The following is a 230,686-nucleotide window of genomic DNA, read 5'->3' on the forward strand; positions in this document are numbered from 1 at the left end:
TTTTTTTTTAAAAACCCCCCCGCGGTTTTTTTAGTGGGTCTCAACTAAAACGCGCCCCCCCCCCCCTACGGGGGGCCGCGGGCCTCTTTGGGTCGATCGCTAGTCGAGGTAGTCGCGCAGAACCTGCGAACGGCTCGGGTGGCGCAACTTGCTCATCGTCTTCGATTCGATCTGGCGGATGCGCTCACGCGTGACGCCGTAGACCTGACCGATCTCGTCGAGGGTGCGGGGCTGACCGTCGGTGAGGCCGAAGCGCAACCGCACCACGCCCGCCTCACGTTCGGACAGCGTCTCCAGCACCGACTGCAGCTGATCCTGCAGCAGGGTGAAGCTCACCGCGTCGACCGCGACGACCGCCTCGGAATCCTCGATGAAGTCACCGAGCTGGCTGTCGCCCTCGTCGCCGATGGTCTGGTCGAGCGAGATCGGCTCACGCGCGTACTGCTGGATCTCGAGGACCTTCTCCGGCGTGATGTCCATTTCCTTGGCGAGCTCCTCCGGCGTGGGCTCACGGCCCAGGTCCTGGAGCAGCTCGCGCTGGATGCGGCCGAGCTTGTTGATGACCTCGACCATGTGCACCGGGATACGGATGGTGCGGGCCTGGTCGGCCATGGCGCGGGTGATGGCCTGCCGGATCCACCACGTCGCGTAGGTCGAGAACTTGTAACCCTTGGTGTAGTCGAACTTCTCGACCGCGCGGATCAGACCCAGGTTGCCTTCCTGGATGAGATCGAGGAACGCCATGCCGCGACCGGTGTAGCGCTTGGCCAGCGAGACGACCAGTCGCAGGTTGGCCTCGAGCAGGTGGTTCTTGGCCCGGTTGCCGTCGCGCACGATCCAGTTGAAATCGCGGCGCGTGGTGACCGAGAGCTTCTCGCCCGCCTCGGCGAACTCGCGCATCTTCTCCGCGGCGAACAGGCCTGCCTCGATGCGCTTGGCGAGTTCGACCTCCTCCTCCGCGTTGAGCAGCGCGACCTTGCCGATCTGCTTGAGGTAGGCGCGCACCGAGTCGGCGGAGGCGGTGAGTTCGGCGTCCTTGCGCGCTTGGCGCAGGGCTTCGGACTCCTCCTCGTCCCAGACGAAATCGCCGGACGCCTTGTCCTTCTCGGAGGGCTCCGCGGTCTCGGCGACGTCGGCGGCTTCCTCGGCGACGTCTTCGACGACGACTTCCTCGCCGACGAGTTCGTCTTCGGCGACTTCGAGATCACCGAGATCGTCGACCTCGACCGACTCGTCGTCGAGCTGCTCGTCACCGCCCTCGCCCGCGGTCGCCTTCTTCGCGGCGGTCTTCTTGGCCGGAGCCTTCTTGGCGGCAGCCTTCTTCGCCGGCGCCTTCTTGGCTACGGCCTTCTTGGCCGGCGCCTTTTTGGCGGCGGCCTTTTTGGCCGGCGCTTTCTTGGCCGGGGTTACGGCGTCGTCGGCATCGGCGTCGGAGGCCGAGTCGGCGGTCTGACGGGTATTCGTGGCTACCACGTACGCCCTTTCGTGACGGTCTCGTGCGGCGTCACGCCAGAGTGGTTTTCCGGCGGAGCGGTCGGTCGGGTTGCACCGGCGATGCGTCGGCCGGGGGAAGTCGGCGCTCGTTCACCGACCTTCTCGCGACCGGCCGCGGCCGGAAGGTTTCACCGGCTCACCGCCGGACGTGTTCCATTGTAACGATCCAACCAGGGTACTCATGGCACGATGCCACCCAGGCGTTGCGTCGCGGGCCGCGCCGGGCTACGGCGCGAGGCCCGCCTCGATGGCCATCGCCGCGCCGACGATACCCGCGGTGTTCTTCAATACGGCCGGAATCACGGGAGTTCGGTTGGTGAGCAACGGAATCCACTGTTCGTGATCACGGCTGATACCGCCGCCCGCCACGATCACGTTCGGCCAGAACAGATCCTCGATGTGGCGCAACACGCGACTCACTCGCTGCGCCCACTCCGGGTAGGTGAGGCCCTCGTTGTCCTTCACCGAGGCCGCGGCCAGATCCTCGGCGTCGACGCCGTCGATCTTGAGATGGCCGAGCTCGGAGTTGGGCACCAGCACGCCGTTGTAGAGCAGCGCGGAGCCGATGCCGGTGCCGAAGGTGAGCAGCAGCGTCAGCCCGTCGAGGTCGCGCGCGGTGCCGTAGGAGTCCTCGGCCAGGCCCGCCGCGTCGGCGTCGTTGAGCACGGTGACCGCACGCCCGCCCAGCGCCTTCGCGAACAACGCGCGGGCGTCGGTGCCGATCCATGCCTGGTCGATGTTGGCCGCGGTTCTGGCGTGGCCGCCGAGCACCACGCACGGCATGGTGATGCCGACCGGGCCCTCCCACCCTGACCGCGCGACCAGTTCGGCGACCGCCGCCGCGACGGCGGCCGGAGTCGACGGCTGCGGGGTCGCGATCTTGATGCGGTCATGGGTGAGCAGGCCGGTGGCCAGATCGACCTCGGCGCCCTTCACCCCGCTGCCGCCGATGTCGATACCGAATGCGTGCCCCCGAGTGGACATGATTCAACCCCTTGCTGACGTGGTCGATGTGCCTGGCAGACACCACGGAGAAGAGTAGCGGTAGTCACCACTCGCGCGACGAGCCACGACATGTGATGCGATGGGTGGGTGCCCGACTACACCGAGCCCGAGACCATCACCGCCCCCACCACATCCGCCGATTACGAGCAGTTGCGGCGTCTCGCCGTCGAGCTCGCGGAGACCGCCGCCGCGCATGTCCGTGCCCGCAGGCCCGAGGTGTTCGCCGACGACGGACCCGTGGCGGGCGCGGTGGCCACCAAGGGACACGTCACCGATCCGGTCACCATCGTCGACACCGAATCCGAACAGCTGATCCGCGGGCTGCTCGCCGAGCGCAGGCCCGGCGACGCGATTCTGGGGGAGGAGGGCGGCGGCGATGTCGGCGCCACCGCGCCGGGCGCGGTCACCTGGGTCGTCGACCCGATCGACGGCACCGTGAACTTCCTCTACGGGCTCCCCGGCTACGCCGTCTCGGTGGGCGCGGTCGTCGACGGCAAGCCCGTGGCGGGCGCCGTGGTCGACGTCGCCGCCGCCACCACCTACAGCGCCGCACTGGGCGCTGGATCGCACGCTGTGCGACCGGACGGCACCCGGGTGACATTGCGCTGCAGTAGCGAGGATTCGCTCTCGGTGGCCCTGGTAGCCACCGGCTTCGCCTATGGCAGCGCGCGCCGCGCCCGCCAGGCGCAGCTGCTCACCGAGATCCTGCCCCGGATCCGCGACATCCGCCGCCTCGGCGCCGCCGCCATGGACCTGTGCCACGTTGCCTCGGGCAGGCTGGAGGCGTACTACGAGCACGGCCTCAACGCCTGGGACTGGGCCGCGGGCGCCCTCATCGCCGCCGAAGCCGGCGCGGTCGTGCACGTTCCCCCGGTCACCGTCGGTGGTGCCGCGGGCGAACTGACGGTCGTCGCGGCGCCCGGCATCGCCGCGGACCTCGACGACCTGCTCGACCGGGTCGGCGCGCCGACGGCACTACCGGACTAGATCGCTCAGCACTTGACTTCGCGCGCGGCGTCGAGGAGATCCGGGTCGATCGAGGACGAGCTCGCTCCGGGGGCCAGGTTCTTGAGCGAGCGGAGCACCGCCTCGGCGTCGGCGCCGGGGCGCAGCGACTCACCGAACGCTTGCCCGAGGACCAGGTCCACGGTGTCGTCGGTGCGCGGATCCTCGATCAGCTCGGCGCAGGGCGCGATCAACTGCACCGAGGCGGCCGCCGGTCGGCCGTTCACACCGAACCGGATCTGACCGGTGCAGGTGAGGTCGCCGCTGACATAGACCGGATCGTTACCGACCTGTGTCCCCGGCGCGCCGGCGAAGCCGAGGTCGGCCAGCGCCGCGCCGATGTTGCCCGCCTGGCCGCTCTTGCCGTTGGCGTTGAACACCCGCACCCGCGACTCCGACAGGGCCGCCGGGTCAACCTCCGCGAGTCGCGTCGGACCCACCCGGGTGCCCAGCGCCGCGGGCTGCGGTGCGTTGGTGGCCGTCGGTGTGCTCGGCGCGTTGCACGCCATCGGTTCGTTGCTGTCGTCACGGGTTCGGAACGCCGTGATCCAGACGAACAGGCTCACCAGAGCCAGCACGAGGACGAGCGCGAGCCAGAGCTCGGGCCGCCGCCGCGGAAAGGGTTTGCCGTCGCGATCTGTCGCGCTGCCTTCGGTGATCAGTGAAACCACGCGCTCACTCTACGAGTCTCGCGGCGGCGCGCGAGTCCGGGAGGTCTCGGCGAGTTTCCCGGCAGGTGACGATTCGTCGTCGGTTTCGGCTCGGCGCGGGTTTGATTGCGACTTTCGTCCACAGGTCCGCTATTGTCTGGCCGCCCAGATCGAATATTTACCGGTGAAACGGTGGTCGGTCGCGGGAACAACAAGGGCATGTCCTGCGTTTACCGAACGCTGTCGGAGTAGATCGCTAGCCGATCGAACCTGATAGACGACCGGTGCACGTGTGAGGTGCACCACCGGCGGGGCGGTACGAACGCCGGAACCCTGCGGGGTTACGGCAATCGACTGATCCGGGATATACGGAGTAAGGACTGAGGGGAAGACGACATGGCAACCGACTATGACGCACCGCGGCGCACCGAATCCGACGAGGTGTCGGAGGATTCGCTCGAGGAGCTGAAGGCCCGCCGCAACGAGGCGCAGTCCGCCGTCGTGGACATCGACGAATCCGATACAGCGGAATCGTTCGAGCTTCCCGGCGCGGACTTGTCCGACGAGGTACTCAGCGTTCGGGTGGTCCCGAAGCAGGCGGACGAGTTCACCTGCTCGAGCTGTTTCCTCGTGCATCACCGCAGCCGACTGGCCACCGAGAAGGGTGGACAGCTCATCTGCATGGATTGCGCGCTCTAGCGGCAGGCAGTGCGCGGCACCGTGCGGTCGATCGACCCGCATAGGGCTACGCAGACTGATCCGTAGGGATCAGCGAGGAAGGGTCAGCCCGCGCTCGGGAGTCCGAGCGCGGCCAAGACCCGGTCCGGCCTTCGCGTACTGACCAACCAGTACGGCGTCGGGTCGTCCGGGTCGTTCAGTACCAGCAATGCCATCGGGCCGATCCAGGCCCGGTGCTGCACATAGGCGGCGGGGTCGAGTTGCCGGCCCAGCGCGGCACTCTTGGCCGTCGGCGCGACGGCCGCGGCGCGCGCGACGAAGCTCACCGGTAGGTGGGCGCGGTCGACGCGCAGTTCCGCCGTACCGTCCTCCGCCACGGTGACATCCAGGCGATGCCTGCTCATCCACAACAGAATCCAGACCGGGACCGGCGCCAGCAAGACGTACGGCAGCCACGCCCGCAGCCCCGGCGCGCCCATGTGGATCTCGGCCGCGAGCAGGCCCGCGATCGCGAAGCCGACCGGCCACCACCACAGCGGCACCCACAGGCGCTCGGAGTAGGGCGACGGACCCGGCGCGCTCGGCGCGCGATGGTCGGTGTCGGTGGTCGCGGTCGTCGGGGAATGGGGCTGGTCGGGCACCCCTCAACACTAGGTCACCGCACCAGGGCTGCGACGAGAAGGTCCGGCCTCGACCGCGTAGTCTCGACCGATGTGAACGCACTTGCACCGATTCCGCTGCGGCGGCTCGATCCCGGCATCCCTGTGCCGACGCGTGCCCATCCGGGTGACGCGGGCGTCGACCTCTGTACCACCGAGGATGTGATCATCGAACCGGGCGAGCGGGTGCTGGTCGGCACCGGGATCGCGATCGCGTTGCCGATGGGCACGGTCGGCTTGATCCACCCCCGGTCCGGCTTGGCCGCGAAGGCCGGGCTGTCGGTGGTCAACACGCCCGGCACGGTCGACGCGGGCTACCGCGGTGAGATCAAGGTGTGCCTGATCAACCACGACCCGCGCACCGCCGTCGAGCTGCGTCGCGGCGACCGCATCGCGCAGTTGCTGGTGCAGCGGGTCGAGTTGGTCGACTTCGCCGAGGTCGACGATCTCGACGACACCGCCCGTGGCACCGGCGGGTACGGGTCGAGCGGCGGGCATGCCAGCCTGGCCGGCAAGGAGGCGTGATGGGTCTGTTCGGTAAGAAGAAGCGCGCGCGCGACGAGGACGTCGACTACGTCGAATACGACGAGGTCGAGTACGACGAGGCGGACTACGACTTGGACGCGGACTCCGACGAGTACGACACCGACGAGTTCCAGCGGCCCGACTTCGCCCGCCTCGACTTCGACGACGCTCCCACCGATGAGCGCATCTACGGCAATTTCGACCACGCTCCCGATGCCGCCGCGGGCCCCTACGACATCAGCGAGGTCTCCGACGAGGCCATCTCGCGCCGCCTCGACCTCGGCTCGGTGCTCATCCCGGTGCCCCAGGGCGGGCAGCTGCAGGTGGAGATGAGTCCCGACGGCACCCCGCAGGCGGTGCACCTGGCCACCGAGCACGGCAGGCTCACGGTCGCCGCCTACGCCGCGCCCAAGTCGGCGGGTCAGTGGCGCACGGTCGCCGCGGATCTGGCGGAGTCGCTGCGCGGCGACGGCGCGAGCGTGGCCGTCGAGAAGGGCCCGTGGGGCCGTGAGGTCAAGGCGATCACCGAGGGCGCCGACCTGCGTTTCATCGGCGTCGACGGCCCACGCTGGATGATCCGGCTGGTCGCCGCGGGCCCCAAGGGCGCCGTCGACGACCGCAGCCCGCTGATCACCGCGGCCCGCGCGGTCCTGGCCGACGCCGTGGTCCGCCGTGGCACCGACCCCCTGCCCGTGCGCGACCCGCTTCCGGTGGTCCTGCCCCAGGAACTGGCCGAACAGCTGGCCGCCGCCCACCAGCAGCAGGTCCAGGCCCAGCAGGACGCCCTCGAGGCCCAGGCGGCCGCCGCGGCCGCGCCCCCGCCCTCGGCCCTCCCGCCGAAACTGCCGGACGAGCCGCGGCGCGGCGCGGACGGCTCGGCCATGCAGCAACTAGGACTGAACTAGGCGCATCCGCCTCTCCGCGACTTCTTCCGGTCGCGGGGAGGCGGTTCCGCTGGTGACCGGGCCTGCGGTTCGGGGTGGGTCTGGTGTCGGGTTACCCGGCGAGTTACCCGTGTACTCGCGAAATCAGTTGTGCTGCAAGGCTGTTCGTTGTCTGTGTGGTCGCCGGCAGCAACGCGCTCAACTCCGCGAATCCGGCATGTCCGAGTATCGCTGGGTCGGCGCCGAGCTCGGTGAGTGTCACCCGGTGCAGTCGGGCCGACGGCAAAGTTGCCGCCCATTCCTCGGCGACGGCGATCGGGTGTACCGGGTCGTCGCTCGCGCCGACCACCGCGACCGGCACGTCGTTGCCCGCCAGATCCGCCAGTGACGGCCACGCGTATGCGGCGGCCTCGTCCAGCGCGGCGGGCAGGTGCGGCCACTGCCCGCGCCACGACTGGGTCAGCGCGTCGGCCAGCCACGGCGGACTCGACGCACGCATCCGCTCGATCACCGCCTCCAGACCGTCGGCTCGCAGTTGCTCGGCGGTAACCGCGGCGCTCGATGCGGCGGGGCACGCGGCGGTTTCGGCACCCGTCCAGGCGGGTAATGCTGTGATGACACCGACCACCGCGGTACGGTGCTCGGCTGCCCAGTCGAGTGCGATCGCGGCGCCGAGGGAGATGCCCGCGGCCAGGACCGGACCGCGCGCCGCGGCCGCGTCCAAAGCCGCGGTACAGCTCCCGATCACGGCCTGCGGGTCCGGTTCGACGGCGTGGAAGGCGAGTCCGTACGCGAGGGCGGCAGGCCCGAACGCGCGGGCCGCGAAATCGGCGTCGGAGCCGGTTCCCGGCAGGGCGACCATGGTGACCTGGGGTGGGGTGCGCAACACCGACCGAGCGTAGCGGCCGGGCGTTTGCCCATCTACAGTGGCGGTGTACGGCCAACTAGCGGGAGAAGCGTGACATGTCGTCATCCACGGGCGGACACAAGTCGGGATCGGGTCCGGACTCGGGATATTTTCGCCGACTCGGTCGTCGTCTCACCGCCGATATCGACCAGCTCGACGCCGAGGAACTGGCCGAGACCGCCGATGCTTCCGGCGCCCGGCGGGCCAAGGATTGTTGTCGTGGCGAAGAGGCGACCATTCTGGGCAGACTCCGCAGTGTCGAGGCGTGTCCCAAGGCGGCCGGTGCCACCGTGCAGGCCGAGTTCTTCGACGGCACCGATGCCATCACCCTGGTGTGGATCGGGCGCAGGCGCATTCCCGGTATCGAGCCGGGCAGGCGCATTCTGGTCCGTGGCCGCGTCGGCGATCGCGACGGCCGCAAAGTGATCTTCAACCCCTACTACGAATTGCGCGGGAACAGCTGACGTATGCCCTCCAGCGACGAGTACCGCACTGCCGCGGACCCCGAAGCCACCGTGGCGTTGCCCGTGGTCACCGATGAGCAGGTGGACCCGGAGATCGACACCGAGGTAGACAAGGCCGAACAGACCTTGCTCGAGCAGCTCGGCGGTTTCAGCGGCCTGATCTATTCCACCCTCCCCGTTCTGGTCTTCGTCCCGGTGAACACCGTCGCGGGCCTCACCGTGGCCATCTGGGCCGCGCTCGGCGTCGCCGCCGCCATCCTGATCTGGCGACTGGTGCAGCGCAGCCCCATCCAGCCCGCCGTCTCCGGCTTCCTCGGCGTCGGCCTGTGCGCGCTCATCGCCCAGCGGGTGGGGGAGGCCAAGGGCTTCTTCCTGTTCGGCATCTACACCAGCCTGGTGTACGCGGGCGTGTTCGCGGTGTCGATCCTGCTGCGCCGGCCACTGGTCGGGGTGATCTGGGGTGCGCTCAACGGCCACGGTCATCGCTGGCGTACCGACAAGCGTGTTCGCAAGCTCTACGACCTGGCCACCGTGGTCTGGGTGGTCGTGTTCGGCGCCCGCTACCTGGTGCAGTCGCAGCTCTACGACACCGACCACACCACCTGGCTGGCCGTGGCGCGGATCGGCATGGGCTGGCCGCTCACCGCGGTCGCTCTGGTGGTGACGGTGTGGGCAGTGCGCCGCGCCGGGCATCTGCCCACCGCGAAGGCCGACAAGTCCGGCGCCGGAACGGAATCCGTGACCGCGTAAGGGTGGGCAGTGTGCCGCCGGAGGTGGGGAAGTACCCACCCTGGGGTACCTGGTCGCGACCGGTTGTTCGTCGCACGATCAATGCGTAGGAAAAACGCGATGATCGTGAGAGGACCGGCGACCATGATGGCAACCGAGCACCGAAATGAGCGACCGGCCACCGCAGTACGCCGCGACGGCGCCAAGACCCCGGCGCCCGTGCTGTCGGAGAGCAAGCGCATCGGCGCCGAACTCGACGCGCTGATCGGCCCGGCCGCCGCCGGTGACCGCGATGCCGTCGCCGAGATCCTGCGTCTGGTGCACCCGGTGGTCCGCCGGTACTGCTCGGCCCGGATGGGGACCACCGGCCATCTCACCGTCACCGCTGACGATGTCACCCAGGAAGTCCTGATCGCCACCGTCACCGCCATCCCGCGCTACCGCGATCAGGGCAAGTCGTTCCTGGCCTTCGTCTACGGTATCGCCGCCAACAAGGTCTCCGACGCGTTCCGTCGCGGCAAGCACACCGCCTATCCGACGGCCGAGTTGCCCGACAGCGCCAGCACTTCGGCGGGCCCGGAGGAGTGGGTGCTGGCCTACGAACGCCGCGCCGCCACCCTCGAACTGATGAAGGTGCTCGCGCCGAATCACCGTGAGGTGCTGCACATGCGCATCGTGCTCGGCTGGAGCGCGGCCCAGACCGCCGAGGCCATCGGCACCAGCCCGGGCGTGGTCCGGGTGATGCAGCACCGCGCGCTCAACAAGTTGCGCGCGGAACTGAAAGTGGCGTAGGGCCTTACGGCCGCACGCCGTGCGTCGCCAGGGTGAGCCGCAGATCCTCTTCGGCCTCCACCGAGGTGACGAACAGCAGTTCGTCGTCGCCTTCGAACGGGTCGTCGGGTTGCGGCACGATCACCCGGCCGCCGCGCAGGATCGTCACCAGCGCGGTATCGCGCGGCATCGTCAAGGTCCGCACCGGCTTGCCTGCCAACTGGGTGTCGGCGGGCAGGGTGATCTCGACCAAGTTGGCCTGTCCCTGGCGCAGCGTCATCAGCCGCACCAGATCACCCACCGAGACGGCCTCCTCGACGAGCGAGGCGAGCAGCCGCGGCGTCGACACCGCCACGTCGACCCCCCACGACTCGTTGAACAGCCATTCGTTGCGCGGATCGTTGACCCGCGCCACCACCCGGCGCACCCCGAACTCGGTCTTGGCGAGCAAAGCGTGCACCAGATTCGCCTTGTCGTCACCGGTGGCCGCGATCACCACCTCGTAGGTCTCGAGATCGGCGTTCTCCAGCAGCGACAGCTCACAGGCGTCGGCGTGCACCCAGACGGCATCGGGGATGGCGGCGGGATCGATGTGGTCGAGCTGGCGTTCGAGCAGCATCACCCGATGTCCGCCGCGTAGGAGTTCCCTGGCGATCGAGCGCCCGACCGCGCCCGCTCCGGCGATGGCGACCTTCATGTGTTCAGTCCTCGCTCAGTGGGGCCTTGGCGGCCAGGGCGATCGCCTCGCCGACTGTGCCGGACGTGGCCGCGACATAGACGACGTCGTCGGCCTGGACGATCGTCTTGGATTCGGGCAGCAGGCCCTGGCCGAAGCGCAGGATGAACGCCACCCGCACCTGCAGATCGCGTTCCAGATCGCGCACGGTGCGACCGGACCATTCCTCGTGCAGGGTCAGCTGGGTCACCGCGACCGCGCCGGTGGGGTCGCGCCAGGTGGTGGTCGAGTTGTCGCCGATGAGGGTGCGCAGGAACCGATCGGTGGTCCACGGCACGGTGGCGATGGTCGGGATGCCGAGTCGTTCGTACACCTCGGCGCGCTTGGCGTCGTAGATGCGGGCGACGACACGTTCGACGCCGAACATCTCTCTGGCCACTCGGGCCGAGATGATGTTGGAGTTGTCACCGGAGCTCACCGCGGCGAAGGCGTCGGCGCGTTCGATCCCCGCGCGGGTCAGCACCTCACGGTCGAAGCCGACGCCGATCACCTCCTGGCCGGGGAAGCCCTCACCGAGGCGGCGGAAGGCTGCGGGATCCCGGTCGATGACCGTGACCTCGTGACCCACCCGGGTCAGCGCACGCGCCAGTGACGAGCCGACACGCCCGCACCCCATGATCACTACGTACACCGTGCACCCTCGTTCCTTGCCTACCCGTGGCGTCCGGCAAGGACCGTACCCGCCGGATGCTCCCATCGCCCATTTTCCCCGTGCCGACGCGAGGCAAACAATCCAGACATCGCCGTGACGCCCACGAACGTGCGCGCGAAGGTACTGGTGAACTCCTCTATGCTCAGCCCGGTGTCCAAGTTGACGACGGCAGCCAAGCGTGTGCTGCTGGGCAGGCCGTTCCGTAGCGATTCGCTCGGCCACACATTGTTGCCCAAGCGTATCGCTCTTCCGGTCTTCGCCTCCGACGCGATGTCGTCGGTCGCTTATGCCCCGGAGGAAATCTTCCTGGTGCTGTCGGCGGCGGGCATCTCGGCCTACGTGTACGCGCCGTGGGTCGGTCTCGCCGTAGCCCTGGTGATGGCGGTGGTCGTCGCCAGCTACCGGCAGAACGTGCACGCCTACCCGTCGGGCGGTGGCGACTACGAGGTCGCGACCAAGAACATCGGCCCCACCGCCGGTCTGACGGTCGGCAGCGCGCTGCTGGTCGACTACGTGCTCACCGTCGCGGTGTCGATCTCGTCGGCGGCGTCGAACATCGGTTCCGCGATTCCGTTCGTCGCCACGCACAAAGTGCTGTTCGCGGTGGTGGCGATCGCGATCCTGACCGCGATCAACCTGCGAGGGGTACGCGAATCCGGTACGGCGTTCGCGATTCCGACCTACGCGTTCATCGTCGGGATGGTCGTGATGCTGGCCTGGGGCCTGTTCCGTACCTATGGGCTCGGCGATGACATCCAGGCCGAGTCGGCCGGGTTCGGGCTCGATGCCGAAGACGAGCACCTCTACGGCCTGGCTTTCGCCTTCCTGATCGCGCGTGCCTTCTCCTCCGGCTGTGCGGCGCTGACCGGTGTGGAGGCCATCAGCAACGGTGTGCCCGCGTTCCGTAAACCCAAGTCGCGCAATGCCGCGACCACCCTGTTGCTGCTGGGTTCCATCGCGATCGTGCTGCTGATGGGCATCATCATCCTGGCCCAGAAGATCCGCGTGGTGTATGCCCACGACCCCGCGCACCTGATCGGCGCGCCCGCCGACTATCACCAGAAGACGCTGATCGCGCAGATCGCCGAAGCGGTGTTCCACGGCTTCCCGATCGGCTTCTTCTTCATCACCATCGTCACCGCGCTGATCCTGGTGCTGGCCGCCAACACCGCGTTCAACGGGTTCCCCGTCCTCGGTTCGATCCTGGCCCAGGACCGCTACCTGCCCCGTCAGCTGCACACCCGCGGCGACCGGCTCGCGTTCTCCAACGGCATCCTGTTCCTCTCGGGTGCCGCGATCGCGTTCGTGGTGGTCTTCGGCGCCGAAGTGACCAAGCTGATCCAGCTCTACATCGTGGGTGTGTTCGTCTCGTTCGTGCTGAGCCAGACCGGCATGCTGCGGCACTGGACGCGCCTGCTGCGCACCGAGACCGACCCGGCGCAGCGCGGGAAGATGCAGCGCTCCCGGGTGATCAACGCGATCGGTTTGACCGCGACCGGCGCCGTGCTGATGATCGTGCTCGTCACCAAGTTCTTCGCCGGTGCCTGGATCGCGATCCTCACGATGGTGGCGATCTTCGTCGTGATGAAGCTGATCCGTAAGCACTACGACTCCGTCTCGCGCGAACTCGACGAATCCGACTGGGACGGCGTGCTGCCCAGCCGCACCCACTCCCTGGTCCTGGTCTCCAAGCTGCACCTGCCCACGCGCCGTGCGCTGGCCTTCGCGCGCGCGACCCGCCCGGACACCCTGGAAGCGGTGACGGTCAACGTCGACGACGCCGACACCCGCAAGCTGGTGCGGGCCTGGGAGAACAGCGAGATCAACGTGCCGCTGAAGGTGATCGAATCGCCGTACCGCGAGGTCACCAAGCCGGTGCTCGACTACGTCAAGCGGGTACGCAAGGACGCCCCGCGCGACGTGGTCACCGTCTTCATTCCCGAATATGTGGTCGGTCACTGGTGGGAGCAGGTGCTGCACAACCAGTCCGCGCTGCGGTTGAAGGGCAGGTTGCTGTTCGAGCCCGGTGTGATGGTGACGAGCGTGCCGTGGCAGCTCAGTTCCTCCACCAGGGCCAAGCAGGCAGCCGATGTGAACGCACCGGGTTCGGTGCGCCGAGGTTTCGAACGACCAGGACGTCGCGAATGAGCGGCGCGCCGGTCGAGGGTGAGAGTGGGTGTGGCCGTGAGTGATGGGAGCGGACAGGAATTCGAGGTGCGCCTCGGGTCGCCCGGGCACGGCGGGTTCATCGTCGGGCGTCACGAGGGCCGGGTCGTGTTCGTGCGACACGGGCTGCCCGGTGAGCTGGTGCGGGCCCGGGTGACCGAGGACCGCGGCGGCTCGTTCTGCCGGGCCGACGCGATCGAGATCATCGAGGCGTCCCCGGACCGGGTACCCGCGACCTGTGCTGTGTCCGGGCCGGGCGGTGCGGGGTGCTGTGACTTCTCCTTCGCGACGCCCGCGGCGCAGCGCGCGCTCAAAGCCACGGTGGTGGAAGAGCAGTTGCGCCGGTTGGCCAAGATCGAGCGCGAGGTGACGGTCGAGCCGATCGCCGGTGATTCGGGTGCGGTCACCGGTGGTTGGCGCACGCGGGTGCGGTTGGTCGTCGACGGTGCCGGGCGCGCCGGTGTGCACCGGTACCGCAGTACGGAGGTGATCACGGATCTGCGCTGCCCGCAGCCGGTCGCCGGTGCGCTCGACGGCGTCGCGGATCGGTTGTGGACGCCGGGGGCCGATCTGGTGGTCGCGATCGACGGTGACGGTGTGCGTCATATCGTGGAACTGGCCGAGACTCCTGCCGGCGGGCCCTCCGGGCGCCCGCAGACGCCGCGTGGCGCGAGCCGTGGTCGTGACCGGCGTCCCGGGCGTCGTCGTGAGTCGGCGCCGCCGGTGAGTGACGAGCGTGGGGCGATCCGGGACCGGGCGGCTTCGCGGAAGTCGGCGATGAACGCGCCGCGTGAGGAGTGTGTGGTCGAGGGTTCGGGTCGCGTCGTCGAGTATGTGGCGGGGCGTCGCTGGGAGTTGTCGGCGACGGGTTTCTGGCAGGCACATCGCGGTGCGGCGCAATGTTATTCGGATCTGATCGCCGAGTGGTCGGGGCTCGCTCCCGGCGGTTCCGGGTGGGATCTCTACGCCGGTGTGGGTGTGTTCGCGGCGCGCTTGGCCGAGCAGGTGGGCCAGACCGGTGCGGTGATCGGTGTCGAATCCGCTCGTTCGGCGGTTGTCGACGGGGTGGCGGCGCTGGGGGATCTGCCCTGGCTGGAGTTGCGCGGTGAGCGGGTCGAGCCGTGGGCTCGCAGTGCTTCCGGTAGACCGGATGTCGTGGTGCTCGATCCGCCGCGGGCGGGGGCGGGCAAGGATGTCGTCGCCGCCGTCGCCGATGCCGATCCTCGCCGGATTGTGCACATCGGGTGCGACCCGGCGGCTTTCGCGCGTGATCTGGGGTTGTACCTGGACGCCGGTTACCACCTGGCGGAGCTGCGGGCCTTCGACGCGTTCCCGGCGACGCACCATGTCGAATGCGTGGCGCTGCTCGACCGCTGAGTGGTCGGTGGTCCCGGACGATTCTGCCGATAGAAAGAGAGAGTTCGCGCTACATTGTCTCAATGGTGGACGTGAACGACTCACGCCGGTTCGTTGTCATCGGGGGTGGGCTGGCCGGGCTGGCCGCTGCCGTGTGGCTGGCGGAAGCCGGTGAACAGGTGACTCTGCTGGAGCGGCGAGGTCGGCTCGGCGGCCGCACGCAGGCGATGCGGGTCGCCGAGGTGGACGACCTCGCCGACAACGGCCAGCACGTGGTGGCCAGCGGGTACCGCAGCCTGTGGCGGTATCTGGAGAGCGTGGGCACCCGGCAGTACGTGGAGTTCCCCGGCGCCGGGAGTCTGCGCTGGCCGGGTGGTCGCGCAGTCATGTTGCATACCAAGGGTTTCGCCGCCGTGCGCACGCTGATGGGTGCGCATCCCGACGCGGGACCGCTGGAGCGGCTACGTGCGCTGCGTTCCGCGCTGACGTTGGTTCGCCAGGCACTGTGGCAGCCGGCGTACCTCGCCGACATCACCACCGACGAGTGGTTCCGGCGTCTGGCGATGCCGCCGAAAGCGCGGGAGGCCCTGTGGGATTGGCTCGCGCTCGGCATCGCCGCCGAACCGGTGGACAAGGAGTCGGCGAAGGTGTTCGCCGACGTGCTGGCCACCGGGGTCAGGATCGGGCTGCGGACCCGGACGGGTGTGACGATCGGCTATCCCACCGTGGATCTGGACACGCTCTACATCACCGGTGCCGAGAAGGTCTTCGAACGCCACGGGGTCGACGTGCGTTACCGGGCGGTGGCCCGCAAGATCGTCATCGTCGGCGGTAAGGCGACGGGGGTGGCGCTGGCGGACGGCTCGGTGGTCGAGGCCGACGCGGTGATCTGCGCGGTCCCGAACTCCGGTATCGGCGGGCTCCTCGACGACCTGCCCGAGCATGCCGAAATCTACGCTGCCGCGGACAAACTGGGCTTCACCCCGATCGTGAGTACGAACCTGTACCTGGACCGGCCACTGAAAACGAAGTCGGCGATGGAAGCGCTGATCGGCGGCACCGGAGTGATCGATCAGGTCTTCGACCGGCAGCGCATGCACCAGCGCGCGCCCGACGGCACCTGGCTGTACTGTCTGACGACCAGCGGTGCGTACGAGCAGATCCACAAGAGCAACAGCGAGATCGTCGCCGAGCAGATGGATCTCATCCGCCGCTACTACCCGGAAGCCGCCGACGCTCAGGTCGTCACCGGCCATGTGGTGAAGATGCCGAAGGCGACCTTCTCCCAGGTTCTCGGCACCGACAACCTGCGCCCCGGCCAGCGCACCTCGGTCCCGAACCTGATGCTGGCCGGCGACTGGACCCGCACGGACTGGTGCGCCACGATGGAAAGCGCCGTCCAGAGCGCCGAACGCGCCGTCGAAGCGCTCCTCGCGCACCCCGGGTAGACCGCGCCGGGCTGCCTAGTCGAGGGCCCAGGTCACGCGGACGCTCGCTCCGACTTCGGTTTCGCCGGGGACCACGGGAACCGGGGAGCTCGCTCGGGCCATCAGCATGGGGGAGGAGTCCATCTCCGCGCTGATGTCGTAGGCGCGGGAGGTCTGGGGCGAGATGTCCTCGGTGATCTGCAGGACGGCGCCCAGGGTCACTCCGGCGCGGGTCGCGTACTGCTCGGCTTTCGCCTTCGCGTCGTCGTAGGCCGTGTCGCGGGCTTGCTCGAGCAGAGGGGCCGGGTCGGCGATGCCCCGGGTGAGGCCGCCGAGGCGGACATCGTCGCCGCCCGCGTTCACCGCGGCGGCGACCGTGTCGGCGGGGTCGGCGCCGGTGTTTTCGCGCAGCGACACACTGAGGCCGGTGGAGGCCAGGTAGCCGGCGATCTCGTTGCGCCCGTTGTCGGTGTAGACGGTCTCGGTGCGCACGCTCAGGCCGCTGGTCGCCATGTCCGCGTCACTCACCCCGGCGGCTCGCAGCGCCGCGACGACCGCGCTCACCCGGTCACCGGCCCGCCCGTAGGCCCCGGCGACGGTGTCGGCGCGCGATTCCACCGACAGCGTCAACCGGATCAGATCGGGGACCGCGCGGACCACGCCGCGCCCGAAGGTGGTCGTGCTCGCCTGCCAGGACTTCTTGCTCACCGCGGTACTCCTGTCGGTCGAAGGCTGCTGTGCTGCTCAACGTCTCGCGTCCGGACCGAGTTCCGCCGTACGGTCAGTAGTTCTCGGCGTTGCCCGCGATGGTTCGGACGGTGGCTTCCATCTGCGCGTACGCCCCCGCCGCGAGCCGTTGCAGCAGGGCGAGCTTCAGGTGCGGGCGCTGCTCGGCGAGCTCGTCGAACACGGCCGCGCTCATCACCGCCACCCGCAGCCCGGTCTCGGCGACGATGTCGTTGACGAACTTCTCACCGGTCAACATCGGGATCTCGCCGAACGACATCCCCGACGACAAGGTCACCAACCGGTGCACCCGCCCGTCGGTGCCCGCGAACGTGGCCCGCACCCGCCCGGCGAGAATCAGATACAGCCCGGACCGTGGCTCGCCGCGCTCGGCGATCACCTCACCGCGGGCGAAGGTGCGGGTGACGAAATCCGCGCACAGCCGGTCGCGGTCGGCGGCGGCGAGCCCCACCAGCAGCGGATGCTCGTCGAGGTCGATCGAGGTGGCGGCGCGCGTTCCCGGCGGCCGATGCCGGTCGAGCACGATGTCCTCACACCATTCGGTCGCGGTGTCGCGATCGACGAACACCCGCCCGCGCGGATCGTCCGGATCCAGACTCGACACCTCGTGACCGAGCTTGGCGTCGGGATCGACCAGCGCCACCCGGCTGCCCCGGCGCACCAGCTCCGCCTGCAACTGCTCGACCATGCCGCGCGCCACCTGGCTCACCTCACCGACCCGGCGCAGGTCGATCACCAGCGCGTCGAGTTCGTCGGCATTGCCCTCGATCGCGCGCACCGCCCGCTCGGCACCGGCGAACAACAGGTCGCCGTGCAGCTCGTAGACCCGCGCACGGTCACCGTGGGCGGCCAGCAACTCGGCGTCCTCGGGGGTGCGGCGCAGCCGCGACGGCAGCTGCGCCACCGAGTAGTCGGCGCGGATCGCGGTGCGCGCCGATCGGGTCACGTGACAGAAGTGCAGTTCGAGCCGCCGCGACAGCTCCCGGCACGCCGCGACCCCGCGCACACTGTTGCCCTGCCCGTCCAGCCGCGGCGAATACACCGAGATCCCGAGCTGACCGGGCAGCACCGCGATGATCCCGCCGCCGACCCCGCTCTTGGCGGGCAGTCCGACCGTGGTCACCCAGTCACCGGCGGCGTTGTACATGCCGCAGGTGGTCATCACACTCAGCACCCGTTCGGTCAGCGCGGTCGACAGCGCCCGTTCGTGGGTCTTCGGGTTGACCCCGTTGTCGGCGAGCGTCGCCGCCATCACGGCCAGATCGGCGCAGGTGATCTCGATCGAGCACTGCCGGAAGTACCGGTCGACCACGTCGTCCGGGTCGACGTCGATGATGCCGACCGAGCGCAACATGTACCCGATCGCCCGATTGCGGTATCCCGTGCGGGCTTCGGATTCGTAGACCGACTCGTTCATCGTCAGCTCGCGCCCGGCGAAGCGGGAGTAGCAGCGCCGGACCCGTTCGAACTTGTCGGCGGCGTCGCGGCCGTCGATCAGCGAGGCCGCGGTGATGGCCCCGGAATTGATCATCGGATTGCTCGGGCGCTGGGTGTCGGGTTCGAGGCTGATCTCGTTGAACGGCTCGCCCGACGGCTCCACATCGATGTGCTCGGCCACCCCGTCGAGCCCGCGATCGGCCAGCGCGAGCGCGTAGGTGAACGGCTTGGAGATGGACTGGATGGTGAACCCGATATCGGTGTCGCCGACCTGATAGACGAGCCCGTCGGCGGTCGCCAGGCACAGCCCGAACGAATCCGGTGCGACGGCGGCGAGCTCGGGGATGTAGTCGGCGGGTGCGCCGGAGAGGTCGTCGCGGCAGGCCGCGTACACCTCGTCGAGCATGCCCGCCACCACACCGGGGTCGATCGTGCGCGTCGCGCCGTGCGGTCGGATCACAGCGTCACTGTAGGGCGGTGAGCTGGTGGCCAGGTCCTGGACGCGCGGGGCAGATTGTCCTCACAGCCCGGAACTCGGTGAGGTAAGCCTTGGTCGAACCCGATTTCCGCCCGCGTGTCCTGTTCACCGGGCCTGCGGCGGTATCGTCGTCGCGACCGTAGACCTCGCCGTGCCCATGCTGGGAAGGGCCCGCGAGCCTGTGCCCGTCACGCGGGCAAATACACTGGGCTGATCACAATGTAGTCCGGAGGGAGCGAGTTCAGGTGGGAGTGCTGTCGCGGGTGGATTCACCCGAAGATCTGCGCCGGCTGAGCGTGCCGCAGCTGCGGGAGCTGGCGGACGAGATCCGCGAGTTCCTGGTGCAGAAGGTCGCCGCCACCGGAGGCCATCTCGGCCCCAATCTCGGGGTGGTCGAGCTGACCATCGCCGTACACCGGATCTTCGATTCGCCGGCCGATCCGTTGATCTTCGACACCGGCCATCAGGCTTATGTGCACAAGATCCTCACCGGCCGCAAGGACCGCTTCGACTCGCTGCGCAGCCGCGACGGTCTGTCGGGCTACCCGAGCCGCGCCGAGAGCGAACACGACTGGGTCGAGTCCTCGCACGCGTCGGCGGCGCTGTCCTACGCCGACGGCCTCGCGAAGGCGTTCGCGCTCACCGAGCAGGACCGCACCCCGGTCGCGATCGTCGGCGACGGCGCGCTCACCGGCGGCATGTGCTGGGAGGCGCTCAACAACATCGCGGGTGCGCCCGATCGCCCGGTGGTGGTGGTGGTCAACGACAACGGTCGTTCGTATGCCCCCACGATCGGTGGACTCGCCGACCGTCTCACCGCCCTGCGCACCCAGCCCGCCTACGAGCACGCGCTCGACGCCGGGAAACGCATCCTGAAAAGCATTCCGGCCGTGGGGGATTCGGCGTATTCGATGGTCCACGCGCTCAAGGCCGGGATCAAAGACGCGGTGAGCCCGCAGGAACTGTTCTCCGATCTGGGCATGAAGTACGTCGGCCCGGTCGACGGCCACGATCTCGTCGCGCTCGAGGCTGCGATGCGGCGCGCCAAGGACTTCGGTGGTCCGGTCGTGGTGCACGTGGTCACCCGCAAGGGCAACGGCTACGAGCACGCCGAGAACCACGTCGCCGACCAGATGCACGCCTGCGACCCGATCGACCCGCTCACCGGCCGCCCGCTGGCGGGCAAGAAGGCCAAGGGCTGGACCGCGGTGTTCTCCGAGGAGCTCATCGAACACGGTGCGCGCCGTGCCGACATCGTCGCCATCACCGCCGCCATGCCGGGCCCCACGGGCCTGGCCGCGTTCGGTGAACGCTTCCCCGAGCGCATGTTCGACGTCGGCATCGCCGAACAGCACGGCATGGCCTCGGCGGCCGGTCTGGCGCTGGGTGGCATGCACCCGGTGATCGCCATCTACGCCACCTTCCTCAACCGCGCGTTCGACCAGCTCCTGATGGACGTGGCGCTGCTGAAGCAGCCGGTCACGGTCGTGCTGGATCGCGCGGGCGTCACCGGCCCCGACGGCGCCAGTCACAACGGCATGTGGGACTTCTCGCTGCTGGGCATCATCCCCGGCATCCGCGTCGCCGCCCCGCGCGACGGTGCCACGCTGCGGGAGGAACTGGCCGAAGCGCTCGCTGTGTCGGACGGTCCGACCGTGCTGCGATTCCCGAAAGGCAGTGTCGCCGAAGACATCACGGCCGTGGAACGGCTCGACGGGCTGGATGTGCTGCGACTGGCCGTGCCCGGTGCGGGTTCCGCGCAGTCCCAGCACGGTGACGTCCTGATCGTCGCCGTCGGCCCCTTCGCCGGCACCGCGATGAAGGTCGCCGAACTGCTCGAGCCCCAGGGCGTTTCGGTCACCGTCGTCGACCCGCGCTGGGTCATCCCGGTGTCCGACACGTTGGTCAAGCTCGCGGAGAACTATCGCCTCGTCGTCACCGTGGAAGACGGTGGCCTGCACGGCGGCATCGGCTCCACCGTCTCCGCCCGCCTGCGTGACGCGGGCCTGGACGTCCCCACTCGCGATCTCGGCGTACCCCAGCAATTCCTGGACCACGCCTCCCGCAACGAGATCCTCGAAGAGCTCGGCCTCACCCCCGACGCCATCGCCCAGCGGATCGGCGGCTGGCTGCAGTCACGCTGATCAGAGCCGGACAACGCCCGCCGCGTGTCGGGCGTCGTCCGCCTCGGTGGTGCCTGCGCTCGCTGCCCGAGACTTCGCGGCTCGACAGTGCCTAGTGGCGAGGCCGGCGGGCGATGACAGCGAAATTCAACGGGATGCGCGGTGCGCCGTCGGGCAGCGTCCACCCCTGCTCGCAGGGCACGAGATCGGAGAACGCGGGCCAGTCCATGTAGGGCAGCTCCGTCAGCGCCTCGATGACGAGCCCGGCCCCGAGCAGCGCTCCGACGATCTCCCCCAGATCGTGGCGCCACTCGTGATTAGCGGTGTGCGCGATCTGCCCCTCGGATTCCTCGGTGTAGGTACCCGAGTCCGAGTAGCTCCGAGCACCGCCCCCGCCGAGGTAGTCGTCGTCGATCTCCCACGGTTCGTACTGCATCGCACCCAGAATCGGATGGTCGTCGCGGATCACGAACACCCCACCCGGTTCGAGCAGGTCATGGATCGACCGCGCCCACGCGGTGAGCTCCGGCAGCCAGACGATGGTGCCCGCGCTGGTCACGATGGTGTCGAAGCGCCGGTCGAGCAGCGCCGAGGCGAATCGCGCGTCCCCTTCGACCCAGGTGATCTCGCGACCGTCGGCCGCGGCGATCCGCGCGGCGTGGCGCAGCGAGTTCGGTGACAGATCCAGTCCGTGTACCTCGATCGCACCCAACCGCGCCCAGGACACGGTGTCCGTGCCGATGTGGCACTGCAGGTGCAGCAGGGACCGCCCCCGGATGCCGGATTCCGGAAGGTGTGGGGCCAGTACCGCGAGGTCGTTGCGCACCACCGAGGAGATGTCGTCCGGGTCGGCCAGAAAGGCGTCGACGTCGTACATCCGCGAACGCGCGTGCACGTCGGCCCGATCGTCCCAATTCGCGCGGTTGGCGGCGATCGCTTCGGCTTCGAGCACGGCATGACCTTTCGACGGCGGTGTGATGGCGAGGATCAACGCTAGTTGCCGGGTCACCGTCGGGTCGACTGATTTTGTGCGCCGGACCGCTCGGCACCCGGCGGGGTCTCGGTGCCGACGTGGGTCATGCCGCTCACCGCGTGCGGCGGGTAGGGGAGTACTCCTGTTCGGGGCGGCCGGTGGTGCCGTAGCGCAGTTGCATGCGTAGATCGCCGGTGGTGACGAGAGCGGCGAGGTAGCGCTGGGCGGTGGCCCGCGAGATTCCGATGGCGGTGGCGACCTCGCCCGCCGACATCGGGGCGGTGGCCCCGTGCACCGCTCGGAGGACGAGTTCCCGGGTGGGGGAGGCGGTGGCGGATCCCCGGTCCGGGGTGGCCGGGAGGGGTCGCAGCGCTTCGAACGCCGCGTCGACCTCGCGTGCGCTCACCTCGGGGACGGCGAGGATTCTGCGGTAACGGGCGTAGCCGGCCAGGCGGGCGGCGAGGACGGTGTGATCGAACGGTTTCACCAGATACGCCAACGCTCCCGCCGTCGCGGCGGCCCGGACCGTGGTCGATTCGGTGGCAGCGGTGAGCATCATGGCGTCGCAGTGCAACTCGCGCACCAGATCGATGCCCGAACCATCCGGCAGATAGACGTCGACCAGGGCGAGATCGATGGCGGTCGTGGCGAGTGCCTGACGGGCGGCGGCGACGGTGTTGACGACCGCGCCGACAGCGAATCCGGGGAGCGCGCCGACGATTCCGGCATGCATGTTCGCCACCCGGAAGTCGTCGTCGACCACGAGCACGGTGAAATCGGGCCGGTTCACGACACTTCTCCCTCGCTGAGCACGCCGGGTAGGCGCGCGATGAACTCCGCCCCACGCAGTTCCCCACCGGCCTCGCCGGCCGAGGCCAACCACACATCGCCATCGAGCGCCCGAGCGACCTGCCGCGACAACGCCAACCCCACCCCGCGACCGCCGGGGACCCCGCCATCGTGTTTCGTCGAAACCCCGTCGGCGAACAGCGAATCCACCAATTCCGGTCCGATTCCCGGGCCGCTGTCGGCGACGGTGATGTGCAGCGTGGATCCCTCCTGCACCAACTCGACCTCGACGAGCGCACGGGCCCGCGCGCCGGGCCCGTCGGCCGCGGAATCCTCGCGGAGGTGTGCGTCGAACTCGGCGTTCACGCCAGGCCCGACGGCGCGCACAGCATCGATCGCATTGTCGAGCAGATTGCCCAGCACTGTCGTCACATCCACCGGCGCAACGAGATTCGCGTCCACCCAGGTGCTCGGCCCCAGCCGCAACGACACCCCGTTCTCCCTGGCATGAGCGGCCTTGGCGGCGAGAAACGCTTGCAGATACGGATCGCGTACCGCCTCGATCCCCGGCATCGCGGCGCCGAGCGGCCCCGACCCGAGCAGCTCGTCGATGTATCGGGCGGCCTCGCCGGGTCGATCACCGTGCAGCAACCCACTGAGCAGATGCAACCGATTGGCGAACTCGTGCCGCTGCGCCCGCAACACCGTGCTCATCGACCGCACCGCGTCCAACTGCCGGGTCAGCGACTCCACATCGGTCCGATCGCGCACATCGAGCACCGCCCCCAGCGCGCGTCCCTCCCGGGTGACCGTCCTGGCGGTGACCACGACGATCCGGTCGCCGACCGCCGCCTGCACCGGCTGCCCGTCGGCGGCGCGAAACGCCTCGAGCACACGCGGCGTGAGCCCGATCGAATCCACGGGACGTCCACTCTCCCCATCGATTCCGAGCAAGGCGCGCGCCTCGTCATTGATCACCGTCGTGTGCCACCTGGCATCGACAGCGACCACCCCCACGCCGATCCCGTGCAGCACCACATCCTGCTCGCGCACCAATTCGGCCAGCTCGGCGGGCTGCAAGCCCAGGGTCAACCCGTGCCACCGTCGCGCCAGCAACACCGACCCCGCGATCCCCGTGAACAGTGCGCCCAACACCAAGACGGCGGCCCGGCGCAGGTCGCTCACCAGCTGATCGCTCACCGCCTCGGTGGAGATCCCGACACTCACCTCGCCCACCACCCGATCCGAACCGGGTTCGCGCACCGGCACTTTCGCCCGTACCGAGTCGCCGAGCGTGCCGTGCTCGCGAATCACCACCTCGCGCCCTGCCAGCGCCTGCGAGGGGTCGGTGCTCACCTTCTGGCCCAGTCGTGCCGGGTCGGGATGGGCCAACCGCAATCCCGCGTCATCGGTGATCACCACGAACAGCGCCCCGGTCCGTAGCCGCGCCGCCTCGGCCGTCTGCTCCAGTTCCCCGCTCGCGAGCTCCGCGCGCGGCAACGGCCCCGGCTCCAGCGCCGCGTACCGGGCGACCTCGTCGCGCACCACCGGATCGCTGGCGACTGTGCGCGCGATGGCCAGCGCCCGCTGCCCGTACTCGGCCGAGAGCCGCTGATCGCTCAGGTAGGCGAACACCCCGAACGCCAGCCCCAGGATCAACGCTACCAGCGCGACCTGCAGCAACACGATCTGCGTCCGCAGCCGGACGCCACGGGGGAACAGCCTCACCGGCTCAGTGTAGGCACGCCTGGTGGCTGTGAGCACAATGCGCACAACGTCCGTATCGCCGCTTGCGCTGGTTGTGCGCACAAGCGCGCACCCTGTGACCCACAACACTTATCTTTCGATAGCGGCCGCACATCACACCCAGGCGGCGCCGGACACAGGAGCAGCAATGAGCAATCCACTCATCGAACTCCGGGGCGCGACGAAGCGCTTTCCCGGAACCGACGGTGGCATCCACACCGCGGTGGAGAACATCGACTTCACCGTTGCGCCAGGCGAATTCGTCGCGGTGGTCGGCCCGACCGGCTGTGGTAAGTCCACCACCCTCTCGCTGGTGTCGGGCCTCGAGCCCACCTCGGCGGGGCGCACGCTGGTACACGGCAAGGATGTCGACGGCATTCCCGACGGTATCGGCTACATGTTCCAGCAGGATGCGGTGCTGCCGTGGCGCAGCGTGCTCGACAATGTCGCGCTCGGCCCGCGCTTCCGTGGCGTGTCCAAGGCGCAGGCGAAGGCGAAGGCCGCCGAGTGGGTGCGCATCGTCGGGCTGGCCGGGTTCGAGGACTACTACCCGCACCAGCTCTCCGGCGGCATGCGCAAGCGCGTCGCACTGGCCCAGACTCTGGTGAACGAACCCGAGATCATGCTCATGGACGAGCCGTTCAGCGCGCTCGACGTGCAGACCCGCCAGCTCATGCAGGACGAACTGCTGCGCGTGTGGGCAGGCACCGACGCCGCGGTGATCTTCGTGACCCACGATCTCGAGGAGGCCATCGCGCTGGCCGACCGGGTCGTCGTGATGACCGCGAGCCCCGCGACCGTCTGCGGTGACTTCCGCGTCACCCTCGAACGTCCGCGCAATGTCGAAGAGGTCCGCCTCACCGAGGAATTCCGCGACCTCTACCGGGAAATCTGGGAAACGCTGCGCGATCAGGTCGAGGCGGCTCGCACGAAGGGAGCGACCCGTGTCGCTTGAGACGATGACCAAGACAGCGGCCACCGCGCCGGAGGTCGAAGCCGAATCCGAGGAACAGATCCTCGCCAGGGTCAAGGCGAAGAACCGCAAGTCCACGCTGCGGGTGTGGGGTCTGCGGGTCGCGCTGATCGTGCTGTGGCTGGGCTCGTGGGAGCTGGTCGCCAGCGTCTGGATCGACCCCTTCTTCTACTCCAAGCCCTCCCTGATCTGGGATCGGCTGGTCGAATGGTTCACCGAGGGAACGCAGTTCGGATCGATCTGGCTGCAGATCTTCACCACCGTCCAGGAAGCCGTGCTCGGCTTCGTGATCGGCACCGTGGCCGGCGTCGTCCTGGGCACCCTGCTGGGCCGCAGCCGCTACTGGGCCGACGTGCTCGCCCCGTTCATCAAGGCGCTCAACGCCGTTCCCCGCATCGTGCTGGCCTCGCTGTTCATCATCTGGTTCGGCTTGGGTCTGAGTTCCAAGGTCGCGACCGTGGTGGTGCTGGTGTTCTTCGCCGTGTTCTTCAACGCCTTCACCGGCGCCAGGGAAGTCGACGGCAATGTCATCAACAACGCCCGCATCCTGGGTGCGAGCAAACGCCAGATCCTTGGTTCCATCGTGCTGCCCAGCGCCACGACCTGGATCCTGTCCAGCCTGCACACCGCCTTCGGTTTCGCGCTGATCGGCGCGGTCGTCGGTGAATACGCCGGTGCCAGTAAGGGTTTGGGACTGCTGATCTCCAACGCGCAGGGCACCTTCGACGCGGCAGGCATCTACGCGGGCATGATCATCATCACCGTGGTCGCCCTGATCGCGGAATCGCTCATCGGTTTCGCGGAGGGCCGCCTGCTGAAATGGCGTCCCTCGCAGGCACAGTCGGGTCACGGGGTGTAGGCGATGAGATACCGCAAACCTTTCGCCCTTGCCCTGCTCGCGATCAGTTCGCTGCTGCTGGCCACCGGATGCCGCGATTCGCGGTCGATTCCGATGGCCGACGGCAGGCCCCAGATCACCATCATGGTCGGCGGTCTGGAGAAGGTGATCTACCTGCCCGCGATGCTCGCCCAGCAGCTCGGCGCGTTCGAGGCCAACGACATCGACGTGAAGCTGCTCGGCGAACAGTCCGGCGCCAGCGCCGAAACCGCGCTGCTCACCGGTGACGTCCAGGCCGTGGTCGGTTTCTACGACCACACCATCGACCTACAGGCCAAGGACCAGTGCCTGCAGACCGTCGTCCAGTTCGCCGACGTGCCGGGCGAAGTGGAACTGGTCGCCACGGCCGACGCCGACGTCATCCGCTCGCCCGCCGACTTCCGCGGTCGCAACCTCGGCGTCACCTCGCTCGGCTCGTCGACCGACTTCCTCACCCAGGCGCTGGCCGGGCAGGAGGGTCTGCGCACCTCCGACTACACCCGGGTGAAAGTCGGTGCGGGACAGACCTTCATCGCGGGCATGAACCACGACGGCATCGACGCGGGCATGACCACCGACCCCACCGTGGCGAAGATGGTCCAGTCCGGCGACGCGAAGATCCTCACCGACATGCGCAACGAGGAAGGCACCCGCGCGGCACTCGGCGGCCTGTACCCCGCCTCGTCGCTGTACATGAAGTGCGACACCGTCTCCGCCCACCCGGAGATCGTCCAGAAACTGGCCACCGCCTTCGTCCAGACCCTGCGATGGATCGACACCCACACCCCCGACGAGATCGCCGCGAAGATGCCCTCCCAATACGCGGGCAGCGACCCCGCCCTCTACACGAAATCCATCCGCGACTCGATCGGCATGTTCAACGGCGACGGTCTGATGAAACCCGAAGGCGCCCAGAACGTCCTCCGCATCCTGGGCCAATACTCCCGCAACGTGGCCCCCGTCCGGGACCGCATCGACCTCGAAGCCACCTACACCAACCAATTCGTCGAACAAGCGCACCGAACACCGGCCCAGTGACACCATCGACCCCTGCCGCAACGCACGGCAGGGGTCGATGCCTGTCTATCGGTAGGCGGGTTCGTTGTCTTCGCGATAGATCGCGAGGGCCGATTTCATCAACCGCACCAACGATCCTCGGGCATCGCCGGTATCGCACGGTCGCGCCTCGATCACAGAACCTCGTTCGGTGACCAGGTAGCGCCCATCCGGGAAATCCATCACGTGGAAGCCCTGTCCGGGTTGTGGCCGGTTGTCCGTCGCGGCGCCCGGATAGCCCGCCACGTATACCAGCGTCGACCGGGTCCGCCCGAAGAAATCATCCGCCTTCTGCTGCGGTGTGCGCCGGTCGGCCGCCCACGGATCGTAGGGCGCTTCCTCGTCGAAGTCGTTGCTGTTCAGCGAGAACACGTCCCCGCCTGCCGCCGCCGTCTTCGGCAGCCGGGCAAGGAGCTTGTCGGGCAGTTGCTCGATCTCGAGCATGCTCATCCGAATGTCACCACCCTCGTGGTCGAGCGGCACCCGCTGCTGTTCCACCAGCACGGCCTGCTGCTCCCGCACCGCCGCGAACGACCGCAACTTCTCCCCGTCGCCGTACCCGGCGAGCTCGAATCGCGCTTCCGGCTCGAGCAGAATCCGCAGTGCGGCTTCCAGAGAGTGGTCGAACATCGGCAGAATGCGCTGTGCCTCGTCCTGCCACAGCCGGTCGTAGTCGTCCACGGTCACCGCGTCCGCCTGCGTCTGCAGGGGATAGGGGAGCACGTCGCGATCCGCCGCGCGCCACAGCACCGTGAACCCGAGCGCACTGAACTGCCACTGTCCCTGACTCATGCGCCGATCACCGGCGGTACCGTCTTGGCTCGCTGATCCTCGCTGAGCCCTGTGAGTTCTTCACCGTTTTCCTGATTGATCAGATAGTCCTTCGTTCCGGATTCCTTCTCGTCATCACCCTTCCCGCCCCTTCCGCCTCCGGCACCCATACCGCCCATGCCCGACATTCCGCGGCCCGCACCCCCGGAACCCGCGCCTGCTGCACCGGCACCGGCCTTTCCCGCGGTTGCGCCACCCGGTGTGCCCGGAACGGCCGCTCCTGGAACGCCGGAACCCGGTGTCCCCCCGCCGGGAGAACCTCCACCCGGAGAGCCACCGGTCCCCATCGGAGTCGTCGACGCGGGGGTGGTGCCTGCCGGTGAAGTCGGCGTGGTCGGCACGGTGGACTGCGGTGTCGTCGCCGCGGGCTCGGTGCTCGACGGAGTGGTGTCGTCCCCGGTGTCGTCGTCGGACGGGTCCTCCGTCGTCGGCGTCTCGGTGGTCGGCTGTTCGGTCGTGGGCTGTTCGGTGGTGGGCTGTTGCGTGGTCGACTTCTTGTTGTCGGTGGTGTCGTTCTTGCTGCCGTTGCCGTCGTCCAGCTTCGAGCCGGTATCCAAAGGGTTGTACGGCTGGGGGACGAGCGGGACGTTCGTATCCGCTTCGCCTATCGCCTTGTAGTAGACGCCCCTGACCACTTCCGCCCCTTCGGATTTGGCGGTGTCGGCGTTGTGGCTGTCCATCTTCCATGTCGGCCCGGGAATGTAGCTCGCGATCCCACTGATCGTCGAGCCCTCGTGCGGCTTCACCCGATCCTTGGTGATCTGCATGGCCGACTCGACGAGCTTCACCTTCTCGGCCATCATCTGCGCCGACCCGAGGAGGTTCCCCGACTTCTCGACGTACTCCTGAATCCCCTTACCGGCGCTCGCCGCAGCGTTGCCGGTCCACTTCTCCGAGATCGCCTTCGCGATCTCGGCGTCGTAGGTCTTGAATCCCTCTTCGAGCTTGTTGCGCAGCGTCTCCCAGCGGGTGTGCAGAGTGTTCACATCGCTCATCGACATCGCGGAGACCCGCTCGAACAGGTCCGACAATCCGCTGGGATCCTCGTAGGAGGCGGGGAGAACCTTCGACTTCTGATAGGTGCCGTCGAACGTGGATTCTAGTTGCGTCAGCCGATTCCGTGCCACAGATGCGTCCGGACTCTCATCCGTTGATCGGGTCGGCTTGCTGCCTTCGGCATAATTCTTCAACTGAACGTATTCGCGACCGATCGGTACGGCGCTGAGGACATTGTCCAAGAATGACATTATTGATCACCGCCGGGGATATTGGCGCCCTGCGAAGTCAGTGCTTGTGCTTGGGCTGTTTGCTGGTCTTCGTACTTCTTCACCGAGATCTCGATGGTGTCGCGGATGAGTTCGAGGACTTCGATGTGCTCCTTGAATGCAGTATCGAAGTCTCGTTCGCCGCCAACAGCTTTCATCCCGAGCATTTTCGCGAGTTCGTCGGCGCAGTTGAAGCGACCCAAGCCGGTCACGCTCGACAGCATTCGAAGGTCGGTCTTCAATTGCCCGAACAGCGCAATCTGTTTGTTACTGGCGTCTCGGCAACTCTTGGCTACTGATGCGTCCAAGTACAGTCTTCCTGCCTTGGCCTCTTCGTTGAGAAACTGCCAACGACTCTTTTCCTCGGTCGGAGCCATCGCCGACCCCCCTTCTTTACGCCCTACTTCGGAAGATTTGGGACGACGGCCTCGGCGATTGGACGAATCCGATCGCAGGGGGCTACGCCCTTCGATTTTGAAGTCGTATTTATGATGCCGAATTGCGCAGATCCCGATGACGTCGGAAAAACGAAGTTGCATTCTTCGTCTGCGTCATAGTTGCTTTGCCGGAACTGCACGCCTTGGCGACCGGCGACAGTGACGTCTTTGAATTCGATGTTGTTGGTCTTTGCTCGGACCTCGTCGACAGTATGGACAGTGGTGGCCACGCTTGCGCCATAGCTGGGCGGAAAATTAGCCTCGTCCCACAAACAGATTTTCCATCCAGGTTCTTCGGCCCCCAAGATGCCAGAGCGCTCAGAAGCGACGTCCAGTCCCAACCCAGCCAGGGTCGAATCCGAAATCTGCGAACACGGATCCCACAGAGCCGCTGTCGCCGCCGACAGATCTGCGGACGCACTCGGCTGCGCATTCCCACTCTCGGTAGTGGAACACCCCGCTACTGCAAACACTCCACACAACACCGCGCTCACCACCACAGACCGTCGCCGCACGAGCATCCTCCGTCTTCCCCGATCACCGAGCCACACCGTCCGGCCGAGCCCGCACCAACCCCACGGCCACCCGAATGCTCCCCGCACCCGGCCACCCCGTCGTTGCGCACAGCTTACGACACCACCCCACCCAATTCACATGACCGCCTCCGCCCCATGAAACCTCCACAACTCCACCGAGTTCCGCCCTGCCACAGTTCTGCCAACCCTCGACAACAACCCATGGCAACGCCCGGCGATCGCGAATGACGGTCGAATGTCGATCCTCACCGCCCACCGCATCACACCCGACCGGCACCTGAGATGGCACTCCTTCACGCCCTTAGACGCGCCGAAGCCCCTTCCGGTTCCATCGATTTCACCGCACTTACCGACCCTGTCGTATCCGCTACGCTCGGCCATTGGCACTGCGTGCCGCAGGTCTGAACCCTCGGGGTCGGACCTGTTCGATCAGGTTCGACATCGCAGGTCGCGGGCAAAGTGCGCCCGCCGAACCTCGGTGGCATCACACGAGGGGCGGGCATCACCATGGCAGGCGCAGGTGGGGAACTCAGCATCTCCCCGGACAAGATCAAAACCCACGCCACCAACGTCACCTCGGCCGGTTCGGGGTTGACCGAAGCCCTTGAAGCAGCCCAAGCCGTCTCGGCCCCCTCCGACGCGTTCGGGAAACTCTGTGCTTTCTTGGGGCCGTTGTTCGTCGACTCGGTCGAGACCGATGGCATCGACGCGATCCAGGCCGCGATCGACGCCTTCGGAAACACCAGCTCGAACCTGACCGCGGTCGCGGACGCGTTCACCACCCGTGACACCACCAACGCTGCCGCGCTCAAGACCCAGCAGTCCGGCCTGTAATGGCCGCCAACCCGTTGATCGCGGCCAAGGAAGACACCACCGACTGGTCCACCGGCATCAGTCTGGTCAGCTCGGTCACCGACCTGTCCGACGCGATCTCGGGCGGTTCCTGGATCGAAGTAGGCCTCGGTGTGGTCGGTCTCGGAGCCGAAGCTGTTTCGTTGGTCGTGGACCCGCTCGGTACCTTGGCCGGCTACGGCGTCGGCTGGCTCATCGAACACTGCCAACCCCTGCAAGACGCCCTGGACTGGATCGCCGGTGACCCCGCCCAGATCGAGGCCTACGCCAAGACCTGGGACAACGTCGCCGCCCGCATCAGCGAGGTAGCCACCGCCCAGAACGCCGCGGTCACTGCCGATGTCGCGGACTGGACCGGTCAAACCGCCACCGCCTACAAGTCAGCGGCGTCGAACACCACGAATCTGCTCACCGCGGCCAACACTGCCGCGACCGCGGCAGCTTCCGCGATCCGGATGGCGGGTGGCATCGTGGCCGCGGTCCGCGAAACCGTGCGTGACTTGGTGGCCCAGACTGTGGGTCGTCTCGCGGTATGGGCGGCGGAGTTGGTGTTCTCGGTCGGTCTGGCGACCCCGCTGGTCGCGGTCCAAGCCACCGCCTACATCGCCAAGACTGTCGCGACGATCTCGAAGTTGTTCTCGAAGCTGGCCAAGACGATGTCGAAGCTGAAGCCGTTGCTCAAGCAATTGAAGTCAGCGTTCGGTGATATCGCGAAGGCGTTCAAGAAGACCCCGTCCAAGACCTCGAAGAACGCCGACACCACCACCACGAGCCCCGCGGCGACGAAGAACACCGACACCTCGACAACACCGTCGACCACCAAACAGCCTGACACGCCCACGAATCCGGCCAGCACACCCGACACACCATTGAAAACAACCGACAACCCGGACACCCCGGGCAGCACGAAACCTGCGAACACTCCGAGCGATACCAGCAAGCTTCCCGACCAAACCGACTCACAGAAACCCGACCTCAACAAAACCGCGAAACAAACCACTGACTGCGGTGACCCCGTCGACGTCGCGACCGGCGAATTCCTGCTCCCCGCAACCGATATCGAACTCCCCGGCGTACTGGCACTCGTCCTGACCCGCCGGCACCGCTCGTCCTACCGCTTCGGCCGATGGTTCGGACCTTCCTGGGCCGCGACCCTGGACATGCGCGTCGAAATAGACCAGGTCGGAGTCCGGTTCCTCGGACCCGACGGCGAGGTGTGGCAATTCCCCCACACCGCCCCCGACGTCCCAGTCCGGCCGGTCCACCAGGGCACCCGCGCGACCATGACCCGCACCGAAACCGGTGAATACTCAGTCCACGACCCAGAACGCGAACTCACCTGGATATTCCGACCCACCGTGGCGGTCGGCCCCGAAACCTCACTCGGTAACTATCCGATCACCGCGATCACCGACCGCCACCACAACCGAATCACCTTCCACTACACCAGCACCGGCCAACCCACCGAAGTAACCCACTCCGGCGGATACCGCGTCCGTGTCGACACCACCGAGGGCCGCGTCACCGGCCTGACCGTGCTCGGCACCACCCCGACCGGGGAATCGCTCGAAACGACCGTCCGCGAATTCGGTTACACAGCAGGTGATCTCACCGCGGTCACCAACGGTGTCGGCGCGACCACGACTTTCCGCTACGACAACGAACACCGCATGCTGTCCTGGCGCGACTCCCGCGGCACAGAAATGCGCAACACCTACGACCGATCCGGGCGGGTTGTCGAACAAGTCGGCACCGACAACATCCTGTCCGCGACCTTCGCATATGAATCACTTCCGGACTTCGGGCGGTCGCGCACCCATCACACGAACTCCCTCGGCGCCACCACCATCTACGAGTTCGACGAAGACCTCTGCCTGCGCAACCAGATCGATCCGCGCGGCGCGACATCGATCACCGACTACAACGAGTACCGCCAACCGGTCCGCCACGTGGACGCCTACGCCAACACCACCGTCTACCTCTACAACCCTGACGGCGACCTGGTCCTACTCCGACGCCCCGATCAACAGACCATCACCATCACCTACGCCGCGCCCCGCCGCCCGGCCGCGATCGTAGATGTCGATGGCACTACCAACACTCGCACCTACGACGAGCACGGCAACCTCACCAGCATTACCGATGCCGACGGTGTCAGCACGGCCTACACACACCATCCGTGTGGTGCGCCGGCTTCGATCACGCTCTCGACGGGTGCCACTACTGGCATTGATGTCGATGCCGCCGGGCTACCGATCCGGATCATCGAACCTACCAACGCGATAACCATCGTCGAGCGCGATACATTCGGCCGACCCATCCACATCACCGACCCTTGCGGCAACACCAGCACCCATCACTACTCGGTTGAGGGAAAGCTGCTCGCCCTCATCGATCCCGACGGCGTGACTCAGTCCTGGACGTACGACGGCGAAGCGAACCTGCTCACCCACACGAACCAGATCGGTGCACTTACCCGCTATACATACGGCACCTTCGACTTGATCAACACCCGCGAAACCGCCGATGGCGCGATGACCGCGTATACCTACGACACTGAACGCCGTCTCACCTCGATAACCAACCCGCTCGGTGACACCTGGACCTACGAATACGACCCCATCGGCAACGTCTGCACCGAAACCGATTACAACGGCTCGGTCACCCATACTGACTACGACCTGCTCAACCGGCCCACCACCATCACCACACCCGCCGGTGTCCAACGCCGCCTCACCTATGACGTTCTTGGTCGATTCACCGGTGTCAGCACCGACACCGGCGAATGGATCAGCAACACGTATACCCCGACAGGGCAACTAGCGACAGCGCGAAATGGCCACTACACCAACATCATCCATACCGTTACGTTCGCCCACACCCCTGCCGGCCGGACACTGACCCAGCACGTCGATGGACGCATCAGCGCCTACGACTACGACCGTCACGGCGGTCGCATCGGGCAATCGGGTCCCGGTGGCGCTGTCACCAGCTACGAACGTACTCCGACAGGACAGATCGCCGCCCTCACCGCTAACGGCCACCGCTTCGACTTCACCTACGACCCGGTCGGACGCCAAAACAGCTGGCACAGTAGCGGTGTCGGGCAGCACAACTCTTTCAGTTCCACCGGCCACACCGTGCGCCGCGAACTTGTACAGCTCGATCCACACACCAGCGCACCGGTCCAACTGCTCGAACGCGACGAGTATGCCTGGCGTCCGGACGGTTACATCACCAGTCATTCCACCACAACAACCAGCACGAGCCGCCGTCGCGACTACACCCTCGACCTAATAGGTCGAATTACCAAGATCACTACACCGAGCGTCGGTGTAGCCGAGCAGTACACCTATGACGCCCTCTCGAATCTGATCAGCGCTGACGTCCCCGCATTGTCGGCGCCACCTGATCCGATCAGGACCGCTCCCAACTCACCCGAACCCGCGATCGATCCGCGCTTCGAGTACCGCAATAACCTCCTCATTCGCGCCGGACGCACCCGCTACTACTACGACACTGCCGGGCGCCTCATCCGCAAAGAGCGGACTCGGATCTCCCGTAAACCCTCGATCTGGCACTACCGCTATAACGCATTCGATCAACTAGTAGAAGTCACGACCCCGGACGGCGATACCTGGTCCTACACTTACGATGCCTTCGGCCGCCGTACCAGCAAACAACACCTTGCAAGTGAAACCCGCACCGATTTCACCTGGGACGGTGTTCATCTCACCGAGCAATCCACGACCTCCCCGTCCGGCACCAGTACTTACACCTGGACTTACCACCCCACCAGCCATATCCCACTCACGCAATCGACCGATGACCAATTCTGGGCAATCGTCACCAACCTGGACGGTAGCCCCACCCATCTTGTTGACCCCGACACTGGCGAAATATCCTCAACGGCCGTCACTACTCTATGGGGGAACACCAGATGGAAAGGTGCTGACACACCCCACCGATTCCAAGGTCAACAATACGACCCTGAAACCGGTGTCCATTACAATCTTTTTCGGATTTATGATCCGGACACGGGTCGTTTTGCCACACAGGATCCGCTGGGATTGGCCCCTGCCCAGAATCCGAACACCTATCCTCATAACCCGACTACGTGGACCGACCCGCTAGGTCTGGTACCTTGTCCCAAGATTACAGATGGAGGACTCAAACACTCGTTTACCAGGCATGCTCATGAATGGTTCGGTCGTGAGGATCATATGAACCCTACAGACACGGAGCGATACGACGAATGGCGGTCTATGATCGAGCGGGCCATGCGAAGCAAGAGCCCGTTCGAGTGGAGTACCGGCAACACTGATACTCATGGATATCTTACAAAGATTGACGGAAAGTATTTCGTGGCGCAATTCAATAGAGCAAATGGAGAGCTGGTGACGGCATTTCGTCCAAGTTATGGCCAGGTAGCGGCTATGGGCAGACTGATGGGTTGGAGTTGATGTGACAATGTCGAGAAAACAGCCCTCTGCGCCGTTTGTTACGGTAACAATTTACTCGACTGAATCCGAACGAGACGCGTTTGACGCAACAAAGGCGATCCTTGGTAAGATCGGATCTTCTACCGGAATTGTTTCAGTGGCTTCGGGTGAAGATGGTTCGATCGGGGAACTATTAGATGGGTCGAACAGTAGCGACGGGACCGTCGAATCGGTAGCAGACGGCCGAATTATCGGAGAGCTATTCCAGCTTCCGCGAATGGGACCTGCGTATTGCGAGTACGCGCGTCGATGGTCGGACCGTGATCGGTACCCTATCGCAGTCAACATGTCGGCCGAGGAGCTCGGCATGCCAATCGAATACCTCGACAAGAAACAGATTGCGCTCGCGAATAAGCGACAGGAATTTACGAGGAAGCTTCTTCGTCGCATGTCCGGCATTGCCGGTGTGCTGTACGGTTCCATAGATATAGAGCAGACGATTCCGACGCCATCTGCGCTGGGCTCTGTTCCGTTACCTCTCGACCTCTATGTCTCAAATGATCTTTTGGACTCGCAATTTTCGGAGAAGTTGACCTCTCTGTATGAGGAAGTAGGGGGTGCGGTGACTCCCTGGGAGGATGGTACCTTCTACTCCCCATTTAGTTCAGTGCGATTTCGTGATCCGAAAGGCAGGCGAAATGTTGCTAGCCTCGCGGAATCGGTTACCCCAATTGTTGCGACTGCCGTCGATCGGTGGTTACGCCGGGCTTGAATTGCGGGCGAATTAACGTGCACGAGGAACGGGTGCCGTTCGATCTGACGGAGTATGAAGAACGGGTGCGATCAGGGTCCTGCTTCATCTGTGACCTGGTCGCCGGGGAACCGGGGTCCGAACATGAGGTACTGCTCGACGACGGAACGCACATCGCCTTCCTCGGAAGGTATCCGACGATGTACGGGCATGTTCTGGTAGCGCCGAAACTGCACCTCGAGCATGTGGTGCGAGACTTCGAGCACGACGGGTATCTGCGGCTACAGGCAGTCGTCTACAGGATTGCCCGCGCTGTCGAAGCTGTTGTGCCAGCCGAACGAACCTATCTGCTGTCGCTTGGTAGCCAACAGGGCAATGCTCATGTCCACTGGCATATCTCGCCCCTGCCTCCGGGCACGCCGTATGAAAGCCAGCAGTTCCATGCTTTGATGGCGGAGAACGGAGTTATTCCATGGTCGCCTGCGCAAGCGGCAGAGCTGGCCGCACAGTTGCGGGCAGAACTCGGTTCGTGAACGCCGTAGCGATATCGCAGCATTGACCTGCCACGGGAACCTCGCGAAGGCCCGGAAGCTACGACGTGAGACATGATCTAAGAGATATGGGCTTTAACGTATCTGATCGAATACATGGGAAAGATGGGCTGTCCGACGAACTGGCTGGTGTAGAAGATATGTCTCCGGCGCAGATCGAAGAGTTCATAGAGAGGGCAAGCAAATATGGGCAGTAGTGGAGTAATCAGAATACACAATCTGTTGGAAATGGTGTCCCCAGATGCCGTGCTGTGTGAAAATCGATGCATGGCAGGCGAGATCAGATTGGGTGATGTGGCGTCGTATGGTTTACGTATTGACGGCACATTGGAAGCATTGCAAAATTCTTGGACTGTCGATCACATCAGCTACCATCGAAATTCTGTGGAGTCGATAACTGAGGGATTTTCCAACGGAATGTGGATTGTCGGCCACAGTGTTGACAAGTTGAGCGAATTTGTTGAACTGTTCACGGTGTCACCTGGGTCAGCTCCCGATCTGCTTGTGTTCTCCCGTATGGTCGATGCCGCGCGCAGGCAGCGTCATGATTTGGCTGCTGCCGCGAGGAGGTCGACTAACAGGCGCGAGACCGAGCGGAGGGTTGCGGCGAAGGTTGCCGTCGCGTCCGAATTCGACTGGACCTGGACGCTCGATAATTTTAGAAGGTTCTGCGACATCGTAGGTTGGCATGAAAGCTATGACTCCGAGGACGATGGGGTACTGATTACTGATATAGACGTGCAGCAGTCGACAGTGAGTTCAAAGGTCGAGGAAGGCGAGGTGAAATACTGCTTCTTCTCCGCGATCGATACGGTGCCTGCTCGCCGCTCTGATGGAGAATCGACAGCTGGTTACGTAGTGGAGGAATTTGTTTCTCTCGCGCACGCAATCGAATCAGTTATCGGGCCACCGAATCACCCGCCCGGATGTATCGACGGCGATAATCAGATAACTTGGATACTTCCTAAAGTGATCGTCCGCCTCCGTAGGTCCATGCATAGCTTCAATGTGTGGATGGTAAACCCGGAATATATCGCTCACCTCGATTGAGAACTCACCACCGACCGTTGGGCCCAACTGTGGTCTGGAGCCTGGGTGGTCACGGAGGGTGTCCGATCGAAATGTAGTGCCTATGCAGGTGCGGGTGTCAGCGCTGTGGTGAGCGCCGGAACCGCGAGGGTGCGCTGCCAGTGGCGCGCGCCGCCGGCGAGGAGGAACGCGTCGATCCTCGCGGACAGTTCCTCGGGAGTGCCGACGTTCTTGTAGTCGGGGAGTCCGTCCCAGCAGAGGCGGCGGACCAGTTCGGGGGACAGGAGGTTCTCGACCGGGATGGAGTGTTCGGTGGAGAGTTCGCCCATGGCGCCGCGGGCGGTGGTGAGGCGGGCGGCGGCGATCGGGTCGCGGCGTTCCCAGCGGTTGACCGGGGGTGGGCCGTCGAAGGGGAGGGTGAGTGGGGGGAGTTGTTTGTCGGGGAGGGTGCGGCCGCGTTCGACGGCGGCGAGCCAGTCGCGGGAGTAGCGGCGTTGGCGCGGGCCGCCGAAGACGGGGAGGGTGCGCAGTTGGGCGATCGAGCGGGGTTCGCTGGTGGCGGCGGTGACGATGGCCGAGTCGGGCAGGATGCGGGCGGGGGCGACGTCGCGGGCGCGGGCGAGTTCGTCACGGGTGGTCCACAGTTCGCGCACGATCGCCAGTTGACGGGTGCGGCGCAGGGTGTGGATGCCGGAGGTGCGGCGCCAGCGGTCGGCCTTGGGCGTGGGCGGGTCCATGGTGCGGACGTGCTCGAATTCCTCTGCGGCCCAGTCGAGTTTGCCCTGGGCGGTGAGGTCGGCGGCGACGGTGTCGCGGAGTTCGAGGAGCAGCTCGACGTCGAGGGCGGCGTAGTTGAGCCATTCGTCGGGCAGCGGGCGGCTCGACCAATCGGCGGCGCCGTGGCCTTTACGGAGCGAGCGGCCGAGGAGGTTTTCGACCATCGCGGCCAGGCCGACGCGTTCGTAGCCGGCGATGCGGCCGCCGAGTTCGGTGTCGAACAGGCGGGCGGGGCGCAGACCCAGTTCGGCCAGGCCGGGCAGGTCCTGGTCGGCGGAGTGCAGGACCCATTCGAGGTCGTTGATCGCCTCGGCCAGCGGGGTCAGCGCGTCGGTGACGGGAATCGGGTCGATGAGGAACGAGCCCGCGCCCTCACGGCGGAGCTGGATCAGGTACGCCCGTGCCGAATAGCGGAAACCGGACGCGCGTTCGGCGTCGACGGCCAGCGGGCCGGTGCCTGCGGCGAGGGTTTTGGCGGCCGCGGCGACCTCGTCGGCGGTCGCCAGCACAGGTGGAACCCCCTCGGCAGGGGCGAGCAGGGGCTCTGCTGCGGTGGGTTCCTCGGCGACCGACATAAACGTGAACTCTACGTGGCGATCAAGGGCGATCGGTGCGGGTATAGGACTCCGGTCGTAAATGAGTGACCCCCGCGGGCGGTAACCCGGCGGCGAAGGCGAGCACTTCGCAGAACGCTTCGACGTGACGTCGCATGTCGGTGGTCGTAGCCGTCCACGACGCGCGCAGCTCGAGCTGGTGCGCGCGGGGTGGGCCCGCGATGTCACCGTAGCGGACCGAACTGGTCGCGGTGACCGTGCCGCCGAGGGCGGTGAACGGTTCGCCGCGCGATTCGAGGGAGTCGACCAGCCAGCTCCACGCCACCTCGGGTAAGAGGGGGTCGGCGGCCAGTGCGGCGTCGATGTCGGCCTGGATGTAGGCGACGAGCCGGAACACACCGTGCCAGGCCTCGTCGCCGTCGGGGTCGTGCAGCAGGATCAGCCTGCCGAACGCGTCGCCCTCGGAGTCGGTGGGCACCACGGGACTGTCGGGGTGGACGACCTCCGCTCCGAGCGCATAGGAGAACGGCGCCAACCGTTGCGGGGGACGGATAGGCGCCAGCTCGATTCGGGGGTGCACTGTTGCGGTGCCCATCGCATCGACCGCCGCCCGGAAAAGAGCAGGCTCGCGGGGCGTTCCCCCGGTCGGTGCGGCGCCGTCGCGGATGTCGAGCGGTGTCACGAGGAGGAACGGTAGACCGTGGGTGCCCGGCGCCGTCGGAGGCGCGCCGCCGAGCGCGTTGCGTGCGGGTCGCGTTGCGTAGGGTGCATTCTCGGCGTCGGCGCGATGCGCGATGTGCGACGCGAACGGGGCCGGCGGGTATCGGCTACTCGATCGGCTGACCGTGTGGGCGGTCCCACACCCGCCGGGGCGTGAGGTTCCCGCGGGCTCGGCGCTTAGGATGAACCGTGATGAGCACTTACACCCGCCGCCGGTTGACCGATGCCCCCTTCCTGGCCGCCGCCACCGGCGCGACGCCGAGCAGGCGCCCGGTGTGGTTCATGCGTCAGGCCGGCCGGTCGCTGCCGGAGTACCGGGAACTGCGCAAGGGCATCGGCATGCTCGAGTCGTGCTTCGACCCCGAGCTGGTGTGTGAGATCACCATGCAGCCGATCCGCCGTCACGGCGTCGACGCGGCAATCCTGTTCTCCGACATCGTCGTTCCGCTCAAGGCCGCGGGCATCGACCTCGACATCGTGCCCGGCGTGGGCCCGGTCATCGCCTCACCGGTGCGCACCGAGGCCGATGTGCGCGCGCTGCCTCGACTGCGTGCCGAAGAGGTCGGCGCGGTCACCGAGGGCGTGCGACTGCTCACCGGCGCGCTCGGCGACACCCCGCTCATCGGTTTCGCGGGCGCTCCGTTCACCCTCGCCTCCTACCTGGTGGAAGGTGGGCCGAGCAAGCAGCACGAGCGCACCAAGGCGATGATGCACGCCGACCCGAAGACCTGGCACGCCCTGCTCGGCGCCCTCACCGACATCACGATCGCGTTCCTGCAGGCCCAGTTGTCGGCCGGGGTCGACGCGGTGCAGCTGTTCGATTCCTGGGCGGGCGCGCTCTCGCTGGCCGATTACCGCGAGTACGTGCTGCCGCACTCGGAGCGGGTGTTCGCCGAGGTGGCTTCGGCCGGGGTGCCGCGCATTCACTTCGGCGTCGGCACGGGCGAACTGCTGGGTGCCATGGGTGAGGCCGGTGCCGATGTGGTCGGTGTGGACTGGCGGGTGCCGTTGACAGATGCCGTGCGTCGAGTCGGTGCCGGGAAGGGCTTGCAGGGCAATCTGGACCCCGCGATCCTGTTCGCGGGTTTCGACGCGGTCGAGGCCGAGACGCGACGGATCGTGCGCGAAGCGGACGAGGCGATCACGCTCGGCGCGACCGGGCACATCTTCAACCTGGGTCATGGCGTGCTGCCCGACACCGATCCCGGTGTGCTGACCGCCCTGGTCGAGTTGGTGCACTCCCTGTAGGTCCGGCTCACGAACGCCGACGCGCTGGTGACACAGCCGACATCGGAGCCGGTGCGTCGGACAGGGCGGCGCGCCGCACGGCTACGGTCGAGGCATGCGGATCGCGGTTATCGGGGGCGGAATCAGCGGGCTCGTCGCGGCTTATCGGTTGCGGCAGCGGTTGGGGCGCGACGTCGACATCGTCGTACTCGAGCAGAGCGGACGAGTCGGCGGCGTGCTGCACACTCGCGAATTGGCCGGGGAGCCAATAGATCTCGGTGCCGAGGCCTTCGTGGGGCGCAGGCCCGAGGTGATCGAGTTGATGAGCGAACTCGGCCTGGCCGACCAGTTGGTGCGACCCGCGGGGAAACGGCCGCTGATCTGGGCGCAGGAATCGGCGCATCCGCTGCCGGGGCGCACCCTGATGGGGATTCCGTCCGATGCCGAGTCGCTGCGCGGGCTGGTCGACGATGCGACGCTGGAGCGCGTCGCCACCGAAGCGCAGCGTCCGCTGCACTGGGAGCCAGGCTCCGACGTCGACGTGCAGACCCTGGTGGGTGACCGTTTCGGCAGACAGGTCGTCGAGCGCAGTGTCGATCCGTTGCTGGGCGGGGTGTACGCGGGAATCAGCGCTTCCATCGGCGTCCGTGCCGCGCTACCGACCCTTGCCGAGGCGCTCGACGACGGCGCTTCGAGCCTCACCGAGGCGGTCCGCGCGGCGATGCCCGCACCCAGCTCGGCCCCGGTGTTCGGTGGGCTGCGTGACGGCTACGCAGCCCTGCTCGCCGCGCTGACCGACGCGTCGGGAGCACGTTTGGTCACGACGATGGCCGCGACGCGCGTAGCCCGTGCACCCCGTGGCTGGGTGGTCGACCCGCTCGGCGCCGTCGACGCTGTGGTCATCGCGACGCCCGCCCCGGTCACAGGCCGCCTCCTGCACCACGTGGCGCCCGAAGCGGCGCGGGCAATCGCCGGTATCGAGCTGTCCTCCTCGGCGCTCGTCGCCATGGCCCTCCCGCGTGACACCCCACTCCCGGACAACTCCGGCATCCTCGTGGCCACCGGAGAACCCTTGCGCGCCAAGGCGTTCACCCTGTCCAGTCGCAAATGGCCCCATCTGGCCGAGCGTGACGTCGCCTTGGTCCGCGCCTCCTTCGGCCGCCTCGGCGACGACAAACCCCTCTCCTGGACCGACGAGGACCTCATCGCCGCCGCGGTCGCCGACCTGTCCACCGTCACCGGCATCCCGATCGACCCGCTCGAAGCCGTCGTCCAGCGCTGGCCCGGCGGCCTTCCGCAGTACGCCCCCGGCCACACCGAGCGGATCGCGGCTCTCGAATCCGCCATCGCTGCCCTCGACGGCATCGCGGTAGCGGGCGCCTACCTCCACGGCGTCGGCGTCCCCGCCTGCGTCGCTGCGGGAACCGCCGCCGCCGAGCGCGTGGTTACCTCGCAGATCGGGAGCGCGCAGCGCTGATCCAGGCCCGACCCACAGCGTGTCATCGACAGTGGTGCCGCGTGAATGCTGTGAGTCACCCAGTGGCGCAGGCACAATGGGGCGATGCTGAGTTTCGATGCGGTGCTGTGTGATCTCGATGGCGTACTCCGTCTGTTCGACCACGACGGTCAGCGCGAGCTCGAGCAGCGCTACGGCCTACCGGTGCTGGCCACCGCCTTCGCCCCTGAGCAGATACGCCCGGCCATTCTCGGACAGGCCACCGCCGAACAGTGGCTGGCTTCGATCACCGCGGCGCTCGGCGGTCACCCCGATGCGGTTCAGGCGGTCAACGCCTTCGCCGCAGTCGACTTCTGGGTCGATGAGCAGGTCAGGGATCTGCTGGCAGAGGTCCGCACGCGCGTCCCGCTGGTCTTGGTCACCAACGCGATGGACGACCTCGACGCCCATCTGACCCGGATGGGCCTCACCGATTTCGCCGACACCGTGATCAGCAGCGCGGCCGTCGGCATCGCCAAACCGGACCCGCGCATCTACGAACTCGCCGCCGAAGCGGCAGGCGCCGCGCCGAACCGCTGCGTGTTCATCGACGACCGGCCGGAAAACGTCGCCGCCGCACGGTCTGTCGGCATGACCGGCATTCACTACCGCGGGATCGAAGATCTGGCGGTACTCGGCGCGAAGGCGTGAGACGTGTCGTCAGCCGCCGCCCGTCTCTGGACCGAAGTCCAGTGAGCTCACCGGACTTGACAGCTTCGCCGGCTGACCAGCGGCGTGTCAGTGGGCATCGACGATAGCGGTGCTGCATGATCGCCCGCTGTGACCAATGCCGATGAGCAGCGCAACGCGCGAAGGCTGATTCTCGATCCCGATCTCGGGCCGGTCGAACTCCGCGACGGCGAGGCGACGACGGTGACCTCGGTGTTCGGCAGTGACGAGTCGTCGCCGTGGCGGGCGGGCAGGCCGGTGGGGGACTGAGCCCCAGCGGCGGGCGAAAACGCCGCAGTGGCACCATAGATCCATGGCGCGACTCGACTATCAGGCTCTCAACTCCACTATTCGCTACCTGATGTTCTCGGTGTTCCAGGTTCAGCCGGGCGTGCTCGGTGACGACCGGGCCGGGGCGATCAAGGAAGCGCGGGAGTTCTTCGACGGACTCGCCGACAAGGGCGTGGTGCTGCGCGGGATCTACGACGTCGCGGGGCTGCGGGCCGACGCCGATTTCATGCTGTGGACCCATGCCGAGCGGGTCGAGGACCTGCAAGCCGCCTACGCGGATTTCCGCCGCACGACCGCACTCGGCCGCGCGAGCGCTCCGGTCTGGAGCAACGTGGCGGTGCACCGGCCCGCGGAGTTCAACAAGAGCCACATTCCGGCGTTCCTGGCAGGCGAGGACGCGGGGAACTACATCTGCGTCTACCCGTTCGTGCGGTCCTACGAGTGGTACCTGCTCCCCGACGAGGAGCGGCGCAAGATGCTCGCCGATCACGGCAAGGCCGCGCGCGGATACCCGGACGTGCGGGCCAACACCGTGAGCTCGATGGCGCTGGGCGATTACGAGTGGATCCTCGCCTTCGAGGCCCCCGAACTGCACCGGATCGTCGATCTGATGCGTGACCTGCGGGCCACCGAGGCTCGGTTGCACGTGCGCGAAGAGGTGCCGTTCTTCACCGGACCGCGCGTCGAGGTCGAACAGTTGATCACCGCACTGCCGTAAGCGGCGCGAACACCGAAGGCCCTCTCGCGGAGAGGGCCTTTCGTCTCGGCCTGGTGTCGCCGCGGTTTCGCACTCGAGTATCGTGAGCGGGCTGATTGTGGCAATGAGGGTGAGAGAGATTCGCGCGTGGTTTCAGGGTGGGGAACGGATCGGACCGAACAAGGTCGATCCGGCACAGCAGTGACCGATCGAACCGCACCGGAAACGGTCGAGTCGCGGCGAACTCCGGCGCGGTGGCTGCGCTCGGCGCGCACCGACCTGATCGTCGCCGGTTGCTACCTGTCGCTCGCGGTCTTCGTCCTCGCCGGGCTGTGGTCGAACCCGAGCAGTGGCTACCTGACCAAGAGCGATCAGGACCAGACGCTGTACGAGTGGTTCTACGCCGTCACCGCGCGAAACCTCACCCACCTGGACAGTCCGTTCAGCACCCAGTTGCAGAACTATCCCGACGGCATGAACATGATGGCCAATACCCTCATGTACGGCTGGGGGGTACCCTTCACGCCGATCACCCTGCTGTTCGGGCCCACCGTCACCTTCGTGTCGGCGCTGACATTCGGCCTGTTCAGCACGGCATTCGCTTGGTACTGGGCATTCTCGCGCGAGCTGGTGAGCTCGAAATTCGCCGCAGCCATCGGCGGATTGTTCTGCGGCTTCGCACCCGCGATGATCGCGCACACCAATGGGCACGCGAATTTCGTCGTCCTCGCGTTGCTTCCGCTCATCGCTGTGCAGGTCATCAAAATGGCGCGCCGTGCCGAGAACACCGTCGGGGCGCGACCGGTCTGGCAGCCACGCGCCGCCGTCGTGCTCGGGCTGCTGGTCGCGCTGCAGCTCACGTTGGGCGAGGAGCCGCTGCTGATCTTCGCGCTCGGCTTCGCGGCCTTCGCCCTCGCCTACTTGCCCACCCCGGGCGCTATCGCGCTCACCGCGCGCGCGGCGGCCCCGTCGATACTGCTCGCGGCACTGATCACACTGACGCTCACCGGTTTCGGGCTGTGGTGGCAGTTCGCCGGACCGCAGTCGTATCGATTCGTCGGGATCGGCCGGGTCGGCAACGACATTCTGTCGCTGGTCCAGTTCTCGCCGGAATCGGCGGGCAGCATGTTCTCGTTCGGCCCCGACGTGAGCATCAATCCGACCGAGGACAACACCTACTTCGGGTGGCCGCTACTGCTGCTCGTCGCCGTGGCCGTGTTCTATCTGCGGCGTGAGCGCATAGTGCGGGCCGCCGTGATCGTCGGAGTGGTGTTCACGGCGCTGTCGATGGGCATCGTGCTGTCCTTCGACGGCGTCGTGCGCTTCCGCGAGGGCGAATACTCCATGATTCCGATGCCGTGGCTGGCCTTCGGATGGATCCCGCCACTGAACGGGATGATCGAATCGCGGTTGGCCATGATAGCCATTCCGGCCATCGCGATAGTCCTGGTCCTCGGCACCCAGCGGGCGATCGAATCGCTGCGCACCGCTGCCACGATGCGGCGACCGGTTGCCTGGTTCGGCGCTCTGGCCTTCGCGCTGCTGCCCATCGCGCCGACCATGCTGCCCGTCACCGAACGCCCGCAGACGCCCGCGTTCTTCGCCGACGGCACTGTGCGCCAGTACGTCTCGGACGGCTCGGTGGTGATCGTACCGCCGCCCACCTCGGGAGATGCCATCGCGCTACGGTGGCAGATCGACGCCGACTTCGCCTTCCCGCTGGTCGGCGGCTACTTCGTCGGCCCGGTCGGCGCGGACCACGGGGCCGGCTATGGCGCCGACCCCCGATCCACCGCCGTGCTGCTCATGCTGGTCCGGAAGACCAATACGGTTCCGGTCATCGACCGGGCTCGGCGCGAGCAGGCCATCGCGGACCTGCGGTACTGGGGCGCCGACGTGATGGTGCTGCCGCCGTCGCAGAGCGATGATGCCCTGCGTCGCACCGTGGATGCCCTGCTCGGCGTCCCGGCCGAGCAGGTGGACGGTGTGTGGGTGTGGGACGTGCGCGGTCTGGTGTGACCGTTATTCGCCGGCGGGCTTCAGGCGCAACGAGATCGAGTTGATGCAGTACCGCTGGTCGGTGGGCGTCGGGTAGCCCTCCCCTTCGAAGACGTGCCCGAGGTGGCTGTGGCAGTTCGCGCAGACCACCTCGACCCGGCGCATCCCCAGGGTGTCGTCGGGCTTGAGGATCACCGCGTCGGAATCGGCGGGATCGAAGAACGACGGCCAGCCGCAGTGCGAGTCGAATTTCTCTGTGCTGCGGAACAACTCGGCGTCGCAGGCGCGACAGGTGTAGACACCCTCGGTCTTGGTGTCGGTGTATTCGCCGATGAACGGACGCTCGGTGGCGGCCTCGCGCAGGACCGCGTATTCCTCGGGATCCAGTTTCGCCCGCCATTGCTGCGGCGTCAGCTGGATGCGCGGCGTGGGCAACGAAGTATCGGAACTCATGGCTCCACGCTAATGGTTTCGGCCGGTGCGCGCCGTGAGCGGTGCGTCACCGGCCGATAACTACTTGAGCGCGGGCTCGCGATCCTCGACCGGAGCCACCGGATCCTCGCGGTGCGGCGGGGTCTGCTCGACCGGTGCGACGGGCGCGGGTTCATCGGTGCCGTCCCGCGAATCGGGCGCACTCGCGATCCACGTCGGGTCGATCCCGAACTGCAGCCTGCCCTCGCGACGTGCCGCCAGATACCGGTCGCCGAGCACACAGAACACGACGATGAGCAGCAGGCCCCAGCCGAAGGTCACCCGCAGGTATTCGAGATTGCGCCCGACTCCCTGCCAGCGATCGGAGAGCCACTTGTCGTAGGTCATGAACCCGAAGATCGCCAGCCACGCGGGCCAGTTGCGCAACACGGAATTACGCAGCACCACGGTCATCAGGAACGGGAACACCATCATCGAGTAGTACATCTGGCCCAGCGAGGGCAGCAGGAACCACGCGGTGAGCAGCACACCGGAGAACGTGGTGACGAAGAACAGTTCGTCATGGCGGTAGTAGCGCCACAGCAGCCACAGAGATACCGCGACCACGCCGGCCATCAGGACCTTGACCAGCAGGATCAGCCATTCCGGCAGCCCGTAGTAGAGCCCGTTGCCGCCGACCGAACTGTTGAAGTAGTCGCGGGTCTCAGCCAGGTACGGCATCACATGCGTGAAGAACTTCTCCGGGTCCGCCGACAGCGGCCAGGCGATCGCGGTGAGCACCAACGGCACACCGAGCGCGGTGATGAACACCTTCCACTGGCCGCGAACGGCCGCGACCAGCAGCAACGGCGCCAGCGTCGGTTTCACCGCGATGCTCAATCCCAGCGCCACGCCGGCCCAGAGGTCGCGCCGTGCCAGCAGCAGCGTGATGAACAGCAATTCGGCCAGCAGCAGGCAGCCGTTGACGTTGGTGAAGACCAGCGTGTTGGTCACCGTCTCGGAAGCGAACATCGCCAGCAGCAGCGCGGGCGCGGCGATGGAACCGAGACCGAACTTGAACAGGCGCAGCAGCAGATACCAGGCGAGCAGAATCGCGACCGCGTTGAGCCCGATGAACAGCCACCGCGACAGCTCGTAATCGATGATCGCCACCGGCGCGATCAGCAGCGTTCCGCTCGGATAGTAGAGATAGTGCGGGTCGACCGACGAGAAGTCGGCGGTGTACAGCGGCCTGCCGTTCAGGAACTCGAACGAGGCGTTGTACACAGGCCGGTAGTCGTCGGTGACGAAACCGTTGATCGCCTTGATGAAGACGCGGTTCAGCACCATCATGACCGCGAAGGGCCAGAGTGCGAACTTGATCACCTCGGCGGAGGTGCGAGCGGTACGGGGCTCGAGCTGTCGGAACAACACTGGGGCACGGTACACCGGATCGGGTAGCGATGGTGTCGCCGGACCCGGATGACGCGCCGAAACCCGGTGATTGCCCGGGTCGGATCAGGCCGGGCAGGCGCCGCCGTCGGCGGGCAGTTTCCCCTCGGCGAGGTAGTCGTTGACGGCCTTCTGCGCGCACCCGGAGTGGGTGACCACCGGATGGCCCCAGCCCTGCCAGGTCATCGTGGCGTGCCGGGCACCCGCCGAGCCGAGCGCACCGGTCACCGAGGCGGCGGCCCCGCCGACGATCGGATCGGCGGCACCGGCGAACACCAGCACCGGCAAGTCGAGTTTCGTCGGCAGCGGCGCCGCGGTGGAGACCGGCCAGGCCGAGCAGACCATCAGCCCGATCGCGGCATTGCGCCCGAATACCGGATATTTGCTCGCCCAGGTCTGGCTGAGTTCACGGGCCTTGTCCGCGGTCGGGGGCTGCTGGCTGTCGGTGCACCGGTTCACGAACTCGCCGTCGGAGGTGATCGCGGCGGATTCGCGCACGACCATCGCCGACAGCGGCCCACGATCGCCACGGTCGGCGGCGGCCAGGATGTCGGCCATGGCGGTGACCCGATTGGCCTGATCACCGCGGGGACTGGACAGGAAACCGATGAGCGCGGTCGACAGGTCAGCGGCCGAGATCTCGCCGAGCCCGCCGCTGCCTGCCTTGTTCATCAGCGCGACGACCGCCGCTCGCGGATCGGCGCCGAGAGCGCAGTTGGCGGCTTTGCAGCGTTGCGCGAACGCGGTGAGGGCCGCTTCGGCGCCGGTGACCCGCGCCTCGGCCATGGTGGTGGCGTCCGCGCCGACGGGTTCGGGGGCGTCGAGCACGAGGCGGGCCAGGTGATCGCCGTAGCGGCGGGCATAGCTCAGGGCCACCTTGGCGCCGTTGCCCGCGCCGAGCACGTTGATCTTCTCGACCTGCCATTGCTTGCGCAGCTGTTCGATGTCGTCGGCGGCGTGCGGCGCGTCGAACGTGCCCTCATAGGGCTGCAGGAAATCGCGGCAGGCGATGGTGGCGTCCTGGCTGAAGCCGGCGACGGCCCCGACCTGATCGGCGCTGCCCACCCCGGTCTGGCCGAGGTCGGTCATCACCGCGCGCAGCTGCGCCGGAATGCAGTCGATGGGCTGGGAGGCGCCGATGCCACGTCGATCCACCGCGACGATCGGCTGCGCGGCCAGCAAGGCGCTGTTGGGCCCGATCGCCAGACCGGCCAGCGTCGAGGCCGACGAACGGTCCGAACCGGAGGTGAGCACCAGCGGGGCCGCGTCGGCGGGCGTCTGCGGCAGACGAGCACGCAGGGCGCCCGCGCGGAACGTGCCGAGTACGGTGCCCGCGGTATCGATCGGGGTCGAGAATTCGGCGCAGTCGAGGACCAGACCCGCCGGAGCGGCGCCGAAATCGAGCGAGCTCAACGTGGCCGCGGTGCAATCACGCCAGGCCAGATCGGTTTTGGGCACCTCGGCCTTGGCCAGGTCCTGCGGTGCGGGCGCCTCGGTCTGGCCGCCGCCCGACCCAGGGCGCTCGACGGCGACGACGGGCCGATCCGACGGCCCGGCCCCACAGCCCGCGAGCATGATCGACAGTGTCGCGGCCGTTGCCGCGGCCCGAGTCCAACGCATGCGCTACACACTGCCAGGTTCGGCGCCAGGTTTCATCGACGGGCCCACCGGGCCAGGACGGTGCCGTCCTCGGCGAGCACCAGCTGCTTGCGTGCCATCGGCAGGTCGAAAGTGCTCGCCGACAGCGAGATTCGCCCGCCAGCGCCCCCGACCAGCATCGGGGCGGTGGTCAGGCAGAGCTCGTCGACCAGGCCCGCCTCGGCCAGCTGCCCGAAAAGATGCGGTCCGCCCTCACACAGCACCCGGTGCAGACCGCGCTCGGCCAGCACCCGGATCAGCGCGGCGGGCATGATCGCGGCCTCACCGGCGACCACCACCTGCGCGCCCGCGTCCTCGAGCGCGCTCACCTGCGTCGGGTCCGCGTGACGGGTGGTGATGATCAGCGGCGCCACCTCGGCGTCGGTGAAGAACCTCGACCCCGGATCTAGCTTCGCGGTCGCGGTCACCACCGCGATCGGTGGCGGGGTGCCGTCGGGATGACCGCCGATTCCGTGCCGATGGTGCGCGATGCGCCGCTGCGGGTCGGTGTGCGCGCCGCCGTAGTTCTCCGCGCGCACGGTGCCCGCGCCGATCACGATCACATCGGCCAGTTCACGCAGGACCGTGAACACTGTCTTGTCCGCCTCGGTACCCAGCCCTTCGGAGACCCCGTCGACTGTGAACGCGCCGTCGATGCTGCTGACGAAGTTCGCCCGCACCCACGGACCGTCCAGATGCCGGGGATAGGCATAGCACCTGGCCAGTGCGTCGGCGTCGAGGTCTGCGAGCTGGGTCACATTGTGGATACGCTGCATAGGGATCGATGCAACCACGTCCGTACGATTTGTCCATGCAAGAACGCCTTGTCGATCGCCATCCGGAGGTCCCGGCCGACCAACTCGTCGCGCAGATGGTGCCCCCGCCCATGTTCGACGAGGTCAGCTTCGCCTCCTACATCCCCGACCCCCACGAACCGAGCCAAGCGGCCGCGGTCGCCAAGGCCGAGCAATTCGCAGGCCAGGTGGCGAAAATCCACAAGGCCGCCTCGAAGAAGAGCCTCTTCGGCAAGAAGAAGGCGGTCTCGGGTGCGGGCCTGTATCTCGACGGCGGCTTCGGTGTCGGCAAGACCCACCTGCTCGCCTCGATCTTCCACAGCTCCCCGGCACCCAAGTCGTTCGGCACCTTCGGTGAGGTCACCAATCTGGTCGGCGCACTGGGCTTCAACAACGCCGTCGAGCGGCTCTCGGCCAACAGCGTGCTGTGCATCGACGAGTTCGAACTCGACGATCCGGGCGACACGATGCTGGTCTCGCGACTGCTCACGGAGCTGTCGGCCCGTGGTGTCTCCATCGTGGCGACGTCGAACACACTGCCCGGCCAGCTGGGTGAGGGTCGTTTCGCGGCCTCGGACTTCCTGCGCGAGATCAAGAAGCTCGGCTCGATCTTCGATCCGGTCCGCGTCGACGGGCCCGACTACCGGCACCGCGACCTGCCGCCCGCCCCGGAACCCACCTCGAACGACTTGCTCGTCGAGCGCGCCGCGACCACCCCGGGCTCCACGCTCGACGAATTCGATGTGCTGCTGAAGCATCTGAGCACCCTGCACCCGTCCAAGTTCGGTGCGCTGATCCAGGGCGTGGCATCGGTGTTCATCTCCGACGTGCACACCGTGACCGATCAGGCCGTCGCCCTGCGCGTGGTCGTGCTCGCCGACCGCCTCTACGACGCGAGCATCCCGGTGACGGTATCGGGCGTCAAGCTCGACGAGATCTTCTCGAAGGAGATGCTCGACGGCGGCTACCGCAAGAAGTACCTGCGCGCGATCTCACGTCTGCTCGCGCTCTCGCGCTTCGAGGCCGCGGCCGCATAAAACCCCGCACGAGGTCAGAGCGCGCGTTCGAAGACGAAATCGGAGTGCAGCTGGTTGCCGACCACGAACGTCTTGGTGCCCACCTGCCGAAAACCGTGCTTGGCGTAGAACTTCTGCGCGCGCTCGTTGGCCTGGTTGACCCCCAGCCACACCGTCTCGGTGCCCGAGTCGCGCGCGGTGTCGACGACGGCTTCCATCAATGCCGCGGCGACACCGCTGCCGTGGTGTCCGGGCAGGACGTACATCTTGCTCAGTTCGACCACCTCACCCGCGCTCACCTGCGCGGCGACCTCGGGGTCGCTCGGCCTGCCCGCGATGAGCATGGCGTAGCCGACGATCTCGTCACCCTCGACGGCTTTGAGCACGGTCCTGGTCGGGTCGGACAGGTATTCGCCGAAGCGTTCGCCCGACAACATCTGCTCGAGGAAGATCTCGATATCGCCCGCGGTGGCCTCGGGCGGGCAGGCGAGCGGAAATGTCGCGGCGGCGACATCGCTGAGCGCCTCGGCGTCCCAGAGTCCGGCCCGATCGACGACGACGGAACTGTTGGTCATCCTTCCAGTACAGCACGGGTCACCCCGGCCGCGGCGCGACTGCGGATCGCGACAGCGCGGCGGCCCAACGGCGGGGCCGGGCACCGCCCCACAGACTGTGGGCTGTCCAGCGCGGTGGCACCTCACCTACTGGTCCGAGTAGTCTCCTGCGCATGACGAGCGGTAGCCGCATCGGGATCGTCGGTGCGGGAGTGGCGGGTTTGGCCTGCGCGAAGGTATTGAGTCAGGCGGGGTTCCCGGTCGAAGTCTTCGACCGAGCCCCCGACGTCGGCGGTGTGTGGAGTGCCACCCGCCGGTATCCGGGACTTCGCGCGCAGAACAGCAAAGCCACGTACGCGTTCAGCGATCACCCGATGCCCGAGGACTTCCCCCGCTGGCCCGACGGCCAGCAGATGCAGGCCTACCTGGCCGGATACGTGCAGGAGTTCGGCCTCGGCCCGCACCTGCGCCTCGGCACCGAGGTCGTGGCCGCCGACCCGGTCGACAGCGGCTGGCTGCTCGAGATCCGTGACCACAGCGGCGGGCACCGCACCACCTGCGATCACCTGATCGTCGCCAACGGCGTCTACAGCGACCCGGTGATGCCGGCCCTGCCCGGTGCCGCGGCGTTCCGCGCCGCGGGTGGGCGGCTGTGCCATGTCTCGGAATTCCACGATGTCGAGCAGGCGCGTGATCGTTCGGTGGTCGTGCTCGGCTACGGCAAGTCCGCGTGTGATGTGGCCGAGGCGGTCAGCCACATCGCCGACGAGACCACCGTGGTGGCGCGCAGACTCACCTGGAAGATGCCGCGCAAGCTCGGTTTCGGCGCCGACTACGAGCGTCTGCTGCTGACCCGCGCGGGGGAGGCGCACTTCCCCTCCCGCTTCCCGCACCGCGTCGAACGGCTGCTCGACCGTCTCGCGTTGCGCCAGTCGAACATGGACCTGCTGCAGGAGCGGGTGACGCGCAAGCTGCGGCTGCGCGAGCTCGATCTGGTGCCGACGAGCCCGATCTCCGAGATCGGCACCAGCAGCGCGAGCTTGGCCACCGAAGGCTTCGCCGAGCAGGTCGAGGCGGGCCGGATCAGCGTGCACCGCGACACCGAGATCACCGAACTGATCGGTGGACGGCACGGACCCGCGGTGCGTCTGGCCGACGGCAGCCTGAAACTGGCCGAGATCGTCCTGTGCGCCACCGGATACCGGCAGGAGGTCCCGTTCCTCACCCCGTTCGTGCGACGCGCCCTCACCGACGAAGTGAGCGATTTCCGGCTCTACCGCCACATCCTGCCGGTGGAGGTCCCCAACCTGAGCTTCGCCGGGTACAACAGCTCGAATGTGAGCGCCCTCAGCGCCGAGGTGGGCGCGCACTGGATCGCCGGGTTGCTCACGGGCCGGTTCGTGCCGCCGATGGCCGAGCTGATGAACAACGAGATCGATGCGCGCCTGGAGTGGTCGCGCACGCGCAGCGAGGGCGGCCACGCGCACGGTGCCTCGGTGGTCCCGTTCTCGCTGGCCAATATCGACGAGATGCTCGACGACCTCGGCACGCCGCTGCCGTTGATGTCGAGGCTGGCGCAGTGGGTGCGACCCGTGCGGCCGTCGTCCTATCGCGGGGTGCTGCGCAATCGCGCGGTGGCCGCGCCCGTGGCGCCCACACCGGCGCCCGTAGCGGAGCGGTAGCCGACACGCCGGATCGCCGTCGGCAACGCCGATGGCGAACGGTGCGTTGGTGATAATCCTCGCGTGGACGCGCTGGATCTGAACCTGCTGCTCGCTCTCGACGCGCTGCTCGACACCAACAGTGTGACCGAGGCGGCCAGGCGACTGCACACCTCGACTTCGGCGATGAGTCGCACCCTCACCCGGCTGCGCGAGGTGCTCGGCGATCCGCTGCTCGTTCGCTCGGGCAGGCAGATGGTGCCCACGCCGCGGGCCCTCGAATTGCGCCACGATGTGGCGAGCCTGGTCGATCAGGGCCGGTCGCTGCTCACCGCCCGCGACGGGAACGGGCCCGGCCGGCATCGCGATTTCGTTGTCCGCGTGGGTGATTCGGTCGGCGCGAGTCTGTCCGGTCCGCTACTGGCAGCGGTCCACGCGCAGCTGCCCGGGGTGACGGTGCGGCTGCTCGCCGCCGACACCGCCGACGGTGCGGTGGCGCTGCGCGACGGCCGCGTCGACGTCGAAGTCGGCATGATCGGGCAGACCGACCCGGAAACGGTGGTCAAGCGTCTGTTCACCGACCGCTGGATCGGCGTCGCCGCGCCCGAGCACCCGTTCGCCGCCGACCGCCCCACCGTCGCCGCCTACGCCTCGGCTCGTCATCTGGAGGTTTCGTCCACCGGTCGCACGCACGGCCCGATCGACGACCGTCTCGCTCTGCACGGCCGCACCCGCCGCGTGGTCGCCACCGTGGCCGACCTGCCCACCGCGCTGCTCACCCTCGCGTCGACCGAATTGATCTGTCCCGCACCGGAACTGCTGTCCCGCGCCGCACGTACCGCGCTCGGTTTGGCGATGTTCGAGATCCCGCTGCCGCTGCCCGCCCCCGTCGTCGCCATGGCGTGGCATCCACGCAACACCGCCGACGCCGGCCATCGCGCCCTGCGCGACCTCATCGGCACCGTCCTGCACGAGCCCCCGAAGCCGGAGGTCGACCCGGGGTTTGTCTCGCTGGCGACGTCTGCCTGACGGCTCTTCGAACCTTCGTCAGCCGCTCACGGGTCACTGACGCGACGTAGACGGGCGCACGATGGGGGTTGGATCGAGGGAAGCAGTACGCCTGGCAGGCGCAGTGGCGGCTCAGCTGCGCGACGCCCGAGTACGCCTAACCCAGGTCCGGGGTCGGCGGGCCGAACACGTCGCGGCGGCCCGGCGGGAGACCGGCCGAGCGTTTCAGCTCGTCGAGCATGGCCTGCAGCTTGTCGACGTGGGCGCGTTCGATGTCGAAGGCGCGGTAGGTGCCGGTGACGGTGATACCGGCCGAGTCGGTGGCCGTGGGCGGAACCGGGTCGGAGGCAGGGCGTTCCAGCGGATCGGGGCTGCTCGTCGACCCGTCGCGTCCGGTCGGCAGGCCGAGAGTCGGTGGATCGAAGTCCGCGGAGGGGTGATCGTGGTTGGTGAGCGTCGCGTGGTTGTTGCGCGGCGCCTGCTCGTGCAAGCCGCCGGTGTTCGCCGGTCGATCACCGGCGGGGAACGCGGTGCTGTCGCCGACGCCGTTGACCTGCGACGAACCAGGAGTCCGCGCCGAATCCACCGGCGCCTGCGCGGTGAGTTCTGTCGGTGGGGTCAGGCGGGGAGGCGGCCCGGAGACGGCCGGTGGCTCGGGTGATTCCTCGGTGGTCAGGCGGTCGCGGGGGGTGAAATCGTCGAAGAGGGATTCGGCGCGGCGCGCGGAGTCGGTGGTGAAGCCGTTGCGGGCGTGCCCGTTTCGGTCCGAGGTCGGTGATGTGGGCGCCGGGTCGTCCGTGAAAGACCAGTGGATGCCGTTGGTGGTGTTGCCTACCGGCGGTGCCTCCACCGACGTGTCCGGGCGGATTTCACCTGCCAGCGGGGAGTGGGACTCGAATCCGTTGACCGGCTTGCCATTCGGGGGCGTTGTGGATCGCTCGCCGGTGAATCCCGACGACAGGTGCTCGTCGGCAATGTGGACGGGTTCCGTCGGCGTGGGCCGGGCGACACCATTCCCGTTGGTGGACAGCTCTTCTGGCGACGGAACGCTGAGTCTGCTGTCTCCGGTGGCCGAGCTCTCCGCCGGCTTCTTCACCGGGCGAGCCCGCTCGATCACGGCATCGGGGCTGATCTCCGCCGTCAGCGGATCTCCGGGCGACGGCCGCGCCGACCGGCTCTCGACCGGTGAGCTCGCAACATGATTCATCGCATCGGAACCGAGCCCGAATCCGTTCGGGCCGCTCTCCCGCACGACAGCGCTCACCTCCGCACTTCCGGGTAGCTCTCCGTCGGTAGCCGACGGCGCCGTGCCCGACGTGGGCGCGCGATCCTCGGAGAGCACCGCCGTGCTGGGCCTCGAAGCTGTCGCCGCACCGGATCCCGGCGCGTGGTCGGCAACAGGTGCCGTCAGCACCGTGCCGATCACCGCGGGCACCGGTGTGCCGTTTCGTGTGGCGGCGATGTCGCCGGCCACACCTTTCGCGGTGCCGTTCGTCCCGTTTGCCGACGTCCCGTTGCCGGCCGTGGCCCGCTCGCCGGTACTGCTGAGCCGCACGGGTGCGGGCCGGCGACTCGGCGGTTCGCTACCGGCGGTGGTGCCGACCGCGACGATCGAATCGGTGTCGAACGACGCCGGTTGACCGAGAGGAGCCGTTTCCGCCTGCACCGTGCGCGGGATCGGCGTCGCGGCCAGCGCGGTGGGATCGCCGAGGTGATCGGTGGTCGGTCGGCCAGGGGAGTTGCGGCGTTCGAGCGGGGGCCGGGAGGCGTCGGTATCGCGGTTCTGGTGCGGCGGTAACCGATCGGGGGCCGATTGATAGTCATCGAAGGCGTCGGCCGCGCGTTCGGCGGCCTCCGCGGCTTCACGAACCTCGCGGCGGCTGCGCGTGCCGCGCGCCGGACGGCCGGAATCGGGCTCACCGTCATTGTCGAGGGCGTCGAGCCGGGAACTCAGGCGTGAAATGTCCTGTGACGCACGAAATGCCCAGGATTCCAGTCGCCTGATCCGGGTGTGGTCGGGCAGATCCTCGTCGACCGGGAAGGTGGGCACATCCAGCTGGACCCGCGCGGCGACGATATCGAGCTTGTCGCTGACTTCGCGCAGCGCCGTGGCGATACTCGCCAGCATCGACCCGATGGACTCGTCGTGCTCAGCGTGGTTCATGCACACCCTACTTCCCGTGGTCGCCCGAGCGTGCCCGCCTCGGCCGCAGCGATCATATCCACCGGAGCAACAGCACGTGTTGTCGTGACCGCTTACGCGACGCGCCGAACTGATTCGCAATCAGGATGAAACGGACACGCAACAGGCCGGGTCTGTGTATCGAAATGATCAAGATCTAGGCGTCTTCGTGCGACGTTGGCACAATGAAATGGCTTGATATACAAGCAGAGTCGCATTTGTGACGTCAATCACCGGGCGATGACGCACCCGAACGCGGGTCAAGGGGGCTGGCGCCTTTTCGGTGGCTGCGGGAACCTGATGTCCAGGACGTGCGCGTGAGCCTACGACAGGTCCCATGGTGAGGGAGTGATGGTGTGAGGACGAAGCGGCTGAGCGAGACCCAGGTGGCGTGTGGACGTCGAGCGCTGCTCGATGAACTGGGGATTTCCGAGGGCAGCCGCCGCGCCGTCACCGAACGCACCGGATATGGCTGTGGCTGCCCCGAATGCGCCGCGACCCAATGGAATACGCAGCGTCTCGAGCACTGGATCTGCGGCAGGCTCACGGCGGCGGGCGCCGACGAGGCCGAGGTCGACGCGCAGATCGGCGAGATTCCGGTCGATATCTACTGGCGCCGCGGCGACCGGCGCTGTGTGGTCGAGGTGCGCAGTGGCCCGGTCGACATCACCGCGGCGCGCGCCCACCGGAAACGCTTGCAGGCGGCCGGAATCGACGATGTGCTGTGGGTGTGCCCGCAGGGTTTCTGGGTGCCGCTGGTCCCCGCGGTCGGCATCGCCGATTTCGCGCCCGCGGCCGCCGACTACCGCATCGACCAGGGCATGCTCTCCGCGGGCAAGACCGGTTTCGCCGCCCCAGCCGGCGGCAGCACAGAGTTGCGCGATTTTCTCGCAGGCTGGGTGTCCGGCGAAATGCACTGGGGGTATGCGGATCTCACGACAGGAGGGTGGTCCGACGTGGGCACCTGGGAACGGCACACCGCGGCACAGGCTGCGATGATCGAGCATCAGCGCACCGAGTTGCGCGATCAGCGGGTGGAGCTGGCGGTCTCGCGTCAGGCCGTGCGCGACAAGCAGCGGCTGGTCGGACGTTTGCACAACCGGATCGATCGGGCCGGGGTGAACGCCGACGCCGAAGCCATCACCATGGCCGGACTGCGCAGCGAACTCGTCGCCCAGCAGCGCGTCGCGGCAAGCCTGCGCGCGAGCATCGGGCGGATGGATCGCACCCTGAATCAGTGGCAGTGGCTCACCTGCTGTGCGATGCTGCTGGTCCTCACTGTGATGGTCGGCGCGATGGTGATGCGCTGAGCCGCATCGGCAACCGGTCCCACTGCCAGTCGTTGCGGAGCACGAGACCGGCCAGGTCGAGGAGATCGAGGCCGGCTTCGGTGCTGACCGTGGCCAGCGCCTGCCGGTCGTAGGGGCCCTGTTCCAGGTCGGTGGCCAGGCGTTGCTCGATCGACGCGTCGACCGGGCGGGTTTCGAGCTGGGGGGTCCCGATCGCGCTCCCGGTCCAGACGAGCCAGCCCCAGCCGTGCTCGCGCGCGTAAGCGCGGCCGAGTTCGCTCTGGATCCGGTTGTGGTGGAAAGCTGTGCGGCCCAACGGGACCACATCGATGAGCAGGGTCCGGCCGTCGGTGAGCTGTGCGGCGACAGCCGGATAGTGCACCTGGTCCGCATCTGCGAAGCGGTAGGTCAGCGCGGTCGGTTCTTCCTGGAACGCCGCCACCGCCGGGTCGGCGTCGAGGGTGCGCAGCAGTCGGGCCGCCATGGCCGAGTCGTAGGCGACATCGCGACCTGCCTTCGCCAAGTAGAACCGTCCGCGGCCGTCGTCGTCACCGTCGGCCACGCGGGCCGACTCCGTGGGCAGCGGGGCGGGGGACCCGCTCGGCCACTCGGCGTCGGCCAGCAGCGCCCGCAGATCGTCGGTGCCGTCCTCTGGCACCTGGAGCTTGGCCAGGATGCTGGCAGTCTTCTTCTGCCAGCCCAGGATTCGCTGCATCACATAGCCGGCCACCCGCTTGGCGTCGCCCGGTTCGTGTCCGGCCAGCCGGAGCTTGAGATAGGACCATTCCATGGCCACCAGGTCGGTATCGGTCGCATAGGTCTCGGCGAGCAGCATGCGCACCAGACGAAGATCGCCCACGTCGACCGGGTAGCGATGCGCGAAGATCTGCGCTGACCGGTGCCCCGAGCGGGCGGCTTCGCGCACGATTCGCCCGACTGCTTTGGCGTAGAGCTGGCGGACCCGGTCACGAGCCAGGTCGTAGCGGGCGCCGATGCGGGTGAGGGTTTCCGGCCGTTGCCCCCCGATTCCGAGGCGCAAGGCGACGATCCGCGCGTCGCGGGCCGCGCGTTCGGCATGGTCGGTGAGCAGTTCGCCGACCAGCTCGTCGAGCTCCTCGAGCTCGAACGAGACGTCGGCGGCGATATCGTGACCGGGTGGTCTGACGATCTCGGCACTCACAGCGGCGACCTCCCTCGCTCGGTCGAGTCAGCGTAACCGCAGGCCCCGACAACTAGAGCGAGGTCAGATACTCGCTGTAGAACAGGCACAGCCCCGTCGCCGATGCGATCCCGGCCAGCACCCAGAACCGGATGATCACCGCGGTCTCGGGCCAGTTGTTCAGTTCGAAGTGATGATGGAACGGCGCCATCCGGAACAGCCGGGTATGCGTCGTACGGAACACCACGATCTGCAGCACCACCGACATGATCTCGGCGACGAACAGCGCCCCGATCACCACGGCCAGCAGTTCGGTGCGGCTGGTGATCGACAGCCCGGCCAGCAGGCCGCCGAGGCCGAGCGAACCGGTATCGCCCATGAAGATCTTGGCCGGCGCCGCGTTCCACCACAGGAAACCGATGCACGCCGCCGCGCCCGCGGCACTGACCATCGCCAGGTCGAGCGGATCGCGCACCGTGTAGCAGGCGCGTCCGGGGCTGATCTCGCACGAGTTGTCGTACTGCCACAGGGTGATCACCACGTACGCGCCCAGCGTGAGGCTCATCGAACCCGCCGCCAGTCCGTCGAGACCGTCGGTGATGTTCACCGCGTTCGACCACGCGACCACCAGCAACACGATGAAGGCCACGAAGAACAGTGACGCGAAGGTGATGGTGTTGATGTCGCGGACATAGGACAGGTTTCGACCGGCCGGCGTGAGCCCGGTGGCGCCGGGGAAGCGCAGCACGAGCACGGCGAACACCACCGCGGCACCGATCTGCCCGATGTACTTGCCCGCCGCGGTCAACCCGAGGTTGCGGTGCTTGCGCAGCTTGATGGAGTCGTCGAGGAAACCCACCACACCCAGCGCCGACGCCAGCAGCAGTACCAGCACCCCTGACGCGCTCGGCCCCGGTGCGTCCCACAGCAACCCGATCAGATGCGACCCGAGATACCCGGCCCACACCCCGGCCCCGATCGCCAGGCCGCCCATCGTGGGCGTTCCGCGTTTGGCCTGATGGCTGGCAGGTCCGTCGATCCGGATCTCCTGCCCGAACCCGCGCCGCGCGAAAATCCGGATCAGCCCCGGCGTGAGCGTGATGGTGATGACAAGCGCGATCCCCGCCGATAACAGGATCTGCCTCACTCGATGCCCCTCCATGCCGCCGGTCCCGCACCGGACCCGCCCGGCGATGCCGTGTGCCGATACTAGGGGAGCTCACCAGGAAACCGTGCCGAGAGTGATCTGGGTTACAGGTTCGACACGGTCGACCGGCAACGCAAACAAGTCAGGCCCCCTCGAAAGGGGGCCTGACTCGGTACGGTGGTGCGCGATACTGGGATTGAACCAGTGACCTCTTCCGTGTCAGGGAAGCGCTCTCCCGCTGAGCTAATCGCGCGAGGTGGAGACGGGAATCGAACCCGTGTGCACGGCTTTGCAGGCCGTTGCCTCACCACTCGGCCACTCCACCGTACAAAGGAGGATGGGGCTAGTGCCTTACCTACCTCTCGAGCGGATGACGAGATTCGAACTCGCGACCCTCACCTTGGCAAGGTGATGCGCTACCACTGCGCCACATCCGCATTTACTTCACACTTAGGGGAGCGGCTCGGCCTGGCGGCTTTGCTGCTCTCTGCGGTGCGAGGAGAACATTAGCCGACGTTCGACGCAGACTACAAATCGCCTGGTAAACCGGCCTAAATATGAATTACACGCGTGTCACCCACGTCCATCCGGGTCGGCTCACCCCTCGACGCCTCCGGCGCCGACATCCTGAAACATAGATATGCGCATCCATCTATGTTGTCGCCAGCTTGTCGAGTGCGGACCATCGATCGCCCACGCACGCCTACGCGCGCGCGAGCGCGAGCAACGACCCCGGCGAGGTTCCCCTAGCCGAAACCCCGCTTCACAAGGCGATTTGGTGTCATCCCGGCCCCCCGTGCTAATGTTCCATCTCGTTCGAGCGGCGCAAACCCGCCCGACGCAGTGTTCGGTCCCATAGCTCAGCGGGAGAGCGTCCGCCTCACACGCGGAAGGTCGCTGGTTCGAAACCAGCTGGGACCACCTTGAAAATGCAGGTCAAAGCCTTATTGGCGACGGCCTGCATTTTTTGTGCAATTTACGTGCAATAGTGTTCGACCTACACCCGCGGTAGCACACCGAAACGCGTGCAGCGGCAAACCCTCATCGGCCACGCACCGCGTGCCTCGCCGTCGTCGTCGCACTCGACCAATGCCGCTACTTGTGCGCCGCCCACCTCGCTGAAGTCGCCGAGACCCGCAGACTTGAATCCGTCGTGATCATCGCCGTGGCGGAGGTTCGCCGCACCAGGCTCGCGAGGTCAACGCGCCGCTGAACTTGCGGGTCATAGCGATTCCGGCGTCGCGGCGATCTCGGCGTCGGTCAGGCCGTTCGGTGTGGTGACCGCCCGGAGGGGGCAGGCAAGACTGAAGCGGGCGAGTCGTCGGGGTCGCGGTGGCAGCGCATTTCCCACCAGATGCTCAGCGCTACCGTGCTCCAGGCGGCGGCGCACGTCAGCGCCGTCACGGCGAGGGCGAGGACCAGTGCGGTGCTCACGCCGGGCTCCGGCGCGACGACGATATCGGCGAGTCGTGCAGGTGTTCGCCGGGGACGGTGTCGCGGGTCCGGGTAGGTGGGGCGCCGTCCATGATTTCGGTCCACCAGCCGTCGAGTGGGCTGGGCTCGGGCCAACAGACGACACCGGTGTCGGCGGGTTCCGCGGAGGGGGTGGTGTATTGGGGCATGGGGCACTCCAGGCAGGACGGGCGGTGCGGTTCAGGCGGCGTGGCGGCGGCATCGCGGACGTGACCGCGGCGGGCCGACTGCTTGTGCTTCGGTGACGGGTTGGGTGTAGGCCAGTACCCGGGTGGCTTCGGGGCCGCGGCCGGTGTCGGTGGCGGTGAACACGACCCGCTGTCCGTGGTGCAGGGTCTTGTAGCCGGGGGTCTCGATGGCGGTGTAGTTGCAGAACACTGGCGCGCCGCCGTGGTCGGGGAGCAGGAATCCGAACCCTTTCTGGGCGTCGAACCAGTCGACCTGCCCGGGTGTCCACGCCGGGGCAGGGGCGCGGCGATGGGCGGGATCGGCGGCGGGGTCGGTGTTGTGCCGGTCAGTAGGCCAGCAGCGTGAGGTCGTCATCGTCGGCACAGGGGGTGCTCCATGCTTGCTCGAAACGGTCGGCCGGGTCGGCGGAATCCAGCCCGGCGGGACCAGGCGCAGCTGTCTGGACGGCATCGAAGTCCGGGCCCGGGTCGCGGTCGGCGTCGTCGGCGAAGGTGTCCTGCTCGACGCGGTCGGCCTCGGACGCGGTCGGTAACACGGTCATGGCGATCCTCCTCGGCACAGGGATGGATTCGGCGGGAAGTGGTGGCCGGGCGCGGCGCCCGGCCACCGGGACCGAAGGGAAACAACATGTTCAGCTCATTGGAAGAGTCGATGTCGCGGATCTGTCGATTGCACATCACCTCCCTTGCACTCCTGGAGGATCGGGGTCAGGTAGCGCAGCCGCGCCGCCGCCACGGAGGGCTGCGCTGGGTGGGTGCCCACCACGCTCGCACCGGCCGGGCCATTAGTGGGTAGGCCCGCGGTCGGCCTCGCTGGCGGTGCCGGTCCGGTTGACCGCCACGTGGGTGGGCAGCCGGTCGCGGTGGCCGACCGGTCCCGGTGAAGACGGCCTCGATCTCGGCGATCAGGTCGGCGTAGTCGGGATCCAGGGCCAGCAGCTCGGCGTCGAGGTACCAGCGGCCAGGCGTGGTGTCGGTGATCGAGGCAGACATCGTCGACCTCCAACCTGGGCTCAGGCCTCGATGACCTGGGGTTCGTTGTCGCGGGCGATCTCAATCTTGCGCGGTTTTGCCTTCTCTGCCACCGGGATCGACAGGCGCAGTACCCCGTTGCGGTAGTCGGCGCGGATCCGATCGGTATCGAGGCTCTCGCCGAGGAACAACTGGCGGCTGAAGACCCCGCGCGGGCGCTCCGCGGCGATCATCGACCGATCGGCATCCAGGCCGGGCCGCGACGCGCGCACGGTCACCACATTGCGTTCGACATCCAGATCCAGCGAGTCCGGGTCGATCCCGGGCAGGTCGAACTCAACGACGAACTCCTCGCCGTCGCGCCAGGCATCCATCGGCATAGCCGCCGGCTGCGCCGCTGTGCCGAACACCTGCTGGGTCCACCGGTCCAGATCGCGGAACGGATCGGTGCGCATCAACATGGTCGCCACCTCCAACTCACTCCATTCTCGGTAGTAGGTTCGCCAGATAACCTGTGCCATCTGGCATAGATATTATTTAGCACTCAGCCAAGGAGAGTGCAAGTATCGGCATCAGATAATCTTGAGTCGAGTACAGAAGCCGAGGTGAGGGCGGAGATGGAATCACAACGCGACACGCTGCCGGCGGTCGGGCAGGGGGTGTATGCGATCTCGGTGGCCGCGGAACTGGCCGGGATCGGAGTGCAGACCCTGCGACTGTATGAACAGCACGGCCTGCTCACCCCGGCTCGCAGCGCCGGCGGCACCCGCCGCTACAGCGGCGCCGACATCACCCGACTGGCCCGCATCACCACCCTCACCGGTGAGGGCGTCAACCTGGCCGCCGTTGCCCGCATCCTCGAACTCGAAGACACCGTGGCCCGGCTCCGCGAGCAACTCCATACCGCCCAGGGCGCACCACGGCGCCCACCGGCTGCCGGGCGGGCATGAGCGGACCGTCTCCGGCCCGTGGCCTGGGTGCCGGGGATCGAGGCATTCCATCGGCGCGCCTGGGCACCGGTGGCGTTGGGGCTCACAGCAGGTCGCGTGATCGTATATGCCCACGCAGCTGAGTACGATTTCGGTATTATCCAGGCGCGCAAACTTTTTCGGGTTGACGTCAGCATCGGGCACCGGATACGGGCGCGCTCGTGCTGGCACAGTGACCGGTACGGACGCACGCAGCCGCCGAGCTCGACCTCGCGCTGATCGAAGTGCTCCTCGAACTCGCTCCACTCGGCCTCGGTGACCGCGGCGTATCAGTCGGCCGGGCGCCGCACCGCGCGAGGCTGCTGTTCTGAGAGCTGCAGTGGCAGCGCGTGGTTCGCATCACCGCGCTGGCAAACGCCTGCCAGCCAGGCCCGATCGCCGCGATCACGACCGGTGGTGCTGTGTACAGAGCTGATGGCCGGATCCAAGTCGTCCGCGCAGAGGTGGTGACGGGGTGGCCACGGGTTGATCGCTAGACCACCCGGCTGAGCGCGCGCAGGTCCGCGTCCAGCTTCCGGAACAACCAGTACACGGCGACGAAGGCGAGCCCGGCGGCCGCGCACAGCCCCACGACCGAATCGCGCACGAGCCACAGCTCCTCGGGTTCGAGAAAGCTGAATCCGGCCAGCACCCCGACCACCGGCACCGACGCCGTCACCGCGAGGTAGACCGTGGTTCTGCGGCGCAGCCAGCGCAAGTCGGCGAAGTCGCGCTCCGTTGTGCGCCCGTAGCGCAGGTAGCGGGGATAGACACAGCGGACGAGATAGAACGTGGAAAGGAAGAAGGTGTAGGCGACCGAGATGGTGCCCGCTACCAGGACAGTCATCGCCGCATGGACCTGCAGCCGCACCGGAAGATCGGTGAACCAGCGCAGCAGCAGCACGGCCGTCCCGGTGGCGAGAAGCGCGGCCAGCAGGGTATTGAGCGCACAGAGGTCGCCCCACAGCAGTGTTCGCGACCGCACCCGCGCGAGTCTTGCCTCGTCGTAGCGTCTGCCCTTGCGCAAACCGCGAAGAACCTGGAGCTGATCACGTGAAATGCCGGCGTAGATGACGACGGCCAGCAGAAAGCCACCGAGGATGCACACCATCACGCCCCTGTTGATCTGCGCGTTCGCGGCAGCGGGCAGGCGCTCTCTGATCAGTTCCTGTGCGTGCACGGCCAGGTACACCGTGGCCAGGCCGACACCGACCATCGACGACAGCCAGAGGATGAGGGTGGGCCATCGCGACAGTCGCGTTCGCCAACTGTCCGGCGGCGGATCGACGAGGTCGCGGGCCCTCTTCTCGAGGCAAAGGTCGAACTGCTGGGCCAATTCCGAACCGGACGGATAGCGGTCCTCGCGGTCGGGCGACAGGCATTTCAGCAGCACGCGGCGCAGCGCCATGGGGCAATCCGGCGGAAGCTCCGACAAGAATGCCGCCTCTACCGGTCGGCGCCGTAATTCGAGCATGCGGGCCAGCGACGTCTCCGACTCGCCCGCGGACGTCTCGTCGGGGAAGGGCCGCCGCCCCGTGAGCAATTCCCACAGCATGACGGCCAGCGCGAAGATATCGCTGCGAGTATCGAGATCGAAAGCGGTCGCGGGCAGGTCCGGATGGCAGGCTTCGAGCTGTTCGGGCGACATGTACGCCAGGGATCCGCCGAAGTAGGCCAGGGGGCTGGTGCCCTTGACGCGTTGGCTGAAGCTGACGTTGAAGTCGGCCAGCTTGGGCACGCCCTCGGCGCTCAGCAGCACATTCGCGGGTTTGATATCTCGATGCAGCACCCCGCGCTCGGACGCGTGCTGCAGCGCGTCCGCGAGTCGGCGGCCCAGCCAGGCGACGGTCTCCGGCCAGGTCAGTGCCGCGGTCCTGGTCCGGATCGCCGATTCGGTAGGCCGGACCTCGCCCTTCGCGGCGAGTACCTCGTCGACGGCGTCGAGCAGCAGTTGCCCACCGTGGCGTTCCGGCGGCGTCGAGCGGCGCAACCGCAGCACGTCGAGCAGCGTCCCGCCCGGTAGGTACTGCATGTAGAGCAGCTTCAGCTGGCCATCGGCGATGAGCCGCTGGTCGAAGATGCGCACGATGTATTCGTGGTCCAGCTGGGCGAGGGTCTGCGGCTCGATGCCGTGGTTGTGGGAGATCTTGACCGCGACGAGTCGCTGCATCGATTGTTGCCGAGCGAGATAGACCTGGGCGAAGGCGCCGGCGCCGATCCTCATCAGGAGGTCGAAGTCGTCGACGTGGTCGCCGACATCGATGGTGTCGAGCAGAACCTGCGCGCCGGGACGCGCGATGATCGTGCTGTGGTAGTCGTTCGTGGGGTCGGGGCCGGTCACCGCGTCAGCGGTGGGAGCCGCATCGGCTACGTCTGATCCGCGGCGCACGGCATGGAATTCCTCGTAGACGAGCTCGGCGGGCAGCGGACCATCCCGCAGCTCGGCGAATTCCGCGCGGTATTCGATCAGTCGTTTGGGAAAGTGATACCGAAGCCAGCGGTATTCGAGGTCGATCTTGATCAGTTCGACCAGGACGGTGTGCCGCGCCGCAGGTTCCCCGGGGAGGAACGCCGAGAGATCGGGTGGAGAACCGGACGCCCAAGCCTGCGAGAGTTCCGCCACGGCACTGGCGAGCGCGGTGCGGGTTCGTTCGGCTGAATCGACCAGGTCGATCGGCTCGGACATCGGCAGCTCGGGATCAGCCTCGGTCGATCACAGAGCGGCAGCAGGCGATGCGGCCCAGTTGCCCCACGTCAGCTCCTTCCGTCAAGAATCCCTTGCTCAAGGGTATCGCTCCGATTCGAGCAAAGGGTGCGCCTGGGCATCCGGGCGCTTTGTCGATGTGGCCGTGCGCTCGGGTCCGCTGCGTCACCGGTGCGGTGACGAAGCCGGGCGTCAGTGAACGGTCGTCGTCGCCCGGAGTCCTGGAATCGATGCTTGCGGGATTATTGCGATGCTGAGAAGAAGTGATGGAACGGGTCGCCTTTCACGCCGACTCTGTTGGTCATAGCCCCAGTTTGGCGGAGGTATTGTCGCGCCATGCCGGTGGACCGAAGGTGAGTTTGCTGAGCGTGTGCTGTGTGTATCCTTTGCGCGTCCTGGTCGACAGAGGTGAGCCGGTGGCTGTTCGCCTCATGAGGGTCGGAGGTTCGTGCACACATGGTTTGGCATCGCTCGGTTCCGCGTCCGGCGGTACTCACGCCCGGCGCTGCGACGTCGCATTTCCGTCCCGAACTGCTCGATGCATCGAGCCCGGAAGGGCTACGTGAGCTCGAAGCGCTGACAGCGTCGGGTTCGGTCAGTGCGGTGGCCGACACGATCGAAGATCAGCTCGACGAACTGATCCGCTGCGAAGAACCCGCTGTCGCGCATTCGACGGGGTCACTGGCAGCGGCCCGGCGTCGGATCTGTGACGGGGCTCCGCTGTGGCGGTGGGGAACGTGGGTGTTCTATCCGTGGAACGGCCGGTTGGTGCATGTGCTGCCGCGCAAGGGTTTCCAGCGGGTGCGGACCGACCGGAATCGCAACAAGATCGACCGAGCGCAGCAGCGAGATCTGCGCGAGCGGCGGATCGGTGTGATCGGGCTGTCGGTGGGCAACAGTGCGGCTGTGACGCTGGCGATGGAAGGGGTCGGCGGATCGTTCCGATTGGCCGACTTCGACACCATCGGACTGTCGAATCTGAACCGGCTGCGGGCAGGGGTGGGCGATCTCGGGGTTTCCAAGGCTGTCCTGGCGGCGCGTCAGATGTTCGAGATCGACCCCTATCTCGACATCGAGGTGTACACGGACGGGTTGACCGAGGAGTCGATCGGACCGTTCTTCGACGGCGTGGGCGGCAACCGGCCGCTGGATCTGCTGGTGGAGGAATGCGACACAGTATGGGCGAAAGTCGCTGCCCGTGAGTACGCGCGGCGCCGAGCCATCCCGGTACTGATGGACACCAACGATCGCGGCTTGCTGGATGTGGAGCGTTTCGATCGCGAACCCCATCGCCCGCTCTTGCACGGGCGCACCGGCGGGTCGACCTCGTCCGATGTCGCGGGGATGAACCGGGACGAGGCGCTGTCGCTGCTGCTCGCTGTGGTCGATGAGCCGCGGCTGAGTCCGGCGATGCGCGACGCTGTGAGTGAGATCGGCCGGAGCCTGTCCAGCTGGCCGCAGCTCGCCTCCGGGGTGATGCTCGGCGGCGCCTTGGTGGCGGACACGGCTCGCCGGATCCTGCTCGGCGAGCTGATCCCGTCGGGGCGAACCTATATCGACCTCGACGAGCTCATACCCGCGGTAGGTCCACAGATCGCTCCGGCCTTCGTGCGGGTGATGGAGGAAGTCCGTTGACGATCGACCTGCGCGACGTGGAACTGGTCGGCCCGCGGCTGCGGTTGCGTGATCTGCGTGCCGGTGATCTCGGCGTGTATCAGCGGATCTTCACCGACCCGCAGCTGACCCGATACATGGGCACCGACAGCATGGGCGTCCGGGCGGCCACGACGTCGTTCGACGCCGCCCTGCGCGCTCGCGGTGAGAGTCCGCGGCGCAAGTACACGCTGGCGATCACGGCACCGGATACGGACACCATGGTCGGCACCATCGGCCTGCTGGTGGAGGATTTCGGCAGCAACGCGATGATCGGCGGTCTGGTCGTGGTTCCGGAAGGGGCGCTGCGCGCGGGCGGCATCGAGGCGGGGCGGCTCCTGGCGGCATTCGCCTTCGGGCCGCTCGGGATTCACCGGGTATGGGCGGGGCACCGGCACGATCATCCGGTCATGGACACGGTGATGTCGGGAGTGGGCTTGACGCCGGAAGCGCGGCTGCGGCAGCTGTACCGAACCCAGGGCCGGTGGCGCGATGTGTGCATCTACGCGGCCTTGCGGCCGGAATGGGCTGCGACGGCGACACTTGCCGAACGTCGAATCCTGGCGTCAGGGCCTACTGCGGCAAGGGAACACGCCGCCGCGGGTCGGTGAAATCGGTGCGGCAACCCTGCCGAATCGGGCTCCGCGCGCGGCGACGGCGCGATAGCATCGCCGACTACAGACCCCCGAATCGCCACCACGCGAGTACGTGCAGCGGCCGGCGAGGGGCGGGACTCCGCCGTCGACGAGAATCCGAAGTAGAGATCACAAATGGCAGTGCTGATCGACTCCGACTACTTCACGCCGGCAGACCGGCGGGAGGCGGTCACCGCAATCCTGCAGGAAGCCGATATCGGGGCCACCCTGCAGATGTGGGATTCGCCGGCTGAAGTGGTCAGCCGTCACCAGGCCTGGATGCTGGGTCCGATCGCGCTCACCCGCTCGGAGGTATCCGGTCACCAGGTCTGCCGAACCAGTCGGCACGAGCGAACCACGCCCAGCGACACTCTCACGGTGACCGTGCAGAACGGACAGGTCCGCAGGCACGAACAGTTCGGTGCGCAAACGCTGATCGAGCCCGGCGCCTGCGAAGTGATCGACCTGGCCACGACGTTCGCTTCCGGTTGGCACGGTCTCGGCGGAACGCTGTGCCTGCAGCTGTCCAGGGAGCGCCTCGGCATTTCCGCGGAAACGGTCGTCGCGGCGCACGGGCGGCTGGCGGCATCGCCGCTGTATCCGATGGTCACGGCGCAGATCCAGCATCTCGTCGGGATCGCCGACCAGCTCGAAGCCGATCCGGCCGCTGCCTCCGTGGGCGAGTCGTGCCTGGAAATGGTTCGGGCGCTACTGATCTCGGCGGCCGGCCGTGGGCCGGGTGACGGCGCCGCCATCCCGGAGCAACTGCTGATCGAGCAGATCCTCGGGTATGTGCGGACCCACCTGTCCGATTCGGACTTGAAGATCCCCGATATCGCCGCGGGCAACAACATCTCCGTGCGGCACCTGTACAAGGTCTGCGCACAGTCGGGTATCAGCCTCGAGCAGTGGATCATCGAGCAACGCCTGGTCCGAGCCCGCGACATGCTGATCGACAGAGGCTACGCGCACCGGTCCATCGCGTCTGTGGCCGGTGCCGTGGGCTTCCGCGATGCCGCCCACTTCGCCCGGCGATTCCGCGAAACATTCGGTATGACACCACGTGATTGGCGCCGCAGCGCCACCGATGTGGGTAACCCACCGAAATAGCCGGGTTTCCGCAAGGGGATGCACGCACGTTTGTGCGTGCACAGTCAGTTGCCGTGCAGTCACAGCCTCCTTCGCGGGCCGATTCGCCGATATCTTTCGAATGTGGCTGCGCGATACCGCATCAGGAGTACGAGGGGTTCGCCGACGGGCACCCGCGCCGATGTGGTTCGCGCCGAGGGCATCGAGAGAAAGGGGAGACCATGTCCACGATCGGCAAAGCGATTCGGGCGGCAAGGATGGCCTCCGGATTCACCCAGGCGGAGTTGGCCGACTGGATCGGAATCGCGGACGGAAACCAGATCAGCCGGTGGGAGCGCGATGTGGTGACACCCAGTGCCGACAATGTCGGCGAGTTGTCGAGAGTTCTGGGGGTGCGTCTCGACAACTCGGTCGGAGATGCGGTGCCGTGCTGAGCTGAATGCTGTTGCGTCGGCTCGATCGAGGTCGAGCCGACGCACCGGCGAGTGTGTCCACGGCTACGAAACGACCTGGGAACTCAAGTAGTTCAGGAGGATCTGGACGTCGTCGCCGTAGTCGATGTGGGCTTCGGAGGCGTAGAAGTTCGCCATGTCCACGCCTTGGCGGGCCAGTTGGACGAGCTCATCGATGGTGGCCGGATCGGTCATGCTGAGCAGGGTGCGGGTGGTTGCGCGCAGGTCTGCTCGCAGGCCCGCGGCGACGGGGCCGAGCACGGAGCCGGTGAGATCGGCGCCGGTGGCGGCCAGGGTCGCCAGGTCGGCGGCGGCGGCGAGGGGGTCGTTGCGATCGAGGGATTCGACCGCACGCCACAGGATTTCCTGAATTCGGCCGACCCTGTCGGCGATGCTCAGAAAATCGATGGGTGCGAGGGCGTCGGCGATCACGCTGACGGCCGCGGTCCAACCGGAGGGGTCGACGGCGGCGGCTGCGCGGATGACCTGGGCCACCAGCACCCGGTCTACACCCGCGGCGGCCTCGACCAACGGGGACAGGGCGACGTTCAGGGCACGCGCGGTGTGGTGCGCACCGCGAATGTCGCCCGCCGCGATGAACTCCGTGAGCTGGGTGAGATTGTCGAGAATGGTAGGCAGGTTCGCCGCGGTGGCGGTCCAGCCGGCGCCCATGGTGACGGCTTGGGCGATCAGGCTGCCGGGATCGACGGTGGCGGGGATGACGTTCGCGATCGGTTCGGGATCACCGCTCAGGACCCGGCCCAGCACGGCGAGGAACGGGGAGGTGGCGGCATCGAGGGAGCAGTACAGGTCGCCGTCGGCGCACAGGGTGCGAACCCGCTCGGTCAACGCACCGAAATCCCGGCTTCGTGTTCCGGCGATGCCGTAGCCGGGCTGTGGATTGCCCAGGGAGAGTGTGGTGTCCGGATCGCGATGCGGATCGGCCAGTAGCCCGACGCCGACCACTCGATCAGCATCGATGGGACCGTCGCCGTTGCCGATCTCGGTGGCGAGATCGCCGATGCCGTCCGCACCCTGGCTGTAGCCGGCGAGGATGACCCGCGTCGAGCCGCACAGGCCACGAATCATGTGGTGCACGCGGGATTCCAGCGTGCCCAGCGACTCCGCGTAGCTCAGGCCCAGGTCGAAAGCGCTTGCGGCATACGGCACGTAGAGCACCGTGATGTCGCGGCCGAATTGCCGTTGCAGGCCATCGCCGACCGGCCGGAGCATCCCGACGGGCACCCCGGGATCGGCATCCAGCGTGGTCTCCCAGGTCCCCGGCGCGAAAACTGCCGTGTACGGGGTGCAGGGCTGCGCACCGGACGTTTCCGCTCGCGCGACACCGACCGCCGCGGTCGCGACCGCGACGACGGCGGCCAACGTCGCCGCGGTGGATCTCGACAACCTGTCCATCGTCCAATTCCTCTGTTGCCGAAGGAGATTCGTGACGATGCGACAGGTGCTGAAACGCGCCGAACCGTCGGGGCCAATTCTCGCCACTCGCCGTCGGTTTCGCCGAGGTTTTCAGACACAGTTTCATTTCAGACTAGCTGCCGGGTGGGATGGGGCCGTGCTATGCGCGGTGAGCGGGCTGCCAGGCGGTGACGGCCCAGATGACCACGACGCTGATCGCGATGATCACGATGGACCACGCGGGATAGTAGGGCAGGGACAGGAAGTTCGCGATGATCACCAGTGCCGCGATGCCCACCGCCGCGTAGCGCGCCCACGCGGTGCCCGACATCAAACCGATCGAGCAGACGATGGCGATCACACCGAGGACGACATGGACCCAGCCCCAGGTGGTCGCGTCGAATTCGTAGACGTAGCTGATGCCGGCGACATAGAACTCGTCTTCGGCGATCGCGGAGATCCCCTCGAGGATCGAGGCCGCCGCGGTGATGAACAGCATGATCGCCGCCAGTACGGAGATCCCCCCGGCAGCGGCTTGCCGCGCGAAAGACTCGTCGTCGGGAACGGGACGATATGCGGAAGGATTGCGATCGGTCATGACAAGCCCCTTGCTGCAGCGAAATTCTGCCATCGCAGGTCTCCGGAGCCCCTTCGTGGCCGCGGTGAACGCATCGACCGGCTCACGTTTACGGGCCGCAATGACAGGCAATCGCGTACTTCGGTAGGGACGGCGGATTGCGCGGCACGCCGCTGCGCAGCGCCGACTGAAGGGTGGTGCTCGCGATCGGAGTTCGATCGCCCACGATCCGTCTAGCTCGACACGCTGCGATTTTACCGGAGACTCTGCTCTTGATGCGGCGATGTTTCAGGTTCGCAATCCGTGCCAGCGGTCTTCCGTGAACTCCCGCTGAACGCTGTTGGCCGTCGGATCACTGCCGCCTGCGGACCCGAAACGCGACGACACCCCGGCTCGACCGTGACTACCTGTCGAACGGCGTGATTGCTGGATGATTGCCGTGCTGGTGGGCGGGGACAAGTCGCGTGCGCGCCGGTCGGAGAGAACTCCAGAGCCCGGGAAGCAAGCGAATCATGTGTGGCTGTTTCCCGCGCGACAAAGGAGTTCACGAGATGGATCGGCCCAATTCGAGTGTCCGGGTGGTGCTTCCGCGGGCACCAGGTGCGTCGTTGGCGCACCCGGGACCCGGACGTGGGCCGCCGCGGTGGTGAAGGCAGAAGGGGTCGTTGTGGACCGTTCTGCTCGCGAATTCACCCGGGGTCGCGCCGCTGCGCTCAGCGCGCATTCGCCTCGGATACCGGATCGGGTGTCTCCCCGCTAGCACGGGGAGACACCCGAAAAACACTCTGTACGGCGGTCGCCACCGCCCACAGAGCAGATGCAGACACTTGGAGAACTCTGCGATGACCACAGTAGATGTACTCGTCATTCTCGCGCGCCCCTATGGCGTCCGCCGATGACCGGCCCCACGATCACCCACGAAGTCGTGGTCGTCGGGGCGGGATTCGGGGGGCTCACCATGGCCGCGGAGCTCAGACAGGCCGGGGTGCGTGACTTCCTGATCCTCGAGGAAGGGCCCGAGGTCGGCGGGGTGTGGCGGGAGAACACCTATCCGGGCTGTTCCTGCGATGTGCCCGCGCACCTGTACTGCTTCGCCTTCGACCCTTATCGAGACGTTCGCGTGCGTTATCCGGATCAGCAGGCGATCTTGGCCTATATGCGCGAGGTCACCGACCGCCACGGTTTGCGAACGCACCTACGCTGCGATACCGCCGTGGTGGCCGCCGACTACAGCGACACCGACCGCACCTGGACATTGACCACGACCACCGGGGAGCTGATCCGCACCGACGCGGTCGTGTGGGCGCTGGGCCAACTGCATCGACCCGCGGTTCCTCGGTTGCGGGGAGCGCAGACCTTCGGTGGCCGTGCGTTCCACTCCGCGCGGTGGGATCACACCGCGGACCTGAGCGGGCAGATCGCGGTCGTCGGCACCGGTTCCTCGGCGGCGCAGATGATTCCCGAGCTGGCCCGTGTCGCGGCCGGTGTCACCGTGTATCAGCGTTCCCCGTCCTGGGTGCTGCCCAAGCCCGCCGCGTCGTTCGGTCCGCTGTCGCGGTGGGCACTGACGCATGTGCCCGGTCTGCACGACCTCTACCGGGCAGGGATCTACCGCACCGCCGACCTGGTTCTGGCGCCGATCATGCGTGGGGGGTGGTCGGCGGGACCAGCCGAACTCGTTGCGCGGGCCCACCTTCGGTGGCGGGTGCGCGATCGTGCGCTGCGTGCCGAGCTCACGCCGAACTACCGGATCGGGGAGAAACGGATCCTGCTCGACAGCGGATACTATCCGGCACTGACCCGGCCACATGTCGAACTGGTCACCGACCGCATCGATCGGCTCGGCCCGGACGGGATCCGCACTGTGGACGGCACCGAGCGCCGCGCCGACGTCATCGTGTGGGCCACCGGGTTCCGTGCGCCGGAATTCCTTGCCGGGGTGCGGATCCGTGGCCGCGGCGGAGTGGACCTGCACGACCGGTGGCGGCGCCGGGGGCGGCCGGCCGCCTTCTACGGACTCGCGGTGCCCGGCTTTCCGAATCTCTACCTGATCGCTGGGCCGCACTCGTTCACCGCGTCGAACAGCAACCCCTCGGTCAAGCAGCACCAGGCCCGATACATCCTGCGCTGTCTGGCCCTCAGCGCCGACCGGGGCGCACCGGTGGAGGTGACCGAGCGGGCCATGGCCCGCTACCTCGATCGTCTGGATCGTGCTCTCGCCCGGACCATCTGGTGCGACGGGGTGGCGACGGCATGGTGGAAGCGCGCGGACGGCACGATCACCAATGCCTGGCCCGGCACCGTCAGCGAGTTCGAACACGCGATCCTCGGCAGCGATCCGGCCGAGTCGTTCGTGCAGGTGGCAGCGATCACCGGAACGCGCGGCGCCGATCGAGAGGTTGCGGAGCAGATCACCTGACCGCGTCGCGGCGGGACCTCGGCATTACTCGGCCGAGGCCCGCCGAGGGCGGCATTGTTCGCCGCGGGGCGGGCCTGCGCGCTGGAGGCGGTCGCCAGGCATCGACGGACGAGCGCCGACGTGTTCGGCTCAGGCCACGGGTGGGTGTTTGCGGGCGCCCATCGACTCGGCCGCGAACAGCAGCACCACCGCGGCGATGACCGCGAGGACGAAGCCCCAGAAGTTGAGCTCGGTGATGGAGCCGACCCCGATGAGACTGGCGATCACGCCCGCGATCAGCGCCGCCGCCATGCCGAGCACCAGGGTCATGCCCATGCTGATGTTCTCCTTACCCGGTTTGAGCATTCTGGCGAGCACGCCGACCACCGCGCCGATGATCAAGAATCCACAGATCTGAACAATCGCGTTCCACATCGCTCGAACCTCCACGTTGTGTCGATGGCCGGGGAGTGCCGGCTATGTTCGATCATTTCTCCCCTTCGCCCGCAGAACCAGTGTCGTGTCCTCGGCGTTGTCGAAGCGTGTCCGCGCCGACGCCGGATCACACCGTCGCCATCGATGCGGTTGCGGCCGTCCCTGGGTGAGTCGGACTCAGAACTGAGGGTCTACCCGGCACTCGCTCGCGGACCGGTCGCTCGGAGCGCTGCCGTCGCCCTGCTCGAAACGCCACTGGGTGATCGGACCCGCGGGTTGCCAGCGCAGGCCGCGGTTGTCCGGCACGGCTTCGTAGACGGCGTCACGCCCGCTGACGAGCTGTTCACCCACGCAGTAGTCGTTGTATCTCGTGCCCGGCTGGACCGCCCCGGCGCTGAAGCGGCCGGTGGGCTCGGCGGCGGCGCCCGGATTGGCGACAGTGCTCGTCCGATGCGTCGATACCCCGCGATCCCAGTGCGCGTCCCCGGCTCGCGATCGGCCGCAGGTGAAGGTCCAGCCACCGGCGACGACGGTGGCTTCCTGCGAGTACGGGGTGCCCGCCCACAAGCAGCTGACGGCGGTCTCCGCGGACGCGGTGCCCGTCGAGAGTCCGAGCAGGCCCGCTACCGTGACGGCCGATGCCAGCGCGGCGATACCGCGACGCCGTCGAGCGGTTCCTGAATTATCTTGATTGCCAACGGTTTCCATCCTTCGATGCTCCCGTCGGGACGGGGTCGGGCACATCCGGTGCCGACCCGGAGCTTCAGCTCAGGGATTCCCCTCGGTCGATGGCGGGTCCAGGTTCAGCAGCACCGTCCGAGCTGCGGGTTCGGGCTCGGGGTGGTGCCGCTGGTCGGCACCGCGGCCAGGAACGCGTCGAGGTCGATCCGCCGACCACCCACCCATGTGCCATTGACCCGGACCGTCTCACCCAGGGTCGCCGGGTCGGCCTCGTAGGGGTCACCGGACAACTCGACGAAGTCGGCCAGCTTGCCTACCTCGATGGACCCGATCAGGTGGTCGCGGCGCAGGGTGCGGGCGGCGTCGATCGTCTGCGCGCGGATCGCGGCATGAAGCGGAATCGCCTGATCGGCGCCGTGCACGATGCCGGCGCGGGTGCGCCGGGAGGTGACGGTCTGGATGTTGACCAGCGGTGACGGTGGCGACACCGGCCCGTCGTTGTGCAGGGACACACACGCGCCCGAGGCCAGTGCGTCGGCGGTGGGCTGCCATCGGCTGCCGTGTTCGTGGTCGAAGATCGCGCCGTCGAGCAGATCACCCCAGAAGTAGTACTGAAATGGTGACAGTGACACGTGCACGCCCAGCCGGGCGGCGCGGTCCATCTGCGCGCGGGTGGCTCCGCCCAGGTGCTCGATCCGCCACCGGTGATCGGTGCCGGTCAGGCCGTGGCGCTGCAACGCCGCCTCGTAGGCGTCCAGGGCCAACTCGACGGCGAGATCGCCGTTGGAGTGGAACGACATCTGCCAGCCCGCGGGTGCGGCTCTGTCCAGAATCTCGTCCAGTTGCGATCGGGTGTAGTTGAGTGAGCCGGTGCCGCCCGCGGTCGCCGGGTCGATACCGGCGCGTCGAGTCGCCTCGGTCTCGAGATAGGGAAACGACGTCGCCGCACTGCCCACCCACACCGCACCGTCGGTCCAGAGTTTGACCCCGGCCTTGCGCAGCATCTCGTCACCGGCGGCGAAGGTGTCGGGCTCGGCGTAGGTGCCGGTGGTCGACATCTCCCACAGGTTGACCCGCAGCGGGCACGACGCAGTGGCGGCCAGTGTTTCGTAGTCGTGCTTGGTCTGCGGGTCGTAGGCCATGTCGGAGGTGGTGGTGTACCCGGCGCGTGACATCGCCGCGAAGAACCCGGCGCCGCTGACGAGGGGGCCGGGCATCTCGGCGATCAACGGAGTCATGACCGCGGTGAGCACCGGCACTTCGAATCCCTGACCGTCGAGCGACCCGTCCGGATTGCGACCGTAGTGACCGCCTTCGGGGTCCGGCGGTGGGTTGCCGGACCAGCCGTAGTGCTCGATGAGCGCGGTGTCGAAGTAGATGCCGTGCGCGGAGTTGTCCAGGACCACGGCCACCCGATCACCGAAGATCGCGTCCAGGTCCGATGCTGTCGGCGCCGCGTGTTCTTGGAGCAGCGCGTCGAATCCGTTGAACACCAACGGCGTCGACGGATCGGTGGCGGCGATGGCCGCTGTGAACACGGCCACCACATCGGCCCAGGTCGGTGCCACCCACGGGGTGATCTGCGCGATGGGTGGTTGGGTGAGGACCCCGCCCAGGAACGGATGCCCGTGCGGCTCGACGAATCCCGGCAGCAACGCCCGCGCGCCGGTATCGATGACGTCGGCGTCCGGGCCCACCGCCGACACGCACTCGGCCAGCGACCCGACCGCGACAATGCGTGATCCCGAGACCGCGACGGCGTCGGCGCGGGGGCGGTCGTCGTCCAGGGTGATCACGGTGCCTGCGGTGAGGATGAATTCCGACACAGCCAACTCCCTCGCTTGTGGTGTTCGAGGCGGAGATGAATTCGGCCGACCGTGGACACCGATTCGCCGGCAGCAAGGGCCGGAAATGCCGTCGACCAGCACAGGCTATTCCGGCAGAGCTACTCGCTGCGGGGGCGACACGCGTATCCGAGCTGTACGCCCGCCTATTCGGCGGCTTGCCCCGGCTCCGGTAGCTCGGCGTAGAACTCGCGCAGTGCGGCGGTGACGCTGATGAGTACGCGGTGCGCGGCCGTCAGGTCGGCGTCGGGCAGGGCGGACAGCGCGGCGCGGGTGCGGGAGCCGAGCGGTCCGAAGAATCCGGCGGCGACCGACATGCCCTGGTCGGTATAGGTCAGGTTGACCCGCCGCCGGTCCGCGGGGTCGGGCGCACGTTCGAGGTGCCCGGATTCGATCATGCGCTCGACGAGGTAGGTGACGGCGGGCGCGGAGACGCCCATCAACTTGCTCAACTGGCCCGCGCTCACCGGTGACCCCTCGGCCTCGGCCGTGGCGACGTGCATCAGGGCCCGAAAATCGTTCGGGCGCAGGTCGTTGGTTCGCGCGAAGACGTGACCGATCTGTTCGGAGATCGCGGTCAGCGCGCGGAGATCCCGGGCGATATCGGTCTCCAGCTCTGCCCGGTCGGCGGTGTCGTCAGCCACGCGCGGCCTCCTCTCTGTCCGACAGGGAGCTTAGCCGCCGCAACCACCGGCATTGCCAAGTAGTTAAGTTTCTGAAATAGTTTCGGCGTGATGCGAGTGAGCGACGGAAACGGTTGGGACCGGTTCGCCGGGCTGGTCACCGGTCGGCGATCGTGGGCGGTACTGCTCGCTGTCGTCGCGGCCGCCATGGCGGTGATGGCGCTGGCGGGGAGCAACGACAGCGCGGGCCAGGCCCCGGTGTCGTTGCCGCGATCGGCGGAATCGTCGTCGGCCGCCGAGGCCGCGGCACAGTTTCCCGATGCGGGAACCGCCGCTGCGATCCTGGTGGCCACCCGCGTCGACGGCGACCCGCTGACACCGGTCGATCTCGCGGCACTGGACGCGGCGCTCGCTCGCGCGGGCGATCCGCCGGCCGACGGTGCCCGGGTGGTCCTGGCTCCTGACGGGCGGGCCGCGCTCGCCCAGATTCCGGTGTCCGCGCAGCTCAACGGCTTCGCGCTCACCGATCGGATCGGCGAACTGCGCGCTGCCGTCACCACCGACCTCCCCGATACGCTGCGCGTGCAGATCACCGGCGGACCGGCATTCGGCGCCGACATCGCCGACTCCTTCTCCGGCGCGAACGCCCTGCTGCTGATCGTCACCGCGATCGTGGTGATGGCCTTGCTGATTGTCACCTATCGCTCGCCGGTGTTGTGGCTGGTGCCGTTGACGGTGGTCGGGCTCGCCGACCGCGTCGCCACCAGCGTCGGCACGCTGCTGGCCGAGCTCACCGGACTCACCTTCGACGGTTCGACCTCCGGCATCACCAGCGTGCTGGTGTTCGGGGCGGGAACGAACTACGCGCTGCTGTTGGTGTCGCGGTATCGCGACGAACTGCATCGCCACACCGATCACCGGGTGGCGTTGCGCGCCGCGGTGCGCCATGCCGCGCCCGCCATCGTGGCCAGCAATGTCACCGTGGTCCTGGCCCTGCTGACGCTGTTGCTCGCGCTGCTGCCCAACACCCGCAGCCTCGGCGCGTTCGCCGCCGCCGGACTCGTGGTGGCGCTGATCTTCGTGCTCGCCGCGTTGCCGCCGGCGCTGGCACTGTGTGGACGGCGGGTCTTCTGGCCGTTCGTGCCGAAGGCGGACGGTCGCGATGCGGCCGAGCAGGGCGTCTGGGCGGTCGTCGCGCAGCGGGTGGTGCGACGCCCCGCCGTCGTGGCCGGGGCGGCTTCGGCGGTGCTGATCGTCTTCGCGACCGGGCTCGCGACCACCGACATCGGGCTTTCGCAGACCGAGCAGTTCCGCGTCGAGGCCGAGTCCGTCGACGGGCTGGACACGATGGCCCGACATTTCCCGTCCGGTTCGTCGGATCCCGCCGTGGTGATCGCGCGCAGCGACACCACCGCCCAGATCCAGTCGGCACTCGACGGCGTGCAGGGCATTTCGCGCGCCACCGCGACCGGTACAACCGCCGGCGGTGCGACACGGTGGTCGGTCGTGCTGGACGCGCCGCCCGGCTCGGCGGAGGCGTTCACCACCATCGAGGCGATCAGGACGGCGGTCGGCCAGGTCCCCGGCGCGCAGGCCCTCGTCGGCGGTACGGATGCCGAAGCACTCGATATCCGCGACGCCGCGCGCCGTGACCAGGCGCTGGTCATTCCGCTGATCCTCGCCGTCGTGCTGCTGGTGTTGCTGGCGCTGCTGCGCGCGGTGCCCGCCGCCGTGCTGCTGGTCGGCGTCACGGTGCTCAGCGCGCTCGCGGCGCTCGGTGCGGGCAGCTGGATCAGCGGCACGATCTTCGGCTTCCCCGCACTGGACACGAATGTGCCGCTGTTCGGCTTCCTGTTCCTGGTCGCGCTCGGTGTGGACTACACGATCTTCCTGGTCACCAGGGCGCGTGAGGAAGCGGGCGCGCACGGCACCACCCAGGGAATGGTGCGCGCGGTCGCCTCGACCGGGGCCGTGATCACCAGCGCCGGTGTGGTCCTGGCCGCGGTGTTCTGTGTGCTCGGGGTGCTGCCGTTGATCACCCTGACCCAGTTGGGCATCGTGGTCGGGATCGGCATCCTGCTGGACACGTTCGTGGTGCGCACGCTGGTTGTCCCCGCACTGTTCGCGCTGCTGGGCGACAAGGTGTGGTGGCCGTCAGTACCCGCGAAAGCCGAAGCGGCGCAGCCTGCTACGGCCGAAACGGTGGCCGCGGACTGAGCCGCGCGGTTCACAGCCGCGCTCGCTGACCATCGGTCGGTGCGGGAGAATCGCTGGATGCGCATCCGAATCGTGGGGACACACCTGCCGGGGTCGTCTTGCCGGCCGCCGGGAATCGAGACGGCGTACTCGAACATCCATGTGGGCGTGCAGCGCAAAGATCGGCCACAGGAGCTGCTCGATCTCCAGCGCGGTGACGCGGAAACCGTCACGTGGACTGTGGAGTGCAGTGTCGACGGCACCGGCATTCGCGGGCCCTACATCCAGGGCAGGCCGGGGGAGCGGTTCCTCTACCTGAGCTGGGTCACCGTCGACGACGCCGCGACGCTCACCATGTTCCGGCGCGCCAAGCTGATGCTCGCCGACGTCCCCGCGGAGATCCTGACCGCCGCTACGGAATCGGGAATGCTCGAGGCGCGGCTCGGTCTCACCGACGCGACGGGAAATCCCCTGTGCGCCAGAGTGAAACCCTCGCTGATCCGCTGGACTGCCGCGACCTGACCACGGTGGCGGCGGCGTCGACAGGCCACGGACTGTGTCGGTCGTCGGTGGCAGGATGCGGGGGTGGGTGATTTCTTCGAACGGATCGTCGATCTCGAGGTGTCCGCAGCGGACGCGGGCGCGTCGGCGGAGCGGATGCTCGACTGGATGGTGTCGCGGCGATGGCTTCTTCGGGAGACGTCGAGTCACGCGATGTACAGCCTCGATGTCGACGAGGGGTACGTGGCGGGACCCGCGTGGGCGGAGATCGCCCAGAATTGGGGCGCCGATTGGATCCCGGCGCCGGTCGCCGTGGTGATCGGCAGGAACGCCCACTATCCAGGGCAGGGCGCTGTCGAACCGTCCGCCGCGACCTGTCCGCGGTGCGAGGCGACCACCGTGATCATCGACTACCCGCAGGCATGGGAAGCCGATCCCGTGGTGTGGCAACCCTTTTCGGATGCGATCGACTCCTGGAAGGAGACAGGCGAAGGTGCGGTCACCTGCGTCAGCTGCGCTGCGGCGAGCCCGATCACCAGCTGGCGCTGGGGCGATGACTTCGCCCTCGGCGCCCTCGCCTTCGACTTCTGGGGCTGGCCACCCCTGACCGACGAGTTCGTCGCCGAGTTCACCACCCGGCTCGGCCACCGCATCGAGCACCACACCGGCAAGTTCTGAATCGCGTTCGGTGTCGCGCGTCACAGCTGTCCGATCCCACGCACTCCGGTCAGCACAGTGCGCACGATCTCACCGGTGGGGAGTGGCCCTCGGTGAAAATTCGGGCCTCACTAGCCTTGATGCAGCGGAAACATCGATGAACCCAGAGGACGTGTGTTGACTACCGAACAACTTGATCGCTGGAACGCCCAGGAAGCTGCGGCGGAGGCGATGATTCCCATCATCGGGACGCTGTACCGCAGCAAGGGTGTGACGATTCTGCTGCACAGCCGGTCGCTGGTGAACAAGTCGGTGATCAGCATCCTGCGCACGCACCGGTTCGCGCGGCAGATCGGCGGCGAAGAGCTGTCGGTGGACGAGACCCTGCCGTTCCTGCAGGCGATCAGCCGGCTGGATCTGGGGCCGTGCAAGATCGACCTCGGTCAGCTCGTGATGGCATTTCACGCCGACGCGCGCGGCCTGTCGATCGAGGAGTTCACCACCGCGGTGCTGGCCGAGGTGAGCGACGGCAACAAGGCCGTGTCGCAGGGGCCGCGCGATGTGGTGCTCTACGGGTTCGGCCGGATCGGACGGCTGGTCACCCGGCTGCTGATCGAGAAGGCCGGGTCGGGCAACGGGCTGAGCCTGCGCGCGGTGGTGGTGCGCAAGGGCGGCGACGACGACCTGGCCAAGCGGGCGTCGCTGCTGCGCCGCGACTCGGTGCACGGGCACTTCAACGGCACGATCAAGGTCGACACCGACAACGACACGATCACCGCGAACGGCAACGTCATCAAGTTCATCTACAGCGATGACCCGACGACGATCGACTACACCGCCTACGGCATCGACAACGCGATCCTGATCGACAACACCGGTCGCTGGCGTGACCGCGACGGCCTGGCGCAGCACCTGCGCCCCGGGATCGCGAAGGTCGTGCTCACCGCGCCCGGCAAGGGTGACGTGCCCAACATCGTGCACGGCGTCAACCACCGCGACCTGGACCTGTCGCAGCAGATCTTCTCCTGCGCCTCCTGCACGACCAACGCGATCGTGCCGCCGCTCAAGGCCATGGACGACGAATTCGGCATCGTGCGTGGACACGTGGAGACGGTGCACTCGTTCACCAACGACCAGAACCTGCTGGACAACTACCACAAGGCCGACCGTCGTGGTCGCTCCGCGCCGTTCAACCTGGTGCTCACCGAGACCGGCGCCGCCTCGGCCGTCGCGAAGGCGATGCCGGACTTCAAGGCCAAGATCACCGGCAACTCGATCCGCGTTCCCACCCCGGACGTCTCCGTCGCGATCCTGAACCTGCAGCTGAAGCAGGACACGACCAAGGAAGACGTGCTCGCGTACCTGCGTCAGGTGTCGCTCGCGGGCCCGTTGAGCCGCAACCTCGACTACACCGCCGCCACCGACGCGGTCTCGAGCGACTTCATCGGCTCGCGCGCGGCCTCGATCATCGACGCCAACGCCACCATCGTCGAGGGCGACACCGCCATCCTCTACGTCTGGTACGACAACGAGTTCGGCTACTCGTGCCAGGTGGTGCGGACCGTGCAGTACATCTCGGGCATCGAATACCCGACCTACCCGCAGCTCGGCGCGCAGACCGAGGCGCGCGAACTGACCGACGCGCGATAGCTCCGGCGAGGCGGGCATCCGGTCGCTGACCGGGGCCCGCCTCGTCGAGGCCGGTAGCCGACCGCGCGACCCGAGCGCACCGCTTGTCGGGCCGCGCGATGTTGTGCATACTGGCCACATGACATCCAGTCGAAAGGGCGTCCTGCGCCCGGGCCGTTGAGCCCCACGCCGGTCATCGCACCGGCTTCTCTCCCGCGTGAACGCGGGGACTTCACCGAAAATCCGCAGTTTTGTCGTACGTCCTATGACGATGCGCGCCTTGACCTCTGGCTGCGCGTGCGCGAACTCGCGGTGCCGACCGGGATGATCGAGGTGGCCACCGCGCGGCGGCTCGTCGGCGACTGGTCCGGGGCTTGCGCCGCGGCACACGTCGATCTCGATGTGGATCTGCGGGCGTTGGCGCGGACTCACGGTCGCGGACTCGCCGCTCGAGTGCGGGCGGACCTGCGGTATCTGGCGCCCGACCTGTTGCGCTGGCATCTACCCAGGATCGCGCCGGACGGTCTATTACGACCCGGGCTGACTATGGTGCTGGCTCGCTACGACCTCGGTGGTATCGCGGGAAGTGACCGAACGCAGGGTGGTGCTACGGATTCCGTGCACCTGGTGGCCCGCACGCCACCGGCGTGGGCGGCCGCCGGTCAGCGGATCGGCCTCGCGCTGTGGGACATGGCGAGCCCCGCGACCAGTGCGCGCATGCACCCACACCCCCGGCCCAACAGTCGCTACCGGCTCGACCTGCACCGTCATCTGTGGGATTCGCGCAGAGCGGGCGAGTTGCGAACCCGCTCTGGCGCAGGGCAATTCGCTCATGGGCCCGCTGATCCGATCGCGCAGGTCGGGGGGCTCGACGGCGGCCTTTTCGCCACGGTGTCGCCGGGTTGTGCCGTCGACCGCTGGGCGGACGAGGCGGGGATTCTGCTGCGGTCGCAGGGGCGTCGGTCCGGACTGGTTCTGGTTCGGTGCGGTGCGCGGAAACGGATCGTGTTGGACGTGAACAGGGATGCCCCGCCCGCGGTGCGGATTTCGAGGCAACACCCGCGCGGCGGAATCTCCGCTCTGCCGGTCCTGCCCGATGCGGCGACCTGGGTGCTCCCGGACTCGGAGTTGCTGCGCGCGGGTGTGATCACCACCGATCGCTTGCATCCGATGGTCGCTTCGGCACTCGGTGGCGACGGCGCGCCGGGCGGGGCATCCGGAATCACCGCCGGTCATCGGATCGTGGAGTGCCGGGGCGAACGCCATCGGATCGGGTTGGTGAACGGGGTGCTCGCTGCCTTGGACCACGACCCCGCCGAAATCCGGCGCGAGGAGCTCCTGGCGGCCCTGACCGGAACCCCGATGCCCTGCCTCCGGGCCATCGACCGCTCACTGCGCCAACCGGATTGGCTCGCCGACGTCTGCGACCGCCTCGACCACGGCGATATCGACGGCGCCCTGACCATCGTCGAGGCCAGGCTCGGTGCCGACGCGGTGTTGCGTGACGGGCCACTGCGCGACGCACTCGAAGCCGCTGTACGACAACGGATTACCTACGGCTTGTTCCGGGCGGGCCTGCCCGCACCGGGTCGCGGGCACATCCCACCGGACCGCTACGACCGCAAAGGTCGTCGCGCCCGTCCGAGACGCGCGGTTGTGCACTGAGTTGTCTCCGGGCCATCAGGGTCACGCCTCGTCGCGCTGACGGGCGGACTCGTACGCACCGGCAATGACCGGCTGATCCGCGGGTCGCCGGTTCGACCGGCCGACTCGCGCGTTCGGATCGAACGACCTTCGGACCGCAGCCTTCGCGCTGCGTCGACGGTGCGAGCGCGAGTCGAGCTCTCACACCGACCTCACCCATCGAATTCCTCCGAACCCAAAGGTGATTGACACATGACTGTTCACACTCTCTGCCCGCCGCTCCCGACTCGCGCCGCCGCCACCCAGCTCGATGTCGCGGGCGAACTCCTCGCCCTGCTGAGCGAAGTGAAGACGGAACCGCGCACCAACACACAACTGGAAGCTCTCACCTTGGCCGTGGCCGCCGACCTGCCGGTGCTGCTGTGGGGTGAGCCGGGCATCGGTAAGACCGCTGCCCTGACCCAGCTCGCGCAGTCCCTCGACCTGCCGCTGACCACGGTGATCGCGAGTGTGCACGAGCCGTCGGACTTCTCGGGTCTGCCGATCATCGGCGACGACCCCGCGACCCAGGGTGTACCGATGGCGCCGCCGGACTGGGCGGTTCGGCTCGTGCGGGCCGGGCGCGGCTTGCTGTTTCTCGACGAACTGTCCACCGCACCGCCCGCCGTGCAGGCCGCGCTGCTGCGCGTGGTGCTCGAAAGGCGGGTCGGCGCACTGGAACTGCCGCCGGGTGTGCGCATCGTCGCGGCCGCCAACCCGCGCTCGTCGGCCGCCGACGGCTGGGAGCTGAGCCCGCCGCTGGCCAACCGCTTCGTGCACCTGCAGTGGACCCACGAGCACGACGTCGTCGTCCGCGGCCTCGGCGGCACGTGGCCACGCGCGAGCTTGCCTCGGCTCGCGCCCGAAAGCCTTACGGAAGCTGTCACCTTCGCCCGTCGTGCGGTGTGCACCCTGCTCGCGGCGCGGCCCAAGCTGGTGCATCAGATGCCCACCACCGAAACCCGGCGCGGCGGTGCCTGGGCGTCTCCGCGGAGCTGGGAGATGACCGTGCGGCTGATCGCCTTCGCCACCGCGGCCGACGCGAGTCGTGATGTGCTGTCGCAGCTGATCCGCGGCACCGTCGGTGACGGCCCCGGTTTCGAACTGCTGACCAGCATCGATCGGATGGACCTGCCAGACCCGGAAGCGCTGCTGGCCGATCCTGTCGCCGCTGAACTGCCCACCCGGGGCGACTTGCGCCAGGCCGTTCTCGACGGTGTGGTGGCCGCGGTTCGCAAACAACCGGAGCAGTCCCGGTGGGACGCGGCTTGGTCGTTACTGGTGAAAGCCGTGGAAACTGGAGCGCCCGACCTGGTTGTCGTCCCCGCGACCACTCTGGCCACGCTGCGCCGCGACAACTGGCAGGTGCCCGCGGCGATCGAACAACTCGCCGGGGTGGTGTCGGTGTCGCAGAGTGCCGATCGCGCCGCGGCCCGCGTTGCCGTCAAGGCGGGCCGATGACAGCGGCCACCGCTGGCCTGGATTTCGGCAAGCTGTATGCCGCACGGCTGCACGCGGTTTCGGCCCGCCCCTATCTGGCGACCGCGCTGTACGCGCTGCACATCGTCGAGTCGCCGAGGGCGCCGACGATGGGCGTGGACAAACACTGGCGGTGCTACGTCTCGCCACGATTCGTCGATTACACACCGGTGGAAGAACTGGCGTCGATCCTGGTGCACGAGGTGTCGCACCTGCTGCGAGACCATCACGCACGCAGCGACCGCTACGCCCACGCCCACGACCTGACCGGTCCGGGGGAGCGGCTGCGCATGAACATCGCCGCGGACGCCGAGATCAACGATGACGCGTTCGGTGACGGGCTGGTCTGGCCCGAGGGCGCCGTGCTGCCCAGCACATTGGGGCTGGACCCGGGGCAACTCATGGAGGACTACCTGGGCCAGTTCCGCCTCGGGAGGCTGACCGAAGACATGGCGTGGCTCGACTGCGGCAGCGGCGCGGACGGATCGGACCGCGAATGGGAGCTGGGACCCGACGGCGCCGACGGTCTCAGCGAACAGCAGCGCGACGGCGTCCGATTCCTCGTGGCGCAGGCCATCATCGGGCGTCCGGGCGACGCGCCGCAGGGATGGCGACGCTGGGCGAAGCAGGCCCTGCATCCCCCACAACCATGGCGGGACCTGCTCGGGGCGGCTCTGCGCGCGGCCGCCTCGGCGCCCGGCGTCGGCGAGGACTACACCTACCGGCGCCCCGCCCGCCGCTCGACCGCGCTCCCCGGCATCGTGCTGCCGAGTCTGCGCCGCACCCCACCCAAAGTCAGTGTGGTCATCGATACCTCGGGTTCGGTCAGCGACGACGAACTGGGCAGCGCCCTGCTCGAAGTCGCCGCCATCATCCGCGCCGTCGGCGGCCGCCGCGACCTGGTCACTGTGTTCTCCTGCGACGCGGCGGCCAGAATCGCCCACCCGCTGTGCCAGGCCGAGGGCATGACGCTGATCGGCGGTGGCGGCACCGACCTGCGCACCGGTTTCACCGAAGCCCTGCGCACCCGCCCGGACGTACTCGTCGCCCTGACCGACGGCCAAACTCCCTGGCCCTCCCACCAACCGGCCTGCCGCACCGTCGTCGGTCTCTTCCGCCGGGAGCGCGCATGGCGTCACGACGACCCGGACTACGTCCCGGACAGTCCACCCGCCTGGGCACGGGTGGTCGACATCGGCTGAGAAGAGTCGTTCACCTATCGGGCGCGCCGCGCCCGTACCCACGGCGACACGAACAGGAACGAGCCGGACAGGAACAGGCCCGCGAGGGGGATCAGCGGGAGGTAGGACACCCAGACGATCGGTTCCGGTTGTGCCAGCGCGATCACGGTGGCGACAACGGTGACGACGAACAGCACCGCAGACCAGCGGTGCACCTGGCGGACGCGACCGGCACCGGCGCCGAACGCTGACGACGGTCGTGGGCCGCGCAGGAGCCGGACGAACATCAGCGCACCGGACAGGAACAGCCCGGCGAGCGGAATCAGTGGCAGGTAGACCACCCATTCCGGGCCGCTGAGCGACAACCCGATCACCGTGATCACCACGGCCGCGAGGAAGGCGACGGCGAGACCGCGGTGAGTTCGCCGAACCCAGGTGATGTTCATCGCAAAACCCTTTCGTCGATCCGTGGAAAACAATGCTGACACAGCGCCGACCTGGAAACTTCTCGATTCCTGACCGTTTCTTCCCGCTCGCTACCGATAGCCGATCGACCCCATTTCAATCCGGCAATTCGTTGAAAGTATCAATCCGCGCGGGCCGCCGAACCCCTGCGAGACTCGTCGTGTGATCAGCGCGATTGTGCGAATTCGGTCCATCACCTACGAATCAGAGGGCGTGCTGTCCTTTGTGCTCACCGACCCCGGCGGCGCGCCACTGCCGCCGTGGGCACCGGGTGCGCACGTGGATGTCGTCCTGCCCGACGGCGTCGTTCGCCAATACTCGCTGTGTGGCGATCCCGCGAATCGCGACAGTTATCGCATCGCGGTGCTGCGCGAGGAGCAGGGCCGTGGCGGGTCGGCGTCGATGCACGAGAAAATGCGGCCGGGCTCACTGTTGGAGATCCGGGAGCCACGCAACAATTTCCCGCTCACGCAGGCGGCGAGCTACCTTCTGATCGCCGGCGGCATCGGGATCACCCCGCTGTTGCCGATGATCCGTGAACTCGAACAGCGCGGCGCCGACTGGCAATTGCACTACGGCGGCCGCACCGGCGCGCGGATGGCGTTCGCCGAGGAACTGTCCGCCTACGGTGCGCGGGTACATCGCTACGCGCAGGACGAAGTCGGGCTGATGCCACTGGCCGAGATTCTCGAGCCGGTGGCCTCGGGCACGCTCGTGTACTGCTGTGGCCCCGAGCCGTTGCTGGCCGCGGTCGAGCAGCACTGTGTCGCGGATGCCTTGCGGGTCGAGCGTTTTCATCCCAAGGAGATCGCGGCGACCGGACCCGATCGGCCGACGACGGTCGTGCTCAACCGCTCCGGACGGACCATCGAAGTTCCGGCCGGGTCCTCGGTCCTCGACGCGCTCGAACGGGCCGGTGCCGACGTGTTGTGGTCGTGCCGCGAAGGAACGTGCGCGACCTGCGAGACCACGGTGCTCGAAGGCGACGTCGAGCACCGCGATTCGGTACTCACCCCGGCCGAACAAGAGTCGGGCAAAACCATGATGATCTGCGTTTCCCGAGCGCGCACGGACCGTCTCGTGCTCGATGCCTGAAAGGTCGAAGACTGTGCACGATGTCATTGTTGTCGGCGCGCGTTGCGCCGGTGCCACGGTCGCGATGCTGCTCGCGCGGCGTGGCTACCGGGTGCTCTGCGTCGACCAGGCGCTGTTTCCCAAGGATGCCGTCTCGACCCACATGCTGCGGCAGAGTGGGCTCGCGCGGTTGCGGGATTGGGGTCTGCTGGATCGGCTGACAGCCACCGGTTGCACGCCCATCCACTCGATCACCATGTCGTACGCCGACGCCCACTTCTCCGGCTTCTCCGACCCGATCGACGGCATCGCCGAGACCTACGCGCCGCGGCGCATCGTGCTCGACAAATTGTTGCAGGACGCCGCCCGCGAGGCAGGCGTCGATCTGCGTGAAGGCGTCACCGTGACAGATCTGGTGCGCGACGGGGAGTTCGTCACCGGCATCGTCGGCCGCGACCGCGACGGCGAACCGGTGACCGAACACGCCCGCCTCGTCATCGGCGCCGATGGGTACGCGTCCACTGTCGCCCAGCTCACGGGGGCCCAGAAATACGACGTGATCCCGGGGGAGACCTTCACCGCCTACTCGTACTGGTCCGGCCTGACTATGCAGAGCCAGTTGCGGATCGGCGACAAGCAGGCGGTCGGCGGCTGGCCGACCAACGACGGCAAGACGCTGATCTGGTGTGTGCAATACGTCGACCGGTTCGCGCCGTTCCGCACCGATGTCGAGCGCAACTTCTCGCTGGCGTTCAAGGAAACCGCGCCCGACCTCGCCGAACTACTCGACACCGGCGAACGTGACGAACGGTTCTACATCGCCCGCTACCCGGAGAATTTCTATCGCCAATCGCACGGCCCCGGGTGGGCGCTGGTCGGTGACGCCGGTTATCACAAGGACCCCTTCACCGGCCTCGGGATCAGCGACGCGTTCACCTACGCCGATCTGCTCGCCGAGCGGGTGCACGAGGGATTGTCGGCGGCGCGGCCACTCGACGAAGCGCTCGCCGACTATCAGGCGCAGCGGGACCGGTCGAGCAAGCCGATGTACCGGTTCACCTGTGAGTCCTCGCGACTGGTGTTGCCGGACAAGCACGTCGAGGTGATGCGCGCGTTGCCGAGCAGTGCCAAGCACACACAGCAGTGGTTCCGGATGATGGCGGGCGGGCTCAGCGGCCGGGAGTTCTTCGCCGAGGACAACCTCGCCGCGCTGCTGAACCCGCAGGGTGCGCGATGACTGTGCAGCCGTTCGACACCGCCGGGATCGTGCGCGACGAGCACGGTGTCGCGCACTACGAAGGCCTGCCCGATTCCCTGGTGGCGATGCTGCGCCACACCGTGAAGACGTGGCCCGAGCAGGAAGCCGTTGTCGAGGTCGGTGGCGAGCGACTCTCCTACCGGCAGCTGTGGGACCGGGCCGCCGAGGTCTCGGGTGGGCTGCGGGAAAGCGGAATTCAGCCGGGTGACCGGGTCGCCGTGCTGCTGAACGCCGGAACCGAGTGGGTGGTCGGCTTTCTCGGAATCGTGCTCGCGGGCGCGGTCGCCGTGCCGGTCAACACGCGGTTCGCCGACCCCGAAATCGACTATGTCCTGACCGATTCCGACGCCGCGTTCAGCCTGCGACCGAATGAAGCACTGCCGCAGGGTGATCCCTACGTCTACGAGGGCGCGGGCCCCACGGATCTGGCCGCGATCTTCTACACCAGTGGGACGACCGGACGACCCAAGGGTGCGATGACCACCCATCGCAACCTGCTGTCCACCGTGGAGAACGTGCGCAGGCTGGCCCACATCGGCGCCGACGAAGGCCCGGCCCTGCGCAACCTGGTGTCGGTGCCGCTGTTCCACGTCACCGCCTGCAACAGCCAGCTGATTCCCCAGCTGGCCATCGGCGGGAGCACGATCATCCTGCCGCAGTTCAAGATTCAGGATTTCCTGCGGGCGATCGTCGATGAGCGGATCACCTCGCTCACCAACACTCCCGCCATCTACTTCCTGGCTTTTCGGCAGCCGAACTTCGCCGACTTCGATCTGAGTGCGGTGAACCGGGTCGCCTACGGTGGCGCGCCGGTCGCGCCCGCGCTGGTCGCCGAGATCGACCGGCACTTCCCGAACGCACGGCTGGCCAACGGGTTCGGGCTCACCGAGACCTCGTCCATCGCGACCTACCTGCCGCACGAATGGGCCACCGAACACGCGGAATCGGTGGGGTTCGCCGCGCCGATCATCGACCTGGCCGTGCACGCGCCCGATCCCGTCAGCGGTGTCGGCGAACTGCTCGTCCGCGGCGCCACTGTCGTCGCCGGATACTGGAACAACCCCGCCGCCACCGCCGCGACCTTCGTCGACGGCTGGCTGCACACCGGCGACCTCGCCCGCATCGACGAGCGAGGACTGGTGTCGATCGCCGATCGAGCCAAGGACATGATCAACCGCGGTGGCGAGAACGTGTACTGCGTCGAGGTCGAGAACGCCCTCGCCGGCGCACCGGGTATCGGTGAATCCGCGGTGGTCGGGGTGCCCGACGACATGATGGGCGAGAAGGTCGGCGCGGTGGTGGTGCCGCTCGCGGGTGTCGAGTTCGACGAGTCCGCCGTGCTCGGCTACCTGAGCGAGCGGCTCGCCGATTTCAAAGTCCCCCAGTACTTCTCGGTGCGCACGGCGCCGTTGCCGCGCAACCCCGGCGGGAAGGTCGTCAAGACCGCGTTGCGGTCCGAACCGTTCAAGCCCGCCGGACGAGGGTGATGCTGGTTCGCCGCTGCTCGGCGAAGGCGTGGATGTCGTCGTCGGGCGCCAGGTCCTCGGCACGGTAACCGATCGTGCTGAGGATCGCGCCCGTGCCGACGTCGAAGACATCGGTGTAGTACCGCGCGCGGCTGACCCGGGTGTAGACCGGATCTGAGCCCCGGTCGATGCCGGAGAAGTTGACGTTCGCGGTGAACCAGCCCGCCCGCGCCGCCAGCAGCGTGGTGAGTGTCGCAGCACTCGCCCCGGCGACCCAGCTCCAGTCCCAATCGTGCGGCGCGTCCCACGGTCCACCGAATTCGCGCGAGAGCGCGATGCCGGGCACACCGCGTGCTCCCGCCTCCTGAACCGCGCCATAGGTGCCGCTGACATTCAGGGTGGCGCCGATGTTCTCGCCCGCGTTCACGCCGCTCAGGCACAGATCCACCGGCGCGAGGACCCCGGAGGTCAGCGCGAACACCACGCAGGCCGCCGGGGTCGATCCCACGTGAATCGTGGGAATTCCGGCGGTCGGGGCCGCCCACTCCCACGCCACCGCGACGCCGCTGCGCCGGGACTGGCTCGCGCCCGACATCGGCCCGCTCGGTGCTACCACCGTCGCGTCGATGCCGAGCGCCCGCACGGCTTGCGCCAACGCCAGCAGCCCCGGCGCGCGATATCCGTCATCGTTGGTGATCAGCAGGTGCATCGAAAGCCGTAACGCGAGAGCCGGTCTCAGGGTCGAACACATGCAGCCGATCGGCCGGGACGAACACCTGGATCCGCGCGCCGATCTCGGGAGCCGGATCGTTCGCGGGCAGTGTCACGGCCCAGCGACCCGATTCGCCGGTGCACTGCGCGATCTTGGAGTCGCCGGTGAACTCGACCAGCTCCACCACACCGTGCACGAGCAAACCGGGCCCGTCGTGGTCGCGGAGCGTGCCGTCGCCGGGCCGCCAGCCCAGTTTCAGTTCGGCGGGTATGCCGGGGACGGCCTGGGGGAGCAGCACTTCCAGTCCGCGCCCGGTCATCTCGTCCCCGGTCTCGTTCATGGTCACGGTCGCCAGGTTCATCGGCGGGCTGCCCAGGAACGTCGCGACGAACAGGTCGACCGGCCGCCGGTACACCTGCGCCGGACTACCCACCTGCAACACCCGCGAATCGTTCATCACCACCAGGTGGGTGGCCATCGACAACGCCTCGAGCTGGTCGTGGGTGACCAGCACGACGGTATTGCCGAGCTCGCGATGCAGTCGCACCAGTTCCACCCGAGCCTGCTGACGCAACTGCGCATCGAGGGCGGACAGCGGCTCGTCGAGCAGCAGCACCTTGGGCTGGCGAACGATCGCCCTGGCCAGCCCGACGCGCTGACGTTGACCACCCGAGAGCTGAGCGGGCTTGCGGTGGCGCAGTTCGCTCAGCCCGAGGCTGTCGCACGCACCGGCCACCCGTCGTTCGATCTCGGCGCTGTCCAGCCCGGACTTGCGGTTGTGCTTGCCTTCCAGGCGCAGGCCGAAGGAGATATTGCGCTCGACGGTCATGTGCGGGTACAGCGCGAAGTCCTGGAACACCATCGAGACTCCGCGTCGTCCCGGCGCCACCTCGGTGACGTCGGCGCCCTCGATGAGCACCCGCCCCGAGGTGGGGGTGATCAGGCCGGACACCACGCCGAGCGCGGTCGATTTGCCGCAACCGGACGGGCCGACCAGCACGGTCAGCGATTGTCCGGGTACGTGCAGCAGGTCGACGTCGAGAGCCGGGCGGTCCTCGCCGTATTGCTTGGTGATGCTGTCGAGCACCACGCCGGCCGAGAGATCGAGCTCGGTGGTCAGCACCGGGGGCTCGCTCACACTGAGACTGGTCATGTCGATTACCGAACCCCTGAATGAAGGAAGGCGTCCGCGATCCGTCGCGACGCCAGGACATAGATCACGACGACCGGCAGCGAGGCCAGCATCGCCGCGGCGAGCATCGGCCCGTACTCCGCGCTCTCCGGGCCGAGGAACAGCGCCAGACCCGGCTGGATGGTGGTGTCTTCGGGATCGGGCATCACCAGCAGCGGCCACAGGAACTCGTTCCACGTACTGATGAACAGCAGGATCGCCACCGCGCCCAGTGCCGGGCGCATCACGCCGAGAACCACGTGCCGCAAGATCTCCCACGACGTAGCGCCCTCGAGCACGGCGGCGCCGATCAGCGATTGCGGCACCGAGCGAATGTGGTCGCGCAGCAACAGCACCGCGAGCGCGCTGACGCCGAGCTGCGGGATGATCACCCCGATCGTGTGCCCCTGCCAGCCCAGTTTCGCGGTCATCAGGAACTGCGGGATGATCAGCGCCTGCGGCGGGATCAGCAGCGAAATGCCCACGGCCGCGAGGACGAAACCACGCCCGCGCGCCTTGTCGAACCGCACCAGCGCGTAGGCGGCGGGCAGGGCGACGAGTATGGTCGCGATGGTGACGCCCGCGGCCATCACGAAGGTGTTCCACAGCAGCCTGCCGATCGGGAACTTGCCCACGGCCATCTCGTAGTTCTCCAAGCTCGCCGGAAGCGGGATCGGATTCAGATCGAAGATGGTCGACACCGGTTTGAACGAGGTGGCCAAGGCCATCGCCACCGGGAACAGCATCAGCACAATGGCTGTGATCAGTAGCAGGTGTCTGCCGATCGCGTCACCGCGTCGCACGGAATCTCCTCGAGAGCAGGGTGTGAACGGTCAGGAGCAGCCCGAACGCGAGCGCGATGACGATGGCCGCCGCCGAGGCGGTGCCCGCGTCGAAAAAGGTGAAACCGTAGGTGTAGAGCCGGTAGTAGACGTTGTCGGTGGCATTGCTCGGTCCGCCGCGGGTGAGCACCCCGATATTGGTGAACAGCCACGGCCACACCACCACCATCGACAGCAGTCCGAGCAGAATGATCGGGCGTCGCAGCTGGGGCAGGATGATCGAGCGGGTGATCTCGCCCTCGGTGGCGTCGTCCAGGCGCGCCGCGTCGACGGTGCGGCGATCCAGGTTCGCCAGTGCCGCACCGAAGAGCAAGGTGTTGAGCGCCACTACTTTCGGGGCTGTCACCACCACGACGGTCGGGAGCGCGGTCGCGGGGTCACCGAGCCAGTTGATCGGTTCCACCCCGGCGAACCCCAGTACCTGATTGAGGGTTCCGTACAGCGGGTCCAGGATGAACTGCCACGACAGCGCGTTGGCGACCGGCGCGAGCACGACCGGCATGAACAGCAGCATCCGGTAGAACTCGCTCATCCGGCCCGGGCGCTTCCACAGCGCGATGGCCAGCGCGCACGGCACCACCGTCGCGAACGGCAGCACGAACAGCGCGTACTTCAGCGTGTTCCAGGCCGCGTTGCCGAATTCCGGCTCGGTGAGAAGGGTTTCGTAGTTCTTCAGACCGTTGAACGCGATGTCGGGCGACACCAGGTTCCAGTCGAGGAAGCTGAGTACCGCGGTGAACAGCAGCGGACCGTAGACCCACACGGTGATCGCGAGCATGGTCGGCGAGAAGTACAGCCAGGCGAGCCCGGTCGCGGCGGGGCGCTCGACCACGCGCGCCTTCGGCGTTACCTCGGGGTCCTTGGTGAGCGTCATGAACGGGCTCGCGCATCGAGCATCCGCCGGGTGGTGTCCAGGGCTTCCGCGTGGTGGCGGGCGTGGCGCATCTCGATGATGATCGCCGGGTCGTGCGGGAAGGGCGTCGCCAGCACCTCGTCCAGCGGGATCGTGCCCCAGCCGGGCGGCAGGTGCAGATCGCCCTCACCGAGGAGTTCGAGTTCGTACGGGTTCGCGTCGGGCTGGCGAGGCATCCGGCCGAAATTGTCGTGCAGGTGAATGTGGCCGACAACCGGGGCGACCTCGCGGATCGCGGCCAGGAAGTCGTAGTTCAGGTAGCCGGCCGACAAGTACGCGTGGCCGACGTCGAGGCACATCGTCACCGCGGGGTGATCGATCTGCTGCACCTGCTCGGCGACCATATCCAGCCGCATCCCGTAGGAACGGCGGGTGAGTACCGCGGGGCCGGGCGCCCGGTTCTCGATCGCGATCGTGACCCCGCGCGCGCCGGATTCGTCGGCGAGCTCACGCAACATCGTGCGCTCGGTCGCCATGCCCTCGGCCAGTGCCGCACCGTCGCTGTAGAGACTCGGCAGCACTCCGGCGTGGTAGACCAGCACCTCGGCGCCGATCACGGCGGCGATCTCCAGATCCGCCAGCAGACCGAGTTGCTGTGCGGACGCGGACCCGGTGTCGAGCAGATTGCCGGTGCGACCGGACGAATGCCACGAACTGTGCAGAGTGAGCCGGACTCGGCAATCGGCCAGCGCGTCGCGCAGCGCCGCCAGCCGGGAGCGCTGCACCTGTCCGCCGATCACCACCCCGAGGCCGCAGCCACCGAGTTCGGCGTAGCCGAATCCGGCGGTCGCGGCCTCATCGAGGAATTCGCGCATCTCCTCGAAATCGGAGCGTAGGAGCTGCTTTCCCGACCAGGGATTGACCGTCAGGCCGATCTTGTTCGGGATCGCGCCACCGTCGGTCGAACCGTTCGGTGGCGTGTGTGCGAATACCTGGTGTGACAACGGTGTCTCTCTTCGAGGGGGTGGTGGTCAGCGGATGGTGCGCGAACTCAGTTGAGTCCGCGGATCTTCGCGGCGGCGGCGCGCAGAGTCGCCGTCGGGTCGGCGCCGCGCAGGACGATCGGTTCGACGGCATCGTCTTGGAGAATGACGACGCCCTGGTTGGACTGCTTGCCGGGGAAGGCGGTGTAGGGAACCAGATCGGCCATCTGCTTGACGGCCGAGCCGAGCCGCGGATCGGCCGAGGACTCCGCCGCGGTCCGCAGCGGCAGGTACCCCATCTGCGAGGCGATGAGCTTGAAGCTCTCGTCATTGGTCATGTACTGCACGAACTTCCACGCCGCCTTCGCCTTGGCCGCGTCCTTGGCCACGACCGTCAGGCCGGAGCCGGAGAAGGTGGGGCGGGCGGGCAGATTGTCGAAGGCGGGCAGCGGCGCCACCTGCAGGGCGAACTTGCCCTTGGCCGCTGCGTCGAGGGTCAGCAGACCGCCACCGGTGGTGACCAGCATGCCGAGCTTGCCCGAGTTGAAAGCGCTTTGCGCGGAGGCGAAGTCGACGGCGGGCTGCACACCGGACTTGGTCAGATCCTGGATGGTCGACAGCGCGGTGATCACCGGGGCCGAGTCGACGGTGACTTCACCGCTGCTCGACACCAGCGCGCCACCGGCGCTGTTGACCAGGGACTGGGTCAGGTAGTCGGACTTGCCCGGGTCGACGGCCGAGACGTACACGCCCTGGGCCTCGGTCTTGTCCTTGATCGCCTGCGCGGCCTGCTTGAGCTGGGCCATCGTCTTCGGCGGCTGGGCCGGATCCAGTCCGGCGGCGGTGAACAGGTCGGCGTTGTAGAACACCACGGGGGTGGCCATCATGAACGGCATCGCGACCGGCTTCTTGGCACCGGCCACCGGGGTCGCCTTCAGCACCGACGGCACGAAGCCCGCCATGTGCTTGTTCCACTCGTCGGTCCCGGCGACCTCTTCGAGTGAGCGCAGCGGCAAGGTCTGCGACGCCTGCGCGACCTTGCTCCAGCCGATCTGCGCGACGTCGGGCGGGTTACCCGCCACCACTTCGCTCTGGAGCTTGGTGAGCGCGTCGGCCGTCGGGACCGACTGCGGCTTGACGGTGATCTTCGGGTTGGCGGTCTGGAAGTCGTTGATCAACTTCTCGATGCCCTTGCCCAGCGGGTTGGTCTGTCCGTAGGTGTAGGACAGGAAGGTGATGGTCACCGGGTCGTCGGCCGCGACCGGGGCCGAGCTGTTCTGGCCGCAGGCTGCGAGCAGCGTGGTGACCGCGACGAGCACGATCCCCCATCCGGCCTTACGGCCGTGGTGGTGCGAGTTCATAACAGGCTTTCTGTGGAGGGGGTGGTCGAATCGGAGATCAACGGAGACGAACTCCGCCGTGCGTGACGGTCAAAGCGTCGATGCCACGCAGGTTCACATTGGGCCGGTAGCGCAACGAGCCCGGGACGAGCACCGGGTCGATCACCCGGCCGGCGAAGGCGGACAGCGCCGCGGCGCCCTCGGCCCGGCCCAGCGCCGCGGCGAGGCAGAAGTGCGCCCCGGCCGAGAAGGCGAGGTGGTCGGCCGCGCCGCGGGCGACCAGGAAACGGTCGGCGTCGGGGTAGTGCTCGGGATCACGGTTGGCCGAGGCGAGCAGCACCAGCATCGCGGTGCCGGGGCTGATCGCGGTGCCGCTCACCTGCATGTCACGGGTGGCGATCCGCATGACGAACTGGATCGGCGCGTCGTAGCGCAGCGCCTCGTCGGCGGCGCTGATCCCCAATTCGGGGTCGGCGGCGAGGATCTCGCGCTGGTCCGGGTTCTGCAGCAGCGCGAGCACGCCGTTGGCGATGAGGTTGGCGGTGGTCTCGTGACCGGCGACCATCAGCAGCACACAGGTGGCGAGCAGTTCGCCCTCGCTGAGCACCTCGCCTTCCTCCTCGACCTCGATGAGCCGCGAGAGCAGGTCGTCGCCGAGGTTGCCGCGCCTGCGGGCGATCAGGTTGACCAGGTAGTTCATCAGCTCGTTGCGCGCGCCCTCGGCATCGTCGAGGTCGTCGTTGTGGACGACGAGGTTGAAGTCCAGGACACGGCCCAACCGGCGGGCGGCGGGTTCGAAGTCGCCGAACTCCTCGACGGGGATGCCGAGCAGGGCGCACATGATCCGCACCGGCAGGGGCAGCGCGAATTCGGAGATCACGTCGAATTCGCTCTTACTCGCGATGTTTTCGACGAGTTCGTCCACGATCGAGTGGATCTGCGGCTGCGAAGCCCGAATAACCCTGGGGGTGAAGGCTTTCGACACGAGCCGGCGAATGCGGGTGTGGCTGGGCGGGTCGAGGAACAGCAGGGACTCCGGGCGCTCCGGGTGATCCTTGCCGAGCCGGGAAAGCTTGGGGTCGTTGCGCACCGACGGGTCGCGCAGCACCTGCTGGCAATCGGCGTAGTTGGCGATGATCACGAGGTCGCCGCCTTTGGTGACCAACGGGGACTTCGTGCGCAGGGCGCGGTGGACGGGATACGGATCGGGTCGGGTATCGGGAGCGAACAGTTCGGCCAGTGTCGACTCGGCGTCGTGCTGGCTGGCAACCGTGGTCGTCATATTCTGGGCTCCTTCGAAATCGGCGTCGAAATTACTTCGCCTGCACCGGATAAAAGTGTTCCACTCCGGTGTCCGGGGCGACAACGTGGAACGCATTATGGATCAATTGCGGTACGAAATGGATCGCCCTGTCAAGACGGGGATCATCGGGTTTTTCCGAGTCAGCGATTCGAGTGCCGAATCGACCGTGTTCACGCTGTTGCCCGCGGCGCCGGTCACCGCGAGGCGGGGTGGACACGCCGCAGGGGCGGCAGGAATTCGGTCGCTGCTCATCTGAGCTTCACGGGCCCGTTCCCCGATGACGTGCGGTGCCGCTATACAAGGTGCATATCTCGGACGAGTCACGTACCTGATCACGCGAGGGCGCGCACTATGGAGACACGGCATATCGAGGCATTTCTTGCCATCGCTGACGAACTGCACTTCGGAAGGGCGGCCGCCAGGCTCCATCTCACGCAACCGTCACTCAGCCAGCAACTCAAGCGCCTGGAACGCCATCTCGGCGTCGAACTGGTGTCGCGGACGTCGCGGGTGGTGCAGCTGACCCCCGCGGGGGAGGCGTTCCGCGCCGACGCGCGACGGATTCTCGGGGAGGTGCACTCGGCGACCAACACCGTCCGTGACATCGCGGCCGGGCGGATGGGCAAGATCAACATCGGGTTCAACGGCCGCGCCGGGCAGCTCATCATGCCCAGGTCACTGGCCCAATTGCACGCGCACTATCCCAACATCACCACCAAGCTCAGCTCGGGTCGGTCCGGGCCGCAGCTCACCGCTCTCACGCGCGGGGAGCTCGATGTCGGGCTGCTCTACGGCGGCGCGTCCAACGGTGGAGCGGTGCTGTCGCGGTGTCTGCTGCAGATGCGCATCGGCGCGCTGGTCGGGCAGGGGCACCGATGGGCCGACCGGTCCTCGATCTCGATCCGCGAACTGGCCGAAACGCCGTGCGTGCTGTTCAACCGCGAGGTGAGCCCGGCGATGTACGACGCCATCATGACCGCGGGCGAGCGGGCGGGCGCGTTCCCGAAGGTCGCCGAGTACATGAACGACTCGGTGGCCACCGAGATCACCGTGGCGGCCCGCCGGTATGTGGGGTTCGCGTCGTTCATCAGCATGGACGAGCCGCGGCCGATGGGTTTGAAGGTGGTTCCCCTCGTCGATCCGGAACCGGTGGTGGAATTACAGGTCGCCTGGCGCGTCGACAGTCCCAACGAAGTGGTGCAGGTATTCCTGGACAGCCTCGATTCGACGAGGAATTTCCTGCAATCCACTATCCGCGGCAAGGTGTACGGAGAACCGCTGGCTAGTTGATTGCCATTCGGTCGATTGAGATCGGCAATGGAAATCCGAATCGATGGGTGCGGATGGTGCAATTAATACATGGCACCTGAACTGAAAACATCGGCCACCCTCGGTTCGGTATTCGAGGCGATCGATCCGGATAACCCCGACTTCTTGCATCTGCAGCGAATTGTGAGCAAGTTGGTCCCCTTCGGCACCCATGCGGGTACCGAGATCGCCGAAATCGGTCCGCACCGCGCGATCGTGGAAATTCCCGACGAGCCCTACATCCTCAACCATCTGCGTACCGTGCACGCGGGTGCGCAATTCCTGGCCGCCGATATCGCCGGCGCGTGCGCGTTCGTGGGCGCGCTGGCGTCGCGGCTGTCGGCCATCGACACCTTGGTGCTGCGTGACGCGCGGCTGTCGTTCCGCAAGCCCGCCCTCGGCCGGATCCGGGCGATCGGGGTCATCGACCCGAGCGATGTCGCGACGGTGCTGGCGGCCAAGGGTGGCCAGCGGCTGGATGTGGACGCGCGGGCGCTGATGTACGACACCGCGGGTGTGCTGGTCGGCAAGGTCGCGCTCGACTACGTCTGCACGCTGGCCGCGGAGGCGTGATGAGCGAGCAACAGACCCCGATCGCCGGGCTGGAATCGACCACCGTCGCCACCCCCGACGGCGCCGCCCTGGCGGTGCGCCTGCTGCCGCAAGCGGATCCGGCCGCACCGGTGGTGCTGATCCTGCCCGCCATGGCCATCAAGGCCAAGTACTACTTGCCGCTGGTCACGGCCTTGCACGCGGCCGGACTCACGGCCGCCGTGCTCGATCTGCGCGCGCAGGGCGACAGTAAGCCCGCACTGGGGGAAGGTCCCGGGTTCGGCTATCGCGAGCTGATCGAGGTCGACCTGCCCGCCGTGGCCGACGCACTGCGCGAGCGGTTCCCGCAGGCGCCGCTGCACCTGTTCGGGCACAGCCTCGGCGGACAGCTCGCGCTGCTGTTCGCGGCGGCCGAACCGGATCGGGTGGCGAGCATCACGACGATCGGCACCGGCTCGGTGTACTGGTGGTCGTTCGAACTGCGCAGGCGCCTCGAGGTGCTGGCGCGTGGCCTGTCGGTCGGCGCGGTCACCCGGCTGCGCGGCCGGTGGACCGGCGGTGGCGGGATCGGGCCGATGACCGCGGGCGTGATGATCGACTGGGCCCGTCACCTGCGCACCGGCAACTACCGCCCCAGCGGGAGCACCCGCGACTACGACCGGTTGCTGCGCGAATTCACGCTGCCGGTGCTGCTCATCTCGCTCGACGGCGACCCGCTGGGCCCCGAGTCCACGGTGCGGTTCCTGAGCAAGCGGATGGGCGCGGCGGATCAGCATCGCTGGCACATCGACCGGGCCTCGGGCTTCACCCACATCGGCCATGCGTCGTGGGTGAAGGACAGCGAACTGGTCGCGCCCGCGGTCGCGGCGTGGGTTGCCGAAGGCCGACCGCCCCAGTAGCGAAAGCCGATCCACTCGGCGTCGACGACCGATGTCCTCGGTAGCGCGGGCCGATCGCTCAGCGATGGTCGGCCGGCTCGGTGGCGACGGCTGACCGCCTCGCCGCAGGACGGCCGACCACCGCGGGCGCCGATGTGCGTCGTTCGCGGCGCGACCGTTCGTGGCACCTCTCGATAGCGACCTCTGCCCTCGGGCTCTCAGAAGGATTGGCACAGTGACGACTTCTATTGCACCCTCGGCGCTCGCCAGGGACGACAACTCCATCTACCGTGCGCTGTCGGAATTGGACAAGCCGGTGTTCGTGGTCCGTGACGATCGCGGTGTCGCGGTGACCACCGATGCCGGCACCGCTCGCGGTGCGCAAGTGCTGGCAGCGGCTCCCGCGCTGCGGCCGGAAACGCTGGGCAACACCGAGTTCCGGCAGACCCACGGCGTGAACTTCGCCTACCACGCCGGTGCGATGGCCAACGGGATCGCCTCGGCCCCGATGGTGGTCGCGATGGCGCGCGCCGGTTTGCTCGCCTCGTTCGGCGCGGCCGGTGTGCTGCCCGCCCGGATCGACGAGGACCTGGCCACGATCGGGCGCGAAGCGCCGGGAAAACCCTTCGCCTGCAACCTAATTCACAGTCCCAGTGAGAACGCGCTGGAGCGGGCGATCGTCGACGCGTGCCTGCGCCACGAGGTGCGCTGTGTCGAGGCGTCGGCCTTTCTCGACCTGACCCCCCAGGTGGTGCGTTACCGGCTGGCGGGTCTGCACCGTGACCCGAACGGTCAGGTGGTCGCCCGAAACCGGGTGATCGCCAAGGTATCTCGTGCCGAGGTCGCCGAACTGTTTTTGCGCCCGGCGCCGGAGCACCTGGTGCGCGGCTTGCTCGACGCGGGGGAGATCACCGCCGAGCAGGCGCAGTTGGCGTCGTCGGTCCCGATGGCCGACGACATCACCGGCGAGGCGGACTCCGGTGGCCACACCGACCGCCGCCCGCTCGTGGTGTTGCTGCCGTCGCTGCTGGCGGTGCGCGAACGGATCCAGCGCGAATACGGTTTCGCCCAGCGGGTCCGGGTCGGCGCGGCCGGTGGCATCGGCACCCCGGCCGCCGCCGCGGCGGCCTTCGCGATGGGCGCCTCCTACGTGGTCACCGGGTCGGTCAACCAGGCCACTGTCGAAGCGGCGCAGTCCGAGACGGCGAAGCGGCTGCTGGCCGCGGCGGGCGTCGCCGACACCACCATGGCGCCCTCGTCGGACATGTTCGAACTCGGCGTCGACGTGCAGGTGCTGCAACGCGGCACGATGTTCGCGAGCCGGGCACGACGGCTGTACGACACCTATCGACGCTACGACGGCATCGAGGCGATTCCCGCCGCCGAACGCGCCGAGATCGAACAGCGGATCCTGGCCCGCTCGTTCGACGAGGTGTGGAACGACTGCCTGGTCTACTTCCGCGAGCGCGACCCCGAGCAGATCGCGCGCGCCGAGGGGAATCCGAAACGCCGGATGGCACTGATCTTCCGGTGGTACCTGGGCCGGTCGTCCGGTTGGAGCACGGCCGCGACGCCCGAGCGCACCCTCGACTATCAGATCTGGTGCGGGCCCGCGATGGGCGCGTTCAACGACTGGGTCGCCGGCACCTACCTGGCCGCCCCGGCGCACCGCCACGTCGCTGAGGTCGGGCTGCAGATCATGCACGGTGCGGCGTTCGCCACCCGCGTGAGTCAGTTGCGCGCGGCGGGGGTTCGGCTGCCGGGCCGCTGCTCGACCTACGTTCCGGCCCCGCTGACCAGCATCGAGTCACGATGAGTAGCGCCGTGCACGAAGACAGCGCCGTGCAGGCGAGCAGCGCTGTGCAGGGGCCACGGGTCGTGCAGGAATACAGCGTCGCGCCACTGGTCACCATGGCCGATGACGACAACTTGGCCAACGTGGTGTTCCGCAAGGCCGCGGCTGATCCGTCGGCCGTTGTGTTCAGCCGCAAAACGGCCGAGGGCTGGCTCGACGTCGACTACGACGAGTTCGCGCGGCTCGTCCTCGGACTCGCGAAAGGTTTGCTGGCCAACGGGATCGGCGTCGGCGATCGGGTGCTGATCCTCGGCGGGACCAGTTTCGAATGGTCGGCGGCGGACTTCGCCGTGCTGAGCGTGGGCGCGCTGGCAGTACCGGTGTATCCCACGTCGTCGGCCGAGCAGATCCAGCACATCGTGGCCGATGCCCGCCCCAGCGCGTGTTTCGTGGAGACGACCGAACAGTGCGAGCTGATCGGCTCGGCCGCGGGGCAGGACCTGCGCGGCCGGGCCTGGCTGCTCGGTTCGTCGTTGCCTGCGCTGATCGAGCAGGGCGAACCGATCACCGACGCCGAGGCGGACGAGCGTCGGCTGGCGGTACGCGCCGACGAGGTCGCGACGATCGTCTACACCAGCGGCACGACGGGCGTGCCCAAGGGCTGCCTGCTGACGCACCGCAATATCTTCGCCGCCGCGGCCAACGTGGTCGAGCTACTCGACACCGTGTTCCACCGCACCCCCACCGATCCCGCGTCGACACTGCTGTTCCTCCCGCTCGCGCACGTGTACGGGCGGGTCGTGCAGTTCGGCTGTGTATTGGCCGGGGTCCGCACGGGATTGGTCGCCACTCCCGCGCAACTGCCCGCCGAGCTGCCGATCTTTCGGCCGACATTCCTGATCGGCGTCCCGTACGTCCTGGAGAAGATCCGCAAGGCGGCGCGCCAGGCGCTCGGCAGCGCTCGGTACGACGCCGCGGAGGCGGCGGCGATCGCTGTCGGTCACGCGCGCAGGCGCGGTGAGCAGCCTCCGGCGAGCGCGGTGATCGACGCGGAGATCGGCAAGCAGTGGCGGGGCATGCTCGGCGGGCGGCTCGAGCACATGGTCGCGGGCGGCGCGTCGCTGGAACCATCGACGGCGGACTTCTTCACCGGGATCGGCGTGGAGATCATCGGCGCGTACGGCCTGACCGAAGCGTCGTCGACGGTCAGTATGAGTGCGCCACACGCCAATCGGGCAGGCGCGGTCGGCCGACCGGTGCCCGGCACGACCGTCGCGATCGCCGACGACGGCGAGATCCTGGTCCGTGGCCCGCAGGTCTTCCCGGGATACTGGCCCGATGGCGGCCACGCGGCCGAGAGCTGGCTGGCCACCGGTGATCTCGGCCGACTCGACGAGGACGGATTCCTGTTCATCACCGGCCGGCGCAAGGAGATCATCGTCACCAGCGGCGGCAAGAACGTGGCGCCCGCGCCGCTCGAAGACCGGGTTCGCCTGCACGCCCTGGTGAGCAACTGCATGCTCGTCGGGGAAGGCCGACCGTATGTGACCGCGTTGATCACCGTCGATCCGGTGGTGCTGGCTCGCTGGGCCGCGGAGCACGGCGTCGATGTGTCCGGCGGGGTCCCGACCGAGGACACCCGGTTGCTCGCCGAGATCTCCGCCGGTGTCGAGGCGGCGAACCGGCTCGTCTCGCGGGCGGAGTCGATTCGCCGGTTCGCCGTTCTCGCGGAGGACTTCTCGATGGAGAAGGGTCAGCTGACGGCGTCGTTGCGGCTGCGCCGCGCGGCGATCGAAGCCGATTTCGGCGCCGTGATCACCACGCTGTATCCGGACTAGGCCGCGCCCAGCCAGCAGAAGTACTCGAGATCCACCTTCGCGAGCAGGGCGCCGCTGTCATCGTGCAGCAGCGCCTTGCCGGTGATGTCGAACTGCTCCTCGGTCCTGCGCCCGACCACGTCGGCCAGGATCGGGGAGCTCACCGTGCCACTGGCGCGGATGCGGCCGCGGGCAGGCCGGAAGAAGGTGGCCTTGGTGCCGCGCAGCACGAAGGTCCGCACGTGCAGGATGCGCGGCGCGATGATCCCGGAAAACGCACCGGCACAGGCGACTTCGGCGGCGAGGAACAGCGCGCCCGCGTGCACCGTACCCAGGTGATTGCTCATCGCCGGTGCCTCGGGGATCTCGGCCACCGCCGAGCCGGGGCCCAGCTCGGTCATGCGCACGCCTACCAGATTCACGAACGGGACGAGCGTGTCGACGGTCTTGCGGATCTGTTCGTAGTCCGGCGTCGCGGCACCGGTCATATTCGTCAGCCGAGCCTGTGCTGCGGCGATTCCGGGGGCCGGTTCATTTCCAGTTGGCATGCCCCAATTAGCCCATATCGAACCGTTTTCCGTGATGAACGGAAGTTGAATTCAACTATTCATCCGAGCTGCCGGATCGCTAATACTCGAAATCATTGTTCTGGAACATCTATTCATGTAATCCGATTGGAAATCGGTACGCGGATCGAGCGGTTCGACTCCGTAAAATCGCATCCGGGGCCATAAGCGTTTCATTTACTGAGGAGTCACCCTGATGTATGACGCGATTGTTGTCGGCGCGCGGTGCGCGGGTTCACCGGTTGCCATGTTGCTGGCGAGGCAGGGGCATCGAGTCCTGGTGGTCGACCGTGCCACGTTCCCGAGCGACACCATCTCGACGCACTACATTCAGCAGCGCGGGCTGGCCCGGCTGGCCCAGTGGGGCCTGCTCGACAAGCTGATCGCCACCGGTGTGCCGGCGATCAAGCGCATGACGGTGTCCTACCTCGACATCGTCATCGCGGGGTTCGCCGATCCCATCCAGGGCATCGACGCCACCTACGCGCCGCGGCGCACCGAACTCGACGCGATCCTGGTCGAGGGTGCCAGGGAGGCCGGCGCCGAGGTGCGTACCGGGTACACCGTGAGCGAGCTGATCATCGAAGACGGCGTGGTCGTCGGTATTCGCGGCTCGGTAGCCGGTGGTGAGATCGCCGAGGAGCGGGCCCGCATCGTGATCGGTGCCGACGGCACCAACTCGTTCGTCGCCAACGCTGTCGGCGCCGAGACCTACACGAAGGTCGCGGCCGAGTGCTTCATCTACTACAGCTACTTCAGCGGCCTGTCGGTGTCGGAGTTCCACAGCCGGATCGGCGACAAGCAGCAGATCGGCATCTGGCCGACCCACAACGACCAGACCCTCGTGGCGGTCATGCGCAAGATCGACACCTACGCTGATTTCCGTGCCGATGTCGAGGCCAACTTCGTGAAGGTCGCGCGCGAGATCCTGCCCGAGTTCGCCGAGGAACTGGTCACCAAGGGCAAGCGCGAGGAGCGTTTCACCCCGATGCGGTACCCGGACAACTACCGCCGCCAGTCGCACGGCGAAGGCTGGGCGCTGGTCGGGGACGCGGGGTACCACAAGGACCCGTTCACCGGGCTCGGCATCTCCGACGCGTTCGACTACGCGGCGCTGCTGGCCGAGCGGGTGCACGAGGGTCTGAGCGATCAGCGACCGATGGCCGAGGCGCTCGCCGATTACCAGCGCGAGCGTGACGAGAAATCGCAGTCGAGTTTCGAGTTCACCTGCACGATTTCCACGCTGGAACTGACGCCGCAATTGCTGGCCGTTTTCCGTGCGCTGGAAAATAACGAAGAATATGCCACGGACTTCTACGCGATGGTCGGCGGCGGAATGACCGGCGAGGAATTCTTCGCGCCGGAACGCATCGCGAAATTGCTCGGTGCCAACGTATGAGCTGATGGTGCTCGGCGACAGTTTCGCGGAGGGGCGCGGCGGTTCGGTCAACGCCGACGGCTCCTTCGCGGGATTTGTCGCGCGCGTCGAGCACCTGCTCGGAATTTCCGGCGCGATACTGAACCTCGGCTCCTACGGGGCCACCACCCAGGAGGTCGTCGATCGGCAACTGCCGGTCGCCCTGGCCGCCGATGCTGCGCTGATCGGCGTGATCGTGGGCGGAAACGACCTGGTCACCGACTACGACCCGGATCGCTTCCGCCGCAACCTGCGTCATATCTACGCCGGGCTGGCGCGCCCGGATCGGCTGGTGTTCACCACGAACTGGCCGAATATCCCGGACCGCCTGCCCGGTCTGCCCGAATCCGTGCGCGCAGTGTTGCGGTCGCGATTCGCGCAAGCCAACGACTATCTCGACGACCTCGTCCACGAGTTCGATCTCGTGCGACTCGATTTGGTGAACGCACCCATCACCGCGGACCCGGTCATGTGGTCCCCGGACGGCATGCATCCGAGTCCGGCGGGCCATCAGCTCATCGGTACGGCGATGGCCGACCTCATCGACGAGGTCCGGACTGTGCGAGTTTCGCAACTCTGAGCAGAAGACAAGGGATAGCAACCATGAACGACCACCTTCGGCACTCCGAAGACCCGGCCATGACGCGGCGACTAGCCGACAATCCGATCGCGATCGTCGGACTGAGCGGACTGTTCCCGATGGCCGCCAACTTCCGTGACTTCTGGCAGAACGTCGTCGACGCCGCGGACTGCATGTCCGATGTGCCTTCCACGCACTGGAACCTCGACGACTACTACGACGCCGACCCGACCGCGCCCGACAAGACCTATTGCCGCCGTGGCGGGTTCGTGCCCGAGATGCCGTTCAGCGTCACCGAGTTCGGGCTGCCGCCCAACCAGCTCGAGGTCACCACCGTCGTGCAGTTGCTGAGCCTGCTCGTCGCCCGTGACGTGCTCGCCGACGCGGGCGCGGTCGGGTCGGACTGGTACCGGCCCGAGCGCACCGGTGTGGTCCTCGGCGTCGCCGGGCCGACCACGCTGTCGCACCCGCTGGCCGCGCGCCTGTCGACCCCGGTGCTCAAAGAGGTCATCCGCAGCTGCGGGCTGACGCAGGCCGACGCCGAACAGATCGCGCAGAAGTACGCCGATGCCTTCCCATCGTGGGAGGAGAACTCGTTCCCCGGTCTGCTGGGCAATGTGATCGCGGGCCGGGTCGCCAACCGCCTCGACCTCGGCGGCATGAACTGCACCGTCGACGCGGCGTGCGCGAGTTCGCTGTCGGCGGTCCACGTCGCGATCAGCGAGCTGGTGTCGGGTCGTGCCGACATGATGATCACCGGTGGCTGTGACACCGAGAACTCGATCTTCGGCTACCTGTGCTTCAGCAAGGTCGGGGCGCTGTCGCGGTCGGGCGTCATCAAGCCCCTCGACGACAGTGCCGACGGCACCCTGGTCGGCGAGGGCATCGGCATGATCGCCCTCAAGCGCCTCGCCGACGCCGAGCGCGACGGTGACCGGGTGTACGCGGTGATCAAGGGCATCGGATCGTCGAGCGACGGGCGGTTCAAGAGCATCTACGCCCCGCGCGCCGAGGGTCAGCAGGCCGCCCTGCACCGCGCCTACGAGGACGCGGATTGCTCGCCCGCCACGATCGGGCTGTTCGAGGCGCATGCCACCGGCACCCGCGTCGGCGATCAGACCGAACTCTCCGCGTTGACCACGGTGCTGCGCGAGGCGACCGACGAGATCGGGTACGCCGCGATCGGCAGCGTGAAGTCCCAGATCGGGCACACCAAGGGCGCCGCCGGTGCGGCGAGCCTGATCAAGCTGGCGCTGGCGTTGCACCACAAGGTGCTGCCGCCGACGATCAATGTCACCGCGCCGAACAAGGCGCTCGACGACTCCTCGCCGCTCTACATCAACACCAGGACCCGGCCGTGGATCCGCGATCCGCACCGGCCGCAGCGCCGCGCGGCGGCGTCGGCGATGGGCTTCGGCGGCACCAACTTTCACGCGATTCTCGAGGAAGCCGGCGACGACCGCGGACGCGCGCTCACGATGCACCGCACCGCGCGGGTCCACCTGTGGCACGCCGCCTCGACGGCCGAACTGGCGAGCCTGCTGAGCTCGGGCGCCGCCCCGAACGGCGACGCCGGGATTCCGGCCGAGCACGCCCGTGTCGGGTTCGTGGCGCGCGACGAGGAGGAAGCGTCGGCGCTGCGCGCGCTGGCCGTGACCGAGCTCGCCGGTGACGCCGAGGAGTGGACGCACCCGCGCGGCATCGTCTTCCGGCGGCGGGCCGTGCCCGATCTGAAGATCGGCGCGCTGTTCGCCGGTCAGGGCAGCCAGTACGTGGACATGGGCCTGGCCGCGGTGCTGAACAACCCCACCGTCGCGACCGCCTTCGACGAGGCCAACGCCGTGTTCGCCGACGCCGCCCGCCCGCCTGCCTCGGTGGTGTTCCCGGCGCCGGTGTTCGACCCCGAACTGCGCAACGCCCAGGAGGCGACGTTGCGGCGCACCGAGTTCGCGCAGCCCGCGATCGCGGCGCTGTCGGTGGGCCAGTACCGGTTCCTGTCCGAGCGCGGCCTCACGTGTGACGGGTTCATGGGCCACAGCTTCGGCGAGCTGACCGCGCTGTGGGCGGCGGGTTCGCTGGACGCCGTCGACTACTTCACTCTCGCCAGGGCACGCGGTGCGGCGATGGCGATCGACACCGACACCGACGCGGGCACGATGGCGGCGGTACAGGCCGACCGTGAACAGGTCAGCGCGATCCTGGCCGGCCATCCCGATGTGAGCGTGTGCAACCACAACGCACCCGATCAGGTGGTGGTCGGCGGCGGCACCGCGGCTGTCGCGGAATTCGTCGCGGCGGGCCGGGCACAGGGACTGACCGTGCGCGAGCTGCCGGTGGCGGGCGCGTTCCACACCCGCTACGTCGCCCACGCGGTCGAGCCGTTCAAGGCCGCGGTGAAGAGCGTCGCCATTCGCGCCCCCAAGACCAAGATCTACGCGAATTCCCGGGACGCCGAATACGGTGCGCGGGTCGCGACCAACCGCCGCGTGCTCACCGAGCAGTTGCTCGAAACCGTCGAGTTCGTGGCGGGTCTGCGGGCCATGCAGGCCGACGGCTGCAACGTGTTCGTCGAGTTCGGCCCGAAGGCCACGCTCACCTCGCTCGTGCGCCGCACGCTCGGCGCCGAGGTGATCGCCCTGTCCACCGACCAGGGCCCGACCGGCGACAGCGATGTGGCGCTCAAGAAGGCGGCGCTGCACCTGGCGGTGCTCGGTGCGCCGATCGTCGACATCCACCGCCACGACGCCGCACCGTTCGCGGTACCGGCGGCGCCCGGCATGGTGGTGCGGCTCAACGGCCGTGATTTCGTGCCGGAATCCCGGAAAGACCTCTACCGCAAGGGAATCGAGGAGCAGGTCGTGTTGGAAGCCGTCACGCAGGCGCGAGAGGCCGCCGAAGCCGATGCCGCGGCACAGGCGCAGGTGGCCGCGCGAGCGCATACCGCCGAGCGGGAGCGCCTCACCACCGAGGCCTACGCCGCCGGTCGGAACGAGGCCGCGCAAACACCCGCCGTCACTCGGGAACTGGTGAGCGCCGAAGCTCCGGCCGCTGCACCGGTCCGGGCGGAGTCGACCATCGGGCATCAGCCCGCGACCGGATACGACGTGGCTGCCCAGCAGCACCTCGACATCCACAGCCGGTACGCGCGGGGTCAACTCGAGGTCGCCGAAGGGCTGGTCTCGGTTCTGCGCGACGCCCAGCACACCGGTGGCGTCGATGATCGCCTGCACGCGACCGTGCACGCGATCAAGGAACAGAGCCTGGCGATCGGCCGGACCCATGTCCAGGTCAACGAGATCCTCGCCTCGCTGTCCGGCCTCGAACTCGGGTCCCCGGCGCCGACCGTCGATACCGCGAGCACGAACGGGACGAACGGCTTCCACGCCGAACTCCCCACCGGCAACGGGAACGGCAGCCACACCCCCGCGCCGACGCTGCTCGACCACCGGACAGTCGCTGAGCCCTCGGCGCCGAACGCTGTGGCGACCCCTGAACCACCGCCGACACGAGCAGCGGATGTTGCCACGGCGCGCCGGACAGCCGACATCGAGCCCGCTCCCCAGGCCGCGATGCCCGCCGCCGTCACAGTGAGCGAGGCCCCCGCGCTCGACGCGGACGCGGTGTGGTCGGTGTTGTCGCAGGTGGTTTCGGACAAGACCGGTTATCCGACCGACATGCTGGCGTTGTCGCTGGATCTGGAAGCCGATCTCGGGGTGGATTCGATCAAGCGGGTTCAGATCATGGGTGCGGTCGGTGAGCGCATCGAGGGTGTGCCCGCTGTCGGACCCGAGCAGGTCGCGGAATTGCGCACCCTGAGCGACATCGTGAATTTCGTTGCCGAGTCCGTGGTGTCGGGTGCTCTCCCCGCGGCGACCGGTCCGGCGCTCGACGCGGACGCGGTGTGGTCGGTGTTGTCGCAGGTGGTTTCGGACAAGACCGGTTACCCGACCGACATGCTGGCATTGTCGCTGGATCTGGAAGCGGACCTCGGGGTGGATTCGATCAAGCGGGTTCAGATCATGGGTGCGGTCGGTGAGCGCATCGAGGGTGTGCCTGCTGTGGGTCCGGAGCAGGTCGCGGAATTGCGCACGCTCAGCGATATCGTGAATTTCGTTGCCGCATCGGTAGGTTCGGTTCCGGGTGCCGCGTCGGCGCCGACCGGCCCCGCGCTCGATGCCGACGCGGTGTGGTCGGTGTTGTCGCAGGTGGTTTCGGACAAGACCGGCTACCCGACGGAGATGCTGGCGCCCGCGCTGGATCTGGAAGCCGATCTCGGGGTGGATTCGATCAAGCGGGTTCAGATCATGGGTGCGGTCGGTGAGCGTATCGACGGTGTACCCGCTGTCGGTCCGGAGCAGGTCGCGGAATTGCGCACGCTCAGCGACATCGTGGACTTCGTTGCCGCGTCAGTGGTTTCGGCACCTGTAGCGCCTGCGACCGAATCGGCGGTCGATGCCGACGCGGTGTGGTCGGTGTTGTCGCGGGTCGTCTCGGAGAAGACCGGCTATCCGACGGAGATGCTGGCGCCCGAGCTGGATTTGGAAGCCGATCTCGGGGTGGATTCGATCAAGCGGGTTCAGATCATGGGTGCGGTCGGTGAGCGCATCGACGGTGTACCCGCTGTCGGCCCGGAGCAGGTCGCGGAACTGCGGACCCTGAACGACATCGTCGATTTCGTCGCCGGCTCCGCCGCTCCCGCCGCAACCCCGGCTGTCCCCACGGTGGGTGGCGGATCGGAAGCCGCCGGTGCACAGGGGTTTCAGCCGGGATCCAGCCAGGACGGGATCGAAGACGATCCGGTGCTGCTGCGGATCGTGCCGGTCGCACTTCCCGACATCGACCGCCTTACCCAGCCCTACGCCGCGGAGCGGACGGCCCTGATCCTCGACCACGGTGACACCACCGCGGCGACTCTCGCGACCGGCCTCGAACAGCAGGGCTGGACTGTGCACACGGCCGCCGTCGCGGCCCGCGACGATGCCGGAGTAGCCGCATGGGACGGCGCTGTCGTGCAAGCGGCGATCGAGTCCGCGCTGAAAGATGTCGCGCGGCTCGATCTGTGCTTGACCGTGCTCCCTGCGGACAGCCAGTGGCTGGTGGGCGGTCATCGGCTCGCCGATACGATCCACACCGCCACGCTGGTGCACGACCGCCTGGTCGCGACCGCCGAAGCCGGGACACGGGCGGCGTTCGTGACGCTCACCCGCATCGACGGCGTGCTCGGCCACCGCGGTGAACGAGCGGCCGCCGCCGCCGTTGTGGGCGGGGTCAGCGGTCTGGTGAAGACCCTCGCGCAGGAAGCGCCCGGGCTGTTCTGCCGGGCATTGGATCTCTCGCCGCACCTGACCGACGAGGCATTGATCGTCTCCTTCCTCGCCGAACTCGACGACGCCGCGATCGACGCGCGCGAGGTCGGGGTCGACGCGGATCACACCCGCTGGACACTGCGCCCGCAGGCAGTCGACAGCACGGCCACGGCCACCGAACTCGCCCTCACCACCGACGACGTACTCGTTGTCACCGGTGGCGCACGGGGAGTGACCGCGCGGTGTGTTCGTGAACTGGCCGCGCGCAAGCCGTGCGAGTTCCTCTTGCTCGGCCGCACCGAACTCGAGGACGAGCCGGAGTGGGCGACAGGTGTCGCCGACGACGCGCTCAAGGCCGCCGCCATCGCCGCCGTGCGCGCCGCGGGCGAGCAGCCGACGCCCAAGCAGGTCGACCGCCTGACCCGAAACCTGCTGGCACAGCGCGAGATCCGCGCGACCGTCGACACGGTGGCCGAGACCGGCGCACGGGTGCGCTACCTCGCGGTCGACATCACCGACGCCGACGCCACCGAGCGGGCACTCGCGCCGGACGCGGGCCGGATCACCGGCATCGTGCACGGGGCAGGCGCCCTCGCGGATTCCCTGCTCCCCGCCAAAACGGCCGACGACATCCGTCTCGTCCTCGCGACCAAGCTGGACGGGTTGTACAACGTGGTCACCGCGCTGCGCGACGCCACGCTCGGGCACCTCATCCTGTTCGGATCGGTGGCCGGGGTGTACGGCAATCCGGGCCAGGCCGACTATGCGGTCGCCAACGAAGCCCTCAACCGGGCGGCGGTGAGCTGGCGACGGCAGGGTCTGGCCGGCCACGTCACCACCGTCAACTGGGGCGCCTGGGACGGCGGCATGGTGACGCCGCAGTTGCGCGAGGTCTTCCTCGCCCGTGGTGTGGCGCTGCTCGGGATGGACGCCGGAGCGCGCATGTTCGCCGAACAGTTCGCCCCCGGTCGCGCCGACGACGTGTCGGTCCTGGTCGGTCCCGCCGCGCCGCTGGCCACGGCCGTGACCCTCACCGCGACCAGCCCTTTCACCGCCCACCGTGATCTCGCGCCGCTGGCGAGCGACCCGGTGATCGGCGATCATCGAGTCGGCAAGTTCCCGGTGTTCCCGGCGGCCGCCGGACTCGGTTGGGCGATCAATGTGCTCGAGCGCGCCAACCCGGGCCTGCGGGTGGTGGAATGTACCGGCTTCGAGGTGCTGCGGGGAATCGTCTACGACGGCAAGGACGAACGCTCCTACCGGCTCGACGCGCAGGCGGGAACCATCGTCGAGGACCGGCTGAGCATCACGGTCTGGATCCGCAGCGACGAGCCCGGCAAGACGCTGGCGCCCGCGCACTTCACCGGCACTTTCCTCCTCGCCGCCGAAACATCGCCCGCCCCGGTCGTTTCCGGTTGGCCGGGCTACGCGATCGGCGTCGGGCCGGAGAACGGGCTCGATGTCTACCGTGACGCGGATCTGTTCCACGGGCCGCTGCTGCAGGGTGTTCGCCGCATCCTGGAGCGAGCCGACCGCCGCCTCGTCGTCGAGGGCAAGCTCCCCGACGCTCGGATCGGCGCAGGCAATTACGCGGGCGCGCTGCACAGTCCGGCACTGGCCGATGTCGCCATCCAGGCCGGCGCGTTGCTCGGCGTGTGGTTCATGAACTCGGCCTGCCTGCCGCTGTCGATCGGGCGTATCGAGTACTTCGCCCCACTGCCCGACGACCGTTCGTTCGTGCTGGTGGTCGACGACCTGCGCGCCAATGCGACCGGCACCGAGGTCACCGTGACCGTCACCGCGTGTGATCCGAACGGCACTGTGCTGCAGTGCTACTCCGATCTCGCCGTGATCGCCACACCGGAGATGACCGAGAAGTTCGCCGAGGCCGTGCGGTTGCGTGAGCAGCGCGCGTGAGCATCGTCGATGTGAGGAATGGAGATCCGATGACCACCACACCACTGGACACCCTCGACTTCGACGGTGAGCCCTTCGACGTCCTCGCCTGGTCGCTGGCACTGGAGCCGGCCGTCAGCTCGGCCCCCCGACCGTCGGCGCCGGAGGCTCCGGCGCCCACCTCGACGGTGCCCGCAGTGCGACACACCACCGCACCGGCGCAGTCGGCCACCGCACCGGCGCCATCGGCCACCGCACCGATGGCGGCGGGTGGTACACCCGCCGACCCCATTGCCGCCCTCCTGCACGAGGTCCGCTCCGAGCTGGTGACGGCGCACCTGTCGGCGATGGACGTGCAGACCGCGTTGCAGCGGCGTGCGCTCGCGAGCCTCGGTCGCGAGGAGCACATCGCCGGGACCGGCACCGACACCGTTCCCGCGTCGCCCACCTGGGCGGAGCAGTCGTTCGCGGTGATGGTCGACTACACACCGGCAACCGGTCTCGCGGTCTCCGCGGCGCCGGGGCACCCGGTGGTCTCCGAGCTGCCGCCGCCGGCGACCACCATGAATGCCTTCAAGTTCCTCGCCCGCACGCCGATCACCACCCTGAACGGCGCCGACCTCGCGGCGTTGGGCAGGGGCGAGGTGGCTGCCGTCTTCGGTCCGGCCTACGACCAGGAAGGCGTCAACCCCGACATCCGGCTGACCGAGGGCACCCACGCCGACCTCACCGAGGTACTCGAGATCGCCGGCCGCGAAGGGCCATGGGCCAGAGGACGATTGCGGGCCCTCGGCCGCGTCGACGGCCCCGATCCGGTCACCGCGGCCACCGAGCTCACCTGGCAGGCCGCCCAGGTGTTCGCGGTGCGCGCGGGTCTGCAGCTGTGCCTGGCCGGGGCCCGATTCCAGGCGGGGGAACCGTTCGAGGTGACCGTGTCCGCGCCGCTGGCAGGCCCGGTCGAACTGATCGCCGATGTGGTCCAGATCGACCTGCTGCCGCGCCCCTGGATCCGGGTCAACGCCGAAATCCGTGGCGCGGGACAAGTAGTGGCCCGCGTTCACGGCCTCACCGTCGAGGTCGCGGAGGAACCGGGTCTGCCGATCGGTCCCGAGGTCGGCGGTGAGATTCCCCGATTCCTCGGCCGCCGCAACGTCTTCGGTCAGCGGGCGCTGCTCGGTGAGTTCCACATGACCCACAGCGCCCGTGGTGATCTCGGCATCGCGCTCGGCCCGGAGTTCTCGGCCTACGCGGGCCGCAGGGCCACGCGCATGCCCAACCACGGACTCCAGCTCTGCGACCGCGTGATGGCCGTCGACGGACGACGCGGACAGCTCGACGCGGGCAGCTCGCACACCGAGTACGACTCGCCCGCCGATTCCTGGTATTACCTCGAGTCGGCCGATGCCTCCATGCCCAACGTCGTCTACATGGAGACCTCGCTGCAATCGGCGTTGCTGCTCGGCTACTTCCTCGGCGCGACCCTCACCTCGCCCGAGGAGGATTTCAGCCTGCGCAATCTCGACGGCTCCGCGACCGTCCTGCGCGAGGTCGACCTGCGGGACAAGACGATTCAGCAGACGAGCAGGCTGACCGACACCACCGTCCTGGTCGGCGTCGTGTTGCAGACATTCTCCTACGAACTCTCGGTGGACGGTGAACCGTTCTACGCGGGGCAGTCACTGTTCGGCTTCTTCAACGCCCCGGCGCTGGCGAACCAGAACGGACTCGACAACGGCGAGTTCGTGCCGACGTGGCTCGACCGCCAGGAGCAGCGTCCCGCCGTCCGGGTGATCGACGTGGCGGCCAGACGCGCGGCGGGCACCGGCATGCCGTGCGCGGTCGGGCATCTGGCGATGCTCGACCGCATCGAGACCGTCGACAGCGCGGGCGCCTACGGGCTCGGCTACCTGCGTGCCACCCGCCCGGTCGCCGCCGACGACTGGTTCTTCGGTTACCACTTCTACCTCGACCCGGTGATGCCGGGCTCGCTCGGAGTCGAGGCGGTGATCCAGGCGATGCAGGAGTGGGCGGTCGACACCGGCCTCGCCGCCGAGCTGGTCGCGCCGGAATTCGTACTCCCGGTCGGGGTGTCGCTGTCGTGGCGGTATCGCGGGCAGATCCTGGCGAGTGACGAGCTGATGACCCTCGAAGTGCACATCAAGAGCGTCGAACGGCGACCGGGCCGGATCCGGGTGATCGCCGACGCGAGCGTCTGGAAACCGACCATGCGGATCTACGAACTCATCGATGTGGCCGTCGAGTTGCGTGATGTCGGCGCCCGACCCTGGTGAGGCGCCGGGGCATTCGGTGAGAGTCGCCGATGCCGCGCCGTCGTCGATCCGGTGGTTGCCGGTCCTGGTGCTCGCGCTCGGCGCGTTCTGCGCGGGGACCGACAACTACCTTGTCGCCGGGGTACTGGCACCGATGGCGGCCGACCTGCGGGTCTCCATCACCGGTGCCGGGCTGTTCGTCACCGGCTACTCCCTGGCCTACGCCCTGGCCGCACCCGTCGTGGTCACCGTGCTGCGGGTGCGCTCGCCCCGGCGGCTGCTGCTGGCCGCGACCGCGCTGTTCGCCGTCGTGAATCTGCTCGCGGCGGTGGCCTGGGCGCCGTGGGTGATGGCGGTGGCGCGCATCGCGGCCGGGTGCGTCGCGGGGATCTATGTCCCCTTGGCGGCCGCGGCGGCAGCCGGCATGGCCACGGCGGATCGTCGCGGCCGGGCGCTGGCGGTGATCCTGGGCGGCATCTCGATCGCCACCGTGGCGGGCGTGCCGCTCGGGGTGTGGGTCGCCGGGTTGTCGTCGTGGCGGATGGCGTTCGTCGCCGTGGCCGTGGTGGCGCTGATCACCACTGTCGGTGTGGCACTGACGGTTCCGGCGGGCGAGGCCACACCCGTGGTGTCGCTGCGACAGCGGCTCGCACCCCTGCGGCACCCACCGGTGTGGCTGGGGCTCGCGGTGACGATCTCGGCGATGACCGCCGGATTGATGATGTTCACCTATCTGGGCCCGATCTTCGCCGAGGCCCAGGGGGTGGGCGCGGGCCATGTCGGCACGTTGATCATGGCGCACGGCGTCGGGGCGATCGTCGGTCTGTGGGGCGGGAGCATGCTGGTCGACCGATTCGGTGCCCGGCCGGTCCTGCTCGGCGCGTTGACACTGTTCACCGTGAACCTGACGTGGCAGCCGATCGCCGCGCAGACCCTGGCGACCACCGTCGCCTTCGTCACGATGTGGGGTGTCGTCGGCTGGGCGTTCCTGCCCGCGCAGCAGCACAGCATGATCGCCGACGCGAGCCCGGAGCAGGCACCGATGTTGTTGTCGCTCAACGGTTCGGCGTTGTATCTCGGGGCCGCACTCGGCTCGGCGATCGGCGGAGCCGTCATCGCGATCTTCGGGGCCGATCGCATCTGGATGTTCGCTATCTGCTTCGGCGCGCTGAGTGTGGCGCTGTCGCTGGTCCGTCATAAACAATTCCGATCCGACGATCGGCAATTGTCACACGCCGTCGCCGACCGTTGAACCCCGGTTACGGTAATAATGTTGCGCCCGGTTTCTATACCGCCTGAGGTGAATTGAGCAATGAATCCCGATCCGCGCAGAAAAACGATCAGTAGTCCCTATATTCATCGACTGCAACGACGTCACTTCCTGCTGTTCGACATTCTCCCGATCATCGGCACCGTCGTAGCTTTCGCCTTCCTGCTGGTCCGGCCCTTCGGTGTACTGGAATTCGCCCTGCTCTTCGGGATGTGGCTGCTCACCGGACTCGGCGTCACGGTCGGCTATCACCGGCTGTTCACCCACCGCACGTTCAAAGCGGCGCCGTGGGTGACGTGGGTGCTCGCGATCCTCGGCTCGATGGCGGGCCAGGGCCCGGTCATCTCCTGGGTCGCGCTGCACCGGCGCCACCACGAGTACAGCGATCGCGAAGGCGATCCGCACTCACCCAACCTCGCCGGTGACGGCCTGCGCGGTGCGCTGCGCGGCCTGGCCCACTCGCATTTCCTCTGGATGCGCCGCCACGAGTACCCGAACGTGGTGCACTACGCGCCCGATCTGATCAAAGACCGGAACCTGGTCCGCATCGCCCGTCTCTACTACTACTGGGTGGCGCTCGGGCTGCTGATCCCGACCGTGATCGGCGGCCTGGTCTCGATGAGCTGGACCGGTGCGGTCGGCGGCCTGCTCTGGGGCGGGCTGGTGCGCATCTTCGTTCTCGAGCACATCGTCTGGGCGATCAATTCGTTCCTGCACATGTTCGGCACCCGCCGGTACGAATCTCGCGAGAACAGCCACAACGGCGGTGTTTTCGCCCTGGCGACGCTGGGGGAGTCGTGGCACAACAATCACCACGCCTTTCCCGAGTCGCCCTCTTTCGGGTTGGACTGGTATCGGCTCGACCCCGGTTTCTGGCTCATTCGAACATTGGCATTCTGTGGTCTCGCCTGGGACCTGAAAATGCCGTCCGCCGAACGCATGGCAGCCAAGCGAATCTAAGGAATTCTCACCATGGATACGAGTAAAGAAGCCATTGTCACCTGGTGCCAGGAATACCTCGCGAGTCTGCTCGAGGTACCGGCCGCCACCATCGACCCGGCCACCGATTTCGACCGCCTCGGCATCGACTCGGCCCTCGCCGTGGCGCTGCTGATCGAGGTCGAGGAGCGCTACGGCGTCGATCTGGCGCCCGAGGACCTGTTCGACAACCCGAACCTCGACGCCGTCGCCGGGTACTTGCACGAGCAGAGCCGGCGGAGTGTGGGGTAGCGATGCCGGTGCATACCGAGCGGTCCGTCGCGGCCGCCGCAGCGATCCGTCACCACTACGACGCGGGTAACGACTTCTATCGCCTCTGGCTCGACGAGTCGCTGTCCTACTCCTGCGCCCTGCGCGAAAACCCCGACGACACACTGGAAATCGCCCAGGACCGCAAACTGCGGTACCACCTGGACGCGATCGACGCCGAGCACGCCACCTCGGTCCTCGACATCGGCTGCGGGTGGGGCGCGATCCTCGAACGCTCGGCAACAGCCGGGGTCGTCCGGTCCGTCGGGCTCACGCTCAGCCCCGAGCAGGCCGAGTTCGTCCGCTCGCGCGCCTACGCCGGCGTCGAAGTGCGGACCGAGAGCTGGGTGCACTACGAGCCGGACACCCGATTCGACGGCATCATCTCGATCGGCGCCTTCGAACACTTCGCGACCCCCGACGACTCGCCGGAACAGAAGATCGGCGTCTACCGGGACTTCTTCACCCGCTGCCGGGACTGGCTCGAGCCCGACGGCACGCTGTCGCTGCAGACCATCGCCTACGCGAACATGTCCCGCGACCAGGCCAGCGCCTTCATGCAGCAGGAGATCTTCCCCGACGCCGACCTGCCGACCCTGGCCGAGATCACCGCCGCGGCCGAGGGACTGTTCGAGGTGCGCTCGATCAGCAATGGTCGCCTCGATTACGCCTGGACGTGTGAACAGTGGGCGCGCAGGCTGCGCACGAACCGGGCCGAGGCCACCGAGCTCGTCGGCGCCGATGTGGTCGCGCGTTACGCGCGCTACCTGAAACTGTCGGCGCTCGGTTTCCGGATGGGCAAGATCGGCCTGCTGCGATTGGTGCTGGTGCCCTATCGCAGCGGATTCTTCACCGACCATGCGGTGCGGTCGGCATGACCACGCAGTCGCCCGATCCCGTCGCGCCCGCCCGGACCCGGGTGCGGTTCAACCCGTTCAGCGCCGAATTCCGGCACGACCCGTACCCGATCTACCAGCAGTTGCGCGAGGCCGAACCGGTGCACCGCACGCTCGGTATGTGGGTGCTCACCCGGCACGCCGAGGTGCGCGGCGTGCTGCACGATCGCTCGTTCAGCGCCGGACTGATCCCCAGCCTGGTGACCCGTCAGGCCGAGCGGCTCGGCCATTGCAGCGTCGCGCAGATCGAACGCCTCGGGCGTAAGTCGCTGGTGTTCACCGACAATCCCGATCACGCGCGGTTGCGCGGACTGGTGAACCGGGTGTTCACCGCCCGGTCGGTGGAATCGCTGCGACCGCTGGTGACCCGGATCGCCGGCGATCTGCTGGAGCGGGCCTGGCGCGACGGTGGCATGGACGTCATCGCCGACCTGGCCGCGCCGCTGCCGGTGGCCGTGTTGTGCGAGTGGATGGATCTGCCCGAGGAGTTGCGCGGCCGGGTCGGGCCGTGGACCCACGACATCCGGTTCCTGCTCGAACCCGGGATGATGAAGGCCGGGGACTTCGAGCGGGTGTGCGCGGTGGTCGAGGAGTTCGCCGCCGCCATCGACGCCGTGTTGCCCGAGCGGCGAGCCCGGCCCGGCACCGATCTGATCAGCCAGTTGCTCGCCGCGCGGACCGGGGGCGGGGATGTGCTGTCCGACGAGGAGCTGGTGTTCGTCTGCATCATGTGTTTCGTCGCGGGCAACGAGACCACCAAATCGCTGATCGGCAACGGAACGCTCGCCCTGCTGCGGCATCCCGAGCAGGCCGCGCTGTTGCGCCGGGGACCGGAGTCGGTCGAGGCGGCGGTCACCGAGGCGCTGCGCTACGACCCCCCGTTGCAGTTGACCAAGCGCCTGGCCACCCGCGATATCCAGCTCGACGGGGCCAGGATCTCGGCAGGCGAGCAGATCCTGGTGTGTCTGGGCGCGGCCAACCGCGACCCCGACGTCTTCACCAGGCCCGACGAGTTCGACCTGACCCGCACCGGCGGTGGGCATCTGGGCTTCGGCCACGGTATGCACGGGTGCCTCGGCGGGTTGCTCGCCGAACTGCAGGCACAGGTCGCCTTCGAGTATTTGTTCGTCCGTTCGCAGTACCTGCGACCACGGTCGGCGGAACTCGAGTGGCAGGACCACAGTTTCATCGTGCGCGGCCTGAAGGCCCTTCCCGTCGATGTGCGGCGGGCGTGATGACCGGCACCGGACTGGTGAAATCGTGGTTGCGCAGTGACACCGCGCCCGCGGCGGTGCGACTGGTGTGCATCCCGCACGCGGGCGCCGGGGCGTCGTCGTTCAACCGCTGGCCCGACCTGTTCGGCCCCGAGATCGGGGTGGTCCGCGTCCAGCTCCCCGGCCGAGAGGACGTCGCGCAGCAGCCGCCGCTGCACCGGGTCGGCGAAGCGGTCGACGAATTGGCAGGCCAGATAACACAATCGGGTGACTTGCCGGTGGCGGTCTACGGCCACAGTATGGGCGCGCTGATCGCCTATGAACTGGCTCGCGCGCTGACCCTCGCGGATCGGCCACCGATCCACCTGTTCGTGTCCGGTCGCCGCGCACCGCACCTGGCGGCGAGTCGCGCGGTCCTGCATCGCCTGCCCGACAACGACTTCGCCGACGCGATGGCCGCGATGGGGGCGTGGGGCGCGGCGGGCCGCAGCGCGAGCTTCCTGCGGTACGCGTTGCCGCTGACGCGGGCGGACCTGGAGTTGTCGGAGGAGTACAGCCACCGGCCCCAGCCCCGGCTCGCCTGCCCGATCACGACGTTCTACGGCACCGAGGACCCGATCGCCGATCCGGACGAGGTGTGGGCCTGGGGCGCGCTGACCGACGGCCCGTTCGCCACGCACGAGTTCACCGGTGATCACCTGTTCCACCATCGACATCGCGCGGCGATCGCGGCGATCATGACCGCCGCTCTGACCTGAGGACCGACGTGCAGCTTCTTCCCGACATCCTCGCGCGTCGCGCCGTCGACGAGCCGGACCGCATCGCCTACATCTTCCTCGACGACAACGGCGCCGAGCACACCACCACGACCTATCGCGAACTCCACGACGCGGCGATGGCGGTGGCGAGCCTGCTGCGCGCGCGGTGCGAGCCGGGCGATCGCGCCCTGCTGGTCTTCGGGCAGTCCGTCGAGTTCATCACCGCCTACTTCGGCTGCCTCTACGCGAACATCGTGGCGGTGCCGGTGAATCCGCCGCGCCGCGGCAAGGTTCAGGACTCGACCCGCGCTGTCGTCGCCGACTGCGCGCCCACGGCCGTGCTGACGATCGGCGCGGTGCTCGAACCCCTGCGATCGGTGCTCGAACCGGTGTGCACGGCTCGCCAGTGGCTGGCCGTCGACGAATTGCCCACGGCGGACACCGCTTTCGCGCCGGAGGTGGTCGATCCGGATGCCGTGGCGTTCCTGCAGTACACCTCCGGGTCGACCTCCGCGCCCAAGGGTGTGATGGTCACGCATCGAAACCTGGTGGCCAACGAGGAGATGATCCGGCACAGTTTCGGCCACGACCGTGAATCCACCGTCGTCGGCTGGGCGCCCTTCTTCCATGATCAGGGCCTGATCGGCAATGTGCTGCAACCGGTGTACGTGGGCGCTACCTGTATCCAGATGTCGCCCACCACTTTCATCCGGCGGCCGCTGCGGTGGCTGGAGGCCATCTCGCGCTATCGCGCGCACACCAGCGGCGGCCCGAACTTCGCCTTCGATGCCTGTGTCGCGCGCGCGGCGGCCGGCGAGCTGCCCGATCTCGACCTGAGTTCCTGGAAGGTCGCCTTCAACGGCGCCGAACCGATCCGGGCCGAGACTCTGGACAGATTCGCGAAAACCTTTGCCCCACTGGGTTTCAGCGCCCAATCGGTCTTCCCGTGTTACGGGCTCGCGGAAGCCACCCTGCTGGTGTCGGCCAGCGGGAAGGGACGCGGTCCGAGATTGCTGGACGCCGATATCGACGCGCTCGCCGACCGGCGCTACGTCGCGGCGACCACGGATCAGGGGCGCACGCTCGTCGGCTCGGGAGTGGTACTGCCGGGTGAGTCGCTGCGCATCGTCGACCCGGAGACGGGCGAGCCCTGCCCGCCGGATCGGGCAGGCGAGATCTGGGTAGCGGGTGACCATGTGGCCCAGGGCTATCGGGGCCTACCCGAGGTGAGCGCCGCGACCTTCCGAGCTCGCATCGCCGACGATGCCGAGCGCGCCTACCTGCGCACGGGCGACCTCGGCCTGATCGTCGACGACGAACTGTATGTGGTGGGCCGGCTCAAGGACATGATCATCATCCGCGGCCGCAACTACTACCCGCACGACATCGAGCACACCGTGGCCCGCGCGCACCCGGCGCTGCGACCCGGCAGCGGCGCGGCGTTCGCGGTACCGGGGCGCGACGGCGAGAAGCTGATCGTCGTCCAGGAGCTCGAGCGCGACGCCGCCGCCGATGCCGACGCCGACGACATCGTGGGGGCCATCCGGGCGGCGGTGACGCAGGAGCACGAACTCGCCGTGGCGGATGTGGTGCTCGCCGCGCCGAACACCGTGCAGAAGACGAGCAGCGGAAAAATCATGCGAGCAGCAGCGAGAAAGCGGTACCTGGAATGAGCACCGAGACCTACGTCTTCGATCCCACCGCACCGGGATTCATCGACGACCCCTATCCGCACTACGACCGACTGCGGGCCGCGGGACCCGCGCAGCAACATCCGCTCGGGTTCTGGATCATCGCCCGGCACGCCGATGTGGCCGCTTTGCAGCGCTCGGCGCACTCGGTCGACGAGGCGCACCTGCGGTACCTGCCCGCGTGGAAGAGCGGCAGCGCCGAGGTCCGCAAGGAGAGCCGGGTGATGGGCGGGCTGTCGATGCTGGACCAGGACCCGCCCGACCACACCCGCCTGCGGCGGCTGGTGTCGAAGGCCTTCACCCCGCGCGCCATCGAATCGCTGCAGCCGCGCGTCGAGGAACTCGTCGAGGAGGCGCTGGTCCGGATCGCCGCCGCGGGCACCACGGATGTCATCGCCGAACTGGCCTTTCCGCTGCCCTTCACCATCATCTCGGAAATGCTCGGTATCCCCGTCGGCGAGCACACCCGCCTGCGCGAGCTGACCGCGATCATCGTGCTGGTGTTCGAGCCGTTCGCGAGCGCCGAGACCCAGGAACAGATCAGAGCCGCGAACCAGGAACTGTTCGGCATGGTTCGTGAGCTGATCCGCTGGAAGCGCGCCACCCCCGGCGACGACCTGCTCTCCGCGTTGATCAGCGCCGAGGACGACGGCGACATGCTCAGCGAGGACGAGCTGATCTCGCAGGTGATGTTCCTCTACATCGCCGGCCACGAGACCACGGTGACCCACCTCGGCAGCGGAATCCGCTCGCTGCTGCAGCATCCGGACCAGGCGCGGCGGCTGCGGAACGAGCCCGACCTGGCGGTGAGCGCCGTCGACGAGCTGATGCGCTTCGACACCCCGGTGCACCTGATGCGCCGGATCACCGTCACCCCGTTGCGCGTCGGCGAGCACGAGATCCCGGCGGGCAGCTGGGTGATCGGCGCACTGGCCGCTGCCAACCGGGACCCGGAATTCTGGGGCGCCGACGCCGACGAATTGCGTCTGGACCGGTCGAACGCGCACCAGAACGTCTCGCTCGGGGCCGGCATCCACCACTGCCTCGGCGCCGCCCTGGTCCGCATGGAGGCCCGGGTCGTGTTCCCGCGCTTCGTGACCCGCTTTCCCGAGGCCGCGGTGGTCGATCAGACCTGGAACGGCCGGATCAACCTGCGCGGCCTCGCGACATTGACGGTCGCGGTGTAGCGCTCAGCTCGGCTGTTCGGCGGGCACCGAGAACCGCATGCCGGGTCGGCTCAGGTGCACGGGCCCGTCGAACTCCGCGGCCACGTCGTCGCGTCGCGCCTGCTGCCATTGCGGCTGCGCCGAGCCGAGATGGGTCAGCACCACCGAGCGCGCACCCGCGGCCGCGGCGGCCCGCCCGACCTCGGTGGCGCACAGGTGACCGTGTGCTGTGTGATCCGGCTCGGCGAGGGTGGACTCGGCGAGAAAGATGTCGACATCGGCGGCGAGCGCGACCAGGTTGTCGTTCCAGCCGGTGTCGCCGGTGAACGCGATACTGCCGGTGGGGCTTTCGATCCGGATCCCGCAGGCGGGTTCGGTGTGCACCATGGGCACCAGCTCGATGCTGCAATCGGTGAGCGGATACGTTGCGCCGCGCTCGTACTCGATGACCTCGTAGGCCAGGTCGAACGCTCGATTCAGGTCCGGGAACGTCTTCACCGGGAACAGCGCGGCGAGCTGATCCAGTCGCGCGCGAGCGCCTTTCGGCACGAACAGCTTGATCCGGCGGTCCGGGGCATCGGGGGCTCTGCGCATCGCCTGCTTGCCGATCGGTAGCACGTCGTAGACGTGATCCAGGTGCAGGTGGCTGATCACCACCGCGTCGAGCAGGCTCGCGTGCAGGTAGTTGCCGAGCATCACCGCGATGCCGGGACCACAGTCGAGCAGAATTCTCGACTGGCCGGTTTCGACCAGATAGCCCGAACTGGCGGCGCCGTCGGCGGGCATACCGGCTCGATTTCCGACGATTGTCAGGTGCATTCGACATACCTTTCGACACGGGAGTTTTCGTGCCGACGGTATCGATGAGAACAGCCGGCGCCGACTCGCATCGAATATTCCGATCCGTCCATCGCATTTCACGATCGAATCGACCGAGTAGGTGCTGTGACCTGCGAAAACGTCCGGAAGCACGTTCGGAGAGAGCGGAATTCGGAATTTCTGGTGCTCGGCACCGAATACCGTTGATCGACGTTGACGAGCAGGTGCTGCGAAGATGAGAACGGGGATTGTGATGACCAACGGTGTGAGTTCTGCGACGGGCCGGGAATTGCCGCTGCGCGGTGCGGTGAACGCGCGAGATCTGGGTGGGTTGCGCACGGTGGACGGGCGGCAGGTGCGCCGCTTGCGGGTGCTGCGGTCGGATCTGCTCACCCGGCTCGACGCCGGGGACGTGTCGTTTCTGCTGACCGACTGCGGACTTCGCACGATCGTCGACCTGCGCGCTCCGGGCGAGATCGTCACGGACGGAACGGGTGCCGTGGTCGACGCCGTCGCCGACTACCGGAACCTGCACGTCTACGGCGCGGACCGGGTGCGGCTCGACCTCACCGAGGTCTCGCCCGACGGGAGCATGTTCGACCGGTACTGCGAATACCTCGAGCACAGCAGCGAGAACATCGCCGCCGTGCTGCGCCTGCTCGCCACGCCCGGCCAGCTGCCCGCGCTGATCCACTGCGCCGCGGGCAAGGATCGCACCGGGGTGGTGATCGCCCTGCTGCTCGCGGTCGCCGGGGTACGCGCGGACGACATCATCGCCGACTATGCCGCCACCACCCACAACATCGCCGCGCTACGGGCTCGCGACGGTCAGCCGGTCCGGCCGGACGGCGCGAGTGATCGCCTCCCCGCCTGGGTGTTCGCCGCCGACGCGAGCACCATGCGCCAGTTCCTGGCCCATCTGGACGCCGAGCACGGTGGCCCCGCCGCGTGGGCGACCCGAGCCGGTCTCGACCAGGCGACGCAGCGGCAGCTGGCCGACAATCTGCTCTGTGACTGAGGTCACAGAACGACGGCGATTCCGTCCCATTTTTCCCGGAACGTTTTCTAATGCTTGGGAAGTTCTTTACTATTAACCCGACTCTGTGTCTGGGGTCCGATCTCTTCGAGCAGTGCTGCAGATCCGCCGTTCGCTCGCAGCTCAGCATCAATTGCCAGTGCATGTTCGACCGATGAACCGGGAGCCCACCCGCCCCGGCGAAGGAGAATGATGACCGACAATGATCCGGGCACCACTACCACCACAACGACACGCCAGCTGTCGTGCGCTTCACTGAAATCGGTTCTCCAGCAAGATCTTCCGGCGTCCCTTGTCGTCTTCCTCGTCGCGCTGCCGCTGTCGCTCGGCGTGGCGCTGGCCTCCGGCGCGCCGGTCGTCGCCGGGCTCATCGCCGCCGCCGTCGGCGGGATCGTCGCCGGGTTGCTCGGCGGCTCGAAGGTTCAGGTCAGTGGGCCGACCGCGAGTCTGGCCGTCGTCGTGGCGGGAGCGGTCCAGCAATTCGGCTGGGCCGCTATGTGTTTCATCACTGTCGGCGCGGGTGTACTGCAGATTCTGTTCGGGCTCAGCCGGATTGCGCGCGCCGCGCTGGGAATCGCGCCGGTCGTGGTGCACGCGATGCTCGCCGGCATCGGGGTGGTGATCGCGCTGCAGCAGGTGCACGTCCTGCTCGGCGGAACGACGGTCAGCTCGCCGTGGGCCAGCATCGTCGCGCTCCCGCAACAGGTGATGTCGGTGCAGAAGGGCGATCTGTTCGTCGGGCTGCTCGTGATCGCCGTGCTGATCGGATGGCAGTATCTGCCGCGCCGGGTACGGGTGGTGCCCGGTCCGCTGGTCGCGGTAGTGGTGGCGACCGTGGTCTCGCTGGTGCTGCCGGTGACGGTGGAACGGGTGCGCCTCGACGGCTCGCTGCTCGACGGCATCGGGTTGCCCGCGCTGCCGCACGGCGGGTGGCTGCCGCTCGCGCTCACCGCGCTCACCGTCGCCCTCATCGCCAGCGTGGAGACGCTGCTCTCGGCCGTCGCGGTCGACAAATTGCGCCCCGACCAGCGCACCGACTTCGACCGGGAACTGCTCGGTCAGGGTGCGGCGAACATGGTCTCGGGTGTGCTGGGCGGCCTGCCGATCGCGGCGGTCATCGTGCGCAGCATCACCAACGCCAACGCGGGCGCGCGCAGCCGGGCCGCCACCGTGCTGCACGGTGGCTGGATCCTGGTGTTCGCGATCGCGCTGGTCGGCCTGGTCCGCCAGATTCCCACGGCGGCGCTGGCTGGGCTGCTGGTGCTGATCGGGGTGCAGCTGGTGAAGCTGGCGCACATCAAACGTGCCCGCCGCACCGGCGACCTCTACGTCTACCTGGTCACCGTGATCGCCGTGGTCGCGCTGAACCTGTTGCAGGGCATGGTGATCGGCCTGGTCGCCTCGTTCGCGCTGCTGCTGTGGCGGGTCGTGAAGTTCACCATCGCCGCGGCACCGCGCGACGACGGGACCTGGCTGGTGCGCATCGCGGGCACCTGCACCTTCCTGGCCGCGCCCCGGCTCACGGCCGAACTGGCGAAGGTACCGGCGGGTGTGGACGTGACCGTCGAACTGAGCGTGGACTTCCTCGACCACGCGGCGTGCGAGCTGCTCTCGGAATGGGCCGGCGCCCGTGAATCCGGCGGTGGCACCGTCGACTTCGTCGAACTCGGTGCCGCGAGGATGGCCCGCACCCACGACGGACCGCCCGAGCACGGCCACGCGCGCAAAGCGGTCGACGAGGCGATCCGGCCGTGGCGGCGCAGCGGCGGCGTCGACCCGATCGCCGCGGGCATCGCGGCCTACCATCGCCAGCACGCGCACCTGATGCGCCCGCATCTGGACGGGTTGCGGCACCGGCCCGATGCCGACACGTTCTTCCTGGCCTGCGCCGACGCGCGCATCGTGCCCAATGTGATCACCAACAGCGGTCCCGGCGACCTGTTCACGGTGCGCAATGTCGGCAATCTGGTGCCGGTGGGCGGATCCGACGTCTCGGTGGAAGCGGCACTGATCTACGCGCTCGACAAGCTCGATGTGCGCTCGGTGGTGGTGTGCGGGCACAGCGGCTGCGGCGCGATGGAAGCGCTGTACGGGCAGGTGCAGGCCGGGCCCGGCCTCGACGACTGGCTGGCCCATGCTCAGCCCACGCTGGCGGCGTTCCACGCCGGCCACCCCGTCGCCGAGGCCGCCAGACTGGCGGGCTTCGGCCCGGTCGACCAACTCGGCATGGTGAACGTGGCCCGGCAGGTGCAGACCTTGATCGACTATCCGGCGGTGCGCAGTGGCATCCAGGAGCGCGGGGTCGCGGTGTCGGGGCTGTTCTTCGACCTCGCGACCGCGCGGGTCATCGAGATCACCGCCGACGGGATCGCCGACTTCGACGAGGCCCGGCGGGCCGCCGCCGAACCGGTGTAAAGAGGGGTAGTTGTGGGTCACACCACACACTGCCTGCCGTTATGGCGAGACCCACTAAGTGTGCGGCACACTGGCTTTGCCAATTCTTTACCAATAGGTTGGATCCATCCGTACCCGGTTCGCCGTTGCACCGGATCTTTCGAACGCTCCCGTCCCTTTGCTTCACCGTCCTCGTGATGATCGGCCTCGGCCCAGCGCCGGGAGCCGGCGAAGGAGAGTCAAATGTCTGTCGAGAACGACCTCGCCCCGCCCCAAGCGGACGGCTCGTCGAACGAGTCGTCGCGTCCCGCGTGGCAACAGACGCTGTTGCGTCACGATCTACCCGCCTCCATCGTGGTTTTCCTGGTGGCACTGCCGCTGTCACTCGGCATCGCGGTCGCCTCCGGCGCACCGATCGCCGCCGGTCTCGTCGCCGCCGTGATCGGTGGTGTGGTCGCGGGCCTGCTCGGCGGCTCGGTCCTGCAGGTCAGCGGTCCCGCCGCGGGTCTGACCGTGGTCGTCGCCGAGTCCATCTCGCAATTCGGTTGGCGCGTCACCTGTTTCATCGTCGTCGCCGCCGGCGTGCTGCAGATCCTGTTCGGTCTCAGCCGGATCGCGCGGGCCGCGCTCGCCGTCGCCCCCGTGGTGGTTCACGCCATGCTGGCCGGTATCGGCATCACCATCGCCCTGCAGCAGGTCCACGTGCTGCTCGGCGGCTCCTCGCACAGCACCGCGCTGCGCAACCTGATCGAACTCCCCGGACAGCTGCTGTCGCTGCACGGTAGTGACGCGCTCGTCGGCGCCGTGGTGATCGCGGTGATGCTCGGCTGGAAGTACGTCCCACCGAAACTGCGCGCGGTGCCGGGCCCACTGGTCGCGGTGCTGGTGGGCACCGTGCTCTCGCTCGGCCTGCCCGAGGTCGAGCGCATCGCCCTGAGCGGGTCGGTCTTCGACGCGCTCGGCCTGCCGGAACTGCCCTCGGGCAACTGGTCCGCCGTCGCCATGATGGTGCTGACCATCGCGTTGATCGCCAGCGTGGAGAGCCTGCTCTCGGCCGTCGCGGTCGACAAGATGCACACCGGTCCGCGCACCGGATTCGATCGGGAACTCATCGGCCAGGGCACGGCGAATGTCGTCTCGGGCCTGGTCGGTGGCCTGCCGATCACCGGTGTGATCGTGCGCAGCGCCACCAATGTGCAGGCGGGCGCGCGCACGAGGGCGTCCACCGTCCTGCACGGACTCTGGATTCTGCTGTTCTCGGTGGCGCTGGTCGGCCTGGTGGAGCAGATCCCCAAGGCCGCGCTGGCGGGTCTGCTCATCGTCATCGGGATGCAGCTGCTGAAACTGGCCCATATCCGGTTGGCCCGGCGCACCGGCGACCTGCTGGTCTATGTGGTGACCGTGCTCGGCGTGGTGTTCACCAACCTGCTCGAAGGCGTGGTCATCGGCCTCGCCCTGGCGTTCGGGCTGCTGCTGTGGCGGGTCGTGCGCGTGCAGGTGACGGCGACCCCGCTGCCTGACGGGCGCTGGCAGGTCCATATCGACGGCTCGTGCACCTTCCTCGCCTTGCCGAAACTGTCGGGCGAGCTGGCGAAGGTGCCCGCGGGCGCCGAGGTGACCGTCGAGATGACCGTCGACTTCCTCGATCACGCCGCGTTCGAGGCGATCGAGGAGTGGCAGCGTCAGCAGGAAAGTGGCGGTGGCCGTGTCGATTTCGTCGAAATCGGCAGTGCGCGGATGGCCGATACCCCGGCCGCCCCGCCGATCCGCGGATTCGGTCGCGCCGCCATCGACGAGATACTCGGTCCGTGGCGGCACAAGAAGTCCGGCGGCGACGCGGTGACCGCGGGCGTCGCGGCCTACCATCGCGGCCACGCGCACGTCGTGCGATCGCATCTGGACGGGCTGCACGACAGTCAGGACCCGGACTCGTTCTTCCTGACCTGCTCGGATTCGCGGATCGTGCCCAACGTGATCACCAACAGCGGTCCCGGCGATCTGTTCACCGTGCGCAATGTGGGCAATCTGGTCCCGGTCAGCGGTGACGATTCCGTCGAAGCGGCACTGAGTTTCGCGTTGGACAGTCTCGCGGTGCGCTCGGTGGTGGTGTGCGGGCACTCCTCGTGCGGTGCGATGAAGGCGGTCCACTCCGCCGCCGCCACCGAAGGCGGCCTGAGCTCCTGGTTGCGGCACGCCGAGCCGACACTGGCGCGGTACCTCGCGGGCCATCCCGTGGCCGCCGCGGCCGAGGCAGCCGGGTACGACGAGGTGGACCAGCTGAGCATGGTCAACGTCGCCGTGCAGCTGGAGACGCTGGGACGCAATCCCGCCGTGCGCCGTGCGGTGGCCGAGCGCGGGCTGACGGTATCGGGGCTGTTCTTCGACATCGCGACCTCGCGGGTGCTCGAGGTGACTCTCGACGGGGTCAGCGCGATCGACGATCTCGCCGTCACCGGTTGACGATGCCGCGACCGGTCGGCGGTCGGACTCGTAGTCTGGAAATCATGACCAGCGATCCGACCGCCGCCGAGCGCGTCACCGACGGCCCCGACACCGTGGACGAGAAGTCCACGGCCGAGCCGGGGCGGTGGGACGGGGCGAAGGAACGCGGGCGCGCCTTCCGGGCACACGTCGCCCAGCGCCCTACCCTCGACTTCGGCTACCGCATCGTCGTCGGCGTGGTCGGTGGGCTGGTCCTGCTCGTCGGGATCGTCACGATCCCGTACCCGGGACCCGGCTGGGCGCTGGTGTTCGCGGGCTTCGGCATCCTGGCCACCGAGTTCGTCTGGGCCCACCACACCCTGACCTGGGTGCGCGGCAAGTACCGGATCGTCATGGACTGGTACACCTCGCGCGGCTGGTTCATCAAGGTGCTCGGCGCGGTGGGCACCTTCGCCCTCGTCCTCGTGACGTTGTGGTTGCTCGGTACATTGTCGATGGTCGCAGGGTGGATCGGAGTCGATTGGCCATGGTTACGCAGTCCCCTGATGTCGTGAGCACAGTTCCCGGCCACGCCCTCACCGACCCCGCCTGGGTCGCGGCGCGGATCGACGCGATGAGCCATACCTGGGGCACCGACGTTCCCCGGGTCGCGGGCACCCTGTGGTGGTGCATGGTCGCCTCGACGCTGGTCGAGCAGATCGCTGTCGCCTACGCGGCGGGCACCCCCGCCCCGGTCGCCGCGCTCGGCGAATTCGACTGTGTGGTCCGCCGCGACGGCGGTGTCGAACACGCGGAATTCCGTCGGGTGCCGGTCGATGGCACCGGACGTTCCGTGCGCTCGGATGTGGGCGGCGAGACCGGTGCGGCAGCGGCCGAGGAGGTCGCCACCGCCTTGCGTGACACCCTGACCGCCGTGATCTCCCAGGTCGCGGCCGTATCCGGCGCCGGGATTCCGGCACTGTGGGCGGTGGTCGCCGACGCCATCGGCAATCGGGCGCTGGACGCGGGCTCCCCGGACGCGGCGACCCGGCTGGCGGCCGACATCGGCGCCCGCCTGCCCGCGCCCCGGTTCGTCACCGTGGCCGGCCACACGTTCGTCCGCCGCGCCTCGTGCTGCCTGGTCTACGAGGCGCCCGGCCGCGAGATGTGCACGAGCTGCCCGAAACGCTCGCCCGCCGACCGAGCCGAACATCTGGCCGCCGCCGCGCGCGCTCGGACCTGATCCGCTGTTCGGATCCGCCGGGAACGGCTGTGCGCCCGGTACCGTCGATGCGCCGTGTCGCCGTCGCTGATCATCGTGCGGTCCTAGGTCCATCGACACGGCCCACGCGTGCTCCCGATAGCATGGGCGGGCGCGGGAAGGACCCTGCGAGAACTGCCGGATCGACCCGGCACCGAAGTCAAGGAGAGCATCCCCGTGACCACCTCTGCACCCATCAGTCCAGTCGCCCTCGTTCGAGTGCAGGCCGGGACTACGGCGGGCGCGGCGGTACGGGAAGCGGGTTTGCCCACCAAGGGCCCCGACACCATCGTGGTCGTGCGCGATGTCGACGGCGCGCTCAAGGATCTGTCCTGGATCCCGCAGGAGGACGCCGACGTCGAGCCGGTCCCCGCGAACAGCGAGGACGGGCGCAGCGTGATCCGGCACTCGGCCGCGCACGTGCTGGCCCAGGCGGTGCAGCAGGAGTTCCCCGACGCCAAGCTCGGGATCGGCCCGCCGATCAAGGACGGCTTCTACTACGACTTCCAGGTCGACAAGCCCTTCACCCCCGAGGATCTGGCCAAGCTGGAATCGCGGATGAAGAAGATCATCAAAGGCGCGCAACGCTTTTCGCGTCGCGTCGTGGAGATCGACGACGCCCGCGTCGAGCTGGCGAACGAGCCGTTCAAGCTCGAGCTGATCAGCGACAAGTCCGGCATCGACGACCCCGAGATCATGGAGGTCGGCGGCAACGAGCTGACCATCTACGACAACCTCGACCCGCGCACCGGCGAGAAGCTGTGGGCCGATCTGTGCCGCGGCCCGCACATCCCCACCACCAAGTTCATCCCCGCCTTCAAGCTCACCCGTTCCTCGGCCGCCTACTGGCGTGGCGACCAGGACCGTGAGGACCTGCAGCGCGTGTACGGCACCGCGTGGGAATCCACCGAGGCGATGGACAGCTACCTGGAGCTGCTCGCCGAGGCCGAGCGCCGCGATCACCGCAAGCTGGGCCTCGAGCTCGACCTGTTCTCCTTCCCCGACGCGCTCGGTTCGGGTCTGCCGGTGTTCCACCCCAAGGGCGGCATCATCCGCAAGGAGATGGAGGAGTACTCGCGTCAGCGCCACGTCGACGCCGGCTACGAGTTCGTCAACACCCCCCACCTCACCAAGGGGCATCTGTACGAGATCTCGGGCCATCTCGACTGGTACAAGGACGGCATGTTCCCGGCCATGCACCTCGATGCCGAACTCAACGAGGACGGCACCGTTCGCAAGCCCGGTCAGGACTACTACGTCAAGCCGATGAACTGCCCGATGCACAACCTGATCTTCGGCGCGCGCGGCCGGTCCTACCGTGAGCTGCCGCTGCGGATGTTCGAGTTCGGCTCGGTGTACCGCTACGAGAAGTCCGGCGTGATCCACGGACTGACCCGCGTGCGTGGCATGACTCAGGACGACGCGCACATCTACTGCACCAAAGAGCAGATGCACGCCGAGCTCACCAGCACCCTGCAGTTCGTTCTCGGCCTGCTGAAGGACTACGGTCTCGACGACTTCTACCTCGAGCTGTCCACCAAGGACCCGAAGAAGTACGTGGGCTCGGACGAACTCTGGGCCGAGGCCACCGAAACCCTCGAGAAGGTCGCCGAGGCTTCCGGCCTCGACCTGGTACCCGACCCCGGCGGCGCCGCGTTCTACGGCCCGAAGATCTCCGTGCAGGTCAAAGACGCGCTGGGCCGAACCTGGCAGATGTCGACCGTGCAGCTCGACTTCAACCTGCCCGATCGCTTCGACCTCGAGTACACCGCCTCCGACGGCACCAAGCAGCGTCCGGTGATGATCCACCGCGCCCTGTTCGGCTCGATCGAACGCTTCTTCGGCGTCCTCACCGAGCACTACGCCGGTGCGTTCCCCGCCTGGCTCTCGCCGGTGCAGGTCGTCGGCATCCCGGTAGCGGAAAACTTTGCCCCGCACCTGGATTCGGTGATCGAGCAGCTGCGTGACGCCGGCGTGCGCGCCCAGGTCGACCGCAGCGACGACCGGATGCAGAAGAAGATCTTCAACCAGACCGCGCAGAAGGTGCCGTTCATGCTGCTGGCGGGCGCGCGCGACGTGGAAGCGAACGCGGTGAGTTTCCGGTTCCGCGACGGCACCACGGTCAACGAGGTGCCCGTCGCCGACGCGATCGCCACCATCAAGACCTGGATCGCCCACCGCGTGAACGCCTCACCCACCGCCGAGGGGTTCGAGGTCGTCTCCGCGGCGGTTCCGGCATGAGTGAGAACCTCGCCCCCGACGCCGGCTCGATCGTCGACGCCGGGGCGGGTCAGCCCGACCGCCTGCAACGGTTGTGGACCCCGTACCGGATGTCCTACATCACCGGTGAGGTCAAGCCCAAGGACGCGACCGGGCATCCGTTCACCGACATCCCCAAGATGTCGGACGAAGACGGCCTGATCATCGCCCGCGGCGAGAACGTCTACGCCGTACTCAACTTGTACCCGTACAACCCAGGGCACATGATGGTGGTGCCGTACCGCCGGGTAGCCGACCTGGAGGACCTCACGACCGCCGAGAGCGCGGAACTGATGGCCTTCACACAGCGGGCCATTCGCGTGATGAAGCAGGTCTCGCGGCCTGCCGGATTCAACGTGGGTCTCAATCTCGGTGGGGTGGCCGGTGGTTCGCTCGCCGACCACCTGCACCAGCACATCGTGCCGCGCTGGGGCGGGGATGCGAACTTCATCACCGTGGTCGGCGGGGTGAAGGTGATGCCTCAGTTGTTGCGCGAGACGCGACAGCTGCTGGCGGAGGCGTGGGAGGAATAAAGACCGTGCTCAGCTTCTTCGGCCGCCAGACGTTTGCGAAAGCGACTGCGCCGCTGGGCAAAGCGCTCGTCAAGACGGGGCTCACCCCGGACGCGATGACCCTGATCGGCACCACGGCGACGATCGCCGCCGCGGTGACGCTGTTCCCCTCCGGGCACCTGTTCTGGGGAACGATGGTCATCTGGCTGTTCGTCATGTTCGACATGCTCGACGGCGCGATGGCGCGCGCCCGCGGCGGCGGCACGAAGTACGGCGCCGTCCTCGACGCCACCTGCGACCGGGTGGCCGACGGCGCGATCTTCGGCGGACTCGCCTGGTGGGCGGTGTATCACGAGCACAGCAAGCAACTGCTCGCGCTGACCTTGATCGTGCTGGTCACCTCGCAGGTGATCTCCTACGCCAAGGCGCGTGCCGAGGCCAGCGGCCTGTCCGCCGACGGTGGGCTCATCGAGCGGCCGGACCGTCTGGTCATCGTGCTGGTCGGCGCCGGGCTCACCGGCATCGGCGGCCACTGGGGGATCGACTGGCTCACCTGGGCCGTGTACGTGGCGATGGGGGTGCTGGCGGTGCTGAGCATCGTGACGGTGTTCCAGCGGGTGCTGGCGGTGCGTCGTTCGCCGGGTGCCCGGGTGGTCATCGCGCCGACGCCACAGCCGGACGCGGGATCTGCCTCGTGAGTCTCACCGATCGACTGAGCGACTGGGGATACGCCGCAGGCTGGGGCCTCGTGCGTTCGGCGCCGGAAGGGGTGGTGCGCAAGGTCTTCGACCGCGGTGCCGATCGCGCGGTGCGCGGCGGTGGGCCGCAACAGCTGCGCCGCAACCTCGCTCGCGTCCTCGGTGTGCCCGCCGACCAGGTGCCCGACGACCTGATGCGGGCGAGCATGCGCTCCTACGCCCGCTACTGGCGTGAGGCTTTCCGCCTGCCGTCGATGGACCACACGAAGATCGACTACTACGTCGGCGGTCTGGAGAACGTCGACGCCGCGCTCGAACAGGGCCGCGGCCTGATTTTGGTGCTGCCGCACTCGGGCAACTGGGACATGGCCGGTGTCTGGCTGGTGCAGCACTACGACAACTTCACCACCGTGGCCGAACGGCTGAAGCCCGAATCGCTGTTCGAGCGGTTCGTCGCCTACCGCGAGAGCCTCGGTTTCGAGGTGTTCCCGCTGACCGGTGGCGAGCAGCCGCCGTTCGCCGCACTGGCCGAACGTCTGCGCCGCAACCGGATCGTGTGCCTGATGGGCGAACGTGACTTGACCGGCAAGGGCGTGCCCGTCGACTTCTTCGGTGAGCGCACCTGGATGCCCGGCGGCGCCGCGAAACTGGCCATCGAGACCGGTGCCGCGCTGGTTCCCGTGCACGGCTGGTTCACCGTCGACGACGACGGCACCGAAGGCTGGGGGCTCAAAGCCGAACCGGCCCTTGATGTCTCCGGTGGGGTGGCGGCCGCGACGCAGGCACTCGCCGACCGGTTCGCCGCCAATATCGCCGAGCATCCGGCCGATTGGCACATGTTGCAACCGCTCTGGGAAGGCGATCTGTCGCCCGAACGGCTGTCGCGGATCATCGCGCAGCAGGCGGGAGGGCAGCCGTGAAGATCGGCATGATCTGCCCGTATTCGTTCGACGTTCCCGGCGGTGTGCAGGCCCATGTGGTCGAGCTGGCCCGGGTGTTCATCGAACGCGGCCACAAGGTGAGCGTGCTCGCCCCGGCCTCCGACGACACCCCACTGCCCGATTTCGTCGTTTCGGCGGGTCGCGCCGTCGCGATTCCCTACAACGGGTCGGTGGCGCGGTTGTCGTTCGGACCCATGGCCTACACCAGGATCCGGCGCTGGATCGACAGCAACGACTTCGACGTGCTGCACATCCACGAACCCAACGCCCCGAGCCTGTCGATGCTGGCGCTCAAGATCGCCGAGGGGCCGATCGTGGCGACCTTCCACACCTCGACCACGAAGTCGTTGGTACTCAGTACTTTTCAGGGTGTGCTTCGCCCCTATCACGAGAAGATCAGCGGGCGGATCGCCGTATCCGAGCTGGCCAGGCGCTGGCAGGTCGAGGCGCTCGGGTCCGACGCGGTCGAGATCCCCAACGGCGTCGATGTGTCCGCGTTCGCGCGCGGTGAGCCACTCGACGGGTACCCGCGCGCGGGCCGCACCGTGCTGTTCCTCGGTCGCTACGACGAACCGCGCAAGGGCATGGACGTGCTGCTCGGCGCGCTGCCCGCGCTCATCGACCATCACCCCGACGTGCAGATTCTCATCGTCGGACGCGGCGACGAGGACCGGTTGCGCCGTGAGGCCGGGCAGCACGCGGGGCATCTGCGGTTCCTCGGACAGGTCTCCGACGAGGAGAAAGCCGCCGCGCTGCGCAGTGCCGACGTGTACGTCGCACCGAACCTGGGCGGCGAGAGTTTCGGGATCATCCTGATCGAGGCGATGGCGGCGGGCACCCCGGTGGTCGCGAGTGAACTCGACGCCTTCCGCCGCGTCTTGCGTGACGGCACCGCGGGCCTGCTCACCCCGATCGGTGACTCCGGCGCGCTGGCCACCGCCATCGACACGCTGCTCACCGACGACGAGACGCGGATGCGTCTGGTCAGCACCGCGACCCAGGTGGTGGCGGGCTATGACTGGCCGGTCGTGGCCGAACAGATCCTGCGGGTGTACGAGACCGTCACCGTCGGCGACAACCGCGTCCGGGCTGCCGGATGATCACTTTCTCCGCGACCACCGTCCTCGTTCTCGGGCTGATCGCCCTGCTCGTCCTCGCTCTCGGAGTGTGGGCCTACTCCACGGCGAACCGGCTCGACCGGCTGCACGTGCGCTCCGATCAGTCCTGGCAGGCGCTCGATGCCGCGCTCGCCCGCCGGGCGGTGGTGGCCCGCGCGGTGGCGATGTCGGAGGCCGGTCCGGTGAGCACCGATCCCCGCCGGGCCGAACGCGCCACGCAGCTCGCCGCACTCGCCGATCGGGCCGAGCGCGCCGATCGTGGTGACCGGGAAACAATCGAGAACCAGCTCTCCGCCGCGCTGTCGCTCGTCGACATCGACCATCTGCGACCGCAGCTGGTGGCCGAACTCGCCGACGCCGAGGCCCGCGTGCTGATCGCGCGCCGCTTCCACAACGATGCCGTGCGCGACACCCTTGCCCTGCGCACCCGCAGGCCCGTGCGCATCCTGCACCTCGGCGGCACCGCGCCGCTGCCGCACTATTTCGAGATCACCGAACGCGCGACACCGGCCGCGGCCACCGGCCTCACCGTGCACACCACCCGCACCTCCGCCCGGGTGATGCTGCTCGACGAGCAGAACCGGGTGCTGCTGCTGCGCGGCCACGACCCGATGATCCCCGAGGTGGCCTTCTGGTTCACCGTCGGCGGCGGCGTCGAACCGGGGGAGAACCTGCGCGACGCCGCGGTCCGCGAGATCTACGAGGAAACCGGTCAGCGCGTGGATCCCGCCGCGCTGCGCGGTCCGCTGTGGCGCCGGGTGGCGGTGTTCCCGTTCAACGGCGAGCTGATCCGCTCCGAGGAACTGTTCTTCACCCTGCGCTCGCCGGGCTTCGAATGGCGCCCGGCCGACCTGACCGCCCTGGAACGCCGCACCATCACCGACCACCGCTGGTGCTCCGCCGACGACATCCGCGCACTCGACGACGCGGGCGAGGCCGTCTACCCGTACCACCTCGACGAACTCCTCACCGAAGCCGTTTCCGCGGCCGAGGACGATACCCAGCACGTGGTCCGCTCGATTCGCTGACGCGCGCGCGACCCAGCGCGTGGTCCGGCCGATTCGCTGAGGACGACACCCGGCGCAGGGCCGACAGTGTTTCCCGCGTCGACGATCTCCGTCGGCTGTCGAGAAAACAGGTTGACTCCGCTGCCGTGCTCTCACATAAGGTGGGCGGGTGAATTCTCCGGAGGCGTCCAGAAGGTAGCCGTCCGGCCTGCGGGCCGGGCGGCGTTGTGGTTCCACCATCCATCGGTCCGCGGACCGGTGCGATGTGTCGTTCGCAACGCCGGATGATCGTCGATTCCTCGCGGCCGGGCCATGATTCGCTCGCGGCCGCCTCATCTCGGACACCGCGCGCGACGCGCGGTGTCCTGGTATCCGGAGAGTTGATCGAATATGCCCATCGGGGTTTTCGTGCTGGCTGCCGCGGTTTTCGCGCAGGGCACATCGGAATTCATGATGTCGGGGTTGCTGGCGCGGACCGCCGCCGACTTCGGCATCTCACTCGGCACAGTGGGGTTGCTGACCTCGGTGTACGCGGTCGGCATGGTGCTGGGCGCGCCGACGATGGCGGCCACCGCGGGTCGGTGGCCGCTACGACGCTCGGCGACAACATTTCTCGCGCTCTTCTGCGTCGCCCATGTCGTCGGCGCGCTGACCACCGATTTCGCGGTGCTGGTGGCTACCCGCGCGGTCGCCGCGGTCGCCAACGCCGGATTTCTGGCGATCGTGCTGGCCGCCCTGCCGCGGCTGGTCGGGCCCGCGCTGGTCGGCCGGGCGAGCTCGATCATCGTGTCCGGGGTGACGGTGGCCTGCATCGCCGGCGTGCCTGCGGGGACTGTGCTCGGACAGCTGTGGGGTTGGCGATCGGCTTTCTGGGCTGTCGCGGTGGTGAGCGCGGTGGTCCTGGTCCCGGTGGCGTCGATGGTGCCGCGCGACGGTGCCGGAGCCGGCGCCCCGGATCGGTCGATGCGGTCGGAGTGGACGGTGCTCGGGGTGCGCGCGGTGCGGTCGGCCGTGCTGGTCGGGGTGCTGGTCAATGCCGCGACGTTCGCCGCGTTCACCTATCTCGGCACCATCGCCGCCGGGATCGCGGGCACGCCCGGGATCTGGGTCCCGCTGGTGCTGGCGTTGTTCGGCCTCGGCTCCTTCGCCGGGGTGACGCTCACCGGTCGGTACAGCGACCGCCACGGTCGCTCCATCATCGCCGTGGGCACGGCCGGACTGGTCGGCGTGTGGGCGCTGGCCGCGATCAGCGCGCACACGATGGCAGGATTCGCGGCCATGACGTTGCTCACGGGCGCGGCCGCGTTCGGCGTCGGATCGGCGTTGATCGCGACGATCGTGCGGACCGCGGCGCCCGCCGCGCCTCGGCTGGCCGGGGCGTTGGCCACCACCGCGCTCAATATCGGCGCGGTGCTCGGTCCGGTCGCCGCCGGCGTGGCCGTCGATCGCGCGCACACCCCGGTCGCGGCGCTGTGGTGCGCTGCCGGGACGGCGGCCGTCGCGGCGGCGATCGTGCTGTTCGACCGGGTCCGTCGCGGCCCTGAGGCGGTCGCGGTCGGAGCCCTCGCACGGTGAATGCCAGGCCATCGGACAAGGCCAGCGGTGGGCGGTGAACGCATCGCCGCTGGTCGCGACAAGGCCAGTGGTGCTCAACTGGCTATGAAGGCCGATTTCGGGCAGCTCTAGAATCGACGGTGAACCGAATCCGAGCGACTTGATTGGCGCCCATGACACAGGAGACATTCGTGACTACGCCTGAGACCACCAACACCGTCGGCACCGCCCGCGTGAAGCGCGGCATGGCCGAGATGCTCAAGGGTGGCGTGATCATGGATGTGGTCAACGCCGAGCAGGCCAAGATCGCCGAAGACGCCGGCGCCGTGGCCGTGATGGCGCTCGAGCGGGTGCCCGCCGACATCCGTGCCCAGGGCGGCGTGTCCCGGATGAGCGACCCGGACATGATCGACGGCATCATCGCCGCGGTCTCCATCCCGGTCATGGCCAAGGCCCGCATCGGCCACTTCGTCGAGGCGCAGATCCTGCAGAGCCTCGGCGTGGACTACATCGACGAGTCCGAAGTCCTCACTCCGGCCGACTACGCCAACCACATCGACAAGTGGAACTACACCGTCCCGTTCGTCTGTGGTGCCACCAACCTGGGCGAGGCCTTGCGCCGCATCACCGAGGGCGCGGCCATGATCCGCTCCAAGGGCGAGGCGGGCACCGGTGACGTGTCCAACGCCACCACCCACATGCGCACCATCCGCGGCGAGATCCGTCGCCTGACCTCGCTGTCCGAGGACGAGCTGTTCGTGGCCGCCAAGGAATTGCAGGCCCCGTACGAGCTGGTCCGTGAGGTCGCCGCGACCGGCAAGCTCCCGGTCGTCATGTTCACCGCCGGTGGCATCGCCACCCCCGCCGACGCCGCCATGATGATGCAGCTCGGCGCCGAAGGCGTGTTCGTCGGCTCGGGCATCTTCAAGTCCGGCAACCCCGAACAGCGCGCCGCCGCCATCGTCAAGGCCACCACCTTCTACGACGACCCGGACGTGCTGGCCAAGGTCTCGCGTGGCCTCGGCGAAGCGATGGTCGGCATCAACGTCGAAGAGATCCCACAGCCGCACCGCCTGGCCGAGCGCGGCTGGTGATCTTCCGCCCGAAACTGTTCGGGCACTGAGTAATTCGAGTGTGGGCTCGTCCGTTTCGGACGGGCCCACAGCCGTCAGCGCCCGCGGGCGGACCGGTGCCCTGACGACCTGGCCGCGCTGCTTCTGTCTACCCAGGCCGGCCCGACCCGCCACCGTGCGCAATCAGCGACCTGTTGTTGGCAAAACAGCGACTTTCTGTCTGTGAAACAGCGGATTTGTTGTCGTAGAACAGCGACTTTGACGTTGGATGGGGCCGTGACCTCGAACGATATCCTCGCCCGGCATGCCCTCCCCTGGACGAAGGAGCTCGTTGACTCGTTCCCTGTTGTTGTCGTGGAGGGCGCACGCCAGTCGACCGGCACCGCACGCCAAGCAGGTTCCTCCTCACCGGGTCGGCGGATCTGCTCCGGCTCGAACGGACGCCCGACTCGCTCGCGGGGCGCGCTGTCACGCTGCCACTGCGAACCTTGAGCCAGGGAGAGATCAACGGTCGCCTCGACGACTTCGTGACTCGCTTCCTCTCCGGTGTCGATCCCTTCGAAGTCCGTTCGACGGTCTCGCGTGAGGACTACGCGAACATTCTCGCGGCAGGCGGATATCCGGAAGTCTTTCGGAGGTCATCGCGCCTGCGCGCGGCCTGGTTCGACGGATACGTGGACCGCATTGTTCAGCGCGATGCCCGCGATGTCCGACGCCTCGTCGACGGCAACCGCTTGTCGACCGTTCTGCGCCTGGTCGCGGCGAACCAAGCCGGCGAGCTGGTCCGCGCACGCCTCTCGCGCGACGCCAACGTTCCCGAGACAACCATGACCGCTTATCTCGACCTCGTCGAGACGCTGTACCTCGTCGAGAGGATCCGACCGTGGACGGGAAATCTCACGACTCGCCAGACCGGCAAGGCCAAGGGGCTCATCACTGACTCCGCGCTTGCGATGCACCTGTCGGGCGTCACGGCTGCCCGAGCCGCCGCACTGGTCGGCGGCGGCGAGCTGCTGGGTCCGCTGCTCGAAGGTCTAGTGGTCTCCGAACTGCGCAAGCAGCAGACCTGGAGCGACACGCGGTTCTCTGTCTTCCACTACCGCGAGTCGTCGGGCGTCGAGGTGGACGTCGTCCTCGAGCTGGACGATGGTCGGGTCCTCGGCCTCGAGGTGAAGGCGAAGCAGACCTACAAGCCCGAGCTTTTTCGTGGCCTGCAGCGGCTTGCCGAGCGTTTGGGCGACAGGTTTCTCGGCGGGGTGGTGCTCGGCACCGCGGACCAGGGCGTGCGGTTCGGCGAGAACCTCGTCGGGTTACCCATTGCCTCCTTGTGGGAGCTCTGATCGGATCAGTCACCTTCTCCGACGACCCGGACGTGCTGGCCAAGGTCTCGCGTGGCCTCGGCGAAGCGATGGCCGGCATCAACGTCGAAGAGATCCCGCAGCCGCACCGTCTGGCCGAGCGCGGCTGGTGATCATGGGCCCGATAGCGCTCGGGCACTGAAGAATTCGCCTCGCGGGCGTCGTGATCGCGACGCCCGCCGAGGCATTTCCGGGCGAGGGCTCAGCGCCGCAGGAGTTCGGTGGTGAGGGTGTCGAGGCGGATCGCGTTGTCCGGGTCGAAGTCCTTGCGCGTCAACGGAAGTCGGGTCCGGAGCCGGAAAGCGGTCACCGGATCCGCGGGTGGTTCGTCGAGCAGCCGGGCGATCGGCGGGACCGACCGGCCGACAGATCGGCCGAAGACGAATCCGGCGGCCTTGGTCAGGATTCGCTGAGGCGTGGGCAGGGGGTCGGCCATCGCGGTGCGCACCATCATCGGGTTGTAGAGCACGTAGCGGGTGCGTGCGTGCGGGTAGCGCTGGGGAAAGGCGATGCCGAGCAGGTCGTTGGCGCGCGAGGCCTGCATGGCGGCGCGCGTGCCGGTGTAGTTCTCGCGCAGGGTCAAGTCGTCCCAGTGGATTCGGCCCGGGAAGCCGCCGGGGCCGCAGATGTTCAGGATGACCGGGGTGTCGGCGCATTCCAGCGCATCGGCGAGACCGTGCCCGAGGACGAATCGGCTCAGGTAATGCAGCGCGAACGTGAACTCGATGCCGTCCTCGGTCACCTCGCGCCGCGGCCGGAAGCGCTGGGCGCCGAAGACGAGGCCGTCGGCGGTGCTGACCAGAGCAGTGACCCGGGCAAGCGTGTCCCACATTCCCGTCAGGGTGCTCAGGTCTGCTCGGAGGAACACCGCGCGTTCACCCGCGCCGATCGCGATCGCCTCCCGGAGGAACGCCTCGCCTTTCGCCGTGCCGCTGGCGATCGCGATCACCCGGTCGCCGCGTCGCAGAAGATGTAGGCCGAGCCCCTTGCCCATGCCGTCGGTGCCGCCGGTGATGACATATGTGCGCATCGAATCCCGTTCTCCTCGAATCACTCTGGGCTGTGTCATCGGCCGATATCTCGAGGCTGGAAACGGGGACACCACCAAGTCAACATCTGATGACTTAGCATGACTTCATGGAACCGAAGCCCGAACCACGTCGCCGCGATCGTGCGGCCACCCGCGCCGCGCTGCTCGCCGCCGCGCGCATCCGTTTCGCCGCACAGGGTTTCGACGGCACCGGCCTGCGTGAGATCGCCGCCGAGGTCGGCGTCGACCCCGCTTTGGTGTCGCGCTACTTCGGTTCCAAGAAGCGGCTCTACGCCGAGGCGATGCACGTGGAGATCCCGACCGGAGTGGCCGCGGATCCGCACCGGCCGGTCGTCAGCATCGCCGACGCGCTGCTCCATGACGTCGTGTACCAGGACTGGTCGCAATACGGCGGAGAACACCCGCTGCTGGCCATGCTCCGATCGGCCGGCCACGACGACGTGCGCGATCAGCTCCGCGCCCAACTCTGCGACGGCTACCTGCGCGAATTCGCCGATCGACTCGACGGTCCCGACCCGCAACTGCGTGCGGAGCTGATCGGTGCGCTGCTGATCGGTCTCGGGGTGCTGCGCTCGGTGATCGGCACGCCCGCCGTGAGCGCGGCTCCGTTCGACCGCACCCGCGTGCTCGCGGCCCGGATGGTGAACGCCCTGAGCTGATCGCGACCAGGAGACCCGCGATCGCCGTGGCGGCTCAGAGGATTCCCTGTTCGTGGGCGTAGATCGCGGCCTGGGTGCGGTCGCGGACGCCGAGGCGATGGAGGATGCTCGAGACGTGGTTCTTGACGGTGCCTTCGCTGAGGTAGAGGGACCGGGCGATGTCGCGATTGGCGGCGCCTGTGGCGAGTAGGCGAAGGACCTCGGTTTCGCGGCCGGTGAGGTCGATGGTGGGGCGGGGGATACGGGAGCGCACCATGGCGGCGAGGCGAGTGGTGACGGCGGCGGAGTACTGGTCGACGCCCGCGTGCGCGAGACGGATCGCCTGGGCGAGCTCGGCGGCGGGCAGATCTTTGAGCAGGTAGCCGGACGCGCCCGCCTGCAGGGCCGCGACGATGTAGCCGTCGTCGTCGAAGGTGGTGAGCATCAGTACTGTGACCCGGCCGCGCAGCCGGGTAGCTGCCTCCACGCCGTCAATCCCCGGCATCCTGACATCCATCAGCACCACGTCCGGATCCAGCGTGGTAGCGAGTTCGACCGCCTCGGAGCCGCTTTCGGCCGTACCGAGCACTTCGATGCCCGGTTGCAGGGCGAGCAACGCGGCGATCCCTTCGCGAACCAGGCGCTCGTCATCGGCGATCAGCACGCGGACCTTCGCCGCAGTGCCCGGCATCTCGGGATCGCGTCCGCTCATCGTGTCACCGCGGGGGCCGTGGCGAGCAGACGAGTTCCGCCGGGACCGGAGGTGATGCGCACCTCGCCGCCGACCAGGTCCAGGCGTTCACGCATTCCGGACAGCCCCTGCCCTTCCGTCACGCCAGGCGCGAAACCTGTTCCGTTGTCGGCGATATCGAGGATGCCGCTGCCGGCGGTGAGGTCGACGCGGACCGTGACGGCGGTGGCGCCGGAGTGGCGGCGTGCGTTGGTGAGCGCTTCTTGTGCGGCGAGGTACAGGGCGAGCCGGACGGGTTCGCCGACGGTTTCCTCGGGGCCGGTGAGGTCGAGGGTCACGGCGAAGCCGGTGTCGTCGAGGCGGGTCGCGAGCGCTCGCAGCGCGGTGGCGAGGGTGAACTGCGTGTCGTCGGCGCGCAGGGTGCCGACCGCACGCCGCACCTCGTCGAGAGCCCGGCGCGTGGAGTGACGCCCTTCTTCGAGTGCCCGGTCGGCGATGTCGTTGTCCAATGTCCGGTAGGCGGCCGATTTCTCCAGTTGGATCGCGGTAACCACGAGGTGGTGGCCGACACTGTCATGGATATCGCGCGCAACCCGGGTTCGTTCGGCGACGGTGGCGAGGGAGACCGCCTGGTCGGCGTATTCCCGGAGCCGGGCGTGCGCGTCGGACAGCTCGGTGAGCAGTGTTTCGGCACGGCGCCGCCCGGTTTCCTCGCGTTCGGCGATCACCGCGATCGCGAGGGCGAAGACGACGCCGATCGTGAACATCAGCAGATCCGAGAGTGCTTCGGGATTCGCGCGCAGCGCCGGTCGCCCGAGGACGATGATCCCAGCGAGGAGTAGACCGCCACCGGCGAGTGCGTAGGCGACACGATGCCCGACGGTGAAATAAGCGGTGAGCGGAAGCAAGACGAACAGAACCTTCGCATTGCCGCTGCTGTCGAGGGCGGTGATCACCGTGTACAGGACGGCGCGGACGACCAGCCCAGCGATCGCGAGAGTCCTCGACCGGGTGAACCACTCTTCGGCGACCTCCAGCCCTCCCGCGAGGACCAGGGCCCCGGCGAACGCGATCGACCGGGCGGGGTCGACGGGGGCGGTGGAGGCGACGGCGAGCCCGGCGACCAGCACCGAGACATAGAGGAAGCACGCCACCCAGGTCAGTGCGCGCGGTCGATGCATTCGCTGAGCGTAGGGGCAGATCCGACGCACGGCCACGGTCGCGCGGAGATTGTGGCCGAAGGTCATGGGTCGCGCGGCACTTACCGCCGTGACCACCGGATTCCTACCGTCGAGCTCGACATCGAGAAGGGATTCAGACATGGACACACGAGCACTACTGCGCCTGGGTGGCGTCTCCGGTTTCCTCTGCGGCGCAGCGATCGCGGCGGCGGGCGCGATCGAACTGATCGCCGCGGGCAAGATACCGCTCACCCAGGTGCTCAACGGGGCGGCAGTCCCGTTCGGGATCGGCCTGCTGGTGGCGTTGTACGCGCTGCTGCACCAGCGTCTCGGCCGCTTCGGCGCAGTCGCTTTCGTCGTGCAGTTCCTCGGCTTCGGCTATTTCGCGGGTATCGCCTTCGCCATGAACTTCGTGCTGGTGTATCTGGACAAGCCGGTGGTCGACGAATTGCTCACCAGCCCAGCCAAGATCGCCTTCCTCGGCACCGCGGCCCTCGCGCTGAGCGGAACGCTGCTGTTCGGCGCCGCGCTGCTGCGCAGCGCGGCGGTCCCGCGCTGGGCGGTGATCCTCTACATCGTTGGCCTGTCCGTGCTCAGCCTGACCTTCCTGCTCCCGACCACGCTGGTCCGCGTCGGACACCTCGCGGCCGGATTCGGCATGGTGTGGCTGGCCTGGGCCGTGTGGTCGAGCGTGACAGTGAACTCGGCGGCTCCCGCTCGCGCGTGGCAGCCCTCGACCTAGCGATACCGGATGCCGCGGCCTACGGCTGGCCTGCCGCGCCTTCGGTATCGGCGGTGAGGGCGTCGGCGAAGTTCTCGGCGTAGCCGAGGATGAGCTGGCGCTGGGTGGGGAGCAGGACGGCCAGTTCGTGCCAGGCGATGGCGGTGGGGGAGCCGTACAGATGGGTCAGGTCGGTGACCAGCGCCGCCGCCTGTTCGGGAGTGGGAGCGGCGGGGCGGGCGAAGGCGAGCAGGGAAGCGCCGATGGCGATGTGGCGGTAGCCGTGGGTGGCCATGCGGCGGATGACGGTGTGGTTGTCGTAGGTGCTCCAGTCGTCGGCGAAGTACCCGTTGGGGATGCCGGCGATGGCGAGGTCGTCGCGGTCCACCGGGACACGCTGGATCAGCACGACGTCGTCGACCACACGATCGGGGGAACGGTTGGCGGCGACGAGCGCGGCGAGTTCGTCCTCGGACGCGGTGCGGGTGTCGCTCAGCGCCTCCCACGGAACACGGGCGGACGGGTTGTCGAGCAGTGCGGCGATCCGGGAGACCGTGGCGTTCTCGGCGTGGTGGGTGGCGGCGGGGTCGTCCGGGTCGTCGTGGCCGACGCCGCCCTCGCCTTCGATGAGGCCGAGCGTGGCGTGCATGCTCGTGTACGCGCACTGGCCGAGATCGTCGAGCGTGCACAGGATCCTGGCGTCGGGATGGTCCATGCGGACCAGCTCCAACGCGTCGAGCAGTTGGGCGAAGGTGGTGACGTCGTCGAGGCGGGCAACGGTGTTGGAGTCCAGCCGGTTACGTCGAACGGGTGGTTCGCCCGGCTCGAAAGTCGTCATCTGCACTCCGACATCCTGGCACGGCCTTCGGCGCGTCGGAGTGATCCCGGCGCAGGTGGGCGATGTGGGCTCGGTATCGGTTGGCCCAGAGATTGCTGCCAACTGGGCGTACCGTACAGTCGGTCCGTGACCGCGCTCGACTTCTCCTTGCTGGTCGTCGCGGGATTTTTCACCGGCTTGATCGGTTTCGTCACCGGGATGGCCTCGATCGTCTCCTATCCGGCGCTGCTGGCCGCCGGTCTGCCGCCCGTCGCGGCCAACGTCACCAACACGGTCGCCATGGTCGCCGTCGGTGTCGGCGCGACCGCGAATTCCGGACGTGAACTCGTCGGCCGAGGGCCCACACTGGTGCGCTGGGCGGTCTTGGCGGCGGTGGGCGGGCTGCTCGGCGCGCTCGCGCTGCTGGTCGCGCCCGACGGCGCGTTCGAGGTGGTCGTGCCGTTTCTGGTGGCCATGGCGTCGATCGCGCTGCTGGTGCAACCACTGGTGCGCCGCCATATCGGCGAGCTCAGCGCGCCCTGGATCGTGCCGGTCGGCATCCTGCTCACCTCCGTGTACGGCGGGTATTTCGGCGCGGGCGCGGGCGTGATCTACCTGTCGATGATGATGTTGTGCACCGCCGAATCCATCTGGAGCGCTTCGATTCTCAAGAGCTTCCTGCTCGGCATCGCGAACCTGGTCGCCGCGGTGGGCTTCGCGGCCTTCGGGCCGGTGCACTGGGGCGCGGCGCTGGCTCTCGGCGCGGGTGCGCTGGCAGGTGGCTGGTGTGGTCCGCCGGTGGTGAAAGTGATCCCGCCGGGTGTGTTGCGGGTGACGGTCGGCATCGGCGGTCTCGGTCTCGCCGTGTATCTGGCCCGATAGCGGCGCCGGTTCGCCCGCCGCGGTGCCGCCCGGTCCGTAGCCTGGAAACGGTGCACCACTCAGATAGTGAAATCGCAATCCACGCAACAGAAGTCGCTTCGACGGTGATTCGGTCGGCGTTCCACGCACCGCTCACTCGCTACGCCAAACAGGGCGACGACTTCGCCACGCAGGCCGATATCGCGGCCGAGAAAGCCATCCTCGACGTCCTCGCGACCGCCTGTCCGGGCGACCGATTCGTCGCCGAGGAATCGGGCGTCACCGGCTCTGCCGGCGGCGATCGGACGTGGTTTGTCGATCCACTCTGTGGCACCAGGAATTTCGCTGTCGACACCGCGTTCGTGGCGGTCAATGTCGCGCTGCGCGACGGCGACACCGTGACAGCGGCCGCGACCGCCGACCCGTTCGCCGGGGAAGTGTTCTGGACCGCGGGGCAGGGTGCGTTCCTGCGCACCGGCGGCCGCGACGAGCCGTTGCGCCCGCACGCGGGCAGCCATCTCGTCGATGTCGACCTCGACCACCCGTTCCCCTGGTCGACCCCGGCGCGGCTGTTCGACGCCGAAGGCTTTGCGGGAGAGTTCCATCCGCGGGTCTTATCGACCTCGTTAGCCCTCGTCTGGGTGGCGGCCGGGCGCCGGGCCGCCTACATCACCGGCGGTGATCTGCGCGACAGCGTGCATTTCACCAGCGCGATCGCGGTGTGTCAGGCGGCGGGGTGCGTGGTCACCGGTCTCGCGGGGCAACCGCTGCACACCGCGCCACACGGGCTCATCGCGGCAGCGGACGCGCCGACCCATGCGCGGCTGGTCGAGGCGGTGGCGGTTCTGCGCGCCGGGTGATGCTGGGGTGCATCACAATCGGGGGCATCTCACAGACCGAGGTTGTGTGTGTCTCAGAGTTTCCTCAACATCACTGGGTAGCGTCCTGGCCGTGGCATCGAGGCCTGCGCTGTGTGGCGCCGGTCCGTCGCCGTCGCCCAGAGGGCGAGATTCCGACCCGACGTAAGGACGAGTGGATGAAGTTTCGTAGGACCGGACGAGTCGCGATCGCAGGACTGGCTGTGGTCGCCGCGCTCGGCCTGAGTGCGTGCAGTGACGACAAGGGCGACAAGCCCGCGCCCAAGACCACCACCAGCGCCAAGGCTCAGGGTTCGGCAACCGCGGACCTGCCGGCGGTGCCGACGGTCGAACAGCTCAACGCCCAGCTCACCACCGCACTCGACCCGGCGGTCCCCAACGACCAGAAGCTGGACTTCGTGCAGGGTATCGAGGCCGATCCCGAGCTGCCGAACCGTTTGGCACAGGCCGTGCAGGACAACAACGTCCAGGTCCAGGTCACCGAGGTGACCTCCTTCGGTGACAGTGTCAACGCCAAGGCCAACTTCACGGTCAACGGCCAGACCAATGTCGTCGACGTGCCGTTCGTGGCCGAAGCGGGCAAGTGGAAGGTCCAGAAGTCGTGGGCCTGCGGCATGCTGACCAACCTGGGCCAGACCTCGGTCGCCTGCGCCTGATCGTCCGCGCCGAAGCCCCGTTCGCTCCTGGTGGACGGGGCTTTCGCGTCCGCGCCGCTTGCCGGGGCCGGCGCGGTGTTTGTGATGTCAGCTGCGCAGCGCCGCCCGATCGGGATGATCCCAGCGAACCGTCCATGTCGCTTCCTCGGGATTGTCGGCAGTGTGATCGCGCACAGCGGGCAACGTCCAGTGCTGCTCGGCGGGCGTGCGCCGCAGCGCCGCTTGTTCACTGAGCTCCAAGCGGACCGCGAGATCGAAGTCCAGACCGCGACCCAGCAGCATCGGCCCCGCGAGCACCAGGGCCAGATCGGCCTGCGCCGGGCGAATCGCCGCCCGCGCGGACCGGTCTCGCTGCTCATCCCACAGCGCGGGCAACCAGCGCCCCTCGGTGCGCAGCGCGTCCACGATCTCACGGCGCAGCGCCTCGTAGTCGAACCATGCTGTGCGATAAGACCATTCGTCATCGCGCCCGTATTCCATGCGCAGCGACGCGGGTCGCACGAAGTCGTGCACCGACACCACCGCCGCCGATCGGCCCCGATCCGAGAGTGTCCGCGCGATCTGGCGGCCCAGTTCGACAGGCATCGCGGCATCGGCACCGTCCACCGCGAGTATCCGTCGCCCCGGCAGCTCGACGAGCCGGTCGGCGACGAGCCGGGAGAGGGCGGCGGGCGAGGTGGGCGTGAAGGTCGGCACCGGACCATCTCAGCAAATTCCGGGCCGCTGCGCAGAGCCGGACATACCGCCCGGTCGGCAAGGCGATAATCTCGAGCGCATGGCGACAATCGAAGAGGCGCTCGCGATCGAGCGACTGGAGCGCGACATCTTCCGCGGTGCTTCCACGGAGTCTCAGCTACCGCGCACCTTCGGCGGTCAGGTGGCCGGGCAGGCGCTGGTCTCGGCGGTGCGTACCGTCGATCCCAGCTACCAGGTGCATTCCCTGCACGGCTACTTCCTGCGACCGGGCAATCCGGAGGAACCCACCGTCTACCTGGTCGAGCGCATCCGCGACGGCCGGTCGTTCTGCACCAGGCGGGTCACCGGGGTGCAGGACGGGCAGGCGATCTTCACGATGTCGGCCTCGTTCCATCACGGTGACGAAGGGCCCGAACACCAGGATGTGATGCCCTCGGTCGAAGGTCCCGACGACCTGCCCGACGCCAGCGTGACCATGACCCCCGAGCGGCTGTGGGCCATGCGCGAATGGGAGCACTGGGACATCCGCACGCTCCCGCAGGAACAGGTCGTCGCGCGCGACGGCGCCGTGTCCCCACAGCAGGTGTGGTTCCGGTACCGGCACCCGCTGCCCGACGACCCGATGTTCCACGTCTGCACCCTGGCCTACATGAGCGATATGACGCTGCTCGGCTCGTCGAAGGTGATCCACCCCGACGAACCGACCCAGAACGCGTCCCTGGACCACGCCATGTGGTTCCTGCGCCCGTTCCGAGCCGACGAATGGCTGCTCTACGACCAGTCCTCACCCTCGGCCGGTTTCGGTCGCGCGCTGACCGGTGGCAAGATCTGGGACCGCGAGGGCAACCTGGTCGCCGCCGTCGTCCAGGAAGGTCTGATCCGCACGCCGCGCCACAAGTAGTACGGTGCCGCTCCGGTGCGGGTGGCCGCCGCACCGGAGCCGCCACGACTAGGGAACCTGCACGCGCAGGTGGCAGACCACGGTGTCGCTCATCCGGCGCAGCACCCGTTCGAGTTCGTCGCTGCGGTGGCTGGGCAGTACCCGATCCCACCCGCTCGGCGGATCGATCTCGGCGATCACCACCACCTTGCGCCGATCGCCGAAATTGTCGCGGACATAGCGGGCGACCGGCCCGCCGACGGTGGCGTCGCTGTCCTCGAGCAGCACCAGGCGCACCTCGGGGTGCCACACGTCCCAGGCTTTCGTGAACGCCGTCGTGGACTCACCCGGCAGGCAGACGTGCACGGCGGTGACGTCCTCGCCGATCGACAGGGCGGCCGAGAGCGCTTCGCGACTGAGCTCGCACACTTCCGCGATCGGCACGATGATCGCGGTGCCGGTCGGCCGCGGCCGCGCGGGTACCGCACCGGTACCGCGAGAGCCGCCGATCCTGGTGTAGGCGTTGCGAATTCGTTCCATCCCGAGCATCAGCAGCGGCAGCACGACCACGATCAGCCAGGCACCCTCGGTGAACTTCATCGCGGTGGTGACGACGGCCGCGACGAACGTGAGCAGCGCGCCGAACCCGTTGAGCGCGATGCGCCATCGCCACCCGTCGGCGCGGGTCAGCCACCAGTGCCGCACCATGCCGGTCTGCGCGATGGTGAACCCGACGAACACGCCGATCGCGAACAGCGGGACGAGCGCGTTCATGCTGCCCGCCGCGGCCACCACCAGCACCGCGGCACTGATCCCGAGCGTCAGCACGCCGTAGCGGTACACCCGGCGTGGGGTCGCGACGGAGAAGCGATGCGGCAGGCAGTTGTCGTCTGCGAGCAGTCTGGTCAGCGTCGGCAGCCCACCGTAGGAGGTGTTCGCCGCCAGGGCGAGCAGAATGACGGTGGCGAATTGCACCACGTAGTAGCCGATGCCGTGGCCGAGCGCGGCCTCGGTGAGCTGCGAGAGCACGGTGGTGCCCTCGATCGGCTGGAGCGAGAACTTCTCGATCAGCACGGCCAACCCGATCAGCATCGTGCCGAGCAGCAGCCCCAAGGCGACTTCGGCGCGCTGGGCGCGGCGCACGCGCGGCTGTTCGAAACTCGGTACCGCGTTCGCGATCGCCTCGACACCGGTCAGCGCGGCGCAGCCACTGGAGAACGCCTTGAGCAGCAGCAGGACCCCCACGGTGTGGATATCGCTGACCGCCGCGGTGCCCGCCGTCACGGCCGCGGGCTCCGTGCGCAGCAGGCCGCCGATGATCACCACGAAGATGCCGCCGACGAACACCGCGGTGGGCAGCATGAACGCCTTCGCGCTCTCGGTGATGCCGAGCAGATTGAGCGCGGTGATCCCGACCAGCACGGCCAGGCAGATCCCCACCGTGTACCCGTGCAGCGCGGGGAAGGCCGAGGTCAGCGCGGCGACACCGGCCGCGATCGAGACCGCGACATTGAGCACGTAGTCGACGATCAGCGAGGCCGCGGCGAGCAGGCTGGTCCGGTCGCCGAGGTGTTTCTTGGCGACCGCGTAGGCGCCGCCGCCGTTGGGGAACGCGGCGATCACCTGCCGATAGGACGCGATGAGGACGGCGAGCAGGGCCGCGATGGCGAGGGTCACCGGCAGGGTCATGCCGAGTCCGAGCCCGCCCGCGGTGGCCAGGACCAAGACGATGGCCTCCGGTCCGTAGGACACCGAGGCCATCGCGTCGAGGGACAGCCCGGCCAGGCCGGTGGGAACGGTCAGTCCGCGGCGCTCCGGGACGATCTGCGCAGGTCCGGGCGACTTGCGGGGCAGCAGTGCAATCACACATTGCAGTGTCGACCTGTTCCGCGTGGATGCACCCGCCGTTGACGGAACCTTGACGCCGCGGCGTGAGCGGGCACACATCACCGTGGCTCGTAAGCTCAACGGCTGTGAACGCAACCTCGACCCCCGCCCGGCCGACCATCGGTGTCCTCGCACTGCAGGGTGACGTGCGCGAACACGTTGCCGCGCTGGAGCACTGCGGCGCCGATCCGGTGCTGGTGCGGCGCGAGCCGGAGCTGGCGGCGGTCGACGGGCTCGTGCTGCCCGGCGGCGAGTCGACCGCGATCTCGAAGCTGTTGCAGGCGTTCGACCTGCTGGAACCGTTGCGGGCGCGGCTGCGCGACGGGCTGCCCGCGTTCGGGTCGTGCGCGGGCATGATCCTGCTCGCCTCGGAGGTCCTCGACACCAGGCCCGACGCCCAGCACCTGTCCGGCATCGATATGACGGTGCGGCGCAACGCGTTCGGCCGGCAGGTCGATTCCTTCGAGACCGATCTGGACTTCACCGGCCTCGACACGCCCGTGCGCGCGGTGTTCATTCGCGCGCCGTGGGTGGAGCGGGTGGGTGACGGTGTCGAGGTGCTGGCGCGGGTGCCGCACGGCCCCGCCGAGGGCCGCATCGTGGCTGCCAGGCAGGGCAACGTGGTGGCGACCTCGTTCCATCCCGAGGTGACCGGCGATCTTCGGGTGCACGAACTGTTCGTAGACCTGGTTCGCGCAGCGCGATAAAGCCCGCGTCGGCGGGCGTGGCGGACGGTGAGTAGGCTGGATCGAGCTTGTCCGCCCGGGCAGACGCGCAACCGACTTGAAGGAAGTAGGGCATGAGCGGCCACTCCAAATGGGCCACCACCAAGCACAAGAAGGCGGGAATCGACGCCAAGCGCGGCAAACTCTTCGCCAAGCTGATCAAGAACATCGAGGTGGCGGCCCGCACTGGTGGTAGTGACCCTGCGGGCAATCCGACGCTGTTCGACGCCATCCAGAAGGCGAAGAAGACATCGGTCCCCAACGACAACATCGAGCGCGCCCGCAAGCGCGGCGGTGGTGAAGAGGCCGGCGGCGCCGACTGGCAGACGATCATGTACGAGGGCTACGGGCCCAACGGTGTTGCCGTGCTGATCGAGTGCCTCACCGACAACCGCAACCGCGCCGCGGGCGAGGTCCGGTTGGCGATGACCCGCAACGGCGGCAACATGGCCGACCCTGGTTCGGTGTCGTACCTGTTCGCCCGCAAGGGCGTGGTGACGCTCGAGAAGAACGGCCTGTCCGAGGACGACGTCCTCGAGACGGTCCTCGACGCGGGCGCCGAAGATGTCAACGATCACGGCGACGTCTTCGAGATCATCTCCGAGCCCGGCGATCTGATCGCGGTGCGTTCGGCCCTGCAGGCCGCGAACATCGACTACGACTCCGCCGAGTCCGGTTTCCAGGCGTCGGTGTCGGTCGCGGTCGACGTCGAGGGTGCGCGCAAGGTGTTCAAGCTGGTCGACGCGCTCGAAGACAGCGACGATGTGCAGAACGTGTACACCAATGTCGACATCTCCGACGAGGTCGCCGCGGAACTCGACGACGAGTAGTCGTTTTCCGTCGATTCCGCCCCGGCCGCGCATTCGGCCGGGGCGGTTCACGTTTCGGCTAGGACGCCCGCTGCTGGTAGTAGCCCGACATCGACGGGTAGTAGTCGGCGAATTCCGGTCGCTCGGTGTGCGTGCAGGCGGCGACGAACATGTCCGCGTAGTACTCCCACCCCGGACCGATCTGCGGGATCTCCGCCAGCTGAAATTCCGATGTCAGATGGTGGACCAGGCGCAGTTCGGTGGCCGCGCCGGTGTCGAGCAACGTCACCTCGAGCCGCCACACGCCGATCTGGTCGGTCGAGGAGATGGCGAGGTGGATCGGTGGGGTGCAGTCGTCGATGTGCATCGACGACCACGGTTCACCCTCCTCGAACCGCATCTGCACCCGGATGGTGTTGCCGGTCCCCGCCTCGCCCTCCCAGGTGCCGTACCACCCCGAGGTCAGATGCGGATCGGTCAACCGCGCCCACACCTCCTCGATCGGCAACCCCAACGACCTCGTGATCACCAGGTCCCGCCCATCGGGCGTCGCGACGATGTCACCGGTGGGTATGGCCATGTGTGGTTCTCCTCGCCTCGGACGGACCGACCATGCCTGCTCGTTCGACGGTACCCGTGGCCGGCGTCGGCGCCCCGGCACAATGAGGATCATGACGCGAATCGAGACGGTCCGGGGCGACATCACCGAGCAGCAGGTGGACGCGGTGGTCAACGCCGCGAACTCCTCGCTGCTCGGCGGTGGTGGTGTCGACGGGGCGATCCACCGCAAGGGCGGTCCGCAGATCCTGTCCGAATGTCGCGACCTGCGCGCCTCGCGCTACGGCAAAGGCCTGCGAACCGGGCAGGCGGTCGCGACCACCGCGGGCCTGCTCCCCGCCCGCTGGGTGATCCACACGGTCGGCCCCGTCTGGTCCGCCACCGAGGACCGCGCCGACCTGCTCGCCTCCTGCTATCGCGAATCCCTGCGCGTGGCAGACGAAGTGGGAGCGGCGACCGTCGCGTTCCCGGCGATCTCCACCGGCATCTTCGGCTGGCCGATGGATGACGGCGCGCGGATCGCGGTCGAGACGGTCCGCGCGGCCGAGACGCGTGTGACGCAGGTGCGGTTCGTGCTGTTAGACGATCGTGCGCTCGCGGTCTTCACCGCCGCGCTCGGATAGCGGCGAAAGGTGTCGGACCTCGGTGGCACACTCACGGGCATGGCGGAAACCACTGTGCCGTTTCGGGTTCGGATCCCGATTCGGGTGTCCGATCTCGACCCGCAACTGCACGTCACCGGCTCGGCGTATCAGCAGTTCGCCGACCACGCGCGGTTCGCGTGTGTGACCGAGGCGGGCGTCTCGGTGCCGGACTTGCTCGCGGCGGGGCTGGGTCCGGTCAATCTGGAGCTGAACGTTCGCTATCTGCGGGAGTTGCGCGCGAACGACACGGTCGAGGTCGACTGCCGGTGGGAGTGGGGGCAGGGCAAGACCTATCGGGTGGAGCACACGCTCACCAGGGATGACGGTGCGGTCGCCGCGACGGTGTCGTATGTGAGTGGCCTGCTCGACCTGCGAACACGCAAGCTGGTCGCGGATCCGGCCGGCGTCTGGGCCGAGCACGCCGGCGATCCGGCACTGCTCGGGCTCCCGCCGCGACCGGCCTGAGCGTCGTGTCGCTGGTCGGCCGGAACGCGGGAATGCTCTAGACTTTCGAACAACTGTTCGTGTCTTCGAAGGGGTGGCCGGTGCGGGTGATGGGCGTCGATCCGGGTCTTACCCGGTGCGGGCTCAGCATGGTGGACAGCGGACCGGGCCGCAAGGTGGTCGCCCTCGACGTGGGGGTGGTGCGGACCCCGCCCGATGCCGAGCTGGCGTTGCGGTTGATGGCCGTCGCGGATGCCGCCGAGGAGTGGATGGATACGCACCGGCCCGAAGCTGTCGCGATCGAGCGGGTGTTCGCGCAGCACAATGTGCGCACCGCGATGGGGACCGCGCAGGCCGGTGGGGTGATCGCGCTGGCCGCGGCGCGGCGTGGGATCCGGGTGGCGTTCCATACGCCCAGTGAGGTGAAAGCGGCCGTCACCGGCAACGGTACGGCCGACAAAGCACAGGTCACCGCCATGGTGACGCGGATTCTCGGTTTGCGGGTCGCGCCGAAACCGGCCGATGCCGCCGACGCGCTCGCGCTGGCGATCTGTCATTGTTGGCGGGCGCCGCTGATGGACCGGATGGCGGCGGCGCAGGCACAGGCGGACGAGGTCCGCCGCCGCTACGAACAACGGCTCGCCGAACAACGGAAGGTGGTGCGCGGGTGATCGCGTCGGTACGCGGGGAGGTACTCGAGATCGCGCTCGATCACGTGGTGATCGAAGCCGCGGGCGTCGGGTACCGCCTCAACGCCACCCCGGCCACCCTCGCCGGGCTGACCCGTGGCGAGCAGACCCGCCTCTACACGGCGATGATCGTGCGCGAGGACTCGATGACCCTGTTCGGGTTCGCCGACACCGAAGCGCGCGAACTGTTCGGGCTGCTGCAGACCGTGTCCGGCGTCGGCCCCCGCCTGGCGATGGCGGTGCTCGCCGTGCTCGAACCCGAAGCATTGCGCAAAGCGTTGGCCGAGAGCAACGTCGCCGCCCTCACCCGGGTCCCCGGCATCGGCAAACGCGGCGCCGAGCGGATGGTCGTCGAACTGCGCGACAAGGTGAACCAGGTGGCCGTCCCCACCGGTCCGCCCGGTGCGCACACGCCGAGTGCTCCGGTGCGCGAACAGGTTTGCGAGGCGCTGATCGGCCTCGGGTTCCCGGCGAAGCAGGCCGAACAGGCCGTCGACACCGTCCTCGCCGACCACCCCGCCGCCACCACCTCGGCGGCGTTGCGCGCGGCGCTCGGCCTGCTCGGCAAGAACAGGTAGACCGTGGACGACGACTTCGACAACGTCGCCGAGACCGACGAATCCGACCTCACCGCCCGGTATCTCAGCACCGACGGCGAAGCCGAAACCGGCCTGCGTCCCACCTCGCTCGACGAGTTCATCGGCCAGCCCCGCGTGCGCGAACAGCTCGCACTGGTCCTGCGTGGCGCGCGTCAGCGCGGCGCCACCCCCGACCACGTCCTGCTGTCGGGACCGCCGGGCCTCGGTAAGACCAGCATGGCGATGATCATCGCCGGCGAACTCGGTACCGCCCTGCGCATCACCTCGGGACCCGCTCTGGAGCGCGCGGGCGATCTCGCCGCCATGCTCTCCAACCTGGTCGAGGGCGACGTCCTGTTCATCGACGAGATCCACCGCATGGCCCGCCCGGCCGAGGAAATGCTGTACCTGGCGATGGAGGACTTCCGCGTCGACGTGGTCGTCGGCAAGGGCCCCGGCGCGACCTCGATCCCGCTCGACATCGCCCCGTTCACCCTGGTCGGCGCCACCACCCGCTCGGGCGCGCTCACGGGTCCGCTGCGCGATCGCTTCGGGTTCACCGGGCATATGGACTTCTACGACCCCGTCGAGCTGCTGCAGATCCTCACCCGCTCGGCCCGGATTCTCGGCGTGCGGATCGATCACGACGCCGCCGCCGAAGTCGCCGGACGCTCGCGGGGCACGCCTCGTATCGCCAACCGGCTGCTGCGCCGGGTTCGCGACTATGCCGAGGTCAGGGCGGACGGCGTCATCACCCACCCCATCGCGATGGCGGCGCTCGAGGTCTACGACGTCGACGCGCTCGGTCTCGACCGGCTCGACCGAGCCGTCCTCGGGGCGCTCGTGCGTGGCTTCGGCGGGGGACCGGTGGGTGTGTCGACCCTGGCGGTCGCTGTCGGTGAGGAAGCCGCCACCGTGGAAGAGGTCTGCGAACCGTTCCTGGTCCGCGCCGGACTGGTCGCCCGCACACCCCGCGGCCGGGTGGCGACCGCCGCCGCCTGGGAACATCTCGGCCTGGTGCCACCGCCGGATCTGGTCATCGGCGCCATCGAAGTGCGCGGTCGCGAACCGCAACCGAGTGCCGACCGCTACGACTGAGATACCGCGGCTCCGGGCGGGCATCGCGCCGCAACGTCGTCTACTGTCGATTCGGTGGCAGTCCTAGAGGTGGTGCAACGACTCCCCGAGCCGTTGCGTTCCCTGCTCCTGAAGCATCGGGAACTTCTGAAATTCGCCGTGGTCGGTGCGATCACCTGGTTCATCGACACGGGCGTCGTGTACGCGGTGAAACTGACGGTGCTCGGCGACAAGCCGCTCACCGCGCGCCTGCTCGGCGCGCTGATCGCGACCATCGCCTCCTACATTCTCAACCGCGAGTGGTCGTTCAACGCGCGCGGCGGTCGGCAGCGCAGTCACGAAGCGGCCCTGTTCTTCGCGGTGAGCGCCCTGGGCATCGTGGTCACGATGATCCCGCAGGCGTTGTCGCTCTACGCGCTGAATCTGCGTGTGCCGCACGTGGATCCGACGGTGCAGATGGTCGCCAACTTCATCTCGGGACAGATCCTGGGCGTCCTGCTGGCCATGGCCTTCCGCTTCTGGGCCTTCCGCCGCTACGTCTTCCCCGACGACCTACGCGAAGCCGAACTCCACAGCATCCAGGGATAACGCAACCGGCGCCGATCCCTACCGGTCGTGCCGGGCCGAGAACCCGGAGAACCAGCCGCCGAAGTTGCTGCTGGTTTCGCCTTCGGGCCGAGAACCCCGCGGCGCCAGCCGCCAAGATCACATCCGGCGTTCGGGGTGTTCCAGTGCGGTGATCACCAGGTCGATGAAGGCGTCGACTTCTTCGCGGGCGTAGCCGCGAGTGCCGAGGCGGGTGTCGGTGAAGCGCACGCCGCGCACATCGGCGGTGGTGAGGCTGCCGGGGCCGTTGTGGGCCAGGGTCGCCGCGACCAGGTCGAGGAAGGCGTCGACCTCTTCCTCGTGGTAGCCGCGCCTGCCGACGGCGGACTGGGTGAACCGCATGCGGTGCACGTCGTCGGGGGTGAGCATCTCGGCGACATCGTCGCCCGCACGCGCCGCCGGAACGGGAGCGCCGCCCTTCTGGCGATATTCGAGCTCGGTCCGCACCCGGTCGAGGAAGTCGTCGACCTGGTCGGCCTGATATCCGCGACCGCCGAAACGCGGTGCGCCGAAGTGCACGTGGCGGATGTCGTCGGCGGTGAGCGCGCCCTGCCCGTCGAGGGTGGCCGATACCCGTTCCAGGAAAGCGTCGACCTCGTCTGCGTGGTAGCCGCGATGGCCCAGGGTCGGCATGGCGAAGTGGGTGCGGCTCACATCGTCGGGCGTCACAGCGGTCATTCTCTCAGGATTGCCCTTCTATCCCACGGCTTTTCGTTATCGGGCAGCGGCGCGCACGCCGTCGATGAACAGCCGCCGCACGGCGTGACTGTACACCGACATCGATGCCGGATCAGGGGTTCGCATCCCGGCGACCAGCCCGGCGACGATCATGCCCAGTGCCGCCTTGGCGGTACTGGCGGTATCGATATCGGCGCGCAGGTAGCCGACGCGCACACCGTGTTCGAGGTAGCGCGTCATGAGGATCTCGGTGGCGTCGACGAGGCCGTACACCCGTTCGGTGAGCTCGTCGTCGATGCCGGTGGCGTGGAACAGCAACAGGTGCGCGGTGCGCGGATCATCGAGCAGGACGCGGTTGAGCGAATCGCTGATCCGGTCGATCAGCGCGGCGTATTCCTCGATGGTGGCGGCGCTTTCGGGCTCCATATCGTGGTCGAGTGCGCCGAAGATGCGTCCGCTCACCTCGTCGATGACATGGTCGATGATGTCGCGCTTGTTCGCGAAGTAGCGGTAGAAGGTGCCGTGCCCGATACCGAGACGCGTGGCGATATCGGCGATTCCGGCGGCGTGATAGCCCTTCTCGGCGAAGCAGTCGAACGCGGTATCGATGATCTCCCTGCGCAATTCGGCTTTGCGCTGGTCGATTCGCGAGGGTGGCTTCGTCACATTGACGATGTTACATTCGATGTAATCAGAATGACGTGTCATTCTGGAACTGGAGCATTCTCCCTCAGTCTGGAGGTTCGGCGTGGTACCTCAGTTCGACGCGGTCGTGGTCGGAGCGGGTTTCGGTGGCATCGGTGCCGGTATCGAGCTCGACCGGCTCGGGTTGCGCGATTTCGTCATCCTGGAACGGGAGGACGACCTGGGCGGCACCTGGCATGTGAACCGGTATCCGGGTCTGGCGGTCGACATCGCCTCGGTGACCTACTCCTATTCCTTCGAGCCGAACCCGCGCTGGACCCGTTTGTTCGCCCCCGGCGCCGAGCTGAAGAGATACGCCGAGCATGTGGCCGGCAAATACGATCTGCGCAGGCGGATGCGGTTCGGGACCGTCGTCGACGGTGCGCGCTGGGACGCGGAGCACCAGCAGTGGGTGGTGACGATCGCCGGCGGTGAGACGCTGACCGCGCGCTATCTGCTCGCGGCGACGGGTTTTCTGTCCCAGCCCTACACTCCGCCGTTCCCCGGCATCGAGTCCTTCGCGGGCAAGATCATCCACACCACCGACTGGGACGCCGGTTACGACCTGACCGGTCGCAAGGCCGCCGTCATCGGCACCGGCGCCACCGCGGTGCAGCTGGTGCCCGAGGTCGCGAAGAAGGTCGACGAGCTCACCGTGTTCCAGCGGACCCCGATCTGGGTGGTGCCCAAGGTCGACGCCCCGATTCCGGGGGTGGTGCGGGAACTGTTCGACAGGGTTCCGCTCACGCAGAAGGCGGCCCGGCTGGTCAACACTGGCATGCTCGAGGCGTTGATGGTTGTCGGCGTGCTGCACTACAAGCAGGCCAAACCGTTGAACCGGGCGGCTGCCGCGTTGGCCAAGGCGCACCTGTTCGCGCAGGTGCGTGATCCGGAGACCAGGGACAAGCTCACCCCGCACTACGACTTCGGCTGCAAGCGCCCGACGTTCTCCAACACCTATTTCAAGACCTTCAACCAGCCGCACGTGCGGCTGGAGACGAACTCGATCGACCATGTGGAACCCGACGGCATCGTCACCGCCGACGGCCACAAAACCGAGATCGACACCTTGCTGCTGGCCACCGGCTTCAACCTGTGGGACGTGAACTTCCCGGCCATCGAAATCGTCGGCCGCGACGGTGTGAATCTCGGAAAGTTCTGGCGCGACAACCGTTTTCAGGCTTACGAGGGCATCACTGTGCCCAAGTTCCCCAACTTCCTGAGTCTCAACAGCCCTTACTCCTACAGCGGGCTGTCGTACTTCACCACCATCGAAGCCCAGATGAAGCACATGGGCAGGTTGTTCACCGAACTGTTCCGCCGGGGCGAGCAGACCTTCGAGGTCACCGACGAGGCCAACGCGCAATTCCTCGACCGGATGACCGACAAGCTCGGTTCCTCGGTCTTCTACGGTGGTGACTGCTCGTCCGCGCGCAGCTACTACTTCAACCAGCACGGTGAAGCGGCACTGCTGCGCCCGACCAGCACCGCCGCCGCGCACCGCGAGGCCGTCACCTTCCCGCTCGACGATTACACCTACGGCCCCGTCGCCTGAACACCCTCTGCCCCGGTTCGCGCACCCGCGGACCGGGGCAGTTTCACGCGCGCGTCGGTGTCCGGTGTGTCGCCGCGGCGGGGAACTGGCAGACTGTCAGGCGTACTCGCACGTCCACCACTGACTAGGGACTGACTTCGACGATGGACTTCCTCTTTCCGCTGCTGATCCTGGCCCTGCTCGTGCCGATGTTCTTCGGTATCCGCAAACAGAAGCGGGAGGCCGAGAAGGTCTCGACGATGCAGGAGTCGCTGAAGGTGGGCGACGCGGTCGTCACCACCTCGGGTCTGTACGGCACCATCGTCGACCTCGACGAGACCACCGTCGACCTGGAGATCGCCGAGGATGTCGTCACCACCTGGCTGCGTCAGGCGATCCGCGAGGTGCGCGCCGACGAGGCGACCGTCGAGGAGACCACTGAGGCCACCGACGCTCCCGTTGTCGAGGAAGCCGTGGAACAGACCGAGACCCGGCTGACCAAGGACTGACCAGCCCCTCTTCCCGCCCGCGCGCACTGGCGTCGCGGGCCGGGCACCGTCGTGCCCACCGATCCAGCCTCGACTTCCCGCCTAGGAGATGACCTGCTGTGCCACCTTCCCAAGGATCGGCGCATCCGTTCCGGCTGCTCGGCGTCTACGCCGCGCTGCTGGCCGTGATCTACGCGCTGGTGTTCTTCACCGGTGACCATTCCCCGTCGGCCAAGCTCGGCATCGACCTGCAGGGTGGTACCCGCGTCACGTTGACCGCGCGGACCCCCGACGGCAACAAGCCGAGCCAGGACAGCCTGAAGAAGGCGCAGGAGATCATCGACGCCCGCGTCAACGGGCTCGGTGTCGCCGGCTCCGAGGTGGTCATCGACGGTGACAACCTGGTCATCACGGTGCCCGGCGATGACAGCCAGCAGGCACGCGCGCTGGCCACCACCGCCAAGCTCTACATCCGCCCGGTGCTGTTCGCGACCGAGCCGCAGGCAGGCGGGGCGGCTCCGCCCGCGACCGGCACCGCGCCACCGGGTGGCACCACCCCCCCGGCGGCCACGGAGACTCCGGCCCCCGCCCCCGGCGAAGCGACCCCGCCGGCCGAGGGTGCCCCGCCCACCGAGGGCGCGACAACCCCGGCACCGCAGTCGCGGGTGTTCCCCGCGCAGGCGCCTCCCACGCCGACGCCGCCGCCCGGTGGGCTCACCACCCAGCAGCAGCAGGCCAAGGAGATCGCCGACGCCAAGGCACTGCGCCAGAGCACTGATCAGCAGGTTCAGCAGGTCGCCGTGGCGGCCATGGACTGCACCAAGCCCGACCCGCTGACCGGTAACGACGACCCGGCCCTTCCCCTGGTCACCTGCTCGCAGGACGGCACCGAGGTGTTCCTGCTCGGCCCGAGCCGCATCGACGGCCAGGAGATCGCCGACGCGACCTCCGGCCTGAACTCCCAGCAGGCCCGGCACGAGGTGAACCTCGAGTTCAAGTCCGCGGGCGCCGATGCCTGGTCGAAGCTGACCGGTGAGTACGTCAACAAGCGAGTCGCGTTCGTGCTCGACACGAAGGTCGTCAGCGCGCCGCAGGTGCAGCAGGGCCCGCAGCTGGGTGGTCGCACCTCGATCTCGGGCAGCTTCACCGCCGACAGCGCGGACGAGCTGGCCAACACGCTGAAGTACGGTTCGCTGCCGCTGTCGTTCCAGACCTCCGAAGCGGAGACGGTCTCGGCGACGCTGGGCCTGTCCTCGCTGAAGGCGGGTCTGCTGGCCGGCGCCGTCGGCCTCATCGCGGTGCTGCTGTACTGCCTGCTGGTGTACCGGATGCTCGGCCTGCTGGCCGGGTTCTCGCTGATCGCGGCCGGTGTCGCGGTCTACGGCATCATCGTGCTGCTCGGGCGGTGGATCGGGTTCACCCTCGACCTCGCGGGCATCGCCGGTCTGATCATCGGTATCGGATTGACGGCCGACTCGTTCGTGGTGTTCTTCGAACGCATCAAGGACGAGATGCGCGAAGGCCGCAGCTTCCGCTCGGCGGTGCCGCGCGGTTGGCAGCGCGCGCAGCGCACCAACCTGTCCGGTAAGACGGTCAGCTTGATCGCCTCGGTCGTGCTGTATCTGCTCGCCGCCGGTCAGGTGAAGGGCTTCGCCTTCACCCTCGGCGTCACCACAGTCCTCGACGTGATCGTGCTCTACCTGGTCACCGCACCGCTGCTGATGCTCGCCTCGCGCTCGCCGTTCTGGGCCAAGCCGTCGGTGAACGGACTCGGCTCGGTTCAGCAGATCGCCAGGGAACGCGGCCAGGCCAGGCCGAAGGAGATGTCACGATGAGCAACGACAACCCCACCGAGGAATCGGTGAACCTGGACTCCTACGAGCCCGCACAGGGCCCGAAGCACGGGTTCTTCGAGCGTCTCTACACCGGCACCGGCGGCTTCCCCATCGTCAGCAGGCGCAAGTTCTTCTACACGCTGTCGGCGGCGCTGCTGCTGATCTCGCTGCTCAGCATCGGCGTGCGCGGTTTCACCCTCGGTATCGACTTCGAGGGCGGCTCGCGTATCCAGATCCCCGCAGCCGAGGGCGTCACCACCCAGGAGGTGGAAGACGTCTACTCGCAGGCGCTCGGCCACGGACCGGTGTCGGTGCAGAAGGTCGGTTCCGGGGAGTCGGCCACCATCCAGGTGCGTTCGGAAACCCTCGACCTGGCACAGATCGACCAGCTCCAGACCGCGCTCTACGACGAATTCCAGCCCAAGGACTCGTCCGGGCAGGTGACCCGCAACGCCATCAGCATCGCCGAGATCAGCGAGACCTGGGGCGGGCAGATCACCCAGAAGGCGTTGATCGCGCTGGCGGTGTTCGTGTTGCTGACGATGGTGTACATCGCCATCCGCTTCGAACGGGACATGTCCATCGCGGCGATCGTGTCGCTGTTCTTCAACCTGTTCGTGACGGCGGGTATCTACTCGCTGGTCGGGTTCGAGGTGACCCCGGCCGCGGTGATCGGCTTGCTCACGATTCTGGGTTACGTTCTCTACGACAATGTCGTGGTCTTCGACAAGGTCGAGGAGAACACTCGCGGCGTGCTGCACCTGAACAAACGCACCTACGCCGAACAGGCCAACCTGGCCGCCAACCAGACACTCATGCGCTCGATCAGCACCACCGTGATCGGCATCCTGCCGATCATCGGCATGCTGGTGATCGCGGTGTGGCTGCTCGGGGTCGGCACGCTCAAGGACCTCGCGTTGGTGCAGTTGGTCGGCATGATCGTCGGCGCCTACTCCTCGCTCTTCCTGGCGGTACCGGTGCTGGTCTCGATCAAGGAACGCTGGGGTCCGGTGGCCGCGCACACCAAGAAGGTCCTGGACAAGCGTGCCGGTGTCGGTGCGGGCGCTCGGGTTCCGGTGGGCGCGTCGGCCGCCCGTGGCTCGCGACCGACCGGCAGCGGCGCGCCGCGGCCGGGCTCGCGTCCGAGCGGAAAGCGGCAGCAGAGAAGGCACTGACGACCGACTAGCAGGGGGTCTCATCATGCGACGCAGCACGATTCGACTGATCACCGTGCTCGCCACGGCGGCTGTGACCACCTCCGTGGTGGCCGGGTGCTCGACCAAGAACCAGGTGCCGTCCATCGGGTACGCGGTCGACGCCGCGGTCGCCAGCTACAACGGCGCGAGCACGCTCGGCGCGAGCAGCGGCGCCGCGGCAGTGTTCGGCCGGGTGCTGACCGGGTTCTTCTACACCGGACCGAACGGTCAGCAGGTGGCCGACACCGACGTCGGCACGGCCAAGGAAGTGCCGGGCGAGACGCAGACGGTGCAGTACCGGCTCAACCCGGACGGGGTGTACTCCGACGGGGTGAAGACCTCCTGCGACGACCTGGTGCTGGCGTGGTCGGCGCGCTCGGGCAAGTTCACCCGCCCCGGCGACCGCGGGCCCGTCTCGTTGTTCGACGCGGCGAGCACCGTGGGCTACGACGAGATCGAACGGATCGACTGCCAGCCCGGGTCCAAGGACGCCACCGTGGTGTTCCGGCCGGGTAAGCACTACCTGCCGTGGCGGACGCTGTTCACCGCGGCCGAGGTGATGCCCGCGCATGTGGTGGCGCAGGCGGTCGGGGTGCCGAACGTGGTGAACGCCCTGCAGACCGGCGACGGCGCGGTGATCGGCCGGATCGCCGATTTCTGGAACAGCGGCTGGATTGTGCGGGCCGGGGCGCTGGATCTGACGAAGTTCCCGTCGTCGGGGCCGTATCGAATCGAATCCTTCAGCGCGAAGGACGGTTTGGTGCTGGTCGCCAACGAGAGATGGTGGGGTGACGCGCCCGAGACGAAGCGGATCGTGGTGTGGCCCAAGGGCACCGATTTCGCCGCCAAGGCGAAGGAGAACGCGCTCGGCGTCGTCGATCTCGGGGCCGGGTCGGTCGCGGATCTGGAGCTCGACGGTTTCGACGAGCAGACGGTCGCGAGCCGCAGTGCCGAACAGCTCGTGCTCGCCACCGGTGGGGTGTTCTCCCGGGTGGAGGTGCGCCGGGCGTTCGCGCAGTGTGTGCCACGCCAGGCGCTGTTCGACACGCTGGGCAAGGCAGGGGAGCCTGCGCCGCACGGGCTCGGTGCGGGTGTACTGAACGCGCATGTGGTGCAGCAGGATTCGCTGTACTACCCGGCAGTGATCGGTGGTGCCGATCGCTATCGCGGCGCCGACATCCCGGCGGCCTCCGCGACTTTGGCCTCGTCCGGCGCGGCGCAGCCGACGGTGCGGATCGGGTATCAGGGTCCCGACGCACGTCGCGCGCAGACCGTGGCGATGATCGCCGAGTCCTGCCGAGGGGCGGGCATCACCGTGGTCGACGCGGGTTCGCCCGAGTTCACCCCGGTGAAGCTGCCCGAGGGCGCGGTCGACGCGGTGCTCGGCGGAACCGGCGCGGTGCCGGGGCCCGCGGGGGCGAGCGAGGGAGTTGCCGCGTTCGCCGCGTTGCGGGCAGGTAGCGGCCTCGATTTCGGTGGGTTTGCTAACGGTCGCTACGATGCGATCACCGATCAGCTTGCGGGCGAAGCCAACTCGACCGCGACGCTGAACCTGCTGACCGAGGCCGAGAACCTGTTGTGGGCGCAGCTACCGAGCATTCCGTTGTTCGCGACGCCGCGCGTCATCGCGTTCGGCAACGGCATGCGGAACGGGATCGCCGGTCCGACACAGGCCGGTACCGGGTGGAACATGGATCGCTGGGTGTTGCAGCGATGAGCGCACGTGATGAAAGAGGGTTGATGAGCAAGCACGCGGTGGTCGAGTCCGACGATCAGGCCAGTGAGCGCACCGCCGAGGCGGCCGCCGCGGTGACCCGGCTGACCCGCTGGCACGACGACTTCCCCACGCCGGGTGTGCGTTTCGCCGATCTCACCCCTGTGTTCGCCGACGCCGTCGGCTTCCGCGCGGTCATCGACTGCTTCGCCGCCATCGCCCCCGACGCCGACCTGGTGGCCGGCGTGGACGCGCGTGGCTTCCTGCTCGGAGCAGGCGTCGCCGCGACGCTCGGCACCGGCGTGCTCGCCATCCGCAAGGGCGGCAAGCTCCCGCCGCCGGTGGTCTCGCGCGAGTACGAGCTCGAATACGGTTCCGCCGCACTGGAAATCCCCGCCGACGGCGTCGACCTCGAGGGCAAGCGGATCCTGCTGCTCGACGACGTCCTCGCCACCGGTGGCACCCTCGCCGCCGCGGCAGCCCTGTTCAAAGAGGTCGGCGCCGAGGTGGTCGCCGCCGCCGTGGTGATGGAACTGGAGTTCCTGAAGGGCCGCGAGCACCAGGGCGACTACCCGGTGAGCTCGATCGTCAAGCTCTGACTCAGCGCGCTGCCCGCAGCATCGGCCACAGCGCCGGGCCGCCCGGGATCTGCAATTCGCCGGTCACGACGAAGCCGAAGCGTTCGTAGTACGGCACGTTGACCGGGTTGCTGGATTCCAGATAGGCGACAGCATGCTCGGCGTCGACGCGGTCGAGCCGACTGTGCAGCAGCGCGCTGCCGTATCCCGCGCCCCGGACATCGGGGGCGGAGCCGAGCATCGCCAGATACCAGTGTGGTTCGGTCGGGTGGTTCTTCTCGAGCAGGTCACCGACCTGTTTGCCGGCCAGGGTGCGGCGGCCGAACGCGCGCCAGATACCGGGCAGGGTGCGAAGTTCGGCCAGCGGCGAGGGCTTGTGGCGGTGCGGCGGGGTCCACAGGGCCACGCCGCCCACCGTGTCGTCCGGGCGCAGGGCGAGGTCGGAGGCGTCCGCCGGTAAGAAGCGGTGGCGCGCCATCGTGGCGAAGAACCGGGGCAGGCCCGCGGCCCGCCGATCCGGATCCGGCAGGATCCAGCTCATCACCGGGTCGTGCTGGAACGCCGCGGCCAGCGTCTCGGCCACCGCGTCGACATCGTGCCGGGTCGCCTCGCGTACCACAATCGTCGCCATCGCACTCCTTCGATCCGGGTTCGCCCACGAGATGGCGACTCGCGTCCAGGCTAGCTTTTCCATGACGGGGCTCACAGGAGGAGAAAAGGGGTGGCGCGTCGGGATGGCTCGGTGTTATCAATGAAGGGTCTTGTTCCCGGCGATCGGAGCCATGCGTTGATTTCTTGAGGTAGCGCTCTCGGACGGTCCGCATTCTGCGCACCGTGTTTCCGTCGCACCTCCAGGGGATCCGCATGACCTCTCTTTCTTTCTCCGATCTCACCTTTCACTGGCCGGATGGCACCACTGTCTTCGACGGGCTCGACGCTGTCGTCGGGCCGGGTCAGATCGGTCTCGTCGGCAGCAACGGCGCCGGGAAATCGACGCTGTTGCGGCTGGTCGCCGGTGAACTGAAGCCCGTGCGTGGGTCGATCTCCGTGCCGGGCAGCCTCGGCTATCTCCGGCAGGACCTGGGCATGCAGACCGGTCAGCGGGTGGACGAGGTGCTCGGTATCGCCGAGGTACGCCGCGCGCTGCACCGCATCGAGAGCGGCACCGGCGAACCCGCCGATTTCGACACGGTCGGCATGTCCTGGCAGGTCGAGGACGAGGCTGTCGCACTGCTCGGCAAGCTCGGGCTCGACTACGTCGCCACCTCGGTCGACGACCTCGACCGCACGCTGGACACCCTCTCCGGCGGCGAGACCGTGCTGCTCGGCATGGTCGCGCAACTGCTGCGCGAGCCCGACGTGCTACTGCTCGACGAACCGACCAACAACCTCGACGCGGTCGCCCGCGGGCGGCTCTACGAGGTGATCCGGCAGTTCACGGGCACCGTGATCGTGGTCAGCCACGATCGCGAACTGCTCGACCGGATGGACGGCATCGCCGAACTGCGCGCGGGCGAAATCCGCTCCTTCGGTGGAGGTTTCAGCGACTACGAGCGGATCATCGAGGCCGAGCAGGAGGCGGCGCGCGCCGCTGTTCGCGATGCGCGCAGCGATGTGCGTAAGCAGGCACGCGAACTCGTCGACGCGCGAACGAAACTGGACCGGCGGGCCCGCTTCGCGCAGAAGATGCAGGACAACAAGCGAGTACCGAAAATCGTCGCGGGATTGCGCAAGAACGCCGCGGAGGTGTCGGCGGGCAAACTGCGCAACTCCCATCTCGACAAACTCGACTCCGCCCGCGAAACCCTCGACCACGCCGCGGAATCGGTGCGCGCGGACCGGGAGATCCGCGTCGAGCTCCCCGGCACCCGGCTGTATCCAGGCCAGGATGTGCTCGACCTGCAGCAGGTCGAGCTGGCCAACGGTCCGGTGGTCGAGCTGCGCGTGAGCGGACCGGAGCGGATCGCGTTGACCGGGCGCAACGGCGCGGGTAAAACCACCCTGTTGCGCCGGATCGTCGAGGAGGGGCCGAAGGTGGCGTGGCGGATGCTGCCGCAGCGTCTCGACGTGTTCGATGAAACGCGAACGGTGTTCGAGAACGTCGCCGCCGCGGCACCGCACGCGACGCCGGAGCGGATCCGCGGTCAGCTCGCGCGCTTCCTGTTCCGTGGTGCCGATGCCGACATCGCGGCCGCGGCGCTCTCGGGCGGCGAACGATTGCGCGCCGCCCTGGCCTCCCTGCTGCTCGCCGAGCCGGCCCCCCGGCTGCTGATGCTCGACGAACCCACCAACAACCTCGACCTCCCCAGCCTGGCTCATCTCACCCAGGCGCTGGCGAGTTTCGAGGGTGCGCTGATCGTGGTGAGCCACGACGAGCGCTTCCTCGACGACATCGGGGTCATCCGCAGGCTCGAGCTCACCCCGGACGGCCTGGTCGAAGACGGTCCGGTGGCTACCGCGCAGACGCCGCGGCCCGCCGCACCGCTCCCGGATACCGGAGCAGATTCGGACCCAACCACACCGCCACCGCGGTGAGCGCGAGCCAGGGGCGCAGATGTGGGCGCAAGCGCCGGATGCGGCCGTCGGAATCGAGGTGGAGCACCATCGCCTCGGTCATCCGAAAAGGACCGAACCTGGCTTCGCCCAACAGGACCCGGGTGTCGCCGGTGCCGAGTGTGTCGGTCCATCGCAGATCGCTGACCGCGCGATAGACGAGGGTGAGCAGAGGGGCGAGGTCGGTTCGCCCGCGGAAGACGAGCCGCCCCGATACCGGTGAGATGAGTTCGGCATCGTCGGTCAAGGTGTCGAGCAGGGCGGTGATGTCGTTGTCGGTGGTCGCGCGCTGGAATCGGGCGACCGAATCGGTGGATGCGGGCTCGGCGGGTGCATCGGACATGTCTCGACCGTAATCGACCCGCACCGGCGCCTCTTGACGATACTTGTTTTAGTTGAATAGACTAAAACTAGGACATCGCGAAAGGGAGTGGTTCGGATGGGGTACGGGAACTGGGATGACACCGCCTACCGGGCGGGCAAGACGTTTCGGGCACGGCAGGGGGTGGACGATTTCGGGTACACCGCCGAGATGCGAGCGAAGCCGTACGACACGTGGTGCGCGCATCCGTCGCTCGATCCCTTCGGGGTCGGCAAGCGGGAGTGCCGGGACTCGGCCGAGCACGGGAACTCACTGCCGGTGGCCGTGCTGTTCGATGTGACCGGATCGATGGGCCGGGTGCCGCGCATCATGCAGGACAAGCTCGGAAAACTGCACGGGCTGCTGAAGAACAAGGGATACGCGCAGGACCCGCAGGTCCTGTTCGGTGCGATCGGCGATGCCGACACCGACCGGGTGCCGTTGCAGGTGGGACAGTTCGAATCCGACAACCGGATGGACGAACAGCTGCGGGCGATCCTGCTCGAGGGCGGCGGTGGCGGGCAGAAATCCGAAAGCTATGAACTGGCCGCCTATTTCATCACCGAGCATGTCGCGACGGACGCATGGGACAAGCGGGGCAAGAAGGGATACCTGTTCCTGATCGGCGACGAGTTGAACAAGCCTCGTCTGGCTGCCCGGCACATCAGGGCGGTGATCGGCGATCATGTGCGCCGCGACGTGTCCGTCGAGTCGATCTATCGCGAACTCGAGCAGCGCTGGCACGTGTACTACATCCTGCCGAATCAGTCGTCGTACTACCGCGATCCGGAGATCGCCGACCACTGGCGGGGGCTGCTGGGGCAGAACTTCCTGAAGCTCGACGACCCCGGCGCGGTCTGCGAATTGATCGCGCTGACCATCGGATTGGGCGAGGCCCGGGTCGATCTCGATACCGGTCTGGCCGATCTGCGTGACATCGGATCCAGTGACGAGGCCGACGCGGTCGGCCGAGCGCTCGGCTCGAAGCCCGGCCCGACGCTGCGCGCCCTGCCGCCGGGACGATGAGCCCGATGTTCGGTGACCAGCACCTCGTCGTCGTCGACCTGGGCTTCGGTGACGCGGGCAAGGGCGCCACGGTCGACTGGTTGTGCTCGCCCGCGGCCGATCTCGGGGTGTCGGCCGTGGTGCGGTTCAACGGCGGTGCGCAGGCCGCGCACAACGTCGTGGCCGACGGTCGCCGGCACACCTTCGCGCAGTTCGGATCGGGGACTTTCTCGGGGGTCGCGACCCTGCTGTCGCGGCACATGCTGGTGGAGCCGATCGCGCTCGCCGCCGAATCCGAACAGCTGGCGGCCCTCGGTGTTCACGATCCGCTCGGCCTGCTCGCCGTCGACGGCCGGGCTCTGCTGACCACACCGATCCACATCGCGGCCAACCGTGCGCGCGAGGACGCGAGGGGTACTTCGCGGCACGGTTCCTGCGGCCGTGGCATCGGCGAAACAGCCTGGTACGCACTGGAGAACGACGCGCCGACCGTCGCGGACTGCTGGGCGCCCGCCGCGCTGCGCGCCAAACTGGATCGGCTCGCGGCGCACTACGAGGACCTCATCGGTCCCAGCGCGCACGGGTACGAATCGATCGATGCCCTGGTGGCGATGTACCGCGATTTCGCGCGAGCCGTCCGCATCACCGGCGCCGACGAACTCGCCCGGCTCGCGCACGCTGGGCGCTTGGTGTTCGAGGGGGCGCAGGGTGTGCTGCTCGACGAGTGGCGCGGCCTGCACCCGCACACCACCTGGTCGACGGTCGAGCCGCGCAACGCCCGCGCCATGCTCCGCGACATCGGCGCGACCGCCGCGGTTCTCGGCGTCACCCGGACCTATATGACCCGCCACGGAGCGGGTCCGCTGCCGACCGAAGCACCGCTCGGATTTCCCGAACCACACAACGGCACCGGGCATTACCAGGGCGCGTTTCGGCAGGGGCATCTCGATCCGATCCTGCTGCGCTACGCCGTCGACGTGTGCGGTGGGATCGACGGACTGGTCGTCAACCACCTCGACGTGCCCGCGACCCTGCGCGGCGCACAGGCATACGAGACGCCGGCGGGCAGGATGACCGAACTGGTCCCCGGCCGGTGGCGTGATCTCGATCACCAGCAGTGGCTCACCGATCAGCTCTTCGGTGCGACACCGATTCTCGTGCCGATCGACACCGACCCGGCAGCCTGGCTGGCCGAGCGGTTGCGGGTACCGGTGGTGCTGACCGGCCACGGTCCGGATCGGCGCGACCGCGCCTTCGCGGCTCCTGTCGGCGACCGGAGGGAGCGACCCGCTGATGGGGGTGGGCAGGGAAGAATCGGAGCATCCGTACCGTGAACCGCGGTATCGGCCGGTGACAACGCACCGCGCCCGGAGCAGACCAGTTCGAGGCAGGATGGGATGACGTGGAGCAATCCGTTGTGTCGATCGATGTGGTGACCTTGCGGTGCTGGGACGGCGACAGCGGCGTTCGGATCGGCATCGCCCCCCGCGAGTTCGAGCCGTTCACCGGCGAACTCGCGCTACCGGGTGTGCTGCTCGGTCGCGGCGAACGTCTCGTCGACGCCGCCCGGCGCGCCGTCCACACCAAACTCGGCGTGCCGGCCGCGGCGATCGGCGCGGTCGGCCAGCTCGTCACGTTCGACGAACCGCACCGCGACCCGCGCGGGCCGACGCTGGCCATCGCGATGTGGGCGGTGGTCGCCGAGCACGAGGGACCCGCCGCGTGGGTGGGTTTCGACGAGGTCCCGCCACTGGCCTTCGACCACAATCGCATCGTCGATGCCAGCCGTGCGCTGCTGGCCGGACTCCTCTGGAAGGACGCGGCGCTCACCCGAGCGCTGGCGGGCACCGAGTTTCCCGCCACCCGCGCGGTCGATCTCAGTACCTCCTTGCACGGCACCCGTCCCGACCCCGCCAACCTCAACCGCACGCTCGCCGCGATTCCAGGGCTCGGCCGGACCGGTGAACGTCGCCGGGTGAAGGCCACCGGGCGGCCCGCGGTGGTGTGGGCGTTCGACGTCGACGAGGACTGAGCCGCGCCGAACGCAGTTGCGGCTCCCCACAGTCGGTGAGATCGCCTGCCTGCGAGCACATTTCGGTGTACGTGCCGAAGCGGCAGAAGCCGGATCGCGGGTTCGCGGCTCGACCTGTGGTTCGCGGGCTGTTCAGCGAGACGTCCGGTGCGTGCGAGGCCGATGAAACGTCGATGAACACCGTCGCGTCGGCCTCGCCGCGCCGTCGTCGATCCCTCATCGTGAGGGCATGCGCGAGATGTCGGCTCCGGCGAAAGTGCTCGTAGCGCTGGTCACCGCGTTGGTGACGATTCCGCTGGTGGGATCGGCGGCAGGCTCGGTGGCGGCGTTCGACGACGTGGGCGCGACGGTCGACGCGGCGGCCGCGTTCGGGGCTCCGCGTCGCGGGGTGGGCGCGGTGGTGAACAAAGTCGTCGTCATCGGGATCGACGGGCTGATGTTCGACAAGGCCGACACCGCGCAGGCACCGCGATTGCGGCACCTCGCCGCGCAAGGGCTGCTGTCGCAGGGGAACATCGCGGGGCACATCACGATTTCCGGACCGTCGTGGGCGAGCGCGCTGACCGGAGTGTGGGACACCGAGCACGGAATCACCGGCAACGAATTCGACGCGACTGCGTTTCTGGCGCACCCGAGCGTGTTCACCCGGATCGAACGGGCCGACCCCGCTCGGCACACGGTGTCGATCGGTACCTGGCACCAGATCGCGACGATCGCCGCCACCGGTGACCGGCGCGCCGACGTCGCCCTCACCACCGCGCCCGTCGCCGACGATCCCGACGAGTCGGTCACCGATGCCGCGACCGCGGCCGAAGTGGTGTCCGCGATCGAGCGGTCCGGCCCCGATCTGGTCTTCACCCACCTCGACCAGATCGACCTGGCGGGCCACCGGCACGGCGGTGCGTCCCGCGCCTACCTCGCCGCGATCCGCCGGGTGGACGCACTGGTCGGCCGGATCGTCGCGGCGGTCGACCAGCGCGCGCGAGCCCATCCCCGCGAGCAGTGGACCGTTCTGGTCACCACCGACCACGGCCACCTCCCGACCGGCGGCCACGGCGGCCAGACCCCCGCCGAAACCGCCAATTTCGTCATCGCCCGCGGCCCCGACTTCACCCCGGGCACCGTGACCAGCGCCCACACCCTGGTAGACCTCACCCCCACCGTCCTCGACCTCCTCGCCGCCCCGCCCGGCCGCCTCGACGGTCACAGCCTGCGCATCCGCCCAACCCAGGCCGACGAGCGCTGACAGGTTCCTCAACCCCAACACCCTCCTCCTCAGCCTGCGGCTCCAGCCGGAACGAAACCGCTGATCACGGCTGGGACGTGGGTAGCTCATCGGGATGTCGAAAAGCTTGTCGAACACCTATCCGCAGGCCCGGAAACTCACTACGCTGCCCGTGAACGATCGGCAGAAACCGCGGAGAGGCGGATTAGCCGCAGGCCTGTGACCCCGGTGACTCGAACACCAGGTCGGTGCGGGGACTAAAGTTGAGGACCCGGGCGGTTGCAGCACTCGGCCGACAGGTCCGAATGCAGCGTGAGAGGTGGTGGCATGACTCGACAACTCGGCGAGGCGAAGGTCGGGCAGGAATCCACCGGAGCCACGCCAAGCCAAGGCGCCGCGGCGAAGACCCCCGAAACCGCCAAGCAGTCCCCGACAGCCTCGGTGCCCAGTTCGGCGTCGCGGCGGGTCCGTGCGCGGCTGGCTCGGCGGATGACCGGTCAACGCGGGATCGCGGCGGTCAAGCCGGTCCTCGAACCGTTGGCCACCGTCCACCGCGAGCTGTACCCGAAGGCCAATCTCGGCCTGCTCCAGCGTGCCTTCGACGTCGCCGACGAACGCCACGCCAAGCAGTTCCGCAAGTCCGGCGACCCCTACATCACGCACCCGCTCGCGGTCGCCAATATCCTCGCTGAACTCGGCATGGACACGACCACTCTGGTCGCGGCCCTGCTGCACGACACCGTCGAGGACACCGGCTACTCGCTCGAGCAGCTCAAGGAAGAATTCGGTCAGGAAGTCGCCCACCTCGTCGACGGCGTCACCAAACTCGACAAGGTCAACCTGGGCGCGGCGGCCGAGGCCGAGACCATCCGCAAGATGATCATCGCCATGGCGCGTGACCCGCGTGTGCTGGTGATCAAGGTCGCCGACCGGCTGCACAACATGCGCACCATGCGTTTCCTGCCGCCGGAGAAACAGGCCAAGAAGGCCAAGGAGACCCTCGAGGTGATCGCGCCACTGGCGCATCGCCTGGGTATGGCCACGGTCAAATGGGAGCTCGAGGACCTCGCCTTCGCGATCCTGCACCCCAAGAAGTACGACGAGATCGTGCGCCTGGTCGCCGATCGCGCACCCTCGCGTGACACCTATCTGGCGAAGGTGCGCGCCGAGATCACCAACACCCTGGCCGCGTCGCGGATCAACGCGATCGTCGAGGGCAGGCCCAAGCACTATTGGTCGATCTATCAGAAGATGATCGTCAAGGGCAAAGACTTCGACGACATCCATGACCTGGTGGGCATGCGGATCCTGTGCGAGGAAGTCCGCGACTGCTACGCCGCGGTCGGCGTCGTGCACTCGCTGTGGCAGCCGATGGCCGGGCGGTTCAAGGACTACATCGCGCAGCCGCGCTACGGGGTCTACCAGTCGCTGCACACCACGGTCGTCGGCCCGGACGGCAAGCCGCTCGAGGTGCAGATCCGCACGCAGGACATGCACCGGACCGCCGAGTTCGGCATCGCCGCGCACTGGCGGTACAAGGAGACCAAGGGCAAGCACTCCGGCGACGCCGCCGAAGTCGACGACATGGCGTGGATGCGCCAGCTGCTCGACTGGCAGCGCGAGGCCGCCGACCCCGCGGAGTTCCTGGAATCGCTGCGCTTCGACCTGAAGTCGCCGGAGATCTTCGTGTTCACGCCCAAGGGCGATGTGATCACGCTGCCGCAGAAGTCCACACCGGTCGACTTCGCGTACGCGGTGCACACCGAGGTCGGGCACAAGTGCATCGGTGCGCGGGTGAACGGTCGCCTGGTGGCGCTGGAACGCCAGCTGGAGAACGGCGAAGTCGTCGAGGTGTTCACCTCCAAGGCGCAGAACGCGGGACCCAGCCGGGACTGGCAGAAGTTCGTGGTCTCACCACGCGCGAAAGCCAAGATTCGCCAGTGGTTTGCCAAGGAGCGGCGCGAGGAAGCGCTCGAGAGCGGCAAGGAGCAGATCTCCAAGGAGGTCCGTCGCGTCGGGCTGCCGCTGCAGCGGTTGATGAGTGTCGAGGCGATGACCGCGGTCGCGCACGAGCTGCACTACAGCGACATCTCCACCCTCTACACCGCGGTCGGCGAGCACCAGGTGTCGGCGCATCACGTGGTGCAGCGGCTCATGGCCCAGCTCGGCGGCATCGGCGATGTCGAGAACGAGCTGGCCGAGCGGTCGACGCCGTCGACCACGCCCGCCCGCCAGCGCGTCACCGGTGACGCGGGCGTGCTCATCCCCGGTGCGCCGGGAACGGTCGCGAAGCTGGCCAAGTGCTGCACGCCGGTGCCGGGCGACGAGATCATGGGCTTCGTGACCCGCGGTGGCGCGGTGAGCGTGCACCGGACCGACTGCACCAACGCCGATTCCCTCCAGGAACAGTCGGAGCGGATCATCGAGGTCGAATGGGCGCCCTCGCCCTCGTCGGTGTTCCTGGTCGCGATCCAGATCGAGGCGCTCGACCGCACCCGATTGCTCTCGGATGTGACCAAGGTGCTGGCCGACGAGAAGGTCAACATCCTGTCCGCCTCGGTGGCCACCCATGGCGACCGCGTCGCGATCAGCAAGTTCACCTTCGAGATGGGCGACCCCAAGCACCTCGGTCACCTGCTCAACGTGGTGCGCAACGTCGAAGGTGTCTACGACGTGTACCGGGTGACCTCCGCCGCCTGACCCCCGGCTACGGCCCGGGCATCCTCCTCACGAGGGCGCCCGGGCCGCTGTCTGTCCGGATGATCGCCGAAAGGTTGCCGACCGCACCATATTTACCGGGGGCAGCGAAAGGGCCGATTAGGGCAGCGGTTGGGATAGCCGGAATCTGTTACGGTTTAGTGCGTTTCAACGCTCCACTGGTCAGCGGAAACGGACTGTGATGCGGATCGATTTTGCTCGGTGCACGACACGACTGACGGGGACGCTCATCGCGTTCACCGTTGCTTCGCTGTCGGTTACGGCCGGGGTGGCAGGTGCCGAAGACAGTACACCCACCACGCCGTCCACACAGGTTTCTCTCGCGGCGTGTCCAGCGCTGTACGCCTTGGGGATTCAGGGCACCGGCGAGTCCTCGCCCGACGCGGCGCCCAGCACCGACACCGGGATGCTGTCGACGGTGTTCCGTCCGATGCTGGCCGGTGCGGCCGACGCGGGACTCGTCGATCGTGCGTACGTGCCCTATGAGGCGGGTTTCGGCGGTGCGGTCCAGGGCGGCGCGGTGCCGTACACCGAATCGGTGGCCGGGGGTTTGGAGCGACTTCGCGCGATGGCGACCCAGGTGACGCGGCGTTGCCCGGATACCCGGATCGCGGTGGTCGGGTATTCCCAAGGCGCCCACGTCGCCTCGCTGTTCGCTCAGGAGGTCGGCGCGGGCACCGGTGCACTGTCCGCGGACAAGGTCGCCGCGGTCGCGCTGTTCGCCGACCCGACCCGCGCCGCGAACGCACCCTTGTTTCCCGGCGCGCCCGACCGGACGGCACCGCTGGCGGCGCCGGGGACCTCCGGCGACGCGATCACCAGCATCGGCCCGGTGCGCCAGGGGGTCGCCTCCGGTGGTGGGCTCGCCCCGCAGAGCGAGCAGGCCGACGACTTCGGCAAACTCACCGGTCGGGTCGCAAGCTTTTGTGCCACAGGCGATCTCGCGTGCGACGCACCGCAGGGCGCGCCGATCGTGCGCGCCGTCACCAACCTCATGAGCCAGTCGAAACTCTCCGGCGGCGATCCGATCGGCTCGTTGACCTCGATCGCGCAGGCGCTGGCGTTCACCTCCATCAAAACCGCCACCGCGGTGGTCGAGGAAGACATCTCCGGCGCCTCCCTGGCCGACGTCTCGATCGCGCCGAAGAAGTCGATCTCGCAGCGACTGTCCGACGCCTCGGACCCGAACAGCAAGCTCGACGTGAACGCCGCGTACCAGGCACTGCTGAAGGTCGGCATGATCGGCCTCGACGCCGTCGCCACCGTGGTGAAGTCGGTGATCAGCCCGGCGAGCATCAGCGAATTGGCCACGGCCACACTGTCGAATCCGCTGGCCGGGCTGACGCTGCTCGGCACGAAACTGGCAGGCGCGGTCCCGCAACTGGTACCGCCGACCACCGGGGTTCGGCTGGTCAACGAGGCGTTCACCGCGGTTCAGCAGAATGTGACCGACAACGCCGAACTCCTCGACGTCACCACCTGGGTGCGCTATTGGGACACGCTGCAACGCCATGACGCGTACTCGCGCATGGGCGTCGGCGCGAACGGCGCCACCCCGACGCAGTATGTCGGCGAGTGGTTCGCCGCCCTCGCCCGTGACGCCGCAGGCGTTTCCGGGAAGGGATCCGTACCGGTCGGCGGGTCCGACTCGCGTGGTATGGGAATATTCCAGAGCCCGACCGGCGCGTCTACGACAACCAAACCCTCCGGTGGGGGACAATTTCCGTTCGGGACAGGAGCCGATGGCGCCTCATCCGGCGGCGCGACGACTCCGCCTGCCGCGACACCCGTAACCACCGCACCCACCACCCGTCCGTTCTCTGTGAACTGATCACCGAGAGGTCTTCGATGCGAACTGTGCCCGGCGCCGTGGAAAGGGGGGAATGTTGAAGTCGTACAACGAATTGTCGCGCTGGTACTCGGCGCTGGAGCCCGAGGCCGAGACCGGCGCCCCCGCGCGCCCGGACACCACCGAACCGGGAGTGGACGACGACGACAGCGTCGACCGATATTCGACGAGTCCCGACGCGGCCCCGATCGCCGAGGCGGCGCCGGAACACCGCACGGTCGGGCAGCGTCAGCCGGAACCGTTCAGCCTCGCCCTCGACTTCGAGCCGACTGCTGCCGGCGACTCGCACAGCCGGGAGGCGGAGCATCAGGCGGCAGTTGCCGACAACCCCCACGGCCGGGACATCGAGTCCGAGCCGAAAGCCGGTGACCCGTTCACCCGGCCCGCCGAGTTCGATGACGTGACAACCGAATCCGCCGACGCTGACGCGGCCGAGTACGAGAAGCGGCCGTACCCGGTCGAACCAGAGCCCGAGCCCGCTCCACCACCCCCCGCACAACTGGCCGGCCGCCGCAGCGACTTCACCGGCGGCTGGTCGGACTGGGTCGCCGACCCGGCGCCCGGCCCCGATGACGACTACGACGCCGAACTCGTCCAGTTCCCCTGGCCCGAGGCCGCCGCCGACGAATACGACGACGCCCGCGTGCTCGCACCGTCCGGCGCCCTGCGCGCGAACCGGAAACGTCAGCGCGCCTGGGTGGTCCTGGCTGTTTCGGTCCTCGTGCTCGTGATCGCCGCGACCGGCGTGTTCTTGCTGCTCTTCGGGCGCGGCGACGACAAGGCCGCCCGTGACGCCGTCCCGCCGCTGCACTTCACCGCGGGCAACCTGACCGCCGACACCGTGGGCTCGTGCCCGACCGAACGCACCGAGATCGTGCTGCGCAGCGCCGAAGCGGGCGGCACCGACTCGGGACCCGACGCCGTCCTCGCCTTCCAGTACGCCTACTACGTGACCCGATCGGGGGAGCAGGCCAGAGCAGTGGTCGCCCCCGACGCCGATGTCTCGCCGGCTGCCGTGATCCAGCGCGGTATCGACACCATCCCGGTGGGGACCACCCACTGCGTGCGGATCACCACAGTCGCGGCCGACCGGTTCACGGTGGAGGTCACCGAGTTCCGGCCCGCGGGCGCACCGGCCACCTACACCAAGCAATCGGTGCGGACAGCGCTGGTCGGCGATCGCACGCTCATCACGGGCATCGCGGCAGGGTAAGGAGAGGCGATGACAGACGATTGGAGCCGATGGCTCGACGAGGCCCCGGAGGGGGGCCCGTCCGATGACCTGGCGCGGGATCCGGCTCCGGTGGTGCGGTTGCGGCGTCGCAACGGTGAGCGCCGCGACGGCACCCGCAGGCCGATCCTGGTGGTCGGCGGTTGCGGCGGTGCGGGCACCACGACGACCGCGCTCGGCCTGGCCGCGGAGCTCGTCACCGCGGGTGCGACTACGGTGGCGGTCGACGCGACCGCGGCGGGTAGCGACATCGCGCTGCGTGGGGCCGACAAGCACCTGCACCCGGTGAACCTGCAGTCCTGGGTATACGGCCGGGGCGACGACGAACCGGCGCCCCTGGAAGACTGCCTGTCCCGCTCCACCTCCGGGTTCGGGCTGCTCTGGCGCGACGCGACCCCGCTGCGCCGCCGCGCGACATTTCTCACTGTCGCGCGTGCGCTGGACACCGGTGGGTACACCGCAGTGTACGACGGCGGCAACCCGATTGCCGGACGGCAACTGCGACCCCTGCTCGACGACGCCGATATCGCACTGGTGCTGGCCATCCCGGCCCGCGTCGACGCCGCCAACCGGCTGCGCGTGACCCTGGAATGGCTCGACGACCACTACGGCGACGACGGTGCCGGTGTGGTCGCCGACACCACTATCGTTGTCTCGCATCAGTATTCGCACGACGACTCGCGCGTAGCGGAGCATTTGCGCGAACACCTGTCGGGGTGGGTCCGCGAGGTCGTCGAGATCCCCTACGATCCGCATCTCGCGCGCGGGGAACTCGTCCGCCACGCCGAGCTGGCCGAGACGACGCGTTCGGCGTATGCGAGCTTGCTCGCGGGGGTGGCATCATGACGGCAGCCATGAATCTTCGTCGTCGTCGTGAACCGGACGCCCCCGCCGGTGTAGTCGCGCCGCCAGAATCGCTGCGCGCCAAGATCTGGGAGCGCCCGGTGCCGGGGGTCGGCCGGGCGCCGCTGGTGTGGTTGCTCGGCGTGCACGGCGGCGCGGGCGCGAGCACGCTGTCGCACGTGCTCGCCCCCGCCGCCGACGCGCGCGGGCGCTGGCCCGGGGTGTTCGACCGCGAATCCCCCTATGTCGTCCTGGTCGCCAGGGAAACCATCTCCGGACTCACCCGCGCGCACGATCTGCTGCGCCAGCACCACGCCGGGCTCGCCGGCCCGGCACTGGTCCTCGGCCTGATCACCGTCGCCGCGCGCCCCGGCCGGATGGCGCCGGAGATCCGGCGCTACCGGGAGGTGGTCGGCTCGCTGGCCGGGCACGTCTGGCAGGTGCCGTGGTTCGAGGAATGGACTCTGGTGGAGTCCGACGCGCTTCCGGTGTGGTCGCCGGGCGACGAGGTGGCGGTCAAGAAACGCCGCCCCGACCCGCTCGACGACGTGCCGGTCGAAATCGGTGACCTCGGTACCGATGTGGTCGCCGCGATCCGCACCAGTCTCGGCCCGCCCACGTCGGGCGGGGGTCGATCGTGAACGCCGGGCGGTTCGCCGGTCGGTGGTGTACAAACGTGTGTCGTCGTCGAAGTGTTTGTGGCACAACACCTTTACTGTGGGAGAAAGGCACCCGATGAGCATGCTCCTCCTCGCCGTGCAGGACACGTACGGCACTGTGCTGGCCCAGGTCGGTAACCCGACCCCGGAGGCTCCCCCCGGCTCGGAGAAGATCCTGCAGCTGGTGCGTTACCTCACCTGGTTCGTGCTGCTGTCGGGCATCTGCGGCATCACCTACGCGGGCGGCAAGTTCGCGTGGGAGCGCTGGACCGGTGGTGGCCTCGAATCGCCGAAGATGGTGGCGGGCGCCATGATCGGTGGCGTCGTGGCGACCAGCGCCGGCACGATCATGAGTGCGGTCATCGGTTAGTGATCACCGTGCTCGCCTATAAACAGATCCCGGCCGACGTGTTGGCGCCGATGATGCAGTTGCTCAACTGGCTGCTCTGGTTCGTCCTGCTGTCGTGCCTGGCCTGGATGATCCTGTCGGCGGGTCGATTGTGGATCGCGTTCCGCAGCGACCTGGCGGTCAACGACGCCTCACACGGTGTCCTGATGAGCCTGATCGGCGCCTCGGTCGCCAGCACCGCGTCCGCGATCGCGCTGGCTTTCCTGCCGGCATGAATTCCACAGTGACACGACCGGTTGCGGTCGGTATCGCATTACTGGCCGCGGCCGTCGGCTGCGGCGGCGGTGGCGATACCGGCCCCGACCTGACGGCCGCACCGACCGGGGTGGGGTGGCAGGACTACCAGGGCATCTCGCTGCCACACACCGACCAGGGCCCGGCAACGGTGGGGCAGGGCGCCGCGACGGGGTTCGAGCATTCCCCGCGCGGGGCCGGGCTGGCGGCACTGACCCACACCATCCGGTTGTCGGTGGCGCCGGACAGTCAGTGGGCCCAGGTGGTGAACGCCGAACTCGTCCCGGGGCCCGCGCGCGACGAGTGGGCGATCAACCGAGTACAGCTGTCGATCACCGGACCCGCCACGGCGGAGTACGCGCCGAAATTGTTGGGTTACAAAATTACCGAATATCGTGACGAGCGAACGACTGTCGACGTCTATACCGAATACTCCGACCGGTCACGGGCGGTGAACCACACCACGGTCAGCTGGTACGGCGGAGACTGGCGACTGCAGTTACCCGATCCCGGCTCCGTCGACCGGCCGGTCGACCCGATCGATGAATTACCGCACGACATTGTGACATTGGAGGCACCGCAGTGAGCGAGAAGGAGCCGGGCACGCGCGACCGCGCGTCCTTCGGCATGATCGCCTCCGGTGCCCTGCTCGCCCTGATCATGGTCGTCGGCGCCGTCGTGTACTTCACTCGCGACAGCGGCAGCGAGGTGGACAACGCGCCGCCGCCCGCTCAGGCCGCGGGCGGAACCGGATTCGCCGAACCCGAGGTGGACCTGCTCGGCCGGCGGGTGGACATCCCGAACAACCCGGCGGGTCAGCCGCTGGCTCAGCAACCGGGTACGCAACGTAGCGCCGCGGACCCGGATTGGCTGACCGGCGCGCCGGAAGGCACCTCGAAACCGCACGGCTGGCAGCGTGTCTACGGCGCGTCGGTGCCGTTCTCCACCTCCGACGGGCCCTCGCGGATCGAAGACGGACTCGCCGTCGGCTACGCGCGCACACCGCAGGGCGCCGCGCTGGCCGCCGCGCAGATCACCTATCGGCTCAACGCCCGACCGGCCGACCGCGACCTGTACGTGACGCAATTGCGGGTCAGCACAGCGCAGCTGGCCGCCTACGACTCCGCGTTGTCGGGCGAGCGGCTGCCCAAACAGCAGCCGGAGAAGGTGACCCGGTACTTCGTGGCCTCCGACGCGTTCAAGATCGACGATTTCGCCGAGGATCTGGCGATCGTGCGGCTGGCCTCGCGCGGTCCGGTGATCGATGGCAAGCAGTTGTATGCCGCCATGCGGATGATCGTGGTGTGGGACGCCGGTGACTGGCGGCTCAAACCGTCGACGACAGCAAATACCCAGACCGAGTACGTGGAATCGCTGGCGGGGTGGACGACATGGTGATCGAGGTACAGCACAGCCCGGATCGATTCCGCGCGGACCATCGAGGAGGGGTGCCAACAATGCTGAGGCGGATCGTCACCATTTTCGCGGTGATCTTCACCGTGATGATCGCGACGCCGACGGTGGCCTACGGCCAGACCTACGGCTTCGACGAGGCGTGCAACGAACTGCACGACACCCTCGACAGCGTCGCGATCCCCGGAGTCTCGCTCGGCGACGCGGCGTCGGCGGTGTGCAAGGCGGGCAATGCCGCCTCCCACCCCGGCGACGCGGCCACCGCGGTCAAGGACAAGGCGTGGGATTCCACCTTCGGCAAGGTGGTCGACTCGCTGATGAAGGGTCTCGGTGAGGCGCTGATCCTGGCGTTGACCTTCTGGATGAAGGTGCCCAACGAGGCGGTGAGCGACTCGGGGGCCCTGTTCACCAAGATCAACGACTACACCTATCAGATCCAGATATTGCTGTTGATCGCCTCGGTGATCATCACCGGTGGCCGATTGGCCGAGGCCAGACGCGGGGCGGTCGTGAGCGAGGCCGCCGAATCGTTCCGCCTGTTCGCCAGAGTGGTGTTCAGTTCGTGGATGCTGGGTGCGGTGATCGTCGCGGGTACGCGGGCCTCGGACAAGTTCTCCGAGTGGATCATCGAAGACGCCACCGGCGGCAATGCCAAGAACATGGCCGAGTTGATGGTGAAAACCAGCAAGCTGCAGGCCTTTTCGCCGGGCCTGGTGCTGATCATCGCCATCGTCGGCCTGCTCGGGGCGCTCGCCCAGATCGTGCTCGCCATCGTTCGGCAGGGCCTGCTGGTGGTCGCCGCGGGCGTGCTGCCGCTGGCCGCCGCCGCCTCGGCGACCGGCACCGGCAAGCAGTCGTATCAGAAACTGGTCGGCTGGATCATCGCGTTCATGCTGTTCAAACCGGTGGCCGCGATCGTGTACATGATCGCGTTCACGACCGCGGGCCACGTCGACGAGACCACGGAGTCCGGCGGCTTGCCCAGCGGCGAGGACGCGCAGCGGATGCTGGTGGCGCTGGTGCTGCTGTGCAGCGTGGCGTTCGTGCTGCCCGCGCTGATGCGCCTGGTCGCACCCGCGGTCGCCACGGTCGGCACCGGTGGTTCGGGTCTGATGGTGGCCGGTGGCGCGGCGGTAGCCGCGATGGGTCTCGGTGCGATCGGCACCAAGGCTGTCGCCTCCCGGCCGGTGGCGGCGCCCGGTTCCGCGGGCTACTTCGGTAGTGGCGGTGCTGGTCCCCGGCCCGGTGGGCCCGGCGGCGGCGGTCCGGGTGGCGGTGGCGCCACGGCGCCGCGACCCGCCCCGCCACCGCGCGGCGGAGGATCGGCGCCCCCGGCGACCAGTTCGGGCTCGGTGCCCGCGGGGGCGGCCCGCAATGTGGCGGCCGCGCGGACCGCGGCCAACACCACCGGGCGCGCGGACCAATCGATGGGCGACGTCGCTGGTGACCGCTGGGCGAATCGTTCACCCGACCTCGGCAGGAGCACGATTCCGCGATGACGACCTCGGTGACCGACACCTACGAGCGCCGCTCGTACGGGCTGTGGCAGAAACCGCGCAGCGCGGGCCTTTTCGGCCTGCGCTGGGAAGAGACCGTGATCGGTTTCGTCGTGGTGATCACGGCACTGATCTGCGCGATGGTCGGTGGATTCAAATGGGGCCTCGTCGTCGGCGGGCTCGGCGCGGTGGTGATGGTGCCCCTGGTGTGGCGGACGGGGGGCCGCTCGGGCTATGAGACGGGACTGATGATGTTCAACTGGAGGCGCTCGCGCAACAACGGCGAGCACGTGTACCGCGGTGGCCGGTTCTCCCGGATCCCCGGCGGTGTCACGAAATTGCCGGGGCTGCTCGCGCCGTCGAAGCTCTACGAAGGCATCGACGCCGGTGGCTATCACTTCGGGATGATCCATCTGCCCGCGTTCGCGCAGTACACGGTGGTGTTGCGGGCGTGGCCGCAGGGGCACGAGGCGGTGGACCAGCCGGTGATCGATCGCTGGGTCGCGGCCTGGGGCACCTTCCTCGCCTCGGTCGGGCAGACCAGCGACATCGTCGCGGTGGTGCCGGTGATCGACACGGTGCCCGAGACCGGAAACCGGTTGCTCAACGAGGTGTCCACGATCACCCGCCCCGAAGCGCCGGATCTGGCCCAGCAGGTGATGTACGAGCTGGCCACCGAATTGCCCCAGGAGCGTGTGCAGTTGCTGCCGCGGGTGGCGATCACGTTCAAGGCGACCACCGCCGAGCGGCGCAAGAACCCCGCCGAGGAGGCGGTGGAGATCGGGCGCAGGTTGCCCGGGATCTGCGCGGCGCTGGCCGAGGCGGGCGTACGGGCGCAGCCGATGTCGGCGGAAGAGGTCATCTCCTTCATCCGCCGCAGCTACGACCCGGCCTCGCAAGCCGATCTCGAGGTGGCCGCGGCCGACCCCGGCGGGCACGGTCTCGGTTGGGACGACGCGGGCCCGGTGTCCTACGACGAGAAGTGGGATCACCTGATCCACGACGGTGGCCGCTCGGTGACCTGGGAGATGGACGCGGCGCCCGAGGGTGCGGTGGACGAGCGGGTGCTGCAGCGACTGCTCGCGCCCAATCCCGAAGTGCCACGCAAACGCATCGCGATCGTCTACCGGCCGCACTCGGCCGCCGACGCCGCCGAGATCGTCGACGACGACTTCAAGAACGCGCTGGTGGCCCAGCAGAGCGAACGCGGTGTGGTCTCGGCGGCGGCGACGCTGCGCGTCGGCGCCACCCAGCAGGCGCGCGAGGAGCAGGCCCGCGGACACGGTGTCACCCGGTTCGGTGCGCTGGTCACGATCACCGAACCGTTGCGGGGTGACCTGCCCCGCATCGAGGCCATCACCCGCGACCTGTCCACGCAGGCTCGGCTCAAGATCCGGCGCTGCTACCGCTACCAGTCCGCGGCGTTCGCGGCATCTCTCGGTTGCGGCGTGATCCTGCCCGAACACGCAACCATTCCGAAGGCATTGGCGGGGTGAGGCGATTATGGGACGCGACTACGAACCCCCGGTGCGCGATCGCGACGATGTCGCGCTGCGCCCGGTCCACCGGCCGCCGCGCATCCGCGGCGAACGCGAGCCACGGCCCGCGGGGAGCGCGCCGCGCGTGAGCGACGACGTGCTCGGCCTCGACGAGCGCACCGAACGCGACGAGCGAGAAGGCTCGGCGCGGGGATCCCGCACGGCCGAAGGACGTCCGCCGGTCGAGCACCGGTCGCGGGAGGAAGCCCGCACCGAGCGAGGTCGTCCAACCCGGCCCCGTGGCGAGGAGCCTCGCAGGCCACGCGAGGACGAGCCGCGCCGAGCGCGTGAGGGCGACCGGCGGACGCGGGGTCCGCGTCCCGATGCCGATCGGGGCGCACGGGTTCGCGCCGAGCGTGGGTTACGCGACCAGGATCACGGTCCCCGGCTGGAACACGAGCGCGCACAGGGTGATCCGCGCCGGCGTCCCAAGCAGGCCGAACCGAGGCCGATGAAGAAAGCGCGGCCGGCGAAGCCGGTGCGCGCGGTCCGGGCCGACGACGCCGCCGATCGGGCGATGGGTTCGGGCCGGTCGGCGAAATCGACCAAGCCGGACCGGCGTTCGCAAGGCCCCTCGCTGCTCGACGACGCCACCCGCGCCCGCTACGAGATGATCGCCCGCGAGCAGTCGGGTCTGCGCGCTGCCTGGGCGACGTTCCGGATCCACACCGACGACCTGCGCCGCAACAACGCGCACGCGCGCACCGAGGCCGTGGTCAAGGACGGGTTCGACCGCACCACCGCCGAATTGACCGACCGCGGGTACTCGGGCGCGGGCGGCGGCAAGATGAACGTCGTGGGCCGCCCGGTCGAGTATCGCGCCACCACTGCCCAGGTCGCGGGTCTGTGGCCGTGGTCGGTCGGTGCCGGCGCGCCGCTGATCGGCACCCCGCTCGGCTCGCATCTGCACACCGGCGCCCCGGTGTGCTTCGACCCGATGAACTGGTTCATGCGCGGCAGTTTCATCACCGCGCCCAGCCTGTTCGTGCTCGGCCTCAACGGTTTCGGCAAGTCCTCGCTGGTGCGCCGGATCGTGCTCGGCGGTATCGCCCAGGGCATCACCCCGCTGATCCTGGCCGACGTGAAACCCGACTACCGCAAGATGGTCGAACTCGTCGGCGGCCAGGTGATCGACCTCGGCTACGGGCACGGCAAACTGAACCCGCTGGCCGCGGGCGTGCTCGGTTCGGTGGTGCCGCGCCTGGCCGACCAGCCCGCACTGCAACGTCAGGTGCTGCAGGATCTGCGGGCCCGGCAGGTGACGCTGATCGCGGGCCTGGTGGAGCTGGTCCGCGGCGCGCGCGTGGCCGACTTCGAGGAAACGCTGATCGCCACCGCGCTGCGCATCCTCTACCAGCCGGGCGGCTTCACCCCCGACAAGCCGCCGATCATGGAAAACCTGCTCGACGTGATCGTCGGCGGCGGCGCCGAGATGATGCTCGATGCGGGCGCCGACAACGCCGACGAATACCAGAACGCGATCAAGGGGCTGCGCCGATCGTTGCGCGCGCTCACCCAGGGGCCGTTCGGCGCGATCTTCAACGGCCAGACCAGCGTTCCGATCGACACCAGCGCGGTGGCGGTCTGCATCGACGTCTCGCACATCCCCAGCGGTGACAAGAAGCTCAAGGCCGCGGTCATGTTGGCCTGCTGGGCAGACGGTTTCGCCTCCGTCGAGGCCGCGCACGTGCTGGCCGACGCCGATCTCGGCCCGCAACGCTACTTCCAGGTGGTGATGGACGAGCTGTGGCAGGTGCTCGGTCTCGGCGACTTCATGGTCGACCGCGTCGACGAACTGACCCGTCTGCAACGTGGTCTGGCCACCGCCTTGATCATGATCAGCCACACCATCAAGGACCTGCAGGCACTGGGGTCGGACGCCGCGATCGCCAAGGCCATCGGCTTCCTGGAACGCGCGCGCGCCAAGATCTTCGGCGCGCTACCCGCCGAGGAGATCAGCAGGCTCGACTCCACGGTGCCGTTCACCTCGGCCGAGCAGGAGATGGTGACCAGCTGGTCGGCGCCGCAGGCCCTCACCGGTGAGGCGCTCAAGCCCGGCCAGCAGCGGCCGTCGCCGCCCGGTACCGGCAAGTTCCTGCTCAAGGTCGGCGAGGACCGCCGTCCGGGCATTCCTTTCCACATGGAGTTCACGGTGTCGGAGCGAGAAAGCGGCATCCACGACACGAACCAGCGCTTCAGCGAGTTCGGCGACAACCCGAGGGGCACGCCGGACTATTCGAACGGGAGTGAGCAATGATGCCGCACCGGTCCTATCGCCGGGTCTCGCCGGAGGTCCGCAAGGCCGCCGTCGCCCAGGTGGTCGCGCTGACCGACAAGTTGCGCAGCGAATCGGAGGCCTGCCGCATGGTGGCCGAACAGATCGGCGTGCACGCCAATTCGGTGCGCAACTGGGTCCGCGCGACCCAGGACCCGAGCCTGGACCGCATGGACGCCACCGCGCTACGCCGCAAAGTGGCGCTGCTGCAACAACAGCTGGCCGCCGCCGCGGAGATGAACCGCACGCTCGCCGACACGCTCAACGAGTCCCGGCGCCGCACATGAGCTCCGCCGCGGCGGACGTTGCGCGCATCGGCGCCCGGCGCGGAACGCGGGGAGCCTGCCGGTGAACGTCCGCACGATGATGATGACGGTGTTCGGCTCGGTCGTCGGATTGGTGGCCCTGGTGCTGGTGATCGTGCTGCCGTCGTCGGATGAGACCTGCGAGACCGGCGACGTGCTGGTCGGTTCGTCGGTGCCCACGCTGCCCGAGCTCGGTGGTGACCACCGCGCCGGTGCGACCGGTGCGGCTGCGCCGACGTCGAATCCGGCGGTCACCGGTACGCCGTCGCTGGCCGCCGGTGTCGGTCCGCTGCGCCGCACGTTGCCGCTGGAGATCGGAACGTTCACCATCTCCGATGTGTTCGGTTCGCGCGGCGGCGACCACAAGGGCATCGACATGGCGGCCACCGACGGCACCACGATCTACTCGGTGTCCGACGGCCGGGTCGTCGCGGCCGGTCCCGCTTCGGGTTTCGGCAACTGGATCGTCGTCGATTCCGTCGACACCAACGGCCGCGCCTACTCCGCGGTGTACGGCCACATGTGGGACGCGGGCGTCAAGGTGCGCACCGGGCAGACGGTGACCGCGGGTCAGCCGATCGGGATGGTCGGGTCCGCGGGCGAATCGAGCGGTCCGCACCTGCATTTCGAGATCGTGCCCGGTGGCCGGTTCACCGGTGGTCGCCAGATCGACCCGGTGCCGTGGCTCGACGGCGCGCCGACCCCGGATGTCGGTGGTGCGCGGGCATTTTCGAGCGATCCGAACTGTGTGCGCGGATTCGGTAGCGCCGGTGGGGCATTGGCAGATGGGAAGGTGCCCGCCGAACTCGAGATCTGGTATCGCCGCGCGGGGACGGTGTGCCCGGAGATCTCCTCGTCGCTGCTGGCCGCGCAGGCCAAGCAGGAGTCGGGATTCCGGCGAGGGCTCACCTCGCCCGCGGGCGCCCAGGGCCTGGCCCAGTTCCTGCCAGGGACGGCGGCGGGCATCAATCCCGAGGACGGACAGCCCTACGTCATCGATGCCGACGGCAACGGGTCCGCCAGCGTGTGGGACGACGGCGACGCGATCATCGGCCAAGCCCGCTACATGTGCTCGATCGCCCACAAGATCGCGGGCTGGATGGCCGCGGGGCGCGTCTCGGGCGACCTGACCGCCCTCACCCTGGCCGGATACAACGCCGGTGAGGGCGCGGTGCTGGCCTCCGGGGGGATGCCCAATCAGTACGCGGCGCACTATTCCGAGACCAGGCCCTACGTCACCAACATCTTGTCGATGGAACCCCAGTACCGGGCGCCCGGTGCGCAAGGCCGATTCACCCCCGGGCAGGGGAGTGACGGCGAGCAGATCGTCGAGGCCGCCCACGACTGGCTCGGCACACCGTACGTGTGGGGTGGCGGCGGCGCGCAAGGGCCGACCGGTGGCGGTTTCGACGGGCCGGGACTGACTGCCGCGGCGGTGTTCGCCGCGTCCGCGGGCGCGGTCACGTTGCCGCGCACCGCCGAACAGCAATGGGAGGCCGGACGAGAGGTCCCGATCGCGAAGGCGGCGGCCGGCGATCTGGTGTTCAGCGGGTTCGGGCGGCGGGGCCCGACGCAGGTCGGGATCTACGCGGGCAACGGTCGGCTGATCCAGTCGGTACCGCCGACGAGCAACCGCGGTGGCGGGGGTGTCGCCGAGGTGGCGGTGCCCGGCGACGCACGGGCGAGGAGGGTGTTGTGACCACGCGACCAGCGATAACCTGGTGGGAGAGAACACGAATCCGCACAACCCCGGCGGTGATGCTCGTGGCAGTCCTGCTCTCGGTTCCGGCGTGCGGTAGCGACGCCGAGCCGACGCGCCCCGAGGTCACCCCCACCACGCGTCTGCTCGAAGCCGCGGCCGACCCGACGACCCCCGACGGTGTCGCGGTGGTCGCGCTGCGCGAGGTCTACACCTGGAACCCCGCCACCGAGCAACCGGGATCCTCGCTGCAGCGCGCGCGAGAATGGCTGGGGCCCAGCATGATACGTATGCTGGACAGTTCGATCGGGGCCACCGAGACCCCGAAACCGTCGCTGCAGTGGGCCGATTGGGCCAAGGCGAAAGCGCGCGTGGAGGCGTTCACCTTCGCCTCGGGGGAGCCGGCGCCCGCGAGCGCCGATCCCGCAGTGGCGCAGTACAAGATCGGCATCGAACAAACGGTCGTCTACCCGAACGGCCGCACCGAAGAGCTACCGCCGAGCACGGTCATCGCGACCGTGGTGCAGACGCCGCAAGGCTGGCGCCTCGACGCGTTCCGCTGACCACCCACCACGTCCACACAAAGGAGGCACCCGTGGCGAAGAAGAAGGTGACGGATCCGGCCGCGGTCGGACCCGATACGACGCTGATCATGATCGTGTTCGGCTTCGCGGCGCTGATCACCCTCGCGGTCGCCCTGCACCTGGGCAACGCGCTGGCGGTGGTGCCGCAGACCATTCCGATCAACCCGATCGCGGTGGTCGCCGATCTGGCGCGGGGCAAGCTGCACTGGCCGCGCGCGTCGACGGTGATCGTGCTGCTGGTGATCGCGTCGGCGATCGCCTATGTGGTGATCCGCAAGCGGTTGAAGAAGCGTGCGGGTGCGGGGCGATTGGCGGTCGACGACAAGGCCGACCACATGGGCAGCGGTAGTGCGATCGCGTCGATCACCGAGGGCGGAGTCAGGGAGAAGGCGGCTGCTCTCGGTATGAAGCTGGGCACCAACGACTCACCCGGTGTGCCGATCGGCATCGCTGTCGCCGACGGCACCCCGCTCTACGGCTCCTACGAAGACCTGCATCTCGACATCTGGGGCCCGCGACAGGGCAAATCCACCTCGCGGGTCATTCCGGCGATCCTGTCCGCGATCGGGCCCGTGCTGGCGACGTCGAACAAGCGCGACGTGGTCGACGCGACCCGTGATGTGCAGGAAGCCAAGGGCAGCCGCACCTTCGTGTTCGATCCACAAGGCGTCGCCGGTGAACGGCCGACCTGGTTCTGGGATCCGCTGAGCTGGGTCAACTTCCGCACCGAGGGGTGTGAGATGCGCGCGGCTCGGCTCGCGGGACACTTCGCCGACGCCGAGACCGGCGGCAGCGCCGACGACGGCGACAACTTCTTCGATCCCGAGGCCGAGGACCTGCTCGCCGCGTTCTTCCTCGCCGCCGCGATCGCGGGCAAACCGATCACCCAGGTGTGGGAATGGGTGACGAATCCACAGAACACCGAGGCGATCGAACACCTGCGCGGCGCCGAACACCACTTCACCGCGTCCGGCCTCGCCATGCAGTACAACGCTGACGAGCGCACCAGGAGCGGCATTTTCGGTACCGCCAAGAAGATGATCCGCTGCCTGCAGTTGTCGAACGTGCATCCGTGGATCACGCCGGCCGACGGCGTCCGGCCCCAGTTCGACGAACTGGAGTTCATCGAACGCAACGGCACGCTCTACTGCCTGTCGCTCGAGGGCCGCGGGTCGGCGGCGCCACTGGTCAGCGCGCTCACCGAGGCCGTTATCGATGTCGCCATGCGCAAGGCGTCGCGTTCTTCGGGCGGACGGTTGCCGATCCCGTTGCTCGCGGTGCTCGACGAGGCCGCGAACGTGGTGCGCTGGAAGGATCTGCCCAAGCAGTACAGCCACTTCGGCTCCCGCGGCATCGTGGTGATGACGGTGCTGCAGTCGTGGGCGCAGGGTGCGCGCTGCTGGGGTGAGGCCGGGATGAGCGCGCTGTGGTCTGCCGCCAACATCAAAGTGCTCGGCAGCGGAGTCGACGACATGGCGTTCCTGCGCGATCGATCCGAGGCGATCGGCGAGTACGACTCGATCTCGGCGTCGATGTCACAGTCGGGCAACAGCAAGAGCTACTCGCGGTCGCTCAGTTCGTCGGTGACCTTCACCGCGCAGGGCTTGGCGACGCTGCCGCGCGGTCGCGCCATCGTGTTCACCTCCGGTCAGCCCGCCGTCCTGGTACGGACAGTGCCGTGGTGGGAGTCGGAGTACGCCGATGCGGTGAAGCGGTCGATCGAGCAGAACGACCCGACTCGCAAGACCCGCATCGACGACCTTTTCGGGTCGCCGTCGCTAGCGAAATCTGTTCCGCCGGAAGAGATGGGTGAAGTCGAGGAGGTCAAGCCGCTGTGAGTTACGACAACGCCGCCAATGGTGAGATTACGAACGGCTACCAGGGGGTGTACGAGTTCGTCACCGAGTATCTGAGCGAGGTCTATCGCCGCCAGGTCACCGATATCAGCGACACGGTGTGGTGCCCGGAATGGTGGCACCACAGCGAGGCCGTGATCCGGTTGAGCGCGCTGTGGCAGGCCTGGGAGCATCACCGCCTGCAGGGCGGGACCGGTATCAGCGTGTGGTTCCTCGATCACGCGGACCCGCACATGACCAAGCTGTTCGACCCGAAAGGGCCGTTCAAATACTGCAGTGTGCGCAACGGTCACAAGGGCATGCTCGAACCACTGCCGCTCAAGAAGCCGGAGGGCGCGGACGCGCAGATGTTCGGCAGTCCGGATATCGACCGGCTCTGGCAGAAGGGCCGCATCCCGGATTGACGGATGGATGCTCGGATCCCGTTGCCAGGCAAGGGGATCCGAGCATCGTCAAGCTCGGGTCAGCGTCCGCGTTCGATCCCGCGTTCGATCCCGCGTTCCCCGCGCTGGCGCGCGAGGGTAGCGCGCATCACCGTGTCCCGGGACCGGATCGCCTCCTCCGGCGAGATGCCCTGGCCCATTTCGACCAGCATCCGAACCTGGGTGAGCTCCGGCGCGACGCCGGCACGCTGCAGATGCGCCGCGATCGCCGAGCGCCGCTCGGCCGAGTCGTAGCCGACGCTCGGCGTCGCCGCGGCGCTCGACGCGAAGGCGGAGCCCGCCGGTTTGTTGAGGTTGATGCCACGCGATTCCACACCGCGCGATTCCACCGTGCGCGACCCCACCGACATCATCTGCACGAGTTCGACATTGCGCGGATCCTTGGCCTTGAGATCGCGTGCCTCGCGGATCTGCAGCTCGCGCGCTTCCTTCATCTTGGCCTCGATCGCCTTCGCGCGGGACTCAGCGTCTTTCTGACCGTGTTCGCGCGATTTGACGGCGACCAGGATGGCCATCTGCAGCATGGTGCGCATCATGGATGCTGTTTCGCTGCCGATGTCGTCGAGTTCCGCCATGACTGCTCCCCGATGCTGCTGTGGAAGTGGACATCTGAGCCTACCGCGTGAAGGACACGCTGCGATGTCCGGCGGGTCGGGTCGGCAGCGGAGAAAATGCGGGTGAGCGGGGTGCGGGCCGGAGGAATCGTAGGGTTGCCTAGCCTCTGATGATCTTCTGCGCACGTCGGGGCGGTAAAACCGGAAACGGACCGGACACGCGAGCGTGTCCGGTCCGTTGCTGTGCTGGAAAGCGGGTGTCAGCCCACCTTGACGGAGTTGAACGAGATCGGGATGGCGGGGCCGCCGTCTTCCGCGCCACCCTTGACGCCGCCGCCCGCGACCTTGTCCAAGGTGGCGAGTCCGGCCTCGTCGATCGTGCCGAAGATGGTGTAGTTCGGCGGTAGCTGGGTGTCGCCGAAGACCAGGAAGAACTGGCTTCCGTTGGTGCCCTTGCCCTCGGGGGAGGTGCCCGCGTTGGCCATCGCGACCAGGCCCCGCTTGTAGTTCACCGGCTGCTGCAGCGCCGGGTCACCGGCGGGGAACAGGTCGGTGGGATATTCGTTGTCGAAGGTGTAGCCGGGGCCGCCCATACCGGTGGCCGCGGGGTCACCGCACTGCAGGATGCCGAAGCCCGGCGTGGCCACGATGCGGTGGCAGCTGGTCTTGTCGAAGTAGCCCTGCTGGGCCAGGCTCACCATCGAGTTGACCGTGCAGGGTGCCTGCGCGCTGTTGAGCGATAACCCGATCGGGCCCTGGGTGGAATCGATCGCCACCTTCACCTCGGGACCGCCGGTGGCGACCGACGTCGTGGTGGGCGCGGTGACCGGCTTCGCGGGGGGCTCCTGGCCCGCCGGGTAGCTGCAGTCGACGGTCGCGGGCTTGGCCGCCGGGGGCGGGGGGCCGGGGATGTCGAGGGGAGTGTTGACGAACTGGGTCGTCGGCACCGCCGAGGACGACTCGGCGTTCGCCGACTCGCTGTCGTCGCCTCTGGTGAGGAAATACACGCCGGTCGCGGCGGCCGCGACGACTATCACACCCAGTACCGAGCCCGCGATCGTCAAGCGCTTGCGCTTCTTCTCCTGCTCGGCCCGTCGTGCCAGCTGGCGCTCCAGCTTGCGCTTGGCCGCCGCCCGTCGCTGTTCGTTACTCGGCACTACCGCGTTCCTCCCGTGTCGTCAGGTTCGTCTAGAGGGTAACCGGTTGGACGCGGGGGGCGCCCGTGGGGAAAACTGGACCATCGTGACCAAGACCAGCAGCTTCACCGCCCCGAAGGGGGTCCCCGACTACCTGCCGCCCGGTTCGGCCGAGTTCGTCGCCGTGCGCGACGGCTTGATCCACGCCGCCCGACTCGCGGGGTACGGGCATGTCGAGCTGCCGGTATTCGAACAGACCGCCCTGTTCGCACGGGGTGTCGGCGAGTCGACCGACGTGGTCAGCAAGGAGATGTGGACCTTCGCCGACCGCAACGGCGAGAGCTTCACCCTGCGTCCCGAAGGCACCGCGGGCGTGATGCGCGCGGTCATCCAGCACGGTCTGGACAAGAGCGGTCAGCTGCCGGTGAAGCTCAGCTACGCCGGTCCGTTCTTCCGGTACGAGCGCCCGCAGGCCGGTCGTTACCGGCAGTTGCAGCAGGTCGGCATCGAGGCGATCGGCGTCGACGACCCGGCCCTCGACGCCGAGGTGATCGCGATCGCCGACGCCGGATTCCGCTCGCTGGGCCTGGACGGATTCCGCCTCGAGATCACCTCGCTCGGTGACGAGACGTGCCGCCCGCAGTACCGCGAACTGCTGCAGGAGTTCCTGCGTGGGCTGCCCCTGGACGAGGAGACACAGCGCCGCGCCGAGATCAACCCGCTGCGCGTGCTCGACGACAAGCGTCCCGAAGTACGCGAGCTGACCGCGAACGCGCCCCTGATGATCGACCACCTCTCCGAGTCGGCGAAGGCTCACTTCGAACAGGTTCTCGGGCACCTCGACGCGCTCGGCGTGCCATACGTGGTGAACCCGCGCATGGTGCGCGGTCTGGACTACTACACCAAGACCACGTTCGAATTCGTGCACGACCAGCTCGGCGCGCAGTCGGGCATCGGTGGCGGTGGCCGCTACGACGGACTGATGGCCGAACTCGGCGGACAGCCGCTGTCGGGCATCGGTTTCGGCATCGGTGTAGACCGGACGGTGCTGGCGCTCGCGGCCGAGGGCAAGTCGGCGGCCGATCCGGCGCGCTGCCAGGTGTACGGCGTCGCGCTCGGTGACGCGGCCAAGGCGAAACTGGTCGCGCTGGCCGGTGAACTGCGTGCCGCCGGCATCAGTGTCGACCTGGCCTATGGCGGCCGCGGGATGAAGGGCGCGATGAAAGGCGCCGACCGTTCGGGGGCGAAGTACACCCTCGTGCTCGGCGATCGCGATCTCGCCGAGAACACGATCGGCGTCAAAGAGATGGCGACGGGCGAACAGCGGTCCGTTCCGCTCGACGGTGTCGTGGCGGTGCTGCGCGAGGAGCTCGGTCGCTGAGGCCGCTCGGTCGGCGATCCGCCGGCCCTGTGCGCTCGGCTGCTGAGGTCGGTGGGGCGCGGTAATCTGACCGCGCCTCATGCCGGGCGGGCCGGTGGGGGCGGAGAGGCAATCGTGGACGGGCAGTCCGGGCAGTCGGCGGCGACGGAACCGGTGGGAATCGACCTGGTGGCGCCCGAGGTGTTCGCGCCGATGCTGCGCAGGCTCGCGCTGGCCGCGCTCGGCGTCGGCGTCGGTGCGGCGTTGCTGTCGGCGATCTGGCTGAGCTGGCCGTACGCGGTCCTGATCGGACTGGCCGTCGCCGTCCCGACCATCGGTTACGTGTTCGCGTTCCAGCGGCGGCGACTGTGGTTGAGCGGCACCGTGATCCACGCCCACCGGCTGGTCGGCGAACACACGGTCGACCTCGCCGACGCCACCGGCGTGCAACTGCTCGTCTATCCCGCACGGCTCAGCCGCATCGTCTTGCGGGTCACCGCCGGCGGCGACACCCAGCTGGTGCCGCTGGCGATGTACACCGACGTGGGCAGCGGCCGCGAACTGCACCTGCTCGGCCTGCGCAAACTCGCCGACGCGCTCGCCGCCAGCGAACTCGCCGCGGCCATCGCGATCTCGGAAGTGCTCGTGCGGCAGTTGCGCGCCGAGGCTCGCGACGCGGGTCTCGACGAACGTCCGCTGTATCGCGCGGTGCGGTCGGTGCGCAGCAAGGACAGCGTCTCGCCGGTGGTTCTCACCGACTCCGAGGTCGCCGCACTCGGCTGAGCGTCGCCCGATGGTGTCGCGGCGGACCGGCGGTCAGCCGAACAGGGCGAGCTGCGCGTCCTGCGGTGCAGGCGGGGGAGCGGCCGGCGTGGTGGGGCCTTGGATTCGGCGCAGGCCGTGATGGTCGAGGAGAGGGTTCACCCGATCGCGTAGCCAGTCGCGGTAGAGGGGGGTCACGGTGCCGCCGCGGGCGTAGAGCTGGCGGTAGCGGCGCATGAGCGCGGGGTGCTCGGTGCCGAGCCAGGTGAGGAACCAGTCTCGGGTGGGACCGCGAAGGTGCATCGGGAAGGCTGTGGCGCTGGCGGCCCCCGCGTCGGCGATCGCGGCGAACAAGGCCGCGAGGTGGGCTCGGCTGTCGGTGAGGCAGGGGATGATCGGCGCGGCCATGACGTGGACGGTGAAGCCCGCGTCGGCCAGCGCGCGGACCAGGTCGAGGCGGGTGCGTGGTTCGGGGGTGCCCGGTTCGAGGCTGTGGTGCAGATCGGGATCGAGGATGGCGATCGACACCGCGACGCTCACCTCTACCCGCCGGGCCGCCTCGGTGAGCAGCGGGAGATCGCGGCGCAGCAGCGGGCCCTTGGTGAGGATGGAGAAGGGGGTGCCCGAGTCGGAGAGTGCGCCGATGATGCCGGGCATGAGCCGGTATCGGCCCTCGGCCCGTTGGTAGGGGTCGGTGTTGGTGCCGAGCGCCACCGCCTCGCGCTGCCAGGACCGGCGCAGGAGTTCGCGCCGCAGCACCGCGGCGATATTGGTCTTCACCACGATCTCGGAATCGAAATCCTCGCCCGCGTCGAGGCCCAGGTATTCGTGGCTGCCGCGCGCGAAGCAATAGCGGCAGGCGTGCGAGCAGCCACGCATCGGGTTGATCGTCCAGCGGAAGGGCAGCGCGGAGCTCTCGGGCATCTTGTTCAGCGCGCTCTTGCACAGCACCTCGTGGAAGGTGATGCCGTCGAACTCGGGGGTGCGAACGGAGCGGACCAGCCCGGCCCTGGTCAGGCCGGGCAGCGCGCCGTCATCGGCGTCCAGGGTCTGAGCTTGCCACCGCACCCCACGAGTCGAACATTTGTTCGAACAGGTGTCAAGCCTGGCGCGACGCCCGCAGGAAGTCGACGAGATCGTTGACGGTCTCGGTGGTCGGGCGAGGGCGGTAGCCGAGTTCGCGTTCGGCCTTGCCGTGATCGACGACCGGCGCCGAGATCAGCGCGCCCAGTGCGGCTTTGGACAGGCTGTCGGAGCCGAAACGCCTGCCGATCGGCTCGATCACCGGCAGTGTCGCGCCGAGTACCTTCGCCGGGATGGTGAAGCGTGGGCCTTTGGCGCCGGTGCGGGCCGCCGCCATCCGGCAGAAGTCGATCATCGTGGTCATCTCGCCGCCGAGCAGGTAGTTCTCGCCGGTGCGGCCCTTGTCGCCCGCCAGGATCAGGCCCTGGGCGACGTCGCGCACGTCGACCAGGTCGAAGCCGCCGCCGATCATCACCGGGATCCGGCCGCGCATCGCCTGGGCGGCGATGGCGTTGAGCCGGGACAGGCGATCGGGAAAGTCGGCCGGGCCGTAGACGCCGGTCGGATTCACGATCACCGCGTCGAGCCCGCGCTCGATCACCGGGCGTAAGGCCAGTTCGCCGGACCACTTCGACCGGTCGTACACGGGCAAGCCGGGATCGTCTGAGCGACTGGAGGTCTCGTCGATGTGCCCGCCCGCGCGGTACTGGTCGAAAGCGTGGATCGAGCTGGTGTGGACGAACCGGCGCACGCCCGATTCCAGTGCCGCCTCGGCGGTGACGCGCACGCCCTCGGTGTTCACCCGCCACGCCAGATCGTTGCGTTCGGCGAGGGTGATCAACGCGACGAGGTGGTACACCACCTCGGTGCCCGCCAGCGCCGCACGCATCGACGCTGGGTCGAGTACATCGCCTTCGACCCAGGTGACGGCCGGATCGGCGGTGGTCGGGGCGGCGCGATCGATCGCGACGACCTCGTGGCCGCGCTCGACGAGCAGAGGGATCAAGTTGGTACCGAGGTAGCCGGCTGCGCCGGTCACTGCGACCTTCATGAGCCCGAGGATATAGAACATGTTCTAGTTTTGATAGTGGATCACGCAGATCGACGGGTGGCACGACTCGAAAACTGCCGGGGAGTTCGGCTATATTTGGCGCCAATCGCAGTTGGGTGGTCGCGTCGGGAGTTTCGCGTCCGTCGCTCGCTTCTGTAGTGCAGACTTTTCACGACGAGTTGGGGGGATTTCGCATGACCGATCTCTCGGTGCAAACCGAAGAAGTCGCCGCGTTCGCGGCGACCAATGGCGGGGTGGCGGCACAGATCGCCGCGGCGGGCAACATCGACTTGGTCGCCAGCGTGTCGGCGGCGACGCCGGTGTTCGGCCTCATCGGCGCCGACTACCTGGCGATGTTCGCGGCCGCACAAGCGTTGCAGGCCAAGGACATCAACGACCTGTCGGCGAAGTTCAGCTCGCTCTCCGACGCGGCCTTCAAGTCGTCGGTGACCTTCGAGACGACCGATATCGACAATGCCGCCCAGCTCGCCCGTCAGGCTGCCGGCCTGTGAAGCCGTTGAGCGCGGACGCGGGCGTCATCGCTCCCGACGCCGCCATGGCCGCCGCCGATGCCGCGACGGCGTCGGTGATGGGTGCGGTACCCCTCGATTCGCAGGCGATCCTGGATGTGCCGCTGATGCAGGTGCCCGAGGATGTGGCGACCGACGAGGAAGCGGTCTTCACCCTCGCGCAGAAGATCACCGACGAAGCCCAGAACGGCAGCATGTCGCCCGCCGGATTGGGTGGGCTCGGTGGCCTCGGCACCGGCGTACTGCCTCAGGACATCCTGTCCGGCGTCGCGGACGACGCGTCGTCCGCGCTGAGCGGCCTGCAGGGAACAGTGGCTCAGGTCGCCGCGCCCGCGTCGGCCGTGGCGACGACCGCGTTCGACCAGGCCAAGTCCGCACTCACCGGCACCTCGGGTGCCGGCGCGTCGAGCACCTCCGGCGCGAGCACGTCGGCCGCCGCGACGACACTGACCGAAGATCCGGTCACCGCGCTGATGAGCGGCCTGTCGCTGCCCGCACTGCCCGGCATCGACACGCTGTTCCAGCCGTTCCTCGACCTGCTCAGCAGCTTCGGTACCGGCGTTTTCGGCGCGCTGGACCCGACCTCGATCCTGAGCAGTTCCTCGGCGGTCATCGAGCAGGCGATGACCCTCGCCCAAGGTGGCGTGAAGACCGTCCAGCAGGTGTGGGAGGGGCAGTCCGCCGACGCGGCGACCACCGCCAGCCAGCAGGCGCAGACACAGGGGCAGGACACCAGCCAGCGCGGTATCGATATCTCCTCGCTCACCCAGCAGGCCGCCGCGGTCGTCCAGACCGGCAACGCCCAGCTCACCACGATCGCCACCACCTTCGCGGCCCAGGCCACCGCGCTCGCGCCGACGATCATGCTGCCGCCGACCCAGGCCACGCTGATCGGCTTGGCCACGTCGCATCTCGGTGAAGCGGTATCGGTCGTCAACGTCACCCGTGGGCAGCTGATGGGGTACACCGGCGAACTCAGCGGCGTCGTCGGGCAGCTGGCCAGCCAGAGCGGCCTGCCCTCGCCCGAGGAAGTTCTCTCCGCGGCCTCGGAGAACATCGGCGAACCGCTGCTCACCCAGGCGGAAGAGGCGCTCACCGGCGGCGATTCCTCGACCACCGCGGCGAGCACCACCGCGGGTACCACCACTCCCGGCTCGACGACACCGTCGAGTGTCGGCACCGGTGGCACCGGTGGCAGCGGCGGTGGTTCCGGTGCCTCGCTCGGCGCGCTCGGTACCGCACGCGGCAGCGCGGGTGGCGCGGCGGGCAGTACCGGCGGCACCCCGAGCGCGGGCACCCCGAAGTCCAGCGCGGCCGTGCCGGGTGCGGCGGTTCCGGCGTCGGGCCGTGCGATCAGCACGGTGATGGGCTCCGGTACCACCACGGCCGCCGGCACCGGCGGTACCTCCGGCATGATGGGCGGCGCTGGCGCGGGAGCCGGCGCCGGCCGTGGCAACAACGAGGAAGAACACGGCCGGACCGTGCAGCCCTACCAGAGCCGCACCGGCAACGACGATCTCACCGGTCCGCTGGGCGAATCCACGCCCGACGTCATCGGTGCCGTCCACGAGGACGAACGCGAAGCGGACGCGACCGCGGACCGGTTCTGACCGAAAAGGGGCTCGCCGGTGAAAACCGGCGAGCCCCTTGCGGTTCGGTGTCGAGCGATCAGCTCTTGAACGCGTCGACCAGCTTCTTGTAGAGATCGGTGAAGCGCTTGCGGGCGGCCTTCTGCTCCGGGTTGAGGCCATCGGACGCCTCGGGGGAGTAGATCACCAGGTGAGCTTCATCGGTCGGATCGTCGGGCATCAGGTCGATGATCTGGGTGCCGCGGTTCTCGCCCGCCGGTATCCCGAAGTCGGTGTCCTTGAGCGCGTTGATCTCCTCGCGCGCGGCCGAGATCACGTCGGCGGCGACCTTGCCGGTCACCTGCTTGGGCGCGGTCTCGGGTTTACGGTCCTTGCTCACCGCGTCGGGCATGTGCACGGCCTTGCCGTCGGCGAAGACCTGCAGGACCGGGCGCAGGTCGGTGCGCTGTGACCAGCCGTCGGGGATCGTGGTCAGGCTCACCAACGGTAGTGGCGCCGGATCGGCATGGGCGAGTGCGCTCGCGCCGCTCAGGGCGAGAGCGCAGACGAGCAGTCCGGTCATGGTCGGGCGCATGGGTTCCCCTCGATCGAAAGACAGTGCGTGGGTATCGCGTTCGAGGCGTCAGCGTATCCCGGGCGGGTTGTCGAGGTCACGCGCGGAATAGGTGTCGCACGCCTGCACCGACCCGGTCCGGTAGCCGACGAGGAACCACTTCTGCCGCTGTTCGGAGGATCCGTGGGTCCACGACTCGGGATTCACACCGCGACCGGCGGAGCGCTGGATGCGGTCGTCGCCGACGGCGTTGGCGGCCGACAGCGCGTCACGAATGTCGTTGTCGGACAGGGGCTTCAGGAAGGGCTGCCCGCCGCCCGGGGAAGGCTGCTTGTCGGCGAAGTTGGCCCAGATACCGGCATAGCAGTCGGCCTGCAGTTCGGTGCGGACCGCGCCCGAGGTCGGACCCTGCGGATCACGCTGAGCCTTGCCGATGTCGCCGAGCTGGTTCTGGATGTGGTGGCCGACCTCGTGCGCGACCACGTACTCCTGCGCCAGCGGTCCCGCGCTCGCGCCGAAGCGGTCGGTGAGTTCCTGGAAGAACGCGGTGTCGAAGTAGGCGGTCTGGTCGGCGGGGCAGTAGAACGGCCCGACATCACTGGTGGCGTTGCCGCACCCGGTGCTCACGCCGCCGGTGAACAGCACCAGTTCGGGCTCCACATACTGCTTGCCGGTCTGCTTGGGCAGCTGCACCGACCACACCGCGTCCAAGCTCTGCGCGGTGGCCACCACCCGGCAATCGACATACCTGTTCGCATCCGCGCCGGTCTTGCAGTGGGTCGGCGTCCCCGCGGTCCCCGGCTGCGCCTGCTGCCCGCTCTGCGCGCCGGTGAAGTTGCCGAGTACCGTCCCCGGATCGCCGCCGAGGAGCAACGTGATCACCAACAGGATCAGACCGCCCGCGCCGCCGCCGAGGGCGAGTTTGCCGCCCATGCCGGGTCCACCGCCCGACGAAGCCCGGCCGGGATCGATCTGCATACCTTCGTTGAAGGTCATCGCGGTACTCGCCTTCGCTCGGTTGTCCAGCTGTCTCACAGCGCGATTCACCGTCGGCGGGAGCGGCGGCGGCGGACAGGTGTCACAAGCTTGACACGGTGGGGAAGATATCGGTTTTCATCCGGGCACCGTGTCTCACTACGATGGCAGTGCACGCGGTCATCTGCGCCGGTGCGACGAGTCCGTGAAAGTCTGTCGAAAGGAATACCGTGCTGCGCACCCACTTGGCTGGTTCGCTGCGAAGCGAGCACGCCGGTCAGACCGTCACCCTCACCGGCTGGGTGGCGAGGCGTCGTGACCACGGTGGTGTGACCTTCATCGATCTGCGCGACGCCTCCGGCGTCTCGCAGGTGGTTTTCCGCGAGGGCGAGGCGGCCGAACAGGCCCACAAGCTCCGCGCGGAATTCTGTGTGCAGGTCACCGGTGTGGTGGAACGGCGTCCCGACGGCAACGAGAACCCGGAGCTGCCGACCGGGCAGATCGAGGTCGACGCCAAGGAACTGGTCGTGCTCAACGAGAGCGCGCCGCTGCCGTTCCAGCTCGACGAGACCCCCGGCGACGAGGCCCGGCTCAAGCACCGCTACCTGGACCTGCGCCGCGAAGGCCCCGGCCGTGCCATCCGGCTGCGGTCCAAGGTCAACGCCGCCGCCCGCGACGTGCTGGCCAACCACGACTTCGTCGAGGTCGAGACCCCCACGCTCACCCGCTCGACTCCCGAGGGTGCCCGCGACTTCCTGGTTCCCGCGCGCTTGCAGCCGGGTAGCTTCTACGCCCTGCCGCAGAGCCCGCAGCTGTTCAAGCAGCTGCTCATGGTCGGTGGCATCGAGCGCTACTACCAGATCGCGCGCTGCTACCGCGACGAGGACTTCCGCGCCGACCGTCAGCCCGAGTTCACCCAGCTCGACATCGAGATGAGCTTCGTGCGCCAGGAGGATGTGATCCTGCTGGCCGAGGACATCCTGACCGCGCTGTGGAAGCTGGTCGGTCACGACATCGTCACCCCGATCCCGCACATGACCTACGCGGAGGCGATGCGGCGCTACGGCTCCGACAAGCCCGACCTGCGCTTCGGCGTGGAGATCACCGAACTCACCGACTACTTCAAGGACACCACGTTCCGGGTGTTCCAGTCCGAGTACGTCGGCGCGGTCGTGATGCCCGGCGGCGCGAGCCAGCCGCGACGTCAGCTCGACGCCTGGCAGGACTGGGCCAAGCAGCGCGGCGCCAAGGGCCTGGCCTACATCCTGATCAACGAAGACGGCACCCTGGGTGGCCCGGTCGCCAAGAACCTGACCGACGCCGAGCGCGACGGCCTGGCCAAGCAGGTCGGCGCCGAGCCGGGTGACTGCGTGTTCTTCGCGGCCGGTGCGGTGAAGTCGAGCCGTGCCCTGCTCGGTGCCGCGCGCGGCGAGATCGCCCGCAAGTGCGACCTCATCGACCCGAACGCCTGGGCCTTCGTCTGGATCGTCGACGCCCCGATGTTCGAGCCGACCGCCGAGGCGACCGCCAGCGGTGACGTCGCCCTCGGCTACTCGGCCTGGACCGCGGTGCACCACGCGTTCACCTCGCCCAAGCCGGAGTCGCTCGACACCTTCGACACCGACCCCGGCTCCGCGCTGGCCTACGCCTACGACATCGTCTGCAACGGCAACGAGATCGGTGGCGGTTCCATCCGTATCCACCGTCGCGATGTGCAGGAACGCGTGTTCTCGGTGATGGGCATCGACAACGCCGAAGCCCAGGACAAGTTCGGCTTCCTGCTCGACGCGTTCGCCTACGGCGCCCCGCCGCACGGCGGCATCGCCTTCGGCTGGGACCGCATCACCGCGCTGCTGGCGGGCGAGGACTCGATCCGCGAGGTGATCGCGTTCCCGAAGACCGGTGGCGGCGTCGACCCGCTCACCGACGCACCCGCGCAGATCACCGCGCAGCAGCGCAAGGAAGCGGGCATCGACGCCAAGCCCGAGGTCAAGGGCAAAGGCGACGCCGCCGACGCGCCGAAAGTTGTTGCGGCCGAGAAATAGCGGTCATCGGAGGTAGCCCGGTACCTTCTGGTCAGTCCCGATCGCGACGGCGGGACCGATCAGGAGGACACCGGTGCTACATCTGCGAGTGATCAGCCCGCCCGAGCAGACCGACGACTTGGTGCGGGTGCTCGAGGAGGACGCCGGTGTCACCCATCTGACGGTGGCGCGCGGGATCGCCCTCGAACCGCGAGGCGATCTCGTCCAGGCCGATGTGGCGCGCGAGGCGGGCAACAAGGTCCTTGCCGACGTGAAGGCGCTCGGCATCGTCCACACCGGCGGCATCACGCTGGAACCGATCACGGCGGTGCTGTCCGACGCCGCCGATCGTGCGGTCCACGCGGCGCCGGGCGACCCGAGTGACGCGGTCGTCTGGGAGCAGTTGCTCAAGGAGACGCACGAGGAGTCCTCGCTCAACGCCACCTTTGTCGCGTTCCTGACGATCGCGTGCCTGCTGGCCTCGGTCGGTGTGGCGACCAACTCGCCGGTCACCATCGTCGGCGCGATGGTGGTGGGTCCGGAGTTCGGGCCGCTGGCAGCGCTGTCGGTCGCGCTGGTACGCCGCAATTGGCGGCTGGCCCGGCGTTCGGTCCTCGCGCTCGCCGTGGCCTTCCCGGTGGCGATGGTGATCACGCTCGGCGCGACCTTGGTGTGGCAGCAACTGGGCTGGATCACCACCGAGGGTGTCATCGACGCGCACAACGTCGACTTCATCTACGAGGTGGGACCGTTCTCACTGGTCGTGGCGCTCCTCGCCGGCGCCGCGGGCATGTTGTCGCTGGTCACCGCGAAGTCGGCAGCCCTGATCGGGGTGTTCATCTCGGTCACCACCGTGCCCGCCGCGGGCTACGCGGTGGTGGCGGCGACGATCGGTCAGTGGCATCGCGCGTTCGAATCGGTCGGTCAGCTCGCGGTGAACATGATCGGCATCGTGGTGGCCGGCGTGATCGTGCTCGAGTTGCGACCCCGGGCCGGTGACACGACCGGTCCGCTCGGGCGATTCAAGCGGGCCATCGGCATGCGGTCCGCGCTCGATCGCTGACCTCAGACGCGGGCGACCGGCCCCGCCGTCAGCATCCGGTAGCAGTAGGTGACCGCGATGACGCACACCGGCCCCGCGACGAACAGGCCGAGCCCGCACAGGATCGCGCCGACGAGGGTGACCAGGGTGACGGTGAGCGCCAGCAGCAGCGCCGCCCACAGATTCGCCAGTACCAGCTGCGCGCTCGCCTTGATCGCTTCCACCGGACCGTAGTCCTGATCGATCACGAAGTGCATCGAGAACATGCACAGGAACCCGGCGACGATGCCGGGCAGCAGGCACAGCGTCGACGCGAGCAGTGTGACGGTGAAGGCGAGCAGCGAGGTGAGCAGGACATTGCCCGCGTTCACGAACCGGAAGTACGACCCGAAAGCCGGTGGGTATCCGTCGGTTTCGTAGAGGGCGCCGCGCACCATCGCCGCCTGCAGCAGCCACAGTGCGACGAGCACCATCAAGAACAAGAACAGCACGCTGAACGGCGATGTCGGTTCGACGATCTGGACCACGGCGACGAAGCCGAGATAGATCAGCACACCCACCGCGGTGACACCGAGCCACGGACCCGGATTGGCCCGGAATCGTTCCCAGCCGTAGCTCAGCGAACGGCCGATATCGAGGGCTTGTGCTCCCGAATGGTAGTAACCGGGCGTCTGCCCGCCACCGCCCTGCGACACGCCGGACGCGGGGGCGGCGGGGTAGACCGGATTCTCCGGTTTCGCCTGGGGGACCGCGTAACCGGGACCCGTGCCCGCGGGCCCGTACTGCGGGGTGGCACCGCCGTGTCCGGCAATCGGTGGCGGCGGCTCGACGGGCTCACGCCCGTACTGGGCGGCGCCGGGCCCCTCGAATTGTGGATAGCCTGCGCCACCGGCCATTCCGTGCCTGCTCGGCCCCGCGCCGGGAGCCGGTGCGGGGCCGGTTCCCTCATGCCTGCCCGTGGGGCCGGCGAACTGTCCGCCACCGCCCGGAACAGGTGACCCGCCCGGCGAATCGCTCGATGCGGCGTACGGAGTGTCGGTCATTGTGATAGACCTTTCGACTCAACCGGTTTGCGGTGTGGCGCACAGCAGTTCACGATGAGAAAACCCGAAGACCGGCTGATGTGTCAAGCGAACAGGCACACACGCGCAACCTCGGCGCCAACACGCCGAGCGACGCGGAAAGGTTGTCCAACCGCTCGCTAGAAGTGACCGGGTACGAGTAGCTTGAGAGGCGATGACCGCACTATTGGCCGAACGCGCCGCCGACGTCGTGTCCGCAGCACAACAGTTGCTCACAAAGCGAATGGGTGCTCCGGTAAAGCTGAGTGATCCGATGGAGCTCAGCGGCAGTGGTAGGACGACAGTCCTACGCGTGCGTGTTGCGGAAAACGCATTTTCGTTGCCGCGCACCCTGATCGTGAAGCAGGTGCGCGGTTCCAGTCCTGACCGCCGCACCGGTGTTTTGGCGCCCGGCGTCGCCAGCATCGACGCCGCGTTCCTGCGCGAGGCGGTGTCCTACCAGTTCACCACCGCGCTGAGTCGCGAACAGCGGCCCGGAGCGTTCCTGATCGCCCACAGCGTTCCCGACCGGCTTCTCGTGCTGTCGGACCTCGGCGAGAACGCCTTGCTCACCTCGGTGCTGCAGGCGCGCGTCGAGCCGGGCACCCGCAACTCGCTGATGGCGTTCGCGCAGGCGCTCGGCCGGATGCACGCGGCGACCGTCGGCCGCGAACCCGACTTCGTCGCCCTGATGCGCCGGGTCGACTCGGCGCATCGCGTCGACGGGATCGCCCAGCAGGCGCAGGCCGCCATCGCCGAGGTGCCGGGTCTGCTCGAAGCCGAGTTCGGCATCGAGGTGCCGGGGGAGATCGCCGAACGCATCGTGCACGGCAATCGCCTGTTCACCGGTGGCCGCTATCGCGCGTTCAGCCCGTCGGACCTGTGCCCCGACAACGTGATCATGAACGAGGAAGGTGCGCGGTTCCTCGACTACGAGTGGGGCGGTTTCCGCGACGCCACCCTCGACATCGCCTACGCGCTGGTCTCCTTCCCCGGCTGCCTGTGCGATTTCGAACTCTCGCGCAGCCGTGCCAAGGAAATGGTCGAGGCCTGGCGTTCGGCCGTGGTCGGTGTGTGGCCGTCGCTGGCCGATGACACCGTCCTGGCCGAACGGATCCTCGAGGCCCGGCTGATCTGGGTCTGGCTGTCGACGTACTGGTTCCTGCCCGCCGACCACGCCCGCATCGCCACCGCCCGTGAGCACGGGTTGTCGGTGCCGCGCTCGGAAGCACTGATCAACCGGTGGTCGGCGCTGGCCGAGGACGCCAGGATGACCGGCGACGACGCGGTCGGCGACTTCGCCGAACAGGTCTCGGCGATGCTCGAAGAGCGCTGGTCGGAGTAGCGGCGCCGAGCGCGCATCCCCTTTTCGGTACCTGTTCGCCGGTGACGAATCGGTACTGCCCGGTGCCGGTCAGCTCGTCAGCGCGACGAGTCTGCCGCGCAGATGGGCACGTTCGACCGCATTGTCGGTGAGCAGCAACGCCGACTCGTAGGCGGCGACCGCCTCGTCGGTTCGTCCGAGATCGGCGAGGAAGGCGGCGCGGGCAGCGTCGAGATAACCGTAGGTCGCCAGCGCCGGTTCCGTGCCGAGCGGGTCGAGCAATGCCAGCGCCTGGGCCGGATCGCCGGCGAGGCCGACCGCGATGGCGTGATTGAGCAGCGTCACCGGCGACGGCGAATCACGCAGCAACAGCCGATACAGGCCGATGATCTCGCGCCAGTCGGTGTCGGCCCACGTGGGCGCCTCGTCGTGGACGGCGGCGATCGCGGCCTGCACGGTATAGCGGTCGGTATGTGGCAGAGCGTGTTTCACCAGCGCGATGCCCTCGACGATGGCCGCGCGGTCCCAGCGCGCGCGGTCCTGGTGTTCGAGCGTGCACAGGTTGCCGTCGTCGTCGACGCGCGCTGCCCGGCGGGCGTCGGTGAGCAGGATCAGCGCCAGCAGCCCGGTCACGGACGGGTCGCCGGGGACCAGCGCGTGCATCATCCTGGCCAGCTGCAGCGACCGGTCGACGAGATCGGTGCGGACCAGCACCTCACCCGCCGGCGCGGTATGGCCGGTGGTGAACAGCAGGTGGATCACCGCGCAGATGGAATCGAGCCGCTGCGGCAGTTCCCGCACCGAGGGCACCCGATACGGGATGGCCGCGACGGCGATCTTCTTCTTGGCGCGGGTGATCCGCGCGGCCATCGTCGACTCGCTCACCAGGAACGCGCGAGCCACCTCGGCGGTGGTGACACCGCAGACCAGCCGCAGGGTCAGCGCGACCTGGGCCTGCGGTGCGAGCGCGGGGTGGCAGCAGGTGCTGATCAGCCGCAGCCGGTCGTCGGGGATCGCCGGGTCGTCCAGCTCGGCCAGCGCCAGGTCGGCGGTATCGTCGACCGGTTCGTCGACGACGAGTCGGGGCAGCGCGCGCCGGAAGGTGCTGTCGCGGCGCAGCAGGTCGAGGCCCCGGCGCCGCGCGACCGTCGTCAGCCAGGCGCCCGGCCTGGCCGGGACACCGTCGCTCGCCCACGTGGTCAGTGCCGTCGCGTACGCGTCCTGCACGCACTCCTCGGCGAGGTCGAAATCGCGGACCAGCCGCACCGTCGCGGCGAGCACGAACGCCCACTCCCGACGGTGCGCCTGCTCGACGGCCGCGGCCGCCGTCATGGTCACGGCTGCGCGAACACCTGGATCGGGCGCACTTCGACGCCGCCGGTCGGGGCGGGCACCTGTGCGGCGATCGCGATCGCGGCGTCCAGGTCGGGCGCCTCGATCAGGTAGTAGCCGCCGAGCGCTTCCTTCGCCTCGGCGAACGGGCCGTCGGTGATGACGACCGCGCCGTCGGCATCGCGGCGGATCGTCGTGGCGGTCACGGTGGGCTGCAAGGCCTGCCCGCCGAGGTTGGTGTCACCGGCGATCTGCTGGAAGGTGCGATGCGCGGCGAGCATGTCATCGAGCTCGGCGGGGGAGTACGCGGCGTAGGCGGCTTCGTCGCCGTAGATCAAGACCAGGTACTGGCTCATGATGTGCTCCTTCGGGTGTGGGGCTGCCCGCTCGTCGGGTGCCGTACTCACTCGACGAGCGACCACGGGCGCAATCGACAGCCCTGTCCGAAGAATTCTGCGCCGATTTCCACGGCCTCGCGGCGAACCCCGGTCAGAGCACCGGAGCCGGCCGCGGTTCGAGCCGCCCGCCCGCCGGAACGGCGAACGACGCGCCGTGGCGCACGCCCGTCGCGGGATCGGTGACGTCGGCGACGTAGAACCAGTCCATCTGCGTCTGCGTCGCGGTCACCTCGAGCACGCCGAAACCGTGTGAGTCGAGCTCGACGTAGCGCAGGTGGTGGTTGGCCGCCTTGATGGCCTCTTCCGCCGGCACGGACGCGGTGCGGGCGGGCACCTTCAGCAGGTCGCCGACACTGGAGGAGGTGACCGACGGGACGACGAACTCCGCGCCGACAGTCGGCCCGCCCGGGTAGTTCGCGGCGTCGAGCGGCAGATCGGCGGCCCAGGAGGTGTGGATGTCGCCGGTGAGGAACATGACGTCGCCCACTGCGTTGTCCGCGATCGCCCGGAACAGGGTGGTGCGGTCGGCGGTGTAGCCGTCCCACTGGTCGCCGTTGACGGTGATGCCGCCCTGCGGAATACCGAGTGCCTCGGTGATCGCCTGGGTGGTGGCCGCTTCCAGCGGCGGAAACACCAGCGGCGCGACCATCACCGAGTTGCCGACCAGCTTCCAGCGGGTGGGGGAGGAGGTGAGTCCCGCGGTGAGCCAATCCATCTGGGCGCGGCCGGTGATGGTGCGGGACGGGTCGTCGGCGTGCCGCCAGCCCCCACCCGGCCCCGCCTCCTCGTCGCGGTAGGTGCGCAGATCCAGCATCGACAGTTCCGCCAGCGTGCCGAATCGCAAGCGGCGGTAGATCTGCACCTGGCCGTCGGCGCGCGTGGCGCGCACCGGCATCCACTCCAGGTAGGCGCGGGTGGACGCGGCCTTGCGGTCGGCCCAGGGGCCCTCGGTGGCCGGGTCGTGGTTCTCCGCGCCGTCGCGCCAGGAGTTGTCGGCCGACTCGTGGTCGTCCCAGGTGCAGATGAACGGCACTCCCGCGTGCAGGGCCATCAGGTCGGGGTCGGTCTTGTACTGGCCGTGGCGGGTGCGGTAGTCGGTGAGGCTGACGATCTCGTTGGCCGGGTCGTGTGCGCGGACCGGGCCGTTGCGGCCGGTGTACCTGCCGCGGCCGTATTCGTAGATGTAGTCGCCGAGGTGCACGATCGCGTCGAGATCGGTGCGCGCGGCCAGGTGCCGGTAGGAGCCGAACCAGCCTGCTTCCCAGTTGGCGCAGGAGAGCAGGCCCAGGCGAAGGCGGTCGACCTCGCTGTCCGGTGCGGGCGCTGTTCTGGTGCGGCCGACGGGGGAGGTCTGGCCGTGTGCGGTGAAGCGGTAGAAGTAGTCCTGACCGGGGGCGAGGCCGGTGGCATCGACCTTGACGGTGTGGTCGGTGTCGGTCGAGGCCGTGACGGTTCCGGACGCGGTGAGTGTGCTGAAGCCGGTGTCGGTGGCGATCTCCCAGCGCACCGCGGTCGGCTCGCCGATGCCGGAACCCGGAGTGGCGTCCTCGGCGACCGTGACTCTGGTCCACAGGATGACCGCGCCCGGCAGCGGGTCGCCGGACGCGACACCGTGCCGGAAGACCGCACCCCCGGCGTGCGCGGGCGCGACGGAGCCCAGCACCGCGACCGCCGCCACCGCTGTGGAACCGGCGAACAGGGTGCGGCGGGCGAACCCGACCGGCTGGGAGGTGACGGCGCTGTTGTTTTCGACCACGATCAGCGATCACAGCCCACGAGACGCTCCGGCGCAAGTCCACCCGAGGATTGTTGGTCAACTGTCCATCTGCGGGGAAGGTCCTGGTCGATCTCCGGGGGTCCCTGGGCGCTTCGCCGAACATGTCCGAGGGCCTCGGTACCCTGCACAGCGTGAGCGACAGCCTTTTCGACGTGCCCGGCGCACACGCGTCCGCCGAACCCGGCGCCGACGCGGCGTTCCGTCGCGACTCGGGCGCGCCGCTCGCCGTCCGCATGCGCCCGGCGAACCTGGACGAGGTGATCGGCCAGACCCATCTGCTCGGTCCGGGGTCCCCGCTGCGCCGGCTCGTCGAAGGGTCGGGTGCGGCGTCGGTGCTGCTCTACGGCCCGCCCGGCACCGGAAAGACCACGCTGGCCTCACTGCTGTCCCAGGCCACCGGCCGGCGGTTCGAAGCGCTGTCGGCGCTCTCGGCGGGCGTCAAGGAGGTACGGGCGGTGATCGACCTCGCCCGGCGCCGGCTCGCCGCGGGCGAGCAGACCGTGCTGTTCATCGACGAGATCCACCGCTTCTCCAAGACCCAGCAGGACGCGCTACTGGCCGCCGTCGAGAACCGGGTCGTGCTGCTGGTCGGCGCGACCACCGAGAACCCCTCGTTCTCCGTGGTGTCCCCGTTGCTGTCGCGCTCACTGGTCCTGCAACTGCAACCGCTCACGCCCGACGACATCCGTGCCGTCCTCGCCCGCGCGATCAGCGACCCGCGCGGTCTCGCCGGCGCCTATACCGTCAGCGACGAGGCGATCGAACACATCGTCCGGATCGCGGGCGGCGACGCCCGGCGCGCGCTCACCGCGTTGGAGGCATCGGCCGAGTCGGCGACCGAGGGCGCCGTCGAGCTGGAAACGGTCGAGGCCACCGTCGACAAGGCCGCCGTGCGCTACGACCGGGCAGGCGATCAGCACTACGACGTGATCAGCGCGTTCATCAAGTCCATTCGTGGCTCCGACGTCGACGCGGCCGTGCACTATCTGGCCCGCATGCTCGCCGCGGGCGAGGATCCGCGCTTCATCGCACGCCGCTTGATGATCCACGCGAGCGAGGACATCGGCATGGCCGACCCGATGGCCCTGCAGACCGCGACCGCGGCCGCTCAGGTCGTCCAGCAGGTCGGCCTGCCCGAATGCAAACTCGCCCTCGCGCAGGCCACCATCCACCTCGCGACCGCCCCCAAATCCGGCGCGGTGACCACCGCGATCGGCACGGCGATGGCCGATGTCTCGCGCGGCAAGGCCGGTGCCGTCCCGCCCTACCTGCGCGACGGTCACTACGCGGGCGCCGCCCTGCTCGGCAACGCCCAGGGCTACAAGTTCCCGCACAAGTACCGCGAGGGCGTCGTGGCCCAGCAGTACCCACCCGACGAACTGGTCGGCACCGACTACTACCTGCCCACCGACCACGGCAACGAACGCACGATCGCCCCACGGCTGGAGAAGCTGCGCCGCATCATCCGCGGCAAGTGAAGCGGGGCGCGCTCCGTTGCGTGGATCCGGCGTGGCGCGGACCACCCCGGTCGATGAAAAAGCACCCGCACCGGCCCGGTAGGCTGGGTATTTGTGCAGACCCACGAGATTCGACGACGGTTCCTGGACCATTTCGTCCGCGCCGGACACACCGAGGTCCCCAGTGCTTCGCTGATCCTGGCCGACCCCAACCTGTTGTTCGTCAACGCAGGCATGGTCCAGTTCGTTCCGTATTTCCTCGGTCAGCAGACCCCGCCGTACGCCACCGCGACCAGCGTGCAGAAGTGCGTGCGCACCCTCGACATCGAGAACGTCGGCATCACCACCCGCCACAACACGTTCTTCCAGATGGCGGGCAATTTCAGCTTCGGCGACTACTTCAAGCGTGAGGCCATCACGCTGGCCTGGACGCTGCTCACCGACAGCGTCGAAGACGGCGGCTACGGCTTCGATGCAGAGCGCCTGTGGGTCACCGTCTACCTCGACGACGACGAGGCCGAGCGGATGTGGCTCGAGATGGGCGTGCCCGCCGACCGCATCCAGCGCCGCGGCATGGCCGACAACTACTGGTCGATGGGCATCCCCGGTCCGTGTGGCCCCTGTTCGGAGATCTACTATGATCGCGGCCCCGAATACGGCGTCGAAGGTGGTCCCGAGGCCGACGAGGACCGCTACATCGAGATCTGGAATCTCGTGTTCATGCAGAACGAGCGTGGCGCGGGCATCTCCAAGGACAACTTCGAGATCCTCGGCCCGCTGCCCAAGCAGAACATCGACACCGGCATGGGCGTCGAGCGGGTCGCGTTCCTGCTGCAGGGCGTGGACAACGTCTACGAGACCGACCTGATGCGCCCGATCATCGACAAGGCCGAGGAACTCACCGGTCGCTCCTACGGCGTCGACCACACCGACGACGTGCGTTTCCGCGTGATCGCCGACCACGCCCGCACCGCCGCGTTGCTCATCGCCGACGGCGTGAACCCCGGCAACGACGGCCGCGGCTACGTGCTGCGGCGCCTGCTGCGCCGCATCGTGCGTTCGGCGCGCCTGCTCGGCGCCGAGAAGCCGGTGATGGCCGAGCTGATCAAGGTCGTCACCGACCTGATGGCGCCGTCCTATCCCGAACTGGCCACCGACTTCTCGCGCATCGAGACCGTCTCGGTCGGCGAGGAGATGGCATTCCTCAAGACCCTCAACACCGGCGAGACCCTGTTCGACAACGCCGCCACCGCGGTGAAGTCCAAGGGCGGCAAGCAGATCGCCGGCTCCGACGCGTTCGCCCTGCACGACACCTACGGCTTCCCGATCGACCTCACTCTCGAAATGGCCGCCGAGGCAGGTCTTTCCGTCGACGAGGACGGTTTCCGCTCGCTCATGGCCGAGCAGCGCAAGCGCGCCAAGGACGACGCCCAGGCTCGCAAGCACGCGCACGCCGACCTCACCGTCTACAAGGAACTGGTCGACCGTGGCGCCACCGAGTTCACCGGTTTCGACGAACTGACCTCCGAGGCCACGGTGCTGGCCCTGATCGCCGACGGCGTGCGCGTCCCGGTGGCCACGGCGGGGCAGGACATCGAGGTGATCCTCGATCGCAGCCCGATGTACGCCGAGTCCGGCGGTCAGATCGCCGACCGCGGCACCATCACCGCCTCGGGTCTGAAGCTGCAGGTCAACGACGTGCAGAAGATCGCCAAGAAGGTGTGGGTACACAAGGCCACCGTCGAGTCGGGCCAGCTCACCGAGGGCGATGTCGTGCTCGCGCAAGCGGACCCGGCCTGGCGTCGGGGCGCCACCCAGGGCCACTCCGGCACGCACATGGTGCACGCCGCGCTGCGCCAGATCCTCGGCCCCAACGCCGTGCAGGCCGGCTCGCTGAACAAGCCCGGCTACCTGCGGTTCGACTTCAACTGGCAGGGTGCGCTGTCGGAGCAGCAGAAGGCCGATATCGAGGCGGTCTCCAATGACGCTGTCGGCGCGGACTTCCCGGTGAACACCTTCGTCACCGACCTGCCCAACGCCAAGAAGATGGGCGCGATGGCGCTGTTCGGCGAGAACTACGGCGACGAGGTGCGTGTCGTGGAGATCGGCGGCCCGTTCTCGATGGAGCTGTGCGGCGGCACCCACGTGGAGCACTCCTCACAGATCGGCCCGATCACCCTGCTGGGTGAGGCTTCGGTCGGTTCCGGCGTGCGTCGCGTCGAGGCCTTCGTCGGCCTCGACTCCTACAAGTACCTGGCCAAGGAGCGGGCGCTGCTGGCCGGTGTCGCGTCGTCGCTGAAGGTGCCCTCCGACGAGGTGCCGGGCCGCGTGGAGCAGCTCGTGGAGCGGCTCAAGGTGGCCGAGAAGGAACTGGAGCGCACCAAGATCGCCGCGGTGCTGTCCTCGGCGGGCACGTTCGCCGAGCAGGCCGAGCGGGTCGGGTCGGTGCGTCTGGTGGCCGCCGCGGCGCCCGAGGGCGTGTCGGCCGGTGACCTGCGGACGCTGGCCACCGATATCCGTGGCCGTCTCGGCAGCGAGGCCGCGGTGGTCGTGCTGCTCGGCAGCGTCGAGGGCAAGGCGCCGTTCGTGGTGACCGTGAACAAGGCCGCCCAGGACCTCGGCGTCAAGTCGGGCGATCTGGTCGCGGCCTTCGGGCCGAGTATCGCCGGGCGTGGCGGCGGCAAGCCGGAGATGGCGCAGGGCGCGGGCTCGGATCCGTCGGGTATCCCGGCCGGTTTGACCGCGGTCCGTGCCCGGGTGGCCGAACTCGCCGGCTGATGACCACCCCTGGTTCGTCCAGCGAGGAACCCGCCGACCGCCCCGACCCGGAGACCGACCCGGGCCGGGGCCGCCGGATCGCGATCGACGTCGGTAGCGTGCGCATCGGAGTCGCCTCGAGCGACCCCGACGGCATCCTCGCCACCCCCGTCGAGACCGTCGCGCGCGCCAAATCCGGTGGGCGCGCCGGCCCACCGGCCGATATCGCAAGAATTGCCGACATTGTGCGGGAATACGAAGCGGTCGAGGTGATCATCGGTCTGCCACGCACGCTGCGCGGCGAAAACGGCACCGCGGCGGCCATTGCGCGTAAGTTTGCCAAGCAGTTGCGCCGCGTGATCGACCCGATTCCGATACGCCTTTCCGACGAACGTTTGACTACGGTGTCTGCTGCACGTGCGCTGCGCGACAGTGGAGTTCGCGCACGTGGCCAGCGGCAGATGATCGATCAGGCGGCAGCCGTGTCGATTCTGCAAGGATGGTTGGACGAGCGGAGTTCGGTGTTGAAGGACGCAGCAGATACGGCGAGGGTCGGAGACGATGCATGACCGACCGATGGACCAGGGCCGAGGAACGCTACCGGGCTCGGGAAGCTGATCGGCGCTACCCCCGCCGCGACGACTGGGGGCTCGATGCCCGCACGGTGCGCGAGGACGCGGCGCCGGACCGCGGGGAGTGGGACGAGGACGGCACCGACGTCATCCCACGCTACGAGGACGAGGTCTACGACGACCAGGTCCTGGAGGATGTTCTCGAACCGGAACCCGAGCCCGAACCGGTCGTCCCGCCGCGTCGCGTCGGCCAGCGCGCCGCGACGGCCGAGCGTGGCCGCCCGCGCGCGGCGGCATCGGGCCGCAACAAACCGCCGGGCCGGAACAAGCCCGGACGCGCCAAATCGCGGATCGCCTCGCGCAAGGCGGCCGAGCGTAAGAAGCGTCGCCGCAATATGTGGGTGGTCGCGGCCGTGTTCGTCGTGCTGTTCGTCTCCGCCGCCGGTTTCGCCGGGTACAAACTGATGGGCAGCCTCACGCCCGCCGAGGATTTCGCGGGCCCGCCCGGCGAACTCGTGGTGGTCCAGGTGCATTCCGGTGACACCGCCACCCAGATCGCCGACACCATGAAAGAAAAGGGTGTCGTCGCCAGCTCGGAAGCGTTCTACGAAGCGGCCGTGCGCAATTCGAACATGAACAGTGTGCAGCCCGGGTTCTACGCGGTCCAGAAGAACAGTCCCGCCGCACACGCGGTGACCTCGCTGGTGTCGAAGGGCACGCGCGTCGGCAACGTCGTGATCTCGGAGGGGCGCCAGCTGCACAACCGGCGCGATGTCCACACCGGCGCCCCCACGGAAGGCATCTACACCAAGATCGCCGCCGCCAGTTGCCTCGGCGCCGGTTCCGCCGCCAAGTGCGTCACCTACGAGCAGCTCGACGCCGCGGGCGCCAGTGCCGACCTGGCCGCGCTCGGCGTGCCCGACTGGGCCAAGGCGGCGGTCGCGGCCGCTCCGGACCGGCGCAGACAGCTCGACGGGTTGATCTCCGCGGGCACCCTGGATTTCGATCCCAGCGGTGGGCCGGTGCAGATCCTGCGTCAGCTGATCACCGCGAGCGCGGCGCTCTACGAGTCCACCGGGTTGTTGCGGTCGGGCGCCGAAACCCAGCTCAACCCCTACCAGACGTTGATCGCGGCGTCGTTGGTCGAGCGCGAAGCGCTGGCACCGGATATGCCGAAGGTCGCGCGGGTCATCGTCAACCGGCTACGGATCGACCAGCCGTTGCAGTTCGACTCGACGGTGAACTACTCGCTGGAGGAGACCGAGGTCGCCACCACCGACGCCGACCGCAACACCGTCACGCCGTGGAACACCTACGCGATGTCGGGCCTGCCCGCCAACCCGATCTCCGCGCCCTCGCTCAAAGCCCTGCAGGCGATGGAGAATCCGGAGCCGGGGAAGTGGCTGTACTTCGTCACGATCGACAAGAAGGGCACCACCCTGTTCACCGAGAGCTACTCCGAGCACCTGCGCAATATCGTGAAGGCCGAGCAGAGCGGCATTCTCGACAGTGGGCGCTGAGATGAGCCGCAAGGCCGCTGTGCTCGGTCAGCCGATCGCGCATTCGCGCTCACCCCAGCTGCACCGGGCCGCCTACCGCGCGCTGGGCCTGGACTGGAGTTATGAGCGCATCGAATGCGATGCCGCGCGGCTGCCCGGTCTCGTCGGCGAGCTGGGCCCGGAATGGGTCGGGCTGTCGGTGACGATGCCGGGTAAGGAAGCGGCGCTCGCGGTGGCCACCGAGCGCACCGAGCGCGCGGTGCTGGTCGGCTCGGCCAATACCCTCGTGCGCGTCGAGGCCGGATGGTCGGCGGACTGTACCGATGTCGACGGCGTCCTCGGTGCGCTGCGCGGTGGTGGCGTCTCGACCATCGACGAGGCTGTCGTGCTCGGTGCAGGCGCAACGGCCAGGCCCGCGTTGCTCGCCCTCTCCGAACTCGGGGCGAAGAAGATCACGGTGATCGCCCGTGACGCCGGACGGGCACGCAGCGCCCTGGAATTGGCCGACCGGCTCGGCATGCGGGCCACGGTCGTGCCGCTCGATACAGAGCAGGTGCGGGGGGCGTGCGCGTCGGCCGGAGCGGTGGTGAGCACGGTGCCCGCCGAGGCGGCCGCGGTGATCGCGGCGGCGGTAGCCGGGGCACCGGTCGTGCTCGACGCCATCTACAACCCGTGGCCGACCCCCCTCGCAGCGGCGGTCGAGGCGGCCGGGCACACGGTGGTCAGCGGACTGCAGATGTTGCTGAATCAGGCATACGGGCAGGTCGAACTGTTCACCGGTCAGCCCGCGCCGCGTGCGGCGATGGCCGCCGCGCTGGAAGAGTCGCTGTCCCAGCAGTAGACGACGGCTCGGTGACTACCGCTGAGCGCGGTGCCGAATCCTCGATGTCACCGGCCGATCCGTCGAATTGACACCGGTTCTAGTTTTGTCCCGCTAAGGTGTTCTTCATGACCGCTTGGGTGTTACGAGCCACCGTCCTCGGCGCGCTGGTCGTCGCCCTCCGCGTCCTGCTCGGCTTGGTGGTGGCCTCCTGGCCCACGTACGGCACCTTCTGGCGCGCGGCCTGCCTGCTCGCCATCGTCGCCGTGGTCGCCGCCTGGGGCGTGCGCGACGGCCGCACCGGCGCCGACAACCTCACCGTCCGCTGGCTGGCCGCCGGGTTCGGCGCGGGTCTGGCCAGCTCCGCTGTGTGCTGGGTCCTCGATCAGGTGCCCGGAATCGAACTCGGCGATGCCGGGATCCTCTACGAGTTGACCTCCGCGGCATCGTTCATCCTGCTGCTGGTCTTCCTGCCCGCGCTGGTGGGTGTCGCCTTCGGCCACTCCCGCTCACGCCGTTCGAGCGAATCCGCGATTCGCGCGGCGGAACCCGAACTCGCCACCGCGAACTGAGCGGAATCGTTCTCTCCGGCAACGGAACCGGCCGCGAGGCAGGTCGTTCGAACCCGTCCCCGCCCCGACACCGTGTCGGGGCGCGAACAGGTTCGGATCTCAGAGCATGATCGGCGACGTGCCCGGGGTGGTGTCACGGGCGATGGCCGAGTAGGCGGCGGCCAGTAGCGACGGATCAGGGCCCTCGAGGCGGCCGGGCTTGGCCAGGCCGTCCAGGATCACGAAACGCAGCACACCGGAACGGGTCTTCTTGTCGGTCTGCATCGCGTCCATCAGGTGGGGGAGCGCGTCGCCGTCGTAGGAGACGGGCAGGCCGACGCTTTCCAGGATGGTGCGGTGCCGATCGGCGGTAGCGTCGTCGAGGCGACCGGCCAGGCGGCCGAGTTCGGCGGCGAAGACCAGGCCCACGGACACCGCGGCGCCGTGGCGCCAGCGGTAGCGCTCGCGGCGCTCCACGGCGTGGCCGAGGGTGTGGCCGTAATTCAGGATCTCGCGCAGGCTCGATTCCTTGAGGTCGGCGGCGACCACATCGGCCTTGACCTGGATGGCACGGCGGATCAGTTCGGGCAGCACGTCGCCGGTGGGGTCGAGGGCGGCCTCGGGATCGGCCTCGATGAGGTCGAGGATCACCGGGTCGGCGATGAAACCGGCCTTGATGATCTCGGCCATGCCCGCCACGATCTCGTTGCGCGGCACCGTTTCCAGCGTCGCGAGGTCGACCAGCACGGCGCTGGGTTCGTGGAAACTGCCGACGAGGTTCTTGCCCGCCTCGGTGTTGATGCCGGTCTTGCCGCCGACCGCCGCGTCGACCATCGCCAGCAGCGTGGTCGGCACGTGCACGATGCGCACCCCGCGCATCCAGGTGGCGGCGACGAAGCCGGCCAGGTCGGTGGCGGCGCCACCGCCGAGACTCACGATGGCGTCGTTGCGGGTCAGGCCGATCCGGCCGAGCACCTCCCAGCAGAACCCGGCCACGGCCAGTTCCTTGCCGTCCTCGGCGTCGGGGATCTCGATGCGATGCGCGTCGATCCCGGTGTCGGCCAGTGCTTTACGCACCGCCTCGGCGGTTTCGGCCAGCGGCGGCTGATGGAAGATCGCCACGGTCCGCACGGCATTGCCCGCGTTGACCGCTTCGACGAGATCGCCGAGCAGCCCGCGGCCGATGATCACCGGGTACGGGTCGGCGGTGCGAACCTGGATGATGTTCGGCTCTGTCACGTGCGCTGCTCCGATTCTTTCTGGTCAGTGTTATTGCGTCGTCCGCCGCGTCGCCGCGATTGCCCGCGTCGTCGGCGTTCGTTGGTCCCGGTCCCACGATCCGCGTCACCGGTTGGTCCGGCCCGCTGAACCTGTTGCGGTGCCCCGGTCCGGCTTTCCGCCGATGGATCGGAGTCGGTCGAACCCGACGGTCCGGCAGGCTCACCACCGCGCCGGCCTGCCCGCCCCGGGGCACCGGCCTCGCGGCTCGCCGCCCGCCTGCCGCGGCCGGCGTTGCGACCGGCTGCCTGGCCTCCCGTGACCGGGGTGCGCCCGCCTACTCGACTACCAGGTGTGCTGCGGTTCCCCGACCGGCCCCCGGCGCCGGCAGTGCGGTTGCCCGTCTGGCCTGCGTCGGTGGTGCGGGTGACCGGCTGGTTGTCGGCGGTACCCGCGCGGCCCTCTGCTCTCGAGCTCGCGCGGCTCTCCGGGCTCTCGGCCACCGAGCCACCGGTATCACGGGTGGCAACGCTGGTCGCCGACCGGATCCGCGCACCGCCTCGGCGCGATCTGCTCCGCCGGGACCGTCGACCGGCGGTCGTGCGCGACTCACCCTGCGCCGCACCCGCTGTGCGCGCGGCACCGGTGGTGTCGGCGGCTGTCGCCCGATCGGTCGCGGATTGTGTTGCCCCCGAACGGTTCCGATCATCCGGGGCGTCGCGGCGTTCGATTGCCACCACACCCGTCTGGTCGGCACCACTGCGGCGTGCGGCGGCGGCGCGAGCCCTGGCGCGTCGCCGGTTCTTGGACCGATTGCTGCCCGTTCCGGGCCTACCGGCGACCGAACCCGAAGCGGGCGAGGCGTTTCCGGTGTTGGCCCGTGGGAGTTGCAGATCGGTGCGCACCGATTCGAGACCGAGCTTGGTCAGGATCATCCGCACCACCCGGCCCGGACTCCGTCCGTCGGTTCGCACGCGTACGGAGGCGATCTCGCGGTAGAGCGGGCGACGCTCGCGCATCAGATCCCGATACTTGGCAGCGGGGTCGACACCGTTGAGCAGCGGACGGGTACTGCTGGCCCCGGTACGCCGAACCCCTTCGGACACGCTGATCTCCAGGTAGACGACGAGCGCGTCGCGCAGCAGATCCCTGGTCCGTTCGGACAGCACCGAACCGCCGCCGAGGGAGACCACGCCGTCGTGCTCGAGCACGGCGCGGCGCACCACCTCTTCCTCGATCCGGCGGAACTCCGCCTCACCGTCGGTGGCGAAGATATCGGGAATCGTACGGCCGGTGTCGGCCTCGATCCCCGCGTCGGTGTCGTAGAGCTCCACCCCGAGTTCCCTGGCCAGCTTGCGCCCGATGGTCGACTTCCCCGAGCCGGGCAGCCCGACCAGTACCACGCGTGCCGCCGGTGCGGTCCGGTCGTCGCGGCCGGTGTCAGGAGCTCCGGGCTCGACGATCGCCGGTGAGGGGCCCGCGTCGCTCTCCGGCGCGGTCCCCTCCTGCCCCTGCTCGGTCACGGGATACGGCTGTCCGCGGGCACGTGTGGGCGGCTACCGACCCGCTTGACGTAACTGGTGATGTTGTCGACGGTCTCGGCCAGCGAGTCGCCACCGAACTTCTCCAGCGCGGCCTGCGCCAGCACCAGCGCCACCATCGACTCCGCGACCACGGCCGCGGCGGGCACCGCGCACACGTCGGAGCGCTGGTGGATGGCGACGGCTTCCTCACCGCTGGACATGTCGACGGTCGACAGCGCGCGCGGCACGGTCGAGATCGGCTTCATCGCGGCGCGCACCCGCAGTGCTTCACCGTTGGTCATGCCGCCTTCGAGGCCGCCCGCGCGGTTGGTCGAGCGCAGGACGCCGTCGGGGCCGGGACGCATCTCGTCGTGGGCCAGGCTGCCGCGCCGGCGCGCGGTCTCGAACCCGTCGCCCACCTCGACGCCCTTGATCGCCTGGATGCCCATGAGGGCGGCGGCCAGGCGCGAATCCAGACGCTGCTCACCGCTGACGAACGAGCCGAGCCCGATGGGCAGGCCGTCGACGATCACCTCGACGACGCCCCCGAGGGTGTCGCCGTCCTTCTTGGCCGCTTCGATCTCGGCGATCATGGCCGCCTCGGCGTCGGCGTCGAACGCCCGCACGGGGCTGGCGTCGATCGCGTCGAGATCGGCCGGGCCCGGCGTGACACCGGTGGTGTTGGCGGCGGCGCCGATCGACACCACATGCGAGATGACCTCGACCCCGAAGGCCTGACGCAGGAAGTTGCGCGCGAAGGTGCCCGCGGCGACCCGAGCCGCGGTCTCGCGGGCGCTGGCCCGCTCGAGCACCGGGCGGGCATCGTCGAAGCCGTACTTGAGCATCCCGGAGTAATCGGCGTGACCGGGGCGCGGGCGGGTCAGCGGCGCGTTGCGCGCCATTCCCGCGAGCTCGGTCTCGTCGACCGGATCGGCCGACATCACCTCGGTCCACTTGGGCCACTCGGAGTTGGCGATCTCGATCGCAACCGGACCACCCATGGTGCGGCCGTGGCGCACGCCGCCGACCAGGGTGACCTTGTCGGCCTCGAACTTCATCCGCGCGCCGCGCCCGTAACCGAGTCGGCGGCGGGCCAGCTGTGCGGAGACATCGTCCGACGTCACCTCGACTCCGGCGACCATCCCTTCCAGGAGGGCGACGAGAGCGGGACCATGGGATTCTCCGGCAGTTATCCAGCGCAACACGCCGACCATCTTCCCATGTCGACACGTGTAGGCGGGAACGTGGGCCGACGTGACGAGTGGCACGTCGGCCCCGCGCCGGGCCGCGCGGTGGCGGCCACCGCCCTGATCCGGCCGAACCGGCCTGCTCCGGACCGCCGGCAACGCCCCGTCACCGGGATCGTGTCGGCGCGTCGCGCCGCCGGTCATGCCAGTGCCATCGCGGTCACGGTGGCCAGGCACATCGCGGGGCCGTGTGGCACCAGCCGCCGTGCCGGTGCCGCGCGCACCTGCCGCGAATCGCGACCCAGCACCGCACGCAGCCGATCACCGCCGAGCAGTATCACCGCGGCCGCGGCGGTGAGCAGCGGCGCGGCCAGCGCGGCCCACACCCAGGCCGGCGGTCCGGCGATCGCCGCGGCGGCTCCGAGCGATACCGCGAGCTTCACGTCACCCGCCCCGAGGGCGGCCGGAGAGAGCAGGTGGGTGATCAGATACGGCATCGTCAACAGCGCGGCACCGATCACCGCGGTCTCCAATTCCCCTGTCGAGAAGGCGAACAGGAACACCGCGGCCGCTCCCACGCCGGTCAGCGCGTTGGGAAGACGACGGGCATGGATGTCGATGACGCCGAGCAACAGGCACCAGGCGATGAGGCAACAGAACGCGGCAGTGGTCATGGGATCGATCGTGCTGTGCCGCGACCATGGACAGTGGGCCTCATCCGAGAATGTGGACAACGTCCGCGCATGTGAACAACGCCGTATCCACCTCGCCCACCGACACGAAATCCGGGGGATCGCGTGCCGACGTGTCGCCCGTCGGGCGGTAGCGTTGACCCATGTGTGCTGACTACACGGCTCCCGATTACGCGGCCCGGCGCGGTGCCCTGCGGAGCCTGCTGGTGGAAAACGGTGTCGACGCGTTGCTGGTGACCGATCTGGTCAACATCCGCTACCTGACCGGCTTCACTGGATCCAATGCCGTTGTGCTGGTGCACTCGTGGGACATGCGCGGCGCCGAGGACCGCACCGTCATCGGCACCGACGGCCGGTACTCCGCTCAGGTCGCCGAACAGGTCCCCGATCTGCAGGCCGAGATCTGCCGGGCCACCGCGCGCCGCGTGCTCGAGCTGACCGGGGAATGGCAGCTCGGTCGCGTCGGCTTCGAGAGCCACGTGGTGACCGTCGATCAGCACACCGCGTTCCAGGAGCTGCGCACCGGGCTGCAACTCGTCCCCACGTCGGGCCTGGTCGAACAGCTGCGCATGGTCAAGGATCCCTACGAGGTCGACCAGCTCGGCGCGGCGTGCACGGCAGCCGACAAGGCGCTGGCCACCCTGCTGGAGCGGGGCCTGCTGCGTCCGGGCCGCACCGAGAAACAGGTCGCCCGCGACCTCGAATGGGCGATGTTCGAGCACGGCGCCGACGCGATCTCCTTCGAGACGATCGTCGCCGCGGGCGCCCATTCGGCCATCCCGCACCACCGGCCGACCGGCGCCGTCCTGGCCACCGGTGACTTCGTGAAGTTCGATTTCGGCGCGGTGGTCAACGGCTACCACTCCGATATGACCCGCACCCTGGTCCTGGGTACCCCCGCCGACTGGCAGCGCGAGATCTACGAACTGGTCGCCCGTTCACAACGTGCGGGAACCGAGGCCCTCGAGCCCGGCGCGCGGACCAGCGAGGTCGACGCGGCGGCCCGGACGATCATCGAAGAAGCGGGGTACGGCCCGCAGTTCGTGCACGGTCTCGGGCACGGCGTCGGGCTGCAGATCCATGAAGCACCCGGAGTGGCGAAAACGAGTACCGGTACACTTCTGGCTGGTGTGGCGGTGACCGTCGAACCTGGTGTATACCTTCCCGGCCGCGGCGGGGTCCGGATCGAGGACACGCTCGTGGTGCGCGAAGCGGGCCCGGAACTGCTCACCCGCACCAGCAAGGACTTGATCGTCGTCGACTGACGTCGGCGCGCAGAACGCAGTAACCCCCAGTACGCAGTAATACGAACGAGGAGATCCGAGGACAGTGGCGGACACCAGCGACTTCAAGAACGGCCTTGTGCTGAAGATCGACGGTCAGCTCCAGCAGATCATCGAATTCCAGCACGTGAAGCCGGGCAAAGGCCCCGCGTTCGTGCGGACCAAGCTGAAGAACGTCGTGTCCGGCAAGGTTGTCGACAAGACCTTCAACGCGGGCGTCAAGGTCGAGACCGCGACCGTCGATCGTCGCGACATGACCTACCTGTACCACGACGGCACCGACTACATCTTCATGGACGGTGACACCTACGACCAGATCTCCATTCCGGAGGCCACCATCGGTGACGGTGCCCGCTTCCTGCTGGAGAACATGGGCGTGCAGGTTGCCGTGCACGAGGACGCGCCGCTGTTCGTGGAGCTCCCCGTCACCATCGAGCTGGTCGTGCAGCACACCGACATCGGCCTGCAGGGCGACCGCTCCACCGGCGGCACCAAGCCCGCCACGCTGGAAACCGGCGCCGAGGTTGCTGTTCCGCTGTTCATCAACACCGGTGACAAGCTGAAAATCGACTCGCGCGACGGCAGCTACCTCGGCCGCGTCAACGGCTGACCGTGACCGACTCCCCGGCAGACAAGAAGGGCTCGTTCAAGAAGCTCGGCGCGCGCCACAAGGCGCGCCGCCGGGCCGTGGACCTGCTGTTCGAGGCGGAGGCGCGCGATGTCGACGTCTCCGTGCTGCTCTCGGATCGCGCTGAGCTGGCGACCCGCGATCAGAGCGTGGCCCCCGTGCACGCCTACACCACCACCCTGGTCGAGGGCGTCGCCGACGATCTCGACCGGGTCGACGGCACCATCGAGGGCTATCTCCAGGACTGGACCCTGCAGCGGCTGCCCGCGGTCGACCGGGCCATTCTGCGGATCGCGGTGTGGGAACTGTTCCACGCCACCGACGTGCCCCCGGTCGTCGCGGTCGACGAGGCTGTCGAGCTGGCCAAGGAACTGTCTACCGACGACTCCCCGTCGTTCGTGAACGGCGTGCTCGGCCAGGTCGTACAGGTGGCGCCGCAGGTCCGTGCCGCGGCGGCCGCAACGGCCGCCACGAAGGCCGCGCGCGGCGAATCGGAGTCCTGAGGCGTGGCGCGCAAGTACCTTGTGCTGGCCGAACGCACCCCGGCGTTCGACGCCTCGGTGATCGAACCGCACCGTACCTTCCTGCGGGAACTGCTCGCGCAGGGCCAACTCCAGGAAAGCGGCGGCTTCACCGACGGCACCGGCGGCGCCTATGTCGTCTTGGCCGAAAGTCTCACCGCCGCAACAACAATCGTCCACACCGATCCGCTGCACACCACCGGCGCCTCGGACCTGACGATCCACGAATGGGAAATCACCGTTTC

Annotated in this window: 207 protein-coding genes, 4 tRNA genes and 2 pseudogenes (1 of these 213 running past the window's edge); 137 read left to right on the forward strand and 76 right to left on the reverse strand. The window is 68.2% G+C overall.

Translation table 11 applies throughout. From position 1 onward, the window contains the following. Positions 1-99: 99 nt before the first annotated feature. Together ACFWFP_RS03775 and ppgK are read right to left on the reverse strand one after the other, a co-directional pair. Positions 100-1,473, reverse strand: coding sequence for an RNA polymerase sigma factor (locus ACFWFP_RS03775; protein ID WP_379292963.1), 1,374 nt, complete (start codon positions 1,471-1,473; stop codon positions 100-102). A 246-nt stretch (positions 1,474-1,719) separates the two neighbouring features. Beyond that, positions 1,720-2,478, reverse strand: a complete 759-nt coding sequence (gene ppgK / locus ACFWFP_RS03780; protein WP_379292965.1) for a polyphosphate--glucose phosphotransferase — start codon at positions 2,476-2,478, stop codon at positions 1,720-1,722. A 108-nt stretch (positions 2,479-2,586) separates the two neighbouring features. On the opposite strand from ppgK, the gene ACFWFP_RS03785 reads away from it, so the two are divergent. After that, positions 2,587-3,486, forward strand: a complete 900-nt coding sequence (locus ACFWFP_RS03785; protein WP_379292966.1) for an inositol monophosphatase family protein — start codon at positions 2,587-2,589, stop codon at positions 3,484-3,486. A gap of 5 nt (positions 3,487-3,491) precedes the next feature. Here the strand turns inward: ACFWFP_RS03785 and cei are convergent, their stop codons facing one another. After that, positions 3,492-4,175: an envelope integrity protein Cei gene (gene cei / locus ACFWFP_RS03790; RefSeq protein WP_378626688.1), complete on the reverse strand. Its 684-nt coding sequence runs from the start codon at positions 4,173-4,175 to the stop codon at positions 3,492-3,494. A gap of 375 nt (positions 4,176-4,550) precedes the next feature. Between cei and ACFWFP_RS03795 the strand changes: the two genes are divergently transcribed. After that, positions 4,551-4,853 carry a DUF4193 domain-containing protein gene (locus ACFWFP_RS03795; RefSeq protein WP_056811237.1) on the forward strand — a complete coding sequence of 101 codons (303 nt, stop codon included), beginning with the start codon at positions 4,551-4,553 and terminating at the stop codon, positions 4,851-4,853. 83 nt (positions 4,854-4,936) lie between these two features. Here the strand turns inward: ACFWFP_RS03795 and ACFWFP_RS03800 are convergent, their stop codons facing one another. Continuing rightward, positions 4,937-5,473 (reverse strand): DUF3093 domain-containing protein, encoded by a 537-nt coding sequence (locus ACFWFP_RS03800; protein WP_379292967.1) that lies wholly within the window; start codon positions 5,471-5,473, stop codon positions 4,937-4,939. Positions 5,474-5,545: 72 nt separating this feature from the next. Between ACFWFP_RS03800 and dut the strand changes: the two genes are divergently transcribed. Both dut and ACFWFP_RS03810 read left to right on the forward strand, forming a co-directional pair. Continuing rightward, positions 5,546-6,016, forward strand: coding sequence for a dUTP diphosphatase (gene dut, locus ACFWFP_RS03805; RefSeq protein ID WP_379292968.1), 471 nt, complete (start codon positions 5,546-5,548; stop codon positions 6,014-6,016). A 5-nt stretch (positions 6,017-6,021) separates the two neighbouring features. After that, positions 6,022-6,921, forward strand: coding sequence for a DUF3710 domain-containing protein (locus tag ACFWFP_RS03810; protein WP_379293754.1), 900 nt, complete (start codon positions 6,022-6,024; stop codon positions 6,919-6,921). Between the two features lie 103 nt (positions 6,922-7,024). Here ACFWFP_RS03810 and ACFWFP_RS03815 read toward each other — a convergent pair whose 3' ends face one another. Then, the gene (locus tag ACFWFP_RS03815) at positions 7,025-7,789 is read right to left on the reverse strand and encodes an alpha/beta fold hydrolase (protein ID WP_379292969.1); all 765 of its coding nucleotides are present in this window, start codon (positions 7,787-7,789) and stop codon (positions 7,025-7,027) included. 74 nt (positions 7,790-7,863) lie between these two features. Here ACFWFP_RS03815 and ACFWFP_RS03820 point away from each other — a divergent pair, with 74 nt between their 5' ends. The 3 genes from ACFWFP_RS03820 (at position 7,864) to ACFWFP_RS03830 (ending at position 9,792) form a co-directional block, all read left to right on the forward strand. Next, complete coding sequence (locus ACFWFP_RS03820) at positions 7,864-8,271, forward strand: OB-fold nucleic acid binding domain-containing protein (protein WP_067458744.1); 408 nt, start codon at positions 7,864-7,866, stop codon at positions 8,269-8,271. 3 nt (positions 8,272-8,274) lie between these two features. After that, entirely contained in the window at positions 8,275-9,021 is a 747-nt protein-coding gene (locus ACFWFP_RS03825; protein WP_379292970.1) for a DUF3159 domain-containing protein, read from the forward strand. Between the two features lie 99 nt (positions 9,022-9,120). Then, entirely contained in the window at positions 9,121-9,792 is a 672-nt protein-coding gene (locus tag ACFWFP_RS03830; protein ID WP_379292971.1) for a sigma-70 family RNA polymerase sigma factor, read from the forward strand. 4 nt (positions 9,793-9,796) lie between these two features. Here the strand turns inward: ACFWFP_RS03830 and ACFWFP_RS03835 are convergent, their stop codons facing one another. Both ACFWFP_RS03835 and ACFWFP_RS03840 read right to left on the reverse strand, forming a co-directional pair. Next, on the reverse strand, positions 9,797-10,468 hold the full coding sequence (locus ACFWFP_RS03835) for a potassium channel family protein (RefSeq protein WP_379292972.1): 672 nt from the start codon (positions 10,466-10,468) through the stop codon (positions 9,797-9,799). 4 nt (positions 10,469-10,472) lie between these two features. Then, on the reverse strand, positions 10,473-11,138 hold the full coding sequence (locus ACFWFP_RS03840; RefSeq protein ID WP_379292973.1) for a potassium channel family protein: 666 nt from the start codon (positions 11,136-11,138) through the stop codon (positions 10,473-10,475). A 171-nt stretch (positions 11,139-11,309) separates the two neighbouring features. On the opposite strand from ACFWFP_RS03840, the gene ACFWFP_RS03845 reads away from it, so the two are divergent. The 3 genes from ACFWFP_RS03845 (at position 11,310) to hpnE (ending at position 16,129) form a co-directional block, all read left to right on the forward strand. Then, on the forward strand, positions 11,310-13,307 hold the full coding sequence (locus ACFWFP_RS03845; protein WP_379292974.1) for an APC family permease: 1,998 nt from the start codon (positions 11,310-11,312) through the stop codon (positions 13,305-13,307). A 36-nt stretch (positions 13,308-13,343) separates the two neighbouring features. Next, a complete protein-coding gene (locus ACFWFP_RS03850; RefSeq protein ID WP_379292975.1) occupies positions 13,344-14,702 on the forward strand; it encodes a class I SAM-dependent RNA methyltransferase in 1,359 nt (452 codons plus the stop codon). Between the two features lie 62 nt (positions 14,703-14,764). Further along, on the forward strand, positions 14,765-16,129 hold the full coding sequence (gene hpnE, locus ACFWFP_RS03855; RefSeq protein WP_379292976.1) for a hydroxysqualene dehydroxylase HpnE: 1,365 nt from the start codon (positions 14,765-14,767) through the stop codon (positions 16,127-16,129). A gap of 15 nt (positions 16,130-16,144) precedes the next feature. Here hpnE and ACFWFP_RS03860 read toward each other — a convergent pair whose 3' ends face one another. Together ACFWFP_RS03860 and glsA are read right to left on the reverse strand one after the other, a co-directional pair. Continuing rightward, a complete protein-coding gene (locus tag ACFWFP_RS03860; protein WP_379292977.1) occupies positions 16,145-16,816 on the reverse strand; it encodes an SIMPL domain-containing protein in 672 nt (223 codons plus the stop codon). 73 nt (positions 16,817-16,889) lie between these two features. After that, positions 16,890-18,698: a glutaminase A gene (glsA, locus tag ACFWFP_RS03865; RefSeq protein WP_379293755.1), complete on the reverse strand. Its 1,809-nt coding sequence runs from the start codon at positions 18,696-18,698 to the stop codon at positions 16,890-16,892. A 317-nt stretch (positions 18,699-19,015) separates the two neighbouring features. Here glsA and dxs point away from each other — a divergent pair, with 317 nt between their 5' ends. After that, on the forward strand, positions 19,016-20,914 hold the full coding sequence (dxs, locus tag ACFWFP_RS03870; RefSeq protein WP_379292978.1) for a 1-deoxy-D-xylulose-5-phosphate synthase: 1,899 nt from the start codon (positions 19,016-19,018) through the stop codon (positions 20,912-20,914). A 91-nt stretch (positions 20,915-21,005) separates the two neighbouring features. On the opposite strand, the gene ACFWFP_RS03875 is transcribed toward dxs, so the two are convergent. The 3 genes from ACFWFP_RS03875 to ACFWFP_RS03885 form a co-directional block, all read right to left on the reverse strand. Further along, positions 21,006-21,845, reverse strand: a complete 840-nt coding sequence (locus ACFWFP_RS03875; RefSeq protein ID WP_379293756.1) for a class I SAM-dependent methyltransferase — start codon at positions 21,843-21,845, stop codon at positions 21,006-21,008. 133 nt (positions 21,846-21,978) lie between these two features. After that, a complete protein-coding gene (locus tag ACFWFP_RS03880; RefSeq protein ID WP_379292979.1) occupies positions 21,979-22,656 on the reverse strand; it encodes a response regulator in 678 nt (225 codons plus the stop codon). Next, on the reverse strand, positions 22,653-24,383 hold the full coding sequence (locus ACFWFP_RS03885) for an ATP-binding protein (RefSeq protein ID WP_379292980.1): 1,731 nt from the start codon (positions 24,381-24,383) through the stop codon (positions 22,653-22,655). Before ACFWFP_RS03885 ends, ACFWFP_RS03880 begins: the two co-directional genes overlap by 4 nt. A 166-nt stretch (positions 24,384-24,549) precedes the next feature. On the opposite strand from ACFWFP_RS03885, the gene ACFWFP_RS03890 reads away from it, so the two are divergent. Genes ACFWFP_RS03890 through ACFWFP_RS03900 form a run of 3 tightly spaced genes read left to right on the forward strand, consistent with a single transcriptional unit; the run spans position 24,550 to position 27,289 of the window. Continuing rightward, positions 24,550-25,356 carry an ABC transporter ATP-binding protein gene (locus tag ACFWFP_RS03890; RefSeq protein ID WP_379292981.1) on the forward strand — a complete coding sequence of 269 codons (807 nt, stop codon included), beginning with the start codon at positions 24,550-24,552 and terminating at the stop codon, positions 25,354-25,356. Next, positions 25,346-26,233 (forward strand): ABC transporter permease, encoded by an 888-nt coding sequence (locus ACFWFP_RS03895; protein WP_379292983.1) that lies wholly within the window; start codon positions 25,346-25,348, stop codon positions 26,231-26,233. The genes ACFWFP_RS03890 and ACFWFP_RS03895 overlap by 11 nt, the downstream gene beginning before the upstream one ends. A 3-nt stretch (positions 26,234-26,236) precedes the next feature. Next, entirely contained in the window at positions 26,237-27,289 is a 1,053-nt protein-coding gene (locus ACFWFP_RS03900; RefSeq protein ID WP_379292984.1) for an ABC transporter substrate-binding protein, read from the forward strand. A 45-nt stretch (positions 27,290-27,334) separates the two neighbouring features. Here ACFWFP_RS03900 and ACFWFP_RS03905 read toward each other — a convergent pair whose 3' ends face one another. From ACFWFP_RS03905 to ACFWFP_RS03920, 4 genes are all read right to left on the reverse strand, one after another. Continuing rightward, on the reverse strand, positions 27,335-28,099 hold the full coding sequence (locus ACFWFP_RS03905; protein ID WP_379292985.1) for an ESX secretion-associated protein EspG: 765 nt from the start codon (positions 28,097-28,099) through the stop codon (positions 27,335-27,337). Continuing rightward, positions 28,096-29,265, reverse strand: a complete 1,170-nt coding sequence (locus tag ACFWFP_RS03910) for a hypothetical protein (protein ID WP_379292986.1) — start codon at positions 29,263-29,265, stop codon at positions 28,096-28,098. Before ACFWFP_RS03910 ends, ACFWFP_RS03905 begins: the two co-directional genes overlap by 4 nt. Positions 29,266-29,384: 119 nt before the next feature. After that, positions 29,385-29,780: a hypothetical protein gene (locus ACFWFP_RS03915; protein ID WP_379292987.1), complete on the reverse strand. Its 396-nt coding sequence runs from the start codon at positions 29,778-29,780 to the stop codon at positions 29,385-29,387. Between the two features lie 23 nt (positions 29,781-29,803). Then, complete coding sequence (locus ACFWFP_RS03920; protein WP_379292988.1) at positions 29,804-30,361, reverse strand: DUF3558 domain-containing protein; 558 nt, start codon at positions 30,359-30,361, stop codon at positions 29,804-29,806. Positions 30,362-30,883: 522 nt separating this feature from the next. Between ACFWFP_RS03920 and ACFWFP_RS03925 the strand changes: the two genes are divergently transcribed. The 5 genes from ACFWFP_RS03925 (at position 30,884) to ACFWFP_RS03945 (ending at position 38,022) form a co-directional block, all read left to right on the forward strand. Then, positions 30,884-31,210 carry a type VII secretion target gene (locus tag ACFWFP_RS03925; protein ID WP_379292989.1) on the forward strand — a complete coding sequence of 109 codons (327 nt, stop codon included), beginning with the start codon at positions 30,884-30,886 and terminating at the stop codon, positions 31,208-31,210. Next, positions 31,210-35,691 carry a DUF6531 domain-containing protein gene (locus tag ACFWFP_RS03930; protein ID WP_379292990.1) on the forward strand — a complete coding sequence of 1,494 codons (4,482 nt, stop codon included), beginning with the start codon at positions 31,210-31,212 and terminating at the stop codon, positions 35,689-35,691. The genes ACFWFP_RS03925 and ACFWFP_RS03930 overlap by 1 nt, the downstream gene beginning before the upstream one ends. 346 nt (positions 35,692-36,037) lie before the next feature. Further along, positions 36,038-36,442 carry a hypothetical protein gene (locus ACFWFP_RS03935; protein ID WP_379292991.1) on the forward strand — a complete coding sequence of 135 codons (405 nt, stop codon included), beginning with the start codon at positions 36,038-36,040 and terminating at the stop codon, positions 36,440-36,442. Positions 36,443-36,474: 32 nt separating this feature from the next. Next, complete coding sequence (locus tag ACFWFP_RS03940; RefSeq protein WP_379292992.1) at positions 36,475-36,954, forward strand: HIT family protein; 480 nt, start codon at positions 36,475-36,477, stop codon at positions 36,952-36,954. Positions 36,955-37,239: 285 nt separating this feature from the next. Then, positions 37,240-38,022, forward strand: a complete 783-nt coding sequence (locus tag ACFWFP_RS03945; protein ID WP_379292993.1) for a DUF6301 family protein — start codon at positions 37,240-37,242, stop codon at positions 38,020-38,022. Positions 38,023-38,102: 80 nt separating this feature from the next. On the opposite strand, the gene ACFWFP_RS03950 is transcribed toward ACFWFP_RS03945, so the two are convergent. Beyond that, positions 38,103-39,353: an HRDC domain-containing protein gene (locus tag ACFWFP_RS03950; RefSeq protein ID WP_379292994.1), complete on the reverse strand. Its 1,251-nt coding sequence runs from the start codon at positions 39,351-39,353 to the stop codon at positions 38,103-38,105. Between the two features lie 22 nt (positions 39,354-39,375). Continuing rightward, positions 39,376-39,927: a DUF3000 domain-containing protein gene (locus tag ACFWFP_RS03955; RefSeq protein WP_379293757.1), complete on the reverse strand. Its 552-nt coding sequence runs from the start codon at positions 39,925-39,927 to the stop codon at positions 39,376-39,378. 317 nt (positions 39,928-40,244) lie between these two features. Between ACFWFP_RS03955 and hemE the strand changes: the two genes are divergently transcribed. The 6 genes from hemE to ACFWFP_RS03985 all read left to right on the forward strand — a co-directional run bounded on the left by hemE (position 40,245) and on the right by ACFWFP_RS03985 (position 46,450). Next, positions 40,245-41,300, forward strand: a complete 1,056-nt coding sequence (hemE, locus tag ACFWFP_RS03960; RefSeq protein WP_379292995.1) for a uroporphyrinogen decarboxylase — start codon at positions 40,245-40,247, stop codon at positions 41,298-41,300. Between the two features lie 94 nt (positions 41,301-41,394). Next, entirely contained in the window at positions 41,395-42,756 is a 1,362-nt protein-coding gene (locus ACFWFP_RS03965) for a protoporphyrinogen oxidase (RefSeq protein ID WP_379292996.1), read from the forward strand. 84 nt (positions 42,757-42,840) lie between these two features. Continuing rightward, on the forward strand, positions 42,841-43,425 hold the full coding sequence (locus ACFWFP_RS03970) for an HAD family hydrolase (protein WP_379292997.1): 585 nt from the start codon (positions 42,841-42,843) through the stop codon (positions 43,423-43,425). 129 nt (positions 43,426-43,554) lie between these two features. Further along, positions 43,555-43,713, forward strand: a complete 159-nt coding sequence (locus ACFWFP_RS03975; protein ID WP_379292998.1) for a hypothetical protein — start codon at positions 43,555-43,557, stop codon at positions 43,711-43,713. A 43-nt stretch (positions 43,714-43,756) separates the two neighbouring features. Then, positions 43,757-44,452, forward strand: coding sequence for a hydrogen peroxide-dependent heme synthase (hemQ, locus tag ACFWFP_RS03980; RefSeq protein ID WP_379292999.1), 696 nt, complete (start codon positions 43,757-43,759; stop codon positions 44,450-44,452). Between the two features lie 180 nt (positions 44,453-44,632). Continuing rightward, entirely contained in the window at positions 44,633-46,450 is a 1,818-nt protein-coding gene (locus tag ACFWFP_RS03985; protein ID WP_379293000.1) for a glycosyl transferase, read from the forward strand. Between the two features lie 3 nt (positions 46,451-46,453). Here the strand turns inward: ACFWFP_RS03985 and msrB are convergent, their stop codons facing one another. The 4 genes from msrB to ACFWFP_RS04005 all read right to left on the reverse strand — a co-directional run bounded on the left by msrB (position 46,454) and on the right by ACFWFP_RS04005 (position 50,706). After that, positions 46,454-46,882, reverse strand: a complete 429-nt coding sequence (gene msrB, locus ACFWFP_RS03990; RefSeq protein WP_379293001.1) for a peptide-methionine (R)-S-oxide reductase MsrB — start codon at positions 46,880-46,882, stop codon at positions 46,454-46,456. Between the two features lie 60 nt (positions 46,883-46,942). Continuing rightward, on the reverse strand, positions 46,943-48,274 hold the full coding sequence (locus ACFWFP_RS03995; protein ID WP_379293002.1) for a glycosyltransferase family 87 protein: 1,332 nt from the start codon (positions 48,272-48,274) through the stop codon (positions 46,943-46,945). 84 nt (positions 48,275-48,358) lie between these two features. Next, positions 48,359-49,912, reverse strand: a complete 1,554-nt coding sequence (locus ACFWFP_RS04000) for an alpha/beta hydrolase (protein ID WP_379293003.1) — start codon at positions 49,910-49,912, stop codon at positions 48,359-48,361. A gap of 32 nt (positions 49,913-49,944) precedes the next feature. Beyond that, complete coding sequence (locus tag ACFWFP_RS04005) at positions 49,945-50,706, reverse strand: pyrimidine reductase family protein (protein WP_379293005.1); 762 nt, start codon at positions 50,704-50,706, stop codon at positions 49,945-49,947. A 35-nt stretch (positions 50,707-50,741) separates the two neighbouring features. Here ACFWFP_RS04005 and zapE point away from each other — a divergent pair, with 35 nt between their 5' ends. After that, positions 50,742-51,761 carry a cell division protein ZapE gene (gene zapE, locus ACFWFP_RS04010; protein ID WP_379293007.1) on the forward strand — a complete coding sequence of 340 codons (1,020 nt, stop codon included), beginning with the start codon at positions 50,742-50,744 and terminating at the stop codon, positions 51,759-51,761. A 14-nt stretch (positions 51,762-51,775) separates the two neighbouring features. Here zapE and ACFWFP_RS04015 read toward each other — a convergent pair whose 3' ends face one another. Further along, complete coding sequence (locus tag ACFWFP_RS04015) at positions 51,776-52,315, reverse strand: GNAT family N-acetyltransferase (RefSeq protein ID WP_379293008.1); 540 nt, start codon at positions 52,313-52,315, stop codon at positions 51,776-51,778. A 152-nt stretch (positions 52,316-52,467) separates the two neighbouring features. On the opposite strand from ACFWFP_RS04015, the gene ACFWFP_RS04020 reads away from it, so the two are divergent. Continuing rightward, positions 52,468-53,976 (forward strand): flavin-containing monooxygenase, encoded by a 1,509-nt coding sequence (locus ACFWFP_RS04020; RefSeq protein ID WP_379293009.1) that lies wholly within the window; start codon positions 52,468-52,470, stop codon positions 53,974-53,976. Between the two features lie 63 nt (positions 53,977-54,039). Further along, positions 54,040-54,984, forward strand: a complete 945-nt coding sequence (locus tag ACFWFP_RS04025) for a LysR family transcriptional regulator (protein WP_379293011.1) — start codon at positions 54,040-54,042, stop codon at positions 54,982-54,984. Between the two features lie 136 nt (positions 54,985-55,120). Here ACFWFP_RS04025 and ACFWFP_RS04030 read toward each other — a convergent pair whose 3' ends face one another. Continuing rightward, positions 55,121-57,127, reverse strand: a complete 2,007-nt coding sequence (locus tag ACFWFP_RS04030; RefSeq protein WP_379293012.1) for a hypothetical protein — start codon at positions 57,125-57,127, stop codon at positions 55,121-55,123. A gap of 374 nt (positions 57,128-57,501) precedes the next feature. Here ACFWFP_RS04030 and ACFWFP_RS04035 point away from each other — a divergent pair, with 374 nt between their 5' ends. Further along, a complete protein-coding gene (locus tag ACFWFP_RS04035; RefSeq protein ID WP_379293013.1) occupies positions 57,502-58,455 on the forward strand; it encodes a hypothetical protein in 954 nt (317 codons plus the stop codon). Here the strand turns inward: ACFWFP_RS04035 and ACFWFP_RS04040 are convergent. From ACFWFP_RS04040 to ACFWFP_RS04060, 5 genes are all read right to left on the reverse strand, one after another. Further along, a complete protein-coding gene (locus tag ACFWFP_RS04040) occupies positions 58,421-59,614 on the reverse strand; it encodes a hypothetical protein (protein ID WP_379293014.1) in 1,194 nt (397 codons plus the stop codon). The two genes, ACFWFP_RS04035 and ACFWFP_RS04040, sit on opposite strands and share 35 nt — an antisense overlap. Positions 59,615-59,666: 52 nt before the next feature. Then, positions 59,667-60,740 (reverse strand): phospho-N-acetylmuramoyl-pentapeptide-transferase, encoded by a 1,074-nt coding sequence (gene mraY / locus ACFWFP_RS04045; RefSeq protein WP_379293015.1) that lies wholly within the window; start codon positions 60,738-60,740, stop codon positions 59,667-59,669. Between the two features lie 178 nt (positions 60,741-60,918). After that, positions 60,919-60,993: transfer RNA gene (locus tag ACFWFP_RS04050), tRNA-Val, on the reverse strand. 1 nt (position 60,994) lies between these two features. Then, a tRNA-Cys gene (locus ACFWFP_RS04055) sits at positions 60,995-61,065 on the reverse strand. A gap of 40 nt (positions 61,066-61,105) precedes the next feature. Then, positions 61,106-61,177, reverse strand: a tRNA-Gly gene (locus tag ACFWFP_RS04060). 412 nt (positions 61,178-61,589) lie between these two features. Here ACFWFP_RS04060 and ACFWFP_RS04065 point away from each other — a divergent pair. Continuing rightward, positions 61,590-61,661, forward strand: a tRNA-Val gene (locus tag ACFWFP_RS04065). Between the two features lie 509 nt (positions 61,662-62,170). On the opposite strand, the gene ACFWFP_RS04070 is transcribed toward ACFWFP_RS04065, so the two are convergent. The 5 genes from ACFWFP_RS04070 to ACFWFP_RS04090 all read right to left on the reverse strand — a co-directional run bounded on the left by ACFWFP_RS04070 (position 62,171) and on the right by ACFWFP_RS04090 (position 63,834). Then, positions 62,171-62,362: a hypothetical protein gene (locus ACFWFP_RS04070; protein WP_379293016.1), complete on the reverse strand. Its 192-nt coding sequence runs from the start codon at positions 62,360-62,362 to the stop codon at positions 62,171-62,173. 31 nt (positions 62,363-62,393) lie between these two features. Continuing rightward, positions 62,394-62,756 (reverse strand): cold-shock protein, encoded by a 363-nt coding sequence (locus ACFWFP_RS04075; protein WP_379293018.1) that lies wholly within the window; start codon positions 62,754-62,756, stop codon positions 62,394-62,396. Then, positions 62,728-62,943 carry a hypothetical protein gene (locus ACFWFP_RS04080; protein ID WP_379293019.1) on the reverse strand — a complete coding sequence of 72 codons (216 nt, stop codon included), beginning with the start codon at positions 62,941-62,943 and terminating at the stop codon, positions 62,728-62,730. The genes ACFWFP_RS04075 and ACFWFP_RS04080 overlap by 29 nt, the downstream gene beginning before the upstream one ends. 166 nt (positions 62,944-63,109) lie before the next feature. Continuing rightward, positions 63,110-63,394, reverse strand: coding sequence for a hypothetical protein (locus ACFWFP_RS04085; RefSeq protein WP_379293020.1), 285 nt, complete (start codon positions 63,392-63,394; stop codon positions 63,110-63,112). A gap of 20 nt (positions 63,395-63,414) precedes the next feature. Further along, positions 63,415-63,834 carry an Hsp20/alpha crystallin family protein gene (locus tag ACFWFP_RS04090; RefSeq protein WP_379293021.1) on the reverse strand — a complete coding sequence of 140 codons (420 nt, stop codon included), beginning with the start codon at positions 63,832-63,834 and terminating at the stop codon, positions 63,415-63,417. A gap of 156 nt (positions 63,835-63,990) precedes the next feature. Here ACFWFP_RS04090 and ACFWFP_RS04095 point away from each other — a divergent pair, with 156 nt between their 5' ends. Beyond that, positions 63,991-64,323 carry a MerR family transcriptional regulator gene (locus ACFWFP_RS04095; protein ID WP_379293022.1) on the forward strand — a complete coding sequence of 111 codons (333 nt, stop codon included), beginning with the start codon at positions 63,991-63,993 and terminating at the stop codon, positions 64,321-64,323. A 511-nt stretch (positions 64,324-64,834) separates the two neighbouring features. On the opposite strand, the gene ACFWFP_RS04100 is transcribed toward ACFWFP_RS04095, so the two are convergent. After that, positions 64,835-67,027 (reverse strand): serine/threonine-protein kinase, encoded by a 2,193-nt coding sequence (locus ACFWFP_RS04100; protein ID WP_379293023.1) that lies wholly within the window; start codon positions 67,025-67,027, stop codon positions 64,835-64,837. Between the two features lie 474 nt (positions 67,028-67,501). Here ACFWFP_RS04100 and ACFWFP_RS04105 point away from each other — a divergent pair, with 474 nt between their 5' ends. From ACFWFP_RS04105 to ACFWFP_RS04120, 4 genes are all read left to right on the forward strand, one after another. Then, complete coding sequence (locus ACFWFP_RS04105; protein WP_379293024.1) at positions 67,502-68,680, forward strand: ThiF family adenylyltransferase; 1,179 nt, start codon at positions 67,502-67,504, stop codon at positions 68,678-68,680. Beyond that, positions 68,677-69,309 carry a GNAT family N-acetyltransferase gene (locus ACFWFP_RS04110; RefSeq protein WP_379293025.1) on the forward strand — a complete coding sequence of 211 codons (633 nt, stop codon included), beginning with the start codon at positions 68,677-68,679 and terminating at the stop codon, positions 69,307-69,309. Before ACFWFP_RS04105 ends, ACFWFP_RS04110 begins: the two co-directional genes overlap by 4 nt. Positions 69,310-69,468: 159 nt before the next feature. Further along, positions 69,469-70,443, forward strand: coding sequence for a helix-turn-helix domain-containing protein (locus ACFWFP_RS04115; protein WP_379293026.1), 975 nt, complete (start codon positions 69,469-69,471; stop codon positions 70,441-70,443). Between the two features lie 200 nt (positions 70,444-70,643). Next, positions 70,644-70,856, forward strand: coding sequence for a helix-turn-helix domain-containing protein (locus tag ACFWFP_RS04120; RefSeq protein WP_379293028.1), 213 nt, complete (start codon positions 70,644-70,646; stop codon positions 70,854-70,856). A gap of 63 nt (positions 70,857-70,919) precedes the next feature. On the opposite strand, the gene ACFWFP_RS04125 is transcribed toward ACFWFP_RS04120, so the two are convergent. Next, entirely contained in the window at positions 70,920-72,290 is a 1,371-nt protein-coding gene (locus ACFWFP_RS04125; RefSeq protein ID WP_379293029.1) for a cutinase family protein, read from the reverse strand. Between the two features lie 160 nt (positions 72,291-72,450). Further along, positions 72,451-72,888: an acetyltransferase gene (locus tag ACFWFP_RS04130; RefSeq protein WP_379293030.1), complete on the reverse strand. Its 438-nt coding sequence runs from the start codon at positions 72,886-72,888 to the stop codon at positions 72,451-72,453. Positions 72,889-73,762: 874 nt separating this feature from the next. Between ACFWFP_RS04130 and ACFWFP_RS04135 the strand changes: the two genes are divergently transcribed. Then, a complete protein-coding gene (locus tag ACFWFP_RS04135) occupies positions 73,763-75,286 on the forward strand; it encodes a flavin-containing monooxygenase (RefSeq protein ID WP_379293031.1) in 1,524 nt (507 codons plus the stop codon). 129 nt (positions 75,287-75,415) lie between these two features. Here the strand turns inward: ACFWFP_RS04135 and ACFWFP_RS04140 are convergent, their stop codons facing one another. From ACFWFP_RS04140 to ACFWFP_RS04155, 4 genes are all read right to left on the reverse strand, one after another. Then, the gene (locus ACFWFP_RS04140) at positions 75,416-75,700 is read right to left on the reverse strand and encodes a GlsB/YeaQ/YmgE family stress response membrane protein (protein WP_379293032.1); all 285 of its coding nucleotides are present in this window, start codon (positions 75,698-75,700) and stop codon (positions 75,416-75,418) included. A 177-nt stretch (positions 75,701-75,877) separates the two neighbouring features. Then, positions 75,878-76,408 carry a hypothetical protein gene (locus ACFWFP_RS04145; protein WP_379293033.1) on the reverse strand — a complete coding sequence of 177 codons (531 nt, stop codon included), beginning with the start codon at positions 76,406-76,408 and terminating at the stop codon, positions 75,878-75,880. A gap of 95 nt (positions 76,409-76,503) precedes the next feature. After that, on the reverse strand, positions 76,504-78,207 hold the full coding sequence (locus ACFWFP_RS04150) for an amidohydrolase (protein WP_379293034.1): 1,704 nt from the start codon (positions 78,205-78,207) through the stop codon (positions 76,504-76,506). 164 nt (positions 78,208-78,371) lie between these two features. Next, positions 78,372-78,869, reverse strand: coding sequence for a MarR family winged helix-turn-helix transcriptional regulator (locus ACFWFP_RS04155; protein ID WP_379293035.1), 498 nt, complete (start codon positions 78,867-78,869; stop codon positions 78,372-78,374). 90 nt (positions 78,870-78,959) lie between these two features. Between ACFWFP_RS04155 and ACFWFP_RS04160 the strand changes: the two genes are divergently transcribed. The 7 genes from ACFWFP_RS04160 (at position 78,960) to ACFWFP_RS04190 (ending at position 88,195) form a co-directional block, all read left to right on the forward strand. Next, positions 78,960-81,065, forward strand: coding sequence for an MMPL family transporter (locus ACFWFP_RS04160; protein WP_379293036.1), 2,106 nt, complete (start codon positions 78,960-78,962; stop codon positions 81,063-81,065). A gap of 57 nt (positions 81,066-81,122) precedes the next feature. Then, positions 81,123-81,566, forward strand: a complete 444-nt coding sequence (locus ACFWFP_RS04165; RefSeq protein ID WP_379293037.1) for a DUF5990 family protein — start codon at positions 81,123-81,125, stop codon at positions 81,564-81,566. A gap of 63 nt (positions 81,567-81,629) precedes the next feature. Continuing rightward, positions 81,630-82,223, forward strand: a complete 594-nt coding sequence (locus ACFWFP_RS04170; protein WP_379293038.1) for a hypothetical protein — start codon at positions 81,630-81,632, stop codon at positions 82,221-82,223. 210 nt (positions 82,224-82,433) lie between these two features. Beyond that, the gene (locus tag ACFWFP_RS04175) at positions 82,434-83,852 is read left to right on the forward strand and encodes a glyceraldehyde-3-phosphate dehydrogenase (RefSeq protein WP_379293758.1); all 1,419 of its coding nucleotides are present in this window, start codon (positions 82,434-82,436) and stop codon (positions 83,850-83,852) included. 276 nt (positions 83,853-84,128) lie between these two features. Further along, a complete protein-coding gene (locus ACFWFP_RS04180) occupies positions 84,129-85,496 on the forward strand; it encodes a hypothetical protein (protein WP_379293039.1) in 1,368 nt (455 codons plus the stop codon). A gap of 231 nt (positions 85,497-85,727) precedes the next feature. Beyond that, a complete protein-coding gene (locus ACFWFP_RS04185; RefSeq protein ID WP_379293040.1) occupies positions 85,728-86,975 on the forward strand; it encodes an AAA family ATPase in 1,248 nt (415 codons plus the stop codon). Further along, positions 86,972-88,195 carry a VWA-like domain-containing protein gene (locus ACFWFP_RS04190; RefSeq protein ID WP_379293041.1) on the forward strand — a complete coding sequence of 408 codons (1,224 nt, stop codon included), beginning with the start codon at positions 86,972-86,974 and terminating at the stop codon, positions 88,193-88,195. The genes ACFWFP_RS04185 and ACFWFP_RS04190 overlap by 4 nt, the downstream gene beginning before the upstream one ends. A 14-nt stretch (positions 88,196-88,209) precedes the next feature. Here ACFWFP_RS04190 and ACFWFP_RS04195 read toward each other — a convergent pair whose 3' ends face one another. Next, positions 88,210-88,620 (reverse strand): hypothetical protein, encoded by a 411-nt coding sequence (locus ACFWFP_RS04195; RefSeq protein WP_379293042.1) that lies wholly within the window; start codon positions 88,618-88,620, stop codon positions 88,210-88,212. Between the two features lie 181 nt (positions 88,621-88,801). On the opposite strand from ACFWFP_RS04195, the gene ACFWFP_RS04200 reads away from it, so the two are divergent. The 3 genes from ACFWFP_RS04200 to ACFWFP_RS04210 are packed head-to-tail and all read left to right on the forward strand — an operon-like array spanning position 88,802 to position 92,458. After that, on the forward strand, positions 88,802-89,734 hold the full coding sequence (locus tag ACFWFP_RS04200) for a PDR/VanB family oxidoreductase (RefSeq protein ID WP_379293043.1): 933 nt from the start codon (positions 88,802-88,804) through the stop codon (positions 89,732-89,734). 13 nt (positions 89,735-89,747) lie between these two features. After that, positions 89,748-90,950: an FAD-dependent oxidoreductase gene (locus ACFWFP_RS04205; protein ID WP_379293044.1), complete on the forward strand. Its 1,203-nt coding sequence runs from the start codon at positions 89,748-89,750 to the stop codon at positions 90,948-90,950. Next, positions 90,947-92,458, forward strand: coding sequence for a class I adenylate-forming enzyme family protein (locus ACFWFP_RS04210; RefSeq protein WP_379293045.1), 1,512 nt, complete (start codon positions 90,947-90,949; stop codon positions 92,456-92,458). Before ACFWFP_RS04205 ends, ACFWFP_RS04210 begins: the two co-directional genes overlap by 4 nt. On the opposite strand, the gene ACFWFP_RS04215 is transcribed toward ACFWFP_RS04210, so the two are convergent. From ACFWFP_RS04215 to ACFWFP_RS04245, 7 genes are read right to left on the reverse strand one after another with little or no spacing between them, the layout of a single operon-like run. Continuing rightward, positions 92,436-93,146 (reverse strand): 5'/3'-nucleotidase SurE, encoded by a 711-nt coding sequence (locus ACFWFP_RS04215; protein WP_379293047.1) that lies wholly within the window; start codon positions 93,144-93,146, stop codon positions 92,436-92,438. The genes ACFWFP_RS04210 and ACFWFP_RS04215 overlap by 23 nt on opposite strands. After that, positions 93,121-94,302 (reverse strand): ABC transporter ATP-binding protein, encoded by a 1,182-nt coding sequence (locus tag ACFWFP_RS04220; protein WP_379293048.1) that lies wholly within the window; start codon positions 94,300-94,302, stop codon positions 93,121-93,123. The genes ACFWFP_RS04215 and ACFWFP_RS04220 overlap by 26 nt, the downstream gene beginning before the upstream one ends. A 5-nt stretch (positions 94,303-94,307) precedes the next feature. Then, entirely contained in the window at positions 94,308-95,123 is an 816-nt protein-coding gene (locus tag ACFWFP_RS04225) for a carbohydrate ABC transporter permease (RefSeq protein ID WP_379293049.1), read from the reverse strand. Beyond that, positions 95,110-96,036, reverse strand: a complete 927-nt coding sequence (locus tag ACFWFP_RS04230) for a carbohydrate ABC transporter permease (protein WP_379293050.1) — start codon at positions 96,034-96,036, stop codon at positions 95,110-95,112. Before ACFWFP_RS04230 ends, ACFWFP_RS04225 begins: the two co-directional genes overlap by 14 nt. Beyond that, positions 96,033-97,019 (reverse strand): sugar phosphate isomerase/epimerase family protein, encoded by a 987-nt coding sequence (locus ACFWFP_RS04235; protein ID WP_379293051.1) that lies wholly within the window; start codon positions 97,017-97,019, stop codon positions 96,033-96,035. Before ACFWFP_RS04235 ends, ACFWFP_RS04230 begins: the two co-directional genes overlap by 4 nt. A 47-nt stretch (positions 97,020-97,066) precedes the next feature. Next, positions 97,067-98,359 (reverse strand): ABC transporter substrate-binding protein, encoded by a 1,293-nt coding sequence (locus ACFWFP_RS04240; protein WP_379293052.1) that lies wholly within the window; start codon positions 98,357-98,359, stop codon positions 97,067-97,069. A gap of 37 nt (positions 98,360-98,396) precedes the next feature. Continuing rightward, complete coding sequence (locus ACFWFP_RS04245; RefSeq protein WP_379293053.1) at positions 98,397-99,620, reverse strand: cytochrome P450; 1,224 nt, start codon at positions 99,618-99,620, stop codon at positions 98,397-98,399. Positions 99,621-99,992: 372 nt separating this feature from the next. On the opposite strand from ACFWFP_RS04245, the gene ACFWFP_RS04250 reads away from it, so the two are divergent. From ACFWFP_RS04250 to ACFWFP_RS04270, 5 genes are all read left to right on the forward strand, one after another. Further along, positions 99,993-100,931, forward strand: a complete 939-nt coding sequence (locus tag ACFWFP_RS04250; protein ID WP_379293054.1) for a LysR family transcriptional regulator — start codon at positions 99,993-99,995, stop codon at positions 100,929-100,931. 69 nt (positions 100,932-101,000) lie between these two features. Further along, positions 101,001-101,522 (forward strand): DUF4442 domain-containing protein, encoded by a 522-nt coding sequence (locus ACFWFP_RS04255; protein WP_379293055.1) that lies wholly within the window; start codon positions 101,001-101,003, stop codon positions 101,520-101,522. Further along, complete coding sequence (locus tag ACFWFP_RS04260; protein ID WP_379293056.1) at positions 101,522-102,400, forward strand: alpha/beta fold hydrolase; 879 nt, start codon at positions 101,522-101,524, stop codon at positions 102,398-102,400. The genes ACFWFP_RS04255 and ACFWFP_RS04260 overlap by 1 nt, the downstream gene beginning before the upstream one ends. A 214-nt stretch (positions 102,401-102,614) precedes the next feature. Continuing rightward, entirely contained in the window at positions 102,615-104,195 is a 1,581-nt protein-coding gene (locus tag ACFWFP_RS04265) for a PfaD family polyunsaturated fatty acid/polyketide biosynthesis protein (protein WP_379293058.1), read from the forward strand. Next, positions 104,192-106,012, forward strand: coding sequence for an AMP-dependent synthetase/ligase (locus ACFWFP_RS04270; protein ID WP_379293059.1), 1,821 nt, complete (start codon positions 104,192-104,194; stop codon positions 106,010-106,012). The genes ACFWFP_RS04265 and ACFWFP_RS04270 overlap by 4 nt, the downstream gene beginning before the upstream one ends. Here ACFWFP_RS04270 and ACFWFP_RS04275 read toward each other — a convergent pair. Next, a complete protein-coding gene (locus tag ACFWFP_RS04275; protein WP_379293060.1) occupies positions 106,009-106,539 on the reverse strand; it encodes a PaaI family thioesterase in 531 nt (176 codons plus the stop codon). The genes ACFWFP_RS04270 and ACFWFP_RS04275 overlap by 4 nt on opposite strands. A gap of 214 nt (positions 106,540-106,753) precedes the next feature. Between ACFWFP_RS04275 and ACFWFP_RS04280 the strand changes: the two genes are divergently transcribed. The 12 genes from ACFWFP_RS04280 to ACFWFP_RS04335 are packed head-to-tail and all read left to right on the forward strand — an operon-like array spanning position 106,754 to position 126,290. Next, a complete protein-coding gene (locus ACFWFP_RS04280; RefSeq protein WP_379293061.1) occupies positions 106,754-107,956 on the forward strand; it encodes an NAD(P)/FAD-dependent oxidoreductase in 1,203 nt (400 codons plus the stop codon). Next, on the forward strand, positions 107,943-108,554 hold the full coding sequence (locus ACFWFP_RS04285) for a GDSL-type esterase/lipase family protein (protein ID WP_379293062.1): 612 nt from the start codon (positions 107,943-107,945) through the stop codon (positions 108,552-108,554). Before ACFWFP_RS04280 ends, ACFWFP_RS04285 begins: the two co-directional genes overlap by 14 nt. A 23-nt stretch (positions 108,555-108,577) precedes the next feature. Further along, positions 108,578-115,777 (forward strand): SDR family NAD(P)-dependent oxidoreductase, encoded by a 7,200-nt coding sequence (locus ACFWFP_RS04290; RefSeq protein ID WP_379293063.1) that lies wholly within the window; start codon positions 108,578-108,580, stop codon positions 115,775-115,777. 29 nt (positions 115,778-115,806) lie between these two features. Further along, a complete protein-coding gene (locus tag ACFWFP_RS04295; RefSeq protein ID WP_379293064.1) occupies positions 115,807-118,047 on the forward strand; it encodes a beta-ketoacyl synthase in 2,241 nt (746 codons plus the stop codon). Then, positions 118,025-119,278, forward strand: a complete 1,254-nt coding sequence (locus ACFWFP_RS04300; RefSeq protein ID WP_379293066.1) for an MFS transporter — start codon at positions 118,025-118,027, stop codon at positions 119,276-119,278. Before ACFWFP_RS04295 ends, ACFWFP_RS04300 begins: the two co-directional genes overlap by 23 nt. Before the next feature lie 60 nt (positions 119,279-119,338). Continuing rightward, positions 119,339-120,256 carry an acyl-CoA desaturase gene (locus tag ACFWFP_RS04305; RefSeq protein ID WP_379293067.1) on the forward strand — a complete coding sequence of 306 codons (918 nt, stop codon included), beginning with the start codon at positions 119,339-119,341 and terminating at the stop codon, positions 120,254-120,256. A 12-nt stretch (positions 120,257-120,268) separates the two neighbouring features. Next, positions 120,269-120,526, forward strand: coding sequence for an acyl carrier protein (locus ACFWFP_RS04310; RefSeq protein ID WP_379293068.1), 258 nt, complete (start codon positions 120,269-120,271; stop codon positions 120,524-120,526). A gap of 2 nt (positions 120,527-120,528) precedes the next feature. Beyond that, complete coding sequence (locus ACFWFP_RS04315) at positions 120,529-121,422, forward strand: class I SAM-dependent methyltransferase (protein ID WP_379293069.1); 894 nt, start codon at positions 120,529-120,531, stop codon at positions 121,420-121,422. Further along, the gene (locus tag ACFWFP_RS04320) at positions 121,419-122,675 is read left to right on the forward strand and encodes a cytochrome P450 (RefSeq protein ID WP_379293070.1); all 1,257 of its coding nucleotides are present in this window, start codon (positions 121,419-121,421) and stop codon (positions 122,673-122,675) included. The genes ACFWFP_RS04315 and ACFWFP_RS04320 overlap by 4 nt, the downstream gene beginning before the upstream one ends. Then, a complete protein-coding gene (locus tag ACFWFP_RS04325; protein WP_379293071.1) occupies positions 122,675-123,412 on the forward strand; it encodes a thioesterase II family protein in 738 nt (245 codons plus the stop codon). Before ACFWFP_RS04320 ends, ACFWFP_RS04325 begins: the two co-directional genes overlap by 1 nt. A gap of 8 nt (positions 123,413-123,420) precedes the next feature. Next, a complete protein-coding gene (locus ACFWFP_RS04330) occupies positions 123,421-125,085 on the forward strand; it encodes a fatty acyl-AMP ligase (protein ID WP_379293072.1) in 1,665 nt (554 codons plus the stop codon). After that, positions 125,082-126,290: a cytochrome P450 gene (locus ACFWFP_RS04335; RefSeq protein WP_379293073.1), complete on the forward strand. Its 1,209-nt coding sequence runs from the start codon at positions 125,082-125,084 to the stop codon at positions 126,288-126,290. Before ACFWFP_RS04330 ends, ACFWFP_RS04335 begins: the two co-directional genes overlap by 4 nt. Positions 126,291-126,293: 3 nt before the next feature. On the opposite strand, the gene ACFWFP_RS04340 is transcribed toward ACFWFP_RS04335, so the two are convergent. Then, positions 126,294-127,088 carry an MBL fold metallo-hydrolase gene (locus ACFWFP_RS04340; RefSeq protein WP_379293075.1) on the reverse strand — a complete coding sequence of 265 codons (795 nt, stop codon included), beginning with the start codon at positions 127,086-127,088 and terminating at the stop codon, positions 126,294-126,296. A gap of 235 nt (positions 127,089-127,323) precedes the next feature. Here ACFWFP_RS04340 and ACFWFP_RS04345 point away from each other — a divergent pair, with 235 nt between their 5' ends. The 15 genes and pseudogenes from ACFWFP_RS04345 to ACFWFP_RS04415 all read left to right on the forward strand — a co-directional run. Beyond that, positions 127,324-128,106, forward strand: a complete 783-nt coding sequence (locus tag ACFWFP_RS04345) for a tyrosine-protein phosphatase (protein WP_379293076.1) — start codon at positions 127,324-127,326, stop codon at positions 128,104-128,106. 207 nt (positions 128,107-128,313) lie between these two features. After that, positions 128,314-130,539 carry a SulP family inorganic anion transporter gene (locus ACFWFP_RS04350; protein ID WP_379293077.1) on the forward strand — a complete coding sequence of 742 codons (2,226 nt, stop codon included), beginning with the start codon at positions 128,314-128,316 and terminating at the stop codon, positions 130,537-130,539. A 222-nt stretch (positions 130,540-130,761) separates the two neighbouring features. Further along, entirely contained in the window at positions 130,762-132,978 is a 2,217-nt protein-coding gene (locus ACFWFP_RS04355) for a SulP family inorganic anion transporter (protein WP_379293078.1), read from the forward strand. Positions 132,979-133,022: 44 nt separating this feature from the next. Beyond that, complete coding sequence (locus ACFWFP_RS04360) at positions 133,023-133,514, forward strand: TIGR02611 family protein (protein ID WP_379293079.1); 492 nt, start codon at positions 133,023-133,025, stop codon at positions 133,512-133,514. After that, the gene (locus tag ACFWFP_RS04365) at positions 133,511-134,182 is read left to right on the forward strand and encodes a (2Fe-2S)-binding protein (protein WP_379293080.1); all 672 of its coding nucleotides are present in this window, start codon (positions 133,511-133,513) and stop codon (positions 134,180-134,182) included. Before ACFWFP_RS04360 ends, ACFWFP_RS04365 begins: the two co-directional genes overlap by 4 nt. Positions 134,183-134,377: 195 nt before the next feature. Next, positions 134,378-136,441: a threonine--tRNA ligase gene (thrS, locus tag ACFWFP_RS04370; RefSeq protein WP_379293081.1), complete on the forward strand. Its 2,064-nt coding sequence runs from the start codon at positions 134,378-134,380 to the stop codon at positions 136,439-136,441. Continuing rightward, positions 136,438-136,992: an HIT domain-containing protein gene (locus ACFWFP_RS04375; RefSeq protein WP_056810869.1), complete on the forward strand. Its 555-nt coding sequence runs from the start codon at positions 136,438-136,440 to the stop codon at positions 136,990-136,992. Before thrS ends, ACFWFP_RS04375 begins: the two co-directional genes overlap by 4 nt. Positions 136,993-136,997: 5 nt before the next feature. Next, complete coding sequence (gene pgsA, locus ACFWFP_RS04380; protein ID WP_379293759.1) at positions 136,998-137,669, forward strand: phosphatidylinositol phosphate synthase; 672 nt, start codon at positions 136,998-137,000, stop codon at positions 137,667-137,669. Beyond that, positions 137,666-138,589, forward strand: a complete 924-nt coding sequence (locus tag ACFWFP_RS04385) for a phosphatidylinositol mannoside acyltransferase (protein WP_379293083.1) — start codon at positions 137,666-137,668, stop codon at positions 138,587-138,589. Before pgsA ends, ACFWFP_RS04385 begins: the two co-directional genes overlap by 4 nt. After that, a complete protein-coding gene (locus ACFWFP_RS04390) occupies positions 138,586-139,710 on the forward strand; it encodes a glycosyltransferase family 4 protein (RefSeq protein ID WP_379293084.1) in 1,125 nt (374 codons plus the stop codon). The genes ACFWFP_RS04385 and ACFWFP_RS04390 overlap by 4 nt, the downstream gene beginning before the upstream one ends. Beyond that, entirely contained in the window at positions 139,710-140,756 is a 1,047-nt protein-coding gene (locus tag ACFWFP_RS04395; RefSeq protein WP_379293760.1) for an NUDIX domain-containing protein, read from the forward strand. Before ACFWFP_RS04390 ends, ACFWFP_RS04395 begins: the two co-directional genes overlap by 1 nt. 369 nt (positions 140,757-141,125) lie before the next feature. After that, positions 141,126-142,310, forward strand: coding sequence for a Cmx/CmrA family chloramphenicol efflux MFS transporter (locus tag ACFWFP_RS04400; RefSeq protein ID WP_379293085.1), 1,185 nt, complete (start codon positions 141,126-141,128; stop codon positions 142,308-142,310). A gap of 152 nt (positions 142,311-142,462) precedes the next feature. Beyond that, complete coding sequence (gene pdxS, locus ACFWFP_RS04405; protein ID WP_379293086.1) at positions 142,463-143,383, forward strand: pyridoxal 5'-phosphate synthase lyase subunit PdxS; 921 nt, start codon at positions 142,463-142,465, stop codon at positions 143,381-143,383. A 467-nt stretch (positions 143,384-143,850) separates the two neighbouring features. Continuing rightward, positions 143,851-144,702, forward strand: a complete 852-nt coding sequence (locus ACFWFP_RS04410; protein ID WP_379293087.1) for an ATP-binding protein — start codon at positions 143,851-143,853, stop codon at positions 144,700-144,702. An 11-nt stretch (positions 144,703-144,713) separates the two neighbouring features. Then, positions 144,714-144,833 (forward strand): annotated as a pseudogene (locus tag ACFWFP_RS04415) (pyridoxal 5'-phosphate synthase lyase subunit PdxS); the annotation flags it as partial. Positions 144,834-144,922: 89 nt separating this feature from the next. Here ACFWFP_RS04415 and ACFWFP_RS04420 read toward each other — a convergent pair. Then, positions 144,923-145,750, reverse strand: a complete 828-nt coding sequence (locus ACFWFP_RS04420) for an SDR family NAD(P)-dependent oxidoreductase (protein WP_379293089.1) — start codon at positions 145,748-145,750, stop codon at positions 144,923-144,925. Between the two features lie 107 nt (positions 145,751-145,857). Here ACFWFP_RS04420 and ACFWFP_RS04425 point away from each other — a divergent pair, with 107 nt between their 5' ends. Continuing rightward, positions 145,858-146,430: a TetR family transcriptional regulator gene (locus ACFWFP_RS04425; RefSeq protein ID WP_379293090.1), complete on the forward strand. Its 573-nt coding sequence runs from the start codon at positions 145,858-145,860 to the stop codon at positions 146,428-146,430. A 34-nt stretch (positions 146,431-146,464) separates the two neighbouring features. Here the strand turns inward: ACFWFP_RS04425 and ACFWFP_RS04430 are convergent, their stop codons facing one another. Further along, a complete protein-coding gene (locus ACFWFP_RS04430) occupies positions 146,465-147,121 on the reverse strand; it encodes a response regulator (RefSeq protein ID WP_379293091.1) in 657 nt (218 codons plus the stop codon). Further along, on the reverse strand, positions 147,118-148,281 hold the full coding sequence (locus ACFWFP_RS04435) for a sensor histidine kinase (protein ID WP_379293092.1): 1,164 nt from the start codon (positions 148,279-148,281) through the stop codon (positions 147,118-147,120). The genes ACFWFP_RS04430 and ACFWFP_RS04435 overlap by 4 nt, the downstream gene beginning before the upstream one ends. 139 nt (positions 148,282-148,420) lie before the next feature. Here ACFWFP_RS04435 and ACFWFP_RS04440 point away from each other — a divergent pair, with 139 nt between their 5' ends. After that, positions 148,421-149,023 carry a hypothetical protein gene (locus tag ACFWFP_RS04440; protein ID WP_379293093.1) on the forward strand — a complete coding sequence of 201 codons (603 nt, stop codon included), beginning with the start codon at positions 148,421-148,423 and terminating at the stop codon, positions 149,021-149,023. Positions 149,024-149,042: 19 nt separating this feature from the next. On the opposite strand, the gene ACFWFP_RS04445 is transcribed toward ACFWFP_RS04440, so the two are convergent. Continuing rightward, a complete protein-coding gene (locus tag ACFWFP_RS04445; RefSeq protein ID WP_379293094.1) occupies positions 149,043-149,840 on the reverse strand; it encodes a hypothetical protein in 798 nt (265 codons plus the stop codon). A 126-nt stretch (positions 149,841-149,966) separates the two neighbouring features. Here ACFWFP_RS04445 and ACFWFP_RS04450 point away from each other — a divergent pair, with 126 nt between their 5' ends. The 3 genes from ACFWFP_RS04450 to ACFWFP_RS04460 all read left to right on the forward strand — a co-directional run bounded on the left by ACFWFP_RS04450 (position 149,967) and on the right by ACFWFP_RS04460 (position 152,214). Further along, complete coding sequence (locus ACFWFP_RS04450) at positions 149,967-150,701, forward strand: sulfite exporter TauE/SafE family protein (RefSeq protein ID WP_379293095.1); 735 nt, start codon at positions 149,967-149,969, stop codon at positions 150,699-150,701. Between the two features lie 50 nt (positions 150,702-150,751). Next, positions 150,752-151,540: an inositol monophosphatase family protein gene (locus ACFWFP_RS04455; protein WP_379293096.1), complete on the forward strand. Its 789-nt coding sequence runs from the start codon at positions 150,752-150,754 to the stop codon at positions 151,538-151,540. Between the two features lie 176 nt (positions 151,541-151,716). Then, positions 151,717-152,214, forward strand: a complete 498-nt coding sequence (locus ACFWFP_RS04460) for a hypothetical protein (RefSeq protein ID WP_378988951.1) — start codon at positions 151,717-151,719, stop codon at positions 152,212-152,214. A gap of 87 nt (positions 152,215-152,301) precedes the next feature. Here the strand turns inward: ACFWFP_RS04460 and ACFWFP_RS04465 are convergent, their stop codons facing one another. Next, positions 152,302-152,910, reverse strand: a complete 609-nt coding sequence (locus ACFWFP_RS04465) for a hypothetical protein (protein ID WP_379293098.1) — start codon at positions 152,908-152,910, stop codon at positions 152,302-152,304. Positions 152,911-152,989: 79 nt separating this feature from the next. Between ACFWFP_RS04465 and ACFWFP_RS04470 the strand changes: the two genes are divergently transcribed. After that, positions 152,990-153,811 (forward strand): acyl-CoA thioesterase, encoded by an 822-nt coding sequence (locus tag ACFWFP_RS04470; RefSeq protein WP_379293099.1) that lies wholly within the window; start codon positions 152,990-152,992, stop codon positions 153,809-153,811. 48 nt (positions 153,812-153,859) lie between these two features. Here the strand turns inward: ACFWFP_RS04470 and ACFWFP_RS04475 are convergent, their stop codons facing one another. Then, positions 153,860-155,656 carry an APC family permease gene (locus ACFWFP_RS04475; protein WP_379293100.1) on the reverse strand — a complete coding sequence of 599 codons (1,797 nt, stop codon included), beginning with the start codon at positions 155,654-155,656 and terminating at the stop codon, positions 153,860-153,862. 107 nt (positions 155,657-155,763) lie between these two features. Here ACFWFP_RS04475 and pdxT point away from each other — a divergent pair, with 107 nt between their 5' ends. Further along, positions 155,764-156,384 carry a pyridoxal 5'-phosphate synthase glutaminase subunit PdxT gene (pdxT, locus tag ACFWFP_RS04480; RefSeq protein ID WP_379293101.1) on the forward strand — a complete coding sequence of 207 codons (621 nt, stop codon included), beginning with the start codon at positions 155,764-155,766 and terminating at the stop codon, positions 156,382-156,384. Positions 156,385-156,476: 92 nt separating this feature from the next. Continuing rightward, a complete protein-coding gene (locus ACFWFP_RS04485; RefSeq protein ID WP_379293102.1) occupies positions 156,477-157,232 on the forward strand; it encodes a YebC/PmpR family DNA-binding transcriptional regulator in 756 nt (251 codons plus the stop codon). 58 nt (positions 157,233-157,290) lie between these two features. Here ACFWFP_RS04485 and ACFWFP_RS04490 read toward each other — a convergent pair whose 3' ends face one another. Next, complete coding sequence (locus tag ACFWFP_RS04490) at positions 157,291-157,791, reverse strand: SRPBCC domain-containing protein (RefSeq protein ID WP_379293103.1); 501 nt, start codon at positions 157,789-157,791, stop codon at positions 157,291-157,293. Positions 157,792-157,882: 91 nt separating this feature from the next. Here ACFWFP_RS04490 and ACFWFP_RS04495 point away from each other — a divergent pair, with 91 nt between their 5' ends. From ACFWFP_RS04495 to ACFWFP_RS04520, 6 genes are all read left to right on the forward strand, one after another. Next, positions 157,883-158,392: an O-acetyl-ADP-ribose deacetylase gene (locus ACFWFP_RS04495; protein WP_379293104.1), complete on the forward strand. Its 510-nt coding sequence runs from the start codon at positions 157,883-157,885 to the stop codon at positions 158,390-158,392. 39 nt (positions 158,393-158,431) lie between these two features. After that, positions 158,432-158,878: an acyl-CoA thioesterase gene (locus ACFWFP_RS04500; RefSeq protein ID WP_379293105.1), complete on the forward strand. Its 447-nt coding sequence runs from the start codon at positions 158,432-158,434 to the stop codon at positions 158,876-158,878. An 80-nt stretch (positions 158,879-158,958) separates the two neighbouring features. After that, a complete protein-coding gene (ruvC, locus tag ACFWFP_RS04505; RefSeq protein ID WP_358111945.1) occupies positions 158,959-159,528 on the forward strand; it encodes a crossover junction endodeoxyribonuclease RuvC in 570 nt (189 codons plus the stop codon). Beyond that, entirely contained in the window at positions 159,525-160,124 is a 600-nt protein-coding gene (gene ruvA / locus ACFWFP_RS04510) for a Holliday junction branch migration protein RuvA (RefSeq protein ID WP_379293106.1), read from the forward strand. Before ruvC ends, ruvA begins: the two co-directional genes overlap by 4 nt. 3 nt (positions 160,125-160,127) lie before the next feature. Continuing rightward, complete coding sequence (gene ruvB, locus ACFWFP_RS04515) at positions 160,128-161,222, forward strand: Holliday junction branch migration DNA helicase RuvB (RefSeq protein ID WP_379293108.1); 1,095 nt, start codon at positions 160,128-160,130, stop codon at positions 161,220-161,222. Between the two features lie 54 nt (positions 161,223-161,276). After that, positions 161,277-161,789, forward strand: coding sequence for a GtrA family protein (locus ACFWFP_RS04520; protein ID WP_378626902.1), 513 nt, complete (start codon positions 161,277-161,279; stop codon positions 161,787-161,789). 117 nt (positions 161,790-161,906) lie between these two features. Here ACFWFP_RS04520 and ACFWFP_RS04525 read toward each other — a convergent pair whose 3' ends face one another. Both ACFWFP_RS04525 and ACFWFP_RS04530 read right to left on the reverse strand, forming a co-directional pair. Beyond that, on the reverse strand, positions 161,907-162,485 hold the full coding sequence (locus tag ACFWFP_RS04525; protein WP_379293110.1) for a DivIVA domain-containing protein: 579 nt from the start codon (positions 162,483-162,485) through the stop codon (positions 161,907-161,909). 36 nt (positions 162,486-162,521) lie between these two features. After that, positions 162,522-163,151 (reverse strand): TetR/AcrR family transcriptional regulator, encoded by a 630-nt coding sequence (locus tag ACFWFP_RS04530; protein ID WP_379293111.1) that lies wholly within the window; start codon positions 163,149-163,151, stop codon positions 162,522-162,524. Between the two features lie 82 nt (positions 163,152-163,233). On the opposite strand from ACFWFP_RS04530, the gene ACFWFP_RS04535 reads away from it, so the two are divergent. From ACFWFP_RS04535 to ACFWFP_RS04560, 6 genes are all read left to right on the forward strand, one after another. After that, positions 163,234-164,724: a flavin-containing monooxygenase gene (locus ACFWFP_RS04535; RefSeq protein ID WP_379293112.1), complete on the forward strand. Its 1,491-nt coding sequence runs from the start codon at positions 163,234-163,236 to the stop codon at positions 164,722-164,724. Positions 164,725-164,867: 143 nt separating this feature from the next. Continuing rightward, positions 164,868-165,212 (forward strand): preprotein translocase subunit YajC, encoded by a 345-nt coding sequence (yajC, locus tag ACFWFP_RS04540; protein ID WP_379293113.1) that lies wholly within the window; start codon positions 164,868-164,870, stop codon positions 165,210-165,212. A gap of 98 nt (positions 165,213-165,310) precedes the next feature. After that, complete coding sequence (secD, locus tag ACFWFP_RS04545) at positions 165,311-167,026, forward strand: protein translocase subunit SecD (RefSeq protein WP_379293114.1); 1,716 nt, start codon at positions 165,311-165,313, stop codon at positions 167,024-167,026. After that, positions 167,023-168,201, forward strand: a complete 1,179-nt coding sequence (gene secF, locus ACFWFP_RS04550; RefSeq protein ID WP_379293115.1) for a protein translocase subunit SecF — start codon at positions 167,023-167,025, stop codon at positions 168,199-168,201. The genes secD and secF overlap by 4 nt, the downstream gene beginning before the upstream one ends. 25 nt (positions 168,202-168,226) lie before the next feature. Beyond that, on the forward strand, positions 168,227-169,939 hold the full coding sequence (locus tag ACFWFP_RS04555; protein WP_379293116.1) for an ABC transporter substrate-binding protein: 1,713 nt from the start codon (positions 168,227-168,229) through the stop codon (positions 169,937-169,939). A 23-nt stretch (positions 169,940-169,962) separates the two neighbouring features. Next, positions 169,963-170,535, forward strand: a complete 573-nt coding sequence (locus ACFWFP_RS04560; RefSeq protein WP_379293117.1) for an adenine phosphoribosyltransferase — start codon at positions 169,963-169,965, stop codon at positions 170,533-170,535. A 1-nt stretch (position 170,536) separates the two neighbouring features. Here the strand turns inward: ACFWFP_RS04560 and ACFWFP_RS04565 are convergent, their stop codons facing one another. Next, positions 170,537-171,145 (reverse strand): GNAT family N-acetyltransferase, encoded by a 609-nt coding sequence (locus tag ACFWFP_RS04565; protein ID WP_379293118.1) that lies wholly within the window; start codon positions 171,143-171,145, stop codon positions 170,537-170,539. Between the two features lie 233 nt (positions 171,146-171,378). Between ACFWFP_RS04565 and ACFWFP_RS04570 the strand changes: the two genes are divergently transcribed. Continuing rightward, entirely contained in the window at positions 171,379-173,049 is a 1,671-nt protein-coding gene (locus ACFWFP_RS04570; RefSeq protein WP_379293119.1) for an ABC-F family ATP-binding cassette domain-containing protein, read from the forward strand. On the opposite strand, the gene ACFWFP_RS04575 is transcribed toward ACFWFP_RS04570, so the two are convergent. Next, complete coding sequence (locus ACFWFP_RS04575; RefSeq protein WP_379293120.1) at positions 172,967-173,410, reverse strand: nuclear transport factor 2 family protein; 444 nt, start codon at positions 173,408-173,410, stop codon at positions 172,967-172,969. The two genes, ACFWFP_RS04570 and ACFWFP_RS04575, sit on opposite strands and share 83 nt — an antisense overlap. Positions 173,411-173,506: 96 nt before the next feature. On the opposite strand from ACFWFP_RS04575, the gene ACFWFP_RS04580 reads away from it, so the two are divergent. The 21 genes from ACFWFP_RS04580 (at position 173,507) to ACFWFP_RS04680 (ending at position 197,203) form a co-directional block, all read left to right on the forward strand. Further along, positions 173,507-174,454 carry a hypothetical protein gene (locus ACFWFP_RS04580; protein WP_379293121.1) on the forward strand — a complete coding sequence of 316 codons (948 nt, stop codon included), beginning with the start codon at positions 173,507-173,509 and terminating at the stop codon, positions 174,452-174,454. Next, complete coding sequence (locus ACFWFP_RS04585) at positions 174,451-175,767, forward strand: adenylosuccinate synthetase (protein WP_379293123.1); 1,317 nt, start codon at positions 174,451-174,453, stop codon at positions 175,765-175,767. The genes ACFWFP_RS04580 and ACFWFP_RS04585 overlap by 4 nt, the downstream gene beginning before the upstream one ends. 68 nt (positions 175,768-175,835) lie before the next feature. Further along, entirely contained in the window at positions 175,836-176,465 is a 630-nt protein-coding gene (locus tag ACFWFP_RS04590) for an NUDIX hydrolase (RefSeq protein ID WP_379293124.1), read from the forward strand. Positions 176,466-176,694: 229 nt separating this feature from the next. Beyond that, positions 176,695-177,711: an alkaline phosphatase family protein gene (locus tag ACFWFP_RS04595; RefSeq protein ID WP_379293125.1), complete on the forward strand. Its 1,017-nt coding sequence runs from the start codon at positions 176,695-176,697 to the stop codon at positions 177,709-177,711. 306 nt (positions 177,712-178,017) lie between these two features. Then, complete coding sequence (locus tag ACFWFP_RS04600; protein WP_379293126.1) at positions 178,018-180,390, forward strand: RelA/SpoT family protein; 2,373 nt, start codon at positions 178,018-178,020, stop codon at positions 180,388-180,390. A gap of 364 nt (positions 180,391-180,754) precedes the next feature. Next, positions 180,755-182,239, forward strand: coding sequence for a cutinase family protein (locus ACFWFP_RS04605; protein ID WP_379293127.1), 1,485 nt, complete (start codon positions 180,755-180,757; stop codon positions 182,237-182,239). A gap of 52 nt (positions 182,240-182,291) precedes the next feature. Next, complete coding sequence (locus ACFWFP_RS04610; protein WP_379293128.1) at positions 182,292-183,470, forward strand: hypothetical protein; 1,179 nt, start codon at positions 182,292-182,294, stop codon at positions 183,468-183,470. Positions 183,471-183,479: 9 nt separating this feature from the next. Further along, complete coding sequence (locus ACFWFP_RS04615) at positions 183,480-184,334, forward strand: MinD/ParA family protein (protein WP_379293129.1); 855 nt, start codon at positions 183,480-183,482, stop codon at positions 184,332-184,334. Beyond that, positions 184,331-184,972, forward strand: coding sequence for a hypothetical protein (locus tag ACFWFP_RS04620; protein WP_379293130.1), 642 nt, complete (start codon positions 184,331-184,333; stop codon positions 184,970-184,972). The genes ACFWFP_RS04615 and ACFWFP_RS04620 overlap by 4 nt, the downstream gene beginning before the upstream one ends. A gap of 94 nt (positions 184,973-185,066) precedes the next feature. Further along, entirely contained in the window at positions 185,067-185,360 is a 294-nt protein-coding gene (locus tag ACFWFP_RS04625; protein WP_056815437.1) for a hypothetical protein, read from the forward strand. Positions 185,361-185,368: 8 nt separating this feature from the next. Continuing rightward, on the forward strand, positions 185,369-185,614 hold the full coding sequence (locus ACFWFP_RS04630) for a hypothetical protein (protein WP_371852067.1): 246 nt from the start codon (positions 185,369-185,371) through the stop codon (positions 185,612-185,614). 8 nt (positions 185,615-185,622) lie between these two features. Next, positions 185,623-186,219, forward strand: coding sequence for a hypothetical protein (locus tag ACFWFP_RS04635; RefSeq protein WP_379293131.1), 597 nt, complete (start codon positions 185,623-185,625; stop codon positions 186,217-186,219). After that, on the forward strand, positions 186,216-187,031 hold the full coding sequence (locus ACFWFP_RS04640) for a hypothetical protein (protein WP_379293132.1): 816 nt from the start codon (positions 186,216-186,218) through the stop codon (positions 187,029-187,031). Before ACFWFP_RS04635 ends, ACFWFP_RS04640 begins: the two co-directional genes overlap by 4 nt. 59 nt (positions 187,032-187,090) lie before the next feature. Next, on the forward strand, positions 187,091-188,545 hold the full coding sequence (locus tag ACFWFP_RS04645; RefSeq protein ID WP_379293133.1) for a hypothetical protein: 1,455 nt from the start codon (positions 187,091-187,093) through the stop codon (positions 188,543-188,545). Further along, on the forward strand, positions 188,542-190,038 hold the full coding sequence (locus tag ACFWFP_RS04650) for an SCO6880 family protein (RefSeq protein ID WP_379293134.1): 1,497 nt from the start codon (positions 188,542-188,544) through the stop codon (positions 190,036-190,038). The genes ACFWFP_RS04645 and ACFWFP_RS04650 overlap by 4 nt, the downstream gene beginning before the upstream one ends. 7 nt (positions 190,039-190,045) lie before the next feature. Beyond that, the gene (locus ACFWFP_RS04655; RefSeq protein WP_379293135.1) at positions 190,046-192,337 is read left to right on the forward strand and encodes a hypothetical protein; all 2,292 of its coding nucleotides are present in this window, start codon (positions 190,046-190,048) and stop codon (positions 192,335-192,337) included. Continuing rightward, positions 192,334-192,642: a transposase gene (locus ACFWFP_RS04660; RefSeq protein ID WP_379293137.1), complete on the forward strand. Its 309-nt coding sequence runs from the start codon at positions 192,334-192,336 to the stop codon at positions 192,640-192,642. The genes ACFWFP_RS04655 and ACFWFP_RS04660 overlap by 4 nt, the downstream gene beginning before the upstream one ends. A 61-nt stretch (positions 192,643-192,703) precedes the next feature. Then, entirely contained in the window at positions 192,704-194,359 is a 1,656-nt protein-coding gene (locus tag ACFWFP_RS04665) for a peptidoglycan DD-metalloendopeptidase family protein (RefSeq protein WP_379293138.1), read from the forward strand. Further along, positions 194,356-194,922 carry a hypothetical protein gene (locus ACFWFP_RS04670; protein WP_379293139.1) on the forward strand — a complete coding sequence of 189 codons (567 nt, stop codon included), beginning with the start codon at positions 194,356-194,358 and terminating at the stop codon, positions 194,920-194,922. Before ACFWFP_RS04665 ends, ACFWFP_RS04670 begins: the two co-directional genes overlap by 4 nt. Before the next feature lie 32 nt (positions 194,923-194,954). Then, positions 194,955-196,781: a type IV secretory system conjugative DNA transfer family protein gene (locus ACFWFP_RS04675; protein WP_379293140.1), complete on the forward strand. Its 1,827-nt coding sequence runs from the start codon at positions 194,955-194,957 to the stop codon at positions 196,779-196,781. Further along, on the forward strand, positions 196,778-197,203 hold the full coding sequence (locus ACFWFP_RS04680) for a DUF4913 domain-containing protein (RefSeq protein WP_379293141.1): 426 nt from the start codon (positions 196,778-196,780) through the stop codon (positions 197,201-197,203). The genes ACFWFP_RS04675 and ACFWFP_RS04680 overlap by 4 nt, the downstream gene beginning before the upstream one ends. Positions 197,204-197,262: 59 nt before the next feature. Here ACFWFP_RS04680 and ACFWFP_RS04685 read toward each other — a convergent pair whose 3' ends face one another. Both ACFWFP_RS04685 and ACFWFP_RS04690 read right to left on the reverse strand, forming a co-directional pair. Beyond that, positions 197,263-197,817 carry a hypothetical protein gene (locus ACFWFP_RS04685; protein ID WP_379293142.1) on the reverse strand — a complete coding sequence of 185 codons (555 nt, stop codon included), beginning with the start codon at positions 197,815-197,817 and terminating at the stop codon, positions 197,263-197,265. A gap of 239 nt (positions 197,818-198,056) precedes the next feature. Further along, positions 198,057-198,953 carry a peptidylprolyl isomerase gene (locus ACFWFP_RS04690; RefSeq protein ID WP_379293143.1) on the reverse strand — a complete coding sequence of 299 codons (897 nt, stop codon included), beginning with the start codon at positions 198,951-198,953 and terminating at the stop codon, positions 198,057-198,059. A gap of 85 nt (positions 198,954-199,038) precedes the next feature. Between ACFWFP_RS04690 and hisS the strand changes: the two genes are divergently transcribed. Both hisS and ACFWFP_RS04700 read left to right on the forward strand, forming a co-directional pair. After that, positions 199,039-200,313 (forward strand): histidine--tRNA ligase, encoded by a 1,275-nt coding sequence (gene hisS / locus ACFWFP_RS04695; protein ID WP_379293144.1) that lies wholly within the window; start codon positions 199,039-199,041, stop codon positions 200,311-200,313. 114 nt (positions 200,314-200,427) lie between these two features. Beyond that, the gene (locus tag ACFWFP_RS04700) at positions 200,428-201,075 is read left to right on the forward strand and encodes a hypothetical protein (RefSeq protein ID WP_379293145.1); all 648 of its coding nucleotides are present in this window, start codon (positions 200,428-200,430) and stop codon (positions 201,073-201,075) included. Between the two features lie 33 nt (positions 201,076-201,108). Here ACFWFP_RS04700 and ACFWFP_RS04705 read toward each other — a convergent pair whose 3' ends face one another. After that, the gene (locus tag ACFWFP_RS04705) at positions 201,109-202,122 is read right to left on the reverse strand and encodes an Rv2578c family radical SAM protein (RefSeq protein WP_379293146.1); all 1,014 of its coding nucleotides are present in this window, start codon (positions 202,120-202,122) and stop codon (positions 201,109-201,111) included. A gap of 31 nt (positions 202,123-202,153) precedes the next feature. Next, positions 202,154-203,128: an NAD-dependent epimerase/dehydratase family protein gene (locus ACFWFP_RS04710; RefSeq protein ID WP_379293147.1), complete on the reverse strand. Its 975-nt coding sequence runs from the start codon at positions 203,126-203,128 to the stop codon at positions 202,154-202,156. Positions 203,129-203,322: 194 nt separating this feature from the next. On the opposite strand from ACFWFP_RS04710, the gene ACFWFP_RS04715 reads away from it, so the two are divergent. Beyond that, positions 203,323-203,640, forward strand: coding sequence for a type VII secretion target (locus ACFWFP_RS04715; protein ID WP_379293148.1), 318 nt, complete (start codon positions 203,323-203,325; stop codon positions 203,638-203,640). Then, entirely contained in the window at positions 203,637-205,268 is a 1,632-nt protein-coding gene (locus tag ACFWFP_RS04720; protein WP_379293149.1) for a hypothetical protein, read from the forward strand. Before ACFWFP_RS04715 ends, ACFWFP_RS04720 begins: the two co-directional genes overlap by 4 nt. A gap of 58 nt (positions 205,269-205,326) precedes the next feature. Here ACFWFP_RS04720 and ACFWFP_RS04725 read toward each other — a convergent pair whose 3' ends face one another. Further along, a complete protein-coding gene (locus tag ACFWFP_RS04725; protein WP_379293150.1) occupies positions 205,327-205,821 on the reverse strand; it encodes a hypothetical protein in 495 nt (164 codons plus the stop codon). A gap of 48 nt (positions 205,822-205,869) precedes the next feature. Beyond that, positions 205,870-206,796, reverse strand: a complete 927-nt coding sequence (locus ACFWFP_RS04730; RefSeq protein WP_379293151.1) for a neutral zinc metallopeptidase — start codon at positions 206,794-206,796, stop codon at positions 205,870-205,872. A gap of 209 nt (positions 206,797-207,005) precedes the next feature. On the opposite strand from ACFWFP_RS04730, the gene aspS reads away from it, so the two are divergent. Next, positions 207,006-208,820 (forward strand): aspartate--tRNA ligase, encoded by a 1,815-nt coding sequence (aspS, locus tag ACFWFP_RS04735; protein ID WP_379293152.1) that lies wholly within the window; start codon positions 207,006-207,008, stop codon positions 208,818-208,820. Positions 208,821-208,893: 73 nt separating this feature from the next. Continuing rightward, positions 208,894-209,862 (forward strand): DUF389 domain-containing protein, encoded by a 969-nt coding sequence (locus ACFWFP_RS04740; protein ID WP_379293153.1) that lies wholly within the window; start codon positions 208,894-208,896, stop codon positions 209,860-209,862. A gap of 2 nt (positions 209,863-209,864) precedes the next feature. On the opposite strand, the gene ACFWFP_RS04745 is transcribed toward ACFWFP_RS04740, so the two are convergent. Continuing rightward, complete coding sequence (locus ACFWFP_RS04745; RefSeq protein WP_379293154.1) at positions 209,865-210,884, reverse strand: hypothetical protein; 1,020 nt, start codon at positions 210,882-210,884, stop codon at positions 209,865-209,867. 193 nt (positions 210,885-211,077) lie between these two features. Here ACFWFP_RS04745 and ACFWFP_RS04750 point away from each other — a divergent pair, with 193 nt between their 5' ends. After that, a complete protein-coding gene (locus ACFWFP_RS04750) occupies positions 211,078-212,247 on the forward strand; it encodes a phosphotransferase family protein (RefSeq protein WP_379293155.1) in 1,170 nt (389 codons plus the stop codon). Positions 212,248-212,316: 69 nt separating this feature from the next. Here the strand turns inward: ACFWFP_RS04750 and ACFWFP_RS04755 are convergent, their stop codons facing one another. The 3 genes from ACFWFP_RS04755 to ACFWFP_RS04765 form a co-directional block, all read right to left on the reverse strand. Then, positions 212,317-213,558 carry an RNA polymerase sigma factor gene (locus ACFWFP_RS04755; protein ID WP_379293762.1) on the reverse strand — a complete coding sequence of 414 codons (1,242 nt, stop codon included), beginning with the start codon at positions 213,556-213,558 and terminating at the stop codon, positions 212,317-212,319. Positions 213,559-213,560: 2 nt separating this feature from the next. After that, positions 213,561-213,914, reverse strand: a complete 354-nt coding sequence (locus ACFWFP_RS04760) for a YciI family protein (protein ID WP_379293156.1) — start codon at positions 213,912-213,914, stop codon at positions 213,561-213,563. 133 nt (positions 213,915-214,047) lie between these two features. After that, positions 214,048-215,712, reverse strand: a complete 1,665-nt coding sequence (locus ACFWFP_RS04765; protein WP_379293157.1) for an alkaline phosphatase D family protein — start codon at positions 215,710-215,712, stop codon at positions 214,048-214,050. Between the two features lie 122 nt (positions 215,713-215,834). On the opposite strand from ACFWFP_RS04765, the gene ACFWFP_RS04770 reads away from it, so the two are divergent. From ACFWFP_RS04770 to ACFWFP_RS04795, 6 genes are all read left to right on the forward strand, one after another. After that, positions 215,835-217,211, forward strand: coding sequence for a replication-associated recombination protein A (locus ACFWFP_RS04770; RefSeq protein ID WP_379293158.1), 1,377 nt, complete (start codon positions 215,835-215,837; stop codon positions 217,209-217,211). A gap of 93 nt (positions 217,212-217,304) precedes the next feature. Beyond that, the gene (alaS, locus tag ACFWFP_RS04775) at positions 217,305-219,968 is read left to right on the forward strand and encodes an alanine--tRNA ligase (RefSeq protein ID WP_379293159.1); all 2,664 of its coding nucleotides are present in this window, start codon (positions 217,305-217,307) and stop codon (positions 219,966-219,968) included. Then, positions 219,968-220,516 (forward strand): Holliday junction resolvase RuvX, encoded by a 549-nt coding sequence (gene ruvX, locus ACFWFP_RS04780; protein WP_379293160.1) that lies wholly within the window; start codon positions 219,968-219,970, stop codon positions 220,514-220,516. Before alaS ends, ruvX begins: the two co-directional genes overlap by 1 nt. Further along, entirely contained in the window at positions 220,513-222,039 is a 1,527-nt protein-coding gene (gene mltG, locus ACFWFP_RS04785) for an endolytic transglycosylase MltG (RefSeq protein ID WP_379293161.1), read from the forward strand. The genes ruvX and mltG overlap by 4 nt, the downstream gene beginning before the upstream one ends. Position 222,040: 1 nt before the next feature. Further along, positions 222,041-222,859: a shikimate dehydrogenase gene (locus ACFWFP_RS04790; protein WP_379293162.1), complete on the forward strand. Its 819-nt coding sequence runs from the start codon at positions 222,041-222,043 to the stop codon at positions 222,857-222,859. Between the two features lie 107 nt (positions 222,860-222,966). Next, complete coding sequence (locus ACFWFP_RS04795) at positions 222,967-223,410, forward strand: B-4DMT family transporter (protein WP_379293163.1); 444 nt, start codon at positions 222,967-222,969, stop codon at positions 223,408-223,410. A gap of 99 nt (positions 223,411-223,509) precedes the next feature. Here ACFWFP_RS04795 and aroB read toward each other — a convergent pair whose 3' ends face one another. The 4 genes and pseudogenes from aroB to ACFWFP_RS04815 form a co-directional block, all read right to left on the reverse strand. Continuing rightward, positions 223,510-224,628: a 3-dehydroquinate synthase gene (aroB, locus tag ACFWFP_RS04800; protein WP_101467074.1), complete on the reverse strand. Its 1,119-nt coding sequence runs from the start codon at positions 224,626-224,628 to the stop codon at positions 223,510-223,512. Between the two features lie 683 nt (positions 224,629-225,311). Then, a pseudogene (locus ACFWFP_RS04805) lies at positions 225,312-226,070 on the reverse strand (shikimate kinase); the annotation flags it as partial. 56 nt (positions 226,071-226,126) lie between these two features. Beyond that, positions 226,127-227,335 carry a chorismate synthase gene (aroC, locus tag ACFWFP_RS04810; protein WP_379293164.1) on the reverse strand — a complete coding sequence of 403 codons (1,209 nt, stop codon included), beginning with the start codon at positions 227,333-227,335 and terminating at the stop codon, positions 226,127-226,129. Between the two features lie 182 nt (positions 227,336-227,517). After that, positions 227,518-227,991, reverse strand: a complete 474-nt coding sequence (locus tag ACFWFP_RS04815) for a prepilin peptidase (RefSeq protein WP_379293165.1) — start codon at positions 227,989-227,991, stop codon at positions 227,518-227,520. A gap of 161 nt (positions 227,992-228,152) precedes the next feature. On the opposite strand from ACFWFP_RS04815, the gene ACFWFP_RS04820 reads away from it, so the two are divergent. From ACFWFP_RS04820 to ACFWFP_RS04835, 4 genes are all read left to right on the forward strand, one after another. Next, positions 228,153-229,274 (forward strand): M24 family metallopeptidase, encoded by a 1,122-nt coding sequence (locus ACFWFP_RS04820; RefSeq protein WP_379293166.1) that lies wholly within the window; start codon positions 228,153-228,155, stop codon positions 229,272-229,274. Between the two features lie 64 nt (positions 229,275-229,338). Further along, a complete protein-coding gene (efp, locus tag ACFWFP_RS04825) occupies positions 229,339-229,902 on the forward strand; it encodes an elongation factor P (RefSeq protein ID WP_067452307.1) in 564 nt (187 codons plus the stop codon). Between the two features lie 2 nt (positions 229,903-229,904). Further along, on the forward strand, positions 229,905-230,423 hold the full coding sequence (nusB, locus tag ACFWFP_RS04830; RefSeq protein WP_378626982.1) for a transcription antitermination factor NusB: 519 nt from the start codon (positions 229,905-229,907) through the stop codon (positions 230,421-230,423). Positions 230,424-230,426: 3 nt separating this feature from the next. Beyond that, on the forward strand, positions 230,427-230,686 hold the 5' portion of the coding sequence (locus ACFWFP_RS04835) for a YciI family protein (protein ID WP_379293167.1). Its footprint extends 7 nt past the window's final position; 260 of the gene's 267 nt are visible here — the first part of the coding sequence; its start codon is at positions 230,427-230,429; the stop codon falls past the right edge of the window.

Origin of the sequence: Nocardia sp. NPDC060249, from assembly GCF_042728755.1 — a bacterium.
In the GTDB taxonomy this organism is placed as follows: Bacteria; Actinomycetota; Actinomycetes; order Mycobacteriales; family Mycobacteriaceae; genus Nocardia.

What these genes read in the sequence shown, in the direction of transcription:
- ppgK (WP_379292965.1), bottom strand. Translation starts at nt 2,478, where the DNA reads ATGTCCACTCGGGGGCACGCATTCGGTATCGACATCGGCGGCAGCGGG.
- ACFWFP_RS03795 (WP_056811237.1), top strand. Translation starts at nt 4,551, where the DNA reads ATGGCAACCGACTATGACGCACCGCGGCGCACCGAATCCGACGAGGTG.
- ACFWFP_RS03820 (WP_067458744.1), top strand. Translation starts at nt 7,864, where the DNA reads ATGTCGTCATCCACGGGCGGACACAAGTCGGGATCGGGTCCGGACTCG.
- ACFWFP_RS03825 (WP_379292970.1), top strand. Translation starts at nt 8,275, where the DNA reads ATGCCCTCCAGCGACGAGTACCGCACTGCCGCGGACCCCGAAGCCACC.
- ACFWFP_RS03830 (WP_379292971.1), top strand. Translation starts at nt 9,121, where the DNA reads ATGATCGTGAGAGGACCGGCGACCATGATGGCAACCGAGCACCGAAAT.
- ACFWFP_RS03835 (WP_379292972.1), bottom strand. Translation starts at nt 10,468, where the DNA reads ATGAAGGTCGCCATCGCCGGAGCGGGCGCGGTCGGGCGCTCGATCGCC.
- hpnE (WP_379292976.1), top strand. Translation starts at nt 14,765, where the DNA reads ATGGTGGACGTGAACGACTCACGCCGGTTCGTTGTCATCGGGGGTGGG.
- glsA (WP_379293755.1), bottom strand. Translation starts at nt 18,698, where the DNA reads ATGCTCGACGAGGTGTACGCGGCCTGCCGCGACGACCTCTCCGGCGCA.
- ACFWFP_RS03890 (WP_379292981.1), top strand. Translation starts at nt 24,550, where the DNA reads ATGAGCAATCCACTCATCGAACTCCGGGGCGCGACGAAGCGCTTTCCC.
- ACFWFP_RS03900 (WP_379292984.1), top strand. Translation starts at nt 26,237, where the DNA reads ATGAGATACCGCAAACCTTTCGCCCTTGCCCTGCTCGCGATCAGTTCG.
- ACFWFP_RS03905 (WP_379292985.1), bottom strand. Translation starts at nt 28,099, where the DNA reads ATGAGTCAGGGACAGTGGCAGTTCAGTGCGCTCGGGTTCACGGTGCTG.
- ACFWFP_RS03915 (WP_379292987.1), bottom strand. Translation starts at nt 29,780, where the DNA reads ATGGCTCCGACCGAGGAAAAGAGTCGTTGGCAGTTTCTCAACGAAGAG.
- ACFWFP_RS03920 (WP_379292988.1), bottom strand. Translation starts at nt 30,361, where the DNA reads ATGCTCGTGCGGCGACGGTCTGTGGTGGTGAGCGCGGTGTTGTGTGGA.
- ACFWFP_RS03925 (WP_379292989.1), top strand. Translation starts at nt 30,884, where the DNA reads ATGGCAGGCGCAGGTGGGGAACTCAGCATCTCCCCGGACAAGATCAAA.
- ACFWFP_RS03930 (WP_379292990.1), top strand. Translation starts at nt 31,210, where the DNA reads ATGGCCGCCAACCCGTTGATCGCGGCCAAGGAAGACACCACCGACTGG.
- ACFWFP_RS03935 (WP_379292991.1), top strand. Translation starts at nt 36,038, where the DNA reads ATGCCAATCGAATACCTCGACAAGAAACAGATTGCGCTCGCGAATAAG.
- ACFWFP_RS03945 (WP_379292993.1), top strand. Translation starts at nt 37,240, where the DNA reads ATGGCAGGCGAGATCAGATTGGGTGATGTGGCGTCGTATGGTTTACGT.
- ACFWFP_RS03950 (WP_379292994.1), bottom strand. Translation starts at nt 39,353, where the DNA reads ATGTCGGTCGCCGAGGAACCCACCGCAGCAGAGCCCCTGCTCGCCCCT.
- ACFWFP_RS03955 (WP_379293757.1), bottom strand. Translation starts at nt 39,927, where the DNA reads ATGGGCACCGCAACAGTGCACCCCCGAATCGAGCTGGCGCCTATCCGT.
- hemE (WP_379292995.1), top strand. Translation starts at nt 40,245, where the DNA reads ATGAGCACTTACACCCGCCGCCGGTTGACCGATGCCCCCTTCCTGGCC.
- ACFWFP_RS03965 (WP_379292996.1), top strand. Translation starts at nt 41,395, where the DNA reads ATGCGGATCGCGGTTATCGGGGGCGGAATCAGCGGGCTCGTCGCGGCT.
- ACFWFP_RS03970 (WP_379292997.1), top strand. Translation starts at nt 42,841, where the DNA reads ATGCTGAGTTTCGATGCGGTGCTGTGTGATCTCGATGGCGTACTCCGT.
- hemQ (WP_379292999.1), top strand. Translation starts at nt 43,757, where the DNA reads ATGGCGCGACTCGACTATCAGGCTCTCAACTCCACTATTCGCTACCTG.
- msrB (WP_379293001.1), bottom strand. Translation starts at nt 46,882, where the DNA reads ATGAGTTCCGATACTTCGTTGCCCACGCCGCGCATCCAGCTGACGCCG.
- ACFWFP_RS04000 (WP_379293003.1), bottom strand. Translation starts at nt 49,912, where the DNA reads ATGCGTTGGACTCGGGCCGCGGCAACGGCCGCGACACTGTCGATCATG.
- ACFWFP_RS04005 (WP_379293005.1), bottom strand. Translation starts at nt 50,706, where the DNA reads ATGCAGCGTATCCACAATGTGACCCAGCTCGCAGACCTCGACGCCGAC.
- zapE (WP_379293007.1), top strand. Translation starts at nt 50,742, where the DNA reads ATGCAAGAACGCCTTGTCGATCGCCATCCGGAGGTCCCGGCCGACCAA.
- ACFWFP_RS04015 (WP_379293008.1), bottom strand. Translation starts at nt 52,315, where the DNA reads ATGACCAACAGTTCCGTCGTCGTCGATCGGGCCGGACTCTGGGACGCC.
- ACFWFP_RS04020 (WP_379293009.1), top strand. Translation starts at nt 52,468, where the DNA reads ATGACGAGCGGTAGCCGCATCGGGATCGTCGGTGCGGGAGTGGCGGGT.
- ACFWFP_RS04030 (WP_379293012.1), bottom strand. Translation starts at nt 57,127, where the DNA reads ATGAACCACGCTGAGCACGACGAGTCCATCGGGTCGATGCTGGCGAGT.
- ACFWFP_RS04070 (WP_379293016.1), bottom strand. Translation starts at nt 62,362, where the DNA reads ATGCCCCAATACACCACCCCCTCCGCGGAACCCGCCGACACCGGTGTC.
- ACFWFP_RS04075 (WP_379293018.1), bottom strand. Translation starts at nt 62,756, where the DNA reads ATGACGACCTCACGCTGCTGGCCTACTGACCGGCACAACACCGACCCC.
- ACFWFP_RS04080 (WP_379293019.1), bottom strand. Translation starts at nt 62,943, where the DNA reads ATGACCGTGTTACCGACCGCGTCCGAGGCCGACCGCGTCGAGCAGGAC.
- ACFWFP_RS04085 (WP_379293020.1), bottom strand. Translation starts at nt 63,394, where the DNA reads ATGTCTGCCTCGATCACCGACACCACGCCTGGCCGCTGGTACCTCGAC.
- ACFWFP_RS04090 (WP_379293021.1), bottom strand. Translation starts at nt 63,834, where the DNA reads ATGTTGATGCGCACCGATCCGTTCCGCGATCTGGACCGGTGGACCCAG.
- ACFWFP_RS04095 (WP_379293022.1), top strand. Translation starts at nt 63,991, where the DNA reads ATGGAATCACAACGCGACACGCTGCCGGCGGTCGGGCAGGGGGTGTAT.
- ACFWFP_RS04100 (WP_379293023.1), bottom strand. Translation starts at nt 67,027, where the DNA reads ATGTCCGAGCCGATCGACCTGGTCGATTCAGCCGAACGAACCCGCACC.
- ACFWFP_RS04105 (WP_379293024.1), top strand. Translation starts at nt 67,502, where the DNA reads ATGGTTTGGCATCGCTCGGTTCCGCGTCCGGCGGTACTCACGCCCGGC.
- ACFWFP_RS04115 (WP_379293026.1), top strand. Translation starts at nt 69,469, where the DNA reads ATGGCAGTGCTGATCGACTCCGACTACTTCACGCCGGCAGACCGGCGG.
- ACFWFP_RS04120 (WP_379293028.1), top strand. Translation starts at nt 70,644, where the DNA reads ATGTCCACGATCGGCAAAGCGATTCGGGCGGCAAGGATGGCCTCCGGA.
- ACFWFP_RS04125 (WP_379293029.1), bottom strand. Translation starts at nt 72,290, where the DNA reads ATGGACAGGTTGTCGAGATCCACCGCGGCGACGTTGGCCGCCGTCGTC.
- ACFWFP_RS04130 (WP_379293030.1), bottom strand. Translation starts at nt 72,888, where the DNA reads ATGACCGATCGCAATCCTTCCGCATATCGTCCCGTTCCCGACGACGAG.
- ACFWFP_RS04135 (WP_379293031.1), top strand. Translation starts at nt 73,763, where the DNA reads ATGACCGGCCCCACGATCACCCACGAAGTCGTGGTCGTCGGGGCGGGA.
- ACFWFP_RS04140 (WP_379293032.1), bottom strand. Translation starts at nt 75,700, where the DNA reads ATGTGGAACGCGATTGTTCAGATCTGTGGATTCTTGATCATCGGCGCG.
- ACFWFP_RS04145 (WP_379293033.1), bottom strand. Translation starts at nt 76,408, where the DNA reads ATGGAAACCGTTGGCAATCAAGATAATTCAGGAACCGCTCGACGGCGT.
- ACFWFP_RS04160 (WP_379293036.1), top strand. Translation starts at nt 78,960, where the DNA reads ATGCGAGTGAGCGACGGAAACGGTTGGGACCGGTTCGCCGGGCTGGTC.
- ACFWFP_RS04165 (WP_379293037.1), top strand. Translation starts at nt 81,123, where the DNA reads ATGCGCATCCGAATCGTGGGGACACACCTGCCGGGGTCGTCTTGCCGG.
- ACFWFP_RS04175 (WP_379293758.1), top strand. Translation starts at nt 82,434, where the DNA reads ATGATTCCCATCATCGGGACGCTGTACCGCAGCAAGGGTGTGACGATT.
- ACFWFP_RS04185 (WP_379293040.1), top strand. Translation starts at nt 85,728, where the DNA reads ATGACTGTTCACACTCTCTGCCCGCCGCTCCCGACTCGCGCCGCCGCC.
- ACFWFP_RS04190 (WP_379293041.1), top strand. Translation starts at nt 86,972, where the DNA reads ATGACAGCGGCCACCGCTGGCCTGGATTTCGGCAAGCTGTATGCCGCA.
- ACFWFP_RS04195 (WP_379293042.1), bottom strand. Translation starts at nt 88,620, where the DNA reads ATGAACATCACCTGGGTTCGGCGAACTCACCGCGGTCTCGCCGTCGCC.
- ACFWFP_RS04210 (WP_379293045.1), top strand. Translation starts at nt 90,947, where the DNA reads ATGACTGTGCAGCCGTTCGACACCGCCGGGATCGTGCGCGACGAGCAC.
- ACFWFP_RS04215 (WP_379293047.1), bottom strand. Translation starts at nt 93,146, where the DNA reads ATGCACCTGCTGATCACCAACGATGACGGATATCGCGCGCCGGGGCTG.
- ACFWFP_RS04220 (WP_379293048.1), bottom strand. Translation starts at nt 94,302, where the DNA reads ATGACCAGTCTCAGTGTGAGCGAGCCCCCGGTGCTGACCACCGAGCTC.
- ACFWFP_RS04230 (WP_379293050.1), bottom strand. Translation starts at nt 96,036, where the DNA reads ATGACGCTCACCAAGGACCCCGAGGTAACGCCGAAGGCGCGCGTGGTC.
- ACFWFP_RS04240 (WP_379293052.1), bottom strand. Translation starts at nt 98,359, where the DNA reads ATGAACTCGCACCACCACGGCCGTAAGGCCGGATGGGGGATCGTGCTC.
- ACFWFP_RS04245 (WP_379293053.1), bottom strand. Translation starts at nt 99,620, where the DNA reads ATGACGACCACGGTTGCCAGCCAGCACGACGCCGAGTCGACACTGGCC.
- ACFWFP_RS04250 (WP_379293054.1), top strand. Translation starts at nt 99,993, where the DNA reads ATGGAGACACGGCATATCGAGGCATTTCTTGCCATCGCTGACGAACTG.
- ACFWFP_RS04255 (WP_379293055.1), top strand. Translation starts at nt 101,001, where the DNA reads ATGGCACCTGAACTGAAAACATCGGCCACCCTCGGTTCGGTATTCGAG.
- ACFWFP_RS04260 (WP_379293056.1), top strand. Translation starts at nt 101,522, where the DNA reads ATGAGCGAGCAACAGACCCCGATCGCCGGGCTGGAATCGACCACCGTC.
- ACFWFP_RS04270 (WP_379293059.1), top strand. Translation starts at nt 104,192, where the DNA reads ATGAGTAGCGCCGTGCACGAAGACAGCGCCGTGCAGGCGAGCAGCGCT.
- ACFWFP_RS04275 (WP_379293060.1), bottom strand. Translation starts at nt 106,539, where the DNA reads ATGCCAACTGGAAATGAACCGGCCCCCGGAATCGCCGCAGCACAGGCT.
- ACFWFP_RS04280 (WP_379293061.1), top strand. Translation starts at nt 106,754, where the DNA reads ATGTATGACGCGATTGTTGTCGGCGCGCGGTGCGCGGGTTCACCGGTT.
- ACFWFP_RS04290 (WP_379293063.1), top strand. Translation starts at nt 108,578, where the DNA reads ATGAACGACCACCTTCGGCACTCCGAAGACCCGGCCATGACGCGGCGA.
- ACFWFP_RS04295 (WP_379293064.1), top strand. Translation starts at nt 115,807, where the DNA reads ATGACCACCACACCACTGGACACCCTCGACTTCGACGGTGAGCCCTTC.
- ACFWFP_RS04300 (WP_379293066.1), top strand. Translation starts at nt 118,025, where the DNA reads ATGTCGGCGCCCGACCCTGGTGAGGCGCCGGGGCATTCGGTGAGAGTC.
- ACFWFP_RS04305 (WP_379293067.1), top strand. Translation starts at nt 119,339, where the DNA reads ATGAATCCCGATCCGCGCAGAAAAACGATCAGTAGTCCCTATATTCAT.
- ACFWFP_RS04310 (WP_379293068.1), top strand. Translation starts at nt 120,269, where the DNA reads ATGGATACGAGTAAAGAAGCCATTGTCACCTGGTGCCAGGAATACCTC.
- ACFWFP_RS04315 (WP_379293069.1), top strand. Translation starts at nt 120,529, where the DNA reads ATGCCGGTGCATACCGAGCGGTCCGTCGCGGCCGCCGCAGCGATCCGT.
- ACFWFP_RS04320 (WP_379293070.1), top strand. Translation starts at nt 121,419, where the DNA reads ATGACCACGCAGTCGCCCGATCCCGTCGCGCCCGCCCGGACCCGGGTG.
- ACFWFP_RS04325 (WP_379293071.1), top strand. Translation starts at nt 122,675, where the DNA reads ATGACCGGCACCGGACTGGTGAAATCGTGGTTGCGCAGTGACACCGCG.
- ACFWFP_RS04335 (WP_379293073.1), top strand. Translation starts at nt 125,082, where the DNA reads ATGAGCACCGAGACCTACGTCTTCGATCCCACCGCACCGGGATTCATC.
- ACFWFP_RS04340 (WP_379293075.1), bottom strand. Translation starts at nt 127,088, where the DNA reads ATGCACCTGACAATCGTCGGAAATCGAGCCGGTATGCCCGCCGACGGC.
- ACFWFP_RS04345 (WP_379293076.1), top strand. Translation starts at nt 127,324, where the DNA reads ATGAGAACGGGGATTGTGATGACCAACGGTGTGAGTTCTGCGACGGGC.
- ACFWFP_RS04350 (WP_379293077.1), top strand. Translation starts at nt 128,314, where the DNA reads ATGATGACCGACAATGATCCGGGCACCACTACCACCACAACGACACGC.
- ACFWFP_RS04355 (WP_379293078.1), top strand. Translation starts at nt 130,762, where the DNA reads ATGTCTGTCGAGAACGACCTCGCCCCGCCCCAAGCGGACGGCTCGTCG.
- ACFWFP_RS04360 (WP_379293079.1), top strand. Translation starts at nt 133,023, where the DNA reads ATGACCAGCGATCCGACCGCCGCCGAGCGCGTCACCGACGGCCCCGAC.
- ACFWFP_RS04375 (WP_056810869.1), top strand. Translation starts at nt 136,438, where the DNA reads ATGAGTGAGAACCTCGCCCCCGACGCCGGCTCGATCGTCGACGCCGGG.
- ACFWFP_RS04400 (WP_379293085.1), top strand. Translation starts at nt 141,126, where the DNA reads ATGCCCATCGGGGTTTTCGTGCTGGCTGCCGCGGTTTTCGCGCAGGGC.
- pdxS (WP_379293086.1), top strand. Translation starts at nt 142,463, where the DNA reads ATGACACAGGAGACATTCGTGACTACGCCTGAGACCACCAACACCGTC.
- ACFWFP_RS04420 (WP_379293089.1), bottom strand. Translation starts at nt 145,750, where the DNA reads ATGCGCACATATGTCATCACCGGCGGCACCGACGGCATGGGCAAGGGG.
- ACFWFP_RS04425 (WP_379293090.1), top strand. Translation starts at nt 145,858, where the DNA reads ATGGAACCGAAGCCCGAACCACGTCGCCGCGATCGTGCGGCCACCCGC.
- ACFWFP_RS04430 (WP_379293091.1), bottom strand. Translation starts at nt 147,121, where the DNA reads ATGAGCGGACGCGATCCCGAGATGCCGGGCACTGCGGCGAAGGTCCGC.
- ACFWFP_RS04435 (WP_379293092.1), bottom strand. Translation starts at nt 148,281, where the DNA reads ATGCATCGACCGCGCGCACTGACCTGGGTGGCGTGCTTCCTCTATGTC.
- ACFWFP_RS04440 (WP_379293093.1), top strand. Translation starts at nt 148,421, where the DNA reads ATGGACACACGAGCACTACTGCGCCTGGGTGGCGTCTCCGGTTTCCTC.
- ACFWFP_RS04445 (WP_379293094.1), bottom strand. Translation starts at nt 149,840, where the DNA reads ATGACGACTTTCGAGCCGGGCGAACCACCCGTTCGACGTAACCGGCTG.
- ACFWFP_RS04460 (WP_378988951.1), top strand. Translation starts at nt 151,717, where the DNA reads ATGAAGTTTCGTAGGACCGGACGAGTCGCGATCGCAGGACTGGCTGTG.
- ACFWFP_RS04470 (WP_379293099.1), top strand. Translation starts at nt 152,990, where the DNA reads ATGGCGACAATCGAAGAGGCGCTCGCGATCGAGCGACTGGAGCGCGAC.
- ACFWFP_RS04485 (WP_379293102.1), top strand. Translation starts at nt 156,477, where the DNA reads ATGAGCGGCCACTCCAAATGGGCCACCACCAAGCACAAGAAGGCGGGA.
- ACFWFP_RS04490 (WP_379293103.1), bottom strand. Translation starts at nt 157,791, where the DNA reads ATGGCCATACCCACCGGTGACATCGTCGCGACGCCCGATGGGCGGGAC.
- ACFWFP_RS04495 (WP_379293104.1), top strand. Translation starts at nt 157,883, where the DNA reads ATGACGCGAATCGAGACGGTCCGGGGCGACATCACCGAGCAGCAGGTG.
- ACFWFP_RS04500 (WP_379293105.1), top strand. Translation starts at nt 158,432, where the DNA reads ATGGCGGAAACCACTGTGCCGTTTCGGGTTCGGATCCCGATTCGGGTG.
- ACFWFP_RS04525 (WP_379293110.1), bottom strand. Translation starts at nt 162,485, where the DNA reads ATGACCGCTGTGACGCCCGACGATGTGAGCCGCACCCACTTCGCCATG.
- yajC (WP_379293113.1), top strand. Translation starts at nt 164,868, where the DNA reads ATGGACTTCCTCTTTCCGCTGCTGATCCTGGCCCTGCTCGTGCCGATG.
- secF (WP_379293115.1), top strand. Translation starts at nt 167,023, where the DNA reads ATGAGCAACGACAACCCCACCGAGGAATCGGTGAACCTGGACTCCTAC.
- ACFWFP_RS04555 (WP_379293116.1), top strand. Translation starts at nt 168,227, where the DNA reads ATGCGACGCAGCACGATTCGACTGATCACCGTGCTCGCCACGGCGGCT.
- ACFWFP_RS04560 (WP_379293117.1), top strand. Translation starts at nt 169,963, where the DNA reads ATGAGCAAGCACGCGGTGGTCGAGTCCGACGATCAGGCCAGTGAGCGC.
- ACFWFP_RS04565 (WP_379293118.1), bottom strand. Translation starts at nt 171,145, where the DNA reads ATGGCGACGATTGTGGTACGCGAGGCGACCCGGCACGATGTCGACGCG.
- ACFWFP_RS04570 (WP_379293119.1), top strand. Translation starts at nt 171,379, where the DNA reads ATGACCTCTCTTTCTTTCTCCGATCTCACCTTTCACTGGCCGGATGGC.
- ACFWFP_RS04575 (WP_379293120.1), bottom strand. Translation starts at nt 173,410, where the DNA reads ATGTCCGATGCACCCGCCGAGCCCGCATCCACCGATTCGGTCGCCCGA.
- ACFWFP_RS04580 (WP_379293121.1), top strand. Translation starts at nt 173,507, where the DNA reads ATGGGGTACGGGAACTGGGATGACACCGCCTACCGGGCGGGCAAGACG.
- ACFWFP_RS04585 (WP_379293123.1), top strand. Translation starts at nt 174,451, where the DNA reads ATGAGCCCGATGTTCGGTGACCAGCACCTCGTCGTCGTCGACCTGGGC.
- ACFWFP_RS04595 (WP_379293125.1), top strand. Translation starts at nt 176,695, where the DNA reads ATGCGCGAGATGTCGGCTCCGGCGAAAGTGCTCGTAGCGCTGGTCACC.
- ACFWFP_RS04600 (WP_379293126.1), top strand. Translation starts at nt 178,018, where the DNA reads ATGACTCGACAACTCGGCGAGGCGAAGGTCGGGCAGGAATCCACCGGA.
- ACFWFP_RS04610 (WP_379293128.1), top strand. Translation starts at nt 182,292, where the DNA reads ATGTTGAAGTCGTACAACGAATTGTCGCGCTGGTACTCGGCGCTGGAG.
- ACFWFP_RS04615 (WP_379293129.1), top strand. Translation starts at nt 183,480, where the DNA reads ATGACAGACGATTGGAGCCGATGGCTCGACGAGGCCCCGGAGGGGGGC.
- ACFWFP_RS04620 (WP_379293130.1), top strand. Translation starts at nt 184,331, where the DNA reads ATGACGGCAGCCATGAATCTTCGTCGTCGTCGTGAACCGGACGCCCCC.
- ACFWFP_RS04625 (WP_056815437.1), top strand. Translation starts at nt 185,067, where the DNA reads ATGAGCATGCTCCTCCTCGCCGTGCAGGACACGTACGGCACTGTGCTG.
- ACFWFP_RS04645 (WP_379293133.1), top strand. Translation starts at nt 187,091, where the DNA reads ATGCTGAGGCGGATCGTCACCATTTTCGCGGTGATCTTCACCGTGATG.
- ACFWFP_RS04650 (WP_379293134.1), top strand. Translation starts at nt 188,542, where the DNA reads ATGACGACCTCGGTGACCGACACCTACGAGCGCCGCTCGTACGGGCTG.
- ACFWFP_RS04655 (WP_379293135.1), top strand. Translation starts at nt 190,046, where the DNA reads ATGGGACGCGACTACGAACCCCCGGTGCGCGATCGCGACGATGTCGCG.
- ACFWFP_RS04660 (WP_379293137.1), top strand. Translation starts at nt 192,334, where the DNA reads ATGATGCCGCACCGGTCCTATCGCCGGGTCTCGCCGGAGGTCCGCAAG.
- ACFWFP_RS04685 (WP_379293142.1), bottom strand. Translation starts at nt 197,817, where the DNA reads ATGGCGGAACTCGACGACATCGGCAGCGAAACAGCATCCATGATGCGC.
- ACFWFP_RS04710 (WP_379293147.1), bottom strand. Translation starts at nt 203,128, where the DNA reads ATGAAGGTCGCAGTGACCGGCGCAGCCGGCTACCTCGGTACCAACTTG.
- ACFWFP_RS04715 (WP_379293148.1), top strand. Translation starts at nt 203,323, where the DNA reads ATGACCGATCTCTCGGTGCAAACCGAAGAAGTCGCCGCGTTCGCGGCG.
- ACFWFP_RS04725 (WP_379293150.1), bottom strand. Translation starts at nt 205,821, where the DNA reads ATGCGCCCGACCATGACCGGACTGCTCGTCTGCGCTCTCGCCCTGAGC.
- ACFWFP_RS04730 (WP_379293151.1), bottom strand. Translation starts at nt 206,796, where the DNA reads ATGACCTTCAACGAAGGTATGCAGATCGATCCCGGCCGGGCTTCGTCG.
- ACFWFP_RS04745 (WP_379293154.1), bottom strand. Translation starts at nt 210,884, where the DNA reads ATGACCGACACTCCGTACGCCGCATCGAGCGATTCGCCGGGCGGGTCA.
- ACFWFP_RS04750 (WP_379293155.1), top strand. Translation starts at nt 211,078, where the DNA reads ATGACCGCACTATTGGCCGAACGCGCCGCCGACGTCGTGTCCGCAGCA.
- ACFWFP_RS04755 (WP_379293762.1), bottom strand. Translation starts at nt 213,558, where the DNA reads ATGACGGCGGCCGCGGCCGTCGAGCAGGCGCACCGTCGGGAGTGGGCG.
- ACFWFP_RS04760 (WP_379293156.1), bottom strand. Translation starts at nt 213,914, where the DNA reads ATGAGCCAGTACCTGGTCTTGATCTACGGCGACGAAGCCGCCTACGCC.
- ACFWFP_RS04770 (WP_379293158.1), top strand. Translation starts at nt 215,835, where the DNA reads ATGTCCGAGGGCCTCGGTACCCTGCACAGCGTGAGCGACAGCCTTTTC.
- ruvX (WP_379293160.1), top strand. Translation starts at nt 219,968, where the DNA reads ATGACCACCCCTGGTTCGTCCAGCGAGGAACCCGCCGACCGCCCCGAC.
- mltG (WP_379293161.1), top strand. Translation starts at nt 220,513, where the DNA reads ATGACCGACCGATGGACCAGGGCCGAGGAACGCTACCGGGCTCGGGAA.
- ACFWFP_RS04790 (WP_379293162.1), top strand. Translation starts at nt 222,041, where the DNA reads ATGAGCCGCAAGGCCGCTGTGCTCGGTCAGCCGATCGCGCATTCGCGC.
- ACFWFP_RS04795 (WP_379293163.1), top strand. Translation starts at nt 222,967, where the DNA reads ATGACCGCTTGGGTGTTACGAGCCACCGTCCTCGGCGCGCTGGTCGTC.
- ACFWFP_RS04815 (WP_379293165.1), bottom strand. Translation starts at nt 227,991, where the DNA reads ATGACCACTGCCGCGTTCTGTTGCCTCATCGCCTGGTGCCTGTTGCTC.
- ACFWFP_RS04820 (WP_379293166.1), top strand. Translation starts at nt 228,153, where the DNA reads ATGTGTGCTGACTACACGGCTCCCGATTACGCGGCCCGGCGCGGTGCC.